A 230,209-nucleotide genomic window follows, 5' to 3' on the forward strand; every position below is an offset into this window, starting at 1 on the left:
TAACGGCCGCACAGCAACACGAGACCGGGTTCCTGCGCGAACCGCATGACACGGTCGTGGTCCAGCTTCGCACCTTGCGGCGACATCATCACGACGCGCGTCGACGTAATGCCCTGCTCGCGCTGCGCAGCCTTCGCCGCGTTGATCGCGTCTTCGAGCGGACGCGCCAGCATGACCATGCCAGGGCCGCCGCCGTACGGGCGATCGTCGACGGTGCGGTAGTTGTCCGTGGTGAAATCCCGCGGATTCCACGTACGCAGACCGAACCGCTCCTGCTTCACCGCCCGGCTGGTAATACCCCAGTCGGTCAGCGCGCGAAACATTTCGGGAAAGAGCGTCACGACATCGAACTGCATCGCTCTCTCCGTAACGTGCCGATGTTCAATAGTCAGCGTCCCAGTCGACGACGATACGCTTCGCCGCCCGGTCCACCGTCTTCACATACACGCCGACGAACGGAATCAGCCGCTCGCCGGTGACGGCCTTGCCATCCTTGTCAGTGCCCGGATACTCGATCCGCAGGATGGAATGCGCGCCGTTGTCGATCAGATCGGCGACGCGGCCAAGCGCCACGCCCGCTTCATTCTCGACGTCCAGGCCGATGAGATCGACCCAGTAAAATTCGTCTTCGCTGTCGAGCTTCGGGAAATCGCTGCGCGCGATATGCACCGAGTAGCCTTTCAGCGACATTGCGACATCGCGGTCTTCGCAGCCGCCCAGGCGCGCGACGATGGTATCGGCGTGCACCTTCGACTGCAGACAGCGCGCGGACTTGCGATCGCGGCCCTTCACGAGCCACCAGCGTTTCGCGCTAAGAAGCGCGTCGCCGCCCTGCTTGCCGTTGGCGTGCGGCACGACCTTGACCCAGCCTTTGAGACCGTATGCATCGGCGATGAAACCGACTTCGACGGCATCGTCAGGCAAAGCCTCGACCGGCTCGAATGCGCCTTCGGACTTGCTTGTGCTCGAAACGTCGACCGCCACGCGGCGCGTGCCCGGCTTGCGGACAAACGCGCCAAACGTGGCGGCACCTTCATCTTGCCCCGGCTTCGGTTGGCCGATGCCTCCGGAAGCGCGTCCGGATTCAGAATCGCGCGTGGACATCGGCGAACCTTTGGGCAGATTTCGAGCGGTTGCTACAGCGTCGACGAGCGAGCTTAAGCAGCCGGCTGGGCTTGCTGAGCTTGCTTGACCAGGCGCTCGACGGTCGGCGACAGCTGCGCGCCAACGCCTTGCCAGTACGTCAGGCGATCCTGAGCGATACGCAGCGACTCGCCCTTCGTGGCGACCGGGTTGTAGAAGCCAACGCGCTCGATGAAGCGGCCGTCACGGCGGCTACGCGAATCGGTTGCGACGATGTTGTAGAACGGGCGCTTCTTCGAGCCGCCACGAGCCAAGCGGATGATGACCATGCTGAAATCCTTGAAAACCGGGGTTCGGAACTACGAGAACAGGCGATTATAGCCGGATTCCGACGCCCTAACAAACACTTAACGCTTTTTTTGGATGAGCGGTGCCGCTCGCGCAGAATCCGACGCGTTTCCGGATACCGGAAATCACGCAGATGCGGCAACGTGCCCTTGGTGGCGGGTGCGGTCGTCGGCGTAAAATGGCAGACCGGCGTCGGTTCGAAACCGCGCCCGCCTCCTCTCACCACCGCTTTCGCTGATGACTTCCTCGTCCGTCGCCACGCAATCCGGCTCCAAGCCGGCCGGCAAGCAGGTTCCGCCGTATTTCCGCTCGAAGACGCTCACCGCAGCGCTCGCGTTCCTTTTCGGCTGCATTGGTCTGCATCGCTTCTATCTGTATGGCATGCGCGATAAATGGGGCTGGGCGCACATCGTGGGCATCATCCTGGGGGCGTTCGGCTATCTGCTGCTCGCGGAAACGGAGCGCACGTCGATTCTGGGTTGGGTGCTGGCGTTTCCGGGCGCCCTTTCGCTGCTCGCCGCGTTTCTGTCGGCCATCGTCTACGGCTTGCGGCCCGACGCCAAATGGGACGCACAGTTCAACGCCCACACTGGCCGCAACAGCCGTTCCGGCTGGACCGTCATCTTCGTCGTGATGTTCTCGCTGCTGATCGGCGCCTTCTTGCTGATGACCGGCCTCGCGCTCACTTTCCAGACGTACTTCGAGAGCCAGATCGAAGCGGCGAAGACGCTGTCGCAATAAAACGTCAGAAGAGATCGAGCTGAGGGCTGGCGGGCGGTGCGGCATGCTTTGCCGGCCGCTGAAACTCGGACATGTCGAGAATGCCGCGCTGCCGCGCGTTCAGTCCGAGACGCCTGGTTGCCTTCTGAAAGCGCTGCTTGAGCATATCGGCCCAGAGGCCGTCGCCTTTCATCCGCGTGGCGAAGTTCGAGTCGTAGTCCTTGCCGCCGCGCATGTCGCGCACGCGGCTCATCACGCGATCCGCCCGATCGGGAAAATGCGCGGCCAGCCAGTCCTTGAAGAGCGGCGCCACTTCCCACGGCAGACGCAGCACGATATAGCTCGCGCTCGTCGCGCCCGCTTCCGCACACGCTTCCAGCACACGCTCCATATCCTGTTCAGTCACGAACGGAATGATCGGCGCGATGCTCACGCCCACCGGAATGCCGGCTTCGGCAAGCGTGCGAATCGTGCGCAGACGCCGCGACGGCGTTGCCGCGCGCGGTTCCAGCGTACGCGCGATGTCGGCGTCGAGCGTTGTGACGGTAATCGCCGCCATTACCTGGCCACGCTCGGCCATCGGCGCAAGCAGGTCGATGTCGCGTTCGATCAGCGACGATTTCGTGATAGCGGCGAACGGATGCCCGCAGTCGTGAAGGATCTGAATCACGCGTCGCGTGAGCTGCAGTTCGCGCTCAACCGGTTGATAGGAATCCGTATTCACGCCGAGCGCGATCGGATCGGGTTCGTAGTTCGGTTTCGCCAGTTCGCGCTCGAGCAGGTCGGGTGCGTTGATCTTCGCGTAGATGCGGCTTTCGAAATCGAGTCCCGGCGAAAGTCCGAGATAGCTGTGCGTGGGGCGTGCAAAGCAGTAAATGCAGCCGTGCTCGCAGCCGCGATACGGATTAAGCGACGCGGTAAACGGAATGTCCGGCGAGCTGTTGCGCGTGAGGATGCTCTTCGCGCGTTCCTCGAAAACCTGCGTGCGCAACGGCGGCGCGCCTTCATTCTCGGGATCGGCGACGTGTTGCCAGCCATCGTCAACGCGTTCGCGCTCGTCTTTTTCGTAGCGGCCCTGCATGTTCGTGACCGCGCCGCGCCCCTTCAACGGAGCCGGCGGTGCGACGGGATACTCACGATCGGGCGATGACATTGCGACGAAAATCCAGCGATTGATACTGTATAAATATACAGTATCGCATCTTCATCGCAAGCGAAAAATCACGTCTCCACGAGAATCTTGAGCGTCTCCTTGATCTCTTCCATCACCACATAACTCTTCGACTGCACCGCGCCCGGCAACTGCAGCAGGATATCGCCGAGCAATTTGCGATAGTCCGCCATCTCACCGATACGCGCCTTGATCAGATAGTCGAAGTCACCGGACACCAGATGGCATTCGAGCACCTCCGGGATCTTCTGCACCTCGCGCCGGAACTGCTCGAACATGTTGCCGCTCTTGTGGGCGAGTGTGATCTCGACGAAAACCAGCAGCGCCGCGCCCAGTTCCGCCGGGTTCACGCGCGCGTAATAGCCCGTGATGACGCCGTCGCGCTCCATGCGCTTCACGCGCTCGATGCACGGCGTCACCGACAATCCGACGCGCTCCGCGAGGTCCTTCATCGCGATGCGGCCGTCCTCCTGAAGGAGGTTCAGGATCTTGTGATCGAGCTTGTCGAGCGCGCGGACCGGATTTCGCTGTGTTCGCATTTGTTTTTCCTGAAAATCTTCCAAATACAATAACTAAAACTGCTTTGATCTCAATACTATAGTCGATAACACTAGACGGACAGAGTGTCGCAGGTTTGGCAGGCTGTCCAGCGAAATCGAACTGGAGATCACATGCGAATCGTTATTCTTGGAAGCGGCGTCGTTGGCGTGACGAGCGCGTACTACCTTGCTCGCGCCGGCCACGAAGTCACGGTCATCGACCGCGAGGCCGGACCCGCCCTCGAAACGAGTTTCGCCAATGCCGGACAGATCTCCCCCGGTTACGCATCGCCCTGGGCCGCGCCTGGCGTGCCGCTCAAGGCCGTCAAGTGGATGTTCGAGAAGCATGCGCCGCTCGCCATCCGCCTGGACGGTACGATGAACCAGCTGCAATGGATGTGGCAAATGCTGCGCAACTGCACGCAGGATCGCTACACGGTGAACAAGGGCCGCATGGTGCGCCTCGCCGAATACAGCCGCGACTGCCTGCAAGCCTTGCGCGCGGACACCGGCATTCACTATGAAGGCCGCACCGGCGGCACGCTGCAACTCTTCCGCACGCAACAGCAATTCGACGGCGCGGGCAAGGACATCGCGGTTCTGAAAGACGCCAACGTGCCGTTCGAACTGCTCACCGCCGACGAGCTGAAGAAGGCCGAGCCGGCGCTCGCCGCCGTTTCGCACAAGCTGACGGGCGGTCTGCGTCTGCCGAACGACGAAACCGGCGACTGCCAGATGTTCACGACGCGCCTCGCCGCCATGGCCGAAGCGCTGGGCGTGAAGTTCCGCTACAACACGTCGATCGATGCGCTCGCCGTCGCCAACGGCCGCATCGCGGGCGTGCACTGCGGCAAGGAGCTGGTGACGGCAGACTCCTACGTCGTCGCGCTCGGTTCGTACTCGCCGAAGCTGCTCGGCGATCTGATCAAGATTCCGGTCTATCCGCTGAAGGGCTATTCGATCACCGCGCCGATCGTCGATACGAACCGCGCGCCGGTGTCGACCGTGCTCGACGAAACGTACAAGATCGCAATCACGCGTTTCGACGACCGCATCCGCGTGGGCGGTATGGCGGAGATCGTCGGTTATGACAAGAAGCTGAAGAACGCGCGCCGCGAAACGCTCGAAATGTGCGTAAACGACCTGTTCCCCGGCGGCGGCGACACCGCGAGCGCCACGTTCTGGACCGGCCTGCGCCCGATGACGCCGGACGGCACGCCGATCGTCGGCCGTACGCCGGTGCCGAACCTGTTCCTCAACACGGGACACGGCACGCTCGGCTGGACGATGTCGTGCGGCTCCGGCCAGTTGCTCGCGGATCTGATGTCCGGCAAGCAGCCCGCGATCCGCGCGGACGACCTGTCGGTGCATCGCTACTTCGGCGATGTCGGCGTGAATACGCGTCCTGGATACGCGAACGCGTAATTCATCCGACGCACGAAAAAGCAAAGGCGCCTCGCGGCGCCTTTGTCGTTTTTAGAACTGGTCTTCGCTCAGCGCGAGCACGCCTTCCTTGCCGTTCGCGCTGATGATCGACGCCTCGATCCCAGGCGCATGCGACAGGATGTGCTCGGCGAAGAACTCGGCCGTCGCGATCTTCGCGGAATAGAAGCGTTCGTCGTCCGCGCGCTTCGCATGGGCGACGAGCATCGCGCGCGCCATCTGCCATCCCGACAACACGATGCCCGCGAGCCGCAGATACGGCACGCTGCCCGCGAACACCGCGTTCGGATCGCTCTTGAACTTCGCGACGATGAACTCGATCGAGCGCGCGAGCGACAAGCTTCCCGCGCTTAAGTGCCGATGCATCGACTTGTACGGCTGGCCATCCACTTCGGCGAGCGCCGCGATGGTCTGGTCGATCTGCGCGAGCAACGCCTGCGCAGCCTTGCCGCCGTCACGCACGGTTTTGCGGCCCACGAGATCGTTCGCCTGAATCGCCGTCGTGCCTTCGTAGATCGGCAGAATGCGCGCATCGCGATAATGCTGTGCCGCGCCCGTCTCCTCGATGAAGCCCATGCCGCCATGCACCTGCACGCCCAGGCTCGCGACATCGACGGACATCTCCGTGCTGAAGCCCTTCACGATCGGCACGAGATACTCGTAGATCGCCTGATGGCTCCTCTTCGCGTCGTCATCCGGATGGCCGTGCGCGAGATCGCTGTGCGCCGCCGCGACGTACGCGAGCGCGCGGGCGCCTTCGGTGTAGGCGCGCATCGTCGAGAGCATGCGGCGCACGTCGGGATGATGGATGATCGTGACCGGCTCTTTCGCACTGCCATCGACCGGACGGCTCTGCACGCGCTCCTTCGCATACGCGACGGCCTGCTGATACGCGCGCTCGGCAATCGCGACGCCCTGCATGCCAACGGCAAAGCGCGCCGCGTTCATCATGATGAACATGTACTCGAGGCCGCGATTCTCCTCGCCGATCAGATAGCCGATCGCGCCGCCGTGATCGCCGTATTGCAGCACGGCCGTCGGGCTCGCCTTGATGCCGAGCTTGTGCTCGATCGATACGCAATGCACGTCGTTGCGCGCGCCGAGCGAGCCGTCTTCGTTCACCATGAACTTCGGCACGAGAAAGAGCGAGATGCCCTTCACGCCTTCGGGCGCATCCGGCGTGCGCGCGAGCACCAGGTGCACGATGTTCTTCGCCATGTCGTGCTCGCCGTACGTGATGAAGATCTTCGTGCCGAAGACCTTGAACGTGCCGTCGCCCTGCGGCTCGGCTCGCGTGCGCACGAGCGCGAGATCTGAGCCGGCCTGCGGCTCGGTGAGGTTCATCGTGCCGGTCCATTCGCCCGAGATGAACTTCGGCAGATATTGCGCTTTCTGTTCGTCGCTGCCAGCGGTCAGGAGCGCTTCGATCGCGCCGTCGGTGAGCAGCGGACACAACGCGAAGGAGAGATTCGCCGAGTTGAGCGCCTCGATGCACGGCGTCGCGATGAGCTTCGGCAGTTCCTGCCCGCCGAACTCGGCCGGATGCACGACGCCTTGCCAGCCGCCTTCCCCGAACTGACGGAACGCGTCCCTGAATCCGGGCGTCGTCGTGACTTCACCGTTCGCCCAGACGCTCGGATCGCGGTCGCCCGCGACGTTCAACGGCGCGATGACTTCGCCGCAAAAACGCGCGGCTTCCTCGACGACGGCCTGCGCGGTGTCGAAGCCCGCGTCCTCGTGACCGGGCAGCGCAGCGATGCTGTCGATATCGGCCAGTTCCTTCACCACGAACAGCATGTCCTTGACCGGGGCGCTATAGCTCATCGTGTTGTCTCCTCCGCTTTCACCTATTTCGGTACAAAAAAAGGGCGCAACGTATGTCGCGCCCTTTCGCTTTATTTATTGCGAGTGTTCGACTCACACAGCGCGATTAGCCAAGCTCTTTCACCAGTTCCGGCACGAGCGTGAACAGATCGCCGACGAGACCATAGTCCGCCACGCTGAAGATCGGCGCTTCCGGGTCCTTGTTGATCGCGACGATGACCTTCGAGTCTTTCATACCGGCCAAGTGCTGAATCGCGCCCGAGATGCCGACGGCCACGTACAGTTGCGGCGCGACGATCTTGCCGGTTTGACCGACCTGAAAGTCGTTCGGGACATAGCCCGCATCGACTGCCGCGCGCGATGCGCCCAGCGCCGCGCCGAGTTTGTCCGCCAGCGGCTCGAGCGTCTTCGTGTAGTTCTCGCCGCTGCCGAGACCCCGGCCGCCCGACACGATGATCGTCGCGCTCGTCAGTTCCGGACGATCGAGCTTCGTGACTTCGCGGCTCACGAACTGCGAGATGCCCGCATCGGCTGCGGCTTCGATCTTTTCGACCGCCGCGCTGCCGCCTTCGGCCGCAACCGGATCGAAGCCCGTCGAGCGAACGGTGATGACCTTGATCGGATCGATCGACTGAACGATCGCGATGGCGTTGCCCGCGTAGATCGGGCGCTCGAAGGTGTCGGCGCTGTCGACGGCGGTGATGTCGCTGATTTGCGCGACATCCAGATGCGCGGCGATGCGCGGCGCGATGTTCTTACCGTAAGCCGTCGCGGGCGCAAGAATGTGCGAATAGTCCTTCGCGATGTTCAGCACCGTGCCTTCGACATTCTCCGCGAGGCCATCGGCGAGTTGAGGCGCATCGGCCAGCAGCACCTTCGCCACGCCTGCGATCTTTGCCGCCGCGTCCGCCGCGCCTTGCGCGTTCGAACCCGCGACCAGCACATGGATGTCACCGCCGATCTTCGACGCAGCTGCAACCGTGTTCAGCGTCGCTGCTTTGATCGACGCGTTGTCGTGTTCCGCAATTACCAGAATCGTCATTTTCTCGCGTCTCCTTTACAGCACCTTGGCTTCGGTCTTGAGCTTCTCGACCAGCGTCTTCACGTCCGGCACCATGATGCCGGCGCTGCGCTTCGGCGGCTCCGTGACCTTCAGCGTCTTCAGGCGCGGTGCGACGTCAACGCCCAGATCAGCGGGCTTCACCGTCGTCAGCGGCTTCTTCTTCGCCTTCATGATGTTCGGCAGCGTCACGTAACGCGGCTCGTTCAGGCGCAGGTCCGTGGTTACCACCGCGGGCAGCTTCAGGGACAGCGTTTCCGCGCCGCCATCGACTTCACGCGACACCGTGGCCTTGCCGTCCGCGATCACGACCTTCGATGCGAACGTCGCTTGCGGCAGGCCCGCCAGCGCGGCGAGCATCTGGCCGGTCTGGTTCGAATCATCGTCGATGGCCTGCTTGCCGAGAATCACGAGCTCAGGCTTTTCCTGATCGACCAATGCCTTGAGAATCTTCGCGACCGCGAGCGGCTGCAATTCATCAGCGCTTTCGACCAGAATCGCGCGATCCGCGCCGATGGCCAAAGCCGTACGCAACGTCTCCTGACACTGCGTCACGCCGCACGACACGGCGATCACTTCCGTAGCGACACCCGCTTCCTTCAGACGCACCGCCTCTTCCACGGCGATCTCGTCGAACGGGTTCATCGACATCTTCACGTTGGCGATATCGACACCCGTGTTATCCGACTTCACACGGACCTTCACGTTGTAGTCGACCACGCGCTTGACTGGCACCAGAATTTTCATGCACACGCTCCAAAGTTACGATTACGTCAACCCAGCGTCATTATACGAGTGACGCGTCCGCTGTCCCCTCCATCTCCGGGGGGGACCGGGTCATCCCGCAATAGGTATGGGCTTATTTTTATCGAACGATCGTTCTATTTATATCCACGAAAACCCGAATCGGCCGCTGAAAACGATTACCAGGCGGTGATCACCGCTCCCGCATATTTGCCTTCGACGAACTGCTTCACCTCTGGCGAATGATAGGCCGCGATCAGTTTGCCGACCCACGGCTTGTCCTTGTCGGCGGCGCGGATCGCGATGATGTTCACATACGGACCGCGCGGATCCTCGATCGCAATCGCGTCGGACTTCGGCTTCAGGCCCGCCTCCATCGCGAAGTTGGTGTTGATGGCGGCGGCATCCACGTCATCCAGCGAACGCGGGATTTGCGCCGCGTCGAGTTCGACGATCTTCAGCTTCTTCGGGTTCTCGACGATATCGATCGGCGTCGCCTTCAGGCCCGCGTCCGCGCGCAGCTTGATGAGGCCCTGCTTCTGCAGCAGCAGCAGTGCGCGCCCGCCGTTGGTCGGATCGTTCGGCACCGCGATGCGCGCGCCGTTGCCGAGCGCCGACAGCGACTTGAGCTTCTTCGAGTAGAAGCCCATGGGGAACGTCACTGTGTCGGCGACCTTGATGAGCTTGTATCCGCGATCCTTCACCTGCGCGTCGAGATACGGCAAGTGCTGATAGCTGTTTGCGTCGAGATCGCCCGCGGCGAGCGCGGCGTTCGGCTGCACGTAGTCGGAGAACTCGACGACCGTAATCTTCAGGCCGTTCTTTGCGGCGACCTGCTTCACGACCTCCATGATCTGCGCGTGCGGGCCGCCCGTCACGCCCATCTTGATGGCTTCGTCGGCGTGCGCGACGCCGTTGAACAAGGTTGCGCTCAAGAGCGCGGCAGCGAATTTGAGAATGAATCGACGTTGCATGATTTTTCGAGTGGTTATTTGTGGCTGAGACGGCGAACGAGCCAGTCGCCGAACGACTGCACGAGTTGAACGAACACGATGAGGATCACGACAACCGTGATCATCACTTCCGGCAGGAAGCGTTGATAACCATAGCGGATGCCGAGATCGCCGAGCCCGCCGCCGCCGATCGCGCCCGCCATCGCGGAATAGCCGACGAGCGACACGAACGTGATCGTCAAACCCGCGACGACACCGGGCAGCGATTCCGGCAACAGCACCTTGAAGACGATCTGGCTCGTGGTCGCGCCCATCGCCTGCGCGGCTTCGATCAGACCGCGATCCACTTCGCGCAGCGCGGTTTCGACGAGCCGCGCGATGAACGGCGCGGCGGCGATGGTCAGCGGCACGACCGCGGCGGCCGTTCCGATCGACGACCCGACGACGAGACGCGTGAACGGAATCACCGCGACGAGCAGGATGATGAACGGCGTCGAGCGCACCGCATTGACGATGCCGCCGAGCACGCGATTCACGCCGACGTTGCGCAGCACGCCATCGCGATCGGTGAGATAGAGCAGCACGCCGAGCGGCAAGCCGACTGCCGCCCCGACGAGCCCCGAGATGCCGACCATGATCAGCGTTTCCCAGAACGACTGCACGAACATGTCGAACATTTCACTCAACATGGGACAACTCCTCCACAACGACACCTTGAGCACGCAGATACCCGATCGCCTCGGCGATCTTCACCGGTTGACCGCCCGCCAGCACCGCGAGCGAACCGAACGCCTGCCCCTGGATCTCGTCGATCTGGCCGTGCAGGATGTTGAAGTCGAGCTCGTAACGGCGGATCGTCTCCGAGAGAATCGGCTGATCGACGCCCGAGCCCGAGAACGCGAGCCGCAGCAAATGGCCGCTGCCGGTCTTCAGGCGCTCGGTGACGCGCGCCTTCAACGCGGGCGGCAACTCGTGCGCGATCACATCGCCGAGCAGCGCGCGCGTGACGTCGTGATGCGGCTGCATGAAGACATCGACGACATTGCCCTCTTCCACCACGCGCCCCGCGTCGAGCACCGCGACGCGATCGCAGACCTGCTTGATCACTTCCATCTGGTGCGTGATGAGCACGATCGTGAGACCGAGCCCGCGATTGATCCTGCGCAGCAGATCGAGAATCGCGCGCGTGGTTTCCGGATCGAGCGCGGACGTGGCTTCATCGGAAAGCAGCACTTTCGGATTGCTCGCGAGCGCCCGCGCAATGCCCACGCGCTGCTTCTGCCCGCCGCTGATCTGCGCTGGATACTTGTCCTTGTGTGTCGTGAGGCCGACGAGATCGAGCAGCGGCAGCACGGCCGCTTCGATCTCCGCGCGCTTCTTGCCCGCGAGCTCGAGCGGCAGCGCGACGTTGTCGAACACGGTGCGCGAGCTCAGCAGATTGAAGTGCTGAAAGATCATGCCGATGTCGCGGCGCGCGGCGCGCAGATCATCCGCGCCGAGCGTCGTGAGATCGCGTCCGTCGACGATCACGTTGCCTTCGCTCGGCCGCGTCAGCAGATTGATGGTGCGCACCAGCGTGCTTTTGCCCGCACCGCTGCGCCCGATGATGCCGAACACTTCGCCGGCGGGAATCGTCAGATTGACGTTGTGCAGCGCTTCGACCCAGCCTCGGGGTCCCGCGAAGCGTTGTGAGAGATTGCGTATTTCGATCATGAGTTGCTCATAAGACGAGCATCAAAATGCAAGCGGCGGGAGGCTTCACGGGATGAGTCGCACCCGCGCCGCCCGCCGCCGCTCGCGTTGACGCCGGCACCCGTTCCAGGCGCCGGTCGCCGCAATTTTACCGGAGCGGGTTCATTCCCTTTAATAATGAATTCCGATGTTTTTATTACTCGGGGCAATTTGGAGGCACGCTACGCGCCGCTCATTGCCCGTCGCTGCGGTCGAGCAGCATGCGCAGATGCGCTCGTGCCACTGGAAATTGGGTGATCATCGCTTCCGTCAAGGCCATGATGTCTTGCACGTTCATCGATTGAAGGGAGATGGGCACGATGTCGGTTCGGCTCGCGAGCGACTCGAGCAGCGCGCGATATTGATCGACGATCGCCCCGTCGCGCCACTCGAACGAAGGCCGCCGTGCGCATAGCGAGCTGTAAGCCAGCCGATCCAGGTAGTCCTCTTTGAAAATGTCGAGATTGGCTTTGACAAACAGGACTTCGAACGGATGCGCCGATCTGCCGAAGTAGCACGACGGAAGATTGGCATCGCCGCTCAACGCCACCGGATTGATATTCGCGTGTTCCTTCCGGTAGTCGAGCGCGGCGTATTCCGGCAGCAGGGCGCTGATATTCCAGCCATTGTCCAACAACAGTTGCGACAATCTGATCTCGTAGTTCTCGATCACGTCACCTTTGCCCATCGGGGCCGTGACCGAATAAAAATTCCTTTCGCGCAGATAAGCCAGCACGCGACGCGGCATCGCGTACGCCGTGGTCTGCACGTGCGAAAACGGCTCGCTTCCACCGAACTTCGCCCTGTAGCGGCTGGAATGATGAGACCTGGCCGACAATATATTGATCGTCGGTCCGATCAGCGCGATTTCCTCGTCGAAACGATCCAGGTAGATCTCCTGCCAGCGCGCTTTGCACAGGGGCGGCACGAAAGGTCCGCGTACCGACGAATTCACGAAGAAAACGTAGTCGTAACTCAGAACCTGATCGCCGAGCGCCTGAATGGCGTCGCAATAGCCACCGTAGTCGTTGTTCCTGTTTTCGCTGAAAAGATAGCGGACGTTGTGCCGCTGCGGCAGGGCGATACTGTGCGCGCCTGCTATCACGATCAGGAAATCGCTCTCCTCGTCGTAACCGAACAGTAGAAAGTGCGCGAGGTTTTTTACATACGTCTCGTCTTTCTCGAAAAAGTGATAGATGACGAGGCAACGCGGACGTGAGGATGGAATCAAACCGGAATCGACCGGATCCGCGGAAGGCGTGTTCATGATTTGAATGACGTGCGGCGTCGCGGCGCTCCGATCGGCCGGATGGCCGATCGGAGCGTCCTCCGAGCCCTAGGCTGGCGAAGCATTCAGTTTACCGCACGCGTAGCGCGCCGCCCGCGCCGGCCGGCGGCGCTCAGATCTCCGCGAGCACCCGCAGATGCGCGACAACGCTGCGTCCCAGCGCCGACAGGTTATATCCGCCTTCCAGGCAACTCACGATGCGCCCCTGCGCATGACGTTTGGCCACCGCGCGGATCTGCTCGGTGATCCACGCGTAATCGTCCTCGACGAGGCCCATGTTGGCCATGTCGTCTTCGCGATGCGCATCGAAGCCGGCGGAGACGAAGATCATCTGCGGCTTGAATTCCTCGAGCCGCGGCAGCCACATCATGTCGACGACCTCGCGCACCTGCATGCCTTTCGTGCGCGCGGGCAGTGGCACGTTGACCATGTTCGACGCGTGATTGTCGGCGCCGCTGAACGGATAGAACGGATGCTGGAAGAAGCTGCACATCAGCACACGCGAGTCGCCGGAAAACGCGGCCTCGGTGCCGTTGCCGTGATGCACGTCGAAATCGACGATCGCGACGCGCTGCAAGCCATGCACCTCGAGCGCATGACGCGCGGCGATCGCGACGTTGTTGAACAGGCAGAAACCCATGGCGCGCGCGGGCTCGGCGTGATGGCCCGGCGGGCGCACGCTGCAGAACGCGTTGTCGTAGCGCCCTTCGATCACCGCATCGGTGGCCGCGATCGCCGCGCCCGCCGCGCGCAGAGCCGCGCGATAGGATTCCGGGCACATCGACGTATCCGGGTCGAGCTCGCTTCTCCCCGATTCAGGCGTGCGGCTCTTGATGTAGTCGATGTGCGCCTGCGTGTGAACGCGCGCGAGTTCGGTTTCCTCGGCGAGCGGCGCTTCCTCGCGCTCGATGAGCGCATCGATCCGGCTCGCGATCAGTTGATCTTCGATCGCCTGCAAACGCGCCGGGCATTCGGGATGCCACTGGCCGTTGTCGTGCTGAAGGCAGTCGGGGTGGGAGTAGAAGCCCGTGGCCATGATGTCTCGCAATGCCGCTTTTGTCGGCTCTCGTCTCGTGTTTTTTCGTCATACGCGACCACGCGCCGCGCATTTGACGTTAAGTTACCACACCGTTCGGCACGTCCGCCTTCCCCCTGTCACACGGGCGATACGTGCGCGAAGCGTCGGTTATACTGCCCCGACGCCTTGCCGGCCGAGCACTTGCGCGAGGCACGCTGCAGGCTGTTGCGTTTCGTTGAGAATCGTTGCGGATCGTTGCGGTTCGATTCAATTCACAGGCATGTCACCGCCCGCGCTCCGGCGTCACCCAAACCGCCCCAACCACGCACACTATGACTTTCCCGTTTGCTCCGTTCGACTTCACGGCCCCATTCAAGCCGGCAAAGCGCGCACTCCTTGTTTCCCTCGTCTGCGCGTTCGGCTTTCTCTCATTCAACAGTGCCTTTGCGCAGTCGCAGCAGCCGCAAAATGCGACGCCGCAGGGGCAGGTGTTCGAAGAAGAGATCGTGCCGCAGCGCTACGCGAACAACCCGAATGTCGATGCGTTCATCAACGACATGGTCGCGCGCTACGACTTCGATTCCTCCGCGCTGCACGACCTGTTCAGCCGCGTGAGCTATTCGGCGACGGCGGCCAAGCTCGTTCTGCCCTCGCCCACGCCACAGGCCAAGAACTGGCGCGCGTATCAGTCGCGCTTCATCGAGCCTGTGCGCATCAATGCGGGCGTGAAGTTCTGGCGCGCGAACCAGGCAACGCTTCAGCGCGCGGCCGCGCAGTTCGGCGTGCCGCCGGAGGTCATCGTCGGGATCATCGGCGTCGAGACGATCTACGGGAAGTACATGGGCAACTTCCGCGCGCTCGACGCATTGACCACGCTCACCTTCGATTACCCGAACACGCCGAACCGCGCCGAACGCATGGCGACCTTCCGCAAGAATCTGGAAGACCTGCTCGTCTGGACCCGCGACTCGCAGATCGACCCGACGAGCGTGCTCGGTTCGTACACCGGCGCGATCGGCATTCCGCAGTTCCTGCCGAGCAGCATCGTGCAATACGCGGTCGATTTCGACGGCAACAGCCGCATCGATCTGCGCACGAGCCAGGCGGATGCCATCGGCAGTGTGGCGAACTATCTGAAGCAGAACGGCTGGCAGCCGGGCCGGCCGGTCGTGTGGCGCATCGCCGGCGATGTCGGCAGCCAGGGCATCGCGCAGGCGGCGGCCGATGGCTCTCCGGAGCCGAAATGGTCGCTCGGGCAGTTGACGAAGGCCGGCATGCTGCTCGACGAGCCGCGCCTCGACATCGCGGCCGAAGCGCCGACCCCGCTCACCGTCGTCGATCTGCCGACGCCGGGCCGCGCGACCGAATACACGCTCGGGCTGAAGAACTTCTACGTGCTCACGCGCTATAACCGCAGCTTCTTCTACGCGCTCGCGGTGTATCAACTCGGCGAGGCCGTGAAGGCGCGCATGATGGCGGGCGACACCGGCGCGAATTCGCAGTGACGCGACGCCAGCGCTGAAAGCAAAAACCCCGGCCTGCCGGGGTTTTCTCATTGAGCGAGCGAAAATCGCGCTATCAGGCCGGGAATACACCCGTCGACAGATAGCGGTCCCCGCGATCGCAGACGATGAAAACGATCGTCGCGTTCTCGACCTGCCGTGCGATGCGCAGCGCGACTTCGCACGCACCGCCCGACGAGATGCCCGCGAAAATGCCTTCGACTGACGCGAGGCGCCGCGCCATTGCTTCGGACGCCGCCTGACTCACGTTCTCCACGCGATCCACGCGGCTGCGGTCGAAGATCTTCGGCAGATAGGCTTCCGGCCACTTGCGGATGCCCGGAATGCGCGAGCCTTCTTCCGGCTGCGCGCCGATGATCTCGATCTTCTGATCCTGTTCTTTCAGATACTTCGACACGCCCATGATCGTGCCGGTCGTGCCCATCGACGACACGAAGTGCGTGATGCGGCCTTCCGTCTGCTTCCACAGCTCGGGGCCGGTGCCTTCGTAATGCGCGAGCGGATTGTCCAGGTTCGCGAACTGGTCGAGGATGATGCCCTTGCCGTCGCGCTGCATCTGATCGGCCAGATCGCGCGCGTATTCCATGCCGCCCGTCACCGGCGTGAGCACGATCTCCGCGCCATAGGCGGCCATGCTTTGACGCCGCTCGATCGACAGGTCTTCCGGCATGAGCAGCACCATCTTGTAGCCGCGCATCGCGGCGGCCATCGCGAGCGCGATGCCGGTATTGCCGCTCGTCGCTTCGATCAGCGTGTCGCCCGGCTTGATGCGGCCGCGCTCCTCAGCTTTCCTGATCATCGACAGGGCCGGGCGGTCCTTCACCGAGCCCGCCGGATTATTGCCTTCCAGCTTGCCCAGCACGACGTTGTTGCGGCTGCGGATTTCGTCGTCCACGACGCGGACGAGTTGCACGAGCGGCGTGTTGCCGACCGTGTCTTCGATAGTCATGTAAGCCATATGCGGAGCGGATTCCATTCTCGCCGCAGAACGCGTCCGCGGCGGGATTTCGATGTAGGGATGCGTCGATTGTAGCCCAGCGGTCCCGTCGATGCCGTCGCACCCCTGATACGCGGATGGTTTGCCGCGCGCGGCCGAAAGTCAAATGACAGATCCGATGCCTCGCGTGCGCGCCGCCCGCGCACGCAAAAAGCCCCGCGGGGAGGCAAGCCGCGGGGAGCCTAAACATCCGAAGGCTGAAGGAGATCGATGGCGCGCCGTGCGCCGTGGCGCGCCCCTGAGTCATCGCTTATTTCTTCACGACGACAGGCTTGGCCGAGGTGGACGCCGAAACCGGCGTCGCGACAGCCGAGTTCGCAGCGCCAGGCGGTGCGGCGTTACCGGACGTGGCGGCCGCCGCCGTCTTCGGCGCGGCGCCGACCGTCAGCCCCTCCGCTTCGAGACGTTGGACAGTCTTGCCGCCCATGCCCTTCACGCGCGTGCTGAGATCGTTGGCGTCCTTGAAGGGGCCGTGTGCCTGACGTTCGTCGAGAATGGCTTTCGCCTTCGCCGGGCCAATGCCTTTGATGCCTCGCAGCGCATCGGAACTGGCGGTATTGACGTCGACGGCCGCGAACGCGCTACCGATGGAAAAGATGAGCGCGAACGCGGCGATCGACGAGAGTGCCTGCTTGAACATGACTGAGTCTCCGTGAAGAACCGGCCGGCGACAGTGCCGACCGCGAGACCCAGTGTAGAGAGACTCGAAACGCGTTTATAGCTGGCCGAATAGCCAACGCACGTAGCGATCGACGCCTTCCTGAACCGTCAGAAACGGCGCGTCGTAACCCGCCGCGCGCAGCTTCGACTGGTCCGCCTGCGTGAAGCATTGGTACTTGCCGCGCAGTGCATCGGGGAAAGGAACGTACTCGATCAGCCCGCGCTGCACGAGCTCCGCGAGCGACAGCGAAGCCTCGCCGTCCAGCGCGCGCAAGGAGTTCACCACCGTCGACGCGATATCGTTGAACGGCTGCGCGCGCCCCGTGCCGAGATTGAAGATGCCCGACTTCTCCGGATGATCGAAGAAGAACAGGTTCACCTTCACGACATCTTCGACCGAGATGAAATCGCGCGTCTGCTCGCCGGCGGCATAGCCGTTGTATTCGCCGAAGAGCTTGACCTTGCCTTCCGAGCGGAACTGGTTGAAGTTGTGGAACGCGACCGACGCCATGCGGCCCTTGTGCGTCTCGCGCGGTCCGTACACGTTGAAGTAGCGAAAGCCGACGATCTGGCTTTTCGCCTTCGGCAGCACTTGCCGCACGATCTGGTCGAAGAGGAACTTCGAATAACCGTAGACGTTGAGCGGCTTCTCGACTTCGCGCTCCTCGACGAAACGGCTCGACCCGCCATACGTGGCCGCCGATGACGCATACAGGAACTGCGCGCCTTGCGCGAGGCACGTATCCATCACGTCGCGGCTGTAGCGGAAATTGTTGTCCATCATGTAGCGGCCGTCGGTTTCCATCGTGTCCGAACAGGCGCCTTCATGAAAGACCGCGCGCACGCGGCCGAAATCGCCGCGCTTGAAGCGCTCGACGAACTCGGTTTTATCGAGGTAATCGTCGATCTCGCAATCGACGAGATTCTTGAACTTGTCGGCGCGCGTGAGGTTGTCGACCGCGATCACGCGGTTCTCGCCACGCTCGTTGAGCGCCTTGACGATATTGCTGCCGATGAATCCGGCAGCGCCGGTAACGATGATGGTCATGGCGATATGTCGGATAAGGTCAGGCGAAGAGTTCGTTGTAGTCGACGGTCGCCGTCCCGAGCTTGCCCACGACGATGCCCGCCGCGCGGTTCGCATAGACGATCGAGTCGACGAGCGGCACGCCCGCGCCCAGCATGGTCGCGACCGTTGCGATGACGGTGTCGCCTGCGCCCGAGACATCATACACTTCGCGTGCCTCGGCCGATGTGTGCAACACCTGGTTCTCCGTGAAGAGCGTCATGCCCTCTTCCGAGCGCGTGAGCAGCAGCGCGGAGAGATCGAGTTTCTCGCGCAGCTTCGTCACGCGCTCGTGCAGGTCTTCCTCGGACTTCCATTGCCCGATCACTTCGCGCAGTTCGGCGCGGTTCGGCGTGATGAGCGTGGCGCCACGATAGCGGTCCCAGTCATCGCCCTTCGGATCGACGAGCACGGGCTTTCCGGCGCGCTTCGCGTCGGCGATCATCTGCGTGACGTGCGTGAGGCCGCCCTTCGCGTAATCGGACATGAGGATCACGTCGTGTTGCGGCAGGATCTCCGCGAAGCGTGCGAGGCAAGCGCGCAGCACTTCGTGATTCGGCGTGTTCTCGAAATCGACGCGCAGCAGTTGCTGCTGGCGCGACAAAACGCGCAGCTTGATCGTCGTGAGCAGCTCGGGATCGCGCTCCAGATGCGCCGCGACCTTGCTTTCGGTGAGCAGCTCGACGACGCGCTCACCGGGCTCGTCGTGGCCGACCACGCACAAAAGCCCCGCCTGCGCGCCGAGCGCCGCCGCATTGCGCGCGACGTTGGCCGCGCCCCCCAGACGATCTTCCTTCCTCTGCACGTGCACCACCGGAACCGGCGCTTCGGGCGAGATGCGGTTGACATCGCCGAACCAGTAGCGGTCGAGCATGACGTCGCCCACCACCAGCACGCGCGCCGCCGAAATGCGCGCGAGCGGCACGACGGGAATATCGGCGTTAGACACGAGAGCCGTTGCGGTCGAGTTCGACATGGGGACGTCCTATTGCATAGTAGTCGATGCCCATCTCGGTCATCGATTCCGGTTCATACAGATTGCGGCCATCGAAGATCACCGGCGTCTTCAGCGCGCTCTTCAAGTGCCCGAAATCGGGGCTCTTGAATTCCTTCCATTCGGTCACGATGACGAGCGCATCCGCCCCCGTCAGCGCGTCCTGCTGCGTCTTCACGAACTGCAGGCGTTTCATGTCCTCGGGGCGATCCGCGAGATCGAGCGCGAACACGCGCTCGGCCTCCTCGCGCGCGACGGGATCGTAGCCGCGCACCGTGGCGCCGCGCTGCAGCAGCGCCTCGATGATGCGCCGGCTCGACGCCTCGCGCATGTCGTCGGTATTGGGCTTGAACGCGAGGCCCCACACGGCGAACGTGCGCCCGCGCAGATCCTCGCCCATGCGCTTCACGATCTTGTTGACGAGCACTTCCTTCTGATCGCTATTGACCGCTTCGACCGCTTCGAGAATGCGCAGCGTCTTGCCGTTCTCGCGCGCCGTCTGCGCGAGCGCCTGCACGTCCTTCGGGAAGCACGAGCCGCCGTAGCCGCAACCCGCGTACAGGAAGTGATAGCCGATACGCGGATCGGAGCCGATGCCGCGCCGCACCGATTCGATATCGGCGCCGACGGTATCCGCGAGGTTCGACAGGTCGTTCATGAACGAGATGCGCGTGGCGAGCATCGCGTTGGCGGCGTACTTCGTGAACTCCGCCGAGCGCACGTCCATGTACAGCGTACGCTCGTGATTGCGGTTGAACGGCACGTAGAGACGCTTCATCTTCTCGCGCGCGAGATCGCCCGCGCGGTCGTCGTCGATGCCAATCACGATGCGGTCCGGGCGCATGAAGTCGTCGACGGCCGCGCCTTCTTTCAGGAACTCCGGATTCGACACGACCGAAAAGCCGTGCTTCTCCGAGCCCTCGAGCCCGCGCGCCTTCAACTCCTCCTCGACGACGCGCTTCACCTGCAGCGCCGTGCCAACCGGCACCGTCGACTTGTCGACGATCACCTTGAACCCGTTCGAATACTTGCCGATGTTGCGCGCCGCCGCAAGTACGTATTGCAGATCCGCGGAGCCGTCTTCGTCGGGCGGCGTACCCACCGCGATGAACTGGATGTCGCCGTGCTCGACGCTCGCTTTCACGTCGGTTGAAAATTGGATGCGGCCCGCCGCCCGCGTGCGCCTCAGCATTTCCTGGAGGCCGGGTTCGTGGATCGGCACGCCGCCATTGTTGAGAATTTCGATCTTGCGCGGATCGACGTCCACGCAAAACACGTCATTGCCGATTTCGGCGAGACACGCGCCGGTCACAAGACCGACGTAACCGGTGCCGACGATGGTTACTTTCATACGCTTTCCGGTGGTTCCTGAAATGGCGGTGGCGGATGCGGCGCATTCACGCGCCGCCCGATTGCATGCTTGCCGCGCGCGGGCTCAGACCGAGCTCGTGATCGGCTCGACGCGACGCGGCGCGTACGTCTCCCAGCCGCTGCAGCCGGGACATTGCCAATAGAATAGCCGCGCGCGGAATCCGCAAGTTTGACACGTGTAGCGAGGCAGATTCTTGGTGCGCTGTTTCACCAGATTACGCATCAGTTCGAGTTCGCCGCGGCGCGGCTCTTCGGCCGTCGCTTCCTGCGCTTCGAGCAGGCGCGTCATGCCCGCGAGATTCGGCGCGCTCTGCATCTGCTTGCGCGCGAGTTCGTGCGCCGCTTCCAGACCGCGCAACTCCTGCACGTGCTTGTACGCGACATCGAGCAAATCGTTCGACGGATAGCGGGTCGCGTAATCGATCAGCAGATCGACGCCCTCGTCCTTGCGCCCGAGCGCGGCGTACCCCTTCATCAGCTTTTCGGCAACGAGCGGCAGATACGCCTCGTTCTGCTCCTCGACGCGCTTCCAGTGCGCGATCGCCGCACCGACGTTGCCCGCGGCGGCTTCGACATCGCCCGCGAGGATCGTCGCGCGCACGTTGTCCGGGTTCGACGCCAGCGCGAGCTTCAGCTCGGCGCGCGCGCCATCCGGATTCTTGCGCTGCAAGGCTTCCTGGGCGAGTTCGCAATGAAAATGCGCGATTTCCATATGCAGCGATGGCGCACCCATCTTTTCGATCTGCTCGGCGGTCGTAATCGACTTCGGCCAGTCCTTCTCGATTTCGTAGATGGTGAGCAGCGCGCGCTGCGCGCCGAGCGAATACTCGCCCGCGTTCAGCGACTTGAAGGTTTCCTCCGCGCGATCGAGCAGGCCCGCCTTCAGGAAGTCCTGCCCGAGCTCGTAAAGCGCGTGGTCACGTTCGGCGACCGGCAAGTCGGCTCGGCTCAGCAGATTCTGATGCACGCGAATGGCGCGGTCCGTCTCGCCGCGGCGGCGGAACAGGTTGCCGAGCGCGAAGTGCAGTTCGATGGTTTCGGGATCGAGCTTGGCGACCTCGATGAACGCATCGATCGCCTTGTCGTGTTGTTCGTTCAGCAGAAAATTGAGGCCGCGAAAGTACGAGCGCGGCAGGTTCGCATTCTCGGACAGCAGCGTTTTCAGGTCATAGCGGGATGCCATCCACCCCAGCGCGAAGGCGACGGGGATGACGAGCAGCCACCAGAAGTCTAGATCCATGCGTTTAGTCGTTGAATGTTGGGTGTCTGCTTGCGCGCCACGTCAGATGAGCGGCGGCATCGGCAGCTCTTCCTTCACCACCGGCGTTTCCCGCGCGACGCGCAGTTCGCGCCTCAGCCGCCCGTTCTCCATGCGCAGGCGCAGCATCGCCGGCACCGCGGAGACGAGCCCCGCCAGCAATCCCACGACGAAAAACGCGAGGCCGATCAGAATCAGCGGCGCTTGCCACGCGTAGCCCGCGAGGAAGTTCAGCGTCGCGGTCTGGGTATTGGCAAGCGCCAGCACCAAAAGCAGCACGAAAACCAGAATGCGGATCAGCCAGACGATGAATTTCATGTAGGGTCTCGCAAGAGCGGTTGCACCAGACGGCCTTCCCTCTCCGGTCGGGCCTGCGCGGTTGAACACCCAGGTCAAAGTGACCGGTATTGTAATTGATGCTCATGAACGCAGGCAGTCGCCGGTTCCGCGCACGAGCTTTTAGCAAGCAACGCACCCGTCGCGCCGGAAACGCCGCGCATAAAAAAAGCACCCCGAAGGGTGCTTTCCTGGTCGATTGCCTCGTGGCCGGACGCCGCGAACTGACCAATCCAAAGGATCATCAGTGGGATGCGCGCCGATCAGAGATCGTCGGCATCGTCGTCATTCGACATCTTCAGCGGCTCGCCCGCGCGACCATCGACGCGTTCGCGCAACTCCTTGCCTGGCTTGAAGTGCGGCACGAATTTCTCCGGCACCAACACCTTCTCACCCGACTTGGGATTGCGCCCGACACGTGACGGACGACGATTGAGCCCGAAGCTGCCGAAGCCGCGAATCTCGATGCGGTGACCGTTGGCCAGGGCCTCCGACATCGCATCGAGCATCGTCTTCACCGCGAAATCCGCATCCTTGAGGACAAGTTGCGGAAATCGCGACGCCAACTGGGCGACCAATTCCGATTTGGTCATACTGCAGCTGTGCCGTTAAGGGCTTAGCTGTTCTGGCCGTCGAGCTTGGCCTTGAGCAGCGCGCCGAGGTTGGTCGTGCCGGTCGCGGCGGCGTTCGAGTCGCCCTGCAGGTTGCGCATGGCTTCCTGCTGTTCGGCCGAATCCTTCGCCTTGATCGACAGGTTGATGCCACGCGACTTACGATCGATGTTGATGATCATCGCGTTGACCTTGTCGCCTTCCTTCAGCACGTTGCGCGCATCTTCCACGCGGTCTTGTGCGATTTCCGAAGCACGCAGGTAGCCTTCGACGTCCGCGTTCAGCGTGACGACAGCACCCTTCGGATCGACCGACTTCACGACGCCATCGACGATTGCGCCCTTGTCGTTGATCGCCACGAAGTTGCTGAACGGATCGCCTTCGAGCTGCTTGATGCCGAGCGAAATGCGTTCCTTCTCGACGTCGATGCCCAGAACCACGGCTTCGACTTCGTCGCCCTTCTTGTACTTGCGGACAGCTTCTTCGCCAGCTTCCGACCACGACAGGTCCGACAGGTGAACCAGACCGTCGATGCCGCCAGGCAGACCGATGAACACGCCGAAGTCGGTGATCGACTTGATGGCGCCGCTGATCTTGTCGCCCTTCTTGAAGTTGCGGCTGAAGTCATCCCACGGATTCGGCTTGCACTGCTTCATGCCGAGGGAGATACGGCGGCGGTCTTCGTCGATTTCGAGAACCATGACTTCGACTTCGTCGCCCAGCTGGACAACCTTCGACGGCGCAACGTTCTTGTTGGTCCAGTCCATTTCCGACACGTGGACCAGGCCTTCGATGCCCGATTCCACTTCGACGAATGCGCCGTAGTCGGTGATGTTGGTGACCTTGCCGAACAGGCGCGTGCCCGACGGGTAGCGGCGGGAAATGCCTTCCCACGGATCGTCGCCGAGCTGCTTGATGCCGAGCGAGACGCGGTTCTTCTCTTGGTCGAACTTGAGGATCTTGGCGGTGACTTCCTGGCCAACCGACAGGACTTCCGACGGGTGACGCACACGGCGCCATGCGATGTCGGTGATGTGCAGCAGGCCGTCGATGCCGCCGAGGTCCACGAACGCGCCGTAGTCGGTGATGTTCTTGACCACGCCTTCGACGATCGCGCCTTCCTTCAGCGTTTCGAGCAGCTTCGCGCGCTCTTCGCCCTGCGTCGCTTCGATGACCGCGCGGCGCGACAGCACCACGTTGTTACGCTTGCGATCGAGCTTGATGACGCGGAATTCGAGCGTCTTGCCTTCGTACGGCGTCGTGTCCTTGACCGGACGCGTGTCGACGAGCGAACCCGGCAGGAACGCGCGGATGCCGTTGACCATCACGGTCATGCCGCCCTTGACCTTGCCGGTGATCGTGCCGGTCACGAGTTCGTTGTTGTCCAGCGCCTTTTCCAGCGACAGCCACGAAGCCAGACGCTTCGCCTTGTCGCGCGACAGAATGGTGTCGCCATAGCCGTTTTCCAGCGCGTCGATCGCGACGGAAACGAAGTCGCCCGCCTGCACTTCCACTTCACCCGCGTCGTTCAGGAATTCTTCGAGCGGAATATAGGCTTCGGACTTGAGACCAGCGTTGACGACCACGAAGTTGTGGTCGACACGCACGACTTCGGCGGAGATCACTTCGCCGGCGCGCATGTCCTGCTTGGTCAGCGACTCTTCGAACAGAGCCGCAAAGGATTCGGTATTCGGGGTGGAGGTTTGCAGGTCGGACATAAAAATCGATATTTGCATGACCTTTGCGCGGTGGTTCGGGATGAACCTGTGAAGCGCAACGCCATACGGGGTTAAAGGGTTTAACACACGCTCCGCTTACGACGGAGCACCTTACTTCTACTTCGCTTCTACTTTGCTTCGTTATACGCGAACTTCGCTGTACCAGCCGATGATCTGTTCGACCGCTTGATCGATCGACAAACCGGAGGTGTCCAGCGTCTTCGCATCCGCCGCGGGCTTGAGCGGCGCGGCGCTCCGGTTCATGTCCCGGTCGTCGCGCGCACGCAAATCGCGCAGCAAGTCATCCATACTAGCAGAAAAACCTTTTTGCATCAATTGCTTATACCGTCTCGCCGCGCGCGCCTCGACGCTCGCGGTCAAAAACACCTTCAGCGTGGCGTCGGGGAAGATGACGGTGCCCATGTCGCGGCCGTCGGCGACGAGCCCCGGGCGTTTGCGAAACGCCCGCTGGCGCGCGACGAGCGCCTGACGCACTTCAGGATGAACGGCGATCGCGGAGGCGCGGTTGCCCACTTCTTCCTGCCGGATTTCACCGGAAACGTCCGCGCCGTCGAGCTGCGCACACCCCTCGCGGAACGTGATATGGAGCGCTTCGACCAGTTTTGCAAGGCCGGGCGCGTCGTCCTTTTCGATCTCGTAGCGGATGCTCGCGAGCGCCGCCAGCCGGTAGAGCGCGCCACTGTCGAGCAGGTGAAAGCCGAGCGTCGCCGCGACGATCGCCGCGACGGTGCCCTTGCCCGACGCCGTCGGCCCGTCGATGGTGATCACTGGAGTAGGGTCGAATGGACGGGTCGGTTTCATCGAATCTGGCCGGTCTGGCCCGTTATTACGGTCATGGAAGTCGAATTCATCGCGTTTCACGGTACTGCGCTCCGGTTACGCTTTCACGAGCGTCGAAAAACGGTCGAAATAGTCCGGGAACGTCTTGTTGACGCACTTCGGATCGTTGATGCGCACCGGCACGCCGCCGAGACTCACGAGCGAGAAGCACATCGCCATGCGGTGATCGTCGTAGGTGTCGATGGCGGCGCCGGCGTTCAGCGCCGCGGGCGGCGTGACGACGAGATAGTCCGCGCCCTCTTCCACCGTCGCGCCGACCTTGCGCAGTTCGGCCGCCATCGCGGCGATGCGGTCGGTTTCCTTCACGCGCCAGCTCGCGATATTGCGCAGCGTCGTCGTGCCGCTCGCGAAGAGCGCGGCGACGGCAATGGTCATCGCGGCATCGGGAATCAGGTTGAAATCCATGTCGATGGGCGCGAGCCGGCCGTCGTCGGACTCGACGCCGCGCACTTCGATCCAGTCGTCGCCCATCATGACGTTCGCGCCCATGCGATTCAGCGCATCCGCGAAACCGACGTCGCCCTGAATGCTCGCGCGCCCGACGCCTTCCACGCGCACCGGCCCGTGGCCGATCGCGCCCGCCGCCAGGAAATACGATGCCGACGACGCATCGCCTTCGACCATGATCGCGCCCGGCGACTTGTAGCTCACGCCGGCCGGAACCGTGAAACTCGCCCAGCCGTCGCGCTCGACGGTCACGCCGAAGCGCTCCATCAGGCGGATCGTGATTTCGATGTACGGCTTCGAGATGAGTTCGCCTTCGATCTCGATCGTAACGGGACCGTTTCGGCCTTCGACCACGGGCAGGCTCATCAGCAGCGCGGTGAGGAACTGGCTCGACACGTCGCCGCGCACGCGGATGGGCTTGTCGATCGCGATCTTCGCCGCGTGGATCTTCAGCGGCGGGAAGCCTTCGTTAAGCTCGTAATCGATCTTCGCGCCGATCTGACGCAGCCCGTCGACGAGATCGCCGATCGGCCGCTCGTGCATGCGCGGCACGCCGTGCACGCGATATTCGCCGCCGTTGACCGCGAGCGCCGCGGTGAGCGGACGCACCGCCGTGCCCGCGTTGCCGAGAAACAGCTCCGCCGATTTCGACGGAAACGCGCCGCCCGTCCCGCCGATGATCACGCGCTCGCCGTCCTCGCGGACATCGACGCCGAGATCCTTGAGCGCGGCGATCATCACGCGGGTGTCGTCGGAATCGAGCAGATTGGTGATCGACGTCTCGCCGCTCGACAAGGCCGCGAGCAGGAGCACGCGGTTCGAAATGCTCTTCGAGCCGGGCAAGCGCACCGTGCCGGACGCGCGGGAGAAAGGTCCGAGATCGAGATGTTCCATAGTGTGTCCTTATTTCGCGGCGACGTCGTTGGAAGGCTTGATGCCGCCGCGTTCCTGCCATTCTTTCCGGGCGATGCGCGAACGCGCGAACGCGGCTTCGAGCGCCGCGCCATCCGATGCGTCGATCGCCGCGCGAAAGCGCGCGAGCACGGCGGTGTAATCGTCGAGTTCGGCGAGCAGCGCGGCGCGGTTCGCGAGGCAGATATCGCGCCACATTTCCGGGCTCGAAGCCGCGATGCGCGTGAAATCGCGGAAACCGCCCGCCGCGAAGGAGAACTTCAGTTCGGCGTCGGGCGTATCGAGAATCTGATCGACGAGTGCGAACGAGAGCACGTGCGGCAAATGACTCACCGACGCGAACACGCGATCGTGCTGCGCCTCACTCATCTCACGCACGCAGGCGCCCGTCGCGCGCCACATCGACGCGACGCGTTCCACGTCGTCCGCCGCGTTTTCCGGCAGCGGGCACAGCACCACGTTGCGGTCGACGTAAAGCTCCGGCAGCGCCGCATCCACACCGCTCGATTCGCGCCCGGCGATCGGATGCCCCGGCACGAACTGCGCGACGCGCGCGCCCAGCGCCCGCTTCGCCGCGGCGACGACATCCGTTTTCGTGCTGCCGGCGTCGGTGACGATGGTCCGCGCATCGAGAAACGGCGCGAGACGCGCGAGCAGCGGTTCGGTCTGCGCGACGGGCGCCGCGAGCAGCACGATATCGGCGTCTTGCAGCGCGTTCGACAGCGCGGTGTCGTCGTCGAGGGCGGCGGCTTCGTCGATCACGCCGAGCTCGATCGCGCGTCCGACCGACGCAGCCGAGCGCCCCACGCCGACGACACGCCCCGCGAGCCCCGCGCGCTCACGCAACGCGCGCGCGAGCGATCCGCCGATCAGGCCGACGCCGAAAATAACCAGTTTGTTGAAAGAGAACGCAGCCACGGGACATCGATAAAAACGCGTCGTCCGACGCAGGGAAACCGGACCGCCGCGATCGCACGCGGCGGCAACGAGCAGAATCAGCGAGCCCGAGGATACGAGCCGAGGATCTTCAGGAACGCGGCCTTGCGCCCCAGCTCCTCCAGCGCGGCGGTCACAGCCGGATCGTCGCGATGGCCTTCGATGTCGATATAGAAGTAATACTCCCACGTGCCCGAGCGGGCCGGACGCGATTCGAAGCGCGTCATCGAGACGCCGTGCTTCGCGAGCGGCTCCAGCAGCTTGAACACCGCGCCGGATTCGTTCTTCACCGTGACGATGAGCGAGGTCTGATCGTGACCGCTCGAATCGGTCGGCTGCTTGCCGATGATCGCGAAGCGCGTGCGATTGTGCGGATCGTCCTGAATCATCGAGAACACCACGCCGAGACCGTAGTGCGTCGCGGCGCGGTCGCCGGCGATGGCCGCGACGGTCGGATCCTCGACCGCCATGCGCGCCGCCTCCGCGTTGCTCGACACCGCCTTGCGCTCCAGATGCGGCGCGTTCGCGGTCAGCCAGCGCTGGCACTGCGCGAGCGCCTGCGGATGCGCGCACACGCGCGTCACGCCATCGAGCGTGCCGGACGCGGTCAGCAGGTTGTGATGGATCGGCAACGCGAGCTCGCCGCCGATCACGAGCGACGTCTGCAACAGCAGATCGAGCGTGCGCGACACCGCGCCTTCCGCCGAATTCTCGACCGGCACGACGCCGTATTGTGCCGCGCCCGCTTCGACCGCGCGAAAGACTTCGTCGATGGACGGGCACGGCACGCCCTGAATCGAATGCCCGAAGTACTCGAACATCGCCTGTTCGCTGTACGTGCCGACGGGACCGAGGAACGCGGCGCTGATGGTCTGCTCGAGCGCGCGGCTCGCGGCCATGATCTCGCGCCAGATCGACGCGATGTGCTCGTCGGCGAGCGGGCCGTCGCTCATTTCCTGCAAGCGCGCGATGACTTGCATCTCGCGCTCCGGACGAAACACGGGCGCGTTGAAATGCTTCTTCACTTCGCCGACTTCCAGCGCGACGGAAGCGCGCTGATTCAGAAGCGCGATGAGTTGCGCGTCGAGCACGTCGATGCGCTCACGCAGCGGTTTGAGTCTTGAATTGAGATCGTCGTCCATGCGGTGCTTGGTGTCTGATGCGGTTTAAGCGCTGGTGCGCTCGAATTCCTTCATGTAATCGACGAGCGCCCTAACGCCCTCGATCGGCACCGCGTTGTAGATCGATGCCCGCATGCCGCCGACGGACTTGTGGCCCTTCAGTTGCAACAGCCCGCGCGCCTTCGCGCCGGCCAGGAAATCCAGATTGCGCGATTCGTCGGCGAGGAAGAACGGCACGTTCATGCGCGAACGATTCGGCCGCTCGACCTTGTTGACGTAGAAATCGCTGGAATCGATGGTGTCGTAGAGCAACGTCGCTTTCTCGACGTTGCGCTTTTCGATCGCTTCGAGGCCGCCCTGCTTCTTCAGCCATTTGAAGACGAGCCCCGCGATGTAGATCGCGTAAGTGGGCGGCGTGTTGTACATCGAGTTGTTTTCCGCGACGATCTTCCATTCGAACGCCGACGGACAGATGGCCAGCGCGCGGTCGAGCAGATCCTCGCGCACGATCACGACGGTCACGCCCGCCATGCCGATGTTCTTCTGCGCGCCGCCGAAGAGCACGCCGTACTTGGCGATGTCCATCGGGCGCGACAGGATGTGCGACGAAGCGTCCGCGACGAGCGGAATGTCGCCCAGATCCGGAATCTCGAAGGCTTCGACGCCGTCGATGGTTTCGTTCGAGCACAGATGCACGTAGGCCGGATCGTCCGACAACTGCCATTCGTTGAAGCCCGGCACGCGCGTGAAGCCCTGTTCGGTCTTGCCGCTCGCCGCCAGATGCGGCGTGCCGTATTTCTGCGCTTCCTTGAACGATTTCGTCGACCAGGAGCCGGTCACGACGAAATCGGCGGTTTGCTTCTTGCCGAGCAGGTTCATCGGCACGATCGCGTTTTCGCCGATGCCGCCGCCCTGCAGAAACAGAATCCGATGCGATGCCGGCACCTTCAACAGCTCGCGCAAGTCGGTGAGCGCCGCTTCGTGGATCGACATGAACTCCGCGCCGCGGTGGCTCATTTCCATCACGCTCATGCCGCTGCCTTGCCAGTCGAGCATTTCATCGGCTGCTTGCCTCAATACTTCTTCTGGCATGGCGGCGGGGCCGGCGGAGAAATTGAACACGCGCATCTGGAGGATCCCGGAATTCCGAACTGGCAGGCGCGAAAGCAACGGCAAACGGAACGATGACCGCGTTTTCGCACCCGAAAAAGAAATGGCTGCTTGCGCTCGCGCGCAAACAGCCATTATCGCACTGTCCTGAAAACCCGCCAATGCGCGGGGCGGAGAGCCCCTCAGCGGATTTTCGTCAGGACGATGCCACCGTGCTTACTTGCCCGGCTTGACGCTCGCCACTTCCTGATCGGCTTGCGCGCGCGTCGCCTTGATGGCTTGCGGCATGTACTTCTGCATCAGGCCGTTCACGACGTCGCGGCCAACCTGGTCCTGAACCTGGATGAACTTGCGGCCGGTCGGGCTCTTGTAGAAGTTGGTCAGATCCTTGATCTCGTCCGTCGAGTAGTACTTGGCGTATGCCTCGTACTGAGCCTGCATTGCATCCTTGCGGAATGCGTCCGTCGCGAAGACCTGGCCAGCGGAATCGACGAGCTTCGGCACTGCGTTCTTCTGCAGCGCCGGCACGGCAGCCTGCTTCTGCTTGTCGTTCAGCGTCTTGTTCTCGGACAGCGCGTCCGAGAGGATCGCCGGGACGAGTTGCTTCGATTGCATCTGCGCGCTGTTACCGATCGCACCGACCAGTTTCTGCGCGTCGATTGCTTCGAGCAGGTCTTTGATCGCGGCTTGCTTGGCCGGATCAACCGGTGCTGCTGCGGCCGCCGGTGCGGCCGACTGTGCAGGCGCCTGGTTCTGAAGCGACTGAGCCATCGCGAAAGTCGGCACGAAAGCGGCCAGCAACATCCACTGCTTGAAACGTCCTTGCATCATTACTCCCTGTAAAAAATTTCCAGTTCGCCACTGGCGACGAGCTTTTGCGCGTCGGTCCGATGCCGGCCTCGCCTGATGCGAGGCGCAAGCGCCGGCACGAGTTCAAGTCGCGCAGCTTAACCAATTCGAGCTTTCAAAAGCGATACGAGAGACCCGCGACACAAAAAGTATCAGGCGCTTTCTCCGCCTTCACCGTTTTCCGTGTCGCCCGGCCGGGCTGCATCGTTCGAACCCGAGTCCGAGCCGGCGTCACCTTCGAGCTCGGCCTCGGCTTCAGCTTCGGCGATATGCTGCAGTCCCGACAACTTCGTTCCCTCGTCGAGGCTGATGAGTGTAACACCTTGCGTAGCCCGGCCCATCTCGCGGATTTCCGAAACTCGCGTGCGAATGAGCACGCCGGACGTGGTGATCAGCATGATCTCGCTTTCCGGCTCGACGAGAGTCGCCGCGACGACACGGCCATTGCGCTCCGATGTCTGGATCGCGATCATACCCTTCGTGCCGCGGCCATGACGCGTGTACTCGTTGATCGGCGTGCGCTTGCCGTAGCCGTTCTCGGTGGCCGTGAGCACCGACTGGTTCTCGCCGCCCGCGACCAGCATCGCGATGACCTGCTGCCCGTCTTCCAGTTGCATGCCGCGCACGCCGCGTGCCTCGCGGCCCATCGCGCGCACGTCGTTTTCGTCGAAACGGACGGCCTTGCCCGCATCCGAGAACAGCATGACATCGTGCTCGCCATCGGTGATCGCCGCGCCGATGAGGAAATCGCCCTCGTCGAGCCCGACCGCGATGATGCCCTTCTTCATCGGACGGCTGAATGCTTCGAGCGGCGTCTTCTTGACGGTGCCGAGCGACGTGGCCATGAACACGTACTTGTCCGCCGAGAATTCCTTCACCGGCAGCACGACGTTGATCTTCTCGCCGTCCTGCAGCGGGAACATGTTGACGATCGGACGGCCGCGCGCGTTGCGCGAGCCCTGCGGCACTTCATAAACCTTGACCCAGTAGACGCGGCCGCGGTTCGAGAAGCACAGCATGTGATCGTGCGTGTTCGCGATGAAGAGCGTGTCGATCCAGTCGTCTTCCTTCATCTGCGTCGCCTGCTTGCCGCGTCCGCCGCGCTTCTGCGCGCGATATTCGGAAAGCGGCTGCGACTTCACGTAGCCCGAGTGCGACATGGTCACGACCATTTCCTGCGGCGTGATCAGGTCTTCGGTGTTGAGTTCCGTCGCGTTCATCTCGATGCGCGAGCGGCGGTCGTCGCCGAACTCGGCGCGCACCTGGCCCAGCTCCTCGACGATCATCTGGCGGATACGCTCCGGCCGCGCGAGGATGTCGAGCAGGTCGGCGATCTGCGCCATCACGTCGCGATACTCGCTCGTGATCTTGTCCTGTTCGAGACCGGTCAGGCGCTGCAGACGCATCTGCAGGATTTCCTGCGCCTGGACGTCCGACAATTTATACAGACCGTCCGCCTGGAGGCCGTAGGCCGGGTTCAACCCTTCCGGACGATATGCCAGGCGGCCGCCCGACGCCTCGGTCTCGGCGCGCGTCAGCATGTCGCGCACGAGCGACGAATCCCACGGGCGCGCCATCAATTCCTGCTTCGCGATAGGCGGCGTCGGCGCGGCCTTGATGATCGCGATGAATTCGTCGATGTTCGCGAGCGCGACGGCGAGACCTTCGAGCACGTGCCCGCGGTCGCGCGCCTTGCGCAGTTCGTATACAGTGCGCCGCGTCAGCACTTCCCGCCGATGCGACAGGAAGCACTCGATCATTTCCTTCAGGTTCAGCAGCTTGGGCTGGCCATCGACGAGCGCGACCAGGTTCATGCCGAACGTATCCTGAAGCTGCGTCTGCTTGTACAGGTTGTTCAGAATGACTTCCGGCACTTCCCCGCGCTTCAGCTCGATCACGACGCGCATGCCGCTCTTGTCGGATTCGTCGCGGATATCGGAAATGCCTTCCAGCTTCTTCTCGTTGACGAGCTCGGCGATGCGCTCGAGCAACGTGCGCTTGTTCACCTGATACGGAATCTCGTCGACGATGATCGCCATGCGCTGACCGCGGTCGATCTCCTCGAAGTGCGTGGCCGCGCGCATGACGACGCGTCCGCGTCCCGTGCGGTAGCCGTCGCGCACGCCCGCGACGCCGTAGATGATGCCGGCCGTCGGGAAGTCCGGCGCCGGCACGATCTCGATGAGCTCGTCGACGGTGGCTTCGGGCGTATTCAGCAGATGCAGGCAAGCATCGACGATTTCGCGCAGATTGTGCGGCGGAATGTTGGTCGCCATGCCGACCGCAATGCCCGCCGATCCGTTGATCAGCAGGTTGGGAATGCGCGCCGGGAGAACGAGCGGCTCGTTTTCGCTGCCGTCGTAGTTCGGACCGAAGTCGACGGTTTCCTTGTCGATGTCGGCCAGCAGTTCGTGGCCGATCTTCGCCATGCGGATTTCGGTGTAGCGCATGGCCGCGGCATTGTCGCCGTCGACCGAACCGAAGTTGCCCTGTCCGTCCACCAGCATGTAGCGCAGCGAGAACGGCTGCGCCATGCGAACGATCGTCTCGTAGACGGAGGCGTCGCCGTGAGGATGGTATTTACCGATGACGTCGCCGACGATACGCGCCGATTTCTTGTACGGGCGGTTCCAGTCGTTGTTCAGCTCGTGCATCGAGTAGAGCGCCCGACGGTGCACCGGCTTCAAGCCATCGCGGACATCGGGAAGCGCGCGCCCGACGATCACGCTCATCGCGTAATCGAGATACGAACGGCGCATTTCCTCCTCTAGGGAGATTGGCAGAGTCTCTTTGGCGAATTGATCCATTATCCGTGTCTTGAACTTTGCAGCGGCGACACGGCAGCGCGCGCGGCGATTCGCGAGACCCGCCCGCCAGCCGCGCGACATGCGCCGGCGTGGCGCGTAGCCGACGTACGCTGCGCGCCGCGTATGCAGCGCATGCCTTTTTTTGTGCTGCGAACGCAACACAATCAGAAGATTCTACCATGCGCGACATTCGCACCCGGACGCGTGCTGTATACATACAGTGTGGCGGCTAAACACACTGTATGACAAAGCGGCCATCCGCAATGTGTACGCCAACTTCGCAATGCGCAACGCTGTACCAATTACTTACAAAAAGCGCGGAACGTATTCCGTCAATTCGTCATCTTGGCGGGCTATCATGCCGCCTCGCCGTTTTGCTAATCGCAAAAGTACCCGCGATAAAAATACGCAGGAAATCGCTTTCGGGCACGCAATGTGCGCACGTTTCGCGCCTTCTTTCGCCCTGACCGCCTCCTGTCCCCTTCTTGTTGCGCATGCACCACATACGGTTGCGAGCGTGCTGCGTGCGGGGATATTTTTATCGTTGCAAGGGAACGATATGGCAAAATGCCAACGCACAAAGTTAGACACTGCTCGAAGTCTACACAGCGCGTTTTGTTCCGTAGGGAATGTTATACTTCGAGCAATGTATGACTTGTCTTCGTCTACAGGCTCGCAGTAAACCTGCGGTAATCTCAATTTCGAGAGGAGAAATATGAATAAACTTTCAAAGCTCGCGTTCATTGCAGCTACCGCAGTTATGGCTGCATCGGCCTCGGCACAGTCCGTGCCGGCCTCGCGACAAGCCGTGAATGACAACTGGGTGAACGGTACGGGCGAGTATGTGTGGATGAACGGCACGAACGAACTGTGCTGGCGCGACGCATTCTGGACCCCGGCTACGGCGAACGCAAAGTGCGATGGCGCGCTGGTCGCGCAAGCACCGACGCCGCCGGCACCGGTCGCTCCGCCGCCCGCTATCACGAGCCAGAAGGTTACCTATCAGGCTGACGCGCTGTTCGACTTCGACAAGGCAGTCCTGAAGCCGGCTGGTAAGGAAAAGCTTGACGATCTCGCATCGAAGATCGGCGCGCTGAACCTCGAAGTCGTGGTTGCAACGGGTTACACCGACCGCATCGGTTCGGACAAGTACAACGACCGTCTGTCGCTGCGCCGTGCGCAAGCTGTGAAGGCTTACCTGGTCAGCAAGGGCATCGAAGCCAACCGTATCTACACGGAAGGCAAGGGCAAGCGCGACCCGGTCACGAAGGGTTCCTGCACGCAGAAGAACCGCAAGCAACTCATCGCCTGCCTCGCACCGGATCGTCGCGTGGAAGTCGAAGTTGTCGGTACGACGCGTCAGCCGCAGCAGTAATCGCGAGCTGGATTGCCGCAGATCAAACCCCCGCCTCGGCGGGGGTTTTTTTATTCCCGAAGCTTTTCGCCCGGCCGTTGAGTTGGCCGCCGATTCGGGTAGGCTTCCCTATTCCGCTTTTTGCCCGCCCATTGCGGCGCCTATATACTCGGTCCTAATCGATTCACGACCCAACAAGGCACTTTCCGAACATGACCAATGTCGATCCCCACGAACTGCAGAAATTCAGCGAGCTCGCGCATCGCTGGTGGGACCCGAACGCCGAGTTCAAGCCGCTGCACGAACTGAACCCGGTACGGCTCGACTGGATCGATGCACATGCGCATTTGATGAGCAAGCGCGTCCTCGACATCGGCTGCGGCGGCGGCATTCTGTCCGAGTCGATGGCAACGCGCGGCGCGAGCGTGAAAGGCATCGACTTGTCGTCGAGCGCGCTGGGCGTCGCCGATTTGCATAGCCTCGAAAGCGGTGTCGAAGTGGCGTATGAAGAGATTTCGGCCGAGGCGCTCGCCGCGCGCGAACCCGGTTCTTACGATGTCGTCACCTGCATGGAAATGCTCGAGCACGTGCCGAATCCCGCGGGCACCGTCGCGGCATGCGCCGCGCTCGTGAAGCCGGGCGGCTGGGTATTCTTCTCCACGCTGAACCGCAACGCGAAGGCGTATCTGTTCGCTGTCATCGGCGCGGAATACATCGCGCGCATGCTCCCGCGCGGCACGCACGATTACGCGCGCTTCATCAAGCCCTCAGAGCTTGCCACGTTCGCGCGCACGGCTTCGCTTCAGCCCGTCGACATCAAGGGCATCACGTATCGGCCGATCTCCAAGCACTTCGGCCTGTCAAACGACACGAGCATCAACTACATGATGGCTTGCCGCCGCGAAGCCTGACGCCATGATCAACGAAGATCCCTTGTCCACGGGCACCATCGATACCAAGCCCCTCCCGGAAGATACAACTCCCCTGCCCCAGCGTCTCGCAGAAGGCGACGGCCTCGGGCTGTGCCAGGCCGTGCTGTTCGACCTCGACGGCACCATCGCCGATACCGCGCCCGATCTCGTCGCCGCGGTCAACAAGATGCGCCACGACCGCGGCCTTGAGATGCGTCCGCTAGAAACGCTGCGTCCGTATGCGTCGGCGGGCGCGCGCGGCCTGCTGGGCGGTGCATTCGAGATCGGGCCGGAGCATCATGAGTTCACCGCGATGCGCGACGAATTCCTCGCCAATTACGAAGCGGATCTGTGCATCGAGACGACGCTCTTTCCGGGCATCGCCGAGATCCTCGATCAACTCGATGCGCGCGGCATACGCTGGGGCATTGTCACGAACAAGGTGACGCGGCTCGCGGCGCCGCTAGTCGGCCTGCTCGGCCTCGATACGCGCGCGGGCTGCCTCGTGTGCGGCGACACCACGCCGCATTCGAAACCGCATCCGGCGCCGCTTTTGCACGCGGCGGAACTCCTGGATGTTGCGCCGGAGCGCATCGTCTATGTCGGCGACGACCTGCGCGACGTGCAGGCCGGCTTCGCGGCGGGCATGATCACCGTGGCGGCGGCTTACGGCTACTGCGGTGATGACATTCCGCCGCGCCGCTGGCACGCCAATCACGTGGTCGATTCGCCGGAAGAACTGCAGCATCTGCTGCGCGATATCGCGTGAGCCCCGGAGCGAAAGCAGCGTCTTGAAGCGCGTCATTCGCCTCATATGGTTTTTCGTGGGATAATTTCAGTTCCGCTTCGGGGGCGACCTGGTTTCGACAGGGGTTGTGAAGCGGTCAGGGCATACCGAGGACCCGTCACCTCGTTAATCAATGGGAAAAACGTAACTGCAAACGACGATACGTTCGCACTGGCAGCCTAAGGGCTAGCCGTCCTCTCACTAATTCGCTGACGGGTTAGGGTAGCAATACCACGAGAGGTCATATACGTCAGATAAGCCTTTGCGGCGTCACGACGCCAAGGTCGAAAATTTAGTGAATCGCCGTAACGCAGCGTGTTCGTCCGCGTCGTTGCGGTTAAATCAAAAGACAGAACTAAGTATGTAGAACTGGTCGTAGAGCGCTTCTGGACGCGGGTTCGATTCCCGCCGCCTCCACCAAAACACCCCGCTGAAACCCGCGATCGCGCAAGCATCGCGGGTTTTTTCTTTGCCTCGCGGCAGGCGAAAAAAAGCCCCGCGCGAGGCGGGGCAAACATCCTTGAGAGACGTAGCGAAGACAGAGACAGCCTTCACTACATCCGACAGAATAGGCGGTCCGGCAACGTGCTCGTATCAGACCGGTCTGAATGACGCTGCTTCATGTCAATGATCAGCGTCTCTACGCGTCTCGTCCGGTCACGCTCTGCTCAAGCGCGACTAATCAGAACCTTCTTATTTTCAACGTTCGCGCTTAAGTCTATTCTGATCCTGCACTTTGATTTTGTTGGCAGTTGGCAGCAAATCAAGGTGCCATTCCAAGTACTTTGGCCTCGCCTCGCGCGAGGTTTTTTTTGCGCCCTCGACATGCGCGACGAATCCCGCGCAACGAGCACGATCAGGCGAGCGAAAGCGGGAAAAGACGAAGACGTGCGCGGCGGCCGCGCGACAGAGACAAGCCGGAGACAAACCAGCAACGGCGCGCGAGCACGCGCGCCGCGCAAGCGACGGCGCTCAGTTCGTGCCGTCCTTCGGGCACTTCAGATTGCAGCCTTCCGGATCGCCGTTGTCACCGCGGCGACGCATCGCCGACTTGCCGTTCTGATATTTCTCCGATGGCGCGGACGCAGCGAACTGCATCTGCGGATGTTCGTTGAGACGGAACTGGTCTTGCAGAATACCGCCCGGCATGCCCGGGGAATTCTGGGCGAAGGCGACAGGAACCAGATACATCGCGCCGGCGACGAGCGCGGCGGAGGAACAAGCGAGTAACGAGAGTTTCATGGCGGTTTATCGCGCGGGGAAATCGCGCCTGGAGCAGTAAAGTCGACAGCAAGCCGTTAGGTTAACCCAATTCGCTGTCCGCGGCAGTTTCACGCGCGCCCCAACTCTCTTACCGCGCGTTTCCTGTCTTAGTCATGCGCTCACTTCAGCCGCGCAATCCTTCGTCGACATCGACGAGCGAGCCGCAGCGCGCCGGATCGTAGCCCTCCAGATGCGCGACGCTCTCGGTGAATCCCTCGCTGCGCAAAATGCGCAACACCGACGCGAGGCGCGCTTCGTCGAGCCGCGCGCGCTCGCAGGCGAAAAAATAGTCCTCGTGGATGATCGGGATGAAATCGAGCGCGAAATGCTGTGCAGCCGGCTGCACGCCGAAGCCAAGATCCGCCATGCCGCTCGCGACGAACGCGGCGATCGCCGAATGCGTGAGCTCGGTCGTCGCATAGCCGTTGATCTGGTCCGGATCCACGCCCACGCGCCGCAACGACAGATCGAGCAGCATGCGCGTGCCCGAACCCGGCTGTCGATTGACGAAGCGCACGTCGCTGCGCGCGAGATCGCGCAGGCCGGAAATGTGTTTTGGATTGCCTTTTGGCAGGAAAAGTCCCTGCGTGCGACGCGTCAGCCGAATCAGTTGATGCTTGTTGCGGTCCAGATACGGCCGATAGATGTCCGCGCACGTCTCGCGGAATTCGCCGATCGGCAAATGGAAGCCCGCCAGCTCGCACTCGCCGCGCGCAAGCGCGCTCACCGCCTCGGCGCTTTCGCGGTACTTGATGTCGACCGGCACGCGCTGGTCGCCGAGCGCGCGCACGAGCGTCGCGACCGCGTAGCCGTGCGATGCGTGAATCCGCACCTGCGTCACGCCGCCGGCGAGGCGTCGGTTCAGTTCGAGGGCCACATCGTTCGCCACGGCCTGCAACGGCGCTTCGAGCCGGTCGCCGCAAACGCGTTGCGCGCGCAGCACCGACTCACCGAGTTCCGACAGCACCGACCCGCGCCCGCGCGATTTGGTGATCAGCGCGCCGCCGAGACGCACCTCGATTTCGCGCAACAAACCCCACGCGTGCCGATAGGACAAACCCTTAGCGCTCGCGGCATTCGCGATGCTGCCCGTCTGGGCGACGAGCTGCAAAAGCGGCACAACCGCGCTGAGACTGGTTTCCCGGCCGTCGGCGTCCCGCAGGACCAGCTCGGCCCGGCATTCGACGTCCACCATATGCACTCCCCCTTCCTATTGCCAAGATATATCACCACGCCTATTGTTCTCGTACAAGCTCGGCACCCGCAATTATATAGAGCCGAATATGTACCAACAAAACATATGCCGAGCGTTGGAGGAGCCCCATGACACATCCGCAGCTTTCCGCCGCTGCATCCGTTGAACTCGTGCGTCGCCACGCAGTACAGGGTGCGACGCTGATGACCATTCTTCACGCCATTCAGGACGAAGTCGGCTATGTGCCGGACGCGGTCGTCGCGCCGCTCGCGCAGACGCTGTCGCTGTCGCGGGCCGAGGTACATGGCGTGATCACCTATTACCATCACTTCCGCTCGGCGCCGCCCGCACGCGTGACCGTGCAGCTGTGCCGCGCGGAAGCCTGCCGCAGCATGGGCACGGAAGCGCTGAAAGATCATATCGAGGGGCACACGGGCTGCCGCTTCGACAGCGGCCACGCGGAGGACACCGAGCTCGAATCGGTGTATTGCCTCGGCCAGTGCGCGCTGTCGCCGTCGATGATGATCAACGGCGAACTGCACGCACGCGTGACGCCGGCGAAGTTTGATCGCCTTTACGCCGCTGCGCAAACGAAAGTCGCGGAGGTGACGGCATGACGCGCATCTACGTTCCCATCGATTCGTCCGCGCTCGCCCTCGGCGCCGATGCCGTGGCCGAAGCCATCGCGAGCGAAGCGCAAAAGCGCGGCCTCGACGTGCAACTCGTTCGCAACGGCTCGCGCGGGCTCCTCTATCTCGAACCGCTCGTCGAAGTCGAGACGCCGGACGGCCGCATCGGTTATTCGAATGTCGAAGCCGACGATGTCGCCGCGCTCTTCGACGCCGGCTTCCACGAAGGCCGGGCGCATGACAAAAACGTCGGCGTGGTCGACGAGATTCCGTATCTCAAGAACCAGCAGCGTTTGACGTTCGCGCGCATCGGCATCACGGACCCGCTGTCCATCGACGATTATGTGGCGCTCGGCGGCCTGCAAGGCCTGCGCAACGTGCTCGCGATGAACGGCGACGCCGTCTGCGAGGCGCTGCTCGATTCCGGCCTGCGTGGCCGCGGCGGCGCGGCGTTCCCCGCGGGCATCAAGTGGAAGACCGTGCGTGCGGCGCTCGCGGATCAGAAGTACATCGTCTGCAACGCGGACGAAGGCGATTCGGGCACGTTCTCCGACCGCCTCGTGATGGAAAGCGATCCGTACATGCTGATCGAAGGCATGATCATCGCCGGCGTGGCGACGGGCGCGACCCAGGGCTACATCTACGTACGCAGCGAGTATCCGCATTCCATCGCGACGCTGAACCGCGCGATCGACCGCGCGCGCGACGCGGGCTGGCTCGGCGCGAGCGTGCTCGGCAGCTCGCACGCGTTCGAGCTGTATGTCGCGAAGGGCGCGGGCTCCTACGTGTGCGGCGAGGAAACGGCGCTGCTCGAATCGCTCGAGGGCAAGCGCGGCATCGTGCGCGCGAAGCCGCCGGTGCCGGCGCTCGTCGGCCTGTACGGCAAGCCGACCGTGATCAACAACGTCATCACGCTCGCGACCGTGCCCGTGATCTTCGCGAAGGGCGCGGCGTTTTATCGCGATTACGGCATGGGCCGCTCGCGCGGCACGCTGCCCTTCCAGATCGCCGGCAACGTGAAGCAAGGCGGGCTCGTGGAACTCGCGTTCGGCGTGACGCTGCGCGAGCTGATCTACACCTACGGCGGCGGCACCGCGAGCGGACGTCCGGCGCGCGCGGTGCAGGTGGGCGGCCCGCTCGGCACGTATTTGCCCGAAAGCCAGTGGGACATTCCGCTCGACTACGAGGAATACGCGAAGGTCGGCGCGGTGGTCGGCCACGGCGGCCTCGTGATCCACGACGACACATCGAATCTCGCCGAGCTCGCGCAATACGCGATGCACTTCTGCGCGATCGAATCGTGCGGCAAGTGCACGCCGTGCCGGATCGGCTCGACGCGCGGCGAAGAGGTCATCGCGAAGATCCGTGAAGGCGATACGTCGGTGAAGCAGATCACGCTGCTGCGCGAGTTGTGCGACACGATGATCTCCGGTTCGCTCTGCGCGATGGGCGGCATGACGCCGTTCCCGGTGGTGTCCGCGCTCGATCACTTCCCGGAAGATTTCGGTCTGCCCCGCTCGCCCGCACAGAAAGCGGCATAGGGCGCAATTTCATTGCATGGGGCCGGAGCAAGGCGCTGAAGCGCCGGCTCCGGCCGACAAGGAGACGAACAATGTCCAACACCATCAACGGCTGCGGCTCCGGCAACTGCGCGTGCAAGAGCGCCGCATCGGTGCAGCGCCGCGATCCGTTCGACGAGACCGACTACGGCACGCCGCTGCGTCACGCCGACATCGACGTCACGCTGGAAATCGACGGCCAGCCGGTCACGGTTCCGGCCGGCACGTCGGTGATGCGCGCCGCGATCGAAGCCGGCGTCAACGTGCCGAAGCTCTGCGCGACGGATTCCCTGGAGCCTTGGGGCTCGTGCCGTCTGTGCCTCGTCGAGATCGAAGGCAAGCGCGGCTATCCGGCCTCCTGCACGACGCCCGTCGAAGCGGGCATGAAAGTGCGCACGCAAAGCGACAAGCTGCAATCGCTGCGCAAGAACGTGATGGAGTTGTACATCTCCGATCACCCGCTCGACTGCCTCACCTGCCCCGCCAACGGCGACTGCGAACTGCAGGACATGGCGGGCGTGGTCGGACTGCGCGAAGTGCGTTATGGCTATGAAGGCGCAAACCACCTGAAGGACAAGAAGGACGAATCGAATCCGTACTTCACCTACGATCCGTCGAAGTGCATCGTCTGTAACCGCTGCGTGCGCGCGTGCGAGGAAACACAGGGCACGTTCGCATTGACGATCGCCGGACGCGGCTTCGAATCGCGCGTGGCCGCGAGCGAGAACGTACCGTTCATGGAATCGGAGTGCGTATCGTGCGGCGCTTGCGTCGCCGCGTGCCCGACCGCCACGCTGCAGGAAAAGAGCGTCATCATGCTCGGCCAGGCGGAGCATTCGGCCATCACGACGTGCGCGTACTGCGGCGTCGGCTGCTCGCTCAAGGCGGAGATGAAGGGCAACACCGTCGTGCGCATGACGCCGAACAAGAACGGCCAGGCGAACGAAGGCCACGCGTGCGTGAAGGGCCGCTTCGCATGGGGCTACGCCACGCACAAGGACCGCATCAAGAAGCCGATGATCCGCGCGAAGATCACCGATCCGTGGCGCGAAGTGTCGTGGGAGGAAGCGCTCAACTATGCGGCGAGCGAATTCCGCCGCATCCAGGACAAGTACGGGCGCGATTCGATCGGCGGCATCACGTCGTCGCGCTGCACGAACGAAGAGACGTACCTCGTGCAGAAGCTCGTGCGCGCCGCGTTCGGCAACAACAACGTCGATACCTGCGCGCGCGTGTGCCACTCGCCGACGGGCTACGGCCTCAAGTCGACGCTCGGCGAATCGGCGGGCACGCAGACATTCGCATCGATCGAGCAATCGGATGTGATCGTTGTCGTGGGCGCGAATCCGACCGACGGCCATCCGGTTTTCGGCTCGCGTCTGAAGCGCCGCGTGCGCGAAGGCGCGAAGCTGATCGTGATCGATCCGCGCCGCATCGATATCGTCGATACGCCGCACGTCAAGGCGCAGTATCACCTGCAATTGCGGCCCGGCACGAACGTCGCGATGGTCAACTCGCTCGCGCACGTTATCGTCACCGAAGGCTTGCTGAAGGAAGACTTCATCGCCGAGCGCTGCGAGAAGCGCGCGTTCGACCAGTGGCGTGACTTCGTCGCGAAGGAAGAAAATTCGCCGGAAGCGATGGAAAGCATCACCGGCGTGCCCGCGCACCAAGTCCGCGAAGCCGCGCGCGTCTACGCGACCGGCGGCAACGGCGCGATCTACTACGGCCTCGGCGTGACCGAGCATGCGCAAGGCTCGACCGCGGTCATGGGCATCGCGAACCTCGCGATGGCAACGGGCAATGTCGGCCGCGAAGGCGTCGGCGTGAATCCGCTGCGCGGCCAGAACAACGTGCAGGGCTCGTGCGACATGGGCTCGTTCCCGCACGAGCTGCCGGGCTATCGCCATATCAGCGACGCGGCGACGCGCTCGCTCTTCGAGGAAGCGTGGGACGTGAAGCTCCAGCCGGAGCCGGGCCTGCGCATTCCGAACATGTTCGATGCCGCGATTCACGGCACCTTCATGGGCCTCTACTGCCAGGGCGAGGACATCGTCCAGTCAGATCCGAACACGCAGCATGTCGGCGCGGCGCTGTCGGCGATGGAATGCATCGTCGTGCAGGACATCTTCCTGAACGAAACCGCGAAATACGCGCACGTTCTGCTGCCCGGCTCGACCTTCCTCGAAAAGGACGGCACGTTCACCAACGCCGAGCGCCGTATCTCGCGCGTGCGCAAGGTGATGCCGCCGCTTCCGGGCTATTCGGACTGGGAAGTGACGATCAAGCTTTCGCGCGCGCTCGGCTACGAGATGAACTACGCGAACCCGTCCGAGATCATGGACGAGATCGCGCGTCTCACGCCGACCTTCCACGGCGTCTCCTACGATCGCATCGACGAGCTCGGCAGCATTCAATGGCCGTGCAACGAGAAAGCGCCGGATGGCACGCCGACGATGCACATCGACGAGTTCGTGCGCGGCAAGGGGCGCTTCGTCATCACGAAGTTCGTCGCGACGCCCGAGAAGGTCACGCGCAAGTATCCGCTGCTGCTCACGACCGGGCGCATCCTGTCGCAGTACAACGTCGGCGCGCAGACACGCCGCACGGAGAACTCGCGCTGGCATGAAGAGGACAGGCTGGAGATTCATCCGGTCGACGCGGAAGATCGCGGCATCAAGGAAGACGACTGGGTCGGCATCGAGTCGCGCGCGGGGCAGACCGTGCTGCGCGCGAAGATCTCGGAGCGCATGCAGCCGGGCGTCGTCTACACGACGTTCCACTTCCCGGAATCGGGCGCGAACGTCATCACGACGGACTCTTCCGACTGGGCAACCAACTGTCCGGAGTACAAGGTGACGGCGGTGCAGGTGATGCCGGTGGAACAGCCGTCGCAATGGCAGAAGGACTACTCGCGCTTCAACACGCAGCAGCTCGAATTGATGAACATGCGCGATGTCGCGCCGACCACTTCAGGGAAATAAGCAATGGATGTCGATAACCTGATCGAGATGGCGAACCGCATCGGCGAATTCTTCGATTCGATGCCGGATCGCGCGGAAGCCGTCGACAGCGTCGCGGATCACATCCGGCGCTTCTGGGAGCCGCGCATGCGGGCCGCGATTCTCGCCGCGCTGGATAATCCGGAAGCGAGCGCGTCGATGGAGCCGATCGTGCGCGAAGCGCTCAGCCTGCACAAGGCCGATCTCCAGCCGAAGACCGCGCCCGCCTGACGTCGTTCATTGAGCCGCTCGAGCCCCGCATTGCGTCCGCACTGCGGGGCTTTTTCAATCCTCGCGATACTCGCGTTCGACGGGCCGCTCCGCGCTCGTGTCCTGCGCGCCGAACCACGTTTCGCAGTGACGCAGCAGCCCATGCACATCCGACGGCGCACGCCCGCGCGCGGCGATATAGCCGTCCGGACGCACGAGATAGAAGGCGGGACGCGTGCGGCCGTAGTTGTCGGTAAGCGAGTTCGCGCCCTCGCCGCGCGTATCGGTGATGCGCCATACGCGCACGGCGTTCGGCATGATCGCTTCGATGGACGCAGCGAGGCCGTCGAGGTCCGGATCGCGCATCGCGTGCGCGACGGTGATGGTCGCGGGCGCGAGCGCGATGTCGTCCTCGCCCGACGGATTCACGAGCAGAAAGAGCGAAAAGCAGCCGGGGTCGTGCAGATCGTAGAGACAGCCGACGCCCGGCAGACGCCCGAGCGGCCCGTCCACGACATGCACGCGCGCATCGGGCGCGCGCTCGCCTGCGCGCGGGCCGCCGTCGAGCAGACGCTCCAGCGTGAGCGGGCTCTTGCGATAGTTGATCGACAGCTCGCTCACCGTGCGGCGCATCGCGTCGCGCAACGGGCCGATCGCCGCGAGCGCGGGCATCACGTGCTCGCGCATCAGCTTCATCGGGCCGTGCTCGGCGCCCGCCATCTGCGTGAGCATGCTGGATTGCCGCAGCACGTCGCGCTCGATCGGATGCCGCTCGGTGTGATAGCTGTCGAGCAGGCGCTCGGGCGCGCCGCCCGCGAGCATGCGCGCGATCTTCCAGCCGAGATTGAACGCTTCCTGGATGCCGGTGTTCATGCCCTGCGCGCCGGCGGGACTATGAACGTGCGCGGAATCGCCCGCGAGGAACACGCGGTCCACGCGCAGGCGATCGACCATGCGGCTGTTCAGATGAAAGTACGACGACCACGTGAGATTCGACAGCGCGATCTTGTGATGCACGCGCCGCTCGATGAGCGCGCGGCATTCCTCGATCGTCGGGCCGCGCTTTGCTTCCCCAGCGTTCACGATGTTGGCCACCGGCGCGGGCAGATCAGCGATCAGGCGCGCGCGGTCGTTGCCCATAGGAAAGAGCGCGGCGAGCCCTTCGCCGGACGCGAAGATATGGAACTCGTCGTCGGGCCAGTCGGAGTCGGCCTGGAGATCGGCGAGCAGATACGTTTGATCGAAGGTCTTGCCGTCGAAGCCGATGCCGAGCCGATGCCGCACGAAGCTGTGCGCTCCGTCGGCCGCGATCAGAAAGGAAGGCCGCAGCAACTCATCGCGTCCGTTCGGATGGCGCAGCGTCGCCTGCAAACCGGCGGAGCCCTGCGAGAGATCGACGAGTTCGACGCCGCGCTCGACGGCGACGCGATAGCCCGCGAGATGTTGCGCGAGCAGGCGTTCGGTCTGCGATTGTTCGAGAAAGAGCAGATACGGATAACGCGTTTGCAGCGGATCAAAGTCGAGGCGCGCGAGGCGCTGCCCGTTCGAATAGAGGTTCGCGACGCGCGCGCGATGGCCGAGCTCGAGAAACGGCTTGACGACGCGATGCTGCTCGAAGAGTTCGAGCGTGCGCGCCTGAATGCCGATCGCGCGTGAATGCGGCGAGGGCTCGCGCGCCTTGTCGACGAGCCGGACCGGAATGTGCGCGCGGGCGAGGCTCATCGCGGCGGCGAGGCCCGTCGGACCGGCGCCGACGATCAGAACGGGCGCCACGTCCAGCTTGTCGTCCGGATTCAGCTTTGGCGCGAACATGCGGTCCTCCCCGAAACGTCACGCGCTCTAGTGTACGCCCGCCATGTTCGCTTTCGGGGCAGCAAGCTCGCGCTCAGTGCGCGTGTCCGCGCTCGGTCAGCACGCATGCGTGGCAGGATTCGCCGAACTCCACCTGCACGGTCGCGTGATGCATCGCGTAATCGCGGCGCAGCGTCGTCACGACGTCCTGCACGAACGCATCGCCCGGATGGCCGTCCGGCATCACGAGATGCACGGTGAGCGCGTTCTCCGTCGTCGAGAGCGCCCAGACGTGCAAGTCGTGGACGTCGCGCACGCCGGGAAGCCGGTTCAAATAACCCTCGATGCGCGACAGATCGACGGAAGGCGGCACGGCGGCCATCGCGAGGCGCATCGCGTCGCGCCCGAGGCCCCATGTGCCGTAGACGATCACCGCCACGACGATCAGGCTCATCAGCGGATCGAGCCAGCTTGCGCCCGTGAACAGGATGATGAGGCCGCTCACCGCGACAGCGGCGGATATGGCGGCATCGGCGGCCATGTGCAGGAAGGCGCCGCGCACGTTGAGGTCCTCCTTGCTGCCGCGCATGAAGAGCCACGCGGAAAAGCCGTTCACGACGAGGCCGAGCATCGCGACGATGAACACGTCGAGCCCCGCGACGGGCGCCGGATTGATGAGGCGCTGGATCGCCTCCAGCACGATCGCGCCGCACGCGAAGAGCAGGAGCGCCGCGTTGGCGAGCGACGCCAGGATCGACGAGCTGCCGAGGCCGAAGGTATAGCGCGCGTTAGGCTTGCGCCTGCCGAGCCACACGGCGCCCCAGGCGAGCAGGAGGCCGAGCACGTCGGAGAGGTTGTGGCCGGCATCGGCGAGCAGCGCGGTGGAATGCGCGAGGAAGCCGTAGATGGCCTGCACGACCACGATCAGCACGTTCAGGCCGACCGCGAGCGCGAACGTGCGGCCCTGCCCTTCCTGCGGCGCGTGGTGGTGGTGATGTCCGTGCCCATGTTCGTGCGCGCGCCCGTGTTCATGGCCGTGCGCGTGCCCGTGCGGGTGTTCGTGTTCTTCGTGGTGATGCGTACTCATCGGTGTGCTCGTGGTTCGGTGGCTTTCATTCGATATCCGTGGCGTCGGCCTGTGGCTCGGCGACGTGCTCCAGCAGCTCGCCCAGCATCGCGCTGATGTGGCGGTCCGCCGCCACGTAGAACACCTGCTTGCCCTGGCGTTCGGCCCGCACGATCCGCGCCGCGCGCAACAGACGCAGGTGATGGCTCACGAGCGACGCCGACAGCCCGAGCAATTCGGCGATCGCCCCGACCGCGCGCCTCTGTTCGACGCACGCGAGCACGATGCGCAGGCGCGTCGGGTCGCCGAGCAGGCGGAACAGGTCGGCGAGCGGCACGACGCGGTCGTCGGAGGTGGCCGCGCCGGCGGCGGGGGACGGATCGGCAGGCATGGATATAGCAAACATATGAATATGTGTTCATATGTTAAGTGCCATCGCAGCAACATGTCAACCGCGCTTTTCCGGGTGAGCGGCTCGGGTGTGGGAAAATGCGGGGTTTGTTTTTCCGGGCATGTAGTTCCTTTTCCGTCATGGACACCGTTTTCGCCCGCGGTTTCGCGGCCCATCGTGACGGCCGCCTGACCGACGCGGAGCGCGACTATCAGGCCGCGCTCGCCGCCGAACCCCATCACGTCGACGCGCTGCATTATCTCGGCGTGCTGCGCCATCAACAGGGCCAGCACGCGGAGGCGGCCGCGCTCGTGCGCCGCGCCGTCGACCTGCGTCCGACCGATGCCGGCCTGCAGCTGAACCTTGGCAACGCGCTGAAGGCGCTCGGCCGCATCGACGACGCCATCGAGCGCTTTCGCAACGCGCTTACGCTCGCGCCGGGCTTTCCGCTCGCGCAGTACAACCTGGGCAACGCCTACACGGCGGCGGGCCGTCATGAAGACGCCGCCGATGCCTTCGAGAAAGTCCTGCGCCTGCAGCCCAACGATCCGGCCGCGTGGAACAACTTCGGCAACGCGCTTTCGTCGCTGCGCCGCTTCAAGGACGCCGCGCAGGCGTTCAAGCGCACGCTCGCGCTGCGCCCGCGTCATGCCGGCGCGCACAACAATCTCGGCATGGCGCTGAACGCGCTCGGCGACACGCTCGGCGCGATCGCGCACTTTCGCGCCGCGCTCGACGTCGAACCGAACTACGTCGCCGCGCATTTCAATCTCGGCAATCTGCTCGACGCGAACGGCCATCCCGATGACGCGCTGCCCGTGCTGCAGAAGACGGTCGCGTTGCAGCCGCGCTTCGCGCCGGGGCATTTCGGGCTCGGCCACGCGCTCGCGAAGCTCGGCCGTCACGAGGATGCCGTGCCGCATTTCGAGCGCGCGGTCGGACTCGATCCCAAGTACGGCGTCGCGTGGCTCTGTCTCGGCAACGCGCATCTCGCGCTCGGCGCGCACCGTGCGGCGCTGCGCGCGTTCGACGAGGCGCTGCGCATCGATCCGTCGATGCCCGCCGCGCAACTGAACCGCGCCCTCGCCCTGCTCACGACCGGCGACTACGCGCGCGGCCTCGCCGCCTACGAATGGCGTCTGCAAACGCCCGGCAGCGAACCCGCGCCGCCGTTGCCGCGCTGGACAGGCGAGCCGATGCCGGGCGGCACGCTTCTCGTGCGCGCCGAGCAGGGTTTCGGCGATACCTTGCAGTTCGCGCGCTTCGTGCCGTTCGCCGCGAAACGCGTCGGCAAGCTGGTGCTCGAAGTGCAGCCCGCGCTGGTTCCGCTGCTCGCGCCCGCCGCGCACGCGGCGCGCGTCGAGCTGAAAAGCAAATCCGACGGCATCCCGACGCGCGCGGACGCGTTTTGCCCGCTGCTCAGCTTACCCCTCGCGCTCGGCATGACCACGCCCGAGACGATTCCGGCGCGCGCGCCGTATCTCGTCGTGCCCGCCGATTACCGCCGCAAGTGGCGCGGCTCGATCGGCGGTCAGGCGCGGCGCAAGATCGGCATCACGTGGTCGGGACGGATGCAGCCGGGCGAAACCCGCTCCGTGCCGGTCAGCGAGCTCGCGCCGCTCTTCGCGCTGCCGGGCATCGACTGGATCGTGCTCCAGCCCTTTCTCACCGGCCGCGAGCGCGACGTGCTGAGCGCGCATCCGAACGCGAAGTCCATTCACCGGCTCGAAGGGCGACTCGAGAATTTCGCGGACACGGGCGCGCTCGTCGATCGTCTGGATGCGGTGGTTTCCGTCGATACATCCGTCGCGCACCTCGCGGGCGCCCTCGGCAAGCCAGTCTGGGTGATGCTGCCCTTCTCCGCCGACTGGCGCTGGGGCATCGGCACGAACGAGAGTCTGTGGTATCCGGGCGCACGGCTCGTGCGTCAGCGCGCGCCGGGGCAATGGCGCGAGGTGATCGCGGAAACGGCGGCGGCGCTCGCTTCGCCTCCTGCATAAAAAAATCCCTCGCGCCGGAACGATCCGGAGCGAGGGATTTTTCTGATCGTCCGACGCCGTCAGGCCGTCTTGTACTGATTGCGCGCCTCGGACGAGCGATACAGCACGAGCGTCGCGATCAGTCCGCAGATCGCGGCGAGGCCCATCCACAGACCGGGCGCCGCCTTGTTGCCCGTCACGTGGATCAGATACGTGGAGATCGCGGGCGTGAAGCCGCCGATCGTGGTCGCGAGGCTGTAGGCCATCGAGAAGCCGGTCGTGCGCACATCGACGGGCATCACTTCGGTCAGCGCGACGACCATCGCGCCGTTATAGCTTCCGTACAGGAACGACAGCCACAGTTCGCACATCAAGAGCCGCCCGAACGACGGCTCCGCGACGAGCCACTGCACCACCGGATACGACGTGAGAATGGTGAGAATCGTGAACACGAGCAGCACCGGACGGCGCCCGATGCGGTCGGACACCGCGCCCATCACGGGCAGCCAGACGAGGTTCGAAATGCCGACGCACACCGTGACGACGAGCGCGTCGATGGCGGAGAGCTTCAGCACTTCCTTGCCGAAGGTCGGCGTGTACGCGGTGATCATATAGAACGACACCGTCGTCATGATGACCATGCCCATGCCGGCAAGCACGACGCCCCAGTTCTGCGCGATCGAGCGCGCGATCTCGCCCATGCTCGGACGATGCTTCTTTGCGAGGAATTCGTCGGTTTCGCGCAGCGAGCGGCGGATGATGAACAGGAACGGCACGATGAGACAGCCGATCAGGAACGGCACGCGCCAGCCCCATGCGGTCATCTGTTCGGGCGGCAGGAGCCGGTTCATGATCACGCCGATCAGCGCGGCGAACACGACGGCGACTTGCTGGCTGCCGGACTGCCAGGAACAATAGAAGCCCTTGTTGCCCTTCGTCGCGATCTCGGACAGATACACCGACACGCCGCCCAGTTCCACGCCGGCCGAAAAGCCTTGCAGCAGACGCCCGCCCAGCACGATGACCGGCGCGAGCGCGCCGATGGCCGCATAGCCCGGCACGAGCGCAACGCACATGGTGCCGATCGCCATCAGCAGCAGCGTGAGGATCAGGCCCTTGCGCCGCCCGTGGTGGTCGATATACGCGCCGAGCACGATGGCGCCGACCGGCCGCATCAGGAAGCCCGCACCGAACACGGACAGCGCGAGCATCAGCGAAGCGAATTCGTTGCCGCTCGGGAAATAGGTCTTGGCGATCGCCGAAGCGTAATAGCCGTAGACCATGAAGTCGTACATTTCAAGGAAGTTTCCGCTGACGACGCGAAATACCGTCTTGAACTTCGATTCGTTGGCGGGTGCTATGTGGGTCGTGGACATGACTTTCTCGGAGATCGGGCTGGGCGCACAGGTTTGCGCGCGGGATGGCGAAAACCGTCGACGGCGGTTGTGACGTATCGGCCGCGTTCAATGGCGCTGACGCTGTTTCGTTTTCTGTAAGTACAGTGTCCTCGATTTTAACGCCGACGCCGTTGGCGCTGCACGCAACTTCGCTCAATCTCGGTCAACAAAGCTTAAAATGCGATTACATATGCCTAACCCCAAGCTGACACCGAAACAGGCCGTGGGCGGAGCCAACGTCTCGCTGCGCGTGGCGACACCCGCCGACACGCCGCTCATCGCCTCGATGCACGTGCGTAGCTGGGCTTCGGCGTATCGCGGCATCCTGCCGGACAGCTATCTGGACCTCGATCTTCCGGACGAACGCGCCGCTTACTGGGTTGCACGCATGAAGGAGATCGAGGCCGGCGCGGGTTGCGTGCTCATCGCCGAGCACGAAGGCGATGCGGTCGGCTTCGTCTGTCTCGTGGAGCCGGACGAGACGGGCAGCGTGCTCGTCGACAATCTGCACGCGCTGCCCGGGCATCGCGGTCTCGGCACCGGCACCGTGATGCTGAACGAAGCGGCGCGCTGGGCCCGCTCGCGTGGCGCGCGGCAACTGCATCTTTCCGTGCTGGAGCAGAACGCGGCAGCGATCGGCTTCTACGAATCGCGCGGCTGGAAGCTGGACGCGCGCGAAGCGGACCAGATGGCAGGCATCGACCTGTTTTCGCTGCGTTACATTTTGCCGCTCGGCTAAACACAGATATTCCACATCAGTCAATAAGCATTCCTGTCAAAAATAGACAATAGGAATCTTCTGGTCGTCCGGGCCGTGGCCGTTTCGTATGATCGCGGGTTATTTTCGGCCATCCTCGCGCCGAACCCGCGGCGCTGTCTCCGGCGTCACGAACGTCCGGGCGAGCTGTCCCGTTGCCCGTGCCCGGGCGCATGCATGTGGAATCTTAATGACCGAACCTCTGATCGTAGTGGAAGGCAACCTGCGTCTGCCGACGCTGCGCACGTTGACGGATCCGTCCTTGAACTTCGGTTTCGAGTGGTCGCCCGCACGTACGCGCCCCGTTCAAACCCGGTCCGAATTCCCGCTCTTCGCGGCGCGCTTCGAGACCGCCTATGTGCCTGCATTGAGCCTGTCCGACAAGCGCTCGCCTTATCGCGCAATGAGCCTCTGGGGCCTGTTCGCCAAGGAAGACATCCCCCGCGCGATGCTGCACCTGACGCAAGCCCCGCAACCCGCGGATGAAGCCGACGGCGCGCCCGCCGCCGAGCCCATCCATCTGTCCGTGGGCACGCCGGCCACTCCGGGCGCGCAGAAGCATCGCTTCAGCAAACCCGTCGCCACCGCCATCGCCGCCGCCTGCGCGGCTGTCATCGTATGGCTGTTGTTCGGGCACGAGCCGGGCTCGCAACGCTCCGCCCCGGCCGACGAACTCGGAACGCACACGCATCCGGACACCGGCGCGCAGTTCGCGGGGCCCGCCCCGGCCTCGACGCCGCCCGCGCCCGCCGTTGCGTACAGCGCCAATCAAACCGCGAAAGCCGAGCCCGTCATCGTGGCGCAGACATCGACATCGCCCGCAGCGGCGCCGGCGGCATCGCCGCTCGCGAATCCGGCGGCCAATGCCACAGCGGTCATCGCACCGGCCGCGAGGCGGAACGATAGTGATCACGTCACGACGCGGAACGAAGCCGCCAACGCCACGGCGCACACGCGGGCCGGTCACGTCACGCCGCGCGCCGAAGCCTCGCACGCCACGACGAAGCCAAGGAAATTCCGCGAGCGCTACGTCGCCGTGACTGCAGATCGTGGGCACGCAACGCGCGCCAGGTTCGCACCGGCGCCGCAAAAGAGAACCATCGCGCGAACCCATGCGGCCGACGCGCGCATCGCGACGCATGACACCGTGCGTTACGCGCACGCAGTACCGGTCGCCATGCGTGCAAGCCGGCCGGCGACGCCCTCGACTTCGATGGACCCGGCATCGCTGTACGCGATCCTCCAGCATTCGCCGACCCTCGATAGCAACGCGCACGGCACATCGAGCCACGGCGCGCCAACAAATAACTCGCAGTGAGAGACGAACGGCCCGCGACGCATCAGAGACAACGCTTTGCCAGTCCGATCAACCATTCCGGCCACGATGCCCACATGAAGCAACTCCGTTATATCCGTTACGCGACGCTTGCGTTCGCCCTGTCCTTCTGCGGCATCTTCTCGCCGCTCACGAGCACGTTCGCAGCGCCCACGGCGGCCAAAGCCGCGCCGGCCGACGCACCCGCGCAGGCCGCCCCCGAAGACCTGTCCGACCTGAACGCCGATTCGAACGCGCCGCGCGTCGAAGGCAACATCGCCGAATTGCAGAACCTCGCGCAGGCCGGCAGCCTCATGGAAATGCGCTCGACGCGCAACGGCAGTTACGGCGCCAAGCTCTTCTTCCTCGCGCAGGACATGCTGTATTACATCGCGCTCTCGCAGGACACGCGCTGGTGGCGCGTCGTGAAGACGCAGGACGCGGCCCGCGCCGAATCGATCTACGCGCAGTTCGCCCGCAAGAGCTACGACCTCGCCGACGGCGAAATCCGCCGCACGCAGTTGCAGGCGCAGAAGGCGCTGCTCGACCGCGTGATCGCGAAGTCCGCGGATCGGGCGAACCGCCTTTCCGCCGATCTCGCGCTGGCGCAGCAGCAGGATTCGCAGGTATCGCAGCGTCAGCAGCAATTGCAGGCCGAATCGGCCGCGTTGCAGACCGACAAGCTCGAGGCCGAACGCAAGCTGCGCGCGCTGCAACTGCAGGTCGATCAGCTTCAGCGGCAAACCGAAGCCGGGCTTGCGCCGATCGGCGCGACGCCATCGCGGTGATATCGGCGGCACGCGCCTGAAAACGAAGAAGGCCCGCTCGGATCGAGCGGGCCTTCTCGCTTCTGGCGTATCGAAAGCGTGGTGTCTAGAAGCGCGTCTCGCGCGCGACGCGCAGGAAGGTGTCGAGCAGCGGCGTGCAATCGAGCAGCTCGGCGCCGCCGGCACGATGAAACTCCGGGTGCCACTGCACGCCGACGACGAACGGCGACTTGCGATACCGCACCGCCTCGATGATCCCATCCGACGCCGACACCGCCTCGATATTCAGATCGCGACCGAGCGTCTTCACCGCCTGATGGTGGATCGAATTGACGATCGCCTCGCGCTGGTGCGGGAACATGTTGACGAGCGTGGAGCCCTCGGGGAAACGAATCGAATGGCGATGCTGATCGTACTGCTCGTTGACGTGGATGCCGGCCGTCGGGACATCGGTGGCGATATCGCCGTAGAGCGTGCCGCCGAACGCCACGTTGATCAGTTGACAGCCGCGGCACACGCCGAGCACGGGCTTGCCCGATTCGACGAACTCGTGCAGCAGCTCCAGCTCGTACATGTCGCGCACGCGGTCGCCCGGCCATTCGGGACGCGTCGTCACTTCCTCGTAGGACTGCGGAGAAACGTCCGCGCCGCCTTGCAGCAGAAGACCGTCGAGATGCTTCGCATAGTCGCGCAGACGGATGTTGCTCGGATGCAGCATGCCTTGATGGCCGACCGTCGGAATCATGAAGACGAGCACATCGCGCGACATGACCCAGTGCGCAATCGATTCCTCCAGATATTGCAGCGTCTTGCCGCGCAGGCCCTTCGCGCCCGGCTCCGGGTGGAAGATGCGCGCCGACACGCCGATGCGCAATGTGCGCTGCGTGATGCGCTGCCCGGCGCGATCGAAAATCTGACGAGCCCGCGCCGCGATGATGCGCCCGAACACGGACCACGCCGAATCGGACTGCTTGAGATACGCGGGCTGGGCCGGCGCGGCGGCCTGCTCGGACAGCGGCAAGGGCGGCGTATTGAGCGTGGTGAAGTCCGGCGCGTCGGAGATTTGCGGCTGCACGCCGACCGCGGCAGGCGCAGCCGTGGCGCGGCCAGTCGGCGAATCGGAAGAGGCGGACTGCGCGTTGGCCGCGCTCGCGGCTTCCGCTTCGGTCGCGGCTTCGAGATTTTCGGCGAGACTCGCCCTGGGATTTCCCGACGCCCGGTGCTTCTCGCGCACCGCCGCTTCCTGCGCGGCCGTCGCGCTCGCCGCCGATGCCCGCGCTTCGCGGGCGTCCTGCCGTGCGTCGTCGCGCCGGGCCTGCGCCGTATCGGCCGGTTCGACGTTCGCTGCGCTCGAAGGCGCATCCGTCGATGCCCGCTCGGCCGCGCTCGCCTTGGGGCCGGGCGCCGAGGCCGCTGCCGCCGCTTCGGGCGGCGCCGTGGGATTCGCGCTGCGTGGCGCGCCCTGGGAATCCGCGCCGCTGCGGCGCGCGTCGGTGCTGCTTGCGTCGTTGGACGTTTTGTTATCGCTCATTCCGGATTCAGGCGCTCGAGCGCCGTTAGGAGAATGGACAAACCCCAATTATCCGCCTCTCAACAGGACGGGGCAAACCAGCACACATTTGGTCACATTGGCTCACATTATCGCGGGAACCCGCCGCGCGCCGCTGTCAGGGCTATCCCGTGAAGAAAGCCGTCAATGATCGCGCGTCTCGTCGAAGGTCTCGCGCAAGGCGATCTGCATGGTCGCGTGAATCTTCACGCACCAGCGCCACAGCACCGTCAGCAAGAGCGCCGCGCACAGCAGCACGCCGACCATCAGCCCGAACGGCGGCAGAATGGCGCCCGACAACGCGGCCACGAGCAGAAAGACGCCGAACATCGCGACGATCGGAATCAGCCCGGAAATCGCCGAGCGGATCGCGCTCGTGAAGCGCCCCGCTTTCGCGGGCTGCACGCTCACTTCCGCGAGCAGCAGCGCGAGCGAGTCGAGCTTGCGATACACCGCGACCAGAAACGGCAGCGCGACGATGAGCGCCGCGCCCCACAGCACGACGCGCTGCGCGTTGTCGGATTCGAGCCAGCGCGCGAGATAGCCCGACGCGAACGGCGCCGCATACGACGCGCCGAGGAAAATCGCCGCGACGAGCGCGAGATTCACGGCGATCTGCAGGACGATGCGCCGTGTCATCGAGAAGAGCGTCGGGCCGCCGGAGACGGGCGTGAGGCTCGCGAGCCATTGCGAATACAGGCCGAAGGTATGCACGAGCGGCGCGGGCATCGCGCGGGCGAGGCGCATCGTGATCGGATCGGCGGCGCGGATCAGATACGGCGTGAAGAGCGTCGTGAGCGCGGACACGGCCACCGCGATCGGATAGAGAAAGCTGCTCGTGACTTTCAGCGAGAGCCCGAGCGACGCGATGATGAACGAGAACTCGCCGATCTGCGAGACGCTCATGCCGACACGCATCGACGTGCGCCCGTCCTTGCCCGCGAGAAAGGTGCCGAGTCCGCACGACACGATCTTGCCGAGCACGACGGCGATCGTGATGACGGCGATCGGCCATGCATAGTCGACGAGCACGGCGGGATTCAGCAACAGGCCGATGGTAACGAAGAAGATCGCCGAGAACATGTCGCGCACCGGCGCGATCAGATGCTCGATGCGCGCGAGATGCTTCGACTCCGCCATGATCGCGCCGATCAGGAATGCGCCGAGCGCGATCGAATAATCGAGCTTCACGACGAGCAGGCAGAAGCCGAAGCAGAAGCCGAGCACGGTGACGAGCAGCATCTCGTCGCTCTTCGCCTGTGCGACGTAATTGAGCGCGCGCGGCACCGTGAGAATGCCGACGACGAGCGACACCGTCATGAAAAGCAGCAGCTTGCCGAGCGTGACGGCCGCGACGCCCGCACTCACCGAGCCCGTCTGCGCGATGCCGGAGAGCAGCACGAGCATCGCGATCGCGAGAATATCCTCGACGATCAGAATGCCGAACACGATCTGCGCGAAATTCTCGCGCTTCATGCCGAGCTCGGAGAGCGCCTTCACGATGATCGTCGTCGACGAGATCGCGAGCATCGCGCCGAGAAACAGCGAGTCCATCGCGTTCCAGTCGAACCAGCGCCCGATCTCGTAGCCGACCCAGATCATCAGCACGATCTCTGAAAGCGCCGCGACGAAGGCCGTCGCGCCAACCTTGAACAGCTTGCGCAGGCTGAATTCGAGCCCGAGCGAGAACATCAGGAACACGACGCCAAGCTCGCCGAGCGTCTGGATCGTCGCTTCGTCGTGGATGAGATTGAACGGCGGTGTGTACGGCCCGATGATCACACCCGCGGCGATATAGCCCAGCACGACCGGCTGCCGCAGACGGTGAAACAGCACCGTCACGACGCCCGCTATGGCCATGATCACCGCGAGATCCTGAATGAAGCCGATCGCGTGATGCATCAAACGATTCCTTACAAAAATGTAACCAGAATTCGATGTTACCGCACGGACGGGGCAATCCTGCGCTCAGGCAATAAAAGCGGGCGAAAAAAATCGGGGACGACGACGCGCATCGCGCTGGTGCATGCGCGTACGGGGGAAACGCGGGAAGAAAGGCCCGCGCGAGCGGCGGGCCGGCATGGCGCGAGAAAGCGCGGCGCTCAGACCGCCGCTTCGTTTTCCTCGCCGGTGCGGATGCGGATCACGCGCTCGACATCGGCGACGAAGATCTTGCCGTCGCCGATCTTGCCGGTGCGCGCGGCGCCGATGATCGCGTCGATGACCTGATCGGTTTGATCGTTCGCGACCACGACTTCGATCTTCACCTTCGGCAGGAAGTCGACGACATACTCCGCACCACGATAGAGCTCGGTGTGCCCCTTCTGGCGGCCGAAGCCCTTCACTTCCGTGACCGTCAGGCCCGTGAGGCCCACTTCGGCGAGCGCTTCACGGACTTCGTCGAGCTTGAACGGTTTGATGATGGCGGTGATGCGTTTCATGGCGTGCCTCGCGTATGGATCGATTCAAGAGGGTTCGAAAAAAGGTCGTGCCCCGCGAAGGGCACATGCTTTCGATTCTAGCCGCGTTTCATCGAGCAAGCGGTTCGGTAAACCGCGAGATCATCGAATAACACGTGAGATCACTCTTTCTCCGGGACGCGCTCGAGGTCTTCGAGCCACACCGTCGCCTGCGCATCGCTCGGCGCGCGCCAGTCGCCGCGCGGAGAAAGCGAGCCGCCCGACCCGACCTTCGGTGCATTCGGTATGCATGACCGCTTGAACTGGCTCGTGCGGAAGAATCGATCCAGAAAGATCCGCAGATTCTTGCGGATCTCGCCGAGGTCGTATTGATTCCGCGCGACGGTCGGACCTTCCGGCCACGCGCCCGCATCGCGGTTGCGCCACGCATGCAGCGCGAGGAACGCGACCTTCGTTGGTGCAAAGCCAAAGCGCAGCGTGTAGTAGAGGTTGAAGTCCTGCAGCTCGTACGGGCCGATGACGCTCTCCGTCTTCTGCTCCACCACGCCGCTCGTCTTGCCGGGAATGAGCTCGGGACTGATATCGGTGCTCAGGATGTTTTCGAGCACATCCGTTCCGCTGCCGCCGATCTGCCCCGACTCCGCCACCCAGCGCACCAGATGCGTGATCAGCGTTTTCGGCACGCTCGCGTTGACGTTGTAGTGGGACATGTGATCGCCCACTCCGTAGGTGCACCAACCAAGTGCCAGCTCGCTCAGATCGCCCGTGCCGATGACGATCGCGTTGTTGAAGTTCGCGAGCCGGAACAGGTGGCTCGTGCGCTCGCCGGCCTGAACGTTCTCATACGTGATGTCGTACTGCTCCTCACCGGTGCTGTGCGGATGGCCGATATCGGTCAGCATCTGCACGCAGCTCGGGCGAATGTCGATCTCGCTTGCCGTGCAGCCGACGACTTCCATCAGCTCGCGCGCCTGCCGCAGCGTGCGGTCGCTGGTCGCGAAGCCGGGCATCGTGTAGGCGAGGATGTTGGAGCGCGGCAGTCCGAGACGGTCCATTGCTTTCGCGCACACGAGCAGTGCATGCGTCGAGTCGAGTCCGCCCGAAATGCCGATGACCACCTTCGACATCCCGGACGACTGAAGCCGCTGCAGCAACGCCTGCACCTGAATGTTGTAGACCTCGTTGCATCGTTCGTCGCGGCGCGCGGCATCGGCGGGCACGTACGGAAAGCGCGCGACGCGGCGCTCGAGCGGCAGCTTCCCGTCGGACGGAATCGTGAGCGGGAACTCGATCACGTCGAACTGTTCGACTTCGCTTGCATGCCGGTGCGTCGAGCGGCCGAAGGTGGTTTGCCGCATGCGTTCGCGCGAGAGCCGCTCGAGATCGACATCGGCGAAGATGAGATGCGACTGGTCCGAGAAGCGCTCGGACTCCGCGAGCAACTCGCCGTTCTCGTAGATGAGGCCCTGCCCGTCCCAAGCCAGGTCGGTGGACGACTCGCCATTTCCCGCCGACGTGTACAGATACGCCGCGACACAACGCGCCGACTGCTGCCCGACGAGCTGATGCCGATACGCCGACTTGCCCACGACGATATTCGATGCCGACAGATTCACGAGCACGGTCGCGCCCGCGAGCGCCGCGAACGACGACGGCGGAATGGGCACCCACACGTCCTCGCAGATTTCGACGTGGAAGCGGAAGAACGGAAGGTCCCTGATCTGAAACAGCAGCGACGCGCCGAACGGCGCGTCCTGACCGCAGAGCGTGATCGAGTTCGTGGCCGCGGCATCGGCGGGGCTGAACTGACGCGCCTCGTAGAACTCGCCGTAATTCGGCAGATAGCTCTTCGGCACGACGCCGCGAATGAACCCGTCCGCGATGACGATCGCGCAATTGAAGAGCTTGTGCTCGGCTCTGACCGGCGCGCCGACGATCATCGCGATATTCAGGCCCTTCGACGCTTCGAGAATGCTCGTCAGCGCGTCTTCACAGGCATCGAGCAACGCGCGCTGATGGAACAGGTCGTCGCACGTATAGGCGGAAATGCCGAGCTCGGGAAACGCGACGAGCACCGCGCCGCGCGCCGCGGCCTGTTTCGCCAGATCGATCGTCTGCGCGGCGTTGAAGGCGGGATCGGCCACCTTGCAGGACGGAACGCCGACCGCGACGCGCGCGAAGTCGTGGCTGTAGAGGTTGAAGAAGTTTCTGCTCATGGTCGACATGGATGTGCGCGAGTTGCAGCGGGAACAGTAGGCGATGAAAGGGTGAAACGATTATCGCATCAGCGCTTCTTTCTAAACGGCGTATGCGCTTCGAGTTCCTCGATGTGATGATCCATCGCCTCGGTTTCGGCATCGAGAAACTCGGCGATCGCGTGCGCGAAGCGCTGATCCGCGATCCAGTGCGCGGACCAGGTGGGCGTCGGCAAGAGACCGCGCGACATCTTGTGCACGCCCTGCGCGCCACCCTCGAAGCTCGCGAGCCCATGTTCGATGCAATATGCGATGCCCTGCATGTAGCACGTCTCGAAGTGCAGCCCCGAGATGAACTCGCGCGTGCCCCAATAGCGGCCGTACATCGTGTCGCCGCCGATCATGTTGAGCGCGCACGCGAGCCGCTCGCCGTCCGCTTCGGCGATCACGAGCAGCATGCTGTCGGGCGCATCGGCGTGAATGCGGCCGAAGAACTCGCGCGTCAGATACGGCGCGTTCCAGTGCTCGCGATACGTGTTGTCATAGCACTCGTAGAAGAAGTCGAGCGCGCCTTCGTCGATCTGCGCGCCGCGCAGCCACTTGTATGTGACGCCCGCTTCCATCACGCGCCGGCGGTCCTGCTTCACCTTCTTGCGCTTGTCGTGGCTCATCGTCGCGAGGAACGCGTCGAAGCTTTCGAAGCCGTCGCCGGGCAGATTCTCCCAGTGAAACTGCACGCCTTCGCGCAGCATGTAGCCCGCGTCCGTCAGCGCCTCGACATCCTGCGCATTCGGAAACAGCACGTGCAGCGACGAGAGTTCGAGCCGCCGCGTCAGTTCGATAGCGCCGCGCGCCAGCAACACGCGATCCTCGTGATGCGCGGCGATGAGGCGCGGGCCCGTCACCGGCGAGAACGGCACGGCGGACAGCGCCTTCGGGTAATAGTGCAGGCCGTGGCGCTCGAAGGCATCGGCCCATGCGTGATCGAACACGTATTCGCCGCGCGAGTGCGACTTCAGATAGAGCGGCATCGCGCCCGCGAATTCGCCGCCGCGCTGCAGTATCAGATGATGCGCGCGCCAGCCGGTGCGCTTCACGGCACACCCCGTTTCCTGCATTGCCGAAAGAAACGCATGACGCACGAACGGATTGTCGCCGGCGAGCCGGTTCCAGTCGTCGGCCGGGATGGCATCCAGCGCGTCGACCACATGAATTTCGATCTCGCGATTCAACAGGCTACCTCGCAGTGATTGATCGACGAGCGCGCCCGATAAACGCAAAACGCGCCCGAAAGCGGCTATTCTCGCGCAAGTCGCATCGGCACGCCGAAGCGGGCAAGAGCACCCTGAAAGCGTGCCCCAACGCGGTGCTTTCGGCGATAATGCGCGGCACATCCTTCACGAGCGCCAAAAAATAACGCGATGCCGTGGTTCCTCTATCTGATCGAATGCGCCGACGGCAGCCTCTACACGGGCATCGCGACGGACGTCGAAGCGCGCTTCATCGCGCATGCGAGCGGCAAGGGCGCGCGCTATACGCGTGCGAGAAAACCGCTGCGTGTGCTGGCGTCGTTCGAACTGGCGGGGAGATCGGAGGCGTTGCGCGCCGAATATCGCGTGAAGCGTCTGAGCGCGCAGCAAAAGCGCGCGTTGATCGCGGGAGAGCGATCGCTCGAATCGTTGCTGCCTCAGGCCGAGACTAGCGAAGAAGAATGAAAAACGCCGCCGCGCTTTCACAGCGCGGCGGCGTTTCGTCGGAAAAGCCGCTTACTTCTTGTAGTTCGCGACGCCTTCCGAGATTTCCTTGTGCGCGGCATCGATGCCCACCCAGCCCTCGACCTTCACCCACTTGCCCTTTTCGAGCGCCTTGTAGTTCTCGAAGAAGTGCTTGATCTGATCCTTCAGGTATTCCGGCACGTCGTCGATCGACTTGATGTTCGCCGTCATCGGGCAGATCTTGTCGTGCGGCACGGCGACGAGCTTCGCGTCCACGCCCGATTCATCCGTCATTTGCAGCATGCCGAGCGCGCGCGCGCGCACGACCGAGCCCGCGAGCAGCGGGAACGGCGTGATGACGAGCACGTCGACCGGGTCGCCGTCGCCCGAGAGCGTCTGCGGAATGAAGCCGTAGTTGGCCGGATAGCGCATGCCGGTGCCGATGAAACGGTCGACGACGAGCAGGCCCATGTCCTTGTCCGCTTCGTATTTGACCGGATCGCTCTGTGCGGGAATTTCGATGATGACGTTGAAATCCTGCGGGAGATCCTTGCCGGGAGGTACGTTGTTGAAGCTCATGAGCACTCTCTGGAGAAGTTGAGGTAGGAGATGGAATCGCACGGACGGACGGTGCTTTGGAACCGCCGCGGCGCGCGCGCATGAAGGCGCGTGATTGCGTCATTATAGCCAATCGGGCCCTGCGTCCTTGCCACGCACGGCGCGCGCCGGGCGTTGGCGCGATAATCGAACCCGGCATCGGTTTCCGGCAGCAGAACACTCGTTTCAGGAGACATGCATGGAAGACGCGAAGCATTTCATCGACAACCGCTGGGTCGCGGCATCGGGCGGCGAGACGATTCCGGTCGTCGATCCGTCGGACGGGCAGATCTTCGCGCAGATCGCGCGCGGCACGCCCGCCGATATCGACCGCGCGGTGTCCGCCGCGCGCACCGCGTTCGATGGCGACTGGGGCGCGATGAACGCCGTCGATCGCGGACGCATCCTCGCGCGCCTGTCGATGCTGATCGCCGCGTGCCACGAGGAAATCGCGCAGGTCGAGGCACGCGACACAGGCAAGCCGCTCAAGCAGGCGCGCGCCGACGCCACCGGCATCGCGCGCTATTTCGAGTTCTACGCGGGCGCCGCCGACAAGCTGCACGGCGAAACCCTCCCCTATCAGCACGGCTACACCGTGCTCACCATTCGCGAGCCGCACGGCGTGACGGGCCACATCGTGCCGTGGAACTATCCGCTGCAGATTTTCGGGCGCAGCGTCGGCGCGGCGCTCGCGGCCGGCAATGCGTGCGTCGTGAAGCCTGCGGAGGATGCGTGCCTGTCGCTGTTGCGCGTCGCGGAACTGGCGGCGGAAGCGGGCCTGCCCGACGGCGCGCTCAATATCGTCACCGGCTACGGCCACGAAGCGGGCGCGGCGCTCGCGCGGCATCCGGGCATCGATCACATTTCGTTCACCGGCTCGCCCGCGACGGGCGCGGCCGTCACCAAGATGGCCGCCGACAACCACGTGCCCGTCACGCTGGAACTCGGCGGCAAGTCACCGCAAATCGTGTTCGCCGATGCCGATTTCGACGCCGCCCTGCCCGTGCTCGTCGCCGCTATCGTGCAGAACGCCGGGCAGACGTGCTCGGCGGGCAGCCGCGTGCTGATCGAGCGCGACGCGTACGAGCCGCTGCTCGAGCGCCTGTCGCAGGCGTTCGCGGCGCTGAAGGTCGGCCCGAGCAAGCGCGATCTCGACTGCGGCCCGCTCATCAGCGCGAAGCAGCAGCAGCGCGTGTGGGATTTTCTCTCCGATGCGCAGCACGACGGCATCGGGATGGCCGCGCATGGCGAAGTCGTCGGCGATGCGCCGGAGTCGGGCTTCTATCAGGCGCCCACGCTCTTGCGGGATGTGCCGCCAACGCATCGTCTCGCGCGCGAGGAAGTGTTCGGCCCGGTGCTCGCCGCGATGCCCTTCGACGACGAAGCCGACGCGCTCAGGCTCGCCAACGGCACGGATTACGGCCTGGTCGCGGGCATCTGGACCCGCGACGGCGCGCGCCAGATGCGCCTTGCGCGCCGCGTGCGCTCGGGGCAGGTGTTCATCAACAACTACGGCGCGGGCGGCGGCATCGAATTGCCGTTCGGCGGCGTGAAGCACTCGGGACACGGACGCGAGAAAGGTTTCGAGGCGCTGTACGGCTTCACGACGCTGAAGACCATCGCCATCAAGCACGGATAACGGGAGACTCGCATGCGACTGCAAGGGAAGACGGTGATCGTGACGGGCGGCGGCTCGGGCTTCGGTGAAGGCATCGCGAAGACCTTTGCGCGCGAAGGCGCGAATGTCGTCGTCAACGATCTGAACGGCCCGGCGGCCGAACGTGTGGCGAGTGAGATCGCGCTCGCGTCGTCGCCGGAAGTGAAGCACGGCCGCGCGATAGCCGTGGCGGGCGACGTCACGAAACGCGCCGACTGGCAAACGCTCTTCGATGCCGCGATTCAGGACTTCGGCAGCGTGCAGGTCGTCGTCAACAACGCGGGCACGACGCACCGTAACAAGCCCGTGCTCGACGTGACCGAGGCCGAGTTCGACCGCGTCTATGCGGTGAACGTGAAGAGCATCTACTGGAGCGTCGAGCAGTTCGTGCCTTACTTCCGCGAGCAGGGCGGCGGCGCGTTCATCAATATCGCGTCGACGGCGGGCGTGCGGCCGAGGCCGGGGCTCGTCTGGTACAACGGCAGCAAGGCGGCGGTGATCATCGCGAGCAAGGCGCTCGCGGTCGAACTGGGCACGGACCGCATCCGCGTGAACTGCATCAATCCGGTGATGGGCGAAACCGCCCTGCTCACCGAGTTCATGGGCATGGAAGACACGCCCGAGAACCGCCGCAAGTTTCTCGCGACGATTCCGCTCGGCCGTCTTTCCACGCCGCAGGACATCGCAAATGCAGCGCTGTATCTCGCCTCCGACGATGCCGAGTTCATCACCGGCGTCGCGCTCGAAGTGGATGGCGGACGCTGCGTCTGACCGAGGCCGCGCACGCCGCGCGACGAATGCGGCGTGCGCTTAAACATCCGTGCTTTCCCTAGCGAAAACAAGCGTTTGGCGTCGATGCCGAGGGGCTAGAATCCTTACGCGTTCGTAATCGTGAGCGGGCCCATCCGCTCGGCTTCGCGCAAAAATAATTAATGGAGACTAGCAACATGGCCAGCACCGCCAAACCCATGCCCCGCCCCGGCGCGGGGGCGCCTTCCGCGTTCGAGGAGGCGACATATCGAAAGGTCGTCTGGCGGCTCGCGCCGCTTCTGCTCATCTGTTATGTGGTCGCGTATCTCGACCGCGTGAACGTGGGCTTCGCCAAGTTGCAGATGGCCGCGGACTTGCAACTGTCGGACGCCGTGTACGGTTTCGGCGCGGGCATTTTCTTTTTCGGCTACTTCATCTTCGAGATTCCGTCGAACATCATCCTGCATCGCGTTGGCGCGCGCGTGTGGATCGCGCGGATCATGATCACGTGGGGCATCATTTCCGCCCTCACGATGTTCATCAGCACGCCGACCATGTTCTACGTGATGCGCTTTCTGCTCGGCGCGGCGGAAGCGGGCTTCTTCCCCGGCATCATCCTTTATCTGACGTACTGGTTTCCGGCGCGCCGGCGCGGTCGCATGACGACGCTGTTCATGACGGCCATCGCGCTTTCCGGTCTGATCGGCGGGCCGATCAGCGGCTGGATCATGGATGCGTTCCACATGAAAAACGGCTGGCACGGCTGGCAATGGCTGCTGCTGCTCGAAGGCATTCCGTCGATCATCGTCGGCATTGTCGTGTTCCTGAAGCTCGACGACCGCATTTCGAAGGCTGCGTGGCTCACGCAGGAAGAACGCGAACTGCTCGAGCGCAATATCGCCGCCGATAACGTCGAGAAGGAAGATCTGTCGCTCGGCAAGATTCTCTCCAGCCCGAAGGTGTGGCTGATGAGCATCATCTATTTTTCGTTCGTGATGGGGCTTTATGGCGTGAGCTTCTGGCTGCCGACCATCATCAAATCGATGGGCATTTCGGATGCGCTCCACGTTGGGCTGCTCTCCGCGATTCCTTATGGCGCGGCCGTGATCGGCATGCTGTACGCGGCGCGCAGCGCAGATCGCTCCGGCGAGCGTCGCTGGCATATCGCGATTCCCGCGTTCATCGGGGCGATCGGGTTGGTGATGTCGGTCGTGCTGGCGGGCAATACGACGCTCGCGATGCTCGGCCTCACGCTCGCGACGATGGGCATTCTCACGACGCTGCCGTTGTTCTGGAGCCTGCCGACGGCGTTCCTCGCGGGGACCGGCGCCGCTGCCGGTATCGCGATGATCAATTCGCTCGGCAATCTTGCCGGGTTTCTGAGTCCCTATCTCGTGGGGTGGCTCAAGCAGGCCACCGGTTCCAATGCGAGCGGCATGTATATGCTCACCGGCTTTCTCGTGCTTGGGGCTTTGCTTGCGTTGAGCGTGCCGGCGAGGATGGTTAATCGTTGAGGTGTTGGCATCGCCAGCGCTGCCGGTCGGCGCGTTCAGCTATTCGCAAGCGCTCGATGAAGTAATCGGCTTCATCGAGCGAAAGAAGAGCGAACGAGGCTGCTGACGTCGTGGAAGGCGTGCCTCGCTGGACAGCAAGGCTGACGCGTGATGCATACCATCGCTCGCCCGATGAGCTTGCGATGGCATGCCTGGACTACTGCAACCTGGCTTTAATGCAGCAACGCGTCGGTGACGAATTGGCAAGCATGTGCATCGGCACAGCCGAATCGGCGGGCGATGTGTCGGCTGCATAAACCGAGTAGCCGAGTGGCAATGCCAGCAGATGACGGAACAGCCTCGCACCGAGTTCGACATCGATACGATTCGTCGTATGAGCGAACACGTAGTTGCGCAGCCCCGTGAGCAGGATTTCGAATACCGAACTCACCAGCAACGCGACGCACACGACGTTGAGCGTGCTGTAGGTGCGATTGACGAGCACCTTGTCCATCACCACCTGGAACATCAGCGGCGAGATCAGCCCGAACAGTTGCAGCACGAACGAGACGCCGAGCACTTCGAGCAAGAGTCTGCGATAGCGAACCACGGCGGGGATGAACCACGAGAAGTCGAAGCGCGCCATCTCACCGGCGAGGGACGCGCGTGAGGTGAAGAGCAGCATCTTCCCGCTGCTGCGGGCGACGACTTCCTCTAGTGGCCTGACCATCGGCGCCGTCATACCTGGCTCGAGGATCAATGCGGTCTTTCCGTCCGACTGATGGATCCGATCTGTAATTCACTCAGTCGCGTCTCGCGATCAAGGTCTTGTAATTTTGCCTTCCACTACCTTACAACCTTGAAATACTTTGGATTGTTAATTATCGAAAAATAGACTAGGAAAAAGTTTGAATGTCTTAGTTATTCTCATGGCTGCGACAGCGCGCTCGAATTCGATATCGAGACCACGACGCCAGTCTTTATAAAGCCCCGCTCCATCTTGACGCGTCATTGCAGAAAGCTGCGGCGGTTCGATTTGCGGTAGCTGGGAGCTTGATCAGCATATCGAAATGATGCGAGAACAGATCCGACCAAGCTGCGCGGCCGACCAGTCAATCGGGGGTGCATGTGCTTCCTTGCTTACGCTGTCATCTGGCTACATCGGGTTTCGCCGGTCATGAAATCCTGTTTTCGCGTCGGTCTATTTGCGTTGCCCCTATGCGGGGCGGCAGTCACTTTCTTTGCTGCTGCAAAGAAAGTAACCAAAGAAACAGCTATCCCCATCCAAAGTACTTCAAGCCGGCCCCGGCACAGAACTGCGCAAGTGGTCCGGCAGTAGCGAGTGCCCTCATAGGCCTAATCGGGCTTGGATCGCGCACGGTCTGACACATCGCGCCACTTCACTTACTGGTTCAGCACGAAAAGGCTCCGGCCCGCTTCGCGGCCGACCGGTCAATTGGGTCGGCGCGCGCCTTTTTGCTAACGCGTCTATCTCTCCGCATTCGCCCACCGTTGGTTTCCCTTGCAGACCCAACGGCAGCGCGTAGCGCTGTGCTGGAGCTATTTGGTGCTGAACCAGCGCCCTTAAACGCCTAGCTTGCCAGACCGTGCGCGGTCCAAGCCCGGTTAGACCTTTGAGGGCACTCGCTACTGCCGGACCACATACCATCTTCTGTGCCGGGGCCGGCTTGAAGCACTTTGGATGGGACAAGCTGTTTCTTTGGTTACTTTCTTTGCAGCAGCAAAGAAAGTGACTGCCGCCCCGCACAGGGGCAGAGCAAATAGACCGACACGAAAACAGGATTTCATGAAAACACGCGCAGGAGGCCCGGCTCAAACGCAACGCTATTAGATCAACGCAAAACCGGAATCCGGCGCGTCGAGCCGAAACAAAACGAAACGAAGCAAAAAACAAAACTCAAAACCCAGCCGAACGATAACAAAGCAACCACGCACCGCAACGATGCACCCGCGTTAAAGCGTGCACCAAAACCCCGCTCAATTCCGAAGTCGCCGACAGCAAAAAACCCCGCGAAACCGTTGCCACAAAGCCATTCCACCCTAATTGGCACAACCCTTGCAGAACGAACCGAGCAATCGTCATTGCTCAAACAAACACATCGGCAAGGGGAACACTCATCATGAAACGACGCAGTCTGCTGAAGTTCGGCTCCATGTCGGGCGCACTCGCCCTCGCGGGTCAGCTTCCGATCACGAAAGCCCAAGCCGCCGATACGGGTCCGATCAAAGTCGGCATCCTGCATTCGCTGTCCGGCACGATGGCGATCTCCGAGACATCGCTAAAGGACACGGCGCTCATGACCATCGCCGATATCAACAAGAGCGGCGGCGTGATGGGCCGGCAGATTCAACCCGTCGTCGTCGATCCGGCTTCGAACTGGCCGCTCTTCGCCGAGAAGGCGCGCCAGCTTCTCACACAGGACAAGTGCGCCGTCGTGTTCGGCTGCTGGACCTCGGTATCGCGCAAGTCCGTGCTGCCGGTCTTCGAGGAACTCAACGGCCTGCTCTTCTACCCCGTGCAATACGAAGGCGAAGAGATGTCGCGCAACGTGTTCTATACGGGCGCGGCGCCGAATCAGCAGGCGATCCCCGCCGTCGAATACCTGATGGGCGCGGAAGGCGGCAACGCAAAGCGCTTCTTCCTGCTCGGCACCGATTACGTGTATCCGCGCACGACCAACAAGATCCTGCGCGCGTTCCTCCACTCCAAGGGCGTCAAGGATGCGGACATTCAAGAGGTCTACACACCGTTCGGACATAGCGACTATCAAACCATCGTCGCGAACATCAAGACCTTTGCCCAAGGGGGAAAGACGACCGTCATCTCTACGATCAACGGCGATTCGAACGTACCGTTCTACAAGGAGCTCGGCAACCAGGGCCTGAAAGCGACCGATGTGCCCGTCGTCGCGTTCTCGGTCGGTGAGGAAGAACTCCGCGGCATCGATACGAAACCGCTCGTCGGGCACCTCGCCGCATGGAACTACTTCATGTCGGTGAAGAACACGAACAACTCGAAGTTCGAGAAGCAGTTCTTCGAGTATGCAAAGGCGCAGAACCTCCCCGGCGGCGACAAGCGCGTGACCAACGATCCGATGGAAGCCACCTTCGTCGGCATCCACATGTGGAAGCAGGCCGTGGAAAAGGCAAAGAGCGCCGATGTCGACAAGGTCCGCGCCGCGATGGTCGGCCAGACCTTCGCCGCGCCTTCCGGCTTCACGCTGACGATGGACGGCAATCACCATCTGCACAAGCCGGTGATGATCGGCGAGATTCGCGGCGACGGCCAGTTCAACGTCGTGTGGAAGACCAAGACCGCGATCCGCGCGCAGCCGTGGAGCCCGTATATCGCGGGCAATCAGGGCAAGCCGGATATGGTGAGCTCGATTCCGTCGTTCCTGCGTCGTCAGCGCGTGCGCGTCGCGTGATGCTTTGATGGTTTGAAGCGGTGAGGCCGCGCACTCATTCACGTCATCCGTGATGCGCGCGGCCGTTCATGTCTCATCAGAAAGGCCATCATGACCGGTTCCTTCTTGCGCGTCCTGCTCGCGCTCTTCATCGCGATCGCGCCGTTCAGCGCTCGCGCGCTCACGAACGACGATCTCGCCCCGCTCGCCGGCGACGACTTCGAAGCCAAGTCCGCCGCCATCGACAAGCTCATTTCGAATGCCGATGCGCCATCCGTTGCCGTGCTGAACGCCCTGTCCGATGGCTCGCTCGTCGCGACCGACAATGGCCACGTCTACCTTCAAACCGACGATGGCACCAAGGATCCGATGACCGGCAAACCCGTCGAAGCGCCGGACGCGCAGCAGATCACGCTGAGCAATATCCTGCGCACGAAAGTAGCGGGCGCGCTGTCGGGCTTGCAGCTTGCATCGACCGATATCGCGAAGCGCCGCGAAGCCATCGCGGCGCTGCTGAAGAGCCCCGATGCATCGATGAAGCCGATGATCGATCACGCCCGCGCCATCGAGAAAGACCCCGAACTGAAGAAGCGCCTCGACACGCTCTGGGCGATGACCGCGCTGCACGATCCCGACGTGAACAAGCGCATCGAAGCCGCGCAACTCGTCGCCGCGCGGCATGACCTCGACATGTACGAGCTGCTGCGCCCCATCGTCGCGAAGAAGTCCGACGGCACCTTCAACGAGCCGGACGAACGCGTGCGCGACGCGGCGCAGGAAGGCATCAACGCGCTCGATTCGATTCAACGACGCAGCGAAATCTTCGGCACGATCTTCGCGGGACTCTCGCTCGGCAGCGTGCTGCTGCTCGCGGCGCTGGGACTGGCGATCACGTATGGCCTGATCGGCGTCATCAACATGGCTCACGGCGAGTTCCTGATGATCGGCGCGTATGCGACCTACGTCGTGCAAAACCTCGTGCAGCACTACGCGCCCGCCGCGTTCAACTGGTATCCGCTGTTCGCCGTGCCCGCTTCGTTCATCGCGGCGGCGCTGGTCGGCATCGTATTGGAAAGGCTCGTGCTGAAGCATCTCTATGGACGTCCGCTCGAAACGCTGCTGACGACCTTCGGCATCAGCCTGATCCTCATTCAGGCGACACGCACGCTCTTCGGCGCGCAGAACGTGCAGGTGACGAACCCTTCATGGATGAGCGGCGGCGTCGCCGTGATGCAAAACCTGATCCTGCCGTACAACCGTCTGACGATCCTCGCGTTCTCGCTCGCAGTCGTGGCAATCGCGTGGGGCGTGCTCACGAAGACGCGCCTCGGCCTCTTCGTGCGCGCGGTGACGCAGAACCGCCGCATGGCCGCGTGCGTCGGCGTTAAGACGGCGCGTGTCGATTCGTATGCGTTCGCGTTCGGCGCGGGCATCGCGGGACTCGGCGGCTGCGCGCTCTCGCAGATCGGCAACGTCGGTCCGGATCTCGGGCAGAGCTACATCATCGATTCGTTCATGGCGGTGGTGCTGGGCGGCGTCGGTCAGCTTGCCGGAACCGTGATCGGCGGCTTCGGGCTCGGTCTCGTCAGCAAGGCCGTCGAGCCGTTCTGGGGCGCGGTACTCGCGAAGATCGCGGTGCTCGTGCTCATCGTGTTGTTCATTCAGAAGCGTCCGCAGGGCATGTTCGCCCTGAAGGGCCGCAGCGCGGAGGCCTGAATCATGACCGCCTCGACCAATATCGCCGCCAACCTCGACGTCGCGCCGCAACCCGACTCGAACGCCGCGTGCGCGGGCTTCGCGCTCGGCTTGCCGCCGCGCGCCGCGCTCCTGCCGCGCAATGGCTGGATCGCGTTGATCGCGCTCATCGTCACGATGGGCATCTTCGTGCCGGTCAGCGCGCTCGTGCTGCCGGAAACGAGCACGTTCCATTTGTCGGCTTACGCGATGACGCTCGTCGGCAAGCTCATGTGCTATGCGATCGGCGCGCTCGCGCTCGATCTCGTATGGGGCTACTGCGGCATCCTGAGCCTCGGCCACGCGCTCTTCTTCGCGCTCGGCGGCTATGCGATGGGCATGTACTTGATGCGCTCGATCGGCCGCGAAGGCGTGTACAAGAGCGACCTCCCCGACTTCATGGTGTTTCTCGACTGGCACAAGCTGCCGTGGTACTGGGAAGGCACGGAACATCTCTGGGTTGCGTTGCTGCTCGTCGTGCTCGTGCCTGGCGTGCTCGCCTGGGTGTTCGGCTTCTTCACGTTCCGCTCGCGCGTGAAGGGCGTGTATCTGTCGATCATCACGCAGGCCATGACCTTCGCCGCGATGCTGCTCTTTTACCGCAACGAAACGGGCTTCGGCGGCAATAACGGCTTCACCGACTTCAAGCGTATCGCGGGCTTTCCGATCACGCATCCCGGCACGCGCACCGTATTGTTCCTCATTACGTTCGCGGTGCTCGTGCTCGCGTTTCTCGCGGCGCGCTGGATCGTCACGTCGAAGCTCGGCCGCGTCGTCACCGGCGTGCGCGATGGCGAAGCGCGTCTCATGTTCCTCGGTTACAGCCCGCTCGCTTACAAGCTTTTCATCTGGACCGTATCGGCGGTGTTGTGCGGCATTGCGGGCGCGTTGTATGTGCCGCAAGTCGGCATCATCAATCCGAGCGAGATGTCGCCTGCGAACTCGATCGAAATGGCGATCTGGGTCGCCGTGGGCGGACGCGGCACCTTGATCGGGCCGATCGTCGGCGCGTTCGCGGTGAATGGTGCGAAGAGCTTTTTCACGGCGTATTTCGCGGAATACTGGCTGTTTTTCCTCGGCCTCATCTTCACGCTCGTGCCCTTGCTTCTGCCGAACGGCATCATGGGTCTCATCGAACTCGCGCGCCGCAAGAAGACCGCAGGAGATTGCGCAGAATGACCGCACACCATGCATTGATCGTCGATCTGCCGCCGATTCCCTCTGTCGAAGAGCACACCAATCTCAACGGCGTCGCGGGCCTGGGACATGTGCTCGCGCCCGGCGAGATCGACATATCGCACGGCACGATTCTCTATCTCGAAGACGTGACCGTGAGCTTCGATGGCTTTCGCGCGTTGAACAAGCTGACGCTCTCGATCGACGTAGGCGAACTGCGCTGTGTCATCGGCCCGAACGGCGCGGGCAAGACGACGATGATGGATGTCATCACCGGCAAGACGCGCCCCGATGGCGGCAAGGTTTTTCTCGGCCAGACGCTGGATCTCACGCGCATGTCGGAGCCGGTGATCGCGCGCACGGGCATCGGCCGAAAGTTTCAGAAGCCGACCGTGTTCGAGAATCATCCTGTGTGGGAGAACCTCGAGCTCGCGATGAAGACGGACAAGCGCTGGTTCGCATCGTTGCGCGCGCGGCTGGATCGTCATGCGCAGGTTCGCATCGAGGAAACGTTGGAGTTGATTCGCCTGCAGCATCAGGCGACGCGGCTTGCGGGCGAGTTGTCGCATGGACAGAAGCAGCGGCTCGAAATCGGCATGTTGCTAATGCAGCAGCCTGCTTTGCTTTTGCTCGACGAACCCGCCGCCGGGATGACCGATCACGAGACCATGGAGCTTGCTGAACTTTTGAATAAGCTGCGCGGTTCGTGCTCGATGATGGTCGTCGAGCATGACATGGAGTTTGTTGCCGCGCTGGCAGGCGATAGTGGCAAGGTCACGGTGATGGCCGAAGGCAGTGTCCTCGCCGAAGGGACGCTTGATGTCGTCAAGCGGGACGAAGGGGTTATTGAATCTTATCTCGGGCGGTGAGTTTGTCTTTCGACTGGGCTTTCTTTCGTTCGTGGAATCCTGTTTTCGCGTCGGTCTATTGGCGTTGCCCCTGTGCGGGGCGGCAGTCACTTTCTTTGCTGCTGCAAAGAAAGTAACCAAAGAAACAGCTATCCCCATCCAAAGTACTTCACACCGGCCCCGGCACAGAAGATCGCACGTGGTCCGGCAGTAGCGAGTGCCCTCACAAAACTCACCGGGCTTGGACCGCGCACGGTCTGACTAGCTAGTTGTTTTGGCGCGCTGGTTCAGCACCAAATAGCTCCGGCACAGCGCTACGCGCTGCCGTTGGGTGTGCAAGGGGAACCAGCGGTGGTCGAATGCAGTGAGATAGAAGCGTTAGTAAGGAAGCACACGCAGCCCCGATGGACCGGTCGGCCGCGAAGCGGGCCGGAGCTATTTGGCGCCTTACCAATCAGTTGAGTGGTGCGATGTGTCAGACCGTGCGCGATCCAAGCCCGGTGAGTTTTGTGAGGACACTCGCTACTGCCGGACCACTTGCGAAGTTCTGTGCCGCGGCCGGCCTGAAGTACTTTGGATGGGGATAGCTGTTTCTTTGGTTACTTTCTTTGCAGCAGCAAAGAAAGTGACTGCCGCCCCGCATAGGGGCAACGCTAACAGACCGACACGAAAACAGGCTTTCACAGCAGCCCGAACCGAACGAAAACCAGAAATGCTAGAACTCGACAACCTGAATCAATACTATGGCGGCAGCCACATCCTCCGCGATGTGAAGATGACCGTCCCCGAAGGCAAACTCACAGTGCTGCTGGGCCGCAACGGCGTAGGCAAGACGACGCTCCTGCGCTGCCTCATGGGCGTAGTCCCGACAAAAAGCGGCACCATCACCTGGCGCGGCAGCAAGATCTCCTCGATGCCAACCCACGCACGCGTCGCGAGCGGCCTCGCCTATGTCCCGCAGGGACGCGATATCTTCGGCCGTCTCACCGTCGAAGAGAACCTGCTCGTCGGCGCAGCAAGCCGCAAGGCGCCCTCGAAAATTCCCGATCGCATCTACGATCTCTTTCCCGTGCTCCGCGATATGAAGCATCGCCGCGGCGGCGATCTCTCAGGCGGACAGCAACAGCAACTCGCGATAGGCCGCGCGCTGATGAGCGAGCCGCAACTGCTCATTCTCGATGAACCGACCGAAGGCATTCAGCCATCGATCATCCGCGATATCGGCCGCACGTTGCGTCAGCTCGTCGACGAAATGGGCATGACGGTGCTGCTCGTCGAACAGTATTACGACTTCGCACGCGAGCTCGCGGACCGCTACTGGGTCATGAGCCGCGGCGAGATCGTCGCGGGCGGCGCAGGCTCGGAAATGGACGAGCATGGAGTGCGCGAGCTGATCGCCGTATGATGAAGCCTCGCTATCTATCGCGCATTTCGCCTCCTTCCCATGCTTCATGAATCGCACGCGACACTCGTCGATCCGAACGTCTGGCGCGGCTCGCTCGAACTCGGTTATGCGCGCCAGCATGACCGCACCGTTTGCGTTCATCGCAAGCACGAAGGGCCATTGCGCCTGCAACGGCCGCTCTATCCCGAAGGCGATATCTGTCATTCGGTGATCGTGCATCCGCCGGGCGGGGTCGCGGGCGGAGACCGCCTGTTCATCGACGTTCGCTTGCAACAGAACACGCACGCCGTCATCACGACGCCGGGCGCGACGAAGTGGTACAAGGCCAACGGCAAACTCGCGACGCAGCGCATCGAGATCGATCTCGCGGCGAACGCGAAGCTCGACTGGCTTCCGCAAAACAACATCGTCTTCGAATCGTCAAACGTCGAGCTCGAATTCAATCTCACGCTCGATGAAGGCGCCACCGCCATCGGCTGGGACGCGATGCTGCTCGGCCGCGCCGCTGCCGGCGAGAAATGGACGCAAGGACATGCCAAGGCGCTTTCGCGCATCGCACATCGCGATGGCTCAACGCTCTGGTTCGAACGCACGCTGCTCGACGCAAGCGATCCGCTGCGCGATGGCGCGCAAGGTCTCGCGGGCTTTCCCGCCTACGGCACGCTCTGGGCGATCGGCCCCGCGTGCGACGACGCGCTCGCCGAAGCGCTGACCGCGCAACTGCCCTTCAGCGATGAACTCCGCGCGGCTGCATCGTGCGTGACGCCGGGCGTGTTGATCGTGCGCGCGATCAGCCGCTCGATGGAACCGCTGCAACGCGCGCTCACCGATTGCTGGACGCATCTCCGTCCCGTCGTGCATGGCGTCGAGGCGCGGCCCTTGCGGCTCTGGACAACCTGACTGCACCACGCTGACGCAGCGATTCGCCCCGCGATGGTGCGCGTGCATCACGCGATAGCACGATATGCACGGATCAAGGGCAAACCATCGATGGCACGACTTTCGCTACAGACCATCGACCGACGCAAACAATAAACCCATGAAACTCACGCCTCGCGAAAAGGACAAGCTCCTCATCTTCACCGCGGCATTGCTCGCAGAACGCCGCCGCGCGCGCGGCCTGAAGCTGAATCATCCGGAAGCGGTCGCGTTCATATCGGCTGCATTGATGGAAGCGGCGCGCGACGGCAAGACCGTCGCCGAAGTCATGCATTACGGCACCACGCTGCTCACGCGAGACGACGTGATGGAAGGCGTGCCCGAGATGATCCCCGACATCCAGATCGAAGCGACCTTCCCCGACGGCACGAAGCTCGTCACGGTTCATCATCCGATCCCTTGAGAACATGATCCCAGGCGAATACTTCATCGACGACGGCGAGCACGAGCTCAACGCGGGCCGTGAAACCGTGACGGTCGTCGTCGCGAATCATGGCGACAGGCCCGTGCAGGTCGGCTCGCACTTTCACTTCTACGAAGTCAACACGGCGCTCAAGTTCGAGCGCGAGAAGGCACGCGGCTTTCGCCTGAACATCGCGGCCGGCACCGCCGTGCGCTTCGAGCCGGGACAGGAACGCACGGTCGAACTCGTCGCGCTCGCGGGCGATCGTCACGTGTACGGCTTCAACGCGCTCGTCATGGGTCCGCTTTAATTCAAAAGCCAAAGGAAGAATATGACGCTACGCATCGGCCGCCGCGCTTATGCGGAAATGTTCGGCCCGACCACCGGCGACCGCGTGCGCCTCGCCGACACCGATCTCATCATCGAAGTCGAGCGCGACTTCACCACGTATGGCGAAGAAGTGAAGTTCGGCGGCGGCAAGGTGATCCGCGACGGCATGGGCCAGTCGCAACGCCCCGCCGCCGATGTGGCCGATACAGTCGTCACCAACGCGCTGATCCTCGATCACTGGGGCATCGTGAAGGCCGATATCGGGATCAAGGGCGGACGCATCCACGCGATCGGCAAGGCAGGCAATCCCGACATCCAGCCGAACGTGAATATCGCGATCGGCGCGGCGACGGAAGTGATCGCGGGCGAAGGCATGATAGTGACGGCGGGCGGCGTCGATACGCACATTCACTTCATCAGCCCGCAACAGATCGACGAAGCCCTCGCAAGCGGCGTCACGACGATGCTCGGCGGCGGCACCGGTCCCGCGACAGGCACCAATGCGACAACCTGCACGCCGGGCCCGTGGCACATGGAGCGCATGCTGCAGGCGGCCGATGGCTGGCCGGTCAATCTCGGCTTTCTCGGCAAGGGCAACGCGAGCCTGCCTGAGCCGCTGATCGAACAGGTGAAGGCGGGCGCGATCGGTTTGAAGCTGCATGAAGACTGGGGCACGACGCCCGCGGCCATCGACAATTGCCTCTGCGTCGCCGACGACACCGACACGCAAGTCGCCATCCACACGGACACGCTCAACGAAGCGGGCTTCGTCGAGACGACCATCGCCGCGTTCAAGGGCCGCACGATCCACACGTATCACACGGAAGGCGCGGGCGGCGGTCATGCGCCGGACATCATCAAGGTAGCGGGCGAATCGAACGTGCTGCCCTCTTCCACGAATCCGACGCGCCCTTACACCGTCAACACGCTCGACGAGCATCTCGACATGCTGATGGTGTGCCATCACCTCGATCCGTCGATCGCGGAAGACATCGCGTTCGCGGAGTCGCGCATTCGCCGCGAGACGATCGCCGCCGAAGATATCCTGCATGATCTCGGCGCATTGTCGATGCTGTCGTCCGATTCGCAGGCGATGGGACGCGTCGGCGAAGTCATCATCCGCACGTGGCAGACGGCGCACAAGATGAAGGTGCAACGCGGCGCATTGCCCGAGGACAACGCGCGCAACGATAACTTCCGCGCGAAGCGTTACGTCGCGAAGTACACGATCAATCCGGCGATCACGCATGGCATCGCGCATGAAGTCGGTTCGATCGAGCCGGGCAAGTGGGCCGATCTCGTGTTCTGGGAGCCGGCGTTCTTCGGCGTGAAGCCCGCGATGATCGTCAAGGGCGGCATGATCGCGCTCGCGCAGATGGGCGATCCGAATGCATCGATTCCGACGCCGCAGCCAGTGCATTATCGCGAGATGTTCGCGACGCGCGGCGGCGCGCTCGGCAAGACATCGCTCACGTTCGTGTCGCAAATGGCAATGGAAGCGCGCATCGCGGATCGTTATGGATTGACGAAGCAGATCGTCGCGGTGAAGAACTGCCGCAATGTGACGAAGGCCGACATGATTCACAATGCATGGCAGCCGTCCATCAGCGTCGATCCGCAGACCTATCAGGTGATCGCCGATGGACAATTGCTCACATGCGATCCCGCCACCGTTCTGCCGATGGCGCAGCGCTATTTTCTGTTCTGACTTTTCATGCGTACCATCGACAAACGTCTGACCGCGAAGCTCGCACCCGTGCTCGTCAAGCGCGCGCCCACGCTGACCCTTCCCTTCGATGCGCGCTGCAAGAGCCGTCTCGCCGCCACGCTCGATAACGGCGAGGAAGTCGCGCTCGTGATGCCGCGCGGCACGGTGCTCGCCGACGGCGACATGCTCGTCGCGGACGACGGCGGCTTCGTGCGCGTCGTCGCGGCGGCGGAAGCGGTGCTCGCCGTGCGCGCGCCCAGCGTGCGCCTGCTCACGCGCGCGGCTTACCATCTCGGCAATCGGCACACGCCCGTCGAAGTCGGCGCCGATTATCTGAAGCTCGAAGCCGATCCCGTGCTCGAAGACATGTTGAAGCGTCTCGGCGTGCTGGTCGCGCATGAGTCGCAGCCGTTCCAGCCCGAGACCGGCGCGTATGGCGGCGGTCACAAGCATGGCCACGACGATACCTTCAGCGAGGACTATGCGCTCGCGCAGAAGGTTTTCGACGAGCATCATGGGCATGATCATTCGCACGACCATGATCACTCGTCCTGCGGTCACGATCATCATCACCACGGTCATGCGCATCGCTGAACTCACGGCACTTCTGCATCTTGCATCGCCGGCGCTGCCGATCGGCGCGTTCAGCTATTCGCAAGGGCTCGAAGCGGCGATCGAACATGGTCTGATCCACGACGGCGACAGCGCGCGCGCGTGGATCGCGAGCGGTCTCACCCATGTGCTCGCGCGTGGCGAACTGCCTTTTCTGGCGCACCAGATCGAACGCTGGCGTGTGCATGACGACATCGCGCTTCGTCAGGCGAACGACGAATACATCGCGAGCCGTGAATCCGCGGAACTCAGACGCGAAACGGAACAGATGGGCTGGTCGCTCGCGCAGTTGTGCGCCTCGCTCGAATGGGGCGATGAAGCGCGCCGCGCGACGCTTGCCGCGATCAAGCCGATCGCGCAGCCGACCGCCTTCGCCTTCGCCGCGTTCGCGCACGATGCGACGCCGGAAGCCGCGCTCGTGGCCTATGCATTCAGTTGGGTCGAGAATCAGGCGGCCGCCGCGTTGAAGGCCGTGCCGCTCGGGCAGCTCGCGGGGCAGCGCATCATCGTCGCGATGCGTCAGCCGATCGATGACGCCGTGCGCCGCGCGCTCGATACATCGCCAGAACACATCAACACCTTCGCGCCGCAGCTCGGCATTCTGTCGGCGCGGCACGAATCGCAATACTCACGACTTTTCCGCTCCTAGCCTGCCACATGAACGCTCCCGCCTATTCCGCCGCCGCCCGCCGAACCAAGAAACTGCCGCCGTTGCGTGTCGGTGTCGGCGGGCCGGTCGGCTCCGGCAAGACCACGCTGCTCGAAATGCTTTGCAAGGCGATGCGCGAGAAATACGATCTCGTCGCCATCACCAACGATATCTACACGAAGGAAGATCAGCGCCTGCTGACCGTTGCCGGCGCGCTGCCGGCCGAGCGCATCATGGGCGTCGAGACGGGCGGCTGCCCGCATACGGCGATCCGCGAGGATGCATCGATCAATCTCGAAGCCGTCGATCGCATGGTGTCCAAGTTTCCGGATGCGGATATCGTGTTCATCGAATCGGGCGGCGATAACCTCGCGGCGACGTTCAGCCCGGAGCTATCCGATCTGACGATCTACGTGATCGATGTCGCCGGCGGCGAAAAGATTCCGCGCAAGGGCGGGCCGGGCATCACGAAGTCGGATCTGCTCGTGATCAACAAGACGGATCTCGCGCCTTATGTCGGCGCGAATCTCCACATCATGGCGAGCGATGCGAAGAAGATGCGCGGCGAGCGGCCGTTCGTGATGTGCAATCTGAAGGCGCTCGAAGGGCTTAATGACGTGATCGGCTTTATCGAGAAGAAGGGACTGCTGCTGGCCTGAAACGCGCGGCGAAGATGACGGTCACTTCGCCGCGTCGCTTTCCTCTTCGAGCAACGCGCCCAGCACGCTCACCGTGCGCTCCGTCGCGCCGCGATGCCTTGCCGCGAACGCCGAAGCCGCCGCGCTCATCGCGAGCCGCCTGGCCTTGTCGGAGAAGATCTCGCGCAACCCGCGCGCAAGCTCCTGCGGGTCCTGCACGCGCAGCGCGGCGCCTGCCGCGATGGCATCGTTGGTCGCCTGCGTGAAGTTGAACGTATGCGGCCCGATCAGCACCGGCACGCCCGCCGCGCACGCTTCGATCAGATTCTGCCCGCCAAGCGGCAGCAGACTTCCGCCGATGAACGCCAGATCCGCCGCTGCGTAATACGCGCCGAGTTCGCCCATCGAATCGCCTAGCAGCACCTGCACGCTCGCGGGCAACGGCTCCGGCACGTCCGCGCCCGATCCCGCCGCGACGGGCTTCGGCGCCCACACCGAGCGGCGCGCGCTCGAGAGCCCGAGACTCGCGATCAGCGCGGAGACTTCATCGAAACGCTGCGGATGACGCGGCACGAGGATCAGCAACGCATCGGGCACGTTCAGCGCGGAAAACGCGCGCAGGACCAACGTCTCTTCCCCTTCGCGCGTGCTCGCCGCGACCCACACGGGACGATCGCCGATCGCCGCGCGCCACGCCTGACCGCGCGCGACGAGTTCGGGCGGCGCGGTCATGTCGAACTTGAGATTGCCGAGCACCGCGACATTGCGCGCGCCCAGCGCCGTGAGCCGCTCGGCGTCGGACGGCGTCTGCGCGAGCACGCGCGAGAAACCGCCGAACACTTCGCGCACCGCGCGCCCGAACTTCGCCGCACGCCGGTATGAGCGTTCCGACATGCGCGCGTTCGTCAGCACGAGCGGCACGTCGGCGCGCTTGCATTCGTCGATGAGCGTCGGCCAGACTTCCGTCTCCATCACGATGCCGAGCGACGGCCGCCATGCGCGCAGAAATCGCCGCACGAGAACAGGCAGGTCGTAGGGAAGATAGCCGCGCAGCACGCGATCGCCGAACAGCTCGACGCCGGTCGCGCGGCCGCTCGGTGTCATGTGCGTGAGCAGCACGCGTGCTTCGGGATGCGCGCTCATCAACGCGTCGATGAGCGGCTGCGCCGCGCGCGTCTCCCCGACCGATACCGCGTGCACCCAGATGAGGGGCGCGAGATCATCGGCGCGACGCGGTGCAATGTGCCCGAAGCGTTCGCCGATATGCTCGCGATAGCCGCGCTCCTTGCGCGAACGGATATAGAGCCGCAGCACCGCGAGCGGCGCGACGATCCACCATAGCGCCCGGTAGACGGCTCTCAGCACGCTGGCCGATGCGCTCGGGGAAGCCGCGCCGCTCAAACGAGCGCCCTGCCCTTCAGGCGCTCGAGAATGCCGAGCGGCGCGCATTCGGGCCGCGCCATCGCCTTGACGGGCAGAAAGAACGTCTGCTCCATCATGAACTGGCCGGACATCACCGCGTGCGAAGTCTGATCCGAGAAGCAGACCCACACCGAGCCGGGCGGAAACGGCATGGTTTCTTGCGGCGAGACTTTTTGATAATCGAGATCGGCCTTCATCGCGTCATGCAGATGCAGCATCAGATGGTCGTACTCGGAGCGCTTCGACTTCGTGATGTGCAGCAGATTCATGAGCCACGCCGAGCCGGGCATCTGGGCCTTGATGCCGGGCAGGAAGCGCTTCGCCATGTCCTCGAACGGTTCACCGACGCGCCACACGCGCGGCGAGCCCTTCGGGTTGACGTTCGTGAACACGCGCAGGATGCGCTCGCCGTAGTTCGGGCGCGACGGGAAGGCATCGACGTGCAGGCGGCTGTCGTCCTTGCGCCAGGACGTCTCGCGCGTTTCGACCTGATGCAGCCGCAGGCTCGTGGGCGCGACGCGCAGCTTGCCGTCGTATTCGGGAAAGAGCCCGTCGACGAGCGAGCGCGCATTGTCCTGATAGCGCTTGATGAGCGAGCGCACCGCCGACTGCATCACGTTGTCGCCGAGCACGCCGTTCAACGCGCCGCCGTTGGGCGCGAGGCTGATGTTCTTGCGCTTCGGGTCCGCGATCTGCGGATCGAGCAGCGCGAGCTCGCCGCCGTCGATCTGAAAACGCAGATTGGGGAAATACAGCACCTTGCCGTTTTCGACGCCGGCCAGCAGCGTCTCGCGCGGCACGGACAGGTTCTTGCCCTGCCAGTCGCCCGATGCGACTTCGATGATTTGAGATTCCGTCATGTGTCTACGACCTTGAGTTGCCCGCGCACGGCGCCGCGCACGATAAAAACGCTACAGCAGGCCGAAGCCCGCAAGCGCGGTCTTGACTTCGGAAAGCGTCGGATGCCGGCTCGCGTCGCCGAGATTGACCACCTCCGGCGACCAGTAGCCGCCGGTGCGCCAGGCGGTCGAGAAATTGTACAACTCGACGGTCGGGCGCTTCAGCGCCGCGGCAATATGAACCAAGCCCGTATCGACGCCGACGGTCGCCGCGGCGCCGTCGATCAGGCCGACCACCGCGGGCAGCGAAAGCCTGGGCGGCACGATCGCGGCCGCGCCGAATTCCTTCGCGAGCTTCTCGCTCGTCGCGCGTTCGGCGTCGCTGCCCCACGGCAGCACGATCGACGCGCCGCGCGTTACGAGCGCCTGCCCGAGTTCGATCCACGCGGCTTCGGGCCACTGCTTGTCGGCGCGCGACGTGGCGTGCACGAACACCACGTAAGGCACCGGAAGATTCAGCCCGAGCGCGGAGACGGCGAGCGTCGCGCGGCGCGTGTCGAGGCCGAAGTCGATGTCGTCGGACATCTGCGGCTTCGGCAGATCGAGCGCCGCCGCCACGAGCTGCCGCGTGCGCTCGACGACATGCGTGTGCGGCTCGATCGGCACGCGCCGGTCGTAGAAGAAGCGCACCGGCCATTCGTAGCCCGCGCCCTCGGTGCGATTGCCGAGCCCGACCAGCGGCCCGCGCGCCCAGCTCGCGACCCACGCGGTCTTGATGAGCCCCTGGCAGTCGATCACGAGATCGTATTTCTCGGCGGCGAGCTCGCGTTTGAACTTGCCGATCTCGCGCCAGTTCGCCGGCGATGCGAACGCCTTGCGCCAGCGCCGCAGCGAAAACGGGATCGCGCGATGCACGCCGTGCACCAGCTCGACGAGACTCGCGAAACTTTCCTCGACGAGCCAGTCGATCTGCGCATCCGGATAGCGGCGGCGGATGTCGGCGATGGCCGGCATGTTGTGAACGACGTCGCCGAGCGACGACACGCGGACGATCAGGATCTTTTGCACGCTGTGAATGGAAGGCGCGGACCGCGCGGCAGAGGAAGCAGGAAAACGGGGATTTTAGCGCGCGGCGCGCGTCGGATAAGCAAAAAAAGCGGCGCGATCTCATTGACCGCGCCGCTTTTCATCGGGCATGCACGACGCCCGCGGGGCTTAGAACGGCAACTTCGCGTCCGGCTTCTCCGCCAGAATCACCCGACGGAAATCCTCCTGAATGCGCTTCAGCGCAGCGTCATTGTCCGCCTCGAAACGCATCACGACGACCGGCGTCGTGTTCGACGAGCGCGCGAGCCCGAAGCCGTCCGGATATTCCACACGCAAGCCGTCGATGGTCAGCACGTCGTCCGCGCCGGTGAACTTTGCGTTCTGTTGCAGCTTCGCGATCAGCGCGAAGTTCTCGCCCTCTTCCAGCTTCAGTTGCAATTCAGGCGTGGAAAGCGAATTCGGCAGATCGTTGAGCAGCTTGCTCGGATCGGCCACGCGCGACAGGATTTCGAGCATGCGCGCGCCCGTGTACAAGCCATCGTCGAAGCCATACCAGCGGTCCTTGAAGAACACGTGGCCGCTCATCTCGCCCGCGAGCGGCGCGCCGGTTTCCCGCAGCTTCGCCTTCACGAGCGAGTGGCCCGTCTTCCACATGACCGGCTCGCCGCCCTGCTCGCGCACCCACTTCGCGAGATTGCGCGTGCACTTCACGTCATAGATGATCTGGCCGCCCTTGTTGCGCGACAGCACTTCCTGCGCGAACAGCATCAACTGGCGATCCGGATAGATGACCTCGCCATCTTTCGTCACGACGCCGAGGCGGTCGCCGTCGCCATCGAACGCGAAGCCGATTTCGGCATCGGTTTCCTTGAGCGCCTTGATCACGTCCTGCAGGTTTTCCGGATGCGCCGGGTCCGGGTGATGGTTCGGGAAGTTGCCGTCGATGTCCGTGAACAGCTCGACCAGCTCGCACCCGAGCGCCTTGAACAGCCGCGGCGCAAGCCCGCCCGCAACGCCATTGCCCGTATCGACGACGATCTTCATCGCGCGCACCGGCTTCACGTCCGACACGATGCGGTCGAGATAGATCTGCGACACGTCGAACTCGGTGTAGCTGCCTTCGCCCGTCGTGAAGTTGCTATCGACGATGCGCTTGTACAAGCCCTGGATCTGGTCGCCGTAGATCGCGGCGCCGCGCAGCACCATCTTGAAGCCGTTGTAGTCGGGCGGATTGTGGCTGCCCGTCACGACGATGCACGAATCCACGCGCCGCTCGCCCGAGGGCAAGGGCAGCGGCACGCTCGCCGCGAAGTAGCCGACGGGCGTGGGCACCATGCCGACATCGACGACATCGACGCCCGCCGCGCGCAGGCCGTCCGCGAGCGCGCCGACGAGTTCCGGGCCGGACAGGCGCCCGTCGCGCGCGACCACGACCGAGTCGCCGCCCTGGGCTTTGATCTCGCTGCCGAAGGCCTGGCCGATGCTTTTGGCGACATCCTTGTCGACCGTCTTTCCGACGATGCCGCGAATGTCATATGCCTTGAAGATGGATTGGGATACTTGGCTCATGAGATGGCTACCTCTTCTCTATTAATTGATCAATTCTCGGCGATGCAGCCATGAGGGCGTGCAGGTCGTGACTGTTTGCGCGCCGGTGCAGCGGGCAGCGCGCGAACGACTGCCAGATGACGTATCGAATTTTGCCTATGCGTCTGTTAAATCAATACGAAAGAAACAATTGGAAGCAAATAAATGCAAAAGAAACGCCAGCGGCGGGCGGGCCTCGGATCGCACTTTATAATCGCTGTCTTTCGGCGCTCTCATGGCTGCGCGCGCTGGGACAATCCCAGCTCAAGCCTGCGCGTTCATTCTAATCCAATGCTCAAACGCTCTTTCGCCTCCATGTCTTCAAATGAGGCGCGTCTGCTCGCAAACACACAAAACTTGATCGATTACGCGCTTCCGCGAGACGGTCAGGCTTGGGTAGCACACGCCGTGCCCGCTTGCGCGGCGGGCCTCGCCGCATGAAGGCGTTGACGCGCTCGGGCAATCCGGACGTCGCACGCGCGCTCGCCAATATCGCCTGGCTCGGGCTCGAGCGGCTCACGCAGATCGCGGTCGCCATCGTCATATCGGGCCTGCTCGCGCGCTATCTGGGCCCCGACGATTTCGGCAAATGGCAATACGCGAACACGCTCCTGCTCGTGATCGCGCCGATCACCTGGGTCTGCGGCGCGGAGATTCTCGTGCCGACGATCGTCAACCGCCCGCCCGCCGAAACCGGCGCCGTGCTCGGCAGCGCGTTCGTGCTGCGCATAGGCGTCTCGGTCATCGCGCTCGTGCTGACATGGCTCTGGATCGCGGTGGGCGGCACCGACCCGATGGTCGGCCTCATGCTCGCGGGTCTCGCCGTCACGATGCTCTTTCGCGAGCCGTTCATCGGCGTCGTCAATTCGTGGCTGCAAAGTCTCACCTACAGCAAGCCGCAGCTCATCGCGAGCATGATGGCAGCCATCGCGAAAGCAGCGCTCGTCTTCGCGCTCGTGCGCCTCGCCGCGGCGCCGCCCGCTTTCGGCTGGCTGTGGGCGCTCGAAGCCGCGGCGATCAGCGCGGCGCTCGTTGCGTATTACATGCGCCGGCATGGCGGCAAGCTCGGCTGGCATTTCGACCGCGCGCTCTTCAGACATTTTGCGAGCGCGGGCACGGTGTTCTGGCTCGGGCTCATCTGCATGTATCTGTTCCTGAAGCTCGACCGGCTCATGCTCGCGCATCGCGTATCGTTCGCGGAACTCGGGCTTTATTCCGCCGCGCAGCAATTGAATGAAAACTGGATCGCGCTCGCGCTGATGCTCTCGCAGACCATCGCGCCCGCATTCGTCTATCGCGTGCAGGACACCGCGCGCCTGAAACGCAACCTCGTGCGGCTCTTCGCGATGACCGCCGTGCTGATGATCGCGGGCGCGGCCGTCCTCGATGCGCTCGCGGGCTTCATCATCGCGCGCGTGTTCGGCCCGAACTACGCGGGCGCCGCCGATATTTTCCGCTGGGCCGTGTGGCTCTCGGTGCCCGCGGGCATCGAGGCGATCGGCAATCTCGTCGTGCTGAAATATCAGGCGAAGTACGTGCTCCTGTCGAAGTGGCTGTTCGCGCTCGCGGTGGCGTTCGTGGTGAACTGGATCGCGATTCCGCGCATCGAAGGCTACGGCGCGCTGATCGGGCTCGCGGCGGGTTACGTCGCGGCGGCTTCGGTGAACTTCTATTACATTCGTTTCCGGCTGCGCGCATGAGTGATCTATCCGACGTCGCTGTGTTGATGCCCGCGTTCAACGGCCAGGCCGATGTCGAACGCACGCTCGCGTCGTTCAGGGAAACGTCGGCGGTGCACGTGCTGATCGTCGATGACGGCAGCACGCCGCCGATCGTCGCGCCCGCCATCGAAGGAATGAAGGTCGAGATCCTGCGCATGCCGAAGAATGGCGGCATCGAGCGCGCGCTCGAAGCGGGCGTCACGGAACTCGCCGCGCGCGGCGTGCGTTACGCGGCGCGCATCGACGCGGGCGATCTCGCGACGCCCGGCCGCCTCGCGAAGCAGCGCGCGTACATGGAGGCGCATCCGCGCGTCGCGGTCCTGGGCATGTGGACGCACGTGGTGTCGACGCAAGGCGCCCCGCTCTTCGACCTTACGCCGCCGGCCGCGCCCGCCGCGATCCGCCGCACGATGCTCGCGCGCACGTGCTTCACGCATCCGTCGCTGATGCTGCGCGTCGATGCCGTGATCGAGGCGGGCAACTATCGCACGCAGTATCGCGCCGCCGAGGATCTCGATCTGATCCTGCGATTGTTGCAGCGTCACGACGGCGCGAACCTGCCCGAGTTCGGCCTTTTCTACGAGCTGAACGAAAGCGGCATCAGCGCGACCAAGCGGCGCGCGCAGGTGATGTCGACGCTGCGCCTGCAATTGCGTCATTTGCGTGTGACGAATCCGCTCGACTGGGCGGGCATCGCGAAGAGCGTCGCGCATCTGGTGTTGCCGTATCGCGCGTTGCGCAGTCTGAAGGCGAAATTGCTGAAAACCGCATCTTCCGCGTAACGATGATTTTGTCGAATTCTTTTTGTTTAGTTTTGCGCTACGTTGAGCGCACGGCGAATCCGCGTGAATCATGCAGCGCGATCGATGCCGTCGAACCATGACTTCCGGATGACGAAAGAAAAGTCGAGTCTTCGCATCGCCCTCGTCTGCAACACGGCGTGGGCGATCTACACCTACCGGCGCGGCGTGCTGCGCATGCTGACCGCGCGCGGCGCGCAAGTGACGATCATCGCGCCGCGCGACCGCACCTTCGAGCCGCTCACGGAAATGGGCTGCCGCTGCGTCGAGCTGCCGGTGGCATCGAAGGGAACGGACCCGCGCCAGGACATGAAGACGCTCGCCGCGCTTTATCGCGAATATCGCGAAACGCGCCCGCATATCGTGTTTCACTACACGATCAAGCCGAACATCTACGGCTCGCTCGCCGCGATGCTCGCGCGCGTGCCGTCGATCGCGGTGACGACCGGCCTCGGCTACGTGTTCATCCAGAAGAGCCGCACGGCGCAGGTCGCGAAGATGCTGTACCGTTTCGCGTTCCGCTTTCCGCGCGAAGTGTGGTTCCTGAACCGCGACGACCACGAAGCGTTTCTGCACGAGAACCTGCTCGCGCATCCGGATCGCGCGCGGCGTCTGCACGGCGAAGGCGTGGATCTCGATGAATACGCGTTCGAGCCGCTTCCCGCGCGCGAGGATTTCGTGTTCATCCTGATCGGCCGGCTGCTGTGGGATAAAGGCGTGGCGGAATATGTGGAAGCCGCGCGCAGAATCCGCGCGAAATTTCCGCACGCGCGTTTTCAATTGCTCGGGCCGGTCGGCGTCGACAACCCCAGCGCGATCAGCCGCACCGACGTGCAGAAGTGGGAGGCCGAGAATATCGTCGAATATCTGGGCGAAGCGAACGACGTGCGGCCGCTCGTGGCCGCGGCGGATTGCGTCGTGCTGCCCTCATATCGCGAAGGCGTGCCGCGCACGCTGATGGAAGCCTCGGCGATGGGCCGCCCGATCGTCGCCACCGATGTGCCCGGCTGCCGCGAGGTGGTCGAGCACGGCGAAAACGGCCTGCTCTGCGAGGTGAAGAGCGCCGACAGCCTCACCGAGGCGCTCGAGCGCATGCTGACGCTGCCCATCGCGGAGCGCGAAGCAATGGCGCGGCGCGGCCGCGAAAAAGTCGCCCGCGAATTCGACGAAAAGAATGTCGTCGAACGCTACAAGGGCACAATACATGCCATTACCGGCATTTCACTCTGATTCGATTCACTGGGAGAGCACATGACGAATGGCACACAGTCGCAGGTTCAGGCGACGAAAGGCACGATTCTCGTGACGGGCGGAGCGGGCTTCATCGGTTCGCACACGTGCGTCGAATTGCTCGATGCGGGCTACGGCGTCGTGGTCATCGACAATCTGGTCAACAGCCGCGCGGAGTCGATGAACCGCGTCGAGCGCATCACCGGCAAGCGCGTGTCGCTGTATGAAGCCGACGCGCGCGACGAAGCCGCGCTCAACCGCATCTTCGACGCGCACGATATCACCGGCGCGATCCACTTCGCGGCGCTGAAAGCCGTGGGCGAATCGGTCGCGAAGCCGGTCGAGTACTACAGCAACAATATCGGCAGCCTGCTCGCCGTGCTCAAGGTGATGAAAGAGCGCAACGTGCGCAACTTCGTCTTCAGCTCGTCCGCGACGGTGTACGGCGTGCCGAAGAGCGTGCCGATCGACGAATCGTTCCCGCTCTCGGCGACCAACCCTTACGGCCAGTCGAAGCTCATCGCCGAGCAGATTCTGCGCGATCTCGAAGTCTCCGATCCTTCGTGGCGCATCGCGACGCTGCGCTATTTCAATCCTGTCGGCGCGCACGAGAGCGGTCTGATCGGCGAAGATCCGGCGGGCATTCCGAACAATCTGATGCCGTACGTCGCACAGGTGGCCGTCGGCAAGCTGGAGCGCCTGCGCGTGTTCGGCAGCGATTACGATACGCACGACGGCACCGGCGTGCGCGATTACATTCACGTCGTGGATCTGGCGCGCGGGCATATCGCGGCCATCGACGCGCTGAAGACGCTCGACCGCAGCTTCGTCGTGAATCTCGGCACAGGGCAAGGCTACAGCGTGCTCGATGTCGTGAAGGCCTTCGAAGCCGCGTCGGGCAAGAACGTGCCGTATGAGCTGGTGCCGCGCCGCCCCGGCGACGTCGCCGCCTGCTACGCCGATCCGGCCGCCGCCGCGGAACTGATCGGCTGGCGCGCGGAGCATGGCATCGAACGCATGTGCGCGGATCACTGGCGCTGGCAGTCGCAGAATCCGCAGGGATTCGCGTAAAGTCTCGCTGCGCCCCGCGCCGGCATTTGCTTCGGCATGAGCGCGATGCGGGGCGGCTTCTCTCAACCGGTTCTATTTCATGCTTAGTTTCGCGCTTGCTTTTCTGGTCTCGCTGCTCATGACCTTGTTGATCGTGCGCTTCGCACACCTGCAGGAAGGCGTGCTCGGCGACACCGATCTCGCCGGCGTGCAGAAATTTCACGCGCGGCCCGTCCCGCGCATCGGCGGCGTCGGCATCATTTGCGGGCTGACCGCATCGGCCGTGCAGTTGCGATGGGGCTATCCGGCCGTGTCGGGCGGGATTCTCGGCATCGTCGCGTGCGGGCTGCCGGCGTTTCTCTCCGGGCTCATCGAAGACCTGACCAAGCGCGTCTCGCCGCTCGCGCGCCTCATCTGCACGATGGCAGCCGCGGGTCTCGCCTACGCGTTCCTCAATATCGCGGTCACGCGCATCAGCGTGCCGCCGCTCGATTTCCTGCTGTCCTACGCGGTCATTTCGTGCGCGGTGACGGTGCTCGCCGTCGCGGCGCTGGCGAACGCGGTGAATATTATCGACGGCTTCAACGGCCTGGCCTCGATGGTCAGCTTCATGATGTTCGCCTCGCTCGCCTACGTGGCGTTCCAGGTGCACGATCCGGTCGTGCTGTCGGGCTCGCTCATCATGATGGGCGCGGTGATGGGCTTCTTCATCTGGAACTTCCCCGCCGGGCTGATCTTTCTCGGCGACGGCGGCGCGTACTTCGTCGGCTTCATGCTGGGCGAGCTGTCGATCCTGCTCGTGATGCGCAACCGCGACGTCTCCGCGTGGTATCCCGTGCTGCTCTTCATGTATCCGATCTTCGAGACGTGCTTTTCGATCTATCGGAAGAAATTCATTCGCGGCATCTCGCCCGGCATTCCGGACGGCGTGCATCTGCATATGCTCGTCTACAAGCGCCTGATGCGCTGGGCCGTGGGCGCGAAGAACGCGCACGAACTGACGCGGCGCAATTCGCTCACGTCGCCGTATCTGTGGCTGCTGTGCCTGATCGCGGTGATTCCCGCGACGCTCTTCTGGCGGCACACCCTGCATCTGTTCTGCTTCGTCGTCGTGTTCGCGGCGACTTACGTGTGGCTCTACATGAGCATCGTGCGCTTCAAGGCGCCGCGCTGGCTGGTCTTTCGCCGGCCGCACACGGTGAAGAAGTGATTCGGCTCGAATGATGCAAACGCCGCCCTCTACCGGGCGGCGTTTTCGTTTGCACGTTACGTCAGGTGCTTCCTGAAGAACTCGGCGGTGCGGCCGTTGGCGAGTTGCGCGGCGGCCGCGTCGTAATGCACGCCGTTGTTGCGCGCGAACGCGTGATGGCAGCCGGGATACGTGAACGCCTCCACATTCGCGTGCCCCTGCACCGCCGCGAGCACGCGATTACGCGCGTCGGCGGGAATGAATTCGTCTTCTTCCGCGAGGTGCAGCATGAGCGGCACCTTGATCTTCGGCAGTTCGGCGAGATGCTGGTCGGTGCCGCCGCCGTAGTAGGAAACCGATGCATCGACATCGGTGCGCGCGGCCGTCAGAAAGGACAGCAACCCGCCCAGACAGAAGCCGACCGAGCCGATCTTGCCCTTCACCTGTGACAGACCGCGCGCGAAGCCGATGGTCGCCGCAATATCCTCGACGCCCGTGTTCAGGTCGAACGCGGTGTAGTACTTCATCGCCTGCTGCCATTCGGCTTCGGTCTTGTCGGTGAGCTCGACGTTCGGCTCGAGCCGCCAGAACAGGTCGGGGCACAGCGCGACGTAGCCCTGGCGCGCATACTCGTCGCACGTTTCGCGCATGTCGGCGTTGATGCCGAATATCTCCTGGATGACGACCACGGCGGGCGCGGGCGTCTGCGCGGGATAGGCGACGTACGCGTCGAAATTACCGTCGGGCGTTGAGATGCTGAGCATGTCGGACACAGAAGTCTCCTTTCGGGTTGGGCTGCGAGGTGGATCGCCCGTTATTATGCGGCGGCCTTGCTCCTGCCGAGATAGGTCTTGAGCACGTCGGACAGTTCCTTGATGAGCAATTGCCATATCGTCAGGTCGTTTTTGTCGTCTTCGATGCGGCTGCTCTCGCGGAACACGAAGCGGATGAGCGCGAGCAAGGGCACCGCGACCAGCGCCGCAATCACGATGATGGGTGTGACAAGCAGGCCGCTCGTGGCGGGATCGGCCTTGTACGTGCTGTAGAACAGCCGCATACCGAAAGAACCGGTCCAAGGGCACGTGGCGTCTCCATGCACCTCGTCCGAATGGCTAATGCGAAGTCGAAGGAAAAAGCGTGGGGTTAGCGAAGAAACGACGCGACATGCCTTGCGGCAAGCACCTATTCGATACGCGAAAAATCACGCGCACGCCAGCATCGAGCGACGCGGCGACAAGAAAGAACCCCGAGCGAGACAACCGCTCACCTCGGCGATGATCGCGAGTCCCCGGATGAAATCGACGTGATCGATCGATCGGGGCCTTGCATGCGTGTCGCGCCGAACAAGCCCATGCCGTTTCCCTTCTGCGAGGGTCGTTCGTTCTCTCGTGTGGCTCGCACGGCCAGAGCCGGGCGTCCTCGTGGGCCTGCTTTCCCAAAGACAGCGGGATACCTCGTATCGGCGCGCGCACGCGCATCGCGCATATTGGTTGGTCTCACGCCGGATTGCGGGTTCCGGCCATGCAATCTTCGGTCGATTCAACCGCCGCGGCCCGCCAGAATCCCGTGCTTTGCGGACATGGCGCCAACGCGCGCGCCTCGCCGCAACGCAACGACGAAGCCCTCCGCGCGAAGCGTGGCGCAGCCCACAATCGCATCCGTCCATTCGCGCCGAAGGCTAGTCGCGAGCCGCCGCAGCAAAAGCACGCACTCGGAGCCGCTGATATATTCGCCGAAAAAATACGGGGTATCCGGGGGCGTCATGCGCAACAAATTCGCCGTCGTCTGGATCTGGCTCTGCCTGCTTCCGCTCGCCTTCGATTTCAAGGGCGCGGAGACGGCCAGCAAGGTCATTGAGATTCTGCTCACCGTGACCTCGATGGGCGCGGCCTGCGCGATCCTCCTGATCGCGCCGCGTTTCGCGCGCCGCTCGCGCACGCGTGCGTTCGTCACGTCGCTCTTTCTGCTCACGATGCTCGGCAGCGTCGCCACGCATCTGCTGCAAGGCAACGACCCGGGCAACTACACACGCGTGATCCTGCCGTTTCTGCTGATGCTGCTCGGCTTCTTCGTCGGCTGCCGTCCGTGGGATCCGCAACGGCTGGAGCAGATCGAGCGCGCGATGTACGGGTCGATGATCGCATCGCTCGTGTTCAGCCTGGGCATCGGCATCGCGATGGGCGGCGGATTCGAAAACGCGGGCCTGAGAAACGTGCCGGTCACATTCCTGTGCCTGCAAGGACTGCTGCTTCACGAAATCGTCTTCGCGAAGCGAATCGCCGGCTCTGCCGTGCTGCTCTTTCTCGCGACCATCGTCATCGAGCTATTCGACGGGACGCGCACGCTGCTCGCCGGCACCGTGGTTTTGTTCGTGTACGCGGCATGGCTCGCCGCGCCGTCGATCAAGCCGCTCTTCGGCGCGGGCCTGCGCGCATTCATGATTCTGACGCTGCTCGGCGCGATGACAGCCGCATCGGCCGCGCTCTTCCCCGCGGTCGCCGAGCACTTGATAGAGCGGCTGTCATTCGTGAAGGACATACCGTCCGGCAGCGACCCGGCCACGGTCACGCGTCTTGCGCAGATGAAGGATCAGTACGATCAGACGGTGTCATCGCCGTTGTCCATCGCCATCGGCAAGGGCTACGGACACGACTATCGCTATTCGCCTTCGTATCTGCCCGATCTCGCCGGCCAGATCAGCAGCACGGATTTCTCCGCGGTCAGGCTATGGGGCGCCGGCCGCGATTTCTGGGTGTATCAACTGTTCGCGGGCGGCGTGCTGTTCGGTCTCGCGATGCCGATCGCGATCCTGTGGGCGCTCTGGCGCGCCTCGATGGCGTATCGCGCGTGGCGGCTCCGCGCGGCCAACACGCTTCATCTCCCGGTGCTCGGGCGCGCGCTCTTCGTGCTCGCGGCGCTGCCCGCGACGACCATCGGCGGCAATCCGCTCGGCAACCGCTTCTCCGGGCTCGTGTTCGGTGTCGCGCTCGGCCTGGTGGTCGCGTCGTATGCGCGCATTTCGTACGCGATGCACATGCGCGACGCCGAAGCCGCCGGGCGCAAGCCGCAGCATCGTTATCCGTTCTACGGCGCGCCGCCCGAGATGCGCCCGCACGACGCGCCGCTGTCGGAGATCCTGCCGGCGGACATGTCGCACGCGTCCGGTCTCGCGCAAGGGCAGGAACGCCGCGAGCCGCCAGAACCCGGTTCGCTCGCGCCTTACGTCTGATCCGGACTGGCCGCGTCGTTTACTGCGCAGGCAAATGTGACCGCAGATACGGCGCGAAACCGTTCTGCACGGCGATGATCTTCGTCGCGCAGTCGTCGAAATCGGAGCCTCGCGCGCGCTCGTCGCCGTACATGCCCTTGCATTGCGCGAAGAGCGAAATGGTCGCGCCGCTGCCGTTAGCGACGCGCGTCGCCGAGAACACCGGCTTGCCGGAACCCGAAGGCACGTCCGTTTCGATCGCGGCGTCGTCGGCGCGCGTCAGGCGTTCCTTCGAGTTCTGCTCGACGTAAGTTTTCGTGAGCTTCCAGGCCGCGTCGCATTGCGCGGCGTCGCGGCACGCAACGGTCGCGTTGCGTTGCGCTGTGTCGAGCGATTGCTGCGAGAGCAGGAACGTGCGTTCCTTTTGCTGCTCCTTTTCGGCGGACGAACACGCGGTGAGGACGATCGATGCGACTGCGAGAGCGATGAGCTTTTTCACGGGCGGACAGCCTAAAAATCAGGTCGGACGGCGATTATAACGACGCCCGCTTTCGCCTCGCGGGAAACGCCGCTTCATGGCGTACCCGCCGGCATGAATGGCAGCATCCGCCTGACTTTTGGCGTCGGCCCGCTCGGGTGCGCAATATCCTGTTTTCATGCGCGGCTCGCAGGCGGAGCGATTCGAAGGCGCCGCTTTCCCCAACCCGATGACTGACCGACACGCCCGGAGGAATCCATGAAACACGATCTGCGCACGGCGCTCCTGTCGCTCGCGATGACCGTTCTCGCGCCGTGCGCGCTCGCCGCATCGGCCACCGCGCACGCGCAAACGGATCTGGCCGACGGCCTGTCGTCGACGGACGCGTTGCTGGCGCAACAGAACGGCTATGTGGGGAATCCCGCGGGAGGCGCGCGGCTGCGTCCGGGCGCACGCAAGGCGGACGCGAAGTCCATGATGATGCCGCGAAGCGCGGCCGCGACGCTCTATCCGGCGCCGCCGGGCCTGAAGCCGCCGGTGTCGAACGCGGCGCGCGCGCGCGATATCTATAAGTCGCCGTATTGAACTCGCCGACAATGAAAAAGCCGGGGACGCGCCCCGGCTTCGACCCCGCGATACCTCACTCCGCGATGCTTTCGTAGCCGTAGTAACCGGCGTAGGTGCTTCCCATCAACACCTTCGATTGCGGAACATCCGTGAGCAGCACGCCTTTCATGTGCACGCCGCCGTGATACAGGCGCTTCATCGTTTCACCGATCTCCTGCACCTGATTCTTGCCGTGCCGCACGACGAGCAGGCTCGTGCCCGCGTGCCTGCCGATCACCGTCGCATCGGTCACCGCGAGCACCGGCGGCGTATCGATGACGACGACATCGTAGAGCTGCCTGAGCTCGCCGAGAATTTCGCCCAGCCGGTCGCTCGCGAGCAGCTCCGCGGGATGCGAAGGCAGCGAGCCTTTGGGAATGAGATCGACGCCGGGCAGCACGTCATGCAGGATCGTGCTCATCGGGTCGGCGCCCATCAGCACGTCGGAAAGGCCGGGCGAATGGCGCACGCCGAAATGCGAGTGGATGTCGCCGCGGCGCATGTCGCCGTCGATCAGGAGCACGCGCTTTCTCGTCGAGGCGACGAGCGTCGCGAGGTTCGCCGAAAGAAACGACTTACCCGCTTCAGGGCGCGAGCCCGTGAGCATCACGACGTTGTTGCGGGCATCGCCGAGCTGCAGTTGCAGCGACGTGCGCAGCGTGCGGATGCCCTCGACCGCCGCATCTTCGGGCGCCTGCGCGGCGAGCACGTGCAACCCTCCGCGGCGCAGGCCGACCTGGCGCTGCAGGCGAAGCTGCTGCGTGCTGCGCGGCACGATCGCGAACACGCGCGTGCCCAGTTGCCGTTCGATCTCTTCCGGACGCTCCACGCCGCCATAGAGCGACTTGCGGATGAACGCGACGATAACGCCGAGCACGAGACCGATGCCCGCCGAAATCAGGATCACGAGCGCGCGCTTCGGGCGCACGGGATCGTCGGAGACCTGCGCGAGATCGACGATGCGCACGTTGCCCACCTGCCCCGCCTTCGCGATGCGCAACTGCTGCGTGCTGCTCAGGAGGTTCGTGTAGAGATCGGTGTTGACGCGCACGTCGCGCATGTAGCGCAGCGCGGTCTGCTCGGTATCCGGCAGCGTCGACACGCTCTTGCCGAGGCGCGTCTGCGCGTTGGTGAGCGCGGCGATCTGCGCATCGAGCGCCTGCACCGAAGGGTGATTCGCCGTGAAGCGCAACCCGAGTTCCGCGCGCTGCTGCTGGAGATCGGTGAGCTTCGTCTTGTTGTCGACGATCTGCTGCAGGAGCAGCCGGCTTTCCTCGTTGAGATCCACCGAGCCCTGCTTGTTGCGAAACGCGCTGTAGCGCTGCTCGGCTTCGTCGAGCTGCTTCTTCGCGACCGGCAACTGTTGCTCCAGAAACGCGAGCGTATGCTCCGTTTCGGCGGTGCGCCTCGCGGCATCCTGCTGCACGTAACGGTTCGCGATGTTATTGACGATCTCCGCAACCTGCTTCGGATTACTACCTTCCAGCGATACGCCGATGATGCCCGACTGCAATGCGGTCTCCGCCACGGTCAGCCGCTGTTGCAGACGGTCGATCGTGGTGGGCGTCGAAAAGCGCTGCAGTTCGAACTGCACGCCGGGATGGCCGACGAGCTTGTCCACCTTCAGCGTCACCGGGCCTTGCACGGTCGTGCCGGACGCCTCCCGGCCGACGTGGCCCGTGAGGATCGCGACGCCGTCCGGGGCGTTCAGCGCGTAGGTGCCGTTTTCGCCCGCGACGAGCGTGAACTTCTTGTCGAAGAAATCCTTCGGCGTCTCGAAGAGCGGCACCTCGATCTGCTCGCCGCCCCATGCGAAGCGCGACAGATAGCCCGGCGGCACCGGCTTGTTGAGCATGGAGAACACGCTGCCCACCAGCCCGCCGACGACAGGAAACGAACGCGGCGACGCGCCGATGTCGAGATGCAGGCGCCGCACCGTATCGTCGATGACGAGGCGCGAGCGCAGCAACTCGATTTGCGCGGCGGTGAGGGACTTCGCTTCCGGCATCTGCGGGACGGCCTGCGCCGCCTTGGCGCCGGCGTTCGCGTTGGTGTTGTTGCTGGCCTCTTCCACCTGGATCATCGCGTCCGCCTTGTAGGTCGGCGTCGCGATGAATGCATAGGCGGTTCCGAGCGCGACCACGGCGAGCATGACGACCGTCACGAGTTTCCAGTTGCCCATCACGGCCGCGAGATAGTCGGACAACCGCAATTCGTCGCCTGTCGATACGTCCGTGTATCGACTATCGAAGTTCATCGCCATGGTATCGCTCGCTTGTCTTTTTTGAAGTCGAACAATTTTCCGGCGCGCCCCCGTGCGCGCCGGTCAGACGCCTGCTATTACTTCGTCAGCACCGCGGCCGTCAGACCCGCGTTGATCGCCGGCAGCAGCAGGTTCAACACGCGCGAGAAGCGGACGAGCCCGTTGTTGTCCACATAGACGACGTCATGCGGCTGCAGCTCGAAGTTGTTCGCGAGCAGCATCGATACCGGCGAGCGCGCATCCAGGTGATACACCTCCGGGTTGTCGGTCTGGCCGTTGCGGATCACGTAGAGCTGCTTCGGATCGGACGTCTCGGCGTTGAAGCTGCCCGCCTGCGAGATCGCGTCCGAGAGCGAGAGCCTGCCGCTTCGCATCGGAATGACCGTGGCCGGACGCGTCACTTCGCCCATCACGTAGACGCCGTTCTCGTCGCGCGCATCGACACGCAGCGCATCGCCCGGCTTGAGCATGATGTCCGACGGGCTGTGGCCCTTCGCGGTCATGCCGGCCATGTTGATCTTGTACGTGACGCCATCGCGGATCAGCGTGACGCGGCTCTGGTCGGCCGTCGGCGCGAAACCGCCCGCGCGGCCGATCGCCTCGGTGAGCGTCATCGGAATGTCGTTGATCTGCTGCGAGCCCGGCGTGCGCACGTCGCCGTCGATATACACCTGCGACGCGCGGAAAGACGCGACACGCACCGTCACCTGCGGCTTAACGAACACCTTCGAGAGCTCGTTGTACAGCTCGCGCTGAACCTGCGTCTCGGTCTTGCCCGCCACATGCAGCGACCTGTTCACGTACGGGAACTGCAGATTGCCGTCCGCATCGACGACGAAGCCCGGCGCCGCATCCGACGTGCGCGTCTGGTTCGGCGGCTGGCCGAGCGCGGCGACGAGCTCGGGGTGATCCCACACCGTGATCTGCAGCACGTCGCCGACGCCGAGCTTGTACGGCCCCGGCTTGCCGTAGAGCACCGCGTTCGGATCGTTCGTGGCAGACGGCTGCGCGGTGCGCATCTTCTTTACGAGCGCGGCATCGATCGTCGTGATCGGAATGTTGGTCGTGGTCGCCGGATCGCCCTGGTCATTCGACGTCTCGACGAGCTGCGCCGGCGTCTCCATGCGCATGCCCGGCGCGAGCCCGCAACCCGTGAGGATCACGGAAAAGGAAGCTGCCGCAGCCAGGCTCGTGAGGCGGAAGATGCGCGACACGTTGGTATTGGCGGCCATGGAGGTGGTGCCCGGTTGTTGTTGGTTGTGCATGATGGTCGTCCCCTGCATCAGTAAGCGTTGGTGTGGCGTAGTCCCTTGAAGATCGTTGCGGCGATGATTCTCATATCGAGCCCGAACGACCAGTTACCCAGGTAGTACAAATCGTGAGCGACGCGTCCTTCCATCTTTTCGATCCGATCAGTTTCCCCACGAAAACCGTTGACCTGGGCCCAGCCGGTGATGCCTGGCTTGATCCGGTAACGATGGATGTACCCCGATACGACCTTCTGATACAGGTCGTCATGTTCGAGAGCGTGTGGACGCGGGCCCACGACCGACATGTCGCCGCGCAGAACGTTGAAGAACTGCGGCAGCTCATCGAGGCTGGTACGGCGCAGGAACGCCCCGATACGGGTCACGCGCGGATCGTTGCGCGTGGCCTGGCGGAGCACTCCGGCCTGTTCCGTGTGCATGCGCATCGAACGGAACTTGTAGATGGTGAAGACGCGGCCGTCCGCGCCCTTGCGGCGTTGCTTGAAGAGCACGGGCCCGCGCGACGTCAGCTTGATCGCGAGGGCGATGCTGATCAAGAGCGGCGAGACGGCGATGATCGCGCCGAGCGCGAACACGCGGTCGAAGATTTCCTTCTGCAACTGCGCGGACTGCGACATCGGCGACGCGACGAGATTGATCGCGGGCTGGCCGAGCAGGTCCGTGACGCCGCTTTCGAAGAGCGCGAGGCTGCGCACATCGGGAATGAAACGCACGTTGACGAGATCGTTGCGGAATTCGTTCACGAAACGCAGGATCGTGCGCTCCTCGGAAAGCGGCAGCGCGAGCCATACTTCGTGCACGTTGCGCGTGCGCACGAAATCGATGAAGGTGTCGAAGTTATCGAAGACCGGCACGCGCGTGTTCAGGCGCGCCTTGCCGGGGGCCGCATCGAATACGGCGTTGACGCGAAAACCCGTGTCCTGCGAGCGTTCGATCTTGCGCAGGATCGAGTCGCAATGTCTGCCGCAGCCGACCACCGCCACCTCATGCAGGTTCATGCCCGCGTTGCGCATGCGCGCGAGGATCACGTGCGTGATGAGACGGCCGGCGATCATGAGGCCGCCGGACATCGCGGTCCAGTAGGCGAACCAGAGGCGCGAGACGTAATCGAGCCGATGCAGCGAGAACATCAGCGCGAGCGCGCAGCCCTGCACGACGAGCCAGCCGAGCGAGACCTGACAGGCGAGCTGGAGCTTGCTGCGGCCACGCCATGACTGATAGACGCCGAAGCCCGGAAAGAGTGCGAGCGAGAACGCCGCCGCGAACGCGACAAACGCCATCGAGTAGCTATGAGCCTCGATGTACTCGAACCTGATTTGCGATGCCACCGCAGCGCCGCCGACGATCATCAAGACGTCGAACAGGCGCGCGAGCAATCCTTGTAAATCGCGCATGTCATTTCCCCGGAACGCAATCAGCCCTGTACCGCCTCTTTGGTCTCCTCCCTCGCGTGAACCCGTCTTTTGCGATTAAAAGCCGCGCTGCAAAGAAGTTTCTTCTGTTTTTACGCGTCGTGCCGTGGTCCTGCGAACATCAGTTGCGTCCATACGTGTCGTCGAAGCGCACGATGTCGTCTTCGCCGAGATAGCTGCCCGACTGCACCTCGATGATCTCGAGCGGCACCTTGCCCGGGTTCTCCAGGCGATGCCGCACGCCGAGCGGAATGAACGTCGATTCGTTCTCGCTCAAAAGGAACTGCTCCTCGCCGCGCGTGACGAGCGCCGTGCCGCACACGACGACCCAGTGCTCCGCGCGATGGTGATGCATCTGCAGCGACAGCTTCGAGCCCGGCGACACCACGATGCGCTTCACCTGGAAACGCTCGCCGTGCTCGATCGAATCGTAGAAGCCCCACGGGCGGCGCACCTTGCGATGCGTGTCCGCTTCGGGTGCATGCTGCTCGCGGATGCGCGCAACGAGCCCCTTGATGTCCTGGACGCGCGAACGGTCCGCGACCAGCACGGCGTCGTCCGTCTCCACGACGATCACGTTGGTCGTGCCCACGCACGCGACGAGCCGCCCGCCTTCGGAGCGCGCATAGCTCGAGGTCGCGCCTTCGAACACCACGCGCCCGCTCGCGACGTTGCCGGACTCGTCCTTGTCCATCGCGTCCCATACGGCGTCCCACGAGCCGAGATCGGACCAGCCCGCGACGAGCGGCACGACCACGCCGTCGCATGGCTTGCTCGGCGTGCCGATATGCTCCATGACCGCATAGTCGATGGAATCGGACGGCGCGCGGCCGAATTGCGCCGCCTGCGGACGAAAGAACTTGCCGTCGTCCTGACCTTCCTTCGCGGCGGCCGAACACGCGGCATGCATGTCGGCGTTGAGCTGCTTCAGCGCCGCGAGCCACACGCTCGCGCGCACGACGAAGATGCCGCTGTTCCACCAGTACGTGCCGGCCGCGACGTATTGCGCGGCGAGTTCGGCCGCAGGCTTCTCCACGAAGCGGTCGATGCTGTGCGCGCCGTCGTCGAGCGCCGCGCCCAAGCGGATGTATCCGAACCCGGTGTCGGGGCGCGTCGGCGGAATACCGAGCGTCGCGATCACGCCGCGCTCCGCGTGCTCCGCCGCAATCGCGATTGCGCGATGCAGCGCGGGAATATCGGCGATGGAGTGATCCGCGGGCATCGCGACCATGATCGCGTCCTCGCCGTCCTTCACCGCGGCGAGCGCCGCGAGCGTGAGCGCGGGTGCGGTGTCGCGGCGCGCGGGCTCGACGATGATGCGCGCATTCACGCCGGATTCGCGCGTCTGCTCCTCGGTGGTGAAGCGATGCTCCTCGCCGCACACGATGATCGGCTCGCCGTCCACCTTGAAGTCGCCCGAGAAGCCTTTCAGGCGCGAGACCGTGGCCTGCAGCAACGAGTCACGCCCGACGACGCCGATCAGTTGCTTAGGGAATTGTTCACGCGACATCGGCCACAGGCGCGTGCCCGAGCCGCCGGCGAGGATGACGGGGACGAGGCGTCGGCAAGGCCCGGCCGCCACGGCCGGGCCCGCCTCCACGCCTGCTGCTCCCTGTGCCACCCCACCTTTCGTGCGTGCTTCATTCGTCATAAAGAAAACTCCTGCCTGCATGTTCATACGAACGGCCCATGCCGCCCGAGAATGATTAAGTGCCGCACCGTTCAGGTCCGGCCAAATGTCCGACGCTTTACGCCATCGTTGGTGCTTCAGCGACCCGCCTCACACTTCGCGGATCAGCCGTTCGCCTCGCGCCTGCTCTGCATCCGGTATTCCGTCGGCGAGATCAGAAGACGCTTGCGGAAAATCTTGGCGAGCCTGTCGCCGTTGCCCATGCCGCTTCGGCGCGCGATCTTGTCGACCGGCAGCTCCGAATCCGTCAGGAGCGCGCACGTCACCGCGAGACGCGCCTGCAACAGGTAATCGGACGGCGTGATGCCCATCTCGATCTTGAAGCGGCGCAAAAAGTTGCGCTCGCTCATCGCGGCCACCTGCGCCGCATCGACGACCGAAATCGGCCGCTCACAGTTGTCCTGCAACCAGCGTGCCGCAGCGCGGATCTTGTCGCCCGCGGAGGCCGCGCCGCTGTCGCCGAGAATCGACACGAGCTTCGCGGCGGAACCGGGCATCAGCCGCTCGGCCACGCTGCGCGACACGTCGATGCCCAGATCGCGCTTCACGATGAGGAGCGCGCCCTTCATCGATTCGTAACGGTCGCCCGCATCGCCCTGCTGCTCCTCGCGCACGAGATGAATCATCGCGCTGCCGTAGCGCTGCGCTTCCTGCGCCTGGCCGATGCCCGCGGCGTCCAGCACCTTGCGGCCTTCGGAGATGGCACGAACGACCGTGGTCTTCGACTGCACGCGGCGCAGCCACTCGACGATGCGATCGTCCTTCGCGGCATCGTCGGCGCCGCGGCCGCCCGCGACGAAGAGCGCATCGAAGCCGCCGTAATGGCGCGCGTCGAGCCCATCGGTCCACACGCGCACCGACGACGAGCACGCGACATTGCCGCCCTCGACGGACAGAAAGCGCACGTCGTAGGTGCAGTCCGCGCGGGACTTCGCCGACGACAACTCGTTCGCCATGTGGAAGACCTCCGCGACGATCCCCGCGCCGAGCAGGGAAAAGCCGTCGAAAAGCAGGATCGCGATTTGTCGGACCTCGGTTTGCGAGGCTCTCGTCGCGGGGGGCATCCAACCCGTGACAGCGGGTTCTAGATTGGCGTAAGGCATGGTCATCCTCTGCTGCTTGTTTCCTGGAAGGCGCGGAAGAGTTTGTCGGCCATTGCGGCGCATCAAGTGACTTTCCCGAACTTCGCCGGGTTGCCGTGACCGATTGGAACGAAGTGATGGCGGATTCGATCCGCTGGCTTGAATAATAAGCAGACAATCTTTTTTGTGCTCTAGATTTTCGCGCTTAAACCACAAAATCTGTTCCGCTGTGAGGGTGAGCGCACATTGATATCCCTCCCCAAATTCCGTAAAGCGGTTTTTCGGAAATCGAAAACGAAAATACATTTGTCATACAAAGCCGCGCGCCTGGCGCTAGCGCGCGCCGGATGCGGGCCTGCCGGATCGGACAGCCGGACCATCAAGGGGCCTCGGGGCGTGGCCCGGCAAGGATCCCGCGCCCGCCTCGCTGCTTCATCAGAACAAATAAATTGATTCATTTGTGAAACACCGCATCGGGCTGCATCCACAGCGTGCATCCCGGAAATCGGAAAATTTTGGTGCTGTCGTTACATTTTCAAACTCCATGTAATCGATATTTACAAAGCCGATTAATCGACGGAATTCGATGTCCCGTTAATTAACTTCGGTTTTCGCTTAATCGGATTTTTATTCCACGGACGATTTTCCGCGCGGCAATTAATCATTTATTCAATGCCGGGACCAGGCGCTTTCATATGACTTTAGATGCTGCGCTGCGCAACACGCATTCGGGGCCCGAAGCTGCATGTGTCGGGGACTTGCGCGGCGAACGCGGCGCTCGGCGTATTGGGGTTTTTGCGGCGGCGCACGCTTTGTCGCCATTTTCCGAAGCCCCGAAATTAGGTTTCGCAATGTTCGGCGGAAAGGGCTTAAATCGGCGTGCACGTTCGCGGATTGCCGCACGGAAGTTTTCCGATGGCGGCGCGGCATCGGGACCGGTCAAGTTTGCCGCCCTTGCCGCGGCGCGATGGGCGACTTTGACACGCACCGGCATGTTTCACTCGTGAAATTCGGCAAGCCATCGCCGGGCCGGCCGCCCGAATGCGTTCAAGTTCGAAACACGGGACGCCGCATCTCGCATCGATCCGACGAAGCGCGCCGGCGCGTGCGCGTGCGCACGGTCAGGCGCCGACGCACGAATCATCGTTTGATGTGGTGCGTCATCACGGAGCGAAGATGCTGAGCAAAGCGGACTTTCTGACGGTCGTGCGGCTCACGCCGCTGGTGTCGATCGACCTCATCGTCACCGACGGAAAGCGGCGCATCCTGGTCGGCCACAGGCGCAACCGGCCGGCCCAAGGCACGTGGTTCGTGCCGGGCGGGCGCATCGGCAAGAACGAAACGCTCGACGCCGCATTCAGGCGCATCGTCAAGAACGAGCTCGGCGTCGCGAGCGCGGAACGTTCGGCGTCACGGTTCTTCGGCGTCTACGAACATCACTACGACGACAACTTCGCGGGCGCGGAGGGCATCGGCACGCACTACGTCGTGCTCGCGTACACGATGACGTTGAGCGGCACCGTGCCGATCGGCCGCTTCGATCAGCACAGCGAATATCTGTGGCTGCTTTCCGACGAACTGCTCGCGCGCGACGACGTGCACGAGAACACCAAGGCCTACTTCCGCTGATCCCCGATAAAAGCGCGCGCCGGAAAGGCAAACGGCGCGCATCGCTGCGCGCCGCCCGCCCTTCCCGCCAAGAAAGCTTATGCGTCGGCCGTCGTGGATTCGTCCACGTCGTCCGCATCGATTGCGTCGGATGCCAGGGCTTCGATGATCGGCTCTTCCTTCACGGCGAACTGCGTGCGCAGATAGCGCTCGAAATCGTCGCGCACTTCCGGATGACGCAGCGCGAACTCCACCGTCGCCTTGAGATAGCCGAGCTTGCTGCCGCAATCGAAGCGCTGGCCGCGATAACGGTACGCAACCACCTGTTCCTGATCGAGCAATGCGCCGATCGCATCGGTCAGCTGAATTTCGCCGCCCGCGCCGGGCTTCTGCTCACGCAGCAAGTCGAACACGCGCGGCATCAGCACGTAACGCCCGACCACGCCGAAGTTCGATGGCGCGAACGCGGGCTCGGGCTTCTCGACCACGCGCGAGAGCTTGAAGAGACCGTCGTCCCACGGCTTGCCCTCGATCACGCCATACGAGCGCGAGTCCTTGCGTTCGATCTCCTCCACGCCGATCACCGACGAATGGTAATGATCGAACACACTGACCATTTGCGAGAGCACGGGCGGCTCGCCGTCGAGCAGATCGTCGGCGAGGATCACCGCGAACGGCTCGTTGCCGACGAGCTTTTCCGCGCACAGCACGGCATGCCCGAGACCGAGCGCCTCGGCCTGACGCACATAGAAGCAGTCCACATGGCTCGGCTTAATGCTGCGCACGAGCTCGAGCAGCTTCTCCTTGCCGCGCGCCTCGAGCTCGGATTCGATTTCGTATGATTTGTCGAAGTGATCTTCGATTGCGCGCTTGCTTCGTCCCGTGACGAAGATCATTTCGGTGATGCCCGCGGCCATCGCCTCTTCGACCGCGTACTGGATCAACGGTTTGTCCACGACCGGCAGCATCTCCTTCGGGCTTGCTTTCGTCGCCGGAAGGAATCGCGTGCCGAGGCCCGCGACTGGGAATACCGCCTTGCGTACTTTCAACATCGGCCAACCTCGTCTGATGGTTGCAGAAGGCGGGCACGACGCGTCGTGGAGCGTTCGCACACGCTTCTTCTGATGGAAAAACATCGCCCGGTTTCGTCAGACGACACGAACGGTATGAGCTTATTCCTCGAATATCGAAATCATCTGCCAACACTTCGTCAAATTCGGACTCCCGGCGCGGCGGCTGTTGACCGCCGCGTATAGTGCGACCCATGTGACTCACTTTCCCGTTACTTGCGTTCCTTCATGGATGGGCCGAGCCGCGGCGCAGAAACGCCGCCCCGGCCCGCACAGGGAGAAGTCGATGGTGTACGCCAATGGTACGGGCAGGCTCCAGGTCGTGCGCGCCGTCGCGCCCGACACGCCGTCCGCAGGCATGACCCGCGCGGCAAAACGGATCGGCATTCTGATCTTCGAGGACTTCTCGCTCGTCGAGGTCAGCTCGATCTCCGAGGTTTTCTCGCTCGCCAATCAGCTTCCCATGCCCGCGGATGCCGGCGAGCGCGCCGAGGCGCCGAACTATTCGCTGATGTTTCTGTCGAGTGAAGGCGGCAGCGTCGCGAGCAGCTGCTCGATGCGCATCTGGACCGAAAGCCTCGAAACGCGCTGGATGAACGAGTGCGACGCGCTCTTCATCGCGGGCGGCGTGGGCGCGCGGCATGCGCGCAACGACGCCGTGCTGCGAAAGCGGCTCGGCCGCGTGGCGCCGAAGATTCCGTTCATCAAGGCGATCGGCGAAGGCGCGCACATTCTCGCGGCGACCAATCTGAGCGTGCGGAACCGCTCGCTCGATTTCGCCGGGGAGTCCGCGGATCGCGCGCTGACATCGACGTTGACAAACCCGCTTTTCATCGCCGAGCAGACGCTCACGCTCGACGATCCCAAAGGCCCGATCGCGGCGGCGCTGTCGATCGTCAAGCGCGATCACGGCGCGGCGGTCGCGCGCGAGGTGTCGGAGCGCTCGATTCCCGGCGCCTGGCAAAAGCTCGCCACCGTGCTCGACGATACCGACGGCGGCGGCGTGCGCCAGAAAATCGATGCGGCCGCGCGCTGGATCCGCGAGAATTACGTGCGGCCGATCTCGATCACGGATGCCGCACGCGTCGCCGCGATGAGCGAGCGCAATTTCCTGCGCCGCTTCAAGGCGCAGATCGGGCTCACGCCGTCGGAGTATCTGCTGCGCGCGCGGCTCGACGCGAGCTGCATGCTGCTGTCCGCGACCGATCTTCCTGTCGACAAGATCGCGCGGCGCTGCGGCGCCGGCAGTGGCGACGGTCTCGCGAAAATCTTTCGCAAGCGGCTGTCGATCTCGCCCACCGAATACCGGATGGCGGGCCGCCGAAAACAGGGCGACAGCTCATAAGCGGGTTCGATCGCGCCCGCGAGTCACCTATAACGGATACGCATGGAATCGAAGGTACTCTGGATCCTTTCCAATCTCGGCGACGCGGCCTTTTTGCTCCCGCTCGCACTCGTCTGCGCACTCTGGCTGCGTTCGGTCGACATGCGCCTCGCGCTGCGCTGGTGCATCCTGCTCGGCATCGGCATGGGGTTCGTCGGACTGTCGAAAATTCTCTACGCGGGCTGCGGCTTCGAGATCGCCGCCATCCAGTTGCGCATGATCAGCGGCCACACGATGCTCGCCGCATCCATCTATACGGTGGCGGGCGGGCTGCTGTTCGGCGGCTTCGGCGGCGGATGGTACCGGCTGGGCGCGGCGGGCGGGCTTGCGCTCGCCGCGGCGATCGGCACGAGCCGCATCATGCAGGATGCGCACACGCCCGCCGAAGTGGTCGCGGGCTGGCTGCTCGGCGCGGCCATCGCCGCGCTGTTCCTCGCGCGCGTCTTCGAAGAGCAGCGCAAGATGCCGCGCGCGCTCGTCGCGGGCGCGGGGCTGCTCGCTGTCTCGTCGATCGCCTACGGCCATCACGCGCCGTTTCAACGGATGATCGAACACTACTCCGGCTGGCTCTGCCAGGGACTCGGGCTCTGAGTCCACCGCCTGCTCACGTGCGGCGCGCACGCGGACGATCCCAAGTATGATCGTCATCTTTCGCGCGCCTTGAAGCGGGCGATCACGTTTCCGGACTCCGAGCATGGACCGCTTCCTTGCAATGAAAGTCTTCGCGCGAGTCGTCGAAGCGGGGAGTTTCTCCAAAGCCGCCGACGCCCTGCGCCTGCCGCCCGCGAGCGTCTCGCGCACGCTGCAGGCGCTCGAAGCGCATCTCGGCGCGCGCCTCATCAACCGCACGACGCGCAGCATCAGCATCACGGAAGACGGCGAAGCCTATTACGAGCGCTGCGTGCGCGTGCTCGGCGAAGTCGACGACATGGAAGCGTCGCTGTCGCATTCGAAGCTGAGCCCCAAGGGCAACGTGAAAGTCAGCCTGCCGCAGGTGATGGCGAAGAACACGATCATTCCCGCGCTGCCGGAATTCTTCGCGGCGTATCCGGATATCGGCGTCGAGCTGCTGCTCACCGACCGGCAAGTGGATCTCGTCGAGGAAGCGGTCGATTGCGTCGTGCGCGTGGGCGCGGTCGGCGACGTGGGGCTCGTCGCGAAACGCATCGGCGCGTATACGCAGATCACCTGCGCGTCGCCGGGATACATCGAAAAGCATGGCGAGCCGACATCGCTCGACGAACTCGACCGGCATCTCGCCGTCGGCTACGTGCTGAACAACTCGGGGCGCGTGCGCAACTGGGAATTCGTCGTCGATGGCGAAACGCGCACGGTCGCGATGAAGCACAAGATCGCCGTGAACGACGGCGATTCATATATCGCCGCGGGTGTTTCCGGGCTCGGGCTGATTCAGAGTTCGAGCTATACGCTCGATCCGCTCCTGAAGAGCGGCGCGCTCAGGGAAGTGCTGGGGGAGTATCCGTCATATCCGCGCGTGGTGTCGGTGCTGTATGCGGCCAATCGCCATCAGCCGCGCCGCGTGCGCGTGTTCATCGACTGGGTCGCGGAGTTGTATGCGCGCTTGCCGTCGTTTCAGGTGAACGGCAAGCCGGCCTGATCAAGCAAGGCTCGGTGCGGCATGAGACGCGCCGCGCACGAAAGGCATCGCGCGCCAGCCGTCATCGCCGTATTCGAGGTACGCGCGCTCGAGCGCGTCCAGATCCGCGGGCCGCGCGCTCGCATGCATGCCGCGCAGATGCGGCAAGTTCATCTCCACCGCGACGCAGTTCGCGTAATCGCGCGCGCGCATGGATGCGGAAATCGTCGAGAAGAACGCGGTCGTCGGCACGTCGAAGCCCGCCGCGACGTGCAGCGCCGCGGTGTCCGCCGTGACCAGATAGCGCGCATGCCCGATCCACGCGAGGAACGCGTCCGTGTCGACGCAAAGCGGCGCGATATCGCGATAGCGCGGATGATCGACCGCGCCGAAGCCCAGCACGGGCAGGCCGGTTTCATCGGCGAGCCGCGCGACGATGCGCGCGCGCACCGAACTCGGAATGCTGCGCACCGGCGTGCTCGCGTCGGGACAGAAGAGCGCGTAAGGCTCGCTCGCGATCGCCGCAAGCGGCACATCGGCGAGCCAGCGATTGCGCTTGTCGTCGGCGGCGATGCTTTCGGGCGCGACGCCCAGCGCCCACAGGAAAAAGTCGATCATCGGCATCGAGGCGAAGCGCGGCCAGAAAAGCTGATTGCCGATGTCGATCTTCAATTCATCGGCGGGAAGGCGCGCGAGCGGCACCGGCAGGCAGACGATATCGCCTAGATAAGCCGCCAGCTCGTAGAGACGTTCCACGTAGCGCGGCGCGCGCGCCGGACGATAGATCGTGAAAGCAAGATGCGGATGAAGACGTTTGATCGCGACGAGCGCCGCAAGCCCGATGATCGAATCGCCGAGCGTGACGCCGAACGCGTTGATGAGATGCACGCGGCTCGCGCTCGCATAGTCCGCATCGAAGGGCGCGCGGCCGGCGTTCAGAATAGTGGCGGGCAAGGCCGAGAAGCCGGAGGCGTCTGCGTGCGCGACTTCGAGATCGTACGGCGCGACGATCTCGCCGCTTTCCGACAACAGCGAGCCGGCGTGGGTCAGCGCATGAACTTCGTCGAGCGTCGTCATGCGTGACCGTCCGTGTCAGCCCGCCGCGCCGCGCTCGCGTGCCGCCTGCCCCGCCGCGACGCTTTGCAGCACGGGGAGCATCGCCGTCTGATACTCCGGCACCCAGCGGCGCAGGTCGCGGCGCACTTCCTCGTCGGCGAGCACGCGATGCTGCATGAGCCAGGGCAGCAACTCGTCGATGAAATGATCCGGCACGCCACGCGCCTGCGCGATGCGCAGCTTCGGATGCGGCGTGCGCGTGGTGGTTTCGTCGTCGGCGAGCAGTTCCTCGTAGAGCTTCTCGCCGGGACGCAAGCCCGTGAACACGATGCGGATCTGCTCTTCCGAAAAGCCGTAGAGACGAATCAGGTCGCGCGCCAGATCGACGATCTTCACGGGCTGGCCCATGTCGAGAATGAAGATCTCGCCGCCGCGCCCCATGCTCGACGCCTGCAACACGAGCTGCGCGGCTTCCGGAATCGTCATGAAGAAGCGCGTGATCTCCGGATGCGTGACCGTGACCGGCCCGCCCTTCGCGATCTGCTGCTGGAACTTCGGAATCACGCTGCCCGCGCTGCCGAGCACGTTGCCAAAACGCACCGTCTCGAACTGCGTGCGCGGCGCGGATTGCTGCAGCGCCTGACACGCCATCTCGGCGAGACGCTTGGAGGCGCCCATCACGTTGGTCGGGTTGACGGCCTTGTCGGTGGAAATCAGCACGAAGTGACGCACGTCATGACGAATCGCCGAGCGCGCGACACGCAGCGTGCCGAGCACGTTGTTGCGCACCGCCTGCCACGCGTTCTGCTCTTCCATCAGCGGCACGTGCTTGTAGGCCGCCGCGTGGAAGACGATATGCGGCGTGAAGCGCGCCATCGTCTGATCGAGCAGCAGCGAATCCTTCGCGTCGCCGACGACCGGAATCACCGAGCACTCCGGAAACTTCTCGTGAAGCTCCTCGATGAGCCGGTACATCGCGTATTCGGAGAGGTCGTAGGCGATCAGTTGCGCCGGCGCAAAACGCAGGATCTGGCGGCACAGCTCCGAGCCGATCGAGCCGCCCGCGCCCGTCACCATCACGACGCGCCCATGCAGCAGCTTCTCGACGTGCGGCATGTCGATCTTCACCGGCTCGCGGCCGAGCAGGTCTTCGAGGTCGATCTGGCGCACGCGCGACAGGAAGCCGCCCTCGCCCGCCGTCAGCTGGCTGAGCGCGGGCAGCACCATCACCTTGACGCCGACGCGCACGCACAAGGTGGCGACGCGGCGCTGCTCCTCGACCGACGCCGACGGAATCGCGATGATCACGTAGTCAGTCTTGAATTGCTCGGCGAAGCGCGGCAAGTCGCCGAACGAGCCGAGCACCTTGTGCCCGAGCACTTCGCGGCCCTGCTTCGCGGGATCGTCGTCGAGCAGGCCGACGAGACGCCACTCGCTCGAACGCGACAGCTCACGCGCGAGCATCGCGCCCGCCGTGCCCGCGCCGAGCACGATCACGGGCTTGCCCTGTCCGACGAGCCCGCCGTACAGATAGAACTCCTTGCCCGCGCGATAGAGCGCGCGCGCGCCGCCCATCGCGAGAAACAGCAGAAGCGGCGAGACGATGAGCACCGAGCGCGGAATGATAGGCGTCGGCTGCGACATCACCGCGCCCACCATGACGACGAGCGCGCCCACGATGATGGACTTGGAGATGCGCATCAGATCCGGCAGGCTCGCGAACACCCACATGCCGCGATAAAGGCCGAAGACACGGAAAACGATGCCGTAGACCGGCAGTACCCAGAAGAGCGCGACGAGCGCCCCGTGGCGGAAGTCGTGCGGCACGGCGCCGTTGAAACGGATCACGTACGCGGCGACCCAGGTTCCCGCGACGGCGACCAGATCGAAGAGGAACGCGCCCGCCGATAGCCACGATGCTTTTATTCGATTCATCATCAGCTCGGACTCTCAAGATTGTTCGGAATGGCGCGTCTCATGACGCCGCCAACGCGCGTCGACCACCGCGCCCGCTGCCACAACCACGACTGCCCAGCCCGCCACCGCCGCCCACTGCCCCGCGAATGAAAACCGAAGCGCCCAGTTGGCGAGCATTATGCCTGCCAACATGAGCAGATACCACGCGAGCGCGGTGCGCGCGTGCCCGATCCCGAGGCGCACCATGCGCTGATAATAATGCTCCCGGTGCGCCTGCCAGAACTTTTCGCCGCGCGCGAGACGGCGCAACAGCGTGACCGTTGCATCCGCGATGAACGGCGAAAACGCCAGCGCCGGAAACCACACGGGCCACACGCCCCGCTGCCAGCCCCAGTAGCCGAATGCACCGGCGAGAAACCCCAAGGGAATAGACCCGGCATCGCCGAGGAAAATCCGGGCCGGATGGAAATTGAGGGTCAGGAAGCCCGCCGCTGCGCCCGCAATAGCCAGGCTCGCCAGCCCGAGACCGGCTTGCGGCGCGGGTCCGGCGAGCGCCGCGAGCGCGTAGCCGCCGAAGCCGAAGAGCGCCATGCCGCCGGCAAGGCCGTCCGAGCCGTCCATGAAGTTGTAGAGATTGACGAGCCACAGCATCAGAAAGCCGACGAGCGCGAGCGCCCACCACGGCACGTCCGCCGGATGCGCGACGATGACGACCGCCACCGCGACGATATGCGCCGCGAAGCGCACGCGCGCGGGCAATCCGCGCCGGTCGTCGATCTGGGAGACGGCCGCGAGAAAGACCGCGCATGCGGCGACGAGCCACATCGACGGCGCCGCGACGAGCAGCGCGATCACGGCGACCGGCACGACGCCCCAGCCGCCGACGCGCGGCGTGGGCCGCTCGTGCAGCGAGCGCTCGTTGGGGATATCGGTGGCGAGACGCCATGCGAGGCCGGTGCGGATGAGCGCCTGAAGAATCAGCGCGCACGCGGCGAACGCCAGTACCGCGAACGACGTCGCGGCCACGAGCGGCGAAGCTTCAAAATACGAAAGCAGCATGCAGTGTTATCGAGTTGTCGAAACGAGGCCCTGATCGTTCTGGCAATTCGTCGTTTCGGGGAAACCCCGAAGCATACGCGAACGCTCGTTGAATCTGATTGTAAATATCTGACGATTAACAACAATCGCCGCGACAGGAACTGTCTGTCGTCTTGCGATGCCGGCGTCGAACGAGCGCGTATTTTAGCGTTCGCGACGCGCGGTTCGGAACCACGCGGCCGTGGCGGCGAGCCCTTCGTCGAGCGATTGCGGTGCCTGCCAGCCGAGCGTCTCGCGGATGCGGCGCGAATCCACGCGCAGGCTGCCCGTCAGGCGGTCGATCTGTGCCGTCTTGCCCGCCAGGCGCGCGACGCCGCGCAAGAGCGCGGCCGGCACCGGCACGAGTCGCGCGGGTTTGCCGAGGTGCTCGCCGAGCTTGCGCGCGAGTTCCGCGACGCTCGGATCGTAGCCGTCGGTCACATGAAACACACGGCCGGCAGCGACGGGATTCAGCGCGCATTCGATGGTCGCGCTCGCGAGATTTTCGACGCTGACGAGACTGCGCCGCGCGTCGATCGCGCCGAGCGGCAGCGGCATGCCGCGCGCGATGGCGTTCATCATCGCGAGGAAGTTGGCGCGCACGCCGGGGCCGTAGACGAGCGGCGGCCTTACGACCGCGACTTCCAGGCCGGTGCGGCCGCCGAATTCGAGCAGCTTGACTTCGGCTTCGGCCTTCGAGACGCCGTAGGCATCGGGCGGATTGCGCTGGTCGTCTTCCGTGAAGGGGCGCCCGGGATCGCGCTCGCCGAGCGCCTTGATGCTGCTCATCAGGACGAAGCGCGTGACGCCCGCGCGCCGTGCGGCGTCGGCGGCGGCGAGCGTGCCGTCGACGTTGACCGCACGATAGGCGTTCAGCAGCGCCTCGGAGCGCTTTTGCCCGGCGGTGTCGCCCATCACGTGCACGCGCGCAGCGAGATGGATCACCGCGTCGCAGCCCTCGAAGGCGTCCGGCGCGATGGCGTCGAGCCCGTCCATATGGCGGACATCGACGCCCGGCTCGCACTGCGCATCGCGCCGCACGAGGCCCGTCGCCGCGATGCCGCGCGCGAGCAACGCGCGGCTCACCTCGCGGCCGACGAAGCCGTTCGCGCCCGTGATCGCGATGCGCCGGTTCACGTCACTCATAGCCACTTCCAGCCGAATCGGTTGAAGAACCGGTACGCCGATGTCACGAAGAGCCTAATATGCGTGGAGCCCTTCTTCGCCGCGCCGCCGCCGTGATGCAGGATGCGCACCGACGGCACATACGCGATGCGCGCGACGCGACGCGTGCGCAGGCTCAGATCGTAGTCCTCGAAATACAGGAAATAGCGCGGATCGAAGCCGCCGAGCGACTTGAGCACGTCGGTCCTGAAGAGCATGAAGCAGCCGCTCACGATCGGCGGATCCCACACGATATTCGACTCGCCGATGACGTCGCGCATCTCGTAGCGCGCGAGACGCCGCGCGAACGGCTTGCGCAGCGCGGCCGGCAGGAAGCCGCGCACGAAGAGATCGAGCACGGACGGATAGCGGCGGCAGAGATACTGCTGACGGCCGTCGTCGCCACCGATCCACGGCGCGAGCAAACCTGTTTGCGGCGAGTCGCGCAGGAAGGCGAGCGCGCGGCGCAGGCCGTCGGCGTTGAGTTCGACGTCCGGGTTGAGGATCAGATGGAAGCGGCTTGTAGCGCGCTCGATCGCGAGATTGTGGCCGCGCCCGTAGCCGACGTTGCCGTGCCCCTTCAGCACCATGGTGTCGAATTCGGCATCGGAGGGCACGGGCAGGTCGGCGAGCTCGCCGGCGTTGCCGTTGTCGATCAGATACAGACACGGGCGGCCGGCGACGTCGTGCAGTTGCGCGAGCGCCGATTCGAGCGTTTCCACCGTGCGCGCGAGCAGCGCGGCATCGGGCCGGTAGACCACGATCGAAATGCTGAGCGTGATGGCGGGATCGGACTGATTCGCCGATTGGCTGTGCGGTGGATTCGCGTTCATCGGACAAAAAGGGCGTCCGCGCCACGATAGGAAAACGGACCGCATCGACAAGTGGAAAACGCCAAGATTGTCCTCAATGTCGGTGGTTTCGGCAACCGGGCGGGGCGGCGCAACGGGCGGTAAGACGGGCCGATCGTGTTACAGATTGTGCTAAATTCTGCAGGCATGCGGAGTATTCTGCCGCGTCCGAATCGTCCCGATTCCCTTGTCCATTCGGACCGGACGCGCTGTGGGCTTAACCGATCACCTTTCGTGAATTGTATGAACAAGCCCATCGTCGTCGATCTGGAGGGTACGTTGATTCATTCCGACATCCTCGTCGAGAGCGGATTCGCGTTCCTAAGATCCTTCCCGCATAAGTTCTACAAGCCGCTCCAATGGCTGTCGAGCGGCGGCAAGCCGGCGCTGAAATCGCGGCTCGCCGAGCACGTGAGCATCGACGTCGCGACGCTGCCGTACAACACGCAAGTCGTGAACTGGCTGCGCGAAATGCGCGCCGCGGGCCGCACGATCGCGCTCGCCACCGCGAGCCACGAGTCGTTCGCGCAGCGGATCGCGGAACACCTCGGCATCTTCGATCGCGTGTTCGCCACCGATGAGCACGTCAATCTCTCGTCGCACAGAAAGCGTGACCGCCTCGTTGCCGAGTATGGCGAGAAGGGATTCGACTATGTCGGCAACTCGCACGACGACATCGCCGTCTGGGCGGCCGCCGACCGCGCTACGTGGTCGATCCGCACGCAGGTGTCGTCCGCGCGGCGTCCAGGCACGACAACATCGAACAGGTCTTCGAGAGCCGCCAGCCGGCGCACAAGGTGTGGGGCAAATCGCTGCGCCTGCATCAATGGCTGAAAAACGTGCTGGTGTTCGTGCCGCTGCTCGCAGGGCATCAACTGAAATCGCCTACGGCCATCGGGTTCGCCGTACTCGCGTTCTTCGCGTTCGGGCTGTGCGCGTCGAGTGTGTATCTGCTCAACGACCTGCTCGATCTGCAGGACGATCGTCAGCATCCGGTCAAGCGGAAACGCCCGCTCGCCGCAGGCACCATGCCGCTCATCTGGGGCGTGGCGCTGTGCCCTATCCTGCTCACCGCCGCCTTTGCCATCTCGCTCGCCCTCCTGTCGTGGAAGTTCAACGCGGCCCTGCTCGGATACTACGTGCTGACGCTCGCGTATTCGCTCGCGCTCAAGCGCCAGGTGATGATCGACGTGGTCGTGCTCGCCGCGCTGTACACGACGCGCATCATCGCCGGCGCCGCGGCGATCCATGTGCCGCTGACTTTCTGGCTGCTGGCCTTTTCGATGTTCGCTTTCCTGAGCCTCGCGCTAGTGAAGCGTTACACCGAGCTCCATGCGATGCTGCAGGCCGGACGCGATGGCGCACGAGGGCGAGGCTATATGGCGAGCGACCTCGCCATCGTGTCGTCGCTCGGGACCTCGTCGGGCTATATTTCGGTGCTCGTGCTCGCGCTGTATATCCAGGACGAGCGCACCACGATGCTTTATCGACATCCGCAGTACATCTGGATGGTCTGTCCGCTGATGCTGTACTGGTTCAGCCGGACATGGGTCATCACGCATCGCGGCAAGATGAACGACGACCCCATCGTATTCGCGGCGCGCGATCGCATGAGCCTGCTGGTGGTCGCGCTGTGCGGCGTCACGTTCTGGCTCGCGATCTGACCGATGAGCGATCTGCTTTCCTGGGGCCGCTACCCTCGTCTGCCGCAGACCGCGCACGCCGCGCACTGGCGCGACCAAGCGCAGGCGCAATGGCTCGACGTGCAGGCCGCGCACGGCACGACGCTCGCGTTCGGCAACGGCCGCAGCTACGGCGACGTGTGCCTCGCGAACTCGAATCACGTCTTCCAGACGCTCGCGCTCGATCGCATCATCTCGGCCGACTGGACGCGCGGCATCGTGCGCGCCGAGCCCGGCATCACGTTCGAGCAGATTCTCGCGCTCGCCGTGCCGCGCGGCTGGATGCTGCCGGTCACGCCGGGCACGAAGTACGTGACCCTGGGCGGCGCCATCGCCAACGACGTGCACGGCAAGAACCATCACGTGCGCGGCACGTTCGGGCGTCACGTGCGCGCGTTCGGCCTCGCGCGCAGCGACGGCACGCTGATCGAATGCTCGCCCGAAGCGAACACGGAGCTCTTCAACGCGACGATCGGCGGCCTCGGGCTCACCGGCCTCATTCTGTGGGCCGAATTCGCGCTGATGCCGATCCGCACGAGCCTCATCGACGTGACGAGCATTCGCTTCGGCAAGCTCGACGAGTTCTTCGACCTCTCCGAGGAATACGACGCGAAGCACGAGTATTGCGTCGCGTGGGTCGATTGCGCGAGCCGCGGACCCTCGCTCGGACGCGGCATCTTCATGGCGGGCGATCACGCGATCCACGGCTCGCTCGATGTCGAGGAACGGCCCAAGCGCCGCGTGCCCTTCACGCCGCCCGTCTCGCTCATCAACGGCCTCACGCTGCGCGCGTTCAACGAGCTGTATTACCGCAAGCAGCGCAAGCCCGTCGAGATTTCGCGCGTCGGTTACGACGGCTATTTCTATCCGCTCGACAGCCTGCTCGAATGGAACCGCATCTACGGGCCGCCGGGGTTTCAGCAATATCAATGCGTCGTGCCGGCCGCGAGCGCGCGCGATGCCGTGCGCGCGATGCTCGATCGCATTTCTTCGAGCGGCACGGGCTCGTTTCTCGCGGTGCTCAAGCGTTGCGGAGACATTCCGTCGCCCGGGCTGTTGTCGTTTCCGATGGAAGGCACCTCGCTCGCGCTCGACTTCCCGCAGCACGAACTGCGCAACGGGCAACTCTTCGCCGCGCTCGACGCGATCGTGCGCGACGCGGGCGGACGCATCTATCCGGCGAAGGACGCGCACATGTCGGGCGCCGATTTCCGCGCCGCCTATCCTCAATGGCAGCAGCTCGAGTCGCTTCGCGATCCGGCGATGCTGTCGCACTTCTGGAAACGAATGACCGGCCTATGAAGAACATCGTCATCGTGGGCGCCACGTCCGCCATCGCCATTGCCTGCGCCCGCGAATGGGCCGCTAAGGGCGCGCGCTTCTTTCTCGTCGCGCGCAATCAGGACCGCATGGAGCAAGTCGCCGCCGATCTGACCGCGCACGGCGCGGCGTCGGCGGTTGTGCACCGGCTCGATATCGACACGCTCGACAATCACGCCGCGATGCTCGCCGACTGCGCCGCGCACATGGATTCGATCGATATCGTATTGGTCGCGTCGGGCACCCTGCCCGATCAGGCGGCCTGCCAGAACGATCCCGCCGTCGCGGTGCGCGAGTTCCACACTAACGCGCTCTCGCTGATCGCGCTGCTCACGCCGATCGCCAACCGGCTCGAAGCGCAGCGGCATGGCACGCTCGCGGTGATTTCGTCGGTGGCGGGCGACCGCGGGCGTCCGTCGAATTATCTTTATGGCAGCGCGAAGGCCGCGCTGCAGGCGTTTCTCGAAGGCTTGCGCGCGCGGCTCTTCAAGGTGGGCGTGCATGTCGTCGATATCAAACCGGGCTTCGTCGCCACGCCGATGACCGAAGGTCTGCCGCTGCCCGGCCCGCTCGTCGCGACGCCCGAGAAGGTCGCGAAGGATATCGTGCGCGGCGTCGAGAGGAAGAAGGACGTGCTTTATACGCCGTGGTTCTGGTGGGGCATCATGCTGATCATTCGCAATGTGCCGCGCTTCGTGTTCAAGCGGGCGTCGCTCTAGGAGAAGCTGCGGAACACGTAGCGCTTGTCGAGCCGGTACTTGATGACGTAACCGATCGCAAGACCGATGCACGCGCCGATGTACCGCGCTTCAGTCGTCTTGAAGATGTAGTCGAAGCCGAACTCCACGCCCCAGAAGATCGCGGTCGTCACGAGGCCCATCGTCACGTAGAGCGTAAACATGGCGGCGTCGTGGCGCGCGTTTTCCGCCTTGAAGCGGAAGATCCATTTCTTGTCGAGCACGTACTTCACGACGAGGCCGACGCCCGTGCCGATGAACACCGAGAGCATAATGTGCCAGGGGCCGTGATAGATGCGCGTCGTGAGATCTTGCGCTCCGATGTTGGCGAGTGTGGCAATGGCGGCGAAGAAGGTGTAGAACAGCGCGAGTTGCATGTATCTAGGACCGAGACGGTTACTCGACATTTTCAGCGGCCCTTCGGCATCTCTGAATTCATCGCTTCAGCTTGCGATGTCTTGGCAAGCGAGCGAGTATATCTGAACAAGATATCGGACCTCGAGAATGAATGAGAATTAGACAATGCGAGCCGATTTTTCTCCATGGAATCCGAACGCTCTGAGAGAGTGTTCTACCTAAAAAAGCCACCGAAAAGCAGCAGATTCATAAATCCCACCACCCCCCATTTGAATTTCTAGTCGATTCCGAGATAAACCTTACGCATCGTGACCCACGTTGATCCTGATGCACGGCTTCCCTTATCATCGCTCATTCTCGACATCAATTCCACGGCTTCTCCGCGCACCGATTCGCCAGCCTCTTCATTACTGTACTTCGAAATATGCTGACGGCTCCACGACAAGCATAGTCTTGGTAGAAAGGCGCCTGAATATTGTGATTTATAGACGCCCACAATTCTCTTTTCTGAAGCTCCGAGCAAATCGACCTGCGCACGTCTATCGCTCGTCCATAACTTGGATTCACCCTGAAAGACCCTGGGAAGGAAGAGCGCTCAGCAAAGTGCCTACCCTCCTTAGAATGTTCTGGAAATTGAGTGACGCTGGACTGCCGGCTCACCTGCGTTGCAAACCCAGAACGATAGAACGGCGGATTGAGGACGTCTTCGAGCGGACGCATAAGACTAGCCGACAGTGTTGCCAGGTCCGGCGACTCCACCGTAACGGCTCCTCTGATCTATTCCACCCGACGGCGCCCAGCGTCCTGGGTTAGGAGTTCGTTCTTTTATTGTCTCAGCCGGGTCTGGAGTGACGAAATACTGTGTGAAGAGCCGTTCAGACTCACCCAACACTCTGTCGGCAAAGACCCCTATGTCAGCATGAATACTAATAGCGATTCTCGCGCCGCTTTTTGCACCCGTTTTCAGAACCGCTTCAGAAACAGCAGGGATGTCGTCGAGCGACTTACTCCAAACGACGGGTTGAGGATTGACCCTAAATACATCGAGATAGTGCCGATCGCCGCTTCGATGCTGGCGCATTGAATATGCGTGCCGCGTTGAAGACTATTTCGGTCAGGGTGGCCAACCAGCGTTCGAAATGATTGACTGGCGCGGAACTTGTTTGCAACTCGCTGTGCCAGGCGCCAATCATACCGTTTGAGAGTTGTAGCAACCGCCCTCATGCTTCGTCGACGAAGACAAATAGGTCGCAATTCGTTTCTGTAGACCTGGGGCAGACGCGGAGCGCACTAAAGCCGCAAGATCGGAATCAGCGCGGTCTGGATCGAGGACCCGCCGGAGCAGTGCGCGGCTTCCTGCGGGTAACGCATTGACGCGGTCGACCGCCTCTGAGATTACCTGGTCGTATTCAGTTGGGCCTGCCACACGCTCGATGAAACCATTCGCGGTCGCACGTTCGACATCAAACGTTGCGGCAATTTCAAGGAGGCGCTGCGCCTCGCGTGTACCCACTATGCGAGCAAAGCGAGCCGATCCCAGGACAAGTCCGAACATGAGGCCGGGCATTCGGAACGTCGTACCCGGCGCTGCGACTCGTAAATTACAAGATGCGATCAAGTCAACCCCCGCGCCGAAGTTGCGCCCATGAGCCAGTGCCGCCGTGAAGCATGGTGAAGTTGCGATCTTGTTAAGAAGGGTTTCAATGCGGATAAAACGTAGCACAAGATCGCCCTCACTCTGCATTTGCACGTCAGTCATGTCAAAACCCGCGCTGAAGCAACGACCTTCGCCCTGCAGTACAACCAGAGGAGTTCCCGCGGCTTCAGCATCGTCGAACGCTTGAATCAGGTCTTCAACGATGCTTGAAGAGAGGGCATTCAACTTGTCGGGCCGATTGAGCGTTATGACCGTATGCGTCGGTTGACTAACGACGAGAATGCTGCTCATGCCTCGACCGCCGACTTTCTTAGCAGTTCGGCGTTGTGCTCGCCGAGCGCGGGAGGCCTCATCCGTATCCCTGGGGTCTTGCCTGAGAATTTAACGGGCGACCCAAAAGTCTTGGTTTGCACTCCGTTCGGCAACTCGAGAGCCTGAACCCATTGCATGTGTTCTACCTGTATGTCCTTGAGCACCTGGGAATACGTGTTGATGGGCGCACATGGTACGCCTGCTTCTCGAAATCGAGCGATCCAATATTCGGCGTCTTGGTTCGCGAAAATCGCTTCAAGCGTTTCGCGCAACTCGACTTGATGCTGCGCGCGCAATGTCGTCGAGGTGTATCGTGCGTCCTGTTCGAGCTCAGGACGCTCAACAACTCTGCAGACCGACTTCCATAGGGCGTTATTGCCCGCGGCCATGCCAAAGTAGGTATCGCGCGCCTTGAACGCCTGATAGGGTGCGTTACGCGGGTGCGCCGAGCCAAGCTTCTGAGGATCGCGTCCCGTACCGAAGTACTCCGAGGTCTGCAAAGCAGCAATGGCGAGCGTAGCACCAAGCATCGGCACATCGATGTGTGTGCCTTCGCCCGTTTGCGCGACGCCTCGCAGGGCGGACACCACCGAGAATGCCGCGTAGAGACCAGCTGAAAAATCAGCGAGCGGTACCCCGCACTTCACTGGTGCACCCTCTGGTTCGCCCGTAATGCTCATGATCCCGCTCATCGCCTGCACGGTAAGGTCGAAGCCGCCTTCTTGCGAGCGCGGTCCCGTTTGCCCGTATGCGGAGATCGAACAGTACACGATGGACGGCCTTGTTGCCCGAATGGCCTCATAGCCAAGCCCAAGCCGATCCATTACGCCCGGCCGATTGTTTTCGATGACTACATCAGCGGTCTTGATCAGCGTTCGGGCTTGCTCGATGTCTGCCGGATCCTTCAAGTCAAGCGTGACCGAGCGCTTGTTTCGATTGAGCGAGGCAAAGTTCTCGCTGTATCCGTCCGATATGGGCGGCCAGGCACGAAGTGTATCGCCGCCCTGAGGGTGTTCGACCTTGATGACATCTGCGCCCATGTCCGCGAGCAGCATGCCGCAAAACGGACCTGCGGCCACGTGGCAAAACTCGATGACCCTAATTCCCTGAAGAGGTTGACTCATGGGTTTTGCTCCAATAGATCCTTTGAACCCGCTGCTGTCACCTATGTCGGGTTCGTTCGAGTTGGCAGCGCAGCTATGGCACGCTGTGTTCGGTTGCTTGTGCGTTAGGCCGTGCATCAGCCGCCGGTCCATCCGGGCACCACGAATAGGTACAGAAAACCGAGCAGGGATCCCGCGGTCAGAAAGATCACGAGCGTAAATCCCAGCACACGCTGCACGCCAACGCCCGCGATCGCGACGACGGGTATCGCCCAGAAGGGCTGCAGCAAACTGCCCGCCATCTCTCCCGCAGCTATCGCCATCGACGTTCCGGGAAGCGACGCACCGAGCTGCATCGCGGCGGGTATCGTGAACGGACCTTGCACCGCCCAATGCCCGCCGCCACTGGGGATGAACAAGGTGATGACGCCCGAGGCGAGATAGCTCAAAAACGGCAGCGTGGAACCCGACGCGACGTGGATGTATGCATGCGCGACCGTCTCGTCAAGCGCAGTCGCGCCCATGATGCCCATGATTCCGCCGTAGAACGGGTATTGCAGCAACATCGGACCGGTGACCTTGGCTGCTTCCGTCACCGCACCGACATAGCGGCGCGGGCTTCCATGCAAGCACAATCCCGCCAGCAGAAAAATGAAGATCACCGCGTTGATGTCGAGGCTCACGCCGTGGCGAACCCATTGAGTCGCCAGATAAACGGCGCCGGCCAGCACGAAAACCATGGCGCAGAGACGGGAACGGTCGAGCATGCCGGCGACAGTTTTGTTGCGCGGTTCGACCGCTTCCTCAAGCTTCTTTTCCTCGGCTTCGAGTAGCTTAGCGTCCGCGGCAATGACGTCCCTATCCGCAGGCCGCATTAGTATGAAGACGACCGGGATGAGGATCATTGCCGCGACGCCGCCGAGGAGGTTCCAACTCGTGAACACCGTCTGTGAAAGCGGCACTGCAACGTGGGTGTGCTTCTCCACGATGTTCAGCGGATTGCCCGGTGACGCGATGGACAATGCAATTGAACTCGACATGCCGGTGAACGCCCACAACACCCAGGAGCTATAGGCCGCGGCGACCAACCACGCAAAATCCACCTTCACCTGCCTCGCGACCTGTTTCGACAGCAGTGCGCCGATGACCAGACCGAAGCCCCAGTTCAGGAAGGTTGCGGCCGCACCAACCCCAAACACCAGCAGCACTGCCGACGTCGGCCCGACCGCAAGCCGGCTCACGCTGCGCAAGCCTGCCTTGATGAGCGGTGCGCTTGCAAGCGCATATCCCGTGACGAGCACGAGCACCATCTGGAACGCGAAGGTGAAGATACCGAAGATGCCCTTGTACCAGCCGGAGAGAATCACATCGGGCGTTCCCTTGGGCGCAAAGATAAGCGCGAGGACAGCGACCATCACCGTCAATAGAATGACGATGACGAACGGGTCCGGCATCACTCTTTCGAACACATACACGCAAGAGGATACGGCCCGCTGCAACAGCGTCTTTCGGTCGTCCGAGTCGCTCGGTGCACCTTCAGGCCTGACGGCCAACGACGAGGTATCGTGAGTTTCCATAGTATGTCTCCTGAACCAAGGTCGATGTTCTCGTAGTGAAGGCCGCCCGGCCCATTTTTGCGGCGCCGACTGGGTCTTCTATAGGCGGCAGCGACCTCTCGGCTTTCACGCCATCGCAGATTCCTTCGCGGGCGCGTTCTGTTCTATCGGGGCGATCTGAAGGTCGCGCTCCTTGCGCTGCTGACTCATGAGAATCTGGCGTGCGCGACGCAGCGCCTTGTCGGTCTTGAGGAAGAGCTCCGAATACCCGTCGTCCGGATACTCCATCATGCGTTGCTGACGTTCCAGCGCCCACTCGTCCTGCGCGACGACTGCCGGGAACATCTCCGCGACCTTCCTCGCAGTCGGCATGTTCGGGTCGCTCAGCGTGGTGTGCCAATTCTTGCAGGACACGTTCCATCGCCAGACAAGATTGCGCTCGTCAACAGGCAGGTGAAGATGAAGTAGCGTGTAGCCGCGCTCCTTGTCGGTACCCAGTTCGCCTTCTGGCGCAACGCGCATCACGACGCGCGTGAGGCCAGGGCTCACCATGCAATGCGTGTGGATCCGTTCGATCTGGTCGTACAGGAACCACTCCTTCAGATACGGCGGCTGCTTGTAGCCGTGCACATGGCGTGTCGTGCGTACAAACGTGTGTCCTTCGCTCTCGCCCTCTTCAAGCTCGACGGGAATCGTGCTGTTTTCCTTATCGCCAATATTGCCGTCGTGAAGCGGATAAAAGTGCGTGATGTCCAGCAGATTCTCAATGAGCAGCAGATAGTTCGCCGGCACATGGAGCGGCTCGGGAGAGCCGATCGAAAGGTTCTCCGAATCCGTGATCTCGTGCGTGCGCGGCGGGTCGAAGCGTTGCGATCCAGCGGGGTTGCCGGGCCAGACCCACACTACGCCGTCCTGCTCGCGTACCGGCACCACGCTTAGGCGCGCTTGAGGAGGAATCGGCTTGTCGGGCGCGGAGGGAATCGCGGTACATTTGCCCGACGTGTCGTAGCACAAACCATGATAGGCGCACTCTAGTTGGCCATTGTCGAGCAGCTTGCTTTGCGAGAGCGGGAATCGCTTATGGCAGCAGCGGTCGTCGAACGCAACGATCTCGCTGCTCTCAGCACGCCACATCACGATGGGCCGATTGACGATCTTGTGTCCCTGCAACTGCCCTACGGGAAACTCGGACGAAAAGCCAATTGGATACCAGCAGTCTTTCACGTATTCGAACGCACTCATGGGACGAGTCCTCTCCAGGTCGACGGGGAACACTGAGCAAGCGGAGACCGTCGCTCAGACTGATGAGTTGAACAGCGCTTACTTCGCGCTCAGAGATCGAGAACGAGCGTCGGACTTTTCGAGCGTGAGCAGCAGATCATCACGAACTCTTCCCGGTCTTCGTCGTCGAGCACGGTGTCGCGATGCAGCGGCTCGCCCGCGAGATAGCGAGTCATGCAGGTGCCGCAATAGCCTTCGCAGCACGAGGTGTCCACCGCGACGTCATGTGCGCGCAGCACATCAATGATCGATTCGCCTGGCTGCACGGTGCAGCGCTTTCCGGAGCGGCGCAATTCGACATCGAACGGTGTATCGCTTGCACGCCCGTCCACAGCGGACGACGGCGCCACCGCCCCACTCGCCGAGAAGCGCTCACAGTGACGCGTGCTGGCGGGCCAGTGCGCGCTTGCCGCCTCGATCGCATCCATGAATGGGCCCGGTCCGCAGTAGTAGAGGTGTGTGCCCTCCCCTTGTTTCGCGAGCGTCGACGCCAGATCAAGTCCCTTTTTCGGGTCTCCTTCGTCAAAATGCAATGACACAAGTCCCTTTTCGACCAGAGGTGTCAGCCGATCCAGAAACGCGGCGCGCTCCGGGGTGCGCGCGCAATAGTGAAGGTGAAACACCTCTCCTCGTCGTTGCACTTCCGCGAGCATCGCCATGATTGGTGTGATGCCAATACCGCCGGCGATGAACAGATGCTTGCGTGCCGGCTCTGCAAGTGCGAAGTGGTTGCGCGGTGGCGAGATCACGATCTTCTGACCAGCACGCAATGTGTCGTGCATCGCGACGGATCCGCCACGCCCCGCTGGATCGCGCAGTACCGCAACGACGTAGCGATGACGCTCGTTGGGCGAGTTGCAAAGGGAGTATTGACGGATAGTAGCGCCTGGAAGATGGACGTCTACATGCGAGCCAGCCGAAAACGCCGGCAAAGCATTGCCATCGAGGCTCACGAATTCGAAGGCGTTAATGTTCTCGGCGAGTGATGTGATGGATTTCAGCGTTACGTCGAGCTTCTTGGGCTGGTCGTCGTCAGGGCGAACAACAGCCTCCTCGCGTGTGAGGACCGCTTCCATGTGTCTTCCTCCTTTTCTCGTGGCACAGTCGGGAGCGAGTCTTTGGGACGCGGGCTGTGCTTGAAATCAACGATATGCCCAGAGAAGGACAAAAACAAACGAGTTACTTGAGCTAAATTCCATCAAAAAAATTGAAGTTACGTTGTGCACCGCACAAGGACTTCAACGCGTGACCGCTCCGGTGCGCACGAAATCGCTGACCTCACAGGCCAATTCCGCGACCGCGCGAGCGAGGGAATACGTCTGGCCGGTAGGACAGGCCGCAATAAATTCGACTGGCTTGAGCGGATTCGTCACCTGAACAATCGCGAGTTTTTTCTGAGCGATTTCCTGCTCATATGAGCGCACCGGCAAGTATGAAACTCCCATGCCGGCCATTGACATGGAGGCCGCCACAGCAACGCTTTTGCAGCGTGCAAGATAGCGGCACCGCACGTGCTCGGTGAGAAACCAGTCCTCCAGCGCCGTGTAATGAAATGACGATTGCTTCATACCGATAATCGGATACTCGGCAAGTTCATGCGGCGAATACGTGTGCTGATCGAGTCCGAGGGTCGGACTTGCCATCCATTGGAAGTCAACAGTCCCAAGGGAGAGCGTCGATACTCCCGGCGTACGCGTATGTCCAGGCGCGAGGATCAACTCCAGTTCAGCCTGATGGAGACTGGCCATGAGTTCTGCCGTCAACGCCTCTTCGATCTCGAGCCGAACGTTGGGAAAGCGTTCGGCGATCCGCGTGATGAGTCGAGGCAGCCAGGTCATGGTGACAACTTCCGCGACCCCGAATCGGACAGTCCCCGACACTGCCTCTGGCGCGCCTACTCGATGCTCGAGTTCGGTCGATAGATCAAGGATTCGGCTCGCATAGTCCATCAACTCGCGCCCCTTGGGAGTGAGTCGCGCGTTCCGATGGGTTCGGTCGAACAAATCGACGCCCAACGCGCGCTCGAGCTCTCGCACCCGCATCGAAACGGCCGATTGGGTCGCGTATAGACGCTCGGCGGCGGCCGAGAAGCTTCCGAGCTTGACAGTCCAGAAGAACGTCTCTAACTGCTGAAGGGTCATGTTCGCTCCGCATCGTTCAAGGCGATCTGGGCACTGGTGCAAGCTTACGAGCTTGCTTGGCCGTCGTCAGCCGTGAAATGTCCGACCGTCGTAAAGCTTCAATCTTGCTCAAGGGTCGAACTCAAGCAGTAACTCGTCAACTTCTTACCTTGGAACTGACCCGATGCGACGCGACTGGCAGCTTCTGATTTTGGCTGACAATCGATTCGAGCCACTGAGCGCCACGCTCACCCGCGTGCTTCCGGACTAAACGCCGACGCACTGAAGCGCCCCGTTTTTCGCTCGAGCGACTACATGACTTCGCCCGTGCGAATGAGATCGTGGACATATGCGCCGGGCACCGTCTCGGCCTCGGTCAGCGTGGTTGTAACATCGCGCAGAATCGATTGATTCCGCAGAGCAGATCGACGCAGCGCTCGTTCACCTCATTCAATAGCCCATTGGCCGGTTCAATCACGCCGTCGAGTTGCCGCCCGGCGTTCTCGCGCGGCAGCGCGGCGAGGCTGCACAGATTGCCTTGGCTGCCGAAGCCGAGCCGCGACACCATCTCCAGACTGATGCGCGATGCTTCCTGCAAGTCCTGGGCCGCGCCGCTCGATACCTCGCCGAACACCAGCAACTCCGCAATGCGTCCGCCGAGCAGCACCATCAGTTCCTTTTCCAGATCGCTGCGGCGATACAGATGCTTGTCCTGCGACTTCGTGACGAGTGCCATGCGCAACGCACCGCCGCGCGGCAGCACGGTCAGTTCTTCCAGCACGCCCGCGCCCAGTAGCGCCGCGACGATGCCATGCCCCGCCTCATGCACGCCGACGCGACGCACTTCGTCCGTATCGAGCGCCTTCTCCGCGACGCTCACATCGCCGATACGCACGACCTTGATCGCCTCGCGCAGATGCTCCGCGCACACCATGCTCGCGCCTTGCTTGCGCGCGATCAGCCCGGCGTGATTGACGATGATCGACAGCGACGCGGGCGACAAACCAGCCGTCAGTCGGGCGAGTTGCTCGCAGTCGATATCCGCCGAACGCGACGGCAGCTTGTCCAGGTAATATTCAAAAATCTTCACGCGATCCGATACATCCGGCAGACGCACCGGCACGATGCGATCGAGGCGGCCCGGACGGCGCAGCGCTTCGTCGGGATTCTCGGGGAAGTTGGTTGGGGCGACGAGAACCACGCCTTCGTTCTTCTCGAAGCCGTCCATCTCCGCGAGCAACGGATTGATGATGCGGTTGCACGCTCGGCATCGGCGGAACCGGACTCGCCGCTGGTCGGTGCGGCGAGTCCGTTGGCTTCATCGATGAAGATCACCACCGGGCCACGCTTGCGCGCCGTCTTGAACAGATGCTTGACCTTCTGAATGCCGCCCCCTAATACTCCGCGCTGAAAAAGCTCCCCGTGATGGCAATGAAGTGCGCGCCGCATTCACCGGCCAAGGCCTGCGCGAGCCGCGTTTTGCCGACGCCGGGACCGCCCGTCATCAGCACGCCGCAGGGCGGGCGGATGCCCATTTTCCTGAACGACACCGGATCGCGCAGCTAGGCCTTGATGTCTTCGAGCGCGGCCTTCGCAACGACCGCGCCGATCACGTCGTCGAAGCTCATGTCGGGTGGCTCGGTGAGCAGCGTGACGTCGCCCTTCATCTCGCGGCACATGTACCAGAACATCAGGGCTAGCAGCAGGAACACCAGCATGCTGGCCGAATCGCGTAGCAAGCCGAGCAGCGCGCCGAAGCCTGCCTGTGCGCCGATGGAGACGTTCAACAGCCAAGCGATCTGGTAGTCCGGCGCGCTTTCGGCCTTGGTTGGATGGAGTAGCAGCGACTACGAGAACACCGCGAAGCGATCGGTGACGAAGTAGCGCGTGCCGATTTTCGTCGATACGAGGATGGCGTCGAGCGCCACGCCAATCGCGCAAACGCGCTTCTCGCGGATGTCCGCGAGCATGCGCGAGGCGTCCTTCTCGGCATGCGCCCATGGCGACGAATCCTGCCGCATCTGATAGACGATGCTCGTCGCCGGAAATGGCTTGTCACGCTGGTCCGCCATGCCGTGCCGCAGCGTGCCCGAGCCGATGCCGATCAGTGCGGCGACGAGCGCAGCAGGCGATGAGCAGCCGCCGTCGGCCGCGCCGAGCCCACAGTCCGTTCTTTCGCAGTTTCATGGGATTTTCCTGGTATGGCCTATGTGTGTGTCCCTCTTATGCGAGGACTTGCCTGTCATGCGCCGGACCGAGGACGCGTCATCATCGTTTTCCCGGCCCCATCCCATTTCTCGCCGAACTTGTCAACGGGCTGGGCATGCCTGATACTCACAGACCGGCGAGTTTTTCCTATGTCGATTTTGACGGTATTGCTCATGAGCACAATTCTCGAAAGTCTCCCGACTGGCCAAAAGGTCGGTATCGCGTTCTCCGGCGGCCTCGACACGAGCGCCGCGCTCCACTGGATGAAGAAAAAGGGCGCTGTGCCTTACGCCTATACGGCAAACCTCGGCCAGCCCGACGAGGACGACTACGATTCGATCCCGCGCCGCGCGACCGAATACGGCGCAGCAGGCGCGCGCCTGATCGACTGCCGCACGCAACTCGTCTCCGAAGGCATCGCTGCGCTGCAAAGCGGCGCCTTCCACGTATCGACGGCGGGCGTCACCTACTTCAACACAACGCCGCTTGGCCGCGCCGTTACGGGCACGATGCTCGTGGCCGCGATGAAGGAAGACGGGGTCAATATCTGGGGCGACGGCAGCACGTACAAGGGCAACGACATCGAGCGTTTCTACCGCTACGGTCTGCTCGTCAACCCCGATCTGAAGATCTACAAGCCGTGGCTCGATCAACAGTTCATCGACGAACTCGGCGGCCGCTCGGAGATGTCGGAGTTCATGCGTCAGTCGGGTTTCGCCTACAAGATGTCGGCAGAAAAGGCCTATTCGACTGATTCGAACCTGCTCGGCGCGACGCACGAAGCCAAGGATCTCGAAAGCCTCGAGTCCGGCATCAGGATCGTGAATCCGATCATGGGCGTGGCGTTCTGGCGTGACGACGTGAAGGTCGACCGCGAAGAAGTCACGATCCGCTTCGAGGAAGGCCAGCCGGTTGCGCTCAATGGGAAGACCTTTCCGAACATGGTCGAGCTGATGCTGGAGGCCAATCGCATCGGCGGGCGGCATGGTCTGGGCATGAGCGATCAGATCGAGAACCGCATCATCGAGGCAAAGAGTCGCGGCATTTACGAAGCGCCGGGTCTGGCGCTACTGTACATCGCGTATGAGCGCCTCGTTACCGGGATTCACAACGAGGACACGATCGAGCAGTATCGCGAGAACGGTCGTCGACTGGGACGTCTGCTCTATCAGGGGCGCTGGTTCGATCCGCAGGCCATCATGTTGCGCGAGACGGCGCAACGCTGGGTCGCGCGTGTGATTACCGGTGAAGTCACCGTCGAGCTGCGCCGCGGTAACGACTATTCGATTCTCAGCACGAAGTCGCCGAATCTGACCTATCAGCCGGAGCGTCTGTCGATGGAGAAGGTCGCATCGACGTTTTCGCCAAAGGACCGCATCGGCCAGCTCACGATGCGCAATCTCGACATCACGGATACGCGCGACAAGCTGCGGATTTATGCGCAGGTCGGGTTGCTGACGCCGGGGGAGTCGTCGGCGTTGCCGCAGATCAAGGCGGATAAGGAGTAAGGCGCTCTTTATTCGCTTTGGGCAGAGGAACGGCCACGGGTGGTGGTTCCTCTGCATCGCCGAGAGACGTCAACTTGTCAACTCAGCCTAAAAGAATCACGGCTGCCGTGGCGAGTGCGCATATCGATGACATTTGTGACACGACGGGATCGTCGTCGAGCGCGGCGCGCAAAAATTCGGGGGCGGCTCGACTCAAAGAGCGTTCATCGAACGCAGGAAGTCTGCGTCACTTCGTCGACCGACATTCAGCGACAAACTTTAAGCCGGCCGTTCGACGAAGCAACCGTATCAAACAACTACTGGGGGACGACTGACAACACGCTGATCGCGTCGCGCATAGTCGACAAGAACACCAACGACAACCTCCATGGCGAAATCAAGTACACACCGACATTGGAAGCACCCGACAACGCTACACCGGTCGATACCACTCGCCTGGCAACCCTGTAAAAATCCGACGTCGGACGAAGCCGAATCGCCCCTGGATGCACTGTGCCGTTATTGAAGCCCAGACGCCCTTGCGGGTCTGGGCTTTAGGCTCTCTGTGGCCGGCAGCGGCCTATCGTCGCGCAATCCGAGCGCCGTCGAAGATGGCCTTTTGTTTCACACTGTTCGATCCGGAAGATTCGAATTCGGCTCGTCGCGCCCGGGCTCAGGTAGCCTGCAATTTTTCGACAAACACTGCTCGGCGACCAACCGCGGCCCGATTGCCACTTGATGCCCCATCCGAAGCGACCTGCGCTGCCCGCCCCACTGCCGACGGTCGATACCGAATAGCCGTGGTCGGCATTGCGCCGGCAGCGCATCGGGTGCGCTGCCCATCACGGACCTTCAGCATCGAAACGTTCAGAACCGGAAGGGTTCGCCTGCCGGCCAAGGAAAATTTTTTCGGCGCTTTGACGATCAGCCCCTTGTACGCGCCGATCCTTTTGGAGCATGCTCGTCTGAACAAGGGTCCCGAGTGCGCGACGAGTAACAACACGTTGGCCTACGTTCCCGCGAATCGATTTTCCGTCACCGATACGTCGAGAAAGGTATATTGCGCAAGCCGACAGCAGTAGCCCAGCAAGGATGTCCGATAGATAGTGTGCGCCGTGGCGAATGGCCGAAATCGTCATTGCGATATTAAGCAATATCGAAGCCGGGTAAACATACCGGACATGGCGTACAGCATACGCAAATAGAACGGCAGCCGCTGCGTGCATTGATGGAATCGAGACTAGCCCCTCCGCAAGGTCAAGATCGACACTCCTAAGCGCCCCGTCCCTAAGGGGGAAAAACTGGGACCACGGTGATGGACCATAAGGATCATAGAGATCATAGGCGAAAAACGGATTCGAGGCAGGAAAAAATGCCGATACAGTAATCGAGACTAGTGTAACGAAAAAGAAAAGGAACAAGAATTCGGCCAGTTCATAGACATATCCCCTCGTCGACAAGATCACCAGCGTGAAAATAATTTGAGGTGCCCAAAGGGCGTAGATGAATAAAGATAGGCACTCCAGAAACGGATGCGCGGAGTACCACGCCGCGAGGTGTTCCCAGTGAAAACCCAACGTATTATCGAACTCTATGAGTACGTGGTCGACCAGAGGGGCATTAGTGGAAACTGCAAGAGATTGCAAAACCAACGACGCTTTCATGAAAATTGCCATGTAAGCCATGCAAAGCAACCCCACGATCCAGCCTGCGAGGTTAACAGACTTGGATAGGTCGGAGAACCTGTCCATTCTATAAATGCGATACATCAATACGATACAGAGAACAAAGATAGGTGCGGATCTCCATCCGCCATGAGTGGTGACATGGAATCCAGTTCGCCTCAGGGCGAAGATGTCCCAGACGACGACTAATGCCAAGACAGTTGCCGAAGCGGCCAAGCATCTCGCGATTCTTAAGTCCGGTGCAAAATTCTTGAAAAGTTGCGCGATTATGATTTTTTTAAGCGCTGAAACGTTCACGATACCCCTTGTAATTTGAGATGTCTTAGGCGTCTTTCTCTGCCCGCCGATGATGACAATAACGTCTCCTCTGCCGCTGCGCTCGTTAGTAGCCGACTTCGACAAGCAAATCGACAGGCCGCCAGTGTTCGCCGTCACCGGGCGCTCAACGGTGCTCTCCTCCCGCACCATGTGCCTCTAACCATCGTGGCTACCATCAGAGGCACGCCCGACCACGTATCGTTATCGACAAGTGCGTGCAAAACCTTAGGCGTCTGGCCGGATAATCGTGAGACATTCGGAGATTGGCTCGTACGCGTAAAATCCGACCAGATCTTTCAGTTATCGCTGACCGAGATCGCGTTCACCCTCGCCTTCGTTCTGATGCTGTTGCTCGACTATATGATCGTGCGGGCGGACCTGCATGCCTCCGAATTGCAGCTTTCGCTCGCGAAATCGGCGCAGCTCGACATGCACGCGAGCGTTTCGACGAAGCGCGCGAGAAACTCGGCGAAGCGCTTGCCAAGGCGGGCGCCAAACCCGACGACGTCATCACGTCGCTGGTCGACCAATCGATACTTATTGAAGAACGCGACACGCTCAAGAAGCAAGTGTCAGATCTCGACAAGCAACTGAGCGCACTGACCGAAGTGAAAAAAACGTTTGAGGCGACGCATGATAAGCGAAACGTCAACGAGCGCGTGCGCCAGGACATTAACGAGGCGCTTGCGTTGAAAGCAACGCTTGAGAAACAATTGGTCGGCAAGGATGTCGCCGCCGAAGCCCTGGCGGCCGTTGTGCTGAAGAAAGAAGTCGAGAAGCAACTTGAGGCGCAGATGGGCGAGTCTTATGCTTCAGGGAACGAACAAACGCTCGCTCACGACCTCGTCGCAGCTCGCAAAGAAATGACCAGCGTGTCGAGCGGCGCCGGCGCTGTGGTCAATGTCGCGAAGGCCAACGCGGATCTGCGCGGTCAGGTCGCGTTTCTGAAGGCGCGTCTCGATGCGCGTGGCGGACGTGACTTCCCGCCTTGCTGGGCAGACGAGGAGACTGGAAGGGTGGAATTTTTGTTCAGGATCGAAATCGACCGCGACGGTATCCGAGTCATGCCCGCATGGCCCGAAAAGCGCCAAGCTGATGCGATGGCCTTGCCCGGAGCATCGGGTTTCAACGATTCGCATACACTTTCGTTGGCCCAGTTTTCATCGAAGATGCAAGGGATCGATCGCATCAGCAAGGAAAGGAACTGCAGGCACTATGTGTACATCAGGAATCGTGTGATTGACCTCGCGTTGTTCAATCGTTCGCGCTATACCATCGAAAATTTCTTTTATAAGCTCGAATTGCGCAGTTGACTTCGAGTTCTGCTGGAGGCTCGTAGCGTGGAATCCAGCTGTGCTGGAACGTCTGGCCGCGATAGGTGCTACTGCCGATCGACGACGACAACGCGGTCCTTATCTGGCCTGCTCATTTCCGTCTGCCTTTCATCTTCCCACGGTCGCTGGACATTCCAAGGCTTGGTCGACTGAACGAGGTGGCCCGCACCGATGAGCGAGCAGGCGCAAAGCATGTGTGCAAAGCGGTCAGCCAGTCGCTGCTGAGCGCGGATAGGCGATGCGAGCATCCATAGATTTGACGTCGACACGGCGGTTCGCGAAGACTTGCCCTCGGGGCCAAGCACATATGTGCCGGCTCGCTTCGATTCAACTTGATAGTGGCGTGATCGCCGCCCACGTTGCGTGCTCTTGCCGCGAACGATCATGCGAGGTGGGTATGGATGATGGTCTTGACGATCCTGCTTGTGTTAGTCGAAGCGATCAGACGTACCGCACCGGGGCAGAATCGTACTGCCGCACGATGTCATCGTGCGTAAGGAGCACGATTCCTTCCGAGATCGCCTGAGCGATTAGCATCCTATCAAACGGATCTCTGTGAATCGGCGGAAGCTGCAGTATCTCGAGGGCGTGATGAGCCTCGATCGAGAGCTCTTTGTATCCGGCGTCGAGAAGGTTCGTTCGAAAAATGCGGGCATCGAGTTGGAAATCGGGACGTCGCAGCGAGCTCTTGATGACGATCTCCCAGATACTCTGAACACTGAAGTAAAGCGTGTTGGTCGGATCTTCGATCAGGCTGCGCGCTTGCTCGGACAGCGCTGGATCATCGCCTGCCGCCCAGATGAGCAGATGCGTATCGAGAAGAAACTTCACTTCGTCTTGCCCTCGAACATATCAGCGATCTCGTCCGCACCCATCGTATCGAAGTCAGCAGGCACCTTTAGCTGTCCCTTCATGAACCCAATACGCCTAGGCGGTTTCTCCGCTTCTGTACCTATCCTGACAACCTTGACCAACGGCTTACCCGCTTTCGCAATAACGAACGGCTGTCCGCCGTTCACCGTCTCATCGATGAGCTTTGAGAGGTTGGTCTTTGCTTCGTGCATGTTGAACGTGCGCATTTGCACCCCATTAAACTTAGTTTAGTGGGCTTAGTTTATTCCGGCGGTCACGAAATTGCAACCGTATCGAATTTCCCACCCCGAGACGAGCTGCCATCGTTTTTGCCGACGAGCCGACAGCCCTCGCGCGACAATTTATCGCTCGCGGACGCGGCAGAATGCGGAAGCTAACCGCCGGAACTCCCGACGCGGTCGTTGTCGGCCGCTGCCCGCTTCCGGGAAAGGTACGACGCCCACCCCTTCTAGCAGCGCATAGCGAGCCAGCGAACGAACAGGCGTCGTGGCAGGAGTTGCTGCTCGATCTGAAATCGCGTGGCCTGCAGGCCGGTCCGTTGCTCGCAGTCGGCGACGGAGCAATGGGTTTGCATACGCCAGAGAGATAGTCGCCGTTCGATAGATCCGGATGTCTGTCTGTTTCCGGCCGACGCGGCACGGGCGAGTTTCGCCGCGATGCGTTCCAGTTCACTCAGAAGCGATTCGAGTTCCACTTGCTGGATCGGCGCAATGGCGGGCGCATGCCGCAGTTCCCCGATGCGCTCACGCCAGTACGATATCGGGCACGCTGCGATGCCAATGCCGCGATCGGATCATCTTTGCGAGATGATCAATCTCCTTGTTGATGAAATGTCTCGTAATGTAGGTGAGGTCGCGTCCTTGAGACACGCCCGCGTCCCCCAAAAGCTTCAAACAACAAGAGAAATGCACGTCTTTTATGCCCTCTCGTCCGCGATTTGCGCGCCGGGAATCATAGCGCTTACTTATCTACATGATAAGTAACATGACTTGGCTAATTTTCTGTCACCCGGAGATGCTAAGATTTGATTCAGCGCATTCAACCCGTTTCTTCATGGGGCTAAAAAAAGCTTATTCGATGCCTATTTTCGCTTTCTGAATCTAGCTCAGGCGGTACAGACCTTGCCCTCGGTGCCAAAGCTCGATGCGGCCGAGGAACGCTTGCTTGCAGCACTCACGGCGTCGTGGCATGCGGGTCATAAACTCACGGTCACCGAGACGATGTCGCTGTCCGTCGCGGGCGCTCCGGCTACCGTGCATCGCAAGCTGACGAACCTTAGAGAGCAGGGACTCGTATCCGTCGAGGAAAGCCTGGACGACTTGCGCGTCAAGACCGTCGTGCCGACGGGCAGGGCGTTGGCATATTTCGAGAAGCTCGCGGCCTGTCTCGAGGAGGCAGAGAACATGCGCTGAGCATAGGGCGCGCCTCGGTTTCACCGCTCAGGCGGTGATACGACGCATCCAGCGTTGTATTGGGAAAAGCGGGTGGAGAGCGCCTGAGGAAAGGCGGGATAAACGGATACCTGTTAGCACAATTAACGTACCTCAACAACAACAGTGGAACTCACGTCGGAACTACGCAGCGCGAACGACCTTGCCGCTTATCGGAATGGGGAAGCGGAGCCATTGCCGGCGTCTGCCAATGTGCGGGTGGACGCTATAGCTTGCCCGCGGCGCTCAGCGCACTTTCGAGCGTCTTAAGAGGAATGACCATAGGGATAGGAAAACCCGCCGGCATGCCGGTCAATCGCTCCGCCCCTCTCTCCTCGTACCACTTTGCGGCGCGCTCGGTTTTGGCGTCGATGAAGAGCGCAACGCCGCCGACTTCGCCGGCGACTTTGATACATCGCAGGGCCGCCGCGAGCAGCAGCTGCGTGCCGAGCCCCTTGCCATGTTGGCCTCGATCGATTGCGAGGCGAGCGAGGCGAAAGCCTGGCACTGCGTGGCGCGGCAAACCCCTGCGCGTGCTTTCCGGTGTCTGTTCGTAGTTGGCCGAGGTCGGCGCAAGCGAGTAATAACCAAGCACCCGGCCGGTTGAGTCATCGATTGCGAGAAACGTCTTGGCGCCGCCGCTTTCGTGGTTCTGGCGCGCGAACTTCCGCAGATAGTGGTTCAGCTCATTATCGTTGCAGTCGAACGCGTCCCGATCGTGAGCCTTCTGAATGGGCTCTTCATGCCAGTTCGGTACGGTCATACGGACTTCGGCAGCGCTTTGGCGGCGGCAAGAAGCTTGTCGTTCGGCGCGGGCGGATTTTCCAGCAACGCCAGCACGCGCAAATAGCTGTCTTCCGCCAGCTTGATTTGCTCTGCGGCGGCGATCACCGCATCGGCTTCGCGCAGCGCGGCCTGGGTCACGAAGCTAGTCAGGTCGACATGGTTGAGGTTCGCTGCGCGCGTGAGACGAGACTTAACCTCGGGCGGTACCCGAAGATTCATTCGCTGATTGTCGTCAACAGCAGCGCGCGGCATGACGTCCTCCATCCTTTGGTGGGTACAGTGTACATATTCAAAGCGTACAGATTTTTGGAGACGCCGTCAAATCGTGCGTCTTGAAGACGTACATTTCGACGATGCCGGGGTTATGTCCCCACTTCGAAACCGGAGGGGTCATGAAGGGCTGGGGTAGCCGCTCTATCTCAGCCAGCAACCATTTCAGCTGGGCTGATGTTGTGCTTTTGCCGTCGACGCCAAATTGAATTACTCTTGCCGACGCGTCGGTGAGCGGAGGGCAAAGCTCGCGAATGCGCCGCTCCGAGGACCAAATCGACGATGCCCCGGGTTCACGAGAATCTCGGCATCCGCATCAAAGCGGCGTCGGCGTCAACACGTCGCCGCGGGCAACGTCCTGAACGCGCTGCCGAAGTCACAGCAAGGCAAAGCTGAATGTGAAACCAACAGCGCTGGCCTCGCGTCGCGGGAAACACTTCCTCCAGTGCGGCCCAGAAACCCATTGCTCCGTCGCCGACTGCGAGCAACGGACCGGCCTGCAGGCCACGCGATTTCAGATCGAGCAGAGAGGTGGCGCCGCTTGTTCGGACAGGGTCCTGAGATTTTCAAGTGGAACCACCGGTGCGCTCATGCTGCCGATTTGATCGCAGGCAGCGTCGCGAAGTATGCCTCATCCGGCGTACGGTCTTCCAGACTCGAATGAGGTCGTCTCTGGTTGTACAGTGTGACCCACCGTCGAGACGTACTGCATCGAGGGGCGGCGGGCTGATATGACTGCCGTCTCGATCGAGATCGGTCTCGGTTTCGGTACGTCTGAATTTCCTGAGGGCAACGCTCAGCCGTTCGACACTTTGGCGCCCGCTATCTCCTTATAAGACACACTTTTATTCCCCGGTCAAAACTGCTTCTTCGCGGTCAGGGTTGTGATTGTGGCTCTCTATACATCCATTTTGGATGAAAGGCAAACCGCGCCGTGGGGCGCGGCTCGCATAGCCGAAATCAAAGTGCAGCTATCGGTGTCGCTGTTTGTAATGGGGCACATCTGCTAAAAGAGAAGCGTCGCAGGTTCCAAAAGCGCACCCACATTCCAAGTCTTGGTCGACGGGACGAGATACGCTGCGCCGATCAGTGAGCACGCGCTGAGCATGTGCGCGAAGCGACCATTGAGGCATTGTTGAGCGCGGCTAAGCCCTTTGGCGAACCACGCGTTGCGACGCGGTTCGCCTTACTTGCATCAGACCACATGTACGCTGACGACATGCCGAACATCATGTGGCTCAATCCGATGCCACTAGCATCTGAACGAGGCAGTCACGGAACTGAAGACTTACTTGGACGATCGATGATCGTCGGAAAAACACATGTGTCCCACTACGTACAGCGTCACCGATGCGAAGCCAAGCAACACCGCTTCAATGACCGCGCGTGCGTCCCAAGCCTTGGCAGAATAAACGATGTAGCATGCGCCAATTAGCGCCCACGCGCTCAACAAGTGAGCAAAACGCCCATTGAGTCGCCGCTGACAGACGGTTGGCGTTTCAAACAGTTGCAGTTTCGATAACCAGCGCTCGCCAAGGCCAAGTCTCGCGCCCACAACATATTCAGCGTCAGAGTTGCATTCAACCCGATAGGTGACCCCGTCAAGCTTGACTCTGATAGTCGTGCGACGCTCCGTCTTTTCGAGGATACCAAGCAAAGCCCTCAGTCGCGGCGACAAGATAAGACGGGATGACGTCTGCACCACAACATGGTCGGTTAGCGCCAGACCGCCTGCATACCGGACTTCTAATACAGCTTCTTTCATAAAACCTCCTTAGGTGGGAAAGGGTTTGCTTTCGGCGTACGCCGAAAGCGGACTACAGCGGTTGAAATCACAACGATGGGGCCGCAGGTTTGCGCGCCGCAATGAACAAAGCCAATCGGCCGAGAAGCGCGGGCACGATCAAAACCAAAAGAAATTGCAGAGGCACGCGAATAGTTGCGTCGATAAACGCTCGGTCTGACCGGCCTGCATCAAAAGATGCGACGGACGATGATGGCGACAAATTGGAACTAACTGATAAGGCCGAGCTTGTCCCGGAGCGTCGCCGGGTCGAGAGATGACAATTCGATGAGAGGCGCGCAAGAGTCGCTCGCCTGTGGTGTCGATGCGTTAAAACGCGGTGTGTACATTCAATATAGACCGACATCCATGCTCGGCCAGGTTGAAAGCTTCGAAAAAACGCCGTCTTTCCACTTTGGTTCGACTACGCACCGGGCTTGTCCGTGCCGATGCTTAGAGACAGCCCTTGTGGCGCGGCGTTGGCCATGTTGAACCGGCGCTGCGCCCCCACTACCCCCTTGTTTTCGGTTCGTCTCGCTTTCGTTGTCGTTCCGATTCCTGTACTTGTCTGCGTCACCGGCGGTTACAAAGCGACGGGCAGGCGCCCGGAGTCAGTTGCTTGATCGGCTGCGCGGACATGCCCGATCGATGTGGCTAGCAAGACGGGCTGTGTCCAGATACCGTGCATGCGTCGCGCGAAAGTGGTTCAATCTCGTCCGTAAGAAGTGAAGTAATTCGGGCAACGTGAGGACCCCATCGGGTGCCGTCGGATGAAGGCGGCATTCGGTCTCAGCAAATATGGCGATGCTCTCGACCGGGCAATCGTGGTGAGATAGCACTGACCGTAAATGACGTACCGCCGGCTTCGCACGACGTAGGGGTGACGTGTGCACCGTGACGCCGCCCGAGTCGTCAACCACGAGCAACTCATCTTCGTTGGTCGTGGGTCTGACGTTGCCTCGCCAATCGTAGTAGTTGACGACGAAAACACCGAAAGGCGTAACAGCAAGGCAATGGACCAATGTCGTCGCGTTCTCAGTGCCCGGCGCATGTTCGAGGGTTAGGTCTTCGCTCAAGTGCACTTGGCCCTCGCACACACGGCTGAATACAGGTGCGATTTGGCGGCGCAACCAACGGCAGAGGCGCCGGCGGTGTGCCGCGATGGCCGACTCGTGCTCTCGTAGGTGAGTAAGGTGATCGGTGCCGCTTAGCATCCGATCGTTCGACAGATGGCGCAGGGTATCCCGTTTTTGAGGTGGCTCTCTCATTTTTTCTCTCACGTTTTGTTTAGCGAGGCGTGCTCGGTGTCGCCCGAGCGCGGGGCGCTGCATCATTGCGGCGCATAGACGTTGTGGTGTCGCGAAACCTCACATCCCGGCATTCCGCCCGCGACGCCCACGCGACCCGCAGCAGCGTTTAGGTCCTTCTGTTGCGTGTTGTGCGCGCTTGACCGCTCCCCGCTGAGGGAGCGCTCACGCACATCGGCTGCGACATGATGCGTGTGCAAGAAGAAGGGTTCGCAGGGCACCGACGCGCTTCATCTGGACCGGGACGAGACAAGTTTCCTTCTCGAGACGCTCAAGCCGCCGCAGCCAATAGGACCGATCGAGGCCAAGCGGAATGGGCGGTGCGTTTGGGCTCAAAAGGAGACGTATCACGCCCTCGAGATGCTTTAAATCAGCGTCAGCGCACCGTGACGGACGCTTCAACTCGGACGCAGGCGCATTCGCGATTAATTGACGCTTTAGCACGCGCATGCCTTGCCTTCGCAAGTACGCGGACGCTGCACGCGCATCGGCTTACGGGTTCGGGCACGAGACCACATGAGACGTGTCGTACGCTGCTCAATTGGGACGGTTCGCGCTCGCTTACCGGGTAGCGCATGACACAAAGGCTTGGTTGTTGGCATGTCGGCAGAGATCTGGTTTGCACAAAACCAGCATGCCTGCCACCAAAAGAAGTCAAGGCGCCGCCGCGACTGCAACGATCGAAGATGGAAGGCCGGAGCCGCGGCAAGCAGGACGGAGGCGCTGCGCCCTGGGCGCCAAGACAACGACGAACAGATAAAGCCGTGAGCCTACCCATTCGTTTGGAGGTTATCTGCCGCTCGCCGCGCTCGGTCGCGAAGAATAGCGTGCCGCCGCCCTATGTGTTCACCTGCGTCGAGGCGGCGTTGCGAGCGTATATTACAGAGCGCGAAACGCCGGTTCGCGCGACACCATCGGCCGGCGGAACCGCAGTGATCGTAATAGCCAAGGTCGACGAACGTCGACTCCTCGCGTCCCAGACACTACCTGCATTGCATCGCTATACCGTTCTAGGAAGATCGGGGCGCGAACGTACTTGGCAAACGGTTCGAGAACAACTTTCGTTGTTCGAAGATGCCATAGAACTCCCGCATGAATTCGACAAACTCAGTACTGGTGGTGCGCTTTTTCAGAACCTTGCTGATTGCTCTCGCTATCTCGAGCCGGTACCTCCAAAGCAATTCGCGATCTTTACACTCGATCACTAGCCGGTTTTGGCCTCTTCCCTTCTTGATGCGAACGCGGGTAAAAGTCGAAGGGCAAATATTCTCGGCGTTCAGCTCGGACAAGATGTTCGCCGCCGTGCGGCCGCTCGCATCAAACATCGACTCCATACCTCGTGCCCGCACGAGCATTTCATCAATGCCCAATTCGTCTTTAAGCGCGAGAAGTCTTTTTCCAACGGCAAAGGTAAGGTCTTTCTCACGGAATAAATGCCGAATCGCGTCGGGCAGTTCCCTGATCGAGACGGCAACGCTAACATTCCGTCGCGAAACACCGAGCGCTTTAGCGCAGGCACTAAAATTGGCCCACTCCCCGTTGGTCACACCAAGGTGATACCGGTCAGAGATGTTTTTGGGCAGATCGAGCGTGCGGGAAGCGATCTTGAGAGGGTCCTGTCCTGACCAACGTAGCATTTTCTTAGAATGCAGCGCTTGGCCTTTTACAATCTTCAGTACCGCCTGATTGGAGTGTTGCGCATTGGACGCCCCGCTCTGCTGTATACGGCTGAGCACGGTCTTGAGCCCCTCATGGATAATCGTATGGCGGATCACTCGAACAGTGTGGCTACTGATGCCCACATGGTCTTCAAATAGGTCAAGAATCTCAACGGGCAACTCATGCAGTTGCAATGCTAACGACAAGTCACCTTGGCTAACGCCCAACGTACTCAATGCGCCAAGTTGCGTTTTCCATTTCCCGTCGTTGAGTCCTTCCTGGTATAGCTGAGCAAGTCTTAAGCAACTGCGACGGCTTATCAAGCGATAAGGTCTTTTTGATGTTTTCATCTGGTCTCCTTTCGTTCAGCGCCTGAATGATCGCATACTTGTCGCTCAAATGAGAAAGTTCTGAAGATGACGCCACAAACATTTTTTTAATCTGAGTGAAAGCCGTATAAAAAACACCCTGTTTTAACTTTTCTCTTTTCAGAATACTTACAGAGATCATCGAACAAGTGACTTGAGTGCATCGCAGTAAGGTGATGGAACCGTCGACGGAAACGGCGTCCGCTACGAGACGCCGTGAAATTCGAGAGCATCTTGTGCGCCAACGAAAGTTGCCGTAGAATCCGGCACTGGTCCAAGCACTGCAACTTCGACGACTGGACTTTCAAACGCACGTCAGCAATTCGCTGCTTTCGCTGCCAAAACTCCTCTGCTGTCCTCGCTTTACGCCCCCTTCTCGATTTCTCCGTTAGTCAGCCCGGCAAATGTTCGTCCGGATATCGTTCCTTTTTTCTCTGGCGACACGGAGCTAACCCATTGATTTTCATGTGAAAACAGCGAAATATTGCGAAATCGACTTCGTGCAGCCAACGGCTCGTTTTTCGCTCACGCCGAGTAGTCGGCGCAAGCGTCGGAACGAATGCGATGAAAAAATGCCCGTCTGTGCCGAAGTGCCAGAACGACCTTTGCGCTATTTATCAGGACCGATGCGCGTCACGCTCGGCTTGTTCGACGGCGTGATCCCAACTCTGGCATCCTTTCCGTAGACGTGCATTGATCTCGTTGACGTCAAAGAAGGACCAGTTGACGGCACTGTAGCGATCGTAACTCTGCCGCAAGAACTGACTCAGTTCGTGCAGTTTGAAGATCGCGGTGGGGACGCCAAGTTCGATCGCGCAAGCATCATGCGTGGCGATGGCGATCGCCTGCACTGGGCATTGCAAATCCGACAGAAGGGCAGAAAGAAAGTGAACGGCGGGTGCCGCACGCCAAAGAGGACATGGAAAGGTATGTGCTGCGCCTGACTCGCTCAGGACGACCATTTCGTTAGCCTTCTGCGAAGAGGAAATGATGCCAACCACCGGGATGTGCGTGATCACAAAGACACCGAAGCGAGTGACCGCTACGCAGTCCACGTCGACGCCCTGCCCCGAAAATCCTTTGCTCGTGAGCACGAGCAGGTCTTCATGCAAAGCGTAACGGTTGACCAGCAACGGGGCGAGAATCGCTCGCAGCTTCCGCGAAAACTCGGCGTAGTCACGCCGGCGCTTCTTGAGCGCGGGCTCCTTCTTATAATCTTTGGGATAACCGAGGTAAGCCTGGGTCGGAAAGAACGGGGTGATCTGCTCTTTAGCGCGTGCGGGAGTTTGTTTTGCCATCGATTGAAGCTCCGTTGTATCTGGCGAATCGTTCAGCCAGCTCTTGTCGTTGGGGTGCAACAAGAACAATCGTAGAGTCGATTGCGAGCATCGAGAGGTTGGAATGACGTGGAATTCGATAGGTCTTTCGTCGCAGCCAGGGAACGGTGCCGCGCGCGGCGCTCGATGAGCCCAAGTCGCAGCCCCATACTTTTTAATGTGCTAAGTGCGGACGGCGTCGTTTGGCGCGACCGCTTCGATATTGCGAGCGAGTTCGACTAGCCATGCGCCAACGGCAAAGGCGCCTATGTGCAGCACGCGCGTGTCAAGGGCAGGTTCGATCGAACTCCCGCATGGAATTGTGATGCTGACTTTGGTTCCCGCGAGCGGCTACTCATAACTGCGGTGCCCCGCGAGAAAAACGCATCCTATACCGGCGGGCAGATCGGCACGGACAACCATGTCGGCAGATCGCCCATTTGAAGCGCTGCCGTCGGATGGCTTTAACCGCTCGAGAAGAAGCCACATGTTGAAAAGCGATGCGTTTTCGTATCTCTTTTCGCCGATTCACAAATATCATGATATTTCCTAGCGAGCGGTGACGGACCGACGCACTCAATCATGTCTCTGAAAAGAGCCGACGCTGTCTTAACGGCAAACGGCGTAAAACGCACTTTCAAGAGCGAAGCTCGAGCCGCGCTGTCCGCCGGCTCGGCTCAGGAACCGAGGAATTAGCAAGGTTATTCTCGTTAGACGCGAGGGCCATGCGTTTGACACTCAGTGCGAGGTACCGGCTCAGCGAGGAAGCAAGTTGCAGCACGGGGTGGAGGTTGTCCCGATGGCAACCAGGCCGTGCAGGGCCTCTTGGCGAAAGGCTTATGAAAGACGTATAAGGAAAAGCTAGCAGAAAAACGCAGTCATTCTGCGATATGAGCGCTATCCGGATAGCGTTGGTCGCCGAGATGAGCAGGACAAGGGTATCCACGATTCGCATGCACAACATCGAAACCGTTGCGTCCGTCCAGTAGATAGTCGTCAAGACGACGCGCGAGGCGCAGCACGGAGTCGCTGCAGTTCAGCCCACATGCAATATTCGTTGTTCAGTGTAGCCGATTCCGACAAGCAATCTCCGCGCGACGGTTCTCCCCTCTGAGAGCGGGCGCGACAATATTGCAGACAGGCTGGAACGAAACCAACAAGGAAACGGCACCGTCATTAGGTTACAGGATCGTTCTACGCGCTGACTTACGCAGGGCAGAGCAGATCGAGAGAAAGAAGTGTGCCTTGGCGGGCTTTGTGAGAGCGGTGCAGTCCTTCGTGATCACTTGGACTTCTGCGGACGGAATGAGCGTCTCGCCCGCGTGAGCGCTCGCATGAGGACGGGATCGCCTACAGACGATGACCGTGCATACGGCCAGGCGCCGACCAACCTCGGTCGACGCTCTTCTCAGTAATCATGCGGCCGAGATCATTGTCGCTAGATTCATGTTAGCTCGGCCGATCGTCAAGCAGCGACAACTGCCCAGGCACCGGATTGTCACAGGACACGTTAGCAGGTTCGTTCATAGACGGGTCGTCATGAAACGCTCCGATTGGTCGCGGATTTGCGGCAGCGGAATCCCCCGGCGAAGCGTCTTGCGATGGTCCGCACCTTGCAAGGATGCGATAAAGCGCTTGCCTCGATATCTTTAAGTTCTTCGCGGCTTCAGATTTCACGCCGTTCGCAGCAGTGAGGGCGGCGATCACCTGTTCGGGCGTGATCGCCGGTCGCGATAGGCGCTCTGCCGTGGCAAACGTCGAGATATACGCCGTCGCCTTCCCTGCAAGACTATGTCCTGCGGCTTCGACTAACTGTTGCATGGCCCTTTGATGGAGTTCCGGGTCGGGCCGGTAGTCAGCCTTCTTGATGGGCGCCGGCACGCCGGTGATTTTCTCGTACATCCTTTGAAGGTACGCGTGGCGCAGCCCATGTACGGTGACGCCTAATCCGGCGCGGCTGATCCCCTCCTTTTGCAGAACATGATAGAAATGGCGATACCATTTTTTAAGCGACCACGGCTCGGGAATCATTGACCCGGTGCGTGGGTTGGCGAGCCTAGCTGCCCGGATGAGGACTTCGTACTGCCATTCCGCATCGATTGGCACAAGTCGGGGCCTGCCGCCCTTGGTGCCGTCAATAACATGGAGGTGGCCTGAGACGCGCAGACACTGCAGGGGACGTAGCAGCATGCTTTCCTGCGCGCGCAGCCCAAAGGTCGCCTGCAATTCGACCTGGATTGCGACCCAGCGGTCGCGTTCGCAAAGCCGCGAGATCACGTCGTTGACGTCGACGTTGGCCGCTTCCCACGATTTATCTTCCTGCGCCACATAGTAACGGCGATATCCGTCGGGGCGCTTGATGTAGTCATCGACGGTCCCCACGAGTTGATGCTTTTTCATCCACGCTGCAAGCGTGCGCCAGTAGGTGAGCTTGTTCTCAACCGTGCCTGGCGCTTGTTCCTTCTCGGTGACCCAAAGCTTAACCAGATAAGCGATATGCTTCTCCGAGAGGTTCCACGGCGACTGAAGCGCGAATCCGCCCTTTCGTAGTTCGCGAAAGCCGGCGATGAGATGTCGCACGCGGTACGTCTGGGTCTTGATGGAAATCGCGTTCGAGGTCACGCGGGTCTTGCTGTGTGCTTTGGATAGGTGGTGTTGAAAGAGTTCGGTGAGTTCTTTCGTGAGCCGCTGTGGCAGCCCGGCGTTGTCCAACAGTGTCGAAAAGTTGAGTTGGATTTTCACAGTTGTCGCATGAAAGGCGACGTTCTCACCTATCAGAAGAACGTCCCGGGGTGGTTGGAATACTGCACGTTTTGCTTTCCGGGATCTTAGAGATCAGATTTTCGATTCACCCGGCGCAGGGAAGCACTGCGGCCCGATGATCCTTGCGACGGACGAATCCGCAGCACGGCTACTTGACCGCAGGCACAAGCCTGTCGAGCCAAGCAATTCTTGTTGCGCATTTTGTTTTCGGCTGCGCGGGCCGACAGAAGGAGATGAAGAAATCCGCACCGAGGGTGCAAGTGATTTCCCGTCTCAAGAGCTTGTTCATCACGGTCGCCTCGATTTGGGACCGCGTGAGTCAGGCTTGGCGTCATTGCCGGAGACGAAACGGAAGGATTGACGTTCGCACTGTCCGTGCGACGTTGCTCTCAGTTCATGAGGTTTTGCATTTGGCCGAAAGGGCTAGCGCTCATGCGGTTCTTGTTGAACTCAGTTTCCGACATGACACGGCCAGCTCAATGGGCAGCGCCGCTGCCGTTCAGGAAGATTGCGCTCATCGAGCGCGAAGCTTGGTACGAATGGAGTGTGCTGCACTCGGGTCGATGCGTCGTTGACGCGATAGGTGATTAGGATACTAGGCCCTTCGGAGCGCGAGGTTTGACGAAAAGCTCGCGATTTCAATGCGCCTTTCGACATTTGTCCTTCAATGCCCATACAACGCAGCTCAGCGGCGCAATACGAGTCGAAATGTTGGGCTCTTCATCTTAACGATCGTCGGTCTCATGCTCACCGGTCTCATCGTGTGGGCCGAGTTCGCGCCCATGCCGATTGGTGCGCTTCTAGCGGCGCTCAAGCGTTACGGGGACATTCCTGTCAACGCCGGCTAACACCTGATCGGGTGATGGTCTTGACGATCCTGCTTGCGTTGGTCGAAGCGATTAGACGTACTGCACCGGGGCAGAATCGTACTGTCGCACGATGTCATCGTGCGTAAAGGCACGATTCCTTCCGATATCGCCTGAGCGACTAGCATCCGGTCAAACGGATCGCTGTGAATCGGCGGAAGCTGCAGCATCTCGAGGGCGTGATGAGCCTCGATCGAAAGCTCCTTGTATCCGGCGTCAAGAAGGTTCGTTCGGAAAATGCGGGCATCGAGTTGAAAATCGGGACGTCGGAGCGAGCGCTTGATGACGATCTCCCAGTTACTCTGGACACTGAAGTAAAGCGTGTTGCCGGGATCCTCTTTCAGGCTACGCGCTTGCTCGGACAGCGCAGGATCATCGCCCGTAGCCCAAATAAGCAGATGCGTGTCGAGAAGAAGCTTCACTTCGTCTTTCCCTCGAACCCCTCGAACATATCCGCAATCTCGTCCGCACCCATCGTATCGAAATCAGTAGGCACCTTCAGTTGCCCCTTCATGAATCCAATAGCCCGCGCGGTTTCTCCGCTTCTGTGTCTATCCTGACAACCTTGACCAACGGCTTGCCCGCTTTCGCGATAGCGAACGGCTGTCCGCCGTTCACCGTCTCCTCGATGAGCTTGGAGAGGTTGGTCTTTGCTTCGTGCATGTTGAACGTGCGCATTTGTCGCCGAATTAGACTTAGTTTAATGGGCTTAGTTTATGTGAGCGATAGCGAAATTGCAACGGTATTGCATTCCCGACCAGAGGCGGGCGACCATCGTTTTGGACGAGCCGACAGTCCTCGCGCGACAATTCTCCGTTCGCGGACGCGGCAGAAGGCCGAAGCTGACCACCGGAACTCACGACACGGTGGTTGTCGCCCGCTGCGCGCAGCAGGAAAAGGTACGACGCGCGCCTACAAGTAGCGCATATGCTGAGGAACGCGTTTGGTATGGCGCACCATCCATCGCGCTCGTCGCGACGTTGCACACCGCTAGCGGGTGCTTCCACGCCGCGAGCCTGTCCGCGGCTTCGCCTGATTGGGAGATCGTGAAGACCAGCGCCTCCGGATTCGGCACCGACTCACGATAGCGATATTCGCTCGCGACTCGAGCGGCGTCGGATCTTCGCGATCGATTCGAGCCAGTGCTTCGTCGTCACGCCTAAGTAAAGCTCGTGCCGTATGCAAGAATCAGGACGTTGTCGACGTTCATGTGCCAAAGATTCGTGTGATGAGGAGCTTCTGCAACGAACAGCTATCGCCCGGAGGATCACCGGCACCGCGACGAGAAAAAGCCAGAGCAGAGAACAATTGAATCGCTTTGGCCCGTCGCCGTTTCGGCAATTCGTCATCGCGGGCACCACGTTCATCGTCGCCTGCGCCCGTGAACGGGCCATAAAGAGTCCGGGCAGAATAATGCGTTTTGCGCGGCGCTAGGCCTCATGCCGTAAAGACGACAGTGGTTGAGCGGTTGAGCGGTTGAGCGGTTGAGCGGTTGAGCGGTTGAGCGGTTGAGCGGTTGAGCGGTTGAGCGGTTGAGCAAAGCGAACAGAATAAGGGCGCAAAAAAGCCGCAGCCTCCTGATGATCATGCGCAGATTGTGGCCGGCGCCGCACAGGACGGCGTGAATCGCATCACCGAGTGCGCCTTTGAGCCAGTTCCGATCGAGTTTGCCGTCCGCCTTCATGTGACCGATGGCAGGCTCGATCGCGCTTCGCCGTCGGATCATCGCACGCAGCCCGCGCGTGATACCGCGCCGCAATCCCGGCTGGTAGATCTTCACACCTTCCATGGCAACTCTCTTGTCGCCGCGATCGACGATGGCGACTTCCGGCTTCACATCGCTCAAGATCGCCGTTTGCTCGAACGCCTCAGGCAGCGTGTGACCGTCGTATGGGTTGTCCGGCATCGAGCGGGCACCTACCACGAGCCCCTCTTTGTGGGTCGTCGTGATCGACACTTTGACACCGAACTCGTACGGCGTGCGAGCCTTGCACCTTCGCCAAACACTCGACTTCCGGCGCATGCAGCGCGTACAGCTTGTTCTTGTCCTTCTGCCTTTGCGACAAGATTCGCTTGGTGCGCCCGATCAACTCGTGCAGCGCGCTGTGCCCCGTGTCGTCGACTGAATCGAGCTGACGCTCGACGTCACGCATGACTCGGCCTGAGGTCAGTCGGAACCCGTGGACGCCAACGGGTTAAGCAGCGATCTTGTCAAGTAGAAACGCTGCGTGAAGGCGGCGGGAGACAGATAGTCAAGCCGCGCTTGTATCCGCTGCCGGTTATAAAAGACCTCGATATATTCCGAGATCTCTTGCTGCGCCTGCTGCCGAGTGGCGAACCGCCGACGTGTAGACCGCTTTCGGGATTCGATTCATCCATGCCTCCGTTCCTCTATTTTACGAAACGTTGGCATCCACTTTTTTCAGCCGGCCTCACCCTGGAAGCGCTCATAGAGGTAGGCCACCAGCGCGAAGTTCCGTCGAATGGGTTTATCTCGAAGAGTCAGCGGGCCGTGCGGGCTGACGGAGCGTACCGGGCGGCGATGATCCCGAAATCACCCTCGACCAATAGGGTCCCTCAGGGTCGCAACTCCGAATTCCTTGGAAACAGGCCGGCGCAAGCGAGCGGCCCATGCTTCAGCTCGCCCGCCGGATACGCCTCGGCCCAGGTGTACGAAATTTCCTTCAGCTTCAGCGCGCCTGCGGATAGTGCAGGCAGCGGGCGAGGAACAGCACACGCTCCTTTCGCGCGGGCCCCTCCGACCAAGCGATGATCTGCGGCTCGAGCGTGAGCACGCTGTTCAACGCCGCCGGCACGTGACGCGGTGGCGTGACAACGCGGCTTCCTGCTTCGCATTCGGGTGACCGCGCAGCTTGGCGAGCGTCACTGCGAGCCCGAACAGGCCGACGAGCTGCGTTGTGAACGCCTTAGTCGATGCCGTATGCGGCTGATCCTAGTACATCACGGCGATCGCGTACGGGCCGTGCAGATGCTTAACGGCATCGCGCACGGTCTTGAAACAGATCGCAGCGATACATGCTGTGAATCTGATGCGCGCTGACTTCGGTATCGGTCCGCGAGAGGACCTCGTAGCCCTTGGCCTTCAGCATCACGGGCGCCACCACGTCGCGCGACAGGATCGAGCACGCGTTGCCGGTGACGGGCGTGCTGTGCGTCGCCCAACGTGTGCGCGATGCCCAATGAGGCCCGAATCGCGCACTTGCGCGTCGAGATCGGACACGCACGCGACGCAGGTCGCCGTGGCTCAGAACGGCCACGCCGCACGAGTCGAGCTGCGATCTCGAGGTGGCGCAATCCCCCGACCAGCATCGGGACGATGTTACGTCGCGCTAGTGCACCGACACTTCCGCATATGGCCCTTTATCCTTTGAGTCCGCATTTCCCAAAAGCTTCTTTGACATCCGATTGCCGTCGGGCCGAGCACCTTAATGCTCCTAACCCGCACGAAGCGCGTGACGCGGGCGCGGCGGTCGGCGACGTCGATGGCGAACCTGCCGTCGAGATTGATCGGGCGATACGGTTCTAGCAGTGCTTCGGGTCGCGATGCGGATTGCTTCTGCGCGGCGGCATCGAGCGCGTCACCGCGCACGAGGCCCGTCGTCGCAGTGCCGCGATCGAGCAAGGCGGCGGCTAACCGCGCGGCCAACGAAGCCGTTGGCGCATGCGTACCGACGGCACTCTGCGGGTGCGCATGCTCCGGCCACAGTCCCCCGGACGGAAGCCGCCGAGCAATTTAAGCACGTCGGTTCTAGTCAGTATTAAGCAGCCGCTCACGTCGAGCTCCTTCAGGATACTCGACTTGCCGATGACGTAGCGCATTTTATAGCGCACGAGACGGCCCGCGAACGGCTTGGGAAGCGCGCGGCAAAAAGTCGCGCATGAAAAGATCGAGCCTTCGGACAGCTCCTGAAAAGGTGTTGCCTACCGGCCGTCCTCAGCGGCACATAAATGACCATCCTGCATCGGACGTTGCAAAAATTGATGAGCATCGAGAAAATTGCGTCGGAGACCAGCGAAGCGGTTTGCCGGATTGTCACGGATGACCTGCGACAGTCCTTTACAATGAGGGGTTTCCAGTATCAGGCTGCCTTCGGGCATGAGTCAAGGATCCAAATGACGCCCTTTCCCCTGTTCCTCTCGGTCGTCTTGCTCGTTCGTAATCAAAGCGCTCGCGTCGAATCGCTGGTGACCGAAGTCGCGACGGCGGTCGGCGGCCTTGTTAGCGATTACGAACTGATCATCATCGACAATGCGTCCGAGGACGACAGCGTGTCGATTTTGCGATGCATGACCTCCGAATCCGGGCAACCGAATCTTCAGGTCTATGCGCTCACCAAGGAAGTCGACGCGGACACCGCATTCTGGGTTGGGCTCGAAAATGCTCTCGGCGATTTTGTCGTTGTCCTTGATCCGCTGCTTGACGACATCGGTTTCGTGGAACCGATGCTGGAGAAGGCAACCGGCGGCATCGATATCGTATTGGCTGATAATCAGGCGCGCGCCGCGGAGAGTATGCCGTATCGCATAGCGCACCGCGCCTTCGACATGCTTTATCATTATTGCAGCGGCGTGAGATTCAGCAACGAGGTGCCGCAGTACCGGCTGGTCAGCAAGCGGGTGGTGAATTTCATCCTGCAGCATGCGCAGCCTACGATTACCTATCGACATTTGCCGCTCACGGGTGGGTTTTCCCGCTTCAAGCTGCGTTACAGTTCGCCGCCGAAGGAGGCGCGCGCCAAGCGTCTAAGCGAAAGCATTGACCGTGGTGTACGCCTGCTGGTATCAACGACGCGCGCGCCGATGCGTCTCGTCACTTCGCTCTGCATGTTCGGAGCGGGCGCCAATCTCATTTATTCCGTGTACGTCGTCATGATCGGTCTTTTCAAGCCGAACGTCGCGCCGGGATGGGTGAGCATGTCGCTGCAACAATCGGGCATGTTCTTTCTCATTTCGCTCGTCTTGCTAGTGCTCGCCGAATACATCTTGCACATGGCGAGCCTTTCCAACGAGGGGCCGCTCTACCACGTCGGGCAAGAGTTCACCAGCGCGCGTATGACCCGCCGCGAGAAACTCAACATTGAAGAAATTCAGACCGATACTCGGTCGGAGCGGATTCGCTGATGCCGACGAGCGTAAAGGCGTATGACGCCGTCGTGATCGGCGGCGGTTTCTACGGCGTGGTCATCGCGCGATATCTCGTGCGTCAACGTGGTTTCAAACGAGTTTGCCTGCTCGAACGCGAAGCGGCCCTGCTACAGCGCGCGTCGTACAACAATCAGGCGCGCGTGCACAACGGCTATCACTATCCGCGTAGTTTCACAACCGCTTATCGCAGCCGTATCAATCTGCCTCGTTTCGTGCGCGATTGGCCTGACGCCGTGGTTACCGATTTCGTGAAGCTGTACGCGATCGCGCGGCGCAACTCGAAGGTCACCGCGAGGCAATTCGAGCGGTTCTGTCGCGAAACCAGCGCGCAATTGGAACCGGCAGAAGCTTCGCACCGGGCGTTGTTCGAGCCGCGCCTGATCGAAGAAGTATTCGTCGTGCGCGAGTATGCGTTCGATTCCACCAAGCTCGCGGCGTGGGCCGCGCAGGAACTGTCGAAGGAGTCAATCGAAGTCCGTCTGAACACGCGAGCCGAAGAAATTACGAGATCGGCCGATAACGCGTTGCGGGTAACCACTCGTTCATCGGGACACGCTCTCGCCTTGCTGACCGCCCGCTACGTCTTCAACTGCACGTATAGCGGGCTCAATCAGTTTGGCGGCGACTTTCCCGGCACACGGACACAACTCAAGCAGGAAATAACGGAAATGGCACTGGTGAAGGCGCCGCCGGAGCTGGAAAAGGTTGGCATCACAGTCATGGATGGTCCATTCTTCTCGATGATGCCGTTTCCCTCGCGAGGGCTTCACACGCTGTCTCACGTGCGCTATACGCCTCACCTTTACTGGAGCGACGAACGGGGCATCGATCCTTACGCGCGCCTGGCGGCCTATCATCGCGAAACGCGCGTCGACCGCATGATCCGCGATGTCGGACGCTACATGCCTGCGGTTTTCGGCGCGAGGTACGTCGAGTCTTTGTTCGAGATCAAGACGGTGCTCACCAAGAATGACACCGACGACGGACGGCCGATCTTCTTCGAAAGGCACGTCGATCTGCCAGGATGCTTCTCCGTGCTTGGCGGCAAGATCGACAATATCTACGACGTGCTGGAGAAATTGGAGTCCGAACCGCTCATCGCCTTCGCCGATCTCACTCATTCGAATCAATCGAGATGATCAACGCACTTATCGGATATACCGGCTTCGTCGGAAACACACTGCTCAGGCAGGCCAAGTTCGAGTCGACATTCAGGTCGACTAACATCGGCGAAATCGACGATCAGTCCTTCGACACGGTAATCTGCGCCGGAGCGCCCGCGCAGAAATGGATCGCCAACCGCGAGCCAGAAGCCGATCTGCGCAACATCGACGCGCTCATCGATCACCTGAGCCGCGTCCAATGCAGGCACTTCACGCTCATCAGCACGGTCGATGTTTTCAAGAGCCCGCTCGACGTGGATGAAACCACGCCCGTCGACGAAACCGGGTTGCATGCCTATGGGCTGAATCGCAGGCGGCTGGAGAAGTTCGTGCAGTCGCATTTTCCCGATCATTTGATTGTGCGGCTACCCGGACTCGTTGGTCCTGGACTACGCAAGAACGTCATTTTCGATTTTCTTAACGACAACAACGTCGCGGCCATCGACAGCCGTGGCGTGTTTCAGTTCTATCCGATGATCAATCTCGCGTACGACGTCGCAACCGCTCGCAATGCCGGACTCAGCCTGATCCATCTGACCGCGGAGCCGATCAGCGTCGCCGACATCTCCGCACTCGGCTTTGGCAAGCCGTTCGCGCAAGACCTCGGCAAACCGCCGGCTCGGTACAACATGCGCACGCGCCACGCCGCACTCTTCGGGGGCTCCGGCGACTATCAGTACAGCGCGCGCGAAACCGTTCAGGCGGTTCGCGCGTACGCACAATCGGAGCCCGCCACAGTCAAGGCAGCCGAAGGAAGCGGATCATGAGAATCGCAGTTTCAAATATCGCGTGGGACGTGTCCGAGGACGAGACGGTCGCCGCCGTGCTCGCCCGCTATGGCGTCGACGCGATCGACTTCGCCCCTGGCAAGTATTTCCCGCGCCCCGCTTCCGCCACCACTGACGACATCGAACGCGTGAAAGGCTGGTGGAGTGAACGCGGAATTGAAATGACCGGAATGCAGTCTTTACTTTTCGGCACGACCGGGCTGAACGTTTTCGGTGATGCCGACAGTCAGCAAGCGTTGTTGGCTCATCTCGACGCAGTTTGCCGCATCGGCCACGGAACCGGCGCGAGGCGAATGGTATTCGGCTCGCCGAAAAACCGCGACCGCAGCGGCCTCGACGATCAGCAGGCGCTGGAAATTGCCGTGCGCTTCTTTCGTCGCCTCGGCGACATCGCTGCGGAGCGCGAGGTCGTCGTGTGCCTCGAGCCGAACCCGCCCCGCTACGGAGCAAACTTCATGACGACGAGTGCCGATACGTGGCAAGTCGTCGAACAGATTGCTCACCCGGCGATCAAAATGCAGCTCGATTCGGGCGCAATCGCAATCAACGGCGAAGATCCGTCGGAGGTGGTTCGCGCATATGCCGACGCCATCGGCCATGTGCACGCAAGCGAGCCGGATCTGATTCCGCTCGGCTCCGGCAACTGTGACCACGCGGCGACAGGTCGAGCGGTGAGGGCGTTCTTGCCTGGGCACGTTGTAACGGTAGAAATGGTGGCGACGAAAGACGAGCCGCATCCGGTATCGATTGAGCGTGCTGTGCAAGTCGCGGTCGCGCACTACGGAGACGCACGGGGTGGAGCGTCGGTACGATGAAGTGGATCATTCTCGCGCTGGGCATAGGTTCGAACGCGGCAGCAAGCGTGCTCGTGAAGCTTGCAATGCTGCCGCCGCGCAAATTCCCATCGCCCGCGGACCCGCTCGCCGCGCTGACGAACTGGCCGTTCTGGCTGGGACTCGCATTGTACGGAGCGGCCTTCCTGCTATATGCGGCAGCGTTGTCGAGACTGCCGCTCAACGTCGCTCACCCGGTGCTCACGTCGGGCGCGATTGCGACCGTGGCACTCAGTTCCGTGCTCATTTTTCGGGAGCCTTTTCATTGGACGACCGGAGCCGGCATCTTTTTCATCGTGACAGGCGTGGTTCTGTTGACAATCCGCGTAGCCTGAAGACAATCCATGAACTCAGCATCCAATTCGTCGCCAAGCGACCATCGTTCCGCCTGGCAGGTGCCCACCTTCAAAGCCCTTTTTTGGCTGGGCCGTGAGCATAAGGCGTCCGTCGTAATCCCAGTCATCAATGAGGGAGACCGGATCCGAAGTCTGCTCACGCGCATAAGCGCGCTGGGCATTCCTTCGATCGCGGACGTCATCATCGTCGACGGAGGAAGCAACGACGGATCGCTTGCGGAGGAGTTTCTCCGCAAGGTTGGCGTGCGCGGTTTGTTGCTGAAGACTGCGCCGGGAAAGCTGAGTGCACAGTTGCGTTGCGCCTATGCCTTTGTGCTGGACCAGGGCTACGAGCACATCGTGACCATCGATGGAAACGACAAGGACGACCCGGAACCGATCCCGCGTTTTATCGAGACACTAGATCTAGGTTACGACTTCGTGCAGGCGTCACGCTTTTTGCCTGGCGGCGTCGCGGAAAATACACCCTTGTCACGCGATCTAGCTATTCGTCTTCTCCACGCACCCATGCTAAGCCTCTTTTCAGGATTTTCCTGGACAGATACCACGCAGGGGTTCCGTGCCTATAGCCGCCGAATGCTCGCCGATCCGGAACTCAACATTTTCCGTGACGTCTTCGGTACCTATGAACTGCTTGTTTATCTATCGTACCGGGCGCCCAAGCTAGGCTATCGATGCATCGAATTGCCTACGGCGCGTCGCTATCCGAAGGGCGAGGTTCCAACGAAGATCAGCGCCGTAAGGGGGAATTTTTCTGTGTTGAAGGTACTGTTCAAAGCTTGCCTCGGAGCCTATGACGGTTAGCTGAAACGAAGCTGCCTTAAGCCCACTTGCTGATCGTCGGCCAAGACGTGCCCGCCGTCGCGATTCTAATCCTGTCCCGCGTCTACTGGAGGCTTGCGTCCTTGTTCAAGGATGCAGTGCTTCTCATTCCGAAGTCATGTGGTCAAGATTGCAGATTTGTGCAGTCTTTCAGGCCGCTTCAGGAGGGATCAGTTTACCGGCGTCGATGATGGCTTTCGCTCATGGACCTTCCCGCTTACGTCCGGCCCAACTGCGCCGGAAACTGGTGAGACCTCGATGCCTTCCTATTAAAGGCTTCCCGCTATGCACAGGGTCTCCGACCGCGCCGTATCAATACACAGCTGGCAATTGCCCTCGTGCGCTATGTTGACTTACGCTTCGCATAATAGCGTTGGTGGGTGAGAAGGACGCCACGGCGCGCGTCCGGCAACGCCTGCATGCGCGGATCCGAAACTCACCAACGAGCGAGCAGCGGCTTGAAGAAATCGGCGGAAACGTCGGCGCGTATTTGTGCAACGGCTCGTTCGAACAGGGCGGAGGTAACACGCGACGCAAGCGCGATCTCAGCGCACAATTACGCGGAAGCCTCCGGCGCGATATCGTGAAAACCACGGTCAGACTCGCGTAGCCTCCGAAGGCGGTGGCGTACTACCGTCTGGATCGCCGCTGCGAGAAAAAAGCGTAAAGAGGATGGCCATAACCGCCGGGATGATCGGATACAAATATCGGAAATCACACGCGATGGCCGTCGGAAGAAACGAGGCGAGAAAGACCCACATCGCGACGAGATAGACCGAGGTCACCAATCGGCTTGGACTCGCTACCCAATTCCTTTCGAGCACCAGAATGACCGTGACAATTGCCATGATCGCCACGTAAAACCAGTTCTGCCAAACTGGAAACGCAAACAACTTGTGTAACTTTGAGTAAAGTAACTGAGCGCGTTCGGAAGTTCCCGTGCGCAGATTGAGCTGCTTGACATATTCGGCCTCGCCCTCGACTCCAACGTGGATGGGAAGACATTTATTGATATCGTGCATATCCAGCAATGACATGAGGCTGCTCACCCGATGCCGCACGTAAGCCAGGGGATGCGCCCTGATACCGCCCAACCATACCGACGTCAGTGAATCGCTGCCTGCAGCATGCAGCAAATCAGACTTGAGCGTGGGGATATACAGAAAGTCGCCCCGGTCGGGTACGTAGCGTTCGCGGATCCGCTTGTCGTCGTCGGCCGTGAGGCCCGGAAAGGTAGCCATCGCGTCGGGCGTCGACATGCGTACGACCATGCCAGCAATATCGAATGTCTGCACGATCTCCGGAGCGGCAGACATGGCGCGTCCGTCGTTCCCGGCGATCGTTCGGTTGACCAGATGGCCGGTCACAGCCCAGGCAAAGACGAACAGCGCACCACTGACGACAAGCAGTTGTATCCGGCGCCTTCCTCGCCATGTCGACCAGACGATCGCAAACGGTGCGAGCATGAGAATCGGCGCCATGAATACGCCCTGCTGACGGATTAACGCGCCAATACCCAGTGTGATTGCGGCGAGCGCGACGAGTCCGAATCGAGCGGACGACGACTGCATGCGCTGAGCCGCGATGCAAATCGCGAAGGTCAGCACGGCCCACGAGCCGAAGAGAACATCCTTCCATACGATGCCGACGTACGCAAAGACCACTGGATTGATCAGAACAATTGAGCAGAATAGCGCTCGCGCTGCCGAGATCGCTGGCACGCTGCGGATGGCAATGATGAACGCGCCGTATGTGGCGCATGCATTGAGCGCCACGAACACTGATGAGGCAACCGTGCCGCCGCCCAGCCAAGCCAGTAGGGCAGACATGAAGGGAGGCTGCCAACTTACCGATCGGCCGATCGATGCCTCGTAGAGCTGCAAGACTGAGTCGTAGCTGAGTTGTCCGGGAGCATGCAATGCAATCGCCAGGACGGCCAGTAGCGCTGCAAGGAAGCACGGCATCGTGCGATATTCGATGATGGCGGAGCGCTTCATGGAGGCTTTATTTGGAAGAGTTGAGAAGCAGACTTGCGTAGTCCCGTGACGGCGCGAGTTCCGGAGTATCTTGAGGATTCCGACAGGCGCGCGATCAACATGACCTGCGATGAATAATCCGCTCACCTTGGTCCTTTCACGACCGACAGTCCATGCCGAATTTCGTCGTTCTCGAAATTTTCCAAGAGCGTGAAAACGCGGGAGGAAAGCGTACAGTTTGTTTGTTACCGTGTCAAATGAGCAGCATGCGCTGTCCCGAACGGTACCGAAAGCTATCGGGATCGAGAGTCGCGCGACGCTTCCCGCCGCATCTCGCCCGCTCGTCGTACTGCTACGTATGAAACGTCTCGGCGACTCAAATGTAGAAGCGATTTAGGATAGCTCTCAACACTTCCAGATAACTATAAATAGGAAAGCTCAAGGCTACGGACGTTCCGAGCGCGGCGAGCACGACCCGTCCGCTGCTCGTGCGATCGTCCGGCATATGCGCCGCGATCATTGGAAGTCCGAGCGCGACCAATGGTGCGAGTCCGAGAAAATAACGGCCTTGAACACCTTCGACGATACCTGTGCCTACCGGCGTCCAAAACATGTAAAGCGACCCGAAGATCATGCCGAGACACGAAAGACAGACGAGCACCAGGATGCAGCGGTTTTGCAGTGCGTACCGCTCCGCTTGTCTCACATCCAACGCTGGTATGACCACCGCCAGCAGCAAGGCAGGAATCGCAATTCGGTAGTATGCAAGATGCATATTCGTATCCAACCATCCAAGCACGCCGACGAAACTAATCCAATAAAAGGTGCCCCACGCTTGCAGCGTCGCCCAGGCGATACGCGGAATATCCAAAGGATGTGACAGCAAGAAGTGAATCTGACCCGAGATGGAACGAGGCGACGCCACCGGCGTCCACGCGACATGATTGAAAATCTCGACGAAGCCGAACGAAATCAGTGCCGTGGCAATGACCGAGACGAAACGACGCAGTAGTCCATAGTCGCTTCCGGCAGGGTCGAAGCAAAGCCCTGGCATGAACGCCAGCAGCACCTACGTAGGGCGGACGCGCGGTGATGCAAAGCGTCGCCAAGGCAGCGCCGATGACGAGCGCACGCGTTCGAACCGGCCGGTTCTCATGCATAAATTGGTCGACATAGGCAACCAGCAGGAAGCACGCCGGAATTAGCAGCACTTCATCGCTGACGGAACCAAACAACATCAGCGCGCACGGAAGCAATCCGACTGCGAAGATCGCAAGCGAGACGCGTCGGCCGATAGAGATCGCCCAAGCAGTGATCGCCACGCTAAACCAGCAAGTCTAACAAGCAAGCTTGTAGATTGGCACTACCGACAAACCGAATGCGCGCCCTACCCACATCACGATGGCCTGAGGGGTGTATGCATATGCCGGATAGATGGCCGAGCCCGGAAATTCTGCGTCCGCCAGGTGGTCGGTCCACTGCAGTCCGACTGCCTTCGCGCGCAACGGCGCGTCGTATTTCACGTCAGGCCGTGTCGCCATGGGGAACATCATGTTGGCGAGGTCGATCAGCGCGACACCCACCTCTCCGCCCGACGAGCCCGCGACGCGCTGAGCCAGGAATCGTCCGTTCGAAACTTGAAACGCCCGATAGACGTGAAAAATCGCATCGGGCGTTTGCAGATGTCGAGTGGTCGTGGCGAGAAAAAGTCTCGTCGGTAAGGCCAAACATACGTAGACAATCGCCAGGTTGTGCCGCACCGATCGAAAAAAACGTTCAAGGTACTCGGTCATGCAGAATGGCGCGAAGCTAGGCGGCTCGTGCGGATCGATGCAAATAAAGGGTTGCGAAACTCCCAGTTTCAATATGGAAGTGCGACACGTGTCGCCGTCGGCCGCGCGTTATGCGGCGAGTAGTAGATGGCAAAGCTCATTTTTGCCTTGTCACATCCTCTCGCAATTCTTCGCGACGATTCGGTTTGTGAGCGCTGGGCACAAGACGTGTACTTCCAGTTCTTCTGCGGCGAGGAGTATTTTCAGCCGCGCATGCCATGCGATCCGACCAACCTCGTGCGCTTTCGGGCAGGCGCTGGGCGAAGCCGGTGTCGAGGAGTTGCTCGCGACGACAATTGCCGCAGCTGTGCAAATGAAAGCGGCGAGGCCCGCTGAGTTCGAGCGCGTGATTGTCGATACGACGGTCCAACAGAAAGCGATTGCCTATCCGACTGACAGCCGTTTGCTGGAGGTTGCACGAGGCAAACTCGCGAGGCTCGCGCAACGCGCTGGATTGGCACTGAAACAAACATACGAGCGAGAGGGAAAGCAGTTGCGTCGCCGCGCCGGTGGCTATGCACATGCGAAACAGTTCAAGCGACTGCGCCGGGTGCTCAAGCGTCAGCGCACAATACTCGGACGATTGCTGCGTGACATCGAGAGAAACTTGTCGGGCGCCTCTACTGAGCAGCAGGCATCCTTGCGGATTTGGCTTGAGCGCGCCTGGCGTATCTGCCGCCAGCGTGCGAAGGATCAGCACAAGCTTTACGCGCTCCACGCGCCAGAAGTGGAGTGCATCTCGAAAGGTTCGCCAGCCCTATGAGTTTGGCGTAAAGGTTAGTCTCGCGATCACGGAGAAGCAAGGCCTTATCGTCGGTGCACGCTCGTTTGCAGGCAACCCTTATGACGGGCATACCCTGGCCGGACAACTTGAACAAACAACCATCTTGCTTCAGGATCTGCCGGGCGTGTCAAAGCCGAAGACCGTGCTGGCCGACCTCGGATTTCGTGGTGTTGATGCCGATATCGCGCCGGTGCAGTTGATTCATCGAGGTAAACACAAGACGCTAAGCAATACTCAGCGAAAGTGGCTAAAACGCCGCCAGGCGGTAGAACCGGTCATCGGACACGTGAAGCAAGACCATGGCATGCAGCGCTGTTGGCTAAAAGGGCAAACTGGGGACGCATTGCACGCCGTGTTGTGCGCGGCGGGTTATAACCTACGCTGGTTGTTGCGTGCCATTGTCCGTCTGGGGCTTGGACCCGTATTGTTTGTACTCGCGTGGCTGCGCTGCCCGCCTGACGTTTCTCGGCAACCGTTGCTCACGCCCCGCACAACTGCCTGAGCTTGGAACGTACAACGGCACCGGATCGACCGCCCGGAAACGCCTGCGAAGGAAATCGAATTTTGCAGCTCCGACTAAGTAGGATACTAAGTCCTTCCAACCGTAAAGATAGACGGAAAGCTCGCGATTTCGATGTGTCTCTTGGTCAGCGCCTTTCAGCTTGGCTACAGGTGGGGCAGCGACCAGGCGTACTTTGAATTGATCCTGCAGTCTTCGACGGAACGTCCCCGAACCGCACTTCCGAATCGACGCATTCGCCAAACGACAGCTTCGCGGCGTTCCAACCGCGCTGCGCGCAATGCGACCCGCACACGGACCATTAAAAACGGTGCCCGAGAGATGCGGAAGTAGGCCTCCGGATCCGGCACGGCTTCACCCCCAGATCAATGCCCCGAAACGAAGCCGGCTGGTACTGTGATACGGAGCCACTTCGCAGGCGAAGTCGACGAGATTAAACCAGTGTTGAAGCGAATTCGCAGCACGCGATTCAGTGCAAGGGGCGGGCGGCGGTTGCCGCGTTTCGGGTAATACGGCTCGACTACCGCGCAGAGTTCGATCCACGGCATAATTGTATTGTCGTGTCGAGAAAATCGCCGCGACGCCTGCTTTTGCGTCAGGCCTCGAATCCCCGACCTTGATCTACGGCCATCTCGAGCGTCTGCTGCTTCATCGTGTTTGGGCTATGTCGTTACCTACTCGTTCTAGAACGCTTGAGGCGCACAGTTGGTGGACTTGATCAGCGTTGCCCTAATCGAGCTTCCCGCGATGCGGCGAGGTCCTACCTCCGATGAGCTAAAATCGCTCCTTCATCCGACTCCGGCTACTCAGACACCGGCAACTCACTTTGAACCGCCCCGCACACCAAGGACCGAGTTCGTCCAGATCGTTGAAAATCGACGGGATAAGGTTCTTGTCGGCGTTCAGCGTGCTGATCTATCACATGCAGCCGCCAATCGTGGATCTGTTCCCGTCGCGCTGGGCTCAACTGGGAGCATGGGTTGAGGCTGTCTTCTGGCTTCTTTTCGCGGGACCGGCCGCGGTCATTGTGTTTTTTGTGATTTCCGGATATTGCATTCATCATGCTTATCACAAAGAGGCCGCCCTCAGACCAGTCAACTACTACGCCTCACGGTTCGTGCGAGTTGGTCTGCCACTTCTCGTTCTGTTACTCATCGTCGAGCCATTACCGGCAGGTCGAGCATACGTTGACACGGTCCTTTGGTCGCTTTACTGCGAATTAGCTTACTACGCGCTCTATCCGATTCTTCGTAGGCGTTTCCACCTTCTAGGTGAAATCATTTGCATCGGATCCTTCGCTTCTCTTGCAATGGTCGCCACGGCCCATCTTGGTGGTTTTATTGAATGCCGAAATTGCGTCTATCCAACCTATCGTCTTCCGGGTACTACGCTGCTCTATTCGGCCGGTTGGCTCATGGGTTGCATGATCGCTGAAATGCAGCTTGGCGGAGCGGCGGCCTCGAAGCCGCGTGACGACCAATCCTCGCTTACGCAGTGTATGGCTGGGGCTTTAGCCGCGGCCGCGAAGTTCTTCGAGGTCAGATTGATTCTCGCGCGGTTTTTTTTACTGATAGCGAGTTCGACGGTCATGCTTTTCATCGCTTCCAGCGCGGGCAAATTGCATGGAGTGCCCAATGTCCCGCCCGACGTCACATTGCCGATATTCCAGTTCGTAGCGACGATCTGGATTGCGGCGGAGTTGAGGCGGCCCTCATTCGGTCGCATATGGGCAACCCTGTCCGTATTGGGGCGCTGGTCGTTCAGTTTGTATCTTTGCCACAAGACTGCATTTCAGTTAATGACCGTCTTAGGAATCAGTGAGGGCTTGAGTTTTACATGGCTCATTCGGGTCTCGATGGCCTTGACTGTTAGCTATGCCTTTTATCGCGTTGTCGAACTACCCTCCCATCTGATTTCTCAGCGCTTGCGTCGACTCGGCACCGCAGCTCGTTGCGGCTGATCGATCGTGAACTTCCTGTTCATACCCCCGCCGCCAACGTCTGGTTCGGACCTAGCTTCGCGAGTCACGCGTTCATACGCTCGTTTATTGGCCCCTTGCGACGCCGCACCAATCGCGACAATGAACGATCAGAGTGCAAACCTCGGCAAGGTCGAACTCGATATTTCGCCAGGAATCCATCGTCAAGCGAACTTGACAAGGGTCCAGTCGGACGTAATAGCAACGCTGCCGTTGGATTGGACCACACAAGACAGATCGTTTAGGATAGAAGTTTTCGAACTGGCGTCAGGAATAGACTAATACCATCGGCATCGTCCTTTCAGAACAATCTCGCGACCGATATTCGGGTATGGGAATGGAACGTGAAAACCTTGAAAACAGTGTTTTTTTGCATTGACGACGTCGGCATGACTCGTGAAGTCGGACAATGGCTGTTGATTTCAATCAAAAGCGTCTTATCGAACACGTCACTTAGTCCACTAGTTTTGTATTGCGGCCAGAACACGAACGCGATGCAACGCCTGCGCAGCGCGGGGGCAACCGTTAAAGCATGTCGATCGCACTGGGCTACGCAAATCGAGCAAGGTCGCACGACGCGGGCGTTTCCGTTGCATATGGAAGGTGCTTTGATGCGGTACGATATTGCGCAGTTGGAGTGTAATGACGAATACGTCATGTACGCCGACTGTGACACCTACTTCTTCAGAGATCCCAATATGGATTTGGCATCGATTGAAATCGTCGGTGCATGCGTGACAAGTCGCACGAATGGCAAGCCGCATTTCAACTCGGGTGTCATTGTATTCAACACCGAAAATTATCTGAAAAGAAGCGAGGATCTATTCCGCTTCATTGAAACTACGTTGGGAAACTGGTTGCCTTCCTCCGTCGACGAAAAGATGTTCAATACGTATTTCGAGAACTCCATCGTGGAACTACCGGCGGCGGTCAACTGGCGCCCCTTCTTCGGTTTCAATGCCGATGTCGATGTCGTGCATTTCCATGGATTTCAACTCACGCATACGATCTTTATGCTGACGCGCGACTATCGCGGCTTCGAAAGATCGCTTCTGGATAGCGATTATCTGTTCGAGATGGCGATTCACCGTGCCAGCTCCCTGATCGCATCGGAATCCTATTTTTCCGACATGGAAAAGCGCGGTGCATTCGAAGGAACCGAAATAGCGCCGCTCATCGGACAAATGGCGCAACTCACCGACAGAAAGGCGCTGTGCCGAGCGCTCATGCTGGCCAACGCTCAATTGGGAAGGGCGAGCCGGGAAACGCTCCATCTGTCTCACCTGGCGGACTTACCGGGCTCGAATCCGGGCCGGACATCTTTTGCGCTTGGAAGCGTGCAGCACGCGGCACGCTTTCACATCCATCCATGCAAGAGCTTCGGCGCTGGGACGATGGTCATCAGCGATCCGTCAGGAACGCGCGGCTTTTCGCTGTTCGCAAACGAGGCGGTGGATTTTTCCCGTCGCGATTTCGACGATCGGATAGAAGTATCCTGGGCGGGCATTGGCATCGACTGTCACTTCCTGTTACTGCCCCACGGTGCAAGCGCAGATTTGCGTCTCGAACTGACGAGCTTGAGCCGAAGCACCGCGCAGGTATTCGCCTATTCCAATACCGATGCATGCACGGAGGTTGCGCCTCAATCGGTCGGAAAGACGAGCTGAATAAATCGGCGTTCCCGAGTGTCGGCGGCGATCAGCCCGCAGACGCTCGGATCCTGTTCTTGCGCACGAATTTGTCGAGAATGGGCGATTCGAAGAAGTGCCATGAAATCATCGCCAGCAAGATCGTGACGCCGAGAACCACGGGCATGGCGCGGCTTCCCGTCAGCCACGAAAAGCGCATCAAGGGATTGATCACGAGCAGGTGCCACAGATAGATGCCGTAGGAGATCGTCCCCATATATCTGAGCGGCGCACTGAATCGCATCGCGACAGCGCCCGAGTGAATGCAGGCGAAGAGTATCAACATTGTGCAACTCAGACCCAGCGCCGACCTGAAGAACATGAATGCGGGGAGCGTATTGGCGTAGCTCGGGTTCAAGGCCCACGCCAGAGCCGTTCCCGCCAACGTAACGGCTCCGATCAGATAGAATGCGCCGGTGATTCGAGTCTTTTTTCGCTCGAGCAGATCCGCGCCATGAGGCCCCCGCAGAAAGCGTGCCGCCGCAATGCCAAAGCCGAATTCGTCGAGCATGCCCGGCAGCTGCGTTCCGTAACAGAACAGAAGGAAGCTCCATTCGGCTGGCTTGCGTCGATGCTCCGAAACACAAACCAGCGCCATGCCCAGCTGATCGCCAACGACACGCCGATGATTACCAGAACGCGCGCGCACAAGCCACGGCGCAATGACTAGTGCACTGCATCATTGAATTGGCACCCCACGTGTGTTCAGATGCAGGTCATGGGCAAAATGAATCTGACCGAGACCGAACGCGAGCAACTGCTGTCGGCGGCGCGCAGCCGAACGGTGCGTGCGGCGGACGCACGACGCGCGAAGTTGATCTTGATGCTCGAGGACGGCCAAGCGCGCGACAGCATCATGCGCACACTGGGTTGCGACTCGCGCTTCATTGCGCGCTGGTCGGGGCGCTTTCTTAGCGAGCGACTGTCTGGCATGTATGCCCGGCATCCCGGGCGCGCTCCCAAGCAGCCGCCAGCCAGACTTGAGGCGCGGGTGCTCAACCGCACTCTCAAGCACAAACCCGCCGACGGCTCGACACACTGGAGCAGCTATAAGCTCGCGGCAGAACTTGGCGACGTGTCGGTCTCGACCGTGCAGCGCATCTGGCGCAAGCACGGGGTCAAGCCGCAGCGGATGGATCGGCACATGGTATCCAACGACCCGGACTTCGAGGCCAAGGCAGCCGACGTAATCGGGCTGTATTTGAACCCGCCGGCACATGCGGCGGTGTTCTGCGTCGACGAGAAGACTGCGATCCAGGCACTCGACCGCAAGGACCGGATGCTGCCGCTGTCGCCAGGGCGCGCCGAGAGTCACGGCTTCGAGTACAAGCGCAACGGCACACTCAGCTTGTTCGCGGCGTTCAATACTGCGACGGGCGAGGTGCTTGGCAAAACGGCGGCGCGCCACACCAGCGAACAGTTTGTGGCCTTCCTGACCGACGTCGTGGCCAGCCAGCCCAAACGCAGAGAAATCCATGTCATCTGTGACAACGTGAGCAGCCATAAGACGGAGCGGGTGGCCACCTTCCTCAACGCGCATCGCAACGTACGTCTGCACTTCACGCCGATCTACTCGTCGTGGCTCAACCAAGTGGAAAACTGGTTCTCGCGCATCCAGCGTGATGTGATCGCCCGTGGCATCTTCACTTCAGTAAAAGATCTGGATGGCAAACTCATGCGCTACATCCGCGAACACAACAGAAATCCGAAGCCGATCAAGTGGAAGTATGACGATCCTTCGCGCCGGATCCACCCGGTGCCAAATCAATGACGCGGTCGACTATTGAGATTTCCATAAAAGATGACAACCGATTCGATGCTGGTGCGTTGTATCTCTGAGGGATTGATTGGAGATGCATGCCATGGCAAAGAAGCCGATGGACGAGGCAACCAAGAAGCGCTTGCGGGCCGCCCGCATGCTTACGGCGGGCAAAGGTCCGGCAGAGGTAGCACTTGCCGTAGGGGTAGCCCGACAGACGGTGTACACATGGAAGCGATTGCTCGATGAAGGCGGAATCGATGCGTTGCGCGCGGTACCGGGACGAGGTCGTCCGGCTCGGCTCGATGCGTAGCAATTGGCGCAGTTGCGGCAGGCATTGCTACACAACCCCACCGAACACGGCTTTGGCACGGAGCTATGGACGCTCAAGCGCGTCGGTATGCTCATCAAGCGCATGTATGGCGTCGAGTTCGGACAAACGCAAATCTGGCGCATTCTTGGGACGCTCGGTTTCAGCGCACAGAAGCCTGAGCGGCGCGCAATCGAGCGTAACGAAGAAGCTGTGCGCCACTGGAAGCAGCACACCTGGCTCGCGCTTAAAAAAAAGCCAAGCGCGAAGGCCGACTGATCGTCTTTATCGACGAGACCGGCATCAGCGAACGCCCCACCCGGGTGCGTACTTGGGCACCGAAGGGGCAAACGCCGGTTATCCAGTTTCATTTCAACTGGAAGCATGTGTCCGCGATTGCGGGCCTCAGTCGCACGAACTATCTGTTTCGGTTGTACGAAGGCAGCGTAAAGAAGGAGCAGGTGATCGAGTTTCTCAAGGCGCTCAAAGCGCATCTGAGGCAGCCACTGTTGATCATCTGGGACGGTGCCAGGCCCCACCACGCGGCAATTGTCCAGCAATACCTGGACTCTCTCGAGGGCCATATTCAAATCACCTTTCTGCCGCCGTACTGCCCAGAACTCAATCCCGTCGAGTATCTGTGGGCATGGCTCAAACGTCACGCGATTGCCAATTTCTGCCCCGACAACCTCGACGAGTTGCAGACCGTCGCCCGCAACAAGCTGAAAAGCGCGCAGCACCGACCTTCAATCATTGCCGCGTGCTGGATTCAGGCAACCCTGTGGTGACGTCAAGAATTATGGAAAGGTCAATAGTATCAGCACGTAGAACTGCATCTCGGTCGCGACCGACCAATTGGCGCCGTTTATCGAGCCCGACAGGCTCGGAAAGAAGTGAATGAAAAAGAGATGCGATAGCCAATTCTTCCATGAATCGGCTTCGAAGAAAAGCTGCGGCTCCATGGAAATGACGAACAGCAGCGCCGTCAGGTAGTAAAGCGGAGCGATTCTGGCCAGTCGATGCCTGACGAAAATGCGGCGAAATCTTCCGGCCGATCCGGCATCGAGCAGCTTGAATGCCGACAAGCTGATGACGAATCCCGAGATCACAAAGAAAAGATCCACGCCCATCCAGCCGTAGCGAAGCCAGTGGGCGGGTCCATGCCCCGGATATCCGGGGCCACGGAAAAAGCTTGATGACGTGATAGACGACCACCAGAAGCGCCGCGATTCCGCGCAGGGCATCGATCATCGGAAACGAAAAGCGCGCGTCTCTCGACTCGCTTTCCGACACGCGCGCCGTAGCCTCTACTTGGCGCGTCTTGTCAGCGTCGTAAACCAGAGCGCTCATCGTTTAGTCTCTATCGAGCCGCTTTTTCAAAGTCGCGCATACACGCTGTACGCGAGAACCCAGTGTCGTCATGACTATCAGCGTTCACCTGATCGATGAACGCCCCAAAGGCGCCGGAGTTCCGACCAGTCTCCCCGCAAGACCCGGGAAACGACTCGTATCGGACGGGTGAGTCGCCAAGACGTAGATTGCTGGATGGCCAGCAGGCTCGCGGTCACAGCATGGGCTTGCTGTTCGCTCCGCTGGCGTTCCTCGGATGTCTGTCGGATTTGTTCGATGAGTTGCTGAGCCTGCTCGGAAAGCGTTCTCAGTTCGTCCTCGAGCGTACGGATGGCATGCGTCGCCCGTTCACGTTCATTGAACAGAACGATCTCGCTCGCACGCACCTGTTGCGTCGCCCGTTCACGTTCATTGAACAGAACGATCTCGCTCGCACGCACCTGTTGCGTCGCCTGATCCAACGCAACATTCAATTCATGAATGCGCTCCTGAAGCACCGCCGGCATCCACCTTCGCCCGGACTGCTGATAGGAAGCGTCCCACGGATAGTCACCGATGCTTTCACCCAGCAACGCATGCGCCGCCATCGCAACGATTTCTTCCTTGTCGTGACCTTCCCAGTCTTTAGGCGCCCAGCGGGGCGTCGTCCACATCGCGTGACGCAGAGCTTCTTTCGAATCGATCACCTTTAGCACACAGCCGGCCTCGACGAGCGATGCATCAAGGACGGGCGACGCGCCCCGTGTGGCCCAAAGCCCCGCTTCATAGGCAAACGGAAAGTCGATTTCCTCGCATCGGTTGAAGTTGGTCGGCGATAGAGCAGGAAACGCTACATAGGAAAGGCGATAGCCCTGCTGCAAAAGCAGTTCCGCCAAATTCAAGGACTCCGGCGTCTCGTTGCACTCGATCCAAAGCGACGCGTTGGACGACGCGGCATAGTCGAGCGACGATTCAATGATCTCGCGCTCCATTCCCTCGGCATCGAGCTTGATCAGATCGAATGGACCGTACTGGTCCGCGAGTTCGCTCAAGCTCACCGCTCGTTGCGCGGCAGGCGCGGACACCCGATTCTCACGATTGGCGACCAACGAGAAGGAACCGGCGTTCGCCGGATCGACGAATCCCGCCGGCGCGCTTCCGGAAGCACCGACGACGCCTTCGACCACAACATGTTCAGCCGCAAGGTTTTTCTCGATGTTATGACGCAGCAACGGCACGACAGCCGGATTAGCGTCGACCAGGCAGGCGAACGCCACTTTGGTCAACTGAGCAACGCCGAGTGAGAATGTACCGAGGAACGCGCCGACATCTGCAATGCGTGCATTATCGGGCAGCGCACTCGCTACGAACCGAACTTCGTATTGCGCCCATTCACCATATTTCGCGAGGATCTTGCAGATAAGGTCCTGCTTAGGATCGAGCGTTTCGAGTTCGCCATATCGCGTCACAATCTTCGGCATCAGCCAATTCTCCAGAATTCGTCTCTCTCGGCGAGTTTCAGCGCTCGCGAAGTGTCAAGCCTTGTTCAATCAGTTGATGCCTTGATCCAGGCACCATTTCTTGTAACCGCCGTTTGCCGTCGAAAAGGGATCGGCGAAAGCGGCATGCAAATCTCCGCGACCCCGCCATGCGAGGCGATGCGGGCGAGGCACCGGGGTTCCGTCGTCATAGACGCCGTACGCCCAATAGCTCTTGGGCAAGCCGGTCGCGACATTCTCGGTCAGCCGCTCGCGGTACCAGCGCAGCAATTCGAATACTTCCGACCGGCCGTACGAGTAATGCCGGAGGACCGCTTCGCCCACAGAATTGACTTTCGTGAAGTGGAAAAAGCGAAGCTCGGATTTCCCCGCCAGAATGCGGCCATCGGGAAGCAGACTGATCGGGCGAGTACTCAGATTCCAGCTCGCGACGTTATAACCGCTGTCGCGCAACACCCCGACCGAATCGAAGAGCGCCGGAACAAGATCGCACCAGCGTTGATCGGTGAAAAGACCGTTGGGGACGTCGTCATGGCAAAAGCGCAGCAGCCTGTCGCGCCACCATCTTGCGAACGCCCGCCCGCTTTCCGAGTTACGAACCGCGACGAAACCCAGATTGTAGACGCCATGCTTCAGCGACCCGATTTCGTTGTCCATGACGCCCGTGATCGTCTCTTCCGGCGTGATCACATGGGGTGTCAAGACGACGGAATGTGTCTCGAGCGTGGCCAGCACATGCTCGAGAGGCGCAAACACCGCCGTGTCCGGATCGAGATAAACGACGCCGTCGACATCGTCCTGAAGGAGGCGGTCCATCATCGCGCCCTTGACGGCCGTGCACAGTTCCACGACATCGTGTCCGAAGGCCCATTGCTTCCAGTTGTCGATGCCGAGCTCGGCGACCGTCACCATATGGTCGAAGACTTCGTCGGAGATATCGAACTCGAAGCCATCCGGCTTCTCGTCCGACATGAGCAGCCAGAGCGTCCAGTCGGGATGAAAGCGACGGACGGTTTCCGCCAGCACCCGCGCTCTGTCGAGATAGCTATATGAAATGCTGGTATAGCAGTGAATTTTCATGCGCGGCGCTCCGTCGACACGAGTTCCGAGGAATAAGCGTTCAGCTCAATGTTTCCGTATCCGCGCGCGGCCTCATCCACCCATTTGATGACATCCCCGCTCGCAAACGCCGCCTGCAGTTCGACCTCCTCGGCAAGCGACCGGCCCCGCGCTTCCGGCGTGTCGCACACCATCGGCCATACGTTTCCCGCTCCGAGACGAGCCACGATGAACGCGCCCGCCGCAATGGATTCCTGAGTCGTGAAGGAAAAACTCTCGAAACAGGCGGACCAGTTGATGACAACATCGATTTCACTGTCACGCACTGCTCGCGCCATTGCCGTGCGATCGTCGGGCGTGACGGTCACCTGCCGGAAGGTCACGCCGGGGACTTTCATGTCCCTGCTGCCCAGATGGTAGAAGTCGTATCGCTCGTCCTTGTGATGCCAGCGGCACAAAGCTTCGTAGACATCCCAGCCCTTGTGATAAATCGGTGTGCCGATGAAGGCGATACGCAGCGGACGATCGGGTGTACGAGCCGCACGCGCGCCATCGAATTCGATCCGGCTGGGCGCGATCACGACCGCACGGCTATGCGCGTATCCGCCCTTTTCCTGCCAGAACTGGAGGATGGTGCGCGACGGCGCGGCAACGACCGGCTTCGCGTCGTCGAAGAACGCCTTCATGCGCTCGACATGTTCGCCGCGCTCCAACCCGCTATGGCAGATGCCGCACACTGCGGATCGGTTCGGCGGCGCCTTGCAGAAGCGCGTCTCGTTGCGCAGCAAGTGCACGCTCGGACAGAGCGTGAAGAGATCGTGGATCCAGACCAGCGGCTCTTCCTTGCTGGCCACGATGAGCGCGCCGACCAACTCCGGTGCGAATCCGAGCAGATGATGAACGATCGGCTGAATGCGCGTCCCGTCCCGGGCCAGTTCATCGACGACGGCGATCAGATCCGACATGCGGATCACGCCGCAGGTGTTTCCGTTCAGCGACATGACCAGCAGGAAATCTTCCGCTTTCGCCGGCGGCGCGAGCAATGGCAACGGCTGATTCGGACAGACATGCAGAAACGCCCAGCCATCGGCCATCAACGCGCGCTGCTCGTCTCCGACGACGTTCTGAACGCCGCCCGAGATGGTGAGATAGTGATCGTGGCTGAAAATGATGGCCAGACCGGAAGGGTTCGACCGAAGCGCATCCGTCACCAGACTACGCAAATCACTGACGGGGAGCGGCTTGTCCTGCCGTACGGGCATCCACTCGCGCGCCCGTACACGCGGAGAAATCGCGCCCAGGATATTAGGGATAACGCGACTCGTGGAACTTCGGTAAGCCCATCCTTGGCTCACCGCATCGGCGACTGTGATTTCGCTGCGCGAATCGTAATTCAAAGCATCCCTTCCTTTCAGTATTCACGAAGACGTGGCACGTAGAATTACTCACGAGAACGGCTAGAACGACTTGATTCGCGCTCGACGTTCGGTGACAAAGCCATCGAAAAGCGGATCTTACCAGTTCGGAACGTGCCTCCCCGAAGAGGCAATATCCTTCGTTGTCGCGAAGGCGCTCACGCGGCCTGCAACGAAGATCGCGAATGAACTCAATAATGCAACAATCCGGCAACAGATCCGATCGCCCGGTCAGGATCGCCCGGCGCCGCATTTTATCTAACGTTCTCAGGAACGCAACGCACGCAACATCGAAATCCCACGTCGAAGCGGCGCGGTAGCGCGCCAACTGGTCGACAGACGCAGGGCGGAGATGGACGCTTCGAGCTCGTGAATCCTTGCGTGTGCTTCTCGAATATCCTCGGTCATGAGCGCACGCTTGATGTCGGAGTCCGTCTTCAGGGACTGCAACGTGTGGCTCGCCTCCGCCGCCTCTTCCCGAATTCGCCGAAGCAGCCCGTTTCTGACGGCCCTGTAATCGGTTGCGTTCGCACGTTGTCCGGGCTCGCACAATCGCAAGTGAGCATGGAATTCACATCCGGCATCCACGATTTCGACCACATCGAATGGAGCCAGCCTCAGGAAGCCGACATCGCGAATCAGCAATTCGAACGACGCCGGCGTGAAAACCGAACAATGCGCGTCGTAATAATTGGTCGCCGTTGCTCAGGCGCAGCTTCCAGTCCGCGAAAAGCTGTTCGAGCTCCAGATCCGGTTCCACTCACTCAGGCGGCGTGCCGCGAAAAAAGGCGTAGCTTCCTTTTCCGCCCTCATTGATATGAGCAAATACCTCTCTGAAATCGAAGTTCTGTGCAGGCGTTCGGCCTTTCCCGTTCATCGACGAACGCCTGAATCCATTCCGATAGCCGCGTGACCGGCCTCAGGTAATCGAAGCACGCACGGCGATCAGGAATCGCCATCGAAAGTATCCCGCCCGGCTTGAGCGCTTCCGCGCAACCGCGCAAGAAGCGAATGGGATTAGGCAAATGCTCGAAATTGTGCGAAGAGACGATGTAATCGAAGGCATTCTTCTGCCCTCGCGCGCCGACGAGTTCTCCTATGCTCGTCGACGAGCCGATCAGATCCCCCCTCGATATTCGCAAGCAGCGACTGATCGAAATTGGGATCGTTGGATGCGCGCTCGCGTAAAGTGGCCGTGTCGAATACATCGAGAACCAGGCATCGGTAACCGTCCTGCTTCGGCGCGATTGTGCTAAACCACGGCCCGATCGATACCGCATTGAGATTTGGAGATGTACTTCAGAATCGAATCCCTGCGATCCATCGGCGACTCCTCGAAGCTGCTCGCTCAATCGTATCCGTCGACACAGACGCCATAAAAATTCTTTGCACATGCCGCCGCCATATAGCGCGCCGCGCAGAGCCACCAGACACGGGCCGTTGCTCGGTATACTGATGCGTCCGGACTCTCCAATGCAAACTCTTCTCGACTGCATGCCGAACCAAACCAACGCACAGAATGTAGCAATGCCAGATACCGACGAGCTTGCCGCCCTATGTAACACCGCCCTGGACCCGCTTTTCTGGCGTGCTGATCGTATCGATGCGCTGAGCGCCTGGTGCGGGCACATCCCGTTCGCGCATTGGCTCGTCGCAGCGCTGCGGCCGAAGTCGATCGTGGAATTGGGCACCCACAGCGGCGTCTCGTACTCCGCATTCTGCGCCGCAGTCGAAAAAGCGCAGTTGGACACCCGCTGCTATGCCGTCGACACATGGCGTGGCGACGCCCATGCGGGCACCTACGACGAACCGGTATTCGACGACCTGCAGGCTTACCATCAGCGCCGTTTCGCCACGTTCTCGACGCTGCTTCGTACGACCTTCGACGAAGCCGTAACACAATTTCCCGATGCGTCGATCGATCTGCTGCACATCGACGGTTGCCATACGTATGACGCCGTCCGGCACGACTTCGAGCAGTGGTTACCGAAGCTCAGCGCGCGGTCCGTCGTTCTCCTGCACGACACCAATGAAAGGAAAGCCGACTTCGGGGTATGGCGTCTCTGGTCGGAATTGCGCGAGTCCTACCCTGCTTTCGAGTTCCTGCATGGTCACGGATTGGGTGTGCTTCTGACGGGCGACGCTATCCCGCCTTCGGTGCGCGGTCTTGGCGAACTCGACGCCGCCCGCGTGGCGAACCTCAGAAGCCGCTTCGCCGTTCTCGGCGAGCGCTGGGAGGCTGAACAAAGCGAACGCTGGCGCGCGAACGCGGAGCGCCAGCATTCGGACGCAGCCAGCGGGATCGACGAGATCCATCAGCGCCTGCAACAAGCCGAAAGCGCATTGAACGCCGCCACAAGGCTCGCCGAACGCGAAACCCAACAACGCCTCACCCTCGAACTTGACTTGCGCAAGGCGCGAGCGCGCCTCCTTTCCGTAGAAGACGCGCGCGCCGACCTCGAAGCGCAAATGGAACGCGCCCTCGACGATGCCCAAACGCGCGCATCCGAGGCGGAAGAAGCCTTGCGCGGCATCGAATCCAGCACCATCTGGCGCGCCACTCGCCCGCTGCGCTCGGTGCTCGCTCATGCGCCCGGAGGACGCCGCAATGTCGGCGCGGTCTTGCGCGCGCGCGGCGCGCGGATCGCAAAACAACTTCCCCTCGGCCTCGGCGGACGTGCGCGTCTGGAAGAAAACGCGCGGATCATCGCAAGCTCGCCGCTCTTCGACGCCGAGTGGTACGTGCAGCAACATCCCGATGCAGGCTCGGGGAAAAGCGCGGCGCATCACTATGCGAGCGCCGGCACGGTGGAGCAGCACGACCCGAGTCCGCTCTTCGACGCGCAGTGGTATCTGAAGCAGAATCCGGATGTCGCCGGGCACGGCATCAATCCGCTCGTTCATTTCGAAAAATTCGGCCGTGCCGAAGGCCGCGCGATACGCGCCCTCGATGGCAAGACGGCGCAACCCGCGATCGAACCGGTCGAACCCGCCTTCCCCGCGCCGGCGACCGGCTGGAAGCCGGAACCGGCCGGTCCGGAACTGCACTCGCTCCTGACGCAGCGATTCGCACCCATCGCGCCGCTCAGGATTTTCCATGTCGCGGGACAGGAACGGCATGTGACGCTCGTCATCGACAGCGTCGACCGCGGCCCGCTCGCCACCGACCCGCGCGCCGGACTCGCCTTCGCCGTCACGCTTGCGAAGCGCCTGAGTGCCGGGCTTCGGATCGTCTCGCGCCTGGAAGCCATCGACACCGGGATCGTCGAGATGCTGTTCAGGCATCACGGAATTGCGTGGGACGGCAACATCGACTTCGTCTTTTCGTGGGTGAAGGACGGCGCGGCAGTCGCCGTGGGGCAGGACGATGTCTTCGTCACGACGAACTGGTGGAATGTGCACGCCGCGATTCAGGTTCTGGAGCCGCGACGGATCATCCATATCCTTCAGGAAGACGAGTGCGCGCTCTATGCCTCCGGCGAAGAGCAACTGCGCTGCGCCGAAACGATTTCCACGCCGCAACTGCGCCTCGTGGTCGATTCGCAGACGCTGCACGCGCACCTCGTGAGCAAAGGCGTCGTTCCGGCCGACACGCCCTGGTTCGAACCCGCCGCCGCGCCCGCCGAGCCGGTCAAAGACGCGCCGCCCGATGCGGGCGGCAAGCGCCGTTTCCTTTTTCACGCACGGCCCCATCAGCCGCGTCATCTCTACTGGCGCGGCCTCGAAGCAATCGGCGCGTGTCTCGAAGACGGCATTCTGAATCCGCAGGAATGGGACGTGCATTTCTTCGGCGCGGGCCTGACGCCGCTGGCGCTGCCCGGCTCTGTCTATCCGCATCTTCACGACATCGCGTCGTCGGCTACCGCTCGCGGCGATCTGGCGCGCGTGATCCAGCGTGCCGATGTCGCGCTGTGTCTGGTGGAATCGGCGCATCCCGGCTACGTGACGCTCGATCTCGCCGGCGCCGGCGTTCAGGTCGTGTCGAATCGATACGGCGTGAAGACATCGCTCGAACGCTATGCACCGAATCTGCTATGCGCCGACTCGACCGTCGCGAGCCTGAAGTCCGCGATTCGCGAAGCCGCGCAACGCGGGCGCGCGCCCGAAAGCGCCGCGCGTTCGACAAACTGGGAAGCGGCATTCTCGTCCGCGTTCGCGAGTCTCGAAATGTCGGCCACGGGAGCCTCGCGCCATGTTTAATTCGGTGTTCGAGAATCCGCTGCGTTATGCGCATCCGTGGGACCTGAACTTCGAGCGGCGCTACGAAGCCCTGATGAAGCGTCCGCGGCGCGTCGCCTACTTTTACGAAAAGCCCGACAGCACGACCTTCCGTTACCGCGTCTTCAACATGGCGCAGGCGCTCGAAGCGGATGCCGATTCCGGCGTTTCCGCGTCGTGGTTCTTTCGCGAAGACATGCCGCAGATGGCGCGCATCGTCGACCGCGTCGATACGCTCGTGTTATGCCGCACGCATTATTCGCCCAGCGTCGGCGAGCTGATCGACCGGGCGCAGCGGCGCGGCGTGCGCGTGCTCTTCGATGTCGACGATCTCGTCTTCGACACCGACTACGTTCACCTTATCCTCAGCTCGCTCGATCAGGACGCGAACAACGAAGCGGCGCTGAACGGCTGGTTCGCGTCCATCGCGCGTCAGGGAACGTTGCTCAAGATGTGCGATGGCGCCATCGTGACGAACGGATTTCTCGGCGAGCGCATCCGCGCCTTCGCACCGTCGCTCGATATCTTTACAGTGCCGAACTTCCTCAATCGCGAGCAGCAGGCCGTGTCCGAGCGCATGTTCGAGCAGAAGCGCGAGCGCGGCTTCGAGTCATCGCAACCGTTTCATATCGGTTACTTCAGCGGCACGCCGACGCATCGGCGGGACTTCGAAATCGCCACGCCCGCGCTCGCGCGGCTCCTGCGCGAGGACAGCCGGCTCAGGCTGCTGATCGTGGGCGTGCTCGAATCCGGCGAGGCGCTCAAGCCGTACAAGCATCGGATCGACCGCTATCCGCTGCAGGATTACATGAATCTGCAACGTCTCATCGCGCGCACCGAGCTGAATATCGGTCCGCTGCTGGACAACCTGTTCACGAACTGCAAGTCGGAGCTCAAGTTCTTCGAAGCGGCCATTACCGGCACGGTCACGATCGCGAGCCCGACCTACGCGTTCCGACACGCGATCACCGACGGCGTGACCGGATTGCTCTCCCGCTCGCAGGAATGGCAGGCGAAGCTCGAACGCGCGATCGAACTGCTGGACGACCGCCAGCGGTACGCGGACATGGCCATCGCGGCTTACGAGCACGCGCGAAACATTTACGGATGGGACCGGCAGACACCGGCCATTCATCGCGCGCTGTCCGGCCAGGCGTCGGATGCGCGACCTGCGCATCCGGCAGGCCGCGTGGCGCTTGCGTGATTGAATCGGGCGCGACGGCCCGAAGAGAGAATCAGCGTTCTTCGATGCGTCCGTGCTGGAAGGTCAGTACGCGATTGCACATCTTCTCGACAAGCGTCGGCGAGTGCGAAGCCAGCACGAGGATCGACGAATTCTCCACGACCTTGTCGAGACGCTCGGCCGCCTTCTCGTTGAACGCGGCATCGCCGACGGACAGCCATTCGTCCATCAGCACGATATCGGCATGAATGGATGTCGATACCGCAAAGGCCAGGCGCAGCAGCATGCCGCTCGAATACGTGCGCACGGGCATGTTGAGGAAATCCTCGCCCAGTTCGCTGAATTCGGCGATTTCATCGAGCTTGCGTTCGATTTCGCTGGGCTTGATGCCCATCATGATGCCGCGCAGGAAAATGTTCTCGTAGCCGGTCGCCTCGTGATCCATGCCGAGGGAAAGATCGATCAGCGACACGATCCGGCCGCGCACTTCCAGCGATCCGCCCACCGGCGGATACACGCCCGCCAGCACGCGCAGCATCGTGGTCTTGCCCGCGCCGTTGTGGCCGACGAGCCCGATGCGATCGCCCGGCTTGAATTGGAACGACACGTCGTCGAGCGCGCGCACGGTCACGCGCTTGGCGGCGTCCGCGGCGACGCGCCCGCCGGTGGTCGCGCGCATCAGCGACTTGCGCAGCGAACGGTGCGACGCGTTGTAGATCGGGAATTCGACGACGACGTTCTGCGCGCGAATGTATGAATCACTCATCGAAGACTCACAGCCAGTATGCGATCCGGTCACGGAAACGCCCTTGCAGCGCGATGCCGATCACGAGAAGTACAAAAGTGGTCGCCAGCGACCAGATCCACGAATCCAGAGGGAAATACCCGTTGATGATCGGCGCCCGCACGATCTCGATGAGATGCGCGAAAGGGTTGTACTGCGCCACCCATTGATGCTTTTCACCGAGCGCCTCGGGACGCCAGATGATGGGCGTGACGTAGAACAGCACCATCGTCGCGTTCTGGATGATCATCGGCATGTCGCGAAAGCGCGTGCAGAAGACGCTCACGATCATCGAAATGCCGAGCATCGCGACAGTGCCGAGCAGCAGTCCCGGCAACGCGAACAATGCGTGCCACGTCAGACTGGGACCGAGCACGGCGAGGACGATCACGATGATCACGCAGTTGTGCGCGAGGATAATCAGGTTGCGCATCAGAATGCGCAGCAGATAGACGCCCATCGGGAAACGAATCTGCTTGATCGTCGATTCGAACTGCGTGAAGCCGGTGCACGCTTCGTTGATCTGCGCGGCGTAGAAGGTCCACACCACATTGCCGATCGCGAAGAACGGCAGGAACGACTTGACCTCGTTCTTGAAGAGCACGGACCACAACACGCCCATCGTGCCGATCATGATGCCGGTGGAGAGCGTGACCCAGAACGGTCCGAGTATCGAGCGGCGATACCGCTGACGGATGTCATACCACGCGAGCAGCGCCCAGAGATGCGGGTTCGCGAGCGCGTCTCCGAGATCGCGCAGCCCCTTGAAGCGGTTGATTGAGGTTGTGTCCATGCCTGCTTGCTGAAATTTAGCCTTGTATTGTAGCCGAATGCATTTTCGCCAAGGCACCGCCGACTTGCCGAATCCGTGCTCGCCGCACACCGCGTTCAGTGCGACTCGCGCAGCGCTTCCGCCGCGCCCGTGCACATCGCGCCTGCCCTCGCCCATCTTGGCGGCACGAACAGAATCTGCAGCACGAAAAGCCTGATCAGCCGGCGCGCCCAGAAACGCTTCCACGGCTTCGGTACGCCTGCCGTGCGAATCAGCCGGATGGAATTCCGAAAATAGAAGTAATCGCGGCGCGGGCCGTGCACCGCGAGCTCACGCCGCCCGAGAAACCAGAAGGAGACGGATTCGTCGCCGATTGCATGTTCCAGACGCGCCTGCGGCACGCAATAGAACGCGAAGCCCGCCCGTTTCGCGCGCAGACACCATTCGATGTCGACCTGATCCACGAAGTACGCCTCGTCCAGCGGTCCCACCGCATCGAAGGCCGCGACCGACACGAAGGTGCCGGACGCGATCAGATACTCGCATGGCGTCGGCTGCGATGGCATAGGGACGAACCGCACGGCGCCATCGACGATTTGCGGCAGCGGCGCGGCCGTCCCCGACTGCCGGTCGACGATCGCGGGCCCCACCGCCCCGACCGCGATCCCGGAATGGGTCAGCGCGTCGGCCGCCGCGCTCAGTTCTGCGACCATGCGCGCGGCAGGCACGCTGTCGTGATCGAGCAGCAGCACGTCCGTCGCGCTCGCGGCGCGGGCCAGCTCGATACCGCGATTCTGCGCTGCCGCGACGCCGATGTTTTCCGGCAGCGCGTGCAGCGCCGCGCGCCCGTCGCACAGGCTCTCGATCTGTTGCAGCGAGTCGGCCCGAGAGCCGTTATCGATCACGATGATGGCGCTGACTTGCGCTCGCGTCGCGCTCAGCAAGGCTTCGAAGGTGGCGGCATCCGGATTCATCGTCACGACGACGGCGATGATCGTTCGATGCCCAGCGCGCATTGCGCCCGCCTCGTTCATAAGCTCGCCGCGTGCTGCGCGATCAAGGAAAGAATGCGCTCGGCACGGCGCGCGTAAGTATGATCCGCGAGCGCGCGCCGCTGCGCCGCGCCCGCGATCGAGACTGCCCTGGCGGGATCGTCGCGCAGCATGTCGACATGCCGGCGCAATTCCGCAGGCGAATCGAAGAGCAAGATCTCACCGGCGTCGGGATCGAAGTAGTCGTAGATTTCCAGACCTTCGACGAACATGCACTGAACCGTTCCCGCCATCGCGGCTTCGAAGGTGCGCGGCCCGGGCGTCGGCGCATCGAGATTGAAACGCGCATTGGCCAGATCGAAGCGGCGTCCGATGTTGAGCGTCAGAAGCGAGCTCGCGTAGTAGTCGGGCAACAGGCGGTTCTCGACGCGCTCATTGCGCGCGAACCTGATCTCCGCCGGCCATTCGGCGCCGAGCACTTCGACGTTCACCCCGGACAAGGCCGGCGCGCAGTCGCGCAGCAATCCGACGCGGTTCGGAAAGCCCACGCCGCAGAAGAACACATCGCGATCCTTCGACGGACGCGGCGCGCGATAGTGATCCCGCCTGCTCGCGCCCAATGGCACATGATGAACGCGCGGATGCTGATAGTGGGTGACAGCCCAGCGGTCGTTCGAAAAGATCACGTCCGCGACGTGCAGGATCTTGTAGTTGAAGTCGAACTCGTAAGGATCGTCGTGCAGCCAGAACGCGAGGCACGCGCCCGTGCGCAGGCAATAGTTCTTCAGACCGTGATAGACGCTCACCGCGGGCATGCACGATCCAAATACGAGCACGAGTTGCGGCGCGAACTCTTCCGCGCAGAATTCGGCGGCTTCCAGCGACGTGACGCGAACGGCCGCCGCGCTCATCAGCTCACTGAACCCTTCGGCGACGTAGCCGCGCAACTGCGCGTTGTTGTTGATCGAATCGGGCGATGCACTGCATACCAGCACACGTTCTATCGTGTCCATAAGATCCTTTTTGCATGTTTTGCCAGCAGCTTCGCCGTGTTCTTGAAGCCATGCGCCGCGTAATAGGCCTGGACATTGCGCAGCTTCGAGCGCCGCAGCTCGTTCATGATCTGGCTGGGCACGACGGCCGCCGCAATTGACTGCAACGATGACGTCGAGGAAGACGCCTGCGTCGCGGGCAGTCGCGGGGCGGCGCCGCCTTGGAACCACGAGGTCGATTGCAGCACGATGCCGAGCTCGGCGATGCCCACCGCGCGCGGTTCGGCGGCAGGCCCGTCGGCATGCGATAGATCGCGGAACAGCTGCCGGTACTGCTCTTTCAATGCGACGACATGCGGCGTGAGCGTCGGGTAAAGCACGCCGGGCTGCTGCGCGTCGATGTTCGCCTTCAGGCTCGCGAGCAGCGTGCGATCTTCGGCGAGCAGCCGGATCGCGTTGATGAGATCGCCTTCCGCGCCGACGCGGATCTTCAGGCCGTTGACGCGATTCCTGACCCGTTCGCCGAGCGCGCCGATATCCGAGACGATCGGCACGATGCCGTTTTGCCACGCCTCCGACAAGGTCAGACAGTATGTTTCCGGCCAGATCGACACATGCACCGATACGTCGCAATCGAGCAGTTCGGCGGGAAGCTGGTCCGCGGAATACGTGCCGTGCACGAAGACGTTGGGGAATGCGGCCTTTTCGGCGAGGTAGGCGTATTCGTCGTCCAGTCGGCCGAACACGTGAAATTCGACGGGCGCGGTCGCCAGTGCGGCCGCGGCGGGCGCGAAGAGATCGCCGCCCTTGCCGACCGTCACATTGCCGAGCAGCGCGACTTTGAGCGGCTGATTCGGCTGCTTCGGCGTTCGTGGTGAAGGTGCGTTGACCGTGTCGTCGTCGAGGATCGGCACGGGCAGCACATGGACGCCGCCATGCTGACGCACCGCCGGATAGATCGCATGGACCAGATTGCGCACGCCTTCGGTGTTGAAGAAGATCAGATCCGCCGCCTCCAGCACGCCGTTCCAGAACGCGCGGCGCGCCGCCTGCGAGCCGGGCAGAATCTGGCGTTTTTTCCACAGGCACAGATCGCATTGCGCGAGCGACACATCTGGTGCGCCGCAGAATTCGCCCTTGAACGAGATCAACTGATATTCGTTGCAGACGGGCAAATAGTCGTGAATCGTCATCGCGGTCGGAATGCCGAGCGAACGCGCGATATGCACGAGCGAGGGCGGGTGCCCGATGAAATGCTGGAAGTGAACGAAGTCGACTTTGCGTTCGATCAGCATCGCGCGAAACGCCTTTTCCCTCTCCGGCGACGACAGCATTTGCACCGCGTAAGGCTCCTTGAACGTATAGCGCTTCAGCAGCGCATAGTTCTGATCGAGCAGCAGCGCATCCCAGTGCTCGCCCGCATTGCCGCGAACGAAGAACAGTATGTCGAACTCGTCGCCCAGTTGCGCGCGCAAGCGGTCCAGATAAATCTCGACGCCGCCGAAATCGCCCCGCGCCACGTAGTTATGACTGACGAAAAGAAGCGTCTTGCGCGCGGGCTTCGTCTGAGCGGTGAACGCGGACGTATCGCCAACGAGCGGCCGCGCGGAAAGGCTGGCGGCTTCGTGGAGCATCGTCGCCACACGTCGGTCATAGGTGTGGTCGCGCAATGCACGCTCACGCGCCGCCGTCGCGATCTCGTTGCGATATCCGCGATCGTTGATGACATCCGACGCCTTACGAATGAAGTCCTGCGCGTCGGAGAACAGCACGATCTCGCGACCGGGCTCGAACGCCAGCGCGACCTCCGCGAGCGATTCCTGCACCAGTTGCACGCCGCCCGCGAGCGCCGCTTCGAACAGGCGCGGCGGCGGCGTTTCCGCGAACTCCTTGTTGCCCGACGCCGAGAACACGCGAGGCAGCAGGATGGTGATGGCCGAGCGATTGACGAAGCGTCCAAAATCCGGCGGCGATGTGCGCCACGTGATGAGGCTCTCGGGCAGATCGACCTTGCGCGGCGGTAAATGCTCGTTCACCGGCAGCGCGAGCTTGAAGCGCCAGTCGGCGGGCATGTCGCCGAGAATGGAGCGCACGAAGGCCGTGCGGTTCGGCCATGCCGTGCCCGCGAAGAACAGTTCGTAGCGCAACGGTTTGTCGGCGGGAAGCACGGGGATGTCGTGAAACTCCACCGCGCCCGCGAGCGGAAGATGGCGGCCTTTCGCGCCGTATTCCGCGACGCTCGACGAATCGTTGGTGAAAACGAGATCGAAGATTTCCGCGTTGCGCTTGTTGACCGAGATCTCGTAAGGATCTTCCGTCACCCAGAGAATCGAGCGTCCGCACGCGTGCGTGAGCCGGGCGCACAGAACGGTATCGAGTTCTTCTCCATCGAATGCGATGAAGAGATCGCATTGATTGCGATAAGCGAGTTCGATTGCATCGAGCGCATCCGCCTTGATGACGAATTCGACTTCGCCGGAACGCGCGAGCGCCTCGCGCAGTGCAATGCAAATATAGTGATTGGGGTTGCGAAACTTGGTGTCAAGTAGCAGGACCCGATATTTATGGCTTGTCATGAATATTCCAGATGTTCGCGCTCGGGGGCCCGAATCCCTTTCATTGACCGGCGACTGTCTATTCGATTACCCTTAAGCTGAATTATTCACTCGGACCTCATCACTTGTCTCGCCGCACTGCCGCCGTCATTGTCACATATGAGCCCGAGCCCGAACCGCTGGCCCGACTGATTCGATCGCTTTCCCCGCAGGTACGAACGATTTACGTCGTCGATAATGCGTCGACGAATATCGAGCATTGGCAACATCAGCTTCCTTCCACTGATTGCCGCGTCATCCGCATGACGAGCAACGAAGGCATCGCGGCCGCGCTGAACCGCGGGCTGATCGCCGCCGAAGCCGAAAGCGGTCTCGACTTCTGCGCCATCTTCGACCAGGACAGCGCGCCGTCCGAGCGGATGATCGAAGCGCTCGAACAGCATCACGACCGCCTCTCTCAGCGTGGCCCCGTCGCGCAGATCGGCCCGTATTTCTTCGAGCACAATCGCGGTATCTTTCTACCGTTCATCGAGTTCAAGTTCGGCATTCCACGGCGCAAACGCGATCCGGGCAACGGCACCTGGACGACCGCGGATTATCTGATCTCGTCCGGTGCGCTCCTGTCGCTCGACGCGCTCAAGAAGATCGGCAACATGGACGAGTCGCTCTTCATCGATTACGTCGATATCGAATGGGGACTGCGCGCGCAAGCGGCCGGCTTCCAGAGCTATGGCGCGTTCGATGTGCGCATGGAGCACCGCATCGGCGAGGAAGCGCTGGACGTGGCGGGCCTTCGTCTCGCCGTGCACAAGCCGGTGCGCCGTTACTACTACTATCGGAACGCCGTGCTGCTGTGCCGCCGGCCCTACATCTCGCTCGCCTGGAAGATCAGCGAAATGACGCGTCTGGGCATCAAGTTCCTGATCTTCAGCACGATGTCCAAACGCCGCGCTGAGGACTTCGTCATGATGTCGCGCGGCATTCGCGACGGACTGCGCGGCGTAACCGGCAAGTACCAGTAAGCCGTGCGCCCGGAACGGTCCGTGAGCCGTGCGAACGTCAGCCTCGCGCCATCAACGCTCCGCGAGGCAAAGCCGCAACGCGTCGTCCCACTGCGGAACCTGCACGCCGAATGCCGCTTCGAGCTTGCCGCACGACATGCACGAGTTGGCGGGCCGCTTGGCGGGCGTCGGATATTCGCTCGCGGGAATCGGCTCGACGGCCGGCTTCTTGTCGAGCGCGGCCAGATCGAAGATGCTCCGTGCGAACTCGGCCCACGTCGTCGATCCGCCCGCGCACAGGTGATACACACCCGCCTTGGCGCTCCACCAGTCGGCGCCCCCGGCCGCGCCTTGCGCCGCGATATGCGCAACGAGCGCCGCGATCGACTTGCTCCACGTCGGTGCTCCGTGCTGATCGCCGACGATGCGCAGCGCGGGCTTGTCGGCCGCGAGACGCAGCATCGTCAGAAGGAAGTTCTTGCCGCGCAGCCCGTAGACCCAGCTCGTCCGCAAAACGAGCGATGCGCCGCCGACCTGCGCAATCGCCTCTTCGCCCGCGAGCTTGCTGGAGCCATAGACGTTCTGCGGATTGGTCGCGTCGGTTTCCACGTAGGCATCCGCTTTCGTGCCGTCGAACACGTAGTCCGTCGAGAAATGCAGGAACGCGGCGTTCAGCTTGCGCGCCTCTTCGGCAATGACGCCAGGCGCTTCGCCATTCACGCGCATGGCCGCGTCGGTATCCTGTTCCGCCTGATCGACCGCCGTGTACGCCGCGGGATTCACGATCAGCGCGGGTTTCACGTCGCGGATTACGGTGCGGATCTGATCGAGGTCGGCCAGATCGAATTGCTTGCGGTCGAGCGCAACGATGCGGCCGAGCCCCTGAAGCGTGCGAGCCAACTCGAAGCCGACCTGACCGTTCACGCCCGTGACGAGGATCGTTCTCTCCTGCGCGGCGCTCATGCAAACGCCTCCGCGTCCGCGAGGCGCTTGCCCGCCGCGTCCTTCGCCGCGAGCATCGGCGGGAAATCGATCGGCCATTCGATGCCGATTTCCGGATCGTTCCAGACGATGCTGCGTTCGTGGGCCTGATACCAGTAGTCGGTCGTCTTGTAGAGAAACTGCGCGCGCTCCGACAAAACGACGAAGCCGTGCGCGAAGCCCGGCGGCACCCACAATTGTCGGTTGTTGTCGGCGGACAGATTCACGCCGACCCACTTGCCGAAGTTCGGCGAGCTCTTGCGGATATCGACGGCGACATCGAACACTTCGCCTTCCACGACGCGCACGAGCTTGCCCTGCGCATGCTGGATCTGATAATGCAGCCCGCGCAGCACGCCCTTCGCGGAACGCGAGTGATTGTCCTGGACGAACTCGACGCCCGCTTCCACATGTTCGGCGAACTCACGCGCGTTGAAGCTTTCGTAGAAGAAGCCGCGCGCATCGCCGAACGTCTTCGGCTCGATGATCTTGACTTCCGGCAGCGCGGTAGCGGTTACTTGGATGGCCATGCGACTTGGTCCTTCGGAAGATTGAGCAGATATTGACCGTATGCGTTCTTCGACAAGGGCTTCGCGAGCGCAAGCAGTTGTTCCTCGCCGATCCACTGCTTGCGATACGCGATTTCCTCGGGACACGCCACCACGAGACCCTGACGCTTCTGCAGCGTCGCGATGAACGTGGCCGCCTCGATCAGCGAATCGTGCGTGCCGGTGTCGAGCCACGCATAGCCGCGTCCCATGATTTCGACGTCGAGCTTCTTGCTCTCGAGGTAGCGCGAGTTGACATCGGTGATTTCGAGCTCGCCTCGCGCCGACGGCTTGATGTCCGCAGCGATGTCGCACACCTGGTTGTCGTAGAAATAGAGACCCGTGACGGCGTAGTTCGAACGAGGCTTCGCGGGCTTCTCTTCGATCGACAACGCGCGGAACTGCTGGTCGAACTCGACCACGCCATAGCGCTCGGGATCGTGAACGTGATAGGCGAACACGGTCGCGCCATCGGTGCGGGTGTTGGCCCCTTCCAGTTGCTTCGCCAGATCGTGGCCGTAGAAGATGTTGTCGCCGAGAATCAGCGCCGAGGGATCGTTGCCGACGAACTCGCGCCCGATGATGAACGCCTGCGCGAGCCCGTCCGGAGACGGCTGCACCGCGTACTGGATATTCATGCCCCACTGGCTGCCGTCACCGAGCATCGACTCGAAACGCGGCGTGTCCTGCGGTGTCGAAATGACGAGCACGTCACGAATGCCCGCGATCATCAGCGTCGACAGCGGGTAGTAGATCATCGGCTTGTCGTAGACCGGCAGAAGCTGCTTCGACACCGCATGCGTGATCGGATATAGCCGCGTGCCAGAGCCGCCGGCAAGAATGATGCCTTTGCGCGCCATCGTCAGCCCCCTTACGCGCGCTGCGCGTAGTTCGTCTCAACCCACTTCCGGTACTCACCGGAAGCGACTTCGTCGGCCCACGCCTGATTGTCCAGATACCACTGAACCGTCTTCGCGAGACCGGTCTCGAACGTTTCGGCGGGCTTCCAGTCGAGCTCGCGCTCGAGTTTGCGCGCGTCGATCGCATAGCGGCGATCGTGGCCCGGACGGTCCTTCACGTAAGTGATCTGGTCGCGATAGGAGCCGCTCGACTTCGGCTTCGCGCGGTCCAGGAGGTCGCACAGCGCGTGCACGACTTCGAGGTTCTTCTTCTCGTTCCAGCCACCGACGTTGTATGTCTCGCCAGGCGTACCGCGCGCGAGCACTTCGCGGATCGCGGAGCAATGGTCGCCCACGTACAGCCAGTCGCGCACGTTCTGGCCGTCGCCATAGACGGGCAACGGCTTGCCCGCGAGCGCGTTCGCGATCATCAGCGGAATCAGCTTTTCGGGGAACTGGTACGGCCCGTAGTTGTTCGAGCAGTTGGTGGTCAAGACCGGCAGGCCGTACGTATGGTGATACGCGCGCACGAGATGATCAGAGCCGGCCTTGGTCGCCGAGTACGGGCTGTTCGGTGCGTAGGGCGTGGTTTCCGAGAATTGCGGGTCGGTGGCGGAGAGCGAGCCGAACACTTCGTCCGTGGACACGTGCAGGAAGCGGAACGCCTGCTTCTCGTCTTCGGGCAACTTGCTCCAGTACATGCGCGCGGCTTCGAGCAGCGTGAAGGTGCCGACCACGTTCGTCTGCACGAAATCGGCCGGGCCGTGGATCGAACGATCGACGTGGCTCTCGGCGGCAAAGTGCAGGATGGCGCGCGGCTTGCGTTTTGCGAGCAGCGCATCGATGGCTTCGCGATCGCAAATGTCGGCGCGCTCGAACACGTGGCGGACGTCGTCCTTGAGCGACTTGAGCGTTCCCAAATTGCCCGCGTACGTCAGCTTGTCGACGTTAAGAACGGGTTCATCCGAGCCTTTGAGCCAATCCAGAACAAAATTGGCGCCGATAAAACCGGCGCCGCCCGTCACGAGAATCATGAATAGCCCTCTGTGTTGCCTTCAGGCAGATTGCCGCCCCGAACGCGTATTGAACCGAGAAAAATTTGCGCGACCGTGCTTTTTCTGAAAGCCGGCCGGAAACCCTGACCGAAGCTATCCACAATGTCCGTGGCCCGGCCAACTGTTAATTATAAGGCAAGGCCATGCAAAAACTACACACATAACAACTTGATACAGCTGGCGATTTATGGTTGAACTGCGTTGCAATGTGTAACTGCTGGCCGATATTCAACATTTTGTATTGAGCAGACAGTAACTCACCGCCTGTTTCATAATGCCCGGATATTCTATGTCGGAGCCGGATTTCGCGGCTTCTCAACACTGATCACTTTCGATGACCGACGCACTGACTTCCTGCATCGACGCATCCCTCGCGCCACTCGTGTTCGGCGACCTCCAAGGTTGCTGCGACCCGTTCCATCGGCTTCTGAAAAAAGCCGCGCCCGAGCCCGGCACGCCGCTCTGGTTCGCGGGCGATCTGATCAACCGCGGGCCAAAGTCGCTACAGACGCTTCGCGAAGTGATCGCGCTCGGCTCGCGCGCGACAGTCGTGCTCGGCAATCACGATCTCAATCTGCTTTCAGTCGCGGCTGGTCTGCGCAAGCCGAAGAAAGGCGACACGCTCGATGAAATCCTCGACGCGCCCGACGCCGCCGATCTCATCGAATGGGTGCGGCACAAACCGGTCGCACATTTCGAGAACAACGTGCTGATGGTCCACGCGGGCGTGCTCCCGCAATGGGACGCCACGATGACGATGGAGCTCGCGCACGAACTCGAGCAGGCGTTGCGCGCGCCGAACTGGAAGGAAACGCTGGCGGATCTGTATGGCAACGAGCCGCATCGATGGGAAGACACGCTCACGGGCATCGATCGCCTGCGCGTGATCTACAACGCGTTGACGCGCATCCGCTTCTGCACGTCCGAAGGCGCGATGGAGTTCGCCAACAACGGCGGCCCCAAGGCCGCCCCGCCCGGCTATATGCCGTGGTTCGACGTGCCGGGGCGCCGCACCCAGAACGTCACGATCGTGTTCGGTCACTGGGCTGCGCTCGGCCTGATGATCCGCGACGACGTGCTGTGCCTCGATTCAGGCTGCGTGTGGGGCAACAAGCTGTCGGCCGTGCGCATGACGGCCGATCCCGCGCAACGTGTGGTCACGCAGGTGAGTTGCTCGGTCAATCACCCCGGCACTTAGAGGCCGGAGCTTGTCGAAGCCCACAAGCTCGAGGTTGACCAGACCTAGCGCTGGAAGGCGCTACGTTGTGCAGAGACAGCAGACCCACCGTTGAATGCTTCCTCAGTTCGACGCTCTGGAAGTCGCAGCAGCAGACAAGCCCCGGGTAGGCACGAAACGGGCTGCGACGGAAGCGAAGGCTTCGCCTGCTGCACAACATGGTCGAGGGGAGCCATACCGGAAGGTATGCGTTACAAGGCCCGTAAGGGCAACCGCGATGGGCGGATTCCGGCAGCAATAACTATTGGAGTCGTTGTGGCTGTTTTTGTACTGGACCGAAAAGGCCGGGCGTTGATGCCTTGCAGTGAGAAACGCGCGAGGCTGTTGCTCGCCCTGGGTCGCGCACGTGTGCATCGCGTGGTGCCGTTTGTGATCCGGCTCACGGACCGCGACGCCGCCTCCAGCCAGCTTCAGCCGTTGCGCCTCAAGATCGACCCCGGCAGTAAGACCAGCGGGCTCGCCATCGTGCGCGACACTGAAGCGCTCGACACGGCAAGCGGCGAGCTTGGCCGCGGCGCGGCCGTGCTTAGCCTTTTTGAACTGGTTCACCGCGGTCGGCAAATCAGTGAGGCGCTGACTGCGCGCGGAGCCATGCGTCGCCGGCGACGCGGCAACCTGCGCTACCGTGCACCGCGCTTCTTGAACCGCACCCGGTCTTCGGACTGGCTTGCACCCTCGTTGCAGCACCGGGTCGATACCGCGATGACGTGGGTACGACGTATTAGGCGCTGGGCACCTGTAACGGCGCTCTCCAGCGAGCTAGTGCGCTTCGATACGCAACTGATCGAAAACCCGGAAGTCAGGGGCGTTGGATATCAGCAGGGCACGCTGGCGGGCTACGAAATCCGCGAATACCTACTGGAGAAGTGGGGTCGGCGTTGTGCCTACTGCGACGTGAAAGACACGCCGTTGCAGATAGAGCACATCGTGGCTCGGGCGCGTGGCGGCACCCATCGTGTGTCCAATCTTGCGCTGGCCTGCGAGCCCTGCAACCGAGCAAAGGGTGCGCTGCCTGTCGATGTGTTTCTGGAAAAGCGGCCAACGCGGCTGGCGGGCATTTTGGCTCAAGCAAAGCGTCCGCTGAAGGATGCAGCAGCGGTGAACGCCACCCGCTGGGCGTTGACCAACGCGCTGAAAGCGACCGATCTGCCCGTGGAGCTTGCCTCAGGCGGGCGCACCAAATTCAACCGGATGGCGCTCGGTGTACCGAAAACACATGCCCTCGACGCCGCCTGTGTGGGCGCACTGTCTGCCGTGACAGACTGGGAAAAGCCGACCCTGTCAGTCAGCTGTACCGGCCGCGGCAGTTACCAACGCACACGACTTGACCGATTTGGCTTTCCGCGCGGATATCTGACGCGAAAAAAGCGTTTACACGGCTTCCAAACCGGAGACCTCGTGCGTGCCGAAGTGCCCGCCGGTAAGAAGGCCGGTACTCATGTCGGCCGAGTGGCGGTACGCGCCGCCGGCAGCTTCAACATTCAACAGGCTGGGAATGTGGTGCAAGGCGTTGTCCATCGCCATTGCCGGTTGATTCAACGTAGCGACGGCTACGGATACACAAGGTTAGGCTTACCGAAGGGAGACGTGGATGAACCCCGTGCTGCGCGCGGCGCGCTATCCTTCGCCCGTCTGAAGGCCGTGGTTTTCCCCGCAGCCGGATGAAGACGTAATGACAGCTTCGACGGCCAGCGCATCGCTGAGCACGGCCGGTGCGCCGCGCATCCGGTCCAGCGCCGCGCTCACCGACGCTTGCGCCTCGCTCGCGAGCAGCCGCCGGTCTGCGCCCGGCGCGAGCGGATCGCACACGTAGAGATGCGCGGTGACCTTTCCCGCGCGCAAGAGCGCATCGAGCGAATCGTTGAGCGACATATCGCCGATATACGCGGGCGCGGTCGACTGCCTACCCTGCGCATCCTCGTACATGAGGCAGATCGGCTGCACCGGGCACGACGCCGAGACCGCCGCCTGAAACAGGTTCGCGTGAAACGGCAGCAGCGACCGGCCATCGGTCGTGGTGCCTTCGGGGAACACGCACATCATTTCGCCGGCGAGCAGCCGCTCGGCCAGCTCGTGCATGATGCGCTTCGCGTCGCTGCGCTTCTCGCGCTGAACGAACACCGTGTCGAGCTGATGCGCGAGCCAGCCGACGACCGGCCACTTGCGAATTTCGGCCTTCGACACGAATGGCGTCGGACGCCACGCATTGATCACGTAGATATCGATCCACGAGATGTGATTGCCCACGACGAGCACGCCAGCATCGAGCCGCGCTTCGTCGTTGTGAACGACGAGCTTCATGCCGGACAGCCGCAGCATCTCGAGCGACCACACGCGGTTCAACTCGCTGCGCTCGCTCGCGGACGCGCGCGGAAAGCGCATCGCGACGATCCACATGCCGTACAGCAAGTGGACGAGAAGCCGCAGCTTGCGCAGCGTGACGCCCATGTTCAGCGGCTCTCGTAAGCGACGTGACCGCCGACGACGGTCGCACGCACGCGCGCCGGCAGCTCGTAGCCGAGGAACGGCGTGTTGCGGCCCTGGCTCTTCAGCTTCTGCGGATCGACGCGCCATGCGCCTGCCGCATCGAAAACGCACAGATCGGCGATCGCGCCCGTCGCGATGCGGCCCGCGGGCAGCTTCAGCACGTCGGCGGGCGCGGACGTGATGCGCGCGAGCGCCTTCGCGAGCGGCACGTTCGCCTCGTGCGCCCACTTCACCGTGAGCGACAACAGCAGTTCGAGACCCGTTGCGCCGGGCGTCGCCTCGGCGAAGGGCAGGAGTTTCTCGTCGTCGTCGAGCGGCGTGTGATCGGAGCAGATCGCGTCGATGGTGCCGTCCGCGAGGCCGGCACGAATCGCTTCGCGGTCGCGTTGCTGACGCAACGGCGGATCGAGGCGGAATTGCGCATCGAAATAACCGATGTCGATGTCCGTCAGATGCACGTGGTTGATCGTCACGTCGCACGACACGGCGAGCCCTTCCGCCTTCGCCGCGCGCACGAGACCGACACCCGCCGCCGACGACAGATGCGACAGATGCACGCGCGCGCCCGTCACGCGCATCAGTTCGAAGATCGTATGCAGCGCGATAGTCTCCGCCGCCGCCGGCACGCCCGACAACCCGAGCCGCGACGCCACCGCGCCGCTCGCGGCCACGCCGCCCTTCGACATGTACGCGTCTTGCGGACGCAGCCACACGGTGTAGCCGTAAGTCGTCGCGTATTGCAGCGCGCGCTGCAGCGTGCGTGTATCGACGATCGGGTTATCGGCTTGCGAGAAGCCGACGCAGCCTGCTTCGGTCAGCTCCACCATCTCGGTGATGGTCTCGCCCTTCAGGCCGACGGTCAGCGCGCCGAGCGGATACACATGCGCGAGATGCAGCTTCTGCGCACGGAACTTGAGCATCTCGACGAGACCGGGCTCGTCGAGCGTCGGATCGGTGTCGGGCGGGCACACGAGGCTCGTCACGCCACCCGCCATCGCGGCGGCCATTTCGGATTCGAGCGTCGCCTTGTGCTCGAATCCCGGCTCGCGCAGGCGCGCGGACAGATCGACGAAACCCGGCGCGATGTGCAGCCCGGACGCGTCGATGACTTTCGCGGCGTGGAAATCGGCGGGCGCCTGGCCCAGGCCGACGATCCTGCCCGCCGCGATGAATACGTCCTTGCGCTCTTCGGTGCCCGCGGCCGGATCGATGATCGTGCCGTTTTGAATCTGGATCTTCATATCGATTTCTTAATCACTGTTGCCGGCCACGATGCCCATCACCGCCATGCGCACGGCGATGCCGAAGGTCACCTGATTCAGGATCACCGACTGCGGGCCGTCGGCCACTTGCGAGTCGATTTCGACGCCGCGGTTCATCGGGCCCGGATGCATCACGATGGCATCGGGCGCGGCGAGCGCGAGACGCTCGGGCGTCAGGCCCCAGCTCTTGAAATACTCCTGCGCGGACGGCAGCAGCGCGCCGCTCATGCGCTCGTTCTGCAGGCGCAGCATGATGATCACGTCGACGCCCTTCAGGCCTTCGTCGAGATTGTGATAGACGTGCACGCCCATCTGGTCGAGATTGCCGGGCAGGAGCGTGCGCGGTCCGATCGCGCGCACTTCGGGCACGCCGAGGGTGGTCAGCGCGTGAATGTCCGAGCGCGCGACGCGCGAATGCAGGATGTCGCCGACGATCGCCACGCGCAGCTTCGTGAAGTCGCGCTTGTAATGGCGGATCGTGTACATGTCGAGCAAGCCCTGCGTCGGATGCGCGTGACGGCCGTCGCCCGCATTGATCACGTGCACGTGCGGCGCGCAGTGTTCGGCGATCAGGTACGGCGCGCCGCTCGATGCGTGACGCACGACGAACATGTCGGCGTGCATCGCGGAGAGATTGTTGATCGTGTCGAGCAGCGATTCGCCCTTGCTCGTCGACGACGCGTTGATGTTCAGGTTCAGCACGTCCGCCGAGAGCCGCTTCGCCGCGATTTCGAACGTGGTGCGCGTGCGCGTCGAGTTTTCGAAGAAGAGGTTGAACACCGACTTGCCGCGCAGGAGCGGCACCTTCTTCACCTCGCGATCGGTGACGCTCACGAACTGCTCGGCGGTATCGAGAATGTGCGTGACGATGGAGCGCGGCAATCCTTCGATGCTCAACAGGTGCTTCAACTCGCCGTTCTTCGTGAGTTGCGGGTTGCCCTTGAGAAAGCCGTACCGGAATTTGTCTTGCGTGGGCGCGCCCGTCTCGGTTGCGCCCTGAGTGGCGGTATTCATGGTGATCCCGGGTGTTACTTGGAAAGAGGCTGCGAGCGCCGGTCAGCGCGCTTCGGTCATGAATTCGAACGCGCCGTCTTCGCGCTGCCTGAGCACGAGGTTTTCGTTCGCGGGCACATCGACCGTGCCGCCGGTGAAGCGCGCGCCGATCGGCATTTCACGCCCGCCGCGATCGGCGAGCACCGCGAGATCGATCGACGCCGGACGGCCGTAGTCGTACAGCTCGTTGATCGCCGCGCGCACGGTGCGGCCCGTCGAGAGCACGTCGTCGATCAGGACGATGCGGCGGCCGTTCACGTCGAAAGGCAATTCGGTCGGACGCGCCTGGCTGTGCAGGCCCTTCTTCGCGTAGTCGTCGCGATGCAGCGCCACGTTCACCACGCCGATGTGCGGCGCGTTCAAGTCCTTCGCGAGCCGTTCGGCGAGCCACACGCCGCCGCTGTAGATGCCAGCGAGCACGGCGCCGTCGGGCGCGGCGAGCGATTGCCCATACACGGCGCGAATCTGGTCGACGAGCGCGCGGTACAGCGCTTCGGCGTCAATGGAACTCATGATCGTCGGCAAGTCCGTCGAGATATTGTTGAAGGATGACGCGGGCGGCTTCGGCGTCGATTTCGTCGAAGCGGCCGCGCGCGTTGGTGCGCGCGCCGCGCTCGCGCAGGTCGGCTTTGGCATCGACGGACGAATAGCGCTCGTCCACCCACTGCACGGGCACGTTGAAACGGCCGTTCACCTGATTGCCGAAGCGCTTCGCGAGCGCGCTCATCTCATGCGGCGTGCCGTCGGGATGCATCGGCATGCCGACGACGATTGCGTCCGGCTTCCACGCGTCGAGCAGCTTGCCCACTTCGACGAAGCGATATTCGCGATTGCGGTTTTCCAGCGTGACGAGCGCACGCGCGTTTTTCGTGAGCGTATTGCCGACGGCGACACCGATGCGCTTTTCGCCGTAATCGAATGCCAGCAGCGTGGCTTCGCGGCTCATGCGTGCCCTGCTTCGCCGGACAACATGGAGCGCGACACGCCGAGCAGCGAGAGCGCCGCCTCCAGGCGGTCTTCGGCGGGCACGTCGAAGATGATGCGCGGATCGGCTTCCACGGTGAGCCAGCCGTTCTTCGAGATTTCCTCTTCGAGCTGGCCCGCGCCCCAGCCGGCGTGACCGAGCGTGAGCAGGAAGCGCTCCGGGCCCTTGCCGCTCGCGACCGCTTCGAGCACGTCCTTCGACGTGGTCATGGCGAGCCCGCCGGGCACGCTCATCGACGAGCTGTAGGGTTCGCCCTCGTTCGCCTCGTGCAGCACGAAGCCGCGCTCGGTCTGCACGGGACCGCCGAAATACACGGGCAAATGGACGAGCGGCTCGATCTCGAGCTTCAGATCGATGCGGTTGAAGAGCGACTGGAGATCGATGTCCGTGGGCCGGTTGATGACGAGCCCCAACGCGCCGCGCTCAGTGTGATCGCAAAGATAGACCACCGTTCCTGAAAACGTAGGATCCGCCATGTTCGGCATGGCGATCAGGAACTGATTCGTCAAATTGATGCGATCGGGAGTCTTGGACATAATTCAGAATTTTAACAAAGGCGCTGCGAGATGGCCGACTTTGATGTGGGTCTGGTCTGGTTTCGGCGGGATCTGCGCGCGGCAGACAATGCTGCACTCTATCACGCGCTCACACGGTGCCGCCGCGTGCTGTGCGCCTTCGTTTTCGATCGCGGAATTCTCGCGCCGCTCGACAAAAAAGACCGTCGAGTGCCGTTCATTCACGCGAGCGTCGTCGAACTGGATCGCACGTTGCGCGACGCGGGCGGCGCGCTGATCGTGCGGCACGGCCACCCTTTACAGGATATTCCTTCGCTCGCGCGTGAGTGCGGCGCGGACGCGGTGTTCGCCAATCGCGATTACGAGCCGGACGCGAAAGCGCGCGATGAAGCCGTCGCGAACAAGCTCGCGAGCGACGACATCGCATTCTTCACGTTCAAGGATCAGGCGGTCTTCGATCCTGACGATGTGATGACAGGCGCGGCCAGGCCCTACACCGTCTTCACGCCGTACAAGCGCAAATGGCTCGCGACGCTCACGCCGGATGCGCTGAAGCCGTATGCATCGGAAGATCATCTGAGCGCGCTGGCCAGGCCGCCGTCGGGCGTGAAGCACACGATGCCGTCGCTCGCCGCGCTCGGTTTTCCCGATGCGCGCGGCCCCGCGTTTCCCGCGGGCGCGAGCGGCGCCTACACGCTCTTCGACGACTTTCGCGAACGCATGACCGATTACGGCCGCACGCGCGATTTCCCTGCTCAGAAAGGCCCGAGCTATCTCGGCGTGCATCTGCGGCACGGCACCGTGTCCATCCGCGCGCTCGCCCGCACCGCGCACGACGCGCAGCGCCACGGCGACAAGGGCGCCGAAACCTGGCTCGGCGAGCTGATCTGGCGGGAGTTCTATTTCTCCGTGCTGCACCATTTTCCCCACGTGGGCGCGGCTGGCGATCATCGCGCGTTCAAGCCGGAGTACGACCGCATCGGCTGGGAAACCGGCGATGCTGCCGATGCGAACTTCGCCGCGTGGTGTGGGGGCCAGACGGGCTATCCGATCGTCGATGCGGCGATGCGGCAAATCAACGCGTCGGGCTATATGCACAACCGTCTGCGCATGGTGGTGGCGAGCTTTCTGACCAAGGATCTCGGCATCGACTGGCGGCGCGGCGAGGCTTACTTCGAAGCGCTGCTGAACGACTTTGAACTCTCGAACAACAACGGCGGCTGGCAATGGGCGGCATCGAGCGGTTGCGATGCACAACCGTACTTCCGGATCTTCAATCCGGTCACGCAGTCGCGAAAATTCGATACGGCAGGCAAGTTCATCCGGCATTACGTGCCGGAGATCGCAGGCTTGACCGATCGCGATATCCACGCGCCGTGGCTCGCGAAGCCGGACGCGCTCAAGGCGGCGAAGATCGCGCTCGGCGCCGATTATCCGCAGCCGGTCGTCGATCACGACACCGCGAGAAAGCGCACGCTCGCGCGCTATGACGTCGTGCGGGGGCCGGGCGCGAAACGCGTCGCGCCACGCGAGGACGATGAGGATTAACGCGCGATCGGCGTCGGTTTCTCAATCATCGCGGTGAGCGCAACGATCGACCCGCGCCCTTCGGACGGCGCGATGCCGGCCGCCGCCTGATGCAGCATCGAGCGCAGCATTTGCGCCGCGCGCTCGGGCACGGTGGGGTCGAGTCCGCGCGTCGCGCCTTCGGCGCCATCGGCGTGCGTTTCGCCATGATGGGCGACGCGCCGCCACGCGAGACCGAGCGTGTCGGCGAGCAGCGCGACATGCCCGAGGCCCAGCGCGCAAGCCGCCGTGCCCAGCCGGTGCGACGCGTTCGCCGCCGAGAGCGCCGCCGCCTCATCGACCGTGCCGGTTTCGCTCGCCTGGGTGCCGCGCTCGACGAGCACGTCGATCGACGTTTCCGCGCTCTGCAGGAAGTCCTCGTAAGCGGCCGCGTTCACGCGCAGCACGCCGAGGTCGCGCGTCGCCGCGTCGCGCGAGGCTTCCTCGCTGGCGTGCGCCGCGCCCTCTTCCCACGCCGCCTCCGATGCCGGCGTCGCGGCCACGTGCCACGCCACCGTCAGGCCGTAGTCGCGCAGGACATCGACATGCTCGGCGTCTTCGGGCGTTGCGCCGTACAGCGCGAAATCGCGCCACAGGAGCGCGAGCGTCGCGCGCACGAGCGAGCGCGGCGCATACGACAGCGCGTGCGCCTGATCCGCCAGCACGAGGTTGAAGCGCGCGTAGAGACGCTTTGCATCGGCGATGTGGTCGGCGGCATGGTCGAGCCCGACGCCGTTGCGTGCCGCGCGCTCGCGTAACGCGCGCACCGTCGAGGTGGCAAGGCGCCAGAAATCGTAGGGATCGGTGCCGCGTAGTTCGTCGAGACAGGCATCGAGGCGTGCGAAGGCATCGGCGGATTCTTCGGCGGGGCCGCGCAGCAGCTTGAGCAGCGTCTCCTCGTAATGCGCGCGCACGCGGGCGAGGCGCTCGGGCGCGATGCCGCGCAGCGTAGCCGGCGCGATCGCGCGGCCCGCGAGCGCGAGGTCGTCGTATGAAACCGGTGCGACGCGCGTGTGCGTCGCGAGCAGCGCATGCAGGCCGCGATAGTGATCGAAGAGCGCCGTCGAGCACGAGAGTTCGCGCAAGTTGTGGCGCTCGACCGCCGCGCCGAACACCGCGAGCGACTCCGCGATGCGCGCACGGCTGCCCTCCGACTCTTCGCCGAGCGGCGCGACGAGCGCGAGCGCCTCGGCGAAGCGCTGCGCGGGCAGCCATCCCGCCGAATGCAGCGCGGCGATGGCGCGCTTCAACGCAGCCCCGGTTTCGCCCTGGCGCTGAAACGCGTGCAGCGCGTCGGTGAGCGCCATTTCGGCGAGTCGCACCGACCCGCCGCGCGGATTGGGCAGGGCATCGAACGGAACGGGCAGATCGGGACGAGAAGTCATAACAGGCGCTCACAAGCCGGTTCGCGGGCGCCGCCGGCGCACACGGTTGATTTGCATCATCGGTAGGCGGGATGCCGGACGCCGTCACATCCGGGGTTCGCCGCGAGCGGACGATTTCCCGCTCCTTCTACACCTAGCGTAGGCCTTAACGGGCACGAGCGGGTGCGGAATGCAACCGCCGACATCGGGCGGCGCCGGCAATGCCGCAACGAACTCGCCTTTACGCTGCAAAATCGGAAATCGGGCGGGCTGCGCGAACGCGGCCCGCAAAAAACGCGCGCCGCATGACGCGAGTCATGCGGCGCGGCAGAACGACAAGATCAGATCTGAACCATCTCGAAATCTTCCTTGCGGGCTCCGCATTCGGGACAGGTCCAGTTGATCGGAACGTCCTCCCAGCGGGTGCCCGGCGCGATGCCCTCTTCAGGCAATCCCGCCTCCTCGTCGTAGATCCAGCCGCAGATCAGGCACATCCAGCTTCTGTATTCCATACTTATGCCGCGTCGATTGGTCGATTGAAATTAGGCCATGATGGTACCGTGTTGCCGTGTCGATGCCTAGCAAGCAGCCCGCCCGCCTCTCGGGGACCGTGATATCGGTCGAAACGGCGGTCCGCGGCCGGGCCGGTGCCCAAGGCTAGCGCGCCGGAAAAAAGTACGCAAAGAGAACAGACGGACCGCATTAGGCCGCATAATCAGACATGACCGGGCGGGCCTTCGCTCATGCGCCTCTGGCGCCGACGAGCCCGCTTCGAGCCAGTCGTCCGATCGTCCATTAAGCAATCCAATATCACAATGTCCGCTTTTGCCATGACCGGCGATTCCCCACCGATCGTACTCACCTTCGGCCTCTCCGATCCCACCGCCGGCTCGGGCCTGCAGGCCGATCTGCTGACTCTCGCGAGCATGGGCTGCCATGGCGTGACCGTGCTCACCGGCTACGCGGTGCGCGACTCCGCGACCTGCGACGAAGTCACCGGCCTCGACCCGGACACCGTCGCGACCCAGGCGCGCATGTTGCTGGAGGACATGCCGGTTTCCGCGTTCAAGATCGGCGCGGCGACTCGCGCTGAGCTCGTGTCCGCCATCGCCGAAGTCGTCTCCGACTACGACGACGTGCCGCTGATCCTCGCGCCCGATTTCACGCTCGACGACGAACACGTGCTGTCCGCTGACGAGCTTCGCGAATCCCTCGCCGATTTGCTCGTTCCGCAGACGACCATGCTGATTGCCGATCACGCCACGTTATTGCAACTCGCGCAGCCAGATAGCGACGCCGAATCGCCGACGCTCGATTCCGCGATTTCCCACATCCTGGCGCAGGGCTGCGAGTACGTGCTCGCGATGGAAACCGGCACGCACCGGCACGTGAACACGCTCTACAGCGAAGAAGGCCAGGTGCGGCAAGATACGTGGGAGCGCGGCGTGCAACGCATCATGGGGCTGACCGATACGCTCGGCTCGGCTGTCGCTGCCTTGCTCGCGAACGGCCAGGAGCCGGCCGAAGCGGCACGCGAAGCGCAGGAGTACGTGTTCCAGGCCGCGCGCGCCGCGTTCCGGCCCGGCATGGGCGCGTATCTGCCGGACCGGTTTTTCTGGGCGCGCTCGAACGACGCCGACGAAGACAGCGAAGCCTCCTCGTTGTCCGACGATCCCACGGGACTGCCTGGAGAAGCGCGACACTGAGCGACACGAAGAAACGAACAATAACGGAGGCAACGCGAGCGCATGCCATACCGACTACCCCATCTGCACAAGCCCGGCCCGCAAGGCGCGATCCGCATCGGCTGCGCGGGCTGGGGCCTGTCGAGCGCCGTCTCCGTGAGCTTTCCTCACGAAGGCACGCATCTCGAGCGCTACTCCCGCGTGCTGACGTGCGTCGAAATCAACTCCAGCTTCTACAAGCCGCATCGCGAGCAGACCTACGCGCATTGGGCCGTGAGCGTGCCCGAGTCGTTCCGCTTCTCGGTCAAGCTGCCGAAGGCGATCACCCATGACGCGCGCCTCGTCGATACCGAAGCGCTGCTCGACGAATTTCTCCACACAGCCGGACAACTCGGCGACAAGCTCGGCTGCTGGCTCGTGCAACTGCCGCCGAGCCTGCCGTTCGATCACGACATCGCCGAGGCTTTTTTCAAGGCGCTGCGCGAACGCACGAAGCTGCCTGTCGCATGCGAGGCGCGCGAGCACGGCTGGTTCACGACGCACGCGGCGGCGCTGCTGAAGTCGCACCACATCGCCTATGTGGACGCCGACCCGATCCCCGACGAATGCGAGATCAAGCATCGCGCGGACGCGTCGCTCGTGTATGTGCGGCTGCATGGCTCACCCGAGATCTACAAGTCTTCCTACGACTACACCTATCTCGACGATCTCGCCCATACGCTGCACGCGCGCGCGAAAAAGACGCCCGAGGTCTGGTGCGTCTTCGACAATACCGCCGAGGGCAACGCGCAGCCCAACGCGCTGCATCTGATGGAGCGGTTGCGGGTGCATCACAAGTAGCGTTTCTTCCTGAGGAGAAATCCCGATGCGACGGATTGCGCGGCTAATTCACGTGACGTTTGCGGCGTTCCTCTTCCACTTCGCCCTGCCCGCTCAAGCGCAAAACGCCGCGCCGCCGCCCGGCGCCACGCCCGCCGGCGACGGCACTTTCCTGCTGACGATCTTCCTCAGGCACGACGAATCGAAGACGCTGCCGCAGATCAACCAGCAATTGAAGGAGCAAGGTTACTTCAAGCAGTTCCCGCCGCCGGGCATCGAAGTGGTGTCGTGGTACGTGATGATGGGCATTGGTCAGGTGGTGACGTTGCGCGTGCCCGCCGAGCGCCTGCGCGAGGTGAACCGCGCGATCGAGAGCACCGCGTGGGGCGGGTATCGCATTGAGTTTTATCCGACGTATGACTACAAGGCCGCCGCGCAGAAGCTGCGCGAGGAGATGAACAAGTAGCGCACTGTATGGACGCAAAAAAGCCCGCATCGCTGCGGGCTTTTTTTTTCACTGCGCGAACTTCGCTTCGTGAGAAACGAAGCGCGCGCCGGCGCTGAGATGAACCGTGTAATCGGGCCGAAGCCGAGTTACATGTCCATGCCCATGCCGCCCATGCCGCCGGGCATACCGCCAGGCATCGGAGCGTCTTCCTTCGGCAGTTCCGCGACGGCTGCGTCGGTCGTCAGCAGCAGGCCTGCCACCGATGCCGCGTTTTGCAGCGCGGTGCGCGTGACCTTCGTCGGGTCGACGACGCCGGCTTCAACCAGGTCGCCGTACTCGCCGGTCGCCGCGTTGTAGCCGTAGTTGCCCGAACCTTGAGCAACAGCTGCCACCACGACGGAAGCTTCTTCGCCGCCGTTCGTGACGATCTGACGCAGCGGCTCTTCCATCGCACGCAGGACGATCTTGATACCAGCGTCCTGGTCGGCGTTCGCGCCCTTCAGGCCGTCGATTGCCTTGCGAGCGCGGATCAGCGCAACGCCGCCGCCAGCCACGATGCCTTCTTCCACAGCTGCGCGCGTTGCGTGCAGTGCGTCTTCGACACGTGCCTTCTTTTCCTTCATTTCGACTTCGGTCGCAGCACCGACCTTGATCACTGCAACGCCGCCGGCCAGCTTGGCCACGCGCTCTTGCAGCTTCTCACGGTCGTAGTCCGACGTCGCTTCTTCGATCTGCTTGCGCACTTGCTTCACGCGCGCTTCGATGTTCACGGCCTCGCCAGCACCGTCGATGATCGTCGTGTTTTCCTTGCCCACTTCGATGCGCTTCGCCTGGCCCAGTTCAGCCAGCGTTGCCTTCTCGAGCGTCAGGCCGGTTTCTTCCGCAACCACTTGACCGCCGGTCAGGATCGCGATGTCTTCCAGCATGGCCTTGCGACGGTCGCCGAAGCCCGGAGCCTTGACAGCAACAGTCTTCAGGATGCCGCGGATGTTGTTGACGACCAGCGTTGCGAGCGCTTCGCCTTCGACGTCTTCAGCGATGATCAGCAGCGGACGGCCAGCCTTCGCGACTTGCTCGAGCACCGGGAGAAGGTCGCGAATGTTCGACACCTTCTTGTCGTGCAGCAGCACGAACGGGTTTTCGAGGACGGCGACTTGCTTGTCCGGGTTGTTGATGAAGTACGGCGACAGATAGCCGCGGTCGAACTGCATGCCTTCCACGACGTCGAGTTCGTCTTGGAGCGACTTGCCGTCTTCGACGGTGATGACGCCTTCCTTGCCGACCTTGTCCATCGCTTCAGCGATGCGCTCGCCGATCGACGTGTCGCTGTTCGCCGAGATCGAGCCGACTTGCGCGATTTCCTTGTTCGTCGTGCAGGGCTTGCTGATCTTGCGCAGTTCTTCGATGGCGGCCGTAACAGCCTTGTCGATGCCGCGCTTCAGGTCCATCGGGTTCATGCCCGATGCGACGTACTTCATGCCTTCGCGAACGATGGATTGCGCGAGCACGGTAGCGGTCGTGGTGCCGTCACCTGCGTTGTCGCTGGTCTTGGAAGCGACTTCCTTGACCATTTGCGCGCCCATGTTCTGGAGCTTGTCCTTCAGTTCGATTTCCTTCGCGACCGAGACACCGTCCTTGGTGACCGTCGGGCCGCCGAACGAGCGCTCGAGCACGACGTTGCGGCCCTTCGGACCCAGCGTGACCTTGACCGCGTTGGCCAGGATGTTCACACCTTCGACCATCTTGGCGCGTGCGGAATCGCCAAAAGTGACTTCTTTAGCTGCCATTATCCAAACTCCTTGATTCGATTCGGTTTGCGGGCTTCGCTTCTCGCGCCTGTCAAAAGGCTGCGGCTATTGAAACGAAGCCAAACGTGCAGGAAGGATCCTTACTTGACCAGAACGGCCATGATGTCTTCTTCGCGCATGACGAGCAGTTCCTGCCCGTCGACCTTGACGGTCTGGCCAGCGTACTTGCCGAACAGGACCCGGTCGCCGACCTTCACGTCGAGGGCGATTTGCGCGCCCTTGTCATCGCGCTTGCCCGGGCCGATGGCCAGGACTTCGCCTTGATCCGGCTTCTCGGCCGCGGCTTCCGGAATCACGATGCCCGATGCGGTCTTGGTTTCCTGGTCCAGACGCTTGACGATGACGCGATCGTGCAAAGGACGAAGATTCATACACACTCCTCTCTTGATTGAGACTGAAAACGCGGGAAAACCCGTCCTTTGAGAAGGATCTCGCCGGACGGAAATCTTGTTAGCACTCTCGTGCAGTGAGTGCCAATTATATGGACCGAGTTTGACAATTTCAAGGAGGGGGGCGAGCGGGGAAATCCCGTAGGACAAAGGCACCGAAACGCTTGCGAAACGTCTGATCAATGAATGCGGTTATTCGGGTGCCGTGATCGATGACGTTCCGAAAACAATGTTTTGGCCGAACAAGGGTTTTCACCTAAGCAACGCAAGCTAGACTGTCGTTCAACGACGGAGCAGTGGAGAGAGACATCTCGCCACCGGCAACGTTCCCCGCAGCAGCGATCGTCCGTAATCCGTGCGTTCAGACAGCGCGAAAGCGCCTTCCCAAACGATCGATTGACGACGTTCACGCCCTTGTAAGCCACACATTCGACGATGTTCCCGGCCTGCGCTTTTTCATCGGCCGGGCCGGCGGCACTACAATTTGTGCTGCCGTCGACACAAATTCTGGATCCGCCGCCTCATGCCCACGCCGTCGCTCCGCCTGGTTTTCGCTTCTCTTGGATTGATCGCCCTTGCCGCCTGCGGAGGCCGCGCGGCGGTCGCGCCCAGCTATCAGCAGGAGATGTTCAGTACCGGCGCGAGCCCGTTCGCGCACAACTTCGACGCCACCGTCAACGAAACCTGCGAAGCCGCGCGTCGTGCGCTGCTGTCGCAAGGCTTTCTCACGACGATGGGCCAGCCCGACACCGTCGACGCGACCAAGAATTTCCAGCCGAGCGCCGAAACGCACGTCGTCGTATCTTTCCACGTGGTTTGCACGCCCGGCGAGAACGCGACCAACCAGAGCATTGCGTATGTGAACGCCGTGCAGGACGGCTATGCGCTGAAGAAGAGCGACACATCGGCGAGCGTCGGGCTTTCGGTGCTCGGCTCGCTGTCGCTGCCGATCCGCTCGAACAGCGACGCGATGGTCAAGATCTCGAGCGAGACCGTGCCCGCCGGCAAGTTCTACGACCGCTTCTTCTATCTGATGGGCCACTATCTGACCACGGTGCCGCGTAGCGCGCCCGTCGCGGCCGATGACGTGAAGAGCAAGCCGCTCGCGCCCTCGCTCATCCTGAACTCGCCCGAGCTCACGCCGACGCCCATCGTCGTGCAGACGCCCGCCGCCGCGACCGCGATCCAGGCATCCGGTGCGGCCGCGGCAGGCGCGTCGGAACCCGCGGCGGCGTCGGCTGCGGCTGCGGCGTCGGCGTCGGCGCCGAGAACCAGCGCAACGCAATAGCGCAGCCCCGCTTTAGTTCGGCACGTTGACGATGCCGCCCGCGACCGTGATCGCATTCGCGCCCGGATCGGCGGAGATCGGCGGCAGGTTCGTCGTCGTGAGCGCGGGCGCCCTTCCCGCCGTGCCGCCGCGCGCGGTCGTGCGCACCACCTGGGAAGGCGGCAGCGGCGCGTTGTTCTTCAGGTGATTCCACATTAGGTTGAGCGCCTGAATGTCGTAGTAGTGGACCGGAATGAAGCGCGTGTCGAAGCCGGCCACGCTCAGGAACGCGTCGAAGTGCTGACCGTTCGTGATCTCGTAAAGCGAAAGCTGGCTCTTGCTGCCTTCCGCCACGCGATTGGCGCCGAGATAGGGACGCGAAGTGTGATTGATCGGCACGAGCGCGTCCGCGCGGCCCTGCACGATGATCGCGGGCTTGCCGCGCAGGTTCGCGTTCACGCGGATCGCATTCACGCTGGCGACCATCGTCGCGTTGCTGTTGGCCCAAAGCGAGCGCAGGCAGGCCGCGCCCGCATAGCTGGCGTCGGGCGTCGCGAGCCGGTGATCCGCCGCGCCCGCCGAGCCGTTGTTGTAGACCAGGTTGATGCCGTTCGTCGGCGGAATGCCGTTGGCGTTGCCGAAGAGGGTCGGCATCGGCGAGACGATCGGCGTCACGCCCGCCGCGCCCGTCGCCGCATTGGTCGTGCCGAAGCTGAAGTTGCACAGGTTGTCGAGCACGCTCGCCTGCATGTACGCGTCGCCATATGTGACGGCGATACCCGGCGTCGCCTGCGAATCCCACATGGGCGCCTGAAGCGCGTCTGAATCCGTCAGCCAGCCTGCCTGATGCAACTGGTTCAGCGCGTCCGTGGCTTGAGCGGCCGTGTTGCCGCCCGAGACGAGGCCGCCGGACGCGAGCGTCGCGCAGCGCGCCGTGCGGATCGAGTTGGTGGCCGCGGGCAGAAGCGTCGATAGATAAGGCGAACCGGCTGCGGCGGGTGCGAGCGCGGCGCACGGCTGCAACAGGTTGGCGAGCGTCGTGTAATCCGCCAGCGGCCGCCCGAACGAGCTGACCGGCACGCCGCCCTGCCGCACCGAAACCTGTGGAGGCAGGTTCAGATTGATCTGCGGCTCGCCGACGACCACCGCTGTGATCCAGCCATCGACGTCCTGCTCCGCTGCCATCAGCGACGCGCCGCCGCCGTTGCTGATCGATGCCGCGATCGTCGTGATGTCTCCCTTGTTGTAGCGCACCTGATGCGTCGAGCCGCTGACCGGGCCGAACATGTCGTTGAGCGCCCAGTACGCGAACTGGATCGCCTGCAGCGTGTACTTGCCCCAGTCTTTCTCGGGATTTTGCTGCGAATGCGCGTGCTTGTACGCGTAGCGGTTCGGGAAGGTCGAATTGAACGACGATAGCGACGATGGATCCACGTTCGCGATGAAGATCGCCTTCCTCCCGGCAATGCTGGTATTCGCGAGCGTGCCGTCGATCAGGGTGACGAGGTTGGTCGAAAGCTCCTGCGCGCCGTTGCCGGTGCCCTTGTCGGTGTACGCGACCGCGCAGCCGCGCTTCAGCCCCCACTCGCCCGCGGTCGAGATCGCGCCGTAAACCCCACGCGATGACGATGACGTCGCGGTGACGATGCACGGCTGATCCGGATTGAAGCTCGTCGGAATCTGCACGAGCATGCTCACGTTCAACGTGCCGCTGCCGTCGTCCGAGTAAGCGATGTACTCCTTGCCCGCGATCTTCCCTTCGCCGAGCGTGTCGTTGCCGTTCAGATCGACGTTCGGCCCCCAGAAGCGGCCATAGCCGCCGTTCGCCGTCATGTCGACGAGCCCGCGGTAATTCGTGTAGATGGCGAGGCGCCGAAGCTCGGCCGCCGTCGGCGCCGCCGGCTTGGCGATGCCGGGCGCGGTCGACGATGCGAGGCCCGTCTTGCCGAGGCCCGCGGTCAGCAGATCGTCGGACACGCCGTCGAAAGTCTGGGTATTGACCGAGCCGGAAATGAAGTTCGGCAAGGTGTTGGTGGACTGACTGCTGCCGTTGTCGTCACCGTCGCCGTGGCATGCGGCGAGCGCCGCCGCCATGAGCACGCCCAGCGCGCCGAGCGCCGCCGTGCGCGGTGAAGTCTGCAACCTCTGGAAACGCGCGAATGTTTTCATTGTGAGTCTCCGCCTTCCGTTCCTGGGTGATGCAACCCGAGCCGTGCAACAGGTCCGCGAGGCACGCGTGCGCGCCGCACGGCCGATTTCGCAAGTATCGCGCTTATCGCGCGACAGGCGCGGCTGAATTTCGCGTGTTCCGCAATTCGGACGCGCCAAACAACGACGGGCTCCGGCCGCAAAGCCGGAGCCCGTTCGAAGGAACGCTGGGCGAGCGAAGCAAGCGGCATCGCGCGATGCCGCTCACTGCAAGCTGCTCGTGTTACTGCCCGCCGCCTTGCACGCCGAGCGTGATCTTGTTGCTGACCGACGTGACGCCCGGGACGCCCTTCGCCACTTCTTCCGCCTGGGCAATCTGGCCGCCTTCCGGCACGGTGCCAGTCAGCGTCACCGCGCCGCTGCGCGCGCGCACGTACACGTTCGACACATCGAAGCCCTGCGCCTTCGACAGCGCGCGGCGCACGTCGTAGCCGAGCTTGCGGTCGGTCTTCTTGGTTGCGGATTTCTGGGCTTTCGTCGGCGACGCCGCTTCCGCGCTCGTGGCCGCCGCGTCGCTCGATTGGGCATAGGCGCTCGAAGCCACGGCCACGCACACCACCACGCCCAGAGCCTTCAACAGATCGACTGCTTTCATGGTTTCTCCTTTTGTTTCGCTTGTTGACTTCGCACAGTTGCTACTTCGCTCGTTTTGCACTTCAAAAGCGGGCCGCATTCCCGGCGGCTGGGCTACGACATCGAGCGGCTGCCCGTGTCCACGCCGCCCGAGGCCGACGAACGGCGCCGGGGCACGGCGATGGCAAGCCGGCGGATGCGGCTCACGGTGCTGCGAGAGACTGGCGAACGAAACAAACCATGGCCGGTTGGTCGGGCGGAAAACCCGTCGGCTCGAATATGAGCTGCCGCATGGCGCATGCTCAGGCGCCCTTTCGTGATGCGTGTCGACGCGTGGCGCGCGGCTCGCAAGCCCACATTTCGGGCTGCTGCGCGCTAAGGGCCTTGTCGTGCGGCGGCGAACGTCAATTTAGCCCAGCGCGGCCATTAGCGCAAAACATTTAACGAGGCAGCCATCCGCGAAGCCGCGCCCGCGCAACAGCACCCCCCGCACGGCTACACACGCCTGTCACACTCGGCGCGCGGCTCGCGGCCATCCGGACGCCGAGTGATCTCAGGTACCATCGACGCCAGGCCGGCCGCCGGACGCGCCGCTCGCGCAGGCGTCCGCGCATCGCGATCGGGTAAGCTCGTGCGCACAAAAGTTCTACGATCACCAACGAGATGAGCCACCCTTCAGGAAACAATCCGGGCAACGATCCGGGCATCCCGCCGAAACGCAAGCCGCAGCCGAGGATCGTCGCCCGCTTCGTCGCCATTTCCTGGCGCGATCTCGCGCTCACCTTCGGCCCGATCCTGCTCGTCTGCGCGGCCGCGCTCTACCTCGCCGTGCGGCTGATACAGCCCGCGCCGCCGAGCACGCTGACCATCGCGGCCGGACCGAAAGGCAGCTCGTTCTGGAACAGCGCGCAGAAATACAAGACGATCCTCGCGCGCAACCGCGTGACGCTCAACGTGCTGGAAACGCAAGGTTCGCTCGACAACCTCACGCGCCTCGACGATCCGAAATCGAACGTCGACGTCGGTTTCGTGCAGGGTGGCCTGACCAAGCCAGGTGCGACGCACGACAATCTCGAATCGCTCGGCAGCGTGTCGTACGTGCCGCTGGCGGTGTTCTACCGCGGCGCCGCCGTGACTCGGCTCTCGGAGCTGAAAGGCAAGCGGCTCGCGATCGGCGCGGAAGGCAGCGGCACGCGCGTGCTCGCGCTGAATCTGCTGAAGGCGAACGGCATCGAGCCGGGCGGCGACACGGAACTGCTGCCGCTCGCCGGCGACGAAGCCGCGAAGGCGCTGGAAGCCGGCCAGATCGACGCCGCGTTCCTGACCGGCGACTCCGCCCAGCCGCCCACGATGGCGAAGCTCTTGCGCACGACGGGCATCCGCTTCATGGACTTCGCCCAGGCGGATGCCTACGCGCGCCGCTTTCCGTACCTGACCGAAATCGAGCTGCCGATGGGCGCCTTCGATTTCGCCCGCAACCTGCCGCCGCGTCCGGTCCACATGATCGCGCCGACCGCCGAACTGGTCGCGCGCGACAGCCTGCATCCGGCGCTGTCCGATCTCCTGATCGAAGCGGCGCGCGAAGTGCACGGCCGCGCGAATCTGCTGCAGCGCGCGAACGAGTTCCCGGCGCCGCTCGTGCACGAATTCCGCATCAGCGACAACGCCGAGCGCTATTACAAGTCGGGCAAGAGCTTCCTGTACCGCACGCTGCCGTTCTGGGTCGCGAGTCTCGCGGATCGCGTGCTGGTCGTGCTGCTCCCGCTCCTCGTGGTGATGATTCCGGGCTTGCGCCTCGTGCCGGGGCTCTACCGCTGGCGTGTCAAATCGCGCATCTACCGCTGGTATGGCGCGCTCATTGCGATAGAGCGGGAAGCGATCAGCGGCCCCGACACGGCGCAGCGCGAAGCCCTGCTCGACCGCATCGACGCGATCGAAACGTCCGTCAACCGCATGAAGATGCCGCTCGCGTTCGCGGACCAGTTCTATGTGTTGCGCGAACACATCGGCTTCGTGCGACAGCGTCTCGCGCAGGCGCCGCTGACGCAGGCTGCGCAAGCCGATGACGCCGGTGCGCGGAAGGCGACGCAAACGGAACCGCCCGCTGTCGCTTCGCGGGCAGACACGGAACAAGGCAGCACATAATATCTATTGGAGGAACGGGAATAACGGATGCGATGCCGCGCGCGCCGCATCCGCCATGCAGGACACGATCAAGAACGAACAACAGATGAGGCCCAGGCGCTCGCCGCGCGTGAAAAGCCACGGAAACTCAGGGAGAAGTGAACATGAGTGCCCCGCATTCAGTCAGTGGTGGTCAGCCGTACTTTTTCTTCGATTTCATTTCGCCGTTTTCGTACTTGCTGCTGGAACAGCACGAGAAATGGCCGGCCATGCCCTTCGAGCTCGTGCCCGTCCAGCTGATGAAGCTGCTCGAGCGCTGGGGCCAGCCGCACGCCGCGACGATTCCCTCCAAGCGCGTCTTCACCTACCGGCACGCGCTCTTTCGCGCGGAGCAGCTGGGCATTCCGTTCCGGATGCCGCCCGCGCATCCGTTCGATCCGAGCAAGGCGCTGCGGCTCGCCGTGCTCGCGAACGCCGAGATCGGCTGTGTGCGGGACATCTTCCGCTATATCTGGCGCGAAGGACGCGACCCCGCCACGCCGGAAGGCTTTCGCGCGCTGTGCGAGCACGTCGGCATGCCGGAAGCGGAAACGCGCATCGAGGACGAGGACATCAAGGCGAAGCTGCGCGACAACAATGACCGCGCCGTCGCGATGGGCGCGTTCGGCGTGCCGACCTTTCTCGTCAACGATCAGATCTTCTGGGGCGAAGACACCTTGCCGATGGTGCTCTACGTCGCACGCTCGCCGAACTGGCTCGAAGGCGCGGAAGTGAAGCGCATCAGCGCGCTGCCGATCGCCCCGCGAGACGCCGATTTCGGCTGACGGCGGCCGTGCCGGCCGGCGCGTCTATGCCGTGCATAGCGCGCCCGCTATGGCGTCAAAAATCGATAAGCGTTTAACTTCGGCTGAGGGTTCGCGAGTTCGCGCCCGCGTGTCCCGAATTCAACCGCTTCGCAGGCCATGAACGATCCCGCCGACTCACTCGACATCTGGCTCATCCGCGTGCTGCGCACCCTGCTGCTGGAGCGCAGCGTGACGCAGACCGCGCAGCGGCTGAACCAGACTCAGCCGGCCATCAGCACCGCGCTGCGGCGCCTGCGCGAAATCCTGAACGACCCGATTCTCGTGCGCGGCAAGCAGGGCATGGTGCCGACCGAATACGGCGAGTCGCTGCTGGCGCCGGCGCAGCGCGCGCTGCGCGAGGTCGAATTCGTTGCGACGCCGCACGGCGATTTCGATCCGGCGAACTCGCGCCGCACCTTCCGCGTCGCCGCGCCCGATTATCTGAACGACTTCTTCATGCCGACGCTCGTCGCCGCCTTTCGCGACGCGGCGCCCAACGCGCGCCTGGAAATCGAATCGCTGAACCCCATGCGCGATCACGAGCGCATGCTCGACGAAGGCGAAATCGACCTGATGGTCGCCAACTGGACGAAGCCCGAGCCGCGCTTCGAGCGCCAGGACCTCTTCACCGACGTATTCGTCTGTCTGATGCGGGCGAGCCATCCGCTCGCGCGCGAACCGCTGACGGCGGAACGCTATGCGCTCGCCGCGCATCTCGCGCCGACGCCGTATAGCGGCGGCCGGCGTCATCCGATCGATATCGGCCTGGCGCGCGCGGGCATCAAGCGCCGCATCGTCACGACGATTCCGTACTTCGGCCTCGTGCCGCAAGTGCTTTTGCAATCGGACCTGATCTTCACCGCGCCGCGCCGTTTCGCGCAGCACTACGCGGCGATGCTGCCGCTCGCGGTGCTCGATTCGCCGGTGCCGTTTCCGCGCATCAAGTGCTATCAGCTTTCGCTGCCGCAGCCCGATCAGCCGACGGATGTCACGTGGCTGCGCGGCCTGATGTCGGGCGTGTCCGACTCGCTCACGCGCAAGAAGGCCGTGGCCGCTTCGCCGGCGGACGCGGCCACCGAACTGGGCGAAGTCGCGAAGTAACGCACGCGCGCGGCGCGACTTCGGTACTATCCCGAACGACACCCTCAGCCGCCCGCCCACATGGATGCTCTCGACAAACTGATCCAGCTTGCGAATCTTTCCGGCGCGCTCGACCTTCGCTGTCTGCTGAGCGGTCCGCTGGAGCTCGAACACGCGAGCGCGCCCGCCGGCGAAGCCGTGTATCACGTCGTGCTGGATGGCGCGTGCACCGTGTTGCGCCATGGCCAGCCGCCGCTCGCGCTGAGCGCGGGCGATATCTTCTTTCTGCCGCGCGGCGATGCGCACGTGCTGAGCATCAAGGCGCGCGATGCGAAAGCCACGACGCGCGAGATGGAATCACTCGACAACGGCGCGGTCACGGTGAGGAGCAATTGCGGCAGCAGCGCGCCGGGCATCGATCTGCTGTGCGGGCGTTTTCTCTATGCGCCGCGCGCGCTTCTGATCGACGTGCTGCCGGACGTCGTGCACGTGTCGTTCACGGACGCGTCGGCGGCCTATCTCGCGCCGCTCGTCCAGACGATGCGTCGCGAGGCGGAGGAAGCGCGGCCCGGTGCGCCGTCGATCGTCACGGCGCTCTCCACCGCGCTCTTCACGATGGTGCTGCGCGCGTGGCTCGACGGCCAGCCGTCGTTGGCAGGCGTGCTCGGTCTGCTGGCGAACCGCCGGCTGGGCGCGTCGATCATCGCGATGCTGGAGCGGCCCGCCGAGCCGTGGACGCTCGAGACGCTGGCGAAGGAAGCGGCGATGTCGCGCGCCACGTTCATGCGCGCGTTCTCCGCGCATTCGGACAGCTCGCCGCTCGCGCTGCTGAGTCACGTGCGCATGCAGCTCGCGAGCACGATGCTCACGCATACGAAGAAGAGCATCGCGGATGTCGCGGCCGACGTGGGATATCAGTCGGAAGCGGCGTTCAGCAAGCGGTTCAAGGAGTTGTACGGCGTCGCGCCGGGACGCTTCAGGCAGACCAACGGTCTTATCTGAAGCAAGCGCCGATGCTCACGCGGCGAGGCGCGCGGCCTTCACTGTCGACGCCCCCAGCCGCGCCGCCATCTCCCGCACCCGAAGCAATTGCGCCGCGACGGCCAGCGCGATCGACCCCGGCGCCTTATCGACGATGCCCTCGACGCCGATCGGGCACGTGATCTCCGGCAGCCGTTCCGCCGCGACACCACGCTCCATCAGACGCCGCTCGAACTTCACGCGCTTCGTCTTCGAGCCGATCAGTCCGAAGTACGCGAAGTCATCGCGCCGCATGATGCGCTGCGTGAGCGAAAAGTCGAGCGAATGATCGTGCGTCATCACGATGAAGTATGCCCCCGCCGGCGCTTCATCGACGATGGCATCGGGCAGATCGGTCGCTTCGATCTGCACATTCGCGGGGACTTCGTCGGGAAAGAGTTCGTCGCGCGCATCGACCCATTGCACGACGCACGGCAGCGTGCCCAGCACCTTCACGAGCGCGTGGCCGACGTGGCCCGCGCCGAACAGGACCACGTGCATCATGACCGTGCGCTCCTCACCGCGTTCACCGCCTTCAGGATCTCTTCGGCCGTGGCGGGAGCGTTCAAGGGCGGATTCACCTTGTGATCGCCGACCGCCGAAACCGCATCGCGGATCGCGAAGAACACCGAGAACGGCAGCAAGAGCGGCGGCTCGCCCACCGCCTTCGAGCGATGGATGCTGTCCTCAACGTTGCGGTTGTTGAAGAGATTCACGCGGAAGTCGGCGGGCATGTCGTTGGTCGTCGGAATCTTGTAGGTGGACGGCGCGTGCGTCATCAGCTTGCCGTTGTCGTTCCACCAGAGTTCTTCCGTCGTGAGCCAGCCCATGCCCTGCACGAACGCGCCTTCGACCTGGCCTTTGTCGAGCGCCGGATTCAGCGACGCGCCCACGTCATGCAGCGCGTCCGCGCGCAGCACGCGCATTTCGCCGGTCAGCGTGTCGATCACCACTTCCGATACCGCCGCGCCATACGAGTAGTAGTAGAACGGACGGCCCTGCATCGCCGCCTGATCCCAGTGGAGCTTGGGCGTCGCGTAGAAGCCGTCGGACCACAATTGCACGCGCGCGAGATACGCCTTCTGCACGACTTCGCCGAACGGAATCGCATCGTCGCCGACGATCACGCGGTCGTTCGCGAAACGCACTTCCGCTGCCGTGACCGTGCCGCCGCCGAACTTCTCCGCCGCGAACTTCGCGAGACGTTCGCGCAACTGACGCGCGGCATCCTGCGCGGCCTTGCCGTTCAGATCGGTGCCGGTCGATGCCGCCGTCGCCGAGGTATTCGCGACCTTGCTCGTGTCCGTCGCCGTCACGCGCACGCGCTCGAAGTTCACGCCGAGCTCGTGCGCGACCACTTGCGCGACCTTCGTGTTCAGGCCCTGGCCCATTTCGGTGCCGCCGTGGTTCACGAGCATCGAGCCATCTGTGTAGATGTGAACCAGCGCGCCCGCCTGGTTGAAGTGCGTCACGTTGAACGCGATGCCGAACTTCACCGGCGTCAGCGCGAGGCCTTTCTTCAGGATCTCGTTGTTTGCGTTGAATTCGTCGATGGCCGCGCGGCGGCGGCGGTAATCGCTCGTCGCTTCGAGTTCGCCGAGCAGTTCGTGCAGCACGTTGTCCTCGACCGTCTGGCCGTAGGGCGTCTTGTTGTTATCCGTCTTGCCGTAGAGATTGGCGTAGCGCACGTCGAGCGAATCGCGGCCGACCGAACGCGCGACGTTGTCCATGATGTACTCGATCGCGAATGCGCCCTGCGGCCCGCCGAAGCCGCGGAACGCGGTGTTCGACTGCGTGTTGGTCTTGCCGCAATAGCCTTCGATCTTCACGTCCGACAGCCAGTATGCGTTGTCGAAGTGGCACACGGCGCGCGTCATCACGGGGCCCGACAGATCGGCGGAAAAGCCGCAGCGCGAAGTCATGTCGACGGCGACGCCATCGATCTTGCCGTCGTCGTCGTAGCCGACTTCGAAGTCGTACACGAAGTCGTGGCGCTTGCCGGTGATCATCATGTCGTCGTCGCGGTCCGGGCGCAGCTTCACCGGGCACAGCAGCTTCCATGCGGCGAGCGCCGCGCAGCACGCGAACAGACCCGACTGCGATTCCTTGCCGCCGAAGCCGCCGCCCATGCGCCGGCACTCGACGAGCACGTTGTGCGAATGCACGTTGAGCACGTGCGCGACGAGATGCTGCATTTCCGTCGGATGCTGCGTCGAGCAGTAGACGTGCATGCCGTCGTCGTCCTTCGGCACGGCGTACGCGATCTGGCCTTCGAGATAGAACTGTTCCTGGCCGCCCAGCTTCATCGCGCCGCGCTCGTGATGCGCGGCCTTCGACATGCGGCCTTCGGCGTCGCCGCGCGAGAGCTTGAGCGGATTCAGTACATACGACTCGGCACGGCGCGCGTCCTGCGCCGTCAGCACGGGCACGAGATCTTCGAACTCGATGGTCGCGCGGCGCGCGGCGAGTCGCGCCGTATCGTGCGATGTCGCGACCACGATGAACATCGGCTGGCCGACGTACTGCACGATGCCCTGCGCGAGCACGGGATCGTCGTGGATGATCGGGCCGCAGTCGTTCACGCCGGGAATGTCGTCGGCGGTGAAGACGGCGACGACGCCCGGCGTGGCGCGCACGGCGTCGAAGTTCATCGACAGGATCTTCGCGTGCGCCTTCGGGCTCGTGCCGAGCGCGGCGTGCAGCGTGCCAGCGACGAGCGGAATGTCGTCGGTGTAGCTCGCGCGCCCGCTCACATGCAGGTGCGCCGATTCATGCGGACGCGATACGTGGACCTGCTTGAACGCGTCGATTTCGTTCGCGAGCGACTGGGCTTCGGCGAGGAAAGCTTCTGCTTGCTGATTCATGTCTTCTTCTCCCCTTCTTACTTCGCTTCGACGAGTTCGATTGCACGCACATCCAGCTTCGATTTATCCAGCGGACTCCGCGGACGCGTCTCCAGCCAGAATCGATACAGCAGGCTCTTCGCGGTGTCGAGGCGATAGTCGCTGCTCGCGCGCATGTCGGTGAGCGGCTGGTAGTCCTGGCCGAGCGCGAGCATCGCGGCTTGCGCGGTGGCTTCGTGCCAGTGGGCGTCGGCAAGAACGGCTTCGGCATGCGCGGCGCGCTTCGGCGTCGCGGCCATGCCGCCGTAGACGAGGCGCGGCTCGCGGATCGTATCGCCATCGGCGATGAAGCTGAATGCGGCGTACACGGCGGAAATATCGGAGTCGAAGCGCTTCGACAGCTTGTACGCGCGGAACCGGAGATTTGCTCGCTTGCCAGTGCGCGTCGGCACACGGATCGCGGCGACGAACTCGTTCTGAGCCATGTCCTTCTTCTGATACGCGATGTACAGATCTTCGAGCGGCATCTCGCGCGTGCCATTGACACTTTGAAGCACGACGCGCGCATTCAACGCGATGAGACCAGGCATCGAATCGCCGATCGGCGAGCCGTTCGCAACGTTGCCGCCGAGCGTGCCCGCATTGCGGATCGGCAGGGACGCGAAGCGCTGACGCGTCTCTTCGAGCTCCGGATAGAGCTTCACGATTTCGTCGTAGACGCGCTCGACCGTCACGCCCGCGCCGATTTCGATCCAGTCTTCGGTCGTCTCGACATGCTGGAATGCTTCGATCTGCCCGACATAGACGATGTCGCCGAGATCGCGCAGTTGCTTCGTCACCCACAGCCCGATGTCCGTGCTGCCCGCGAGAATGCGAACGTTCGGGTTCTCGTCTTTCAGCGCGGCGAGCGCCTCGACGGTGCGCGGCGCGTCGAACCTGCGGCCCGCGTGTTCGTAATGGAACGTGTCGTCGCGCGTGATGCTTTCGAGCGAGCGCGCGAGCGCCGGCACGTTGACAGGCGCGAGCGGCGCGTGATCGAACATCTGCTCGGCGGCATCGATGATCGGCCGGTAGCCCGTGCAGCGGCACAGGTTGCCCGTCAGCGCATCGCTGATTTCCTGCCGGGAGGGCTTCGTCTTCTCGCACGTACCGGCGCAGCCCGTCGTCGCATGGCCGTGCTTTTCGTAGAGCGCGAACATCGACATCGCGAAACCCGGCGTGCAGAAGCCGCACTGCGAGCCGTGGCAGTCGACCAATGCCTGCTGGACCGGATGCAGCGTGCCGTCCGGCTGGCGCAAGTCTTCGACGGTGAAGAGCGCGCGGCCGTCGAGCGTCGGAAGGAACTGCACGCACGCGTTGACCGCCTTGAATGCGACGCCGCCCTTGCCATCCGGCTCGCCGATGACGACCGTGCACGCGCCGCAATCGCCTTCCGCGCAGCCTTCCTTGGTGCCGGTGCAGCGCGCGTCTTCGCGCAGGTATTGCAGGACGGTGCGCGTCGTCGATGCGCCGCTCACTTCCTGGATCGCGTTGCGATGATAGAAGCGGATCGGTTGGTTGTTCGACTCACTAAGCGGCTGAATACGCGGCTGGCTCATGGGTTCTGTCTCGCGGGGCTTTTTGCGTCTTGCTGGTTGCGCGGGATGCGCAGCCGGTGGCTTCGGCTATTTCCGGGCGATAGATCGGACTACTCCAATCGCCTCGATGGTTCGAAAGCTATCACCACCAAAAACCACAACCCATAGGCGACGCTACATGAGCGACATATTCGTCCCCCGATATGTCTCCCAAGCCTTGTCCGACAAGGCTCCCGCCGATCCCGCCCAACCGTCCGGACAGGTAATTTGTCCTACCTGGTTACAAAACCGGTGCGACGTTGCACCGCAACATATGGGAGAATCATGCCTTCGCGCCGAATTCAACCCCGCAATTTCCCTATGTCCACCGAGCCTAGCAACAAGCCGCAAGGCGATTTCGCCGTCACGCTGCGGATTCTGCCGGTCGTGCTGTACACGTTTCTCTGCTACCTGACGATCGGCATTCCGCTCGCGGTGCTGCCGGGCTTCGTGCATACGGACCTGGGATATGGTTCGGTGATGGCCGGCGCGGCGATCAGCGTCCAGTACTTCGCGACGCTGATGTCGCGGCCGCTCGCGGGCCGCACCGCCGACACGCTCGGCCCCAAGAAGACCGTGCTGTACGGTCTGGCGGCGTGCGCGGCGAGCGGCGTCCTGCTGCTCGGCTCGGCGCTCGCGGCGCAATGGCATGTGGTTAGTCTTGTGCTGCTGGTGCTCGCGCGGCTCGTGCTCGGCTTCGGCGAAAGCTGGGTCGGCACGGGATCGATCACGTGGGGGATCGGCCGCGTCGGCGTGACCAACAACGCGAAGGTGATTTCGTGGAACGGCATCGCGACTTACGGCGCGCTCGCGATCGGCGCGCCGCTCGGCGTCGCGGTCGATCATTCGCTGGGGTTCGCGTCGCTCGGTCTGATCGTGATCGCGCTGGGCGGCTTCGGTTACTGGCTCGCGACGCGCATGGCGAGCGTGCCCATCGTGCATGGCGAGCGCATGTCGTATCGCAGCGTGTTCTTCCGCGTGCTGCCGCATGGATTGGGTCTCGCGCTCGGATCGGCGGGATTCGGTTCCATCGCAACGTTCATCACGCTGTTCTACGCCGCGCACAACTGGCCGAATGCAGCACTTTCGCTCACGGTCTTCGGCACGATGTTCATCGGTGCGCGGCTCTTGTTCGCCAACACGATCAAGGCGTATGGCGGGTTCCGTGTGGCGATCGTATCGTTTGCATTCGAATGCGCCGGCTTGCTGATGCTGTGGCTCGCCGCCGAGCCGACGTTCGCGCTCGCGGGCGCGGCGCTGACCGGGTTCGGATTCGCGCTGGTGTTTCCGGCGTTGGGGGTGGAGGCGGTCGGGCTCGTGCCGCCCGCCAGCCGCGGTGCCGCGCTTTCGGCTTATTCCGTGTTTCTCGATTTGTCGCTTGGCTTGACCGGGCCGCTCGCGGGGTATGTCGCGGGTGAGTTCGGGTATGGGTCGGTGTTTTTGTTCGCCGCGGTGGCGGCGGCCGCGGCGGTGGCGTTGTCGGTGGCGCTTTATATGCGCGCGGGGCGCGGGGTGGGCGGGGCGGCTACGGCTTGAAGCTGTTGCCGGTGCTCGGCAACGACGGCTCGGCTTTCGGGGAACCTGCGTTCGCGTTGGTCTATTAGCACTGCCCCTGTGCGACGCAAATAGACCGATGCGAAAACAAGTTCCACAAAAATCCTATAGCGCGCAGCGCCAACGCCAACCCCGCCCCCGATCCAGTCACGTGCCGGCTTTCGATCCATGCAGTTGCGATCCCAGCGCTTTGACCACCTTCAGAATCGTGCCGAAGCTAGAGTTGCCGTCTTCCGAAAACGCTTTGTACAGACCGACCTTCCTGGCTGATACCGGTATCACGCGCCACTTTCGCCATCCCGCGCGCTCGCGTAATCACGCCGAGCGCATGCACGATAAAAGCGAGATCGTCTCCGCCTTCTTGCAGGCGTGCATCGAAGTATTCAGCGATGTCGTCGTCGGTTTGAAGGTGTTCGGCTGAATCCCACAGCCGCGTCTTGATTCTGGTCGCCGTCATGATTCACTCCGTGGCCGGTCAATGCGAGCCTGAATTCGGCGTCGGGCAATTCGATCCCTCAGCGAGGAAAACCACGCGTCAAAAATCTCGGTCGTACGGATGGTCAACATCGGCGATCGTAATCCATGATTCACATCATGTAAGCTGGAGTTCACACGAAAAATGTAGCCTCGAAGACTCGGGGCTCCGCGAATCCGGGGAAGATAAGAGGCGACGCTGCCTTTCGTCTTCAAGGTTTGTCTTAAAATCCCCGCTTGGCCCATTAGCGTCCGCTTTATGAACCCGACCTCGGAAGACCGTTGGCGCGACTTGCGCCCGGACCCGGACAGCGACACTCCGCTCTATCTTCAACTCGCCCGCAAGCTCGCCAACGCCATCCACGACAACCGCTGGAACGCAGGCGAAGCGCTGCCCTCCGAACGCGTGTTGTCCGAAGCGCTCGGCGTCTCGCGGATCACATCGAGAAAGGCCATCGCGCTGCTCGTCGAGCAAGGGCTAATTCGCCGCGAACAAGGCGCCGGCAGCTTCATCACGCCGCGCTACGAAGATCCGCTCTCGCGTCTGTCGAGTTTTTCCGAGATGTTGCGGCGGCGCGGCTTCAGGCCGAGTTCGCGGTGGCTCTCGCGCACCATCGAGCCGGCCAATCGCGATGAAGTCATCCAGCTCGGCCTCTCGCCCGCCGCCGCCGTCACGCGTCTCAAACGCCTGCGCCTCGCCGACGACATCGTGATGGCCGTCGAAAACTCGACCTTTCCGGCCGCGTGCATTCCCGATCCGGAAACCATCGGCGATTCGCTCTACAGCTATCTCGATGCACGCGGGCTTTCCATCGTCCGCGCGCTCCAGCACTTTCGCGCGGTGAACGCGAGCCCGGAAATCGCCAGGCAAATGGGCATCGCGCCGCATGACGCGCTTCTGCTCATCACGCGCGTGGGCTACACGGCCGATCAGCGCGCAATCGAGCTCACCGATACCTACTGCCGCAACGATTACTACGACTTTGTCGCGGAACTCCGAAAGTAAAACACCGGCATGACCGACACCGCCACAGCACAGCCGTCCGACCGATCGCTCTCCATCATGCTGTGGCTCGTCGCCACGGGCTTCTTCATGCAGACGCTCGATTCGACGATAGTCAACACCGCGCTCCCCGCCATGGCCCGAAGCTTGGGCGAGGCGCCGCTGCGCATGCAGGGCGTCGTGATCGCCTACTCGCTCACGATGGCGATGATGATCCCCGTCTCCGGCTGGCTCGCCGACAAGCTCGGCACGAAGCGCGTGTTCTTCAGCGCGATTCTCGTGTTCACCATCGGCTCGCTGCTCTGCGCGAACGCGCAATCGCTGACGGCGCTGGTCGCGTATCGCGTCGTGCAGGGCGTCGGCGGCGCGATGCTGCTGCCGGTCGGACGCCTCGCCGTGCTGCGCGTGTTCCCCGCCGAACGCTATCTTTCGGCGCTGGCGTTCGTCGCGATTCCGGGTCTGATCGGCCCGCTCATCGGCCCGACGCTCGGCGGCTGGCTCGTGCAGATCGCATCGTGGCACTGGATCTTTCTCATCAACGTGCCGGTGGGCGTGATCGGCTGCATCGCGACGAACCTGTACATGCCCGACAGCCGCAATCCCGCGACCGCGCGCTTCGATCTCGCGGGCTATCTGCTGCTCGCCGTCGGCATGGTCGCGCTGACGATTTCCCTTGACGGCCTGGCCGATCTCGGCCTGCAACACGCAATCGTGATCGTATTGCTGGTGCTTTCGTTCGGCTGCTTCGTGGCCTACGGTCTGCACGCGACGCGCGCCGCCCAGCCGATCTTCTCACTCGATCTATTCAAGATCCACACGTTCAGTGTCGGCCTGCTCGGCAATCTGTTCGCGCGCATCGGCAGCGGCGCGATGCCGTATCTGATTCCGCTGCTCTTGCAAGTGAGTCTCGGCTACACGGCGTTCCAGGCTGGCATGATGATGCTGCCCGTCGCCGCCGCGGGCATGGCATCCAAGCGGCTCGTCACGCGTCTCATCGAAAAGTTCGGCTATCGGCGCGTGCTCGTCGTGAACACCGTGCTCGTCGGACTGATGATGGCGAGCTTCTCGCTCGCGAGCGCGCATCAGCCGCTATGGCTGCGGCTCGTGCAACTGGCGGTCTTCGGCGCCGTCAATTCGATGCAGTTCACCGCGATGAACACGCTCACCCTAAAGGATCTCGGCACGGGCGGCGCGAGCAGCGGCAACAGCCTCTTCTCGCTCGTGCAAATGCTGTCGATGAGCCTCGGCGTGACCGTCGCCGGCGCAATTCTCTCGACCTTCACCGGGCTGCTGCCGCACGTCACGGCGACGAACTCGCTGCCCGCATTCCATGCGACGTTCCTGTGCGTCGGCATCATTACCGCGGCGACGGCGTGGATTTTCGGCCAGCTCGCGCCGGAAGTGCGCTCGGCGGGCAGAAAGCCCGATCCGTCGGAATCGAACTGACCCGGCGTGACGAGCCGCGACATGAGCGCCGCGCACCGCGCCGGTGCCATTTCGCACGATCGCGCGGCGCGCGCTCCCACATCTGCGGCACGCCCGTCCAATCCGCACACGAATCGCCGCGCCAATCGCTCGCAACAGGCCCGCAATACTTTGCCGAGCCGCTTGAATATTGAATTTGCACGCTTTTTGCTCGAACGCTCGTGTGCTGATCCGGTAAACTATCTCGATAAAGTCATTTGCCTCGCGCTTCGACACCATGAGCATGGTTGATCTCGACCCTCCCCGCTTCCAGCAGCCCCGCCCCATCGCCGGCGACGATGGATCGCGTCGCACCGTGCTGTACGGCGAGTACACCGTTTTCAGTGTGTTTCAGCCCGTCTTTTCCGTGTCGCACCGGCGCGCGATCGGCTATCACGCGTCCTTGCGCGCTCGCGACGACGCGCATCGTCACGTTCCGTCGCACGAAGTCTTCACGCAAGCCGCGCGGCGGGGCGATCTGCTCGAGCTCGGCCGGCTCGCGGAATCGCTGCATCTGGGCAATTTCAATGCATTCGACAGCCACGACGAATGGCTCTTCCTGAGCCTGCATCCGGCCGCGCTGATGGACACGAGCTACGGCGATGCGCTGCTCGCGGCGCTGAAGGCCATCGGTCTGCCGCCGCAGCGCGTGGTGCTCGAAGTGCCCGAGCAGGCGGGCGGCGAGACCACGCGTTTCGCGGAGATCATCGATTCGCTGCGCAAGTCGGGCTTTCTGATCGCGCTGGACGGCTTCGGCGTGAAGCATTCGAACATCGATCGCGTGTGGCATCTGCGGCCCGATATCGTGACGCTCGACCGCTGCATCCTGCAGCAGGCAACGGAGCATTCGCATATCGAGCGCGTGCTGCCGCGTCTCGTGTCGCTGCTGCACGAATCGGGTCAGCTCGTTCTGATGGGCGGACTCGCGACGGAGCGCGACGCGCTGATCGCGCTCGAATGCAACGTCGATTTCGTGCAGGGCGCGTATTTCGCGCAGCCGAGCGTCCATGCGGTTCATAGCGAAGTCGCGGCGGGCGTGATGGATGCGCTGACGGCGGCATCGCGCGAACGCGTCGCGGCGCGCGAGCGGGCGCAGTCCACGCGGCTCGAGCCGTACGTGAGCGGGCTCGAGCGTGCGTCGGTCAAGCTGATGGAAGGCGAGGCGCTCGTCGCCGCGACGAGCGAGCTGCTGCAACTCGCCGACACCGCCCGCTGCTTCCTGCTCGATCAGGCGGGGCGGCAGATCGGCGACAACGTCGTGCCAATCGTGCGCACATCGCAGCGCGCGAAGCGCTTCAGTCCGCTATTGCATTCGGAGGGCGCGAGTTGGGAACGCCGGCCGTATTTCATCGAGGCGCTGCGCGCGCCGGGGCGTGTGCATCTGACGGCGCCTTATCTGTCGATCAACGAGGCTCACTTGTGCGTGACGGCATCGATTGCGGCGCAGACGCCTTACGGTTTGCAGGTGTTGTGCGTCGATATCAACTGGGAAGGCGCGAAGCGGCGCTAGGCCTAGGAGCCGGAATTCGAATCTGGTCGCAGAAGATCGAAGCCCGCGAGCGCGAGCACACCCGAAAGCGCGATGAGCGCGGCGGAATGGCGCCCGAAGTAAAGGAGCGCGGCGGCTGACCATGCCGAGAGGCAGAGGAAGGCGAAGCGTTTCATGATGGCGATGCGATTCAAACATCCGGCAAGCCGACATTTTAGGCCGGCGTGCCGAACCAGGCAGCGACGGCATTGCTCACTGCCCGGTTCGACGCTCACTTCCCTTTGTCGAACAGATACTTCGAGGTCATCGATCGGGTGCCGACTGTTGCCCCGCTGCGTTGCTTTCGCCGGGTCAGATACCGGCCCAGTCGAATCGACGGCTTTTCGACCGCGTAATACCCCGCGATGCTGACCGGAAGAATCAGCACGGCGGCGGCGACCAGCGACATGCGTTGATAAGTATCGCCGAAATAATGCAGGACGCCCAGCAGCACGATGCAGTGAAGCAGATACAGACTGAAGGATATTTTCCCGAGGAACACCAGCGGTCGAGCAGCCAGAACGGCGGCAAACGGCTTGAGTGAAATCGCCAGAAGCAGAATGCCGGTCACGGCCGGAAGGATGACCCAGTCGTCGGCAAAACTGCGCAGTACATCATTGGAAACGAGGTGCGGGTTCACCGCGCCGACCAAACCATAGACAGCGATGCAGATCATCAACGCTCCGAAGAGCGATCGCGAAGAGCATGTCGCGAGCTTCGACACGATGACATCGCGATAGCGCGCAATCAGCGTGCCCAGGACGAACATCGAGATGTAGTGGATGGTCGGAATCCATTCGCCCTGGAGGCTCGCGTCCATGAGCGTCCGGTTCGAATGGTGGTAATAGCCAAACACGGCGAGAGACAGACCGGCACTTAGCGCGACAGACAACCAGAGCGGCATTGCGAACACGGCGACGACGAGTATCGGAAAGATCAGCGAGATACGCATCTCGTAGATCAACGACCAAAGCACCGGGTCCAGCGTACTGTTGTCGAATGGAAGCAGAAAGTAGATGTGACTCAGCAGGTCATGGCGATCGATGCCCGCGTGCCATGCCTGATTGACCCACGGACCCGTCCACGACAACCCCGACCGATAGAGCGCGCCATAAGCCGCGTAGGCAGCCAGGACCGCGATCAGATACGGGATATAGATACGGCAGACCCGCTTGACGACGAACTCGGCGAAACCGGGCTTGCTCTCGCCGGTGACCTGCAGAGTGAGTGCGAAACCGCTCAGCGTGAAGAACAGAATCACGGCGGAATGCCCCTCCGTGAAAAGGCGCCAGGGAGCGTGCCGCATCCATCCCATCGGCGCGATCTGCGAGTAGTGGTTGAAAACCACAGTCAAAGCGGCAATGCCCCGCAACGAATCGAGTTGGTGATAGCGTGTCGTCATTGTTCGGCGTGGGAATCGGAAGCGACCAAGACTCGGTTAGACTCGACGAGGCTTCGATGTTCCCCGTAAGGCCCGCGTACGCAATGACCCCGTTTTGCGCACGGATTCGAACCGCCCTTGACCGCCCGCGCCGGGCGCACCAACAAAAAAGCCCTCTCACGAGGGCTTTTTTTCCGGGTTGCGTCACGCGGAATTCACTCCAGCATGCCGCAACCGACTTTCATGCGTTATCAGGCGCCAAAATTCTTCGACGCAAAATCCCAGTTCACGATGTTCCAGTAAGCCTCGATGAACTTCGGACGCGCATTGCGATAGTCGATGTAATACGCGTGCTCCCACACATCGATGGTCACGAGCGGCTTCGCGTCCGTCGTGAGCGGCGTGGCGGCGTTGCTCGTCGACACGATATCCACCGTGCCGTCGGTCTTTTTCACCAGCCAGGTCCAGCCCGAGCCGAACGTGCCGGTCGCGACCTTGGCGAATTCTTCCTTGAACTTGTCGTAGGAACCGTACTTGGCGTTGATCGCGTCAGCCAGCGCGCCGGCCGGTGCGCCGCCGCCCTTCGGCGACAGACTGTTCCAGAAGAACGTGTGATTCCAGACTTGCGCTGCGTTGTTGAACACGCCGCCCGACGACTTCTTTACGATCTCTTCGAGAGACATGTTCTCGAATTCGGTGCCGGGGATCAGCTTGTTCAGGTTCGTCACATAGGTCTGGTGATGCTTGCCATAGTGATACTCGAGCGTTTCTTCCGACATGTTCGGAGCGAGCGCGTTCTTGTCGAACGGCAGCGGCGGGAGCGTATGTTCCATGATGCGAGCTTCCTTTCTATGTGGATTGTGGGACTGTGAGGAGTGAGGCAGTGGAGCAATGGATTGTAGGCGAGTTGGGATAACCCAGCAAACCGTGTGCTCTTTATGAGGAGGATCGCTTTCTATTCGCGCAAGCCGGCGTAAAAAGTGCTCCGGCGCGCATGCCCAGGCACGTCAAATGTACGTCCGCTCGCGCGCGCGTCCTCGCGATTCAGAATTCGTCCGACAGACGCGGTTGGACATCGGCGAGCAGCACGTCCGCCGATCCTTGCGCCAGATGAACGGTGAGCGGACGCTTCGGCTTCAACGCGCTCGGCGCACGCACGGCGCGGCCCGTCTGCGCGTCGATCAAAGCGGCATAGCCGCGTTCGAGTGTGCGCTGCGGGCTCAGCACCTGCAGGCGCGCCGCCAGTTCCGAAACGCACGCTTTCTCCCGTTCCGCGCGACGTTCGTGCACGCTCCTGATGCGCTGCGCGAGCCGCAGCAGGTGCTCGCGCTCGGCGGCCAGATCCGGGCGCTTGCGCTGCCATCGATACTGCACCAGCGCGAAATGCGCGCGCGCATCGCGCACGGGCCGCGCGCCCGCCGCGGCGAGACGGCTCGCCAGTTGACGCAAATGCGCACGCTGCCGCGCGAGCCGCTCCGCGGGACTCACGAGCCTGCGCGCGAGCCAGTCGAGTTGCTGCGCGCGGCGCTCCATCATCCGGCCGAAGCCGCGCGCGAGCGCGGCATGCCGGTGATCGAGATCGCGCAACAGCAGCACCCGCTGCGGACTGACGAGCTCGGCGGCGCCGGTCGGCGTCGGCGCGCGCACGTCGGCGGCAAAATCGGCGATCGTGAAGTCCGTTTCGTGTCCGACGCCGCTCACCACCGGCAACGCGCTCGCCGCGATCGCGCGGGCGAGCACTTCCTCGTTGAACGCCCACAAGTCCTCGATGGACCCGCCGCCGCGGCACACAATCAGCACGTCGACTTCACGACGCGCATTCGCGGCCTCGACCATCGCCGCGAGCTTCGCGCCGACGCCCGCGCCCTGCACCGGCGCCGGATACACGACGACCGGCACATGCGGAGCGCGGCGCGCGAGCGTCGTCAGCACATCGCGCAGCGCTGCGGCCTGCAGCGACGTCACAATGCCGATGCCGCGCGGATGAACCGGCAGCGCGCGCTTTCTCTCCGCCGCGAAGAGCCCTTCGCTTTCGAGTTGCGCCTTCAGGCGCAGGAACGCTTCGAAGAGCCGGCCCTGCCCCGTGCGCCGCACGGCTTCCACGTTCAACTGCAACTCGCCGCGCGGCTCGTACATCGTGACGAGCGCGCGCACTTCGATCTTGTCGCCCTCGCGCGGCATGAACTCCGCATACTGCGCGCGGCCGCGGAACATCACGCAGCGCATCTGCGCGTTGGCGTCCTTGATCGAAAAGTACCAGTGGCCGCTCGCCGCCCGCGTGAAGTTCGATACTTCGCCCGATACCCAGACGAGCGGAAACGAGCGCTCGAGCATCGAGCTGATCGCGCGGTTGAGTGCGGAGACGGGAATGACGGCGTCGCCGCTTTGCGTCGGCAGGGAATCGGAATTCATGGCTGGACGAGAAAATACTGGGCGCCGCGACTGCTTCACATCGTGCAACAGGCCGCTGGGCGAGGTATGCCAGTGTAACAAGTGTCCACATGGAAAGACTTACCGCCGCCTGTGCCGCCATATGGCCGGAGGTCGTTGAGTTCGTCCTAAGTTATTGATTTTAATCATTTATCATTTTATAAACATCGTAATGCCCAGAGCAACTCTTTCCTCACGCGGTTTCGCGGCTCCTCGGCCGCAAGTTCTTCACAGAGTTATCCACAGGCGTCCGGATCGCACGGCCAGATTGCCCGTACGCGCTTCGCGACTGGCGCCCGAGGCCCGCGCGCGCTAGAGTGCCGGGTTCCAGCACTGGCTGGCGCGGCGCAGGCGTTATCGCACGGGCCGCCATCGCCGGGCACATCCGTCCAACGTCGACCGAAACACGAGGAGCTGCCGTTGCACGTCACGCCGTATCCGACTTCGTTCCCGCCAGCGTTCCGCGCGAAGGCGGTCCATGTCTGACTTCAAGCCGCCGATCGAGAATTTCCTCGCCCGCGAATGGCGCCGTCGCGGCCCGATCGCGTGGGCGCTGACGCCCTTCGCCTGCGTCTTCGGCGCGATCGCCGCGACCCGCCGCGCCTTCTACGAACTCGGCTGGATCAAGCGCGTCGATCCGGGCGTGCCGGTGGTCGTCGTGGGCAACGTAACCGTCGGCGGGACGGGCAAGACGCCGACCGTCATCGCGCTCGTCGAGGCGTTGCGCGCCGCCGGATTCCAGCCGGGCGTGGTCTCGCGCGGCTACGGCGCGAAAGTCGCGAAGCCGACGAGCGTCACTCCCACGAGCGCCGCCGCGCAGGTCGGCGACGAGCCGCTGCTGATCGCGCGCCGCACGCACGCGCCGGTGTTCGTCTGCCCGGATCGCGTGGCGGCGGCCAAGGCCCTTCTCCAGGCACATCCGAATGTCGATGTCCTCGTCTCCGACGACGGCCTGCAGCACTATCGCCTCGCGCGCGCGTTCGAGCTCGTCGTGTTCGATGACCGTCTCGGCGGCAACGGCTTCCTGTTGCCCGCGGGCCCGTTGCGCGAGCCGATGTCGCGCCGCCGCGACGCGACGCTCATCAACAGTCCGTACGACCGCACGCTGCCGCCGTGGCCGAATACGTTCGCGCTCGAGCTCGAATCCGGCGACGCGTGGCTGCTCGACGATCCCTCCGTGCGCCGCCCGCTCGATCAGTTCGCGGGAGAAAAAGTGGTCGCGGCGGCGGGCATCGGCTCGCCCGAGCGCTTTTTCGCTACGCTGCGCGCGGCGGGCATCGCGCCCTCGACGCGCGCCTTTCCCGATCACTATTCGTATCGCGAGAATCCGTTCGCGGGCGTCGAAGCCGATGCGATCCTGATCACCGAAAAGGATGCAGTAAAATTTGGGGCCTGGCGCGACGCACGCATCTGGGTCGTTCCGGTGCAAGCCGTGCTGAGACCGCGCCTCATTGCTCTTGTTGTGGAGAAACTCCGTGGACGCACGTCTGCTTGAAATCCTCGTTTGCCCGATCTGCAAAGGCCCGCTCACTTACGATCGCGCGGCGCAGGAACTCGTCTGCAGCGCGGACAAGCTCGCCTATCCCATCCGCGACGGCATTCCCGTGATGCTCGTCGACGAAGCGCGCCAGACTGTCGAAGGCACGCCCGTCGAGCCGCTCAAACCGGCCGGCGACGCCTGAGCGCCGGCATGTCCGTTCCGTTCATCGCGGTCATTCCCGCGCGCCTCGCTTCCACCCGCCTGCCGAACAAGCCTCTCGCCGATATCGGCGGCAAGCCGATGGTCGTGCGTGTTGCCGAGCGCGCGCGCGAATCGGGCGCGAGTCAAGTGTTGGTCGCGACCGATTCCGACCGCGTCGTCGAAGCCGCGCGCGATCACGGCATCGAAGTGATGCTGACGCGCTCCGATCACCCTACCGGCACCGACCGCCTCGCCGAAGTCGCGACGCGCCTCAACTGGAGCGACGACACCATCGTCGTGAACGTGCAGGGCGATGAGCCGCTCATCGATCCGCAACTCGTGCGCGACGTCGCGGATCACCTCGCGGCGCATCCCGAATGCGCGATCGCCACGGCCGCGCATCCGATCCACGATCCCGCGGACGTCTTCAATCCGAACGTCGTGAAGGTCGTGCTCGATGCGAAGAGCGTCGCGCTGTACTTCTCTCGCGCGCCGATTCCCTGGACGCGCGATCTCTGGCAAGCGCACTGGCCGGATGTCGCCGGGCTCGGGAAGCTGCCCGCCGTGCCCGAAAACGTACTGCGTCACATCGGGCTCTATGCCTATCGCGCGAAATTCCTGCGCGACTTCCCGAACCTCGCGCAGGCGCCCATCGAAGCCGCCGAAGCGCTGGAGCAACTGCGCGCACTGTGGCATGGCGAGCGCATCGCGGTGCGTGTGACCCAGGACGCGCCGCCGCCCGGCGTCGACACGCCCGCCGATCTCGCGCGCGTCCAGGCGCTCTTCCCCAAAGCCGACTGAAAGCTGCGGCGCAACCCGTGTAAACCCCGCCGACGCCCATGCGGCGGGGTTTGTGGCCTTTTCTATCCGCGTTATTACGGTCGCGATCGTAAAGAGCCGTGGCATAATCAAGCGATTGCGCGAGCCTTCC

195 protein-coding genes, 1 other RNA gene and 14 pseudogenes (1 of these 210 cut by a window edge) are annotated in these 230,209 nt (G+C 62.5%); 83 read left to right on the top strand and 127 right to left on the bottom strand.

Annotation, left to right across the window (positions count from 1 at the left end):
* The 3 genes in view from trmD to rpsP are tightly spaced (at most 53 nt apart) and all read right to left on the bottom strand, a layout consistent with a single transcriptional unit that may run on beyond the window.
* Positions 1–356 carry the 5' end (the start) of a tRNA (guanosine(37)-N1)-methyltransferase TrmD gene (gene trmD / locus AC1Z32_RS24130; RefSeq protein WP_483481218.1) on the bottom strand. It extends 415 nt beyond the left edge of the window, so 356 of the gene's 771 nt are visible here — the first part of the coding sequence; it begins with the start codon at positions 354–356; the stop codon falls past the left edge of the window.
* A gap of 25 nt (positions 357–381) precedes the next feature.
* Complete coding sequence (gene rimM, locus AC1Z32_RS24135; RefSeq protein WP_483481220.1) at positions 382–1,104, bottom strand: ribosome maturation factor RimM; 723 nt, start codon at positions 1,102–1,104, stop codon at positions 382–384.
* A 53-nt stretch (positions 1,105–1,157) separates the two neighbouring features.
* Positions 1,158–1,412, bottom strand: coding sequence for a 30S ribosomal protein S16 (gene rpsP, locus AC1Z32_RS24140; protein ID WP_008342343.1), 255 nt, complete (start codon positions 1,410–1,412; stop codon positions 1,158–1,160).
* Between the two features lie 256 nt (positions 1,413–1,668).
* Between rpsP and AC1Z32_RS24145 the strand changes: the two genes are divergently transcribed.
* On the top strand, positions 1,669–2,172 hold the full coding sequence (locus AC1Z32_RS24145; protein ID WP_483481222.1) for a TM2 domain-containing protein: 504 nt from the start codon (positions 1,669–1,671) through the stop codon (positions 2,170–2,172).
* Between the two features lie 4 nt (positions 2,173–2,176).
* Here the strand turns inward: AC1Z32_RS24145 and AC1Z32_RS24150 are convergent, their stop codons facing one another.
* The gene (locus tag AC1Z32_RS24150) at positions 2,177–3,304 is read right to left on the bottom strand and encodes a PA0069 family radical SAM protein (protein WP_483481224.1); all 1,128 of its coding nucleotides are present in this window, start codon (positions 3,302–3,304) and stop codon (positions 2,177–2,179) included.
* Between the two features lie 68 nt (positions 3,305–3,372).
* Complete coding sequence (locus AC1Z32_RS24155) at positions 3,373–3,861, bottom strand: winged helix-turn-helix transcriptional regulator (RefSeq protein ID WP_483481226.1); 489 nt, start codon at positions 3,859–3,861, stop codon at positions 3,373–3,375.
* Between the two features lie 132 nt (positions 3,862–3,993).
* Between AC1Z32_RS24155 and AC1Z32_RS24160 the strand changes: the two genes are divergently transcribed.
* Positions 3,994–5,286 carry a D-amino acid dehydrogenase gene (locus tag AC1Z32_RS24160; RefSeq protein ID WP_483481228.1) on the top strand — a complete coding sequence of 431 codons (1,293 nt, stop codon included), beginning with the start codon at positions 3,994–3,996 and terminating at the stop codon, positions 5,284–5,286.
* 51 nt (positions 5,287–5,337) lie between these two features.
* On the opposite strand, the gene AC1Z32_RS24165 is transcribed toward AC1Z32_RS24160, so the two are convergent.
* The 8 genes from AC1Z32_RS24165 to AC1Z32_RS24200 form a co-directional block, all read right to left on the bottom strand.
* Entirely contained in the window at positions 5,338–7,128 is a 1,791-nt protein-coding gene (locus tag AC1Z32_RS24165) for an acyl-CoA dehydrogenase (RefSeq protein WP_483481230.1), read from the bottom strand.
* A 106-nt stretch (positions 7,129–7,234) separates the two neighbouring features.
* Positions 7,235–8,170 (bottom strand): electron transfer flavoprotein subunit alpha/FixB family protein, encoded by a 936-nt coding sequence (locus AC1Z32_RS24170; protein WP_483481232.1) that lies wholly within the window; start codon positions 8,168–8,170, stop codon positions 7,235–7,237.
* A 15-nt stretch (positions 8,171–8,185) separates the two neighbouring features.
* Entirely contained in the window at positions 8,186–8,935 is a 750-nt protein-coding gene (locus tag AC1Z32_RS24175) for an electron transfer flavoprotein subunit beta/FixA family protein (protein WP_062606148.1), read from the bottom strand.
* Positions 8,936–9,111: 176 nt separating this feature from the next.
* Positions 9,112–9,906, bottom strand: a complete 795-nt coding sequence (locus AC1Z32_RS24180) for a MetQ/NlpA family ABC transporter substrate-binding protein (protein WP_483481234.1) — start codon at positions 9,904–9,906, stop codon at positions 9,112–9,114.
* A gap of 14 nt (positions 9,907–9,920) precedes the next feature.
* Entirely contained in the window at positions 9,921–10,574 is a 654-nt protein-coding gene (locus tag AC1Z32_RS24185; protein ID WP_062606152.1) for a methionine ABC transporter permease, read from the bottom strand.
* Positions 10,564–11,598, bottom strand: a complete 1,035-nt coding sequence (locus AC1Z32_RS24190; protein WP_483481236.1) for a methionine ABC transporter ATP-binding protein — start codon at positions 11,596–11,598, stop codon at positions 10,564–10,566. Before AC1Z32_RS24190 ends, AC1Z32_RS24185 begins: the two co-directional genes overlap by 11 nt.
* Positions 11,599–11,809: 211 nt before the next feature.
* Complete coding sequence (locus AC1Z32_RS24195; protein WP_483481238.1) at positions 11,810–12,721, bottom strand: hypothetical protein; 912 nt, start codon at positions 12,719–12,721, stop codon at positions 11,810–11,812.
* Positions 12,722–13,016: 295 nt separating this feature from the next.
* Positions 13,017–13,940 carry a histone deacetylase family protein gene (locus AC1Z32_RS24200; protein ID WP_483481240.1) on the bottom strand — a complete coding sequence of 308 codons (924 nt, stop codon included), beginning with the start codon at positions 13,938–13,940 and terminating at the stop codon, positions 13,017–13,019.
* Positions 13,941–14,254: 314 nt separating this feature from the next.
* Between AC1Z32_RS24200 and mltB the strand changes: the two genes are divergently transcribed.
* Positions 14,255–15,427: a lytic murein transglycosylase B gene (gene mltB / locus AC1Z32_RS24205; protein ID WP_483481242.1), complete on the top strand. Its 1,173-nt coding sequence runs from the start codon at positions 14,255–14,257 to the stop codon at positions 15,425–15,427.
* 73 nt (positions 15,428–15,500) lie between these two features.
* Here the strand turns inward: mltB and cysM are convergent, their stop codons facing one another.
* From cysM to gyrA, 16 genes are all read right to left on the bottom strand, one after another.
* Positions 15,501–16,403, bottom strand: a complete 903-nt coding sequence (gene cysM / locus AC1Z32_RS24210; RefSeq protein WP_483481244.1) for a cysteine synthase CysM — start codon at positions 16,401–16,403, stop codon at positions 15,501–15,503.
* Positions 16,404–16,692: 289 nt separating this feature from the next.
* A complete protein-coding gene (locus AC1Z32_RS24215; protein WP_483481246.1) occupies positions 16,693–17,082 on the bottom strand; it encodes a ComEA family DNA-binding protein in 390 nt (129 codons plus the stop codon).
* A 75-nt stretch (positions 17,083–17,157) separates the two neighbouring features.
* On the bottom strand, positions 17,158–18,150 hold the full coding sequence (gene rfaD / locus AC1Z32_RS24220; protein WP_483481248.1) for an ADP-glyceromanno-heptose 6-epimerase: 993 nt from the start codon (positions 18,148–18,150) through the stop codon (positions 17,158–17,160).
* Between the two features lie 19 nt (positions 18,151–18,169).
* The gene (gene rfaE1 / locus AC1Z32_RS24225; protein WP_483481250.1) at positions 18,170–19,144 is read right to left on the bottom strand and encodes a D-glycero-beta-D-manno-heptose-7-phosphate kinase; all 975 of its coding nucleotides are present in this window, start codon (positions 19,142–19,144) and stop codon (positions 18,170–18,172) included.
* Positions 19,110–20,513: a UDP-glucose dehydrogenase family protein gene (locus AC1Z32_RS24230; protein WP_483481252.1), complete on the bottom strand. Its 1,404-nt coding sequence runs from the start codon at positions 20,511–20,513 to the stop codon at positions 19,110–19,112. Before AC1Z32_RS24230 ends, rfaE1 begins: the two co-directional genes overlap by 35 nt.
* 84 nt (positions 20,514–20,597) lie before the next feature.
* A complete protein-coding gene (gene lapB / locus AC1Z32_RS24235; RefSeq protein WP_483481254.1) occupies positions 20,598–21,773 on the bottom strand; it encodes a lipopolysaccharide assembly protein LapB in 1,176 nt (391 codons plus the stop codon).
* Between the two features lie 42 nt (positions 21,774–21,815).
* Positions 21,816–22,109, bottom strand: coding sequence for a LapA family protein (locus AC1Z32_RS24240; protein ID WP_483481256.1), 294 nt, complete (start codon positions 22,107–22,109; stop codon positions 21,816–21,818).
* 281 nt (positions 22,110–22,390) lie between these two features.
* Positions 22,391–22,720, bottom strand: coding sequence for an integration host factor subunit beta (locus AC1Z32_RS24245; protein ID WP_061179516.1), 330 nt, complete (start codon positions 22,718–22,720; stop codon positions 22,391–22,393).
* Positions 22,721–22,743: 23 nt separating this feature from the next.
* Positions 22,744–24,474: a 30S ribosomal protein S1 gene (gene rpsA, locus AC1Z32_RS24250; protein ID WP_483481258.1), complete on the bottom strand. Its 1,731-nt coding sequence runs from the start codon at positions 24,472–24,474 to the stop codon at positions 22,744–22,746.
* A gap of 123 nt (positions 24,475–24,597) precedes the next feature.
* Complete coding sequence (gene cmk, locus AC1Z32_RS24255; RefSeq protein WP_483481732.1) at positions 24,598–25,278, bottom strand: (d)CMP kinase; 681 nt, start codon at positions 25,276–25,278, stop codon at positions 24,598–24,600.
* Between the two features lie 75 nt (positions 25,279–25,353).
* Positions 25,354–26,658 carry a 3-phosphoshikimate 1-carboxyvinyltransferase gene (gene aroA / locus AC1Z32_RS24260; RefSeq protein ID WP_483481260.1) on the bottom strand — a complete coding sequence of 435 codons (1,305 nt, stop codon included), beginning with the start codon at positions 26,656–26,658 and terminating at the stop codon, positions 25,354–25,356.
* 9 nt (positions 26,659–26,667) lie between these two features.
* Positions 26,668–27,594, bottom strand: a complete 927-nt coding sequence (locus tag AC1Z32_RS24265) for a prephenate dehydrogenase (protein ID WP_483481262.1) — start codon at positions 27,592–27,594, stop codon at positions 26,668–26,670.
* A 77-nt stretch (positions 27,595–27,671) separates the two neighbouring features.
* Positions 27,672–28,754: a prephenate dehydratase gene (gene pheA, locus AC1Z32_RS24270; RefSeq protein ID WP_483481264.1), complete on the bottom strand. Its 1,083-nt coding sequence runs from the start codon at positions 28,752–28,754 to the stop codon at positions 27,672–27,674.
* Between the two features lie 24 nt (positions 28,755–28,778).
* Positions 28,779–29,861 (bottom strand): 3-phosphoserine/phosphohydroxythreonine transaminase, encoded by a 1,083-nt coding sequence (gene serC, locus AC1Z32_RS24275; protein WP_483481266.1) that lies wholly within the window; start codon positions 29,859–29,861, stop codon positions 28,779–28,781.
* 198 nt (positions 29,862–30,059) lie between these two features.
* Complete coding sequence (locus AC1Z32_RS24280) at positions 30,060–30,671, bottom strand: DUF2059 domain-containing protein (RefSeq protein ID WP_483481733.1); 612 nt, start codon at positions 30,669–30,671, stop codon at positions 30,060–30,062.
* A gap of 173 nt (positions 30,672–30,844) precedes the next feature.
* Positions 30,845–33,499, bottom strand: a complete 2,655-nt coding sequence (gene gyrA, locus AC1Z32_RS24285) for a DNA gyrase subunit A (RefSeq protein WP_483481268.1) — start codon at positions 33,497–33,499, stop codon at positions 30,845–30,847.
* Between the two features lie 715 nt (positions 33,500–34,214).
* On the opposite strand from gyrA, the gene ompA reads away from it, so the two are divergent.
* The 4 genes from ompA (at position 34,215) to ssrA (ending at position 36,971) form a co-directional block, all read left to right on the top strand.
* Positions 34,215–34,874, top strand: a complete 660-nt coding sequence (gene ompA / locus AC1Z32_RS24290) for an outer membrane protein OmpA (protein ID WP_483481270.1) — start codon at positions 34,215–34,217, stop codon at positions 34,872–34,874.
* Between the two features lie 191 nt (positions 34,875–35,065).
* Positions 35,066–35,764 (top strand): bifunctional 2-polyprenyl-6-hydroxyphenol methylase/3-demethylubiquinol 3-O-methyltransferase UbiG, encoded by a 699-nt coding sequence (ubiG, locus tag AC1Z32_RS24295; RefSeq protein ID WP_483481272.1) that lies wholly within the window; start codon positions 35,066–35,068, stop codon positions 35,762–35,764.
* 4 nt (positions 35,765–35,768) lie between these two features.
* Complete coding sequence (gene gph, locus AC1Z32_RS24300; protein WP_483481274.1) at positions 35,769–36,533, top strand: phosphoglycolate phosphatase; 765 nt, start codon at positions 35,769–35,771, stop codon at positions 36,531–36,533.
* A 79-nt stretch (positions 36,534–36,612) separates the two neighbouring features.
* Positions 36,613–36,971: a transfer-messenger RNA gene (gene ssrA / locus AC1Z32_RS24305) on the top strand.
* A 552-nt stretch (positions 36,972–37,523) separates the two neighbouring features.
* On the opposite strand, the gene AC1Z32_RS24310 is transcribed toward ssrA, so the two are convergent.
* Together AC1Z32_RS24310 and AC1Z32_RS24315 are read right to left on the bottom strand one after the other, a co-directional pair.
* Positions 37,524–37,793: a hypothetical protein gene (locus tag AC1Z32_RS24310; protein ID WP_483481276.1), complete on the bottom strand. Its 270-nt coding sequence runs from the start codon at positions 37,791–37,793 to the stop codon at positions 37,524–37,526.
* A 145-nt stretch (positions 37,794–37,938) separates the two neighbouring features.
* On the bottom strand, positions 37,939–39,009 hold the full coding sequence (locus AC1Z32_RS24315) for a substrate-binding domain-containing protein (RefSeq protein ID WP_483481734.1): 1,071 nt from the start codon (positions 39,007–39,009) through the stop codon (positions 37,939–37,941).
* A gap of 128 nt (positions 39,010–39,137) precedes the next feature.
* On the opposite strand from AC1Z32_RS24315, the gene AC1Z32_RS24320 reads away from it, so the two are divergent.
* From AC1Z32_RS24320 to AC1Z32_RS24335, 4 genes are all read left to right on the top strand, one after another.
* Positions 39,138–39,626 carry an NAD(P)H-dependent oxidoreductase subunit E gene (locus AC1Z32_RS24320; protein ID WP_062606191.1) on the top strand — a complete coding sequence of 163 codons (489 nt, stop codon included), beginning with the start codon at positions 39,138–39,140 and terminating at the stop codon, positions 39,624–39,626.
* Positions 39,623–41,179 carry a formate dehydrogenase beta subunit gene (locus AC1Z32_RS24325; protein WP_483481278.1) on the top strand — a complete coding sequence of 519 codons (1,557 nt, stop codon included), beginning with the start codon at positions 39,623–39,625 and terminating at the stop codon, positions 41,177–41,179. Before AC1Z32_RS24320 ends, AC1Z32_RS24325 begins: the two co-directional genes overlap by 4 nt.
* A 71-nt stretch (positions 41,180–41,250) precedes the next feature.
* A complete protein-coding gene (fdhF, locus tag AC1Z32_RS24330) occupies positions 41,251–44,181 on the top strand; it encodes a formate dehydrogenase subunit alpha (protein WP_483481280.1) in 2,931 nt (976 codons plus the stop codon).
* 3 nt (positions 44,182–44,184) lie between these two features.
* A complete protein-coding gene (locus tag AC1Z32_RS24335; RefSeq protein WP_483481282.1) occupies positions 44,185–44,430 on the top strand; it encodes a formate dehydrogenase subunit delta in 246 nt (81 codons plus the stop codon).
* A 54-nt stretch (positions 44,431–44,484) separates the two neighbouring features.
* Here AC1Z32_RS24335 and AC1Z32_RS24340 read toward each other — a convergent pair whose 3' ends face one another.
* The 3 genes from AC1Z32_RS24340 to AC1Z32_RS24350 all read right to left on the bottom strand — a co-directional run bounded on the left by AC1Z32_RS24340 (position 44,485) and on the right by AC1Z32_RS24350 (position 47,672).
* The gene (locus AC1Z32_RS24340) at positions 44,485–46,221 is read right to left on the bottom strand and encodes an FAD-dependent monooxygenase (RefSeq protein ID WP_483481284.1); all 1,737 of its coding nucleotides are present in this window, start codon (positions 46,219–46,221) and stop codon (positions 44,485–44,487) included.
* Between the two features lie 73 nt (positions 46,222–46,294).
* On the bottom strand, positions 46,295–47,287 hold the full coding sequence (locus AC1Z32_RS24345) for a cation diffusion facilitator family transporter (RefSeq protein WP_483481286.1): 993 nt from the start codon (positions 47,285–47,287) through the stop codon (positions 46,295–46,297).
* 25 nt (positions 47,288–47,312) lie between these two features.
* The gene (locus AC1Z32_RS24350; RefSeq protein ID WP_483481288.1) at positions 47,313–47,672 is read right to left on the bottom strand and encodes an ArsR/SmtB family transcription factor; all 360 of its coding nucleotides are present in this window, start codon (positions 47,670–47,672) and stop codon (positions 47,313–47,315) included.
* Between the two features lie 125 nt (positions 47,673–47,797).
* Here AC1Z32_RS24350 and AC1Z32_RS24355 point away from each other — a divergent pair, with 125 nt between their 5' ends.
* On the top strand, positions 47,798–49,657 hold the full coding sequence (locus AC1Z32_RS24355) for a tetratricopeptide repeat protein (protein ID WP_483481290.1): 1,860 nt from the start codon (positions 47,798–47,800) through the stop codon (positions 49,655–49,657).
* Between the two features lie 59 nt (positions 49,658–49,716).
* Here AC1Z32_RS24355 and tcuC read toward each other — a convergent pair whose 3' ends face one another.
* A complete protein-coding gene (tcuC, locus tag AC1Z32_RS24360) occupies positions 49,717–51,012 on the bottom strand; it encodes a tricarballylate/proton symporter TcuC (protein WP_483481292.1) in 1,296 nt (431 codons plus the stop codon).
* A 211-nt stretch (positions 51,013–51,223) separates the two neighbouring features.
* Between tcuC and AC1Z32_RS24365 the strand changes: the two genes are divergently transcribed.
* The 3 genes from AC1Z32_RS24365 to AC1Z32_RS24375 all read left to right on the top strand — a co-directional run bounded on the left by AC1Z32_RS24365 (position 51,224) and on the right by AC1Z32_RS24375 (position 53,893).
* Positions 51,224–51,772: an N-acetyltransferase family protein gene (locus AC1Z32_RS24365; protein WP_483481294.1), complete on the top strand. Its 549-nt coding sequence runs from the start codon at positions 51,224–51,226 to the stop codon at positions 51,770–51,772.
* Positions 51,773–51,980: 208 nt separating this feature from the next.
* Positions 51,981–53,108, top strand: coding sequence for a hypothetical protein (locus tag AC1Z32_RS24370; RefSeq protein ID WP_483481296.1), 1,128 nt, complete (start codon positions 51,981–51,983; stop codon positions 53,106–53,108).
* A 74-nt stretch (positions 53,109–53,182) separates the two neighbouring features.
* Positions 53,183–53,893 carry a DUF2968 domain-containing protein gene (locus AC1Z32_RS24375; protein WP_483481298.1) on the top strand — a complete coding sequence of 237 codons (711 nt, stop codon included), beginning with the start codon at positions 53,183–53,185 and terminating at the stop codon, positions 53,891–53,893.
* An 85-nt stretch (positions 53,894–53,978) separates the two neighbouring features.
* Here AC1Z32_RS24375 and AC1Z32_RS24380 read toward each other — a convergent pair whose 3' ends face one another.
* From AC1Z32_RS24380 to AC1Z32_RS24400, 5 genes are all read right to left on the bottom strand, one after another.
* On the bottom strand, positions 53,979–55,403 hold the full coding sequence (locus tag AC1Z32_RS24380) for a gamma-glutamyl-gamma-aminobutyrate hydrolase family protein (RefSeq protein WP_483481300.1): 1,425 nt from the start codon (positions 55,401–55,403) through the stop codon (positions 53,979–53,981).
* A 162-nt stretch (positions 55,404–55,565) separates the two neighbouring features.
* On the bottom strand, positions 55,566–57,323 hold the full coding sequence (locus AC1Z32_RS24385) for a cation:proton antiporter (protein ID WP_483481302.1): 1,758 nt from the start codon (positions 57,321–57,323) through the stop codon (positions 55,566–55,568).
* A 200-nt stretch (positions 57,324–57,523) separates the two neighbouring features.
* Positions 57,524–57,862: a P-II family nitrogen regulator gene (glnK, locus tag AC1Z32_RS24390; protein ID WP_008342452.1), complete on the bottom strand. Its 339-nt coding sequence runs from the start codon at positions 57,860–57,862 to the stop codon at positions 57,524–57,526.
* Positions 57,863–58,002: 140 nt separating this feature from the next.
* Positions 58,003–60,057, bottom strand: coding sequence for an NAD(+) synthase (locus AC1Z32_RS24395; protein ID WP_483481305.1), 2,055 nt, complete (start codon positions 60,055–60,057; stop codon positions 58,003–58,005).
* Positions 60,058–60,125: 68 nt separating this feature from the next.
* A complete protein-coding gene (locus AC1Z32_RS24400; protein ID WP_483481307.1) occupies positions 60,126–61,268 on the bottom strand; it encodes a GNAT family N-acetyltransferase in 1,143 nt (380 codons plus the stop codon).
* A 189-nt stretch (positions 61,269–61,457) separates the two neighbouring features.
* Between AC1Z32_RS24400 and AC1Z32_RS24405 the strand changes: the two genes are divergently transcribed.
* Positions 61,458–61,751 (top strand): GIY-YIG nuclease family protein, encoded by a 294-nt coding sequence (locus AC1Z32_RS24405; protein WP_483481309.1) that lies wholly within the window; start codon positions 61,458–61,460, stop codon positions 61,749–61,751.
* A 51-nt stretch (positions 61,752–61,802) separates the two neighbouring features.
* Here the strand turns inward: AC1Z32_RS24405 and ppa are convergent, their stop codons facing one another.
* Entirely contained in the window at positions 61,803–62,330 is a 528-nt protein-coding gene (gene ppa, locus AC1Z32_RS24410; RefSeq protein ID WP_483481311.1) for an inorganic diphosphatase, read from the bottom strand.
* Positions 62,331–62,547: 217 nt separating this feature from the next.
* Between ppa and AC1Z32_RS24415 the strand changes: the two genes are divergently transcribed.
* The 3 genes from AC1Z32_RS24415 (at position 62,548) to AC1Z32_RS24425 (ending at position 66,269) form a co-directional block, all read left to right on the top strand.
* Positions 62,548–63,987, top strand: coding sequence for an aldehyde dehydrogenase family protein (locus AC1Z32_RS24415; RefSeq protein ID WP_483481313.1), 1,440 nt, complete (start codon positions 62,548–62,550; stop codon positions 63,985–63,987).
* Between the two features lie 12 nt (positions 63,988–63,999).
* Positions 64,000–64,776 carry an SDR family oxidoreductase gene (locus AC1Z32_RS24420; RefSeq protein WP_483481315.1) on the top strand — a complete coding sequence of 259 codons (777 nt, stop codon included), beginning with the start codon at positions 64,000–64,002 and terminating at the stop codon, positions 64,774–64,776.
* Positions 64,777–64,952: 176 nt separating this feature from the next.
* Entirely contained in the window at positions 64,953–66,269 is a 1,317-nt protein-coding gene (locus tag AC1Z32_RS24425) for an MFS transporter (RefSeq protein ID WP_483481317.1), read from the top strand.
* A 301-nt stretch (positions 66,270–66,570) separates the two neighbouring features.
* On the opposite strand, the pseudogene AC1Z32_RS24430 reads toward AC1Z32_RS24425, so the two are convergent.
* Positions 66,571–67,026: pseudogene (locus AC1Z32_RS24430) on the bottom strand (ABC transporter transmembrane domain-containing protein); the annotation flags it as partial.
* 1,363 nt (positions 67,027–68,389) lie between these two features.
* Here AC1Z32_RS24430 and urtA point away from each other — a divergent pair.
* The 12 genes from urtA to ureG all read left to right on the top strand — a co-directional run bounded on the left by urtA (position 68,390) and on the right by ureG (position 80,139).
* Positions 68,390–69,697 (top strand): urea ABC transporter substrate-binding protein, encoded by a 1,308-nt coding sequence (gene urtA / locus AC1Z32_RS24435; RefSeq protein WP_483481319.1) that lies wholly within the window; start codon positions 68,390–68,392, stop codon positions 69,695–69,697.
* Between the two features lie 90 nt (positions 69,698–69,787).
* Positions 69,788–71,392: an urea ABC transporter permease subunit UrtB gene (gene urtB / locus AC1Z32_RS24440; RefSeq protein WP_483481321.1), complete on the top strand. Its 1,605-nt coding sequence runs from the start codon at positions 69,788–69,790 to the stop codon at positions 71,390–71,392.
* A gap of 3 nt (positions 71,393–71,395) precedes the next feature.
* Complete coding sequence (gene urtC / locus AC1Z32_RS24445; RefSeq protein WP_483481323.1) at positions 71,396–72,589, top strand: urea ABC transporter permease subunit UrtC; 1,194 nt, start codon at positions 71,396–71,398, stop codon at positions 72,587–72,589.
* The gene (urtD, locus tag AC1Z32_RS24450; RefSeq protein ID WP_483481325.1) at positions 72,586–73,455 is read left to right on the top strand and encodes an urea ABC transporter ATP-binding protein UrtD; all 870 of its coding nucleotides are present in this window, start codon (positions 72,586–72,588) and stop codon (positions 73,453–73,455) included. Before urtC ends, urtD begins: the two co-directional genes overlap by 4 nt.
* Positions 73,456–74,146: 691 nt before the next feature.
* Positions 74,147–74,839, top strand: coding sequence for an urea ABC transporter ATP-binding subunit UrtE (gene urtE, locus AC1Z32_RS24455; protein WP_483481327.1), 693 nt, complete (start codon positions 74,147–74,149; stop codon positions 74,837–74,839).
* Between the two features lie 39 nt (positions 74,840–74,878).
* Positions 74,879–75,739: an urease accessory protein UreD gene (locus tag AC1Z32_RS24460; RefSeq protein WP_483481329.1), complete on the top strand. Its 861-nt coding sequence runs from the start codon at positions 74,879–74,881 to the stop codon at positions 75,737–75,739.
* 139 nt (positions 75,740–75,878) lie between these two features.
* Entirely contained in the window at positions 75,879–76,181 is a 303-nt protein-coding gene (locus AC1Z32_RS24465) for an urease subunit gamma (RefSeq protein WP_008342482.1), read from the top strand.
* A 4-nt stretch (positions 76,182–76,185) separates the two neighbouring features.
* A complete protein-coding gene (locus AC1Z32_RS24470) occupies positions 76,186–76,491 on the top strand; it encodes an urease subunit beta (protein WP_483481331.1) in 306 nt (101 codons plus the stop codon).
* Positions 76,492–76,512: 21 nt separating this feature from the next.
* Positions 76,513–78,219, top strand: a complete 1,707-nt coding sequence (gene ureC, locus AC1Z32_RS24475) for an urease subunit alpha (protein WP_483481333.1) — start codon at positions 76,513–76,515, stop codon at positions 78,217–78,219.
* Between the two features lie 6 nt (positions 78,220–78,225).
* Positions 78,226–78,813 carry an urease accessory protein UreE gene (gene ureE, locus AC1Z32_RS24480; RefSeq protein WP_483481335.1) on the top strand — a complete coding sequence of 196 codons (588 nt, stop codon included), beginning with the start codon at positions 78,226–78,228 and terminating at the stop codon, positions 78,811–78,813.
* Positions 78,800–79,480, top strand: a complete 681-nt coding sequence (locus AC1Z32_RS24485) for an urease accessory protein UreF (protein ID WP_483481735.1) — start codon at positions 78,800–78,802, stop codon at positions 79,478–79,480. The genes ureE and AC1Z32_RS24485 overlap by 14 nt, the downstream gene beginning before the upstream one ends.
* Before the next feature lie 8 nt (positions 79,481–79,488).
* Complete coding sequence (gene ureG, locus AC1Z32_RS24490) at positions 79,489–80,139, top strand: urease accessory protein UreG (protein WP_483481337.1); 651 nt, start codon at positions 79,489–79,491, stop codon at positions 80,137–80,139.
* Between the two features lie 21 nt (positions 80,140–80,160).
* On the opposite strand, the gene waaA is transcribed toward ureG, so the two are convergent.
* The 4 genes from waaA to AC1Z32_RS24510 form a co-directional block, all read right to left on the bottom strand.
* Positions 80,161–81,483, bottom strand: coding sequence for a lipid IV(A) 3-deoxy-D-manno-octulosonic acid transferase (gene waaA / locus AC1Z32_RS24495; protein ID WP_483481339.1), 1,323 nt, complete (start codon positions 81,481–81,483; stop codon positions 80,161–80,163).
* A gap of 32 nt (positions 81,484–81,515) precedes the next feature.
* Entirely contained in the window at positions 81,516–82,400 is an 885-nt protein-coding gene (gene kdoO / locus AC1Z32_RS24500; RefSeq protein WP_483481341.1) for a Kdo hydroxylase KdoO, read from the bottom strand.
* 51 nt (positions 82,401–82,451) lie between these two features.
* Positions 82,452–83,447 (bottom strand): lipopolysaccharide heptosyltransferase I, encoded by a 996-nt coding sequence (gene waaC, locus AC1Z32_RS24505; RefSeq protein ID WP_483481343.1) that lies wholly within the window; start codon positions 83,445–83,447, stop codon positions 82,452–82,454.
* 147 nt (positions 83,448–83,594) lie between these two features.
* Positions 83,595–84,995, bottom strand: coding sequence for a phosphomannomutase/phosphoglucomutase (locus AC1Z32_RS24510; protein ID WP_483481345.1), 1,401 nt, complete (start codon positions 84,993–84,995; stop codon positions 83,595–83,597).
* A gap of 455 nt (positions 84,996–85,450) precedes the next feature.
* Between AC1Z32_RS24510 and AC1Z32_RS24515 the strand changes: the two genes are divergently transcribed.
* The 5 genes from AC1Z32_RS24515 (at position 85,451) to AC1Z32_RS24535 (ending at position 91,024) form a co-directional block, all read left to right on the top strand.
* The gene (locus AC1Z32_RS24515; RefSeq protein WP_483481347.1) at positions 85,451–86,713 is read left to right on the top strand and encodes an oligosaccharide flippase family protein; all 1,263 of its coding nucleotides are present in this window, start codon (positions 85,451–85,453) and stop codon (positions 86,711–86,713) included.
* Positions 86,710–87,516, top strand: coding sequence for a glycosyltransferase (locus tag AC1Z32_RS24520; protein WP_483481349.1), 807 nt, complete (start codon positions 86,710–86,712; stop codon positions 87,514–87,516). The genes AC1Z32_RS24515 and AC1Z32_RS24520 overlap by 4 nt, the downstream gene beginning before the upstream one ends.
* Before the next feature lie 108 nt (positions 87,517–87,624).
* The gene (locus AC1Z32_RS24525; protein WP_483481351.1) at positions 87,625–88,764 is read left to right on the top strand and encodes a glycosyltransferase family 4 protein; all 1,140 of its coding nucleotides are present in this window, start codon (positions 87,625–87,627) and stop codon (positions 88,762–88,764) included.
* Positions 88,765–88,785: 21 nt separating this feature from the next.
* Positions 88,786–89,835 (top strand): UDP-glucose 4-epimerase GalE, encoded by a 1,050-nt coding sequence (gene galE / locus AC1Z32_RS24530; RefSeq protein ID WP_483481353.1) that lies wholly within the window; start codon positions 88,786–88,788, stop codon positions 89,833–89,835.
* Between the two features lie 79 nt (positions 89,836–89,914).
* Positions 89,915–91,024, top strand: a complete 1,110-nt coding sequence (locus AC1Z32_RS24535; protein WP_483481355.1) for an MraY family glycosyltransferase — start codon at positions 89,915–89,917, stop codon at positions 91,022–91,024.
* Positions 91,025–91,080: 56 nt separating this feature from the next.
* Here AC1Z32_RS24535 and AC1Z32_RS24540 read toward each other — a convergent pair whose 3' ends face one another.
* Together AC1Z32_RS24540 and AC1Z32_RS24545 are read right to left on the bottom strand one after the other, a co-directional pair.
* Positions 91,081–91,776 (bottom strand): dienelactone hydrolase family protein, encoded by a 696-nt coding sequence (locus AC1Z32_RS24540; protein WP_483481356.1) that lies wholly within the window; start codon positions 91,774–91,776, stop codon positions 91,081–91,083.
* Between the two features lie 44 nt (positions 91,777–91,820).
* On the bottom strand, positions 91,821–92,060 hold the full coding sequence (locus tag AC1Z32_RS24545) for a hypothetical protein (RefSeq protein ID WP_483481357.1): 240 nt from the start codon (positions 92,058–92,060) through the stop codon (positions 91,821–91,823).
* A 705-nt stretch (positions 92,061–92,765) separates the two neighbouring features.
* On the opposite strand from AC1Z32_RS24545, the gene AC1Z32_RS24550 reads away from it, so the two are divergent.
* On the top strand, positions 92,766–94,232 hold the full coding sequence (locus AC1Z32_RS24550; RefSeq protein ID WP_483481358.1) for a hypothetical protein: 1,467 nt from the start codon (positions 92,766–92,768) through the stop codon (positions 94,230–94,232).
* Positions 94,233–94,251: 19 nt separating this feature from the next.
* On the opposite strand, the gene AC1Z32_RS24555 is transcribed toward AC1Z32_RS24550, so the two are convergent.
* Positions 94,252–94,710 (bottom strand): hypothetical protein, encoded by a 459-nt coding sequence (locus AC1Z32_RS24555; protein ID WP_483481359.1) that lies wholly within the window; start codon positions 94,708–94,710, stop codon positions 94,252–94,254.
* A 237-nt stretch (positions 94,711–94,947) separates the two neighbouring features.
* On the opposite strand from AC1Z32_RS24555, the gene AC1Z32_RS24560 reads away from it, so the two are divergent.
* Positions 94,948–95,274 (top strand): hypothetical protein, encoded by a 327-nt coding sequence (locus tag AC1Z32_RS24560; protein ID WP_483481360.1) that lies wholly within the window; start codon positions 94,948–94,950, stop codon positions 95,272–95,274.
* Positions 95,275–95,329: 55 nt separating this feature from the next.
* Here the strand turns inward: AC1Z32_RS24560 and AC1Z32_RS24565 are convergent, their stop codons facing one another.
* From AC1Z32_RS24565 to AC1Z32_RS24585, 5 genes are all read right to left on the bottom strand, one after another.
* On the bottom strand, positions 95,330–97,558 hold the full coding sequence (locus AC1Z32_RS24565; protein WP_483481361.1) for a polysaccharide biosynthesis tyrosine autokinase: 2,229 nt from the start codon (positions 97,556–97,558) through the stop codon (positions 95,330–95,332).
* A 77-nt stretch (positions 97,559–97,635) separates the two neighbouring features.
* A complete protein-coding gene (locus AC1Z32_RS24570; protein ID WP_062609936.1) occupies positions 97,636–98,790 on the bottom strand; it encodes a polysaccharide biosynthesis/export family protein in 1,155 nt (384 codons plus the stop codon).
* A gap of 50 nt (positions 98,791–98,840) precedes the next feature.
* Positions 98,841–100,220 carry an undecaprenyl-phosphate glucose phosphotransferase gene (locus tag AC1Z32_RS24575; RefSeq protein ID WP_483481362.1) on the bottom strand — a complete coding sequence of 460 codons (1,380 nt, stop codon included), beginning with the start codon at positions 100,218–100,220 and terminating at the stop codon, positions 98,841–98,843.
* A 139-nt stretch (positions 100,221–100,359) separates the two neighbouring features.
* Positions 100,360–101,889, bottom strand: a complete 1,530-nt coding sequence (locus AC1Z32_RS24580) for a mannose-1-phosphate guanylyltransferase/mannose-6-phosphate isomerase (protein ID WP_483481363.1) — start codon at positions 101,887–101,889, stop codon at positions 100,360–100,362.
* Positions 101,890–102,032: 143 nt separating this feature from the next.
* The gene (locus AC1Z32_RS24585; protein WP_483481364.1) at positions 102,033–103,031 is read right to left on the bottom strand and encodes a GlxA family transcriptional regulator; all 999 of its coding nucleotides are present in this window, start codon (positions 103,029–103,031) and stop codon (positions 102,033–102,035) included.
* 674 nt (positions 103,032–103,705) lie between these two features.
* Between AC1Z32_RS24585 and AC1Z32_RS24590 the strand changes: the two genes are divergently transcribed.
* The gene (locus AC1Z32_RS24590) at positions 103,706–104,017 is read left to right on the top strand and encodes a hypothetical protein (protein ID WP_483481365.1); all 312 of its coding nucleotides are present in this window, start codon (positions 103,706–103,708) and stop codon (positions 104,015–104,017) included.
* A gap of 169 nt (positions 104,018–104,186) precedes the next feature.
* Positions 104,187–104,639 carry a GDP-mannose mannosyl hydrolase gene (locus AC1Z32_RS24595; RefSeq protein ID WP_483481366.1) on the top strand — a complete coding sequence of 151 codons (453 nt, stop codon included), beginning with the start codon at positions 104,187–104,189 and terminating at the stop codon, positions 104,637–104,639.
* Between the two features lie 77 nt (positions 104,640–104,716).
* On the opposite strand, the gene galU is transcribed toward AC1Z32_RS24595, so the two are convergent.
* Positions 104,717–105,670 carry a UTP--glucose-1-phosphate uridylyltransferase GalU gene (galU, locus tag AC1Z32_RS24600; RefSeq protein WP_483481367.1) on the bottom strand — a complete coding sequence of 318 codons (954 nt, stop codon included), beginning with the start codon at positions 105,668–105,670 and terminating at the stop codon, positions 104,717–104,719.
* A gap of 304 nt (positions 105,671–105,974) precedes the next feature.
* On the opposite strand from galU, the gene AC1Z32_RS24605 reads away from it, so the two are divergent.
* The 3 genes from AC1Z32_RS24605 to AC1Z32_RS24615 all read left to right on the top strand — a co-directional run bounded on the left by AC1Z32_RS24605 (position 105,975) and on the right by AC1Z32_RS24615 (position 108,690).
* The gene (locus tag AC1Z32_RS24605) at positions 105,975–107,033 is read left to right on the top strand and encodes a GlxA family transcriptional regulator (RefSeq protein WP_483481368.1); all 1,059 of its coding nucleotides are present in this window, start codon (positions 105,975–105,977) and stop codon (positions 107,031–107,033) included.
* 42 nt (positions 107,034–107,075) lie between these two features.
* Complete coding sequence (locus AC1Z32_RS24610) at positions 107,076–107,663, top strand: phosphatase PAP2 family protein (RefSeq protein ID WP_483481369.1); 588 nt, start codon at positions 107,076–107,078, stop codon at positions 107,661–107,663.
* Between the two features lie 103 nt (positions 107,664–107,766).
* Positions 107,767–108,690: a LysR family transcriptional regulator gene (locus AC1Z32_RS24615; protein ID WP_483481370.1), complete on the top strand. Its 924-nt coding sequence runs from the start codon at positions 107,767–107,769 to the stop codon at positions 108,688–108,690.
* Here the strand turns inward: AC1Z32_RS24615 and AC1Z32_RS24620 are convergent, their stop codons facing one another.
* The 5 genes from AC1Z32_RS24620 to AC1Z32_RS24640 all read right to left on the bottom strand — a co-directional run bounded on the left by AC1Z32_RS24620 (position 108,691) and on the right by AC1Z32_RS24640 (position 114,716).
* On the bottom strand, positions 108,691–109,746 hold the full coding sequence (locus tag AC1Z32_RS24620; RefSeq protein ID WP_483481371.1) for a glycosyltransferase family 9 protein: 1,056 nt from the start codon (positions 109,744–109,746) through the stop codon (positions 108,691–108,693).
* Positions 109,747–109,761: 15 nt separating this feature from the next.
* Entirely contained in the window at positions 109,762–111,660 is a 1,899-nt protein-coding gene (locus tag AC1Z32_RS24625; protein WP_483481372.1) for a polysaccharide biosynthesis protein, read from the bottom strand.
* Between the two features lie 15 nt (positions 111,661–111,675).
* Complete coding sequence (locus AC1Z32_RS24630; RefSeq protein ID WP_483481373.1) at positions 111,676–112,701, bottom strand: MraY family glycosyltransferase; 1,026 nt, start codon at positions 112,699–112,701, stop codon at positions 111,676–111,678.
* 183 nt (positions 112,702–112,884) lie between these two features.
* Positions 112,885–113,865, bottom strand: a complete 981-nt coding sequence (locus AC1Z32_RS24635; protein ID WP_483481374.1) for an NAD-dependent epimerase/dehydratase family protein — start codon at positions 113,863–113,865, stop codon at positions 112,885–112,887.
* Positions 113,862–114,716: a glycosyltransferase family 2 protein gene (locus tag AC1Z32_RS24640; protein WP_483481375.1), complete on the bottom strand. Its 855-nt coding sequence runs from the start codon at positions 114,714–114,716 to the stop codon at positions 113,862–113,864. Before AC1Z32_RS24640 ends, AC1Z32_RS24635 begins: the two co-directional genes overlap by 4 nt.
* A gap of 261 nt (positions 114,717–114,977) precedes the next feature.
* Between AC1Z32_RS24640 and AC1Z32_RS24645 the strand changes: the two are divergent.
* The 3 genes and pseudogenes from AC1Z32_RS24645 to AC1Z32_RS24655 all read left to right on the top strand — a co-directional run bounded on the left by AC1Z32_RS24645 (position 114,978) and on the right by AC1Z32_RS24655 (position 118,455).
* A pseudogene (locus AC1Z32_RS24645) lies at positions 114,978–116,398 on the top strand (UbiA family prenyltransferase).
* Between the two features lie 3 nt (positions 116,399–116,401).
* Positions 116,402–117,718, top strand: coding sequence for an FAD-binding oxidoreductase (locus AC1Z32_RS24650; protein ID WP_483481376.1), 1,317 nt, complete (start codon positions 116,402–116,404; stop codon positions 117,716–117,718).
* Positions 117,715–118,455: an SDR family oxidoreductase gene (locus tag AC1Z32_RS24655; RefSeq protein ID WP_483481377.1), complete on the top strand. Its 741-nt coding sequence runs from the start codon at positions 117,715–117,717 to the stop codon at positions 118,453–118,455. The genes AC1Z32_RS24650 and AC1Z32_RS24655 overlap by 4 nt, the downstream gene beginning before the upstream one ends.
* Here the strand turns inward: AC1Z32_RS24655 and AC1Z32_RS24660 are convergent.
* The 8 genes and pseudogenes from AC1Z32_RS24660 to AC1Z32_RS24695 form a co-directional block, all read right to left on the bottom strand.
* A complete protein-coding gene (locus AC1Z32_RS24660; RefSeq protein WP_483481378.1) occupies positions 118,452–118,850 on the bottom strand; it encodes a GtrA family protein in 399 nt (132 codons plus the stop codon). The two genes, AC1Z32_RS24655 and AC1Z32_RS24660, sit on opposite strands and share 4 nt — an antisense overlap.
* Positions 118,851–120,019: 1,169 nt before the next feature.
* Positions 120,020–120,778, bottom strand: a complete 759-nt coding sequence (locus AC1Z32_RS24665; protein WP_483481379.1) for an enoyl-CoA hydratase/isomerase family protein — start codon at positions 120,776–120,778, stop codon at positions 120,020–120,022.
* Positions 120,775–121,923 carry a CaiB/BaiF CoA transferase family protein gene (locus AC1Z32_RS24670; protein ID WP_483481380.1) on the bottom strand — a complete coding sequence of 383 codons (1,149 nt, stop codon included), beginning with the start codon at positions 121,921–121,923 and terminating at the stop codon, positions 120,775–120,777. Before AC1Z32_RS24670 ends, AC1Z32_RS24665 begins: the two co-directional genes overlap by 4 nt.
* Before the next feature lie 116 nt (positions 121,924–122,039).
* Entirely contained in the window at positions 122,040–123,479 is a 1,440-nt protein-coding gene (locus AC1Z32_RS24675) for a TIGR00366 family protein (RefSeq protein WP_063959043.1), read from the bottom strand.
* Positions 123,480–123,584: 105 nt separating this feature from the next.
* The gene (locus AC1Z32_RS24680) at positions 123,585–124,700 is read right to left on the bottom strand and encodes a Rieske 2Fe-2S domain-containing protein (protein ID WP_483481381.1); all 1,116 of its coding nucleotides are present in this window, start codon (positions 124,698–124,700) and stop codon (positions 123,585–123,587) included.
* A gap of 89 nt (positions 124,701–124,789) precedes the next feature.
* Positions 124,790–125,815, bottom strand: a complete 1,026-nt coding sequence (locus AC1Z32_RS24685) for a PDR/VanB family oxidoreductase (protein WP_483481382.1) — start codon at positions 125,813–125,815, stop codon at positions 124,790–124,792.
* A 162-nt stretch (positions 125,816–125,977) separates the two neighbouring features.
* Positions 125,978–126,880 carry a LysR family transcriptional regulator gene (locus AC1Z32_RS24690; RefSeq protein ID WP_483481383.1) on the bottom strand — a complete coding sequence of 301 codons (903 nt, stop codon included), beginning with the start codon at positions 126,878–126,880 and terminating at the stop codon, positions 125,978–125,980.
* Positions 126,881–127,170: 290 nt separating this feature from the next.
* Positions 127,171–129,046 (bottom strand): annotated as a pseudogene (locus AC1Z32_RS24695) (AAA family ATPase).
* Positions 129,047–129,240: 194 nt separating this feature from the next.
* Between AC1Z32_RS24695 and argG the strand changes: the two are divergent.
* Positions 129,241–130,575 (top strand): argininosuccinate synthase, encoded by a 1,335-nt coding sequence (argG, locus tag AC1Z32_RS24700; protein WP_483481384.1) that lies wholly within the window; start codon positions 129,241–129,243, stop codon positions 130,573–130,575.
* A gap of 126 nt (positions 130,576–130,701) precedes the next feature.
* Positions 130,702–131,025, top strand: coding sequence for a hypothetical protein (locus tag AC1Z32_RS24705; RefSeq protein ID WP_483481385.1), 324 nt, complete (start codon positions 130,702–130,704; stop codon positions 131,023–131,025).
* Between the two features lie 371 nt (positions 131,026–131,396).
* Here the strand turns inward: AC1Z32_RS24705 and AC1Z32_RS24710 are convergent, their stop codons facing one another.
* Positions 131,397–132,707, bottom strand: coding sequence for a phosphatase PAP2 family protein (locus tag AC1Z32_RS24710; RefSeq protein WP_483481386.1), 1,311 nt, complete (start codon positions 132,705–132,707; stop codon positions 131,397–131,399).
* A 113-nt stretch (positions 132,708–132,820) separates the two neighbouring features.
* Here AC1Z32_RS24710 and AC1Z32_RS24715 point away from each other — a divergent pair, with 113 nt between their 5' ends.
* Positions 132,821–133,870: a hypothetical protein gene (locus AC1Z32_RS24715; RefSeq protein WP_483481387.1), complete on the top strand. Its 1,050-nt coding sequence runs from the start codon at positions 132,821–132,823 to the stop codon at positions 133,868–133,870.
* 462 nt (positions 133,871–134,332) lie between these two features.
* On the opposite strand, the gene AC1Z32_RS24720 is transcribed toward AC1Z32_RS24715, so the two are convergent.
* Positions 134,333–134,722 carry a type II toxin-antitoxin system VapC family toxin gene (locus tag AC1Z32_RS24720; protein WP_483481388.1) on the bottom strand — a complete coding sequence of 130 codons (390 nt, stop codon included), beginning with the start codon at positions 134,720–134,722 and terminating at the stop codon, positions 134,333–134,335.
* Entirely contained in the window at positions 134,719–134,970 is a 252-nt protein-coding gene (locus AC1Z32_RS24725) for a type II toxin-antitoxin system Phd/YefM family antitoxin (RefSeq protein ID WP_483481389.1), read from the bottom strand. Before AC1Z32_RS24725 ends, AC1Z32_RS24720 begins: the two co-directional genes overlap by 4 nt.
* 915 nt (positions 134,971–135,885) lie before the next feature.
* Here AC1Z32_RS24725 and AC1Z32_RS24730 point away from each other — a divergent pair.
* Entirely contained in the window at positions 135,886–136,176 is a 291-nt protein-coding gene (locus AC1Z32_RS24730; protein WP_483481390.1) for a hypothetical protein, read from the top strand.
* Positions 136,177–136,420: 244 nt separating this feature from the next.
* On the opposite strand, the gene AC1Z32_RS24735 is transcribed toward AC1Z32_RS24730, so the two are convergent.
* The 15 genes and pseudogenes from AC1Z32_RS24735 to AC1Z32_RS24805 form a co-directional block, all read right to left on the bottom strand.
* Complete coding sequence (locus AC1Z32_RS24735; RefSeq protein WP_483481391.1) at positions 136,421–136,957, bottom strand: GNAT family N-acetyltransferase; 537 nt, start codon at positions 136,955–136,957, stop codon at positions 136,421–136,423.
* Complete coding sequence (locus AC1Z32_RS24740; protein WP_483481392.1) at positions 136,954–137,232, bottom strand: type II toxin-antitoxin system TacA family antitoxin; 279 nt, start codon at positions 137,230–137,232, stop codon at positions 136,954–136,956. Before AC1Z32_RS24740 ends, AC1Z32_RS24735 begins: the two co-directional genes overlap by 4 nt.
* A 416-nt stretch (positions 137,233–137,648) precedes the next feature.
* A pseudogene (locus tag AC1Z32_RS24745) lies at positions 137,649–137,777 on the bottom strand (transposase); the annotation flags it as partial.
* Between the two features lie 61 nt (positions 137,778–137,838).
* Positions 137,839–138,030, bottom strand: coding sequence for an integrase core domain-containing protein (locus tag AC1Z32_RS24750; RefSeq protein WP_483481736.1), 192 nt, complete (start codon positions 138,028–138,030; stop codon positions 137,839–137,841).
* Between the two features lie 508 nt (positions 138,031–138,538).
* Positions 138,539–139,015, bottom strand: coding sequence for a hypothetical protein (locus AC1Z32_RS24755; protein WP_483481393.1), 477 nt, complete (start codon positions 139,013–139,015; stop codon positions 138,539–138,541).
* 629 nt (positions 139,016–139,644) lie between these two features.
* On the bottom strand, positions 139,645–140,367 hold the full coding sequence (locus tag AC1Z32_RS24760; protein ID WP_483481394.1) for a nuclease-related domain-containing protein: 723 nt from the start codon (positions 140,365–140,367) through the stop codon (positions 139,645–139,647).
* A 983-nt stretch (positions 140,368–141,350) separates the two neighbouring features.
* Positions 141,351–142,349: a hypothetical protein gene (locus tag AC1Z32_RS24765; RefSeq protein ID WP_483481395.1), complete on the bottom strand. Its 999-nt coding sequence runs from the start codon at positions 142,347–142,349 to the stop codon at positions 141,351–141,353.
* A gap of 635 nt (positions 142,350–142,984) precedes the next feature.
* A complete protein-coding gene (locus tag AC1Z32_RS24770) occupies positions 142,985–143,665 on the bottom strand; it encodes a hypothetical protein (protein WP_483481396.1) in 681 nt (226 codons plus the stop codon).
* A gap of 1,467 nt (positions 143,666–145,132) precedes the next feature.
* Positions 145,133–146,425, bottom strand: a complete 1,293-nt coding sequence (locus tag AC1Z32_RS24775; RefSeq protein ID WP_483481397.1) for an integrase domain-containing protein — start codon at positions 146,423–146,425, stop codon at positions 145,133–145,135.
* Positions 146,426–147,290: 865 nt separating this feature from the next.
* Positions 147,291–147,734 (bottom strand): type II toxin-antitoxin system VapC family toxin, encoded by a 444-nt coding sequence (locus tag AC1Z32_RS24780; protein WP_483481398.1) that lies wholly within the window; start codon positions 147,732–147,734, stop codon positions 147,291–147,293.
* Positions 147,731–147,990: pseudogene (locus AC1Z32_RS24785) on the bottom strand (type II toxin-antitoxin system Phd/YefM family antitoxin). The gene AC1Z32_RS24780 and the pseudogene AC1Z32_RS24785 overlap by 4 nt, the downstream one beginning before the upstream one ends.
* Before the next feature lie 187 nt (positions 147,991–148,177).
* A pseudogene (locus AC1Z32_RS24790) lies at positions 148,178–148,516 on the bottom strand (SIS domain-containing protein); the annotation flags it as partial.
* Positions 148,517–148,831: 315 nt separating this feature from the next.
* Positions 148,832–149,474 (bottom strand): annotated as a pseudogene (locus tag AC1Z32_RS24795) (transposase family protein); the annotation flags it as partial.
* Between the two features lie 5 nt (positions 149,475–149,479).
* Positions 149,480–149,656 (bottom strand): annotated as a pseudogene (locus AC1Z32_RS24800) (IS3 family transposase); the annotation flags it as partial.
* A 275-nt stretch (positions 149,657–149,931) separates the two neighbouring features.
* Positions 149,932–150,250, bottom strand: a pseudogene (locus AC1Z32_RS24805) (glutamine--fructose-6-phosphate transaminase (isomerizing)); the annotation flags it as partial.
* Positions 150,251–151,281: 1,031 nt separating this feature from the next.
* Between AC1Z32_RS24805 and AC1Z32_RS24810 the strand changes: the two are divergent.
* Genes AC1Z32_RS24810 through AC1Z32_RS24835 form a run of 6 tightly spaced genes read left to right on the top strand, consistent with a single transcriptional unit; the run spans position 151,282 to position 156,422 of the window.
* Positions 151,282–152,454 (top strand): glycosyltransferase family 2 protein, encoded by a 1,173-nt coding sequence (locus tag AC1Z32_RS24810; RefSeq protein ID WP_483481399.1) that lies wholly within the window; start codon positions 151,282–151,284, stop codon positions 152,452–152,454.
* Positions 152,454–153,617: an NAD(P)/FAD-dependent oxidoreductase gene (locus AC1Z32_RS24815; RefSeq protein WP_483481400.1), complete on the top strand. Its 1,164-nt coding sequence runs from the start codon at positions 152,454–152,456 to the stop codon at positions 153,615–153,617. Before AC1Z32_RS24810 ends, AC1Z32_RS24815 begins: the two co-directional genes overlap by 1 nt.
* Positions 153,614–154,408: an NAD-dependent epimerase/dehydratase family protein gene (locus tag AC1Z32_RS24820; RefSeq protein ID WP_483481401.1), complete on the top strand. Its 795-nt coding sequence runs from the start codon at positions 153,614–153,616 to the stop codon at positions 154,406–154,408. Before AC1Z32_RS24815 ends, AC1Z32_RS24820 begins: the two co-directional genes overlap by 4 nt.
* Entirely contained in the window at positions 154,405–155,244 is an 840-nt protein-coding gene (locus AC1Z32_RS24825) for a sugar phosphate isomerase/epimerase family protein (protein WP_483481402.1), read from the top strand. Before AC1Z32_RS24820 ends, AC1Z32_RS24825 begins: the two co-directional genes overlap by 4 nt.
* Entirely contained in the window at positions 155,241–155,597 is a 357-nt protein-coding gene (locus tag AC1Z32_RS24830; RefSeq protein WP_250440100.1) for a DMT family transporter, read from the top strand. The genes AC1Z32_RS24825 and AC1Z32_RS24830 overlap by 4 nt, the downstream gene beginning before the upstream one ends.
* A gap of 9 nt (positions 155,598–155,606) precedes the next feature.
* Positions 155,607–156,422, top strand: a complete 816-nt coding sequence (locus tag AC1Z32_RS24835; protein WP_483481403.1) for a glycosyltransferase family 2 protein — start codon at positions 155,607–155,609, stop codon at positions 156,420–156,422.
* A gap of 614 nt (positions 156,423–157,036) precedes the next feature.
* On the opposite strand, the gene AC1Z32_RS24840 is transcribed toward AC1Z32_RS24835, so the two are convergent.
* From AC1Z32_RS24840 to AC1Z32_RS24850, 3 genes are all read right to left on the bottom strand, one after another.
* Complete coding sequence (locus AC1Z32_RS24840) at positions 157,037–158,437, bottom strand: hypothetical protein (protein WP_483481404.1); 1,401 nt, start codon at positions 158,435–158,437, stop codon at positions 157,037–157,039.
* A 355-nt stretch (positions 158,438–158,792) separates the two neighbouring features.
* Positions 158,793–159,485 carry a DUF2142 domain-containing protein gene (locus tag AC1Z32_RS24845; protein ID WP_483481405.1) on the bottom strand — a complete coding sequence of 231 codons (693 nt, stop codon included), beginning with the start codon at positions 159,483–159,485 and terminating at the stop codon, positions 158,793–158,795.
* A gap of 268 nt (positions 159,486–159,753) precedes the next feature.
* Positions 159,754–160,209 (bottom strand): hypothetical protein, encoded by a 456-nt coding sequence (locus AC1Z32_RS24850; protein WP_483481406.1) that lies wholly within the window; start codon positions 160,207–160,209, stop codon positions 159,754–159,756.
* Positions 160,210–160,377: 168 nt separating this feature from the next.
* Between AC1Z32_RS24850 and AC1Z32_RS24855 the strand changes: the two are divergent.
* A pseudogene (locus AC1Z32_RS24855) lies at positions 160,378–161,534 on the top strand (IS5 family transposase); the annotation flags it as partial.
* Positions 161,535–161,901: 367 nt separating this feature from the next.
* Here AC1Z32_RS24855 and AC1Z32_RS24860 read toward each other — a convergent pair.
* Positions 161,902–162,204: pseudogene (locus tag AC1Z32_RS24860) on the bottom strand (transposase); the annotation flags it as partial.
* Between the two features lie 216 nt (positions 162,205–162,420).
* On the opposite strand from AC1Z32_RS24860, the gene AC1Z32_RS24865 reads away from it, so the two are divergent.
* Together AC1Z32_RS24865 and AC1Z32_RS24870 are read left to right on the top strand one after the other, a co-directional pair.
* Positions 162,421–163,512: an acyltransferase family protein gene (locus tag AC1Z32_RS24865; RefSeq protein ID WP_483481407.1), complete on the top strand. Its 1,092-nt coding sequence runs from the start codon at positions 162,421–162,423 to the stop codon at positions 163,510–163,512.
* Positions 163,513–163,874: 362 nt separating this feature from the next.
* Positions 163,875–165,197 (top strand): hypothetical protein, encoded by a 1,323-nt coding sequence (locus AC1Z32_RS24870; RefSeq protein ID WP_483481408.1) that lies wholly within the window; start codon positions 163,875–163,877, stop codon positions 165,195–165,197.
* Between the two features lie 31 nt (positions 165,198–165,228).
* Here AC1Z32_RS24870 and AC1Z32_RS24875 read toward each other — a convergent pair whose 3' ends face one another.
* The gene (locus AC1Z32_RS24875) at positions 165,229–165,816 is read right to left on the bottom strand and encodes an acyltransferase family protein (RefSeq protein ID WP_483481409.1); all 588 of its coding nucleotides are present in this window, start codon (positions 165,814–165,816) and stop codon (positions 165,229–165,231) included.
* A gap of 111 nt (positions 165,817–165,927) precedes the next feature.
* On the opposite strand from AC1Z32_RS24875, the gene AC1Z32_RS24880 reads away from it, so the two are divergent.
* Together AC1Z32_RS24880 and AC1Z32_RS24885 are read left to right on the top strand one after the other, a co-directional pair.
* A complete protein-coding gene (locus AC1Z32_RS24880; protein WP_483481410.1) occupies positions 165,928–166,989 on the top strand; it encodes an IS630 family transposase in 1,062 nt (353 codons plus the stop codon).
* A gap of 91 nt (positions 166,990–167,080) precedes the next feature.
* Positions 167,081–168,075, top strand: a pseudogene (locus tag AC1Z32_RS24885) (IS630 family transposase).
* A 9-nt stretch (positions 168,076–168,084) separates the two neighbouring features.
* Here AC1Z32_RS24885 and AC1Z32_RS24890 read toward each other — a convergent pair.
* From AC1Z32_RS24890 to AC1Z32_RS24915, 6 genes are all read right to left on the bottom strand, one after another.
* The gene (locus AC1Z32_RS24890; protein WP_483481411.1) at positions 168,085–168,531 is read right to left on the bottom strand and encodes an acyltransferase family protein; all 447 of its coding nucleotides are present in this window, start codon (positions 168,529–168,531) and stop codon (positions 168,085–168,087) included.
* A 183-nt stretch (positions 168,532–168,714) separates the two neighbouring features.
* A complete protein-coding gene (locus tag AC1Z32_RS24895) occupies positions 168,715–170,097 on the bottom strand; it encodes an FkbM family methyltransferase (protein WP_483481412.1) in 1,383 nt (460 codons plus the stop codon).
* Between the two features lie 69 nt (positions 170,098–170,166).
* The gene (locus tag AC1Z32_RS24900) at positions 170,167–171,195 is read right to left on the bottom strand and encodes a hypothetical protein (RefSeq protein WP_483481413.1); all 1,029 of its coding nucleotides are present in this window, start codon (positions 171,193–171,195) and stop codon (positions 170,167–170,169) included.
* Entirely contained in the window at positions 171,192–172,436 is a 1,245-nt protein-coding gene (locus AC1Z32_RS24905) for a glycosyltransferase family protein (protein ID WP_483481414.1), read from the bottom strand. Before AC1Z32_RS24905 ends, AC1Z32_RS24900 begins: the two co-directional genes overlap by 4 nt.
* Positions 172,437–172,856: 420 nt before the next feature.
* Entirely contained in the window at positions 172,857–173,234 is a 378-nt protein-coding gene (locus AC1Z32_RS24910; protein WP_483481415.1) for a hypothetical protein, read from the bottom strand.
* 164 nt (positions 173,235–173,398) lie between these two features.
* Entirely contained in the window at positions 173,399–174,220 is an 822-nt protein-coding gene (locus AC1Z32_RS24915) for a methyltransferase domain-containing protein (RefSeq protein ID WP_483481416.1), read from the bottom strand.
* Here AC1Z32_RS24915 and AC1Z32_RS24920 point away from each other — a divergent pair.
* Positions 174,117–176,789 carry a rhamnosyltransferase WsaF family glycosyltransferase gene (locus AC1Z32_RS24920; RefSeq protein ID WP_483481417.1) on the top strand — a complete coding sequence of 891 codons (2,673 nt, stop codon included), beginning with the start codon at positions 174,117–174,119 and terminating at the stop codon, positions 176,787–176,789. The genes AC1Z32_RS24915 and AC1Z32_RS24920 overlap by 104 nt on opposite strands.
* On the top strand, positions 176,782–178,011 hold the full coding sequence (locus AC1Z32_RS24925; RefSeq protein WP_483481418.1) for a glycosyltransferase: 1,230 nt from the start codon (positions 176,782–176,784) through the stop codon (positions 178,009–178,011). Before AC1Z32_RS24920 ends, AC1Z32_RS24925 begins: the two co-directional genes overlap by 8 nt.
* Before the next feature lie 31 nt (positions 178,012–178,042).
* On the opposite strand, the gene AC1Z32_RS24930 is transcribed toward AC1Z32_RS24925, so the two are convergent.
* The 5 genes from AC1Z32_RS24930 to AC1Z32_RS24950 form a co-directional block, all read right to left on the bottom strand.
* On the bottom strand, positions 178,043–178,756 hold the full coding sequence (locus tag AC1Z32_RS24930; RefSeq protein WP_483481419.1) for an ABC transporter ATP-binding protein: 714 nt from the start codon (positions 178,754–178,756) through the stop codon (positions 178,043–178,045).
* Between the two features lie 7 nt (positions 178,757–178,763).
* Positions 178,764–179,567: an ABC transporter permease gene (locus AC1Z32_RS24935; RefSeq protein WP_483481420.1), complete on the bottom strand. Its 804-nt coding sequence runs from the start codon at positions 179,565–179,567 to the stop codon at positions 178,764–178,766.
* Positions 179,568–179,662: 95 nt separating this feature from the next.
* Positions 179,663–180,562 carry a glycosyltransferase family 2 protein gene (locus tag AC1Z32_RS24940; RefSeq protein WP_483481421.1) on the bottom strand — a complete coding sequence of 300 codons (900 nt, stop codon included), beginning with the start codon at positions 180,560–180,562 and terminating at the stop codon, positions 179,663–179,665.
* 14 nt (positions 180,563–180,576) lie between these two features.
* A complete protein-coding gene (locus tag AC1Z32_RS24945; protein WP_483481422.1) occupies positions 180,577–181,551 on the bottom strand; it encodes a CgeB family protein in 975 nt (324 codons plus the stop codon).
* The gene (locus tag AC1Z32_RS24950; protein WP_483481423.1) at positions 181,539–184,106 is read right to left on the bottom strand and encodes a glycosyltransferase family protein; all 2,568 of its coding nucleotides are present in this window, start codon (positions 184,104–184,106) and stop codon (positions 181,539–181,541) included. The genes AC1Z32_RS24945 and AC1Z32_RS24950 overlap by 13 nt, the downstream gene beginning before the upstream one ends.
* Positions 184,107–184,210: 104 nt before the next feature.
* Between AC1Z32_RS24950 and AC1Z32_RS24955 the strand changes: the two genes are divergently transcribed.
* Positions 184,211–185,107, top strand: coding sequence for a glycosyltransferase family 2 protein (locus AC1Z32_RS24955; protein WP_483481424.1), 897 nt, complete (start codon positions 184,211–184,213; stop codon positions 185,105–185,107).
* Positions 185,108–185,158: 51 nt separating this feature from the next.
* Here AC1Z32_RS24955 and rfbD read toward each other — a convergent pair whose 3' ends face one another.
* The 4 genes from rfbD to rfbB are packed head-to-tail and all read right to left on the bottom strand — an operon-like array spanning position 185,159 to position 188,548.
* The gene (gene rfbD, locus AC1Z32_RS24960) at positions 185,159–186,049 is read right to left on the bottom strand and encodes a dTDP-4-dehydrorhamnose reductase (protein ID WP_483481425.1); all 891 of its coding nucleotides are present in this window, start codon (positions 186,047–186,049) and stop codon (positions 185,159–185,161) included.
* Positions 186,046–186,597 carry a dTDP-4-dehydrorhamnose 3,5-epimerase gene (rfbC, locus tag AC1Z32_RS24965; protein ID WP_483481426.1) on the bottom strand — a complete coding sequence of 184 codons (552 nt, stop codon included), beginning with the start codon at positions 186,595–186,597 and terminating at the stop codon, positions 186,046–186,048. Before rfbC ends, rfbD begins: the two co-directional genes overlap by 4 nt.
* Positions 186,582–187,475 carry a glucose-1-phosphate thymidylyltransferase RfbA gene (rfbA, locus tag AC1Z32_RS24970; protein ID WP_483481427.1) on the bottom strand — a complete coding sequence of 298 codons (894 nt, stop codon included), beginning with the start codon at positions 187,473–187,475 and terminating at the stop codon, positions 186,582–186,584. The genes rfbC and rfbA overlap by 16 nt, the downstream gene beginning before the upstream one ends.
* An 11-nt stretch (positions 187,476–187,486) precedes the next feature.
* Positions 187,487–188,548 (bottom strand): dTDP-glucose 4,6-dehydratase, encoded by a 1,062-nt coding sequence (rfbB, locus tag AC1Z32_RS24975; protein ID WP_483481428.1) that lies wholly within the window; start codon positions 188,546–188,548, stop codon positions 187,487–187,489.
* A gap of 355 nt (positions 188,549–188,903) precedes the next feature.
* On the opposite strand from rfbB, the gene AC1Z32_RS24980 reads away from it, so the two are divergent.
* Positions 188,904–189,767 (top strand): symmetrical bis(5'-nucleosyl)-tetraphosphatase, encoded by an 864-nt coding sequence (locus tag AC1Z32_RS24980; protein WP_483481429.1) that lies wholly within the window; start codon positions 188,904–188,906, stop codon positions 189,765–189,767.
* Between the two features lie 294 nt (positions 189,768–190,061).
* On the top strand, positions 190,062–191,471 hold the full coding sequence (gene iscB / locus AC1Z32_RS24985; protein WP_483481430.1) for an RNA-guided endonuclease IscB: 1,410 nt from the start codon (positions 190,062–190,064) through the stop codon (positions 191,469–191,471).
* Here iscB and AC1Z32_RS24990 read toward each other — a convergent pair.
* Genes AC1Z32_RS24990 through AC1Z32_RS25015 form a run of 6 tightly spaced genes read right to left on the bottom strand, consistent with a single transcriptional unit; the run spans position 191,424 to position 196,129 of the window.
* On the bottom strand, positions 191,424–192,254 hold the full coding sequence (locus AC1Z32_RS24990) for a lysophospholipid acyltransferase family protein (protein ID WP_062613092.1): 831 nt from the start codon (positions 192,252–192,254) through the stop codon (positions 191,424–191,426). The two genes, iscB and AC1Z32_RS24990, sit on opposite strands and share 48 nt — an antisense overlap.
* A gap of 2 nt (positions 192,255–192,256) precedes the next feature.
* Positions 192,257–193,534 (bottom strand): dihydroorotase, encoded by a 1,278-nt coding sequence (locus tag AC1Z32_RS24995; protein WP_062613090.1) that lies wholly within the window; start codon positions 193,532–193,534, stop codon positions 192,257–192,259.
* A 9-nt stretch (positions 193,535–193,543) separates the two neighbouring features.
* Positions 193,544–194,569 carry an aspartate carbamoyltransferase catalytic subunit gene (locus tag AC1Z32_RS25000; protein WP_483481431.1) on the bottom strand — a complete coding sequence of 342 codons (1,026 nt, stop codon included), beginning with the start codon at positions 194,567–194,569 and terminating at the stop codon, positions 193,544–193,546.
* Between the two features lie 42 nt (positions 194,570–194,611).
* Entirely contained in the window at positions 194,612–195,121 is a 510-nt protein-coding gene (pyrR, locus tag AC1Z32_RS25005) for a bifunctional pyr operon transcriptional regulator/uracil phosphoribosyltransferase PyrR (protein ID WP_483481432.1), read from the bottom strand.
* Positions 195,108–195,554 (bottom strand): Holliday junction resolvase RuvX, encoded by a 447-nt coding sequence (gene ruvX, locus AC1Z32_RS25010; RefSeq protein WP_483481433.1) that lies wholly within the window; start codon positions 195,552–195,554, stop codon positions 195,108–195,110. Before ruvX ends, pyrR begins: the two co-directional genes overlap by 14 nt.
* On the bottom strand, positions 195,551–196,129 hold the full coding sequence (locus tag AC1Z32_RS25015) for a YqgE/AlgH family protein (protein ID WP_483481434.1): 579 nt from the start codon (positions 196,127–196,129) through the stop codon (positions 195,551–195,553). Before AC1Z32_RS25015 ends, ruvX begins: the two co-directional genes overlap by 4 nt.
* Before the next feature lie 30 nt (positions 196,130–196,159).
* Between AC1Z32_RS25015 and AC1Z32_RS25020 the strand changes: the two genes are divergently transcribed.
* The gene (locus tag AC1Z32_RS25020) at positions 196,160–197,656 is read left to right on the top strand and encodes a cryptochrome/photolyase family protein (RefSeq protein WP_483481435.1); all 1,497 of its coding nucleotides are present in this window, start codon (positions 196,160–196,162) and stop codon (positions 197,654–197,656) included.
* On the opposite strand, the gene AC1Z32_RS25025 is transcribed toward AC1Z32_RS25020, so the two are convergent.
* Positions 197,653–199,059 carry a hypothetical protein gene (locus tag AC1Z32_RS25025; RefSeq protein ID WP_483481436.1) on the bottom strand — a complete coding sequence of 469 codons (1,407 nt, stop codon included), beginning with the start codon at positions 199,057–199,059 and terminating at the stop codon, positions 197,653–197,655. The genes AC1Z32_RS25020 and AC1Z32_RS25025 overlap by 4 nt on opposite strands.
* A 320-nt stretch (positions 199,060–199,379) precedes the next feature.
* Positions 199,380–199,550: a rubredoxin gene (locus AC1Z32_RS25030; protein ID WP_025527884.1), complete on the bottom strand. Its 171-nt coding sequence runs from the start codon at positions 199,548–199,550 to the stop codon at positions 199,380–199,382.
* Between the two features lie 318 nt (positions 199,551–199,868).
* Here AC1Z32_RS25030 and thiD point away from each other — a divergent pair, with 318 nt between their 5' ends.
* Genes thiD through AC1Z32_RS25045 form a run of 3 tightly spaced genes read left to right on the top strand, consistent with a single transcriptional unit; the run spans position 199,869 to position 202,008 of the window.
* The gene (thiD, locus tag AC1Z32_RS25035) at positions 199,869–200,744 is read left to right on the top strand and encodes a bifunctional hydroxymethylpyrimidine kinase/phosphomethylpyrimidine kinase (protein ID WP_483481437.1); all 876 of its coding nucleotides are present in this window, start codon (positions 199,869–199,871) and stop codon (positions 200,742–200,744) included.
* A 42-nt stretch (positions 200,745–200,786) separates the two neighbouring features.
* Positions 200,787–201,563: a DUF72 domain-containing protein gene (locus AC1Z32_RS25040; RefSeq protein ID WP_483481438.1), complete on the top strand. Its 777-nt coding sequence runs from the start codon at positions 200,787–200,789 to the stop codon at positions 201,561–201,563.
* 25 nt (positions 201,564–201,588) lie between these two features.
* Positions 201,589–202,008 carry a hypothetical protein gene (locus AC1Z32_RS25045; RefSeq protein ID WP_483481439.1) on the top strand — a complete coding sequence of 140 codons (420 nt, stop codon included), beginning with the start codon at positions 201,589–201,591 and terminating at the stop codon, positions 202,006–202,008.
* A gap of 128 nt (positions 202,009–202,136) precedes the next feature.
* On the opposite strand, the gene groL is transcribed toward AC1Z32_RS25045, so the two are convergent.
* Positions 202,137–203,777, bottom strand: a complete 1,641-nt coding sequence (gene groL / locus AC1Z32_RS25050) for a chaperonin GroEL (RefSeq protein WP_483481440.1) — start codon at positions 203,775–203,777, stop codon at positions 202,137–202,139.
* A 101-nt stretch (positions 203,778–203,878) separates the two neighbouring features.
* A complete protein-coding gene (locus tag AC1Z32_RS25055; RefSeq protein WP_006999126.1) occupies positions 203,879–204,169 on the bottom strand; it encodes a co-chaperone GroES in 291 nt (96 codons plus the stop codon).
* A gap of 541 nt (positions 204,170–204,710) precedes the next feature.
* Here AC1Z32_RS25055 and AC1Z32_RS25060 point away from each other — a divergent pair.
* Positions 204,711–205,475: a DUF2242 domain-containing protein gene (locus AC1Z32_RS25060; protein WP_483481441.1), complete on the top strand. Its 765-nt coding sequence runs from the start codon at positions 204,711–204,713 to the stop codon at positions 205,473–205,475.
* 12 nt (positions 205,476–205,487) lie between these two features.
* Here AC1Z32_RS25060 and AC1Z32_RS25065 read toward each other — a convergent pair whose 3' ends face one another.
* Complete coding sequence (locus tag AC1Z32_RS25065) at positions 205,488–207,548, bottom strand: D-(-)-3-hydroxybutyrate oligomer hydrolase (RefSeq protein ID WP_483481737.1); 2,061 nt, start codon at positions 207,546–207,548, stop codon at positions 205,488–205,490.
* Between the two features lie 337 nt (positions 207,549–207,885).
* Positions 207,886–208,257 carry a BON domain-containing protein gene (locus AC1Z32_RS25070; RefSeq protein WP_483481442.1) on the bottom strand — a complete coding sequence of 124 codons (372 nt, stop codon included), beginning with the start codon at positions 208,255–208,257 and terminating at the stop codon, positions 207,886–207,888.
* Positions 208,258–208,898: 641 nt separating this feature from the next.
* On the opposite strand from AC1Z32_RS25070, the gene AC1Z32_RS25075 reads away from it, so the two are divergent.
* The 4 genes from AC1Z32_RS25075 (at position 208,899) to AC1Z32_RS25090 (ending at position 213,286) form a co-directional block, all read left to right on the top strand.
* Positions 208,899–210,380: a TAXI family TRAP transporter solute-binding subunit gene (locus AC1Z32_RS25075; protein WP_483481443.1), complete on the top strand. Its 1,482-nt coding sequence runs from the start codon at positions 208,899–208,901 to the stop codon at positions 210,378–210,380.
* 143 nt (positions 210,381–210,523) lie between these two features.
* A complete protein-coding gene (locus tag AC1Z32_RS25080) occupies positions 210,524–211,183 on the top strand; it encodes a 2-hydroxychromene-2-carboxylate isomerase (RefSeq protein ID WP_483481444.1) in 660 nt (219 codons plus the stop codon).
* Between the two features lie 138 nt (positions 211,184–211,321).
* Positions 211,322–212,305, top strand: a complete 984-nt coding sequence (locus AC1Z32_RS25085) for a LysR family transcriptional regulator (protein WP_483481445.1) — start codon at positions 211,322–211,324, stop codon at positions 212,303–212,305.
* A 60-nt stretch (positions 212,306–212,365) separates the two neighbouring features.
* A complete protein-coding gene (locus AC1Z32_RS25090; RefSeq protein WP_483481446.1) occupies positions 212,366–213,286 on the top strand; it encodes an AraC family transcriptional regulator in 921 nt (306 codons plus the stop codon).
* Between the two features lie 15 nt (positions 213,287–213,301).
* Here the strand turns inward: AC1Z32_RS25090 and xdhC are convergent, their stop codons facing one another.
* Genes xdhC through xdhA form a run of 3 tightly spaced genes read right to left on the bottom strand, consistent with a single transcriptional unit; the run spans position 213,302 to position 217,745 of the window.
* Positions 213,302–213,808, bottom strand: a complete 507-nt coding sequence (xdhC, locus tag AC1Z32_RS25095) for a xanthine dehydrogenase accessory protein XdhC (RefSeq protein WP_483481447.1) — start codon at positions 213,806–213,808, stop codon at positions 213,302–213,304.
* Complete coding sequence (xdhB, locus tag AC1Z32_RS25100; protein ID WP_483481448.1) at positions 213,805–216,168, bottom strand: xanthine dehydrogenase molybdopterin binding subunit; 2,364 nt, start codon at positions 216,166–216,168, stop codon at positions 213,805–213,807. The genes xdhC and xdhB overlap by 4 nt, the downstream gene beginning before the upstream one ends.
* Before the next feature lie 17 nt (positions 216,169–216,185).
* Positions 216,186–217,745: a xanthine dehydrogenase small subunit gene (xdhA, locus tag AC1Z32_RS25105; RefSeq protein WP_483481449.1), complete on the bottom strand. Its 1,560-nt coding sequence runs from the start codon at positions 217,743–217,745 to the stop codon at positions 216,186–216,188.
* 339 nt (positions 217,746–218,084) lie between these two features.
* Between xdhA and AC1Z32_RS25110 the strand changes: the two genes are divergently transcribed.
* Positions 218,085–219,299, top strand: coding sequence for an MFS transporter (locus AC1Z32_RS25110; RefSeq protein WP_483481450.1), 1,215 nt, complete (start codon positions 218,085–218,087; stop codon positions 219,297–219,299).
* A gap of 165 nt (positions 219,300–219,464) precedes the next feature.
* Here AC1Z32_RS25110 and AC1Z32_RS25115 read toward each other — a convergent pair.
* Positions 219,465–219,774, bottom strand: a pseudogene (locus tag AC1Z32_RS25115) (addiction module antidote protein).
* Positions 219,775–219,788: 14 nt separating this feature from the next.
* Positions 219,789–219,884 (bottom strand): annotated as a pseudogene (locus tag AC1Z32_RS25120) (type II toxin-antitoxin system RelE/ParE family toxin); the annotation flags it as partial.
* 166 nt (positions 219,885–220,050) lie between these two features.
* On the opposite strand from AC1Z32_RS25120, the gene AC1Z32_RS25125 reads away from it, so the two are divergent.
* Genes AC1Z32_RS25125 through AC1Z32_RS25140 form a run of 4 tightly spaced genes read left to right on the top strand, consistent with a single transcriptional unit; the run spans position 220,051 to position 223,768 of the window.
* Positions 220,051–220,797: a GntR family transcriptional regulator gene (locus tag AC1Z32_RS25125; protein WP_483481451.1), complete on the top strand. Its 747-nt coding sequence runs from the start codon at positions 220,051–220,053 to the stop codon at positions 220,795–220,797.
* Between the two features lie 57 nt (positions 220,798–220,854).
* Complete coding sequence (gene mdtD, locus AC1Z32_RS25130) at positions 220,855–222,240, top strand: multidrug transporter subunit MdtD (RefSeq protein WP_483481738.1); 1,386 nt, start codon at positions 220,855–220,857, stop codon at positions 222,238–222,240.
* Between the two features lie 21 nt (positions 222,241–222,261).
* Complete coding sequence (locus AC1Z32_RS25135; protein ID WP_483481452.1) at positions 222,262–222,510, top strand: hypothetical protein; 249 nt, start codon at positions 222,262–222,264, stop codon at positions 222,508–222,510.
* Positions 222,497–223,768 carry an EAL domain-containing protein gene (locus AC1Z32_RS25140; protein ID WP_483481453.1) on the top strand — a complete coding sequence of 424 codons (1,272 nt, stop codon included), beginning with the start codon at positions 222,497–222,499 and terminating at the stop codon, positions 223,766–223,768. Before AC1Z32_RS25135 ends, AC1Z32_RS25140 begins: the two co-directional genes overlap by 14 nt.
* Positions 223,769–223,770: 2 nt before the next feature.
* Here AC1Z32_RS25140 and AC1Z32_RS25145 read toward each other — a convergent pair whose 3' ends face one another.
* The 4 genes from AC1Z32_RS25145 to xseA all read right to left on the bottom strand — a co-directional run bounded on the left by AC1Z32_RS25145 (position 223,771) and on the right by xseA (position 227,579).
* On the bottom strand, positions 223,771–223,923 hold the full coding sequence (locus tag AC1Z32_RS25145; protein ID WP_483481454.1) for a hypothetical protein: 153 nt from the start codon (positions 223,921–223,923) through the stop codon (positions 223,771–223,773).
* A gap of 95 nt (positions 223,924–224,018) precedes the next feature.
* Complete coding sequence (locus AC1Z32_RS25150) at positions 224,019–225,188, bottom strand: acyltransferase family protein (RefSeq protein ID WP_483481455.1); 1,170 nt, start codon at positions 225,186–225,188, stop codon at positions 224,019–224,021.
* Positions 225,189–225,418: 230 nt separating this feature from the next.
* Positions 225,419–226,000 carry a superoxide dismutase gene (locus AC1Z32_RS25155; protein ID WP_483481456.1) on the bottom strand — a complete coding sequence of 194 codons (582 nt, stop codon included), beginning with the start codon at positions 225,998–226,000 and terminating at the stop codon, positions 225,419–225,421.
* A 211-nt stretch (positions 226,001–226,211) separates the two neighbouring features.
* A complete protein-coding gene (gene xseA, locus AC1Z32_RS25160; protein WP_483481457.1) occupies positions 226,212–227,579 on the bottom strand; it encodes an exodeoxyribonuclease VII large subunit in 1,368 nt (455 codons plus the stop codon).
* A gap of 496 nt (positions 227,580–228,075) precedes the next feature.
* On the opposite strand from xseA, the gene lpxK reads away from it, so the two are divergent.
* Genes lpxK through kdsB form a run of 3 tightly spaced genes read left to right on the top strand, consistent with a single transcriptional unit; the run spans position 228,076 to position 230,079 of the window.
* Positions 228,076–229,092 carry a tetraacyldisaccharide 4'-kinase gene (gene lpxK, locus AC1Z32_RS25165; RefSeq protein WP_483481458.1) on the top strand — a complete coding sequence of 339 codons (1,017 nt, stop codon included), beginning with the start codon at positions 228,076–228,078 and terminating at the stop codon, positions 229,090–229,092.
* Positions 229,073–229,279, top strand: coding sequence for a Trm112 family protein (locus AC1Z32_RS25170; protein WP_014192175.1), 207 nt, complete (start codon positions 229,073–229,075; stop codon positions 229,277–229,279). The genes lpxK and AC1Z32_RS25170 overlap by 20 nt, the downstream gene beginning before the upstream one ends.
* Before the next feature lie 8 nt (positions 229,280–229,287).
* A complete protein-coding gene (kdsB, locus tag AC1Z32_RS25175; RefSeq protein ID WP_483481459.1) occupies positions 229,288–230,079 on the top strand; it encodes a 3-deoxy-manno-octulosonate cytidylyltransferase in 792 nt (263 codons plus the stop codon).
* The last annotated feature ends 130 nt before the right edge of the window (positions 230,080–230,209 follow it).

Source organism: Caballeronia sp. 11_S32, assembly GCF_056930355.1.

Excerpts from the sequence above, each read along its gene's own strand:
- AC1Z32_RS24570 (WP_062609936.1), bottom strand. The coding sequence starts at position 98,790 with ATGGCCGCCAATACCAACGTGTCGCGCATCTTCCGCCTCACGAGCCTG.
- AC1Z32_RS25070 (WP_483481442.1), bottom strand. The coding sequence starts at position 208,257 with ATGAAAGCAGTCGATCTGTTGAAGGCTCTGGGCGTGGTGGTGTGCGTG.
- rfaE1 (WP_483481250.1), bottom strand. The coding sequence starts at position 19,144 with ATGTCGAACTCGACCGCAACGGCTCTCGTGTCTAACGCCGATATTCCC.
- AC1Z32_RS24900 (WP_483481413.1), bottom strand. The coding sequence starts at position 171,195 with ATGAAAATTCACTGCTATACCAGCATTTCATATAGCTATCTCGACAGA.
- AC1Z32_RS24655 (WP_483481377.1), top strand. The coding sequence starts at position 117,715 with ATGAAGAACATCGTCATCGTGGGCGCCACGTCCGCCATCGCCATTGCC.
- AC1Z32_RS24945 (WP_483481422.1), bottom strand. The coding sequence starts at position 181,551 with ATGGACACGATAGAACGTGTGCTGGTATGCAGTGCATCGCCCGATTCG.
- xdhA (WP_483481449.1), bottom strand. The coding sequence starts at position 217,745 with ATGAGCCAGCCGCGTATTCAGCCGCTTAGTGAGTCGAACAACCAACCG.
- xseA (WP_483481457.1), bottom strand. The coding sequence starts at position 227,579 with ATGAATTCCGATTCCCTGCCGACGCAAAGCGGCGACGCCGTCATTCCC.
- AC1Z32_RS24650 (WP_483481376.1), top strand. The coding sequence starts at position 116,402 with ATGAGCGATCTGCTTTCCTGGGGCCGCTACCCTCGTCTGCCGCAGACC.
- fdhF (WP_483481280.1), top strand. The coding sequence starts at position 41,251 with ATGTCCAACACCATCAACGGCTGCGGCTCCGGCAACTGCGCGTGCAAG.
- AC1Z32_RS24685 (WP_483481382.1), bottom strand. The coding sequence starts at position 125,815 with ATGGAAGCGGTCCTCACACGCGAGGAGGCTGTTGTTCGCCCTGACGAC.
- ureG (WP_483481337.1), top strand. The coding sequence starts at position 79,489 with ATGAACGCTCCCGCCTATTCCGCCGCCGCCCGCCGAACCAAGAAACTG.
- rpsA (WP_483481258.1), bottom strand. The coding sequence starts at position 24,474 with ATGCAAATATCGATTTTTATGTCCGACCTGCAAACCTCCACCCCGAAT.
- AC1Z32_RS24675 (WP_063959043.1), bottom strand. The coding sequence starts at position 123,479 with ATGGAAACTCACGATACCTCGTCGTTGGCCGTCAGGCCTGAAGGTGCA.
- rimM (WP_483481220.1), bottom strand. The coding sequence starts at position 1,104 with ATGTCCACGCGCGATTCTGAATCCGGACGCGCTTCCGGAGGCATCGGC.
- kdoO (WP_483481341.1), bottom strand. The coding sequence starts at position 82,400 with ATGACGGAATCTCAAATCATCGAAGTCGCATCGGGCGACTGGCAGGGC.
- AC1Z32_RS24580 (WP_483481363.1), bottom strand. The coding sequence starts at position 101,889 with ATGACGAATGAAGCACGCACGAAAGGTGGGGTGGCACAGGGAGCAGCA.
- AC1Z32_RS24320 (WP_062606191.1), top strand. The coding sequence starts at position 39,138 with ATGACACATCCGCAGCTTTCCGCCGCTGCATCCGTTGAACTCGTGCGT.
- mdtD (WP_483481738.1), top strand. The coding sequence starts at position 220,855 with ATGCTGTGGCTCGTCGCCACGGGCTTCTTCATGCAGACGCTCGATTCG.
- aroA (WP_483481260.1), bottom strand. The coding sequence starts at position 26,658 with ATGGAACATCTCGATCTCGGACCTTTCTCCCGCGCGTCCGGCACGGTG.
- AC1Z32_RS24760 (WP_483481394.1), bottom strand. The coding sequence starts at position 140,367 with ATGATGCAGCGCCCCGCGCTCGGGCGACACCGAGCACGCCTCGCTAAA.
- rpsP (WP_008342343.1), bottom strand. The coding sequence starts at position 1,412 with ATGGTCATCATCCGCTTGGCTCGTGGCGGCTCGAAGAAGCGCCCGTTC.
- AC1Z32_RS24765 (WP_483481395.1), bottom strand. The coding sequence starts at position 142,349 with ATGAAAACATCAAAAAGACCTTATCGCTTGATAAGCCGTCGCAGTTGC.
- AC1Z32_RS24670 (WP_483481380.1), bottom strand. The coding sequence starts at position 121,923 with ATGAGTCAACCTCTTCAGGGAATTAGGGTCATCGAGTTTTGCCACGTG.
- AC1Z32_RS25030 (WP_025527884.1), bottom strand. The coding sequence starts at position 199,550 with ATGGAATACAGAAGCTGGATGTGCCTGATCTGCGGCTGGATCTACGAC.
- AC1Z32_RS24605 (WP_483481368.1), top strand. The coding sequence starts at position 105,975 with ATGGTGTACGCCAATGGTACGGGCAGGCTCCAGGTCGTGCGCGCCGTC.
- kdsB (WP_483481459.1), top strand. The coding sequence starts at position 229,288 with ATGTCCGTTCCGTTCATCGCGGTCATTCCCGCGCGCCTCGCTTCCACC.
- AC1Z32_RS24610 (WP_483481369.1), top strand. The coding sequence starts at position 107,076 with ATGGAATCGAAGGTACTCTGGATCCTTTCCAATCTCGGCGACGCGGCC.
- cmk (WP_483481732.1), bottom strand. The coding sequence starts at position 25,278 with ATGAAACCGACCCGTCCATTCGACCCTACTCCAGTGATCACCATCGAC.
- AC1Z32_RS24215 (WP_483481246.1), bottom strand. The coding sequence starts at position 17,082 with ATGTTCAAGCAGGCACTCTCGTCGATCGCCGCGTTCGCGCTCATCTTT.
- AC1Z32_RS24395 (WP_483481305.1), bottom strand. The coding sequence starts at position 60,057 with ATGAGCAGAAACTTCTTCAACCTCTACAGCCACGACTTCGCGCGCGTC.
- pyrR (WP_483481432.1), bottom strand. The coding sequence starts at position 195,121 with ATGAGTTCCATTGACGCCGAAGCGCTGTACCGCGCGCTCGTCGACCAG.
- ompA (WP_483481270.1), top strand. The coding sequence starts at position 34,215 with ATGAATAAACTTTCAAAGCTCGCGTTCATTGCAGCTACCGCAGTTATG.
- AC1Z32_RS24425 (WP_483481317.1), top strand. The coding sequence starts at position 64,953 with ATGGCCAGCACCGCCAAACCCATGCCCCGCCCCGGCGCGGGGGCGCCT.
- AC1Z32_RS24345 (WP_483481286.1), bottom strand. The coding sequence starts at position 47,287 with ATGAGTACGCATCACCACGAAGAACACGAACACCCGCACGGGCACGCG.
- AC1Z32_RS25060 (WP_483481441.1), top strand. The coding sequence starts at position 204,711 with ATGCCCACGCCGTCGCTCCGCCTGGTTTTCGCTTCTCTTGGATTGATC.
- AC1Z32_RS24420 (WP_483481315.1), top strand. The coding sequence starts at position 64,000 with ATGCGACTGCAAGGGAAGACGGTGATCGTGACGGGCGGCGGCTCGGGC.
- AC1Z32_RS24485 (WP_483481735.1), top strand. The coding sequence starts at position 78,800 with ATGCGCATCGCTGAACTCACGGCACTTCTGCATCTTGCATCGCCGGCG.
- AC1Z32_RS25150 (WP_483481455.1), bottom strand. The coding sequence starts at position 225,188 with ATGACGACACGCTATCACCAACTCGATTCGTTGCGGGGCATTGCCGCT.
- AC1Z32_RS24165 (WP_483481230.1), bottom strand. The coding sequence starts at position 7,128 with ATGAGCTATAGCGCCCCGGTCAAGGACATGCTGTTCGTGGTGAAGGAA.
- AC1Z32_RS24460 (WP_483481329.1), top strand. The coding sequence starts at position 74,879 with ATGCTTCATGAATCGCACGCGACACTCGTCGATCCGAACGTCTGGCGC.
- AC1Z32_RS24620 (WP_483481371.1), bottom strand. The coding sequence starts at position 109,746 with ATGACGACGCTCGACGAAGTTCATGCGCTGACCCACGCCGGCTCGCTG.
- AC1Z32_RS24465 (WP_008342482.1), top strand. The coding sequence starts at position 75,879 with ATGAAACTCACGCCTCGCGAAAAGGACAAGCTCCTCATCTTCACCGCG.
- AC1Z32_RS25155 (WP_483481456.1), bottom strand. The coding sequence starts at position 226,000 with ATGGAACATACGCTCCCGCCGCTGCCGTTCGACAAGAACGCGCTCGCT.
- AC1Z32_RS24150 (WP_483481224.1), bottom strand. The coding sequence starts at position 3,304 with ATGTCATCGCCCGATCGTGAGTATCCCGTCGCACCGCCGGCTCCGTTG.
- ruvX (WP_483481433.1), bottom strand. The coding sequence starts at position 195,554 with ATGAGCCGCGAAGCCACGCTGCTGGCATTCGATTACGGCGAAAAGCGC.
- AC1Z32_RS24625 (WP_483481372.1), bottom strand. The coding sequence starts at position 111,660 with ATGAATCGAATAAAAGCATCGTGGCTATCGGCGGGCGCGTTCCTCTTC.
- urtC (WP_483481323.1), top strand. The coding sequence starts at position 71,396 with ATGACCGCCTCGACCAATATCGCCGCCAACCTCGACGTCGCGCCGCAA.
- AC1Z32_RS24585 (WP_483481364.1), bottom strand. The coding sequence starts at position 103,031 with ATGCCTTACGCCAATCTAGAACCCGCTGTCACGGGTTGGATGCCCCCC.
- rfaD (WP_483481248.1), bottom strand. The coding sequence starts at position 18,150 with ATGACCATCATCGTTACCGGCGCTGCCGGATTCATCGGCAGCAATATC.
- AC1Z32_RS24840 (WP_483481404.1), bottom strand. The coding sequence starts at position 158,437 with ATGAAGCGCTCCGCCATCATCGAATATCGCACGATGCCGTGCTTCCTT.
- AC1Z32_RS24545 (WP_483481357.1), bottom strand. The coding sequence starts at position 92,060 with ATGCGGCTGTTCTACAGCACGTACAAGGCCGATCCCGCCACGAGCGGC.
- AC1Z32_RS24350 (WP_483481288.1), bottom strand. The coding sequence starts at position 47,672 with ATGTTTGCTATATCCATGCCTGCCGATCCGTCCCCCGCCGCCGGCGCG.
- AC1Z32_RS25085 (WP_483481445.1), top strand. The coding sequence starts at position 211,322 with ATGAACGATCCCGCCGACTCACTCGACATCTGGCTCATCCGCGTGCTG.
- AC1Z32_RS24520 (WP_483481349.1), top strand. The coding sequence starts at position 86,710 with ATGAGTGATCTATCCGACGTCGCTGTGTTGATGCCCGCGTTCAACGGC.
- AC1Z32_RS24635 (WP_483481374.1), bottom strand. The coding sequence starts at position 113,865 with ATGAGTGACGTGAACCGGCGCATCGCGATCACGGGCGCGAACGGCTTC.
- rfbB (WP_483481428.1), bottom strand. The coding sequence starts at position 188,548 with ATGATTCTCGTGACGGGCGGCGCCGGTTTTATCGGCGCCAATTTTGTT.
- rfbC (WP_483481426.1), bottom strand. The coding sequence starts at position 186,597 with ATGGCCATCCAAGTAACCGCTACCGCGCTGCCGGAAGTCAAGATCATC.
- xdhC (WP_483481447.1), bottom strand. The coding sequence starts at position 213,808 with ATGATGCACGTGGTCCTGTTCGGCGCGGGCCACGTCGGCCACGCGCTC.
- mltB (WP_483481242.1), top strand. The coding sequence starts at position 14,255 with ATGACTTTCCCGTTTGCTCCGTTCGACTTCACGGCCCCATTCAAGCCG.
- pheA (WP_483481264.1), bottom strand. The coding sequence starts at position 28,754 with ATGGACGACGATCTCAATTCAAGACTCAAACCGCTGCGTGAGCGCATC.
- cysM (WP_483481244.1), bottom strand. The coding sequence starts at position 16,403 with ATGGCTTACATGACTATCGAAGACACGGTCGGCAACACGCCGCTCGTG.
- gyrA (WP_483481268.1), bottom strand. The coding sequence starts at position 33,499 with ATGGATCAATTCGCCAAAGAGACTCTGCCAATCTCCCTAGAGGAGGAA.
- AC1Z32_RS24200 (WP_483481240.1), bottom strand. The coding sequence starts at position 13,940 with ATGGCCACGGGCTTCTACTCCCACCCCGACTGCCTTCAGCACGACAAC.
- xdhB (WP_483481448.1), bottom strand. The coding sequence starts at position 216,168 with ATGAATCAGCAAGCAGAAGCTTTCCTCGCCGAAGCCCAGTCGCTCGCG.
- argG (WP_483481384.1), top strand. The coding sequence starts at position 129,241 with ATGAGCACAATTCTCGAAAGTCTCCCGACTGGCCAAAAGGTCGGTATC.
- AC1Z32_RS24315 (WP_483481734.1), bottom strand. The coding sequence starts at position 39,009 with ATGGTGGACGTCGAATGCCGGGCCGAGCTGGTCCTGCGGGACGCCGAC.
- AC1Z32_RS24725 (WP_483481389.1), bottom strand. The coding sequence starts at position 134,970 with ATGCGCACGTTCAACATGCACGAAGCAAAGACCAACCTCTCAAAGCTC.
- serC (WP_483481266.1), bottom strand. The coding sequence starts at position 29,861 with ATGCGCGTGTTCAATTTCTCCGCCGGCCCCGCCGCCATGCCAGAAGAA.
- AC1Z32_RS24830 (WP_250440100.1), top strand. The coding sequence starts at position 155,241 with ATGAAGTGGATCATTCTCGCGCTGGGCATAGGTTCGAACGCGGCAGCA.
- AC1Z32_RS24595 (WP_483481366.1), top strand. The coding sequence starts at position 104,187 with ATGCTGAGCAAAGCGGACTTTCTGACGGTCGTGCGGCTCACGCCGCTG.
- thiD (WP_483481437.1), top strand. The coding sequence starts at position 199,869 with ATGACCGGCGATTCCCCACCGATCGTACTCACCTTCGGCCTCTCCGAT.
- AC1Z32_RS24995 (WP_062613090.1), bottom strand. The coding sequence starts at position 193,534 with ATGAAGATCCAGATTCAAAACGGCACGATCATCGATCCGGCCGCGGGC.
- AC1Z32_RS24915 (WP_483481416.1), bottom strand. The coding sequence starts at position 174,220 with ATGTGCCCGCACCAGGCGCTCAGCGCATCGATACGATCAGCACGCCAG.
- urtD (WP_483481325.1), top strand. The coding sequence starts at position 72,586 with ATGACCGCACACCATGCATTGATCGTCGATCTGCCGCCGATTCCCTCT.
- ppa (WP_483481311.1), bottom strand. The coding sequence starts at position 62,330 with ATGAGCTTCAACAACGTACCTCCCGGCAAGGATCTCCCGCAGGATTTC.
- AC1Z32_RS24930 (WP_483481419.1), bottom strand. The coding sequence starts at position 178,756 with ATGAGTGATTCATACATTCGCGCGCAGAACGTCGTCGTCGAATTCCCG.
- AC1Z32_RS24665 (WP_483481379.1), bottom strand. The coding sequence starts at position 120,778 with ATGAGCAGCATTCTCGTCGTTAGTCAACCGACGCATACGGTCATAACG.
- AC1Z32_RS25020 (WP_483481435.1), top strand. The coding sequence starts at position 196,160 with ATGGCCGACTTTGATGTGGGTCTGGTCTGGTTTCGGCGGGATCTGCGC.
- AC1Z32_RS24515 (WP_483481347.1), top strand. The coding sequence starts at position 85,451 with ATGAAGGCGTTGACGCGCTCGGGCAATCCGGACGTCGCACGCGCGCTC.
- AC1Z32_RS24280 (WP_483481733.1), bottom strand. The coding sequence starts at position 30,671 with ATGCAAGGACGTTTCAAGCAGTGGATGTTGCTGGCCGCTTTCGTGCCG.
- AC1Z32_RS24640 (WP_483481375.1), bottom strand. The coding sequence starts at position 114,716 with ATGAACGCGAATCCACCGCACAGCCAATCGGCGAATCAGTCCGATCCC.
- AC1Z32_RS24365 (WP_483481294.1), top strand. The coding sequence starts at position 51,224 with ATGCCTAACCCCAAGCTGACACCGAAACAGGCCGTGGGCGGAGCCAAC.
- tcuC (WP_483481292.1), bottom strand. The coding sequence starts at position 51,012 with ATGTCCACGACCCACATAGCACCCGCCAACGAATCGAAGTTCAAGACG.
- AC1Z32_RS24920 (WP_483481417.1), top strand. The coding sequence starts at position 174,117 with ATGCCAGATACCGACGAGCTTGCCGCCCTATGTAACACCGCCCTGGAC.
- AC1Z32_RS24755 (WP_483481393.1), bottom strand. The coding sequence starts at position 139,015 with ATGAAAGAAGCTGTATTAGAAGTCCGGTATGCAGGCGGTCTGGCGCTA.
- AC1Z32_RS24735 (WP_483481391.1), bottom strand. The coding sequence starts at position 136,957 with ATGACCGTACCGAACTGGCATGAAGAGCCCATTCAGAAGGCTCACGAT.
- AC1Z32_RS25040 (WP_483481438.1), top strand. The coding sequence starts at position 200,787 with ATGCCATACCGACTACCCCATCTGCACAAGCCCGGCCCGCAAGGCGCG.
- AC1Z32_RS25025 (WP_483481436.1), bottom strand. The coding sequence starts at position 199,059 with ATGACTTCTCGTCCCGATCTGCCCGTTCCGTTCGATGCCCTGCCCAAT.
- AC1Z32_RS24850 (WP_483481406.1), bottom strand. The coding sequence starts at position 160,209 with ATGACCGAGTACCTTGAACGTTTTTTTCGATCGGTGCGGCACAACCTG.
- AC1Z32_RS24690 (WP_483481383.1), bottom strand. The coding sequence starts at position 126,880 with ATGACCCTTCAGCAGTTAGAGACGTTCTTCTGGACTGTCAAGCTCGGA.
- AC1Z32_RS25110 (WP_483481450.1), top strand. The coding sequence starts at position 218,085 with ATGTCCACCGAGCCTAGCAACAAGCCGCAAGGCGATTTCGCCGTCACG.
- AC1Z32_RS24340 (WP_483481284.1), bottom strand. The coding sequence starts at position 46,221 with ATGTTCGCGCCAAAGCTGAATCCGGACGACAAGCTGGACGTGGCGCCC.
- AC1Z32_RS25080 (WP_483481444.1), top strand. The coding sequence starts at position 210,524 with ATGAGTGCCCCGCATTCAGTCAGTGGTGGTCAGCCGTACTTTTTCTTC.
- AC1Z32_RS24680 (WP_483481381.1), bottom strand. The coding sequence starts at position 124,700 with ATGAGTGCGTTCGAATACGTGAAAGACTGCTGGTATCCAATTGGCTTT.
- lpxK (WP_483481458.1), top strand. The coding sequence starts at position 228,076 with ATGTCTGACTTCAAGCCGCCGATCGAGAATTTCCTCGCCCGCGAATGG.
- AC1Z32_RS24740 (WP_483481392.1), bottom strand. The coding sequence starts at position 137,232 with ATGCCGCGCGCTGCTGTTGACGACAATCAGCGAATGAATCTTCGGGTA.
- AC1Z32_RS24875 (WP_483481409.1), bottom strand. The coding sequence starts at position 165,816 with ATGGCGCTGGTTTGTGTTTCGGAGCATCGACGCAAGCCAGCCGAATGG.
- AC1Z32_RS24660 (WP_483481378.1), bottom strand. The coding sequence starts at position 118,850 with ATGCAACTCGCGCTGTTCTACACCTTCTTCGCCGCCATTGCCACACTC.
- ureE (WP_483481335.1), top strand. The coding sequence starts at position 78,226 with ATGCGTACCATCGACAAACGTCTGACCGCGAAGCTCGCACCCGTGCTC.
- AC1Z32_RS24405 (WP_483481309.1), top strand. The coding sequence starts at position 61,458 with ATGCCGTGGTTCCTCTATCTGATCGAATGCGCCGACGGCAGCCTCTAC.
- AC1Z32_RS24385 (WP_483481302.1), bottom strand. The coding sequence starts at position 57,323 with ATGCATCACGCGATCGGCTTCATTCAGGATCTCGCGGTGATCATGGCC.
- AC1Z32_RS24175 (WP_062606148.1), bottom strand. The coding sequence starts at position 8,935 with ATGAAAATTCTGGTGCCAGTCAAGCGCGTGGTCGACTACAACGTGAAG.
- AC1Z32_RS24565 (WP_483481361.1), bottom strand. The coding sequence starts at position 97,558 with ATGGCGATGAACTTCGATAGTCGATACACGGACGTATCGACAGGCGAC.
- rfbD (WP_483481425.1), bottom strand. The coding sequence starts at position 186,049 with ATGAGCGCCGCGCAGGAGAGAACGATCCTCGTCACGGGCGTGAACGGT.
- AC1Z32_RS24835 (WP_483481403.1), top strand. The coding sequence starts at position 155,607 with ATGAACTCAGCATCCAATTCGTCGCCAAGCGACCATCGTTCCGCCTGG.
- AC1Z32_RS24335 (WP_483481282.1), top strand. The coding sequence starts at position 44,185 with ATGGATGTCGATAACCTGATCGAGATGGCGAACCGCATCGGCGAATTC.
- AC1Z32_RS24380 (WP_483481300.1), bottom strand. The coding sequence starts at position 55,403 with ATGAGCGATAACAAAACGTCCAACGACGCAAGCAGCACCGACGCGCGC.
- AC1Z32_RS25125 (WP_483481451.1), top strand. The coding sequence starts at position 220,051 with ATGAACCCGACCTCGGAAGACCGTTGGCGCGACTTGCGCCCGGACCCG.
- AC1Z32_RS24895 (WP_483481412.1), bottom strand. The coding sequence starts at position 170,097 with ATGCCGAAGATTGTGACGCGATATGGCGAACTCGAAACGCTCGATCCT.
- AC1Z32_RS24160 (WP_483481228.1), top strand. The coding sequence starts at position 3,994 with ATGCGAATCGTTATTCTTGGAAGCGGCGTCGTTGGCGTGACGAGCGCG.
- AC1Z32_RS24815 (WP_483481400.1), top strand. The coding sequence starts at position 152,454 with ATGCCGACGAGCGTAAAGGCGTATGACGCCGTCGTGATCGGCGGCGGT.
- glnK (WP_008342452.1), bottom strand. The coding sequence starts at position 57,862 with ATGAAACGCATCACCGCCATCATCAAACCGTTCAAGCTCGACGAAGTC.
- rfbA (WP_483481427.1), bottom strand. The coding sequence starts at position 187,475 with ATGGCGCGCAAAGGCATCATTCTTGCCGGCGGCTCTGGCACGCGGCTA.
- AC1Z32_RS24355 (WP_483481290.1), top strand. The coding sequence starts at position 47,798 with ATGGACACCGTTTTCGCCCGCGGTTTCGCGGCCCATCGTGACGGCCGC.
- AC1Z32_RS24470 (WP_483481331.1), top strand. The coding sequence starts at position 76,186 with ATGATCCCAGGCGAATACTTCATCGACGACGGCGAGCACGAGCTCAAC.
- AC1Z32_RS24770 (WP_483481396.1), bottom strand. The coding sequence starts at position 143,665 with ATGGCAAAACAAACTCCCGCACGCGCTAAAGAGCAGATCACCCCGTTC.
- lapB (WP_483481254.1), bottom strand. The coding sequence starts at position 21,773 with ATGGATCTAGACTTCTGGTGGCTGCTCGTCATCCCCGTCGCCTTCGCG.
- AC1Z32_RS24980 (WP_483481429.1), top strand. The coding sequence starts at position 188,904 with ATGACCGACGCACTGACTTCCTGCATCGACGCATCCCTCGCGCCACTC.
- AC1Z32_RS24810 (WP_483481399.1), top strand. The coding sequence starts at position 151,282 with ATGACCATCCTGCATCGGACGTTGCAAAAATTGATGAGCATCGAGAAA.
- AC1Z32_RS24325 (WP_483481278.1), top strand. The coding sequence starts at position 39,623 with ATGACGCGCATCTACGTTCCCATCGATTCGTCCGCGCTCGCCCTCGGC.
- AC1Z32_RS24630 (WP_483481373.1), bottom strand. The coding sequence starts at position 112,701 with ATGCTGCTTTCGTATTTTGAAGCTTCGCCGCTCGTGGCCGCGACGTCG.
- AC1Z32_RS24185 (WP_062606152.1), bottom strand. The coding sequence starts at position 10,574 with ATGTTGAGTGAAATGTTCGACATGTTCGTGCAGTCGTTCTGGGAAACG.
- gph (WP_483481274.1), top strand. The coding sequence starts at position 35,769 with ATGATCAACGAAGATCCCTTGTCCACGGGCACCATCGATACCAAGCCC.
- AC1Z32_RS25055 (WP_006999126.1), bottom strand. The coding sequence starts at position 204,169 with ATGAATCTTCGTCCTTTGCACGATCGCGTCATCGTCAAGCGTCTGGAC.
- groL (WP_483481440.1), bottom strand. The coding sequence starts at position 203,777 with ATGGCAGCTAAAGAAGTCACTTTTGGCGATTCCGCACGCGCCAAGATG.
- AC1Z32_RS24950 (WP_483481423.1), bottom strand. The coding sequence starts at position 184,106 with ATGACAAGCCATAAATATCGGGTCCTGCTACTTGACACCAAGTTTCGC.
- AC1Z32_RS24575 (WP_483481362.1), bottom strand. The coding sequence starts at position 100,220 with ATGCGCGATTTACAAGGATTGCTCGCGCGCCTGTTCGACGTCTTGATG.
- AC1Z32_RS24245 (WP_061179516.1), bottom strand. The coding sequence starts at position 22,720 with ATGACCAAATCGGAATTGGTCGCCCAGTTGGCGTCGCGATTTCCGCAA.
- AC1Z32_RS25015 (WP_483481434.1), bottom strand. The coding sequence starts at position 196,129 with ATGTCCAAGACTCCCGATCGCATCAATTTGACGAATCAGTTCCTGATC.
- AC1Z32_RS24880 (WP_483481410.1), top strand. The coding sequence starts at position 165,928 with ATGCAGGTCATGGGCAAAATGAATCTGACCGAGACCGAACGCGAGCAA.
- AC1Z32_RS24590 (WP_483481365.1), top strand. The coding sequence starts at position 103,706 with ATGACTTTAGATGCTGCGCTGCGCAACACGCATTCGGGGCCCGAAGCT.
- AC1Z32_RS24510 (WP_483481345.1), bottom strand. The coding sequence starts at position 84,995 with ATGAGCCAAGTATCCCAATCCATCTTCAAGGCATATGACATTCGCGGC.
- AC1Z32_RS24535 (WP_483481355.1), top strand. The coding sequence starts at position 89,915 with ATGCTTAGTTTCGCGCTTGCTTTTCTGGTCTCGCTGCTCATGACCTTG.
- AC1Z32_RS24370 (WP_483481296.1), top strand. The coding sequence starts at position 51,981 with ATGACCGAACCTCTGATCGTAGTGGAAGGCAACCTGCGTCTGCCGACG.
- galE (WP_483481353.1), top strand. The coding sequence starts at position 88,786 with ATGACGAATGGCACACAGTCGCAGGTTCAGGCGACGAAAGGCACGATT.
- AC1Z32_RS24145 (WP_483481222.1), top strand. The coding sequence starts at position 1,669 with ATGACTTCCTCGTCCGTCGCCACGCAATCCGGCTCCAAGCCGGCCGGC.
- AC1Z32_RS24155 (WP_483481226.1), bottom strand. The coding sequence starts at position 3,861 with ATGCGAACACAGCGAAATCCGGTCCGCGCGCTCGACAAGCTCGATCAC.
- AC1Z32_RS24710 (WP_483481386.1), bottom strand. The coding sequence starts at position 132,707 with ATGGTGCGGGAGGAGAGCACCGTTGAGCGCCCGGTGACGGCGAACACT.
- AC1Z32_RS24550 (WP_483481358.1), top strand. The coding sequence starts at position 92,766 with ATGCGCAACAAATTCGCCGTCGTCTGGATCTGGCTCTGCCTGCTTCCG.
- AC1Z32_RS24705 (WP_483481385.1), top strand. The coding sequence starts at position 130,702 with ATGACATTTGTGACACGACGGGATCGTCGTCGAGCGCGGCGCGCAAAA.
- urtA (WP_483481319.1), top strand. The coding sequence starts at position 68,390 with ATGAAACGACGCAGTCTGCTGAAGTTCGGCTCCATGTCGGGCGCACTC.
- AC1Z32_RS24170 (WP_483481232.1), bottom strand. The coding sequence starts at position 8,170 with ATGACGATTCTGGTAATTGCGGAACACGACAACGCGTCGATCAAAGCA.
- AC1Z32_RS25090 (WP_483481446.1), top strand. The coding sequence starts at position 212,366 with ATGGATGCTCTCGACAAACTGATCCAGCTTGCGAATCTTTCCGGCGCG.
- AC1Z32_RS24990 (WP_062613092.1), bottom strand. The coding sequence starts at position 192,254 with ATGGGCGTCACGCTGCGCAAGCTGCGGCTTCTCGTCCACTTGCTGTAC.
- AC1Z32_RS24310 (WP_483481276.1), bottom strand. The coding sequence starts at position 37,793 with ATGAAACTCTCGTTACTCGCTTGTTCCTCCGCCGCGCTCGTCGCCGGC.
- AC1Z32_RS24415 (WP_483481313.1), top strand. The coding sequence starts at position 62,548 with ATGGAAGACGCGAAGCATTTCATCGACAACCGCTGGGTCGCGGCATCG.
- urtE (WP_483481327.1), top strand. The coding sequence starts at position 74,147 with ATGCTAGAACTCGACAACCTGAATCAATACTATGGCGGCAGCCACATC.
- AC1Z32_RS25045 (WP_483481439.1), top strand. The coding sequence starts at position 201,589 with ATGCGACGGATTGCGCGGCTAATTCACGTGACGTTTGCGGCGTTCCTC.
- AC1Z32_RS24940 (WP_483481421.1), bottom strand. The coding sequence starts at position 180,562 with ATGCGCGCTGGGCATCGAACGATCATCGCCGTCGTCGTGACGATGAAT.
- urtB (WP_483481321.1), top strand. The coding sequence starts at position 69,788 with ATGACCGGTTCCTTCTTGCGCGTCCTGCTCGCGCTCTTCATCGCGATC.
- AC1Z32_RS25135 (WP_483481452.1), top strand. The coding sequence starts at position 222,262 with ATGAGCGCCGCGCACCGCGCCGGTGCCATTTCGCACGATCGCGCGGCG.
- AC1Z32_RS24925 (WP_483481418.1), top strand. The coding sequence starts at position 176,782 with ATGTTTAATTCGGTGTTCGAGAATCCGCTGCGTTATGCGCATCCGTGG.
- AC1Z32_RS25145 (WP_483481454.1), bottom strand. The coding sequence starts at position 223,923 with ATGAAACGCTTCGCCTTCCTCTGCCTCTCGGCATGGTCAGCCGCCGCG.
- AC1Z32_RS24820 (WP_483481401.1), top strand. The coding sequence starts at position 153,614 with ATGATCAACGCACTTATCGGATATACCGGCTTCGTCGGAAACACACTG.
- AC1Z32_RS24375 (WP_483481298.1), top strand. The coding sequence starts at position 53,183 with ATGAAGCAACTCCGTTATATCCGTTACGCGACGCTTGCGTTCGCCCTG.
- AC1Z32_RS24615 (WP_483481370.1), top strand. The coding sequence starts at position 107,767 with ATGGACCGCTTCCTTGCAATGAAAGTCTTCGCGCGAGTCGTCGAAGCG.
- AC1Z32_RS24190 (WP_483481236.1), bottom strand. The coding sequence starts at position 11,598 with ATGATCGAAATACGCAATCTCTCACAACGCTTCGCGGGACCCCGAGGC.
- AC1Z32_RS24180 (WP_483481234.1), bottom strand. The coding sequence starts at position 9,906 with ATGCAACGTCGATTCATTCTCAAATTCGCTGCCGCGCTCTTGAGCGCA.
- galU (WP_483481367.1), bottom strand. The coding sequence starts at position 105,670 with ATGTTGAAAGTACGCAAGGCGGTATTCCCAGTCGCGGGCCTCGGCACG.
- AC1Z32_RS24230 (WP_483481252.1), bottom strand. The coding sequence starts at position 20,513 with ATGAAAGTAACCATCGTCGGCACCGGTTACGTCGGTCTTGTGACCGGC.
- AC1Z32_RS25075 (WP_483481443.1), top strand. The coding sequence starts at position 208,899 with ATGAGCCACCCTTCAGGAAACAATCCGGGCAACGATCCGGGCATCCCG.
- AC1Z32_RS24890 (WP_483481411.1), bottom strand. The coding sequence starts at position 168,531 with ATGCCCTGCGCGGAATCGCGGCGCTTCTGGTGGTCGTCTATCACGTCA.
- AC1Z32_RS24525 (WP_483481351.1), top strand. The coding sequence starts at position 87,625 with ATGACGAAAGAAAAGTCGAGTCTTCGCATCGCCCTCGTCTGCAACACG.
- AC1Z32_RS24825 (WP_483481402.1), top strand. The coding sequence starts at position 154,405 with ATGAGAATCGCAGTTTCAAATATCGCGTGGGACGTGTCCGAGGACGAG.
- AC1Z32_RS24935 (WP_483481420.1), bottom strand. The coding sequence starts at position 179,567 with ATGGACACAACCTCAATCAACCGCTTCAAGGGGCTGCGCGATCTCGGA.
- AC1Z32_RS24905 (WP_483481414.1), bottom strand. The coding sequence starts at position 172,436 with ATGCCCGTACGGCAGGACAAGCCGCTCCCCGTCAGTGATTTGCGTAGT.
- ubiG (WP_483481272.1), top strand. The coding sequence starts at position 35,066 with ATGACCAATGTCGATCCCCACGAACTGCAGAAATTCAGCGAGCTCGCG.
- AC1Z32_RS24560 (WP_483481360.1), top strand. The coding sequence starts at position 94,948 with ATGAAACACGATCTGCGCACGGCGCTCCTGTCGCTCGCGATGACCGTT.
- AC1Z32_RS25140 (WP_483481453.1), top strand. The coding sequence starts at position 222,497 with ATGAGCATGGTTGATCTCGACCCTCCCCGCTTCCAGCAGCCCCGCCCC.
- AC1Z32_RS25000 (WP_483481431.1), bottom strand. The coding sequence starts at position 194,569 with ATGAATACCGCCACTCAGGGCGCAACCGAGACGGGCGCGCCCACGCAA.
- AC1Z32_RS25065 (WP_483481737.1), bottom strand. The coding sequence starts at position 207,548 with ATGGCGGCGGCGCTCGCCGCATGCCACGGCGACGGTGACGACAACGGC.
- AC1Z32_RS24240 (WP_483481256.1), bottom strand. The coding sequence starts at position 22,109 with ATGAAATTCATCGTCTGGCTGATCCGCATTCTGGTTTTCGTGCTGCTT.
- ureC (WP_483481333.1), top strand. The coding sequence starts at position 76,513 with ATGACGCTACGCATCGGCCGCCGCGCTTATGCGGAAATGTTCGGCCCG.